At 70.2% G+C, this 227,183-nt stretch carries 198 protein-coding genes and 16 pseudogenes (1 of these 214 running past the window's edge); 126 read left to right on the top strand and 88 right to left on the bottom strand.

All coding sequences use genetic code 11. The features are described from left to right. Positions 1–553 carry the 5' portion of a FadR/GntR family transcriptional regulator gene (locus tag ACIPFH_RS16115; RefSeq protein ID WP_401827020.1) on the bottom strand. Its footprint begins 251 nt before the window's first position, so the window shows 553 of its 804 coding nt (coding positions 1–553); it begins with the start codon at positions 551–553; the stop codon falls past the left edge of the window. 183 nt (positions 554–736) lie between these two features. Between ACIPFH_RS16115 and ACIPFH_RS16120 the strand changes: the two genes are divergently transcribed. Then, positions 737–1,648 (top strand): enoyl-CoA hydratase-related protein, encoded by a 912-nt coding sequence (locus ACIPFH_RS16120; RefSeq protein ID WP_401827022.1) that lies wholly within the window; start codon positions 737–739, stop codon positions 1,646–1,648. After that, a complete protein-coding gene (locus ACIPFH_RS16125; RefSeq protein WP_401827024.1) occupies positions 1,645–2,238 on the top strand; it encodes a DUF2889 domain-containing protein in 594 nt (197 codons plus the stop codon). Before ACIPFH_RS16120 ends, ACIPFH_RS16125 begins: the two co-directional genes overlap by 4 nt. 16 nt (positions 2,239–2,254) lie before the next feature. Here the strand turns inward: ACIPFH_RS16125 and ACIPFH_RS16130 are convergent, their stop codons facing one another. Next, the gene (locus tag ACIPFH_RS16130; protein WP_401827026.1) at positions 2,255–3,007 is read right to left on the bottom strand and encodes a DeoR/GlpR family DNA-binding transcription regulator; all 753 of its coding nucleotides are present in this window, start codon (positions 3,005–3,007) and stop codon (positions 2,255–2,257) included. Between the two features lie 359 nt (positions 3,008–3,366). On the opposite strand from ACIPFH_RS16130, the gene ACIPFH_RS16135 reads away from it, so the two are divergent. The 3 genes from ACIPFH_RS16135 to ACIPFH_RS16145 all read left to right on the top strand — a co-directional run bounded on the left by ACIPFH_RS16135 (position 3,367) and on the right by ACIPFH_RS16145 (position 6,531). Next, the gene (locus ACIPFH_RS16135) at positions 3,367–4,644 is read left to right on the top strand and encodes an extracellular solute-binding protein (protein WP_401827028.1); all 1,278 of its coding nucleotides are present in this window, start codon (positions 3,367–3,369) and stop codon (positions 4,642–4,644) included. Between the two features lie 130 nt (positions 4,645–4,774). Continuing rightward, positions 4,775–5,701, top strand: coding sequence for a carbohydrate ABC transporter permease (locus ACIPFH_RS16140; RefSeq protein ID WP_401827031.1), 927 nt, complete (start codon positions 4,775–4,777; stop codon positions 5,699–5,701). A 50-nt stretch (positions 5,702–5,751) separates the two neighbouring features. After that, positions 5,752–6,531, top strand: a complete 780-nt coding sequence (locus ACIPFH_RS16145; protein WP_356247968.1) for a carbohydrate ABC transporter permease — start codon at positions 5,752–5,754, stop codon at positions 6,529–6,531. 112 nt (positions 6,532–6,643) lie between these two features. Here the strand turns inward: ACIPFH_RS16145 and ACIPFH_RS16150 are convergent, their stop codons facing one another. The 3 genes from ACIPFH_RS16150 to ACIPFH_RS16160 all read right to left on the bottom strand — a co-directional run bounded on the left by ACIPFH_RS16150 (position 6,644) and on the right by ACIPFH_RS16160 (position 9,446). After that, positions 6,644–7,849 (bottom strand): SPFH domain-containing protein, encoded by a 1,206-nt coding sequence (locus ACIPFH_RS16150; RefSeq protein ID WP_356247940.1) that lies wholly within the window; start codon positions 7,847–7,849, stop codon positions 6,644–6,646. Between the two features lie 13 nt (positions 7,850–7,862). Continuing rightward, the gene (locus ACIPFH_RS16155) at positions 7,863–8,111 is read right to left on the bottom strand and encodes a hypothetical protein (RefSeq protein WP_356247970.1); all 249 of its coding nucleotides are present in this window, start codon (positions 8,109–8,111) and stop codon (positions 7,863–7,865) included. Between the two features lie 108 nt (positions 8,112–8,219). Beyond that, a complete protein-coding gene (locus ACIPFH_RS16160) occupies positions 8,220–9,446 on the bottom strand; it encodes an acyl-CoA dehydrogenase family protein (RefSeq protein WP_401827034.1) in 1,227 nt (408 codons plus the stop codon). Positions 9,447–9,567: 121 nt separating this feature from the next. On the opposite strand from ACIPFH_RS16160, the gene fabG reads away from it, so the two are divergent. Genes fabG through ACIPFH_RS16185 form a run of 5 tightly spaced genes read left to right on the top strand, consistent with a single transcriptional unit; the run spans position 9,568 to position 15,064 of the window. After that, positions 9,568–10,314, top strand: coding sequence for a 3-oxoacyl-ACP reductase FabG (fabG, locus tag ACIPFH_RS16165; protein ID WP_401827036.1), 747 nt, complete (start codon positions 9,568–9,570; stop codon positions 10,312–10,314). A 42-nt stretch (positions 10,315–10,356) separates the two neighbouring features. Then, complete coding sequence (locus ACIPFH_RS16170) at positions 10,357–11,607, top strand: acetyl-CoA C-acetyltransferase (RefSeq protein ID WP_401827039.1); 1,251 nt, start codon at positions 10,357–10,359, stop codon at positions 11,605–11,607. 1 nt (position 11,608) lies between these two features. Beyond that, positions 11,609–13,048, top strand: coding sequence for an OB-fold domain-containing protein (locus ACIPFH_RS16175; RefSeq protein WP_401827042.1), 1,440 nt, complete (start codon positions 11,609–11,611; stop codon positions 13,046–13,048). After that, entirely contained in the window at positions 13,045–14,262 is a 1,218-nt protein-coding gene (locus ACIPFH_RS16180; protein ID WP_401827045.1) for an acetyl-CoA acetyltransferase, read from the top strand. The genes ACIPFH_RS16175 and ACIPFH_RS16180 overlap by 4 nt, the downstream gene beginning before the upstream one ends. Before the next feature lie 7 nt (positions 14,263–14,269). Next, positions 14,270–15,064 (top strand): glucose 1-dehydrogenase, encoded by a 795-nt coding sequence (locus ACIPFH_RS16185; protein ID WP_356247952.1) that lies wholly within the window; start codon positions 14,270–14,272, stop codon positions 15,062–15,064. Positions 15,065–15,151: 87 nt separating this feature from the next. On the opposite strand, the gene ACIPFH_RS16190 is transcribed toward ACIPFH_RS16185, so the two are convergent. Next, positions 15,152–17,860 carry an ATP-binding cassette domain-containing protein gene (locus ACIPFH_RS16190; RefSeq protein ID WP_401827047.1) on the bottom strand — a complete coding sequence of 903 codons (2,709 nt, stop codon included), beginning with the start codon at positions 17,858–17,860 and terminating at the stop codon, positions 15,152–15,154. Positions 17,861–17,989: 129 nt separating this feature from the next. On the opposite strand from ACIPFH_RS16190, the gene ACIPFH_RS16195 reads away from it, so the two are divergent. From ACIPFH_RS16195 to ACIPFH_RS16210, 4 genes are read left to right on the top strand one after another with little or no spacing between them, the layout of a single operon-like run. Next, the gene (locus ACIPFH_RS16195) at positions 17,990–19,228 is read left to right on the top strand and encodes an ABC transporter substrate-binding protein (RefSeq protein WP_401827050.1); all 1,239 of its coding nucleotides are present in this window, start codon (positions 17,990–17,992) and stop codon (positions 19,226–19,228) included. 11 nt (positions 19,229–19,239) lie between these two features. Continuing rightward, on the top strand, positions 19,240–19,983 hold the full coding sequence (locus tag ACIPFH_RS16200) for an ABC transporter ATP-binding protein (protein WP_401827052.1): 744 nt from the start codon (positions 19,240–19,242) through the stop codon (positions 19,981–19,983). A gap of 10 nt (positions 19,984–19,993) precedes the next feature. Further along, positions 19,994–21,334: a hypothetical protein gene (locus ACIPFH_RS16205; RefSeq protein WP_401827055.1), complete on the top strand. Its 1,341-nt coding sequence runs from the start codon at positions 19,994–19,996 to the stop codon at positions 21,332–21,334. Beyond that, the gene (locus tag ACIPFH_RS16210; RefSeq protein ID WP_401827058.1) at positions 21,334–22,734 is read left to right on the top strand and encodes an acyl-CoA reductase; all 1,401 of its coding nucleotides are present in this window, start codon (positions 21,334–21,336) and stop codon (positions 22,732–22,734) included. The genes ACIPFH_RS16205 and ACIPFH_RS16210 overlap by 1 nt, the downstream gene beginning before the upstream one ends. Positions 22,735–22,772: 38 nt before the next feature. Here ACIPFH_RS16210 and ACIPFH_RS16215 read toward each other — a convergent pair whose 3' ends face one another. Next, on the bottom strand, positions 22,773–23,432 hold the full coding sequence (locus ACIPFH_RS16215) for a YceI family protein (RefSeq protein WP_401827061.1): 660 nt from the start codon (positions 23,430–23,432) through the stop codon (positions 22,773–22,775). Between the two features lie 777 nt (positions 23,433–24,209). Here ACIPFH_RS16215 and ACIPFH_RS16220 point away from each other — a divergent pair. The 3 genes from ACIPFH_RS16220 to gndA all read left to right on the top strand — a co-directional run bounded on the left by ACIPFH_RS16220 (position 24,210) and on the right by gndA (position 28,303). Next, positions 24,210–25,832, top strand: coding sequence for a cellulase family glycosylhydrolase (locus tag ACIPFH_RS16220; protein WP_401827063.1), 1,623 nt, complete (start codon positions 24,210–24,212; stop codon positions 25,830–25,832). Between the two features lie 292 nt (positions 25,833–26,124). Beyond that, on the top strand, positions 26,125–26,631 hold the full coding sequence (locus tag ACIPFH_RS16225; RefSeq protein ID WP_356264729.1) for a MarR family winged helix-turn-helix transcriptional regulator: 507 nt from the start codon (positions 26,125–26,127) through the stop codon (positions 26,629–26,631). A 232-nt stretch (positions 26,632–26,863) separates the two neighbouring features. After that, the gene (gndA, locus tag ACIPFH_RS16230) at positions 26,864–28,303 is read left to right on the top strand and encodes an NADP-dependent phosphogluconate dehydrogenase (RefSeq protein WP_356264726.1); all 1,440 of its coding nucleotides are present in this window, start codon (positions 26,864–26,866) and stop codon (positions 28,301–28,303) included. A gap of 134 nt (positions 28,304–28,437) precedes the next feature. Here the strand turns inward: gndA and ACIPFH_RS16235 are convergent, their stop codons facing one another. Continuing rightward, positions 28,438–29,889, bottom strand: a complete 1,452-nt coding sequence (locus ACIPFH_RS16235; protein ID WP_401827067.1) for a glyceraldehyde-3-phosphate dehydrogenase — start codon at positions 29,887–29,889, stop codon at positions 28,438–28,440. Between the two features lie 191 nt (positions 29,890–30,080). Next, a complete protein-coding gene (locus tag ACIPFH_RS16240; RefSeq protein ID WP_401827069.1) occupies positions 30,081–30,482 on the bottom strand; it encodes a DUF3291 domain-containing protein in 402 nt (133 codons plus the stop codon). Positions 30,483–30,632: 150 nt separating this feature from the next. On the opposite strand from ACIPFH_RS16240, the gene ACIPFH_RS16245 reads away from it, so the two are divergent. Then, positions 30,633–31,337, top strand: a complete 705-nt coding sequence (locus ACIPFH_RS16245; RefSeq protein WP_401827072.1) for a MerR family transcriptional regulator — start codon at positions 30,633–30,635, stop codon at positions 31,335–31,337. 461 nt (positions 31,338–31,798) lie between these two features. Further along, positions 31,799–32,197: an SseB family protein gene (locus ACIPFH_RS16250; protein ID WP_359123175.1), complete on the top strand. Its 399-nt coding sequence runs from the start codon at positions 31,799–31,801 to the stop codon at positions 32,195–32,197. A gap of 121 nt (positions 32,198–32,318) precedes the next feature. Here ACIPFH_RS16250 and ACIPFH_RS16255 read toward each other — a convergent pair whose 3' ends face one another. The 6 genes from ACIPFH_RS16255 to ACIPFH_RS16280 all read right to left on the bottom strand — a co-directional run bounded on the left by ACIPFH_RS16255 (position 32,319) and on the right by ACIPFH_RS16280 (position 37,619). Beyond that, on the bottom strand, positions 32,319–32,705 hold the full coding sequence (locus tag ACIPFH_RS16255; RefSeq protein WP_401827075.1) for a MarR family winged helix-turn-helix transcriptional regulator: 387 nt from the start codon (positions 32,703–32,705) through the stop codon (positions 32,319–32,321). 155 nt (positions 32,706–32,860) lie between these two features. Beyond that, positions 32,861–33,211 carry a VOC family protein gene (locus ACIPFH_RS16260; RefSeq protein ID WP_401827077.1) on the bottom strand — a complete coding sequence of 117 codons (351 nt, stop codon included), beginning with the start codon at positions 33,209–33,211 and terminating at the stop codon, positions 32,861–32,863. Positions 33,212–33,368: 157 nt separating this feature from the next. Further along, positions 33,369–34,403, bottom strand: coding sequence for a LacI family DNA-binding transcriptional regulator (locus ACIPFH_RS16265; protein WP_401827079.1), 1,035 nt, complete (start codon positions 34,401–34,403; stop codon positions 33,369–33,371). After that, positions 34,400–35,305 carry a carbohydrate ABC transporter permease gene (locus tag ACIPFH_RS16270; RefSeq protein ID WP_401827081.1) on the bottom strand — a complete coding sequence of 302 codons (906 nt, stop codon included), beginning with the start codon at positions 35,303–35,305 and terminating at the stop codon, positions 34,400–34,402. The genes ACIPFH_RS16265 and ACIPFH_RS16270 overlap by 4 nt, the downstream gene beginning before the upstream one ends. Beyond that, positions 35,302–36,291 carry a carbohydrate ABC transporter permease gene (locus ACIPFH_RS16275; RefSeq protein WP_401827084.1) on the bottom strand — a complete coding sequence of 330 codons (990 nt, stop codon included), beginning with the start codon at positions 36,289–36,291 and terminating at the stop codon, positions 35,302–35,304. The genes ACIPFH_RS16270 and ACIPFH_RS16275 overlap by 4 nt, the downstream gene beginning before the upstream one ends. After that, the gene (locus tag ACIPFH_RS16280; protein WP_401827087.1) at positions 36,288–37,619 is read right to left on the bottom strand and encodes an ABC transporter substrate-binding protein; all 1,332 of its coding nucleotides are present in this window, start codon (positions 37,617–37,619) and stop codon (positions 36,288–36,290) included. Before ACIPFH_RS16280 ends, ACIPFH_RS16275 begins: the two co-directional genes overlap by 4 nt. A 229-nt stretch (positions 37,620–37,848) precedes the next feature. Between ACIPFH_RS16280 and ACIPFH_RS16285 the strand changes: the two genes are divergently transcribed. The 13 genes from ACIPFH_RS16285 (at position 37,849) to ACIPFH_RS16345 (ending at position 51,710) form a co-directional block, all read left to right on the top strand. Beyond that, positions 37,849–39,870, top strand: a complete 2,022-nt coding sequence (locus tag ACIPFH_RS16285) for a beta-galactosidase (protein WP_401827090.1) — start codon at positions 37,849–37,851, stop codon at positions 39,868–39,870. A gap of 105 nt (positions 39,871–39,975) precedes the next feature. Continuing rightward, a complete protein-coding gene (locus ACIPFH_RS16290; RefSeq protein ID WP_401827092.1) occupies positions 39,976–41,544 on the top strand; it encodes an arabinogalactan endo-beta-1,4-galactanase in 1,569 nt (522 codons plus the stop codon). A 207-nt stretch (positions 41,545–41,751) separates the two neighbouring features. After that, positions 41,752–42,039: an ArsR family transcriptional regulator gene (locus ACIPFH_RS16295; RefSeq protein ID WP_401827093.1), complete on the top strand. Its 288-nt coding sequence runs from the start codon at positions 41,752–41,754 to the stop codon at positions 42,037–42,039. A 135-nt stretch (positions 42,040–42,174) separates the two neighbouring features. Further along, positions 42,175–43,143: an SMP-30/gluconolactonase/LRE family protein gene (locus tag ACIPFH_RS16300; protein ID WP_401827095.1), complete on the top strand. Its 969-nt coding sequence runs from the start codon at positions 42,175–42,177 to the stop codon at positions 43,141–43,143. Between the two features lie 77 nt (positions 43,144–43,220). Further along, positions 43,221–43,676 (top strand): fluoride efflux transporter CrcB, encoded by a 456-nt coding sequence (gene crcB, locus ACIPFH_RS16305; protein WP_401827097.1) that lies wholly within the window; start codon positions 43,221–43,223, stop codon positions 43,674–43,676. Beyond that, a complete protein-coding gene (locus tag ACIPFH_RS16310; RefSeq protein ID WP_401827100.1) occupies positions 43,673–44,086 on the top strand; it encodes a DUF190 domain-containing protein in 414 nt (137 codons plus the stop codon). Before crcB (ACIPFH_RS16305) ends, ACIPFH_RS16310 begins: the two co-directional genes overlap by 4 nt. A gap of 2 nt (positions 44,087–44,088) precedes the next feature. After that, complete coding sequence (gene crcB / locus ACIPFH_RS16315) at positions 44,089–44,454, top strand: fluoride efflux transporter CrcB (protein WP_401827103.1); 366 nt, start codon at positions 44,089–44,091, stop codon at positions 44,452–44,454. A gap of 131 nt (positions 44,455–44,585) precedes the next feature. Further along, a complete protein-coding gene (locus ACIPFH_RS16320; RefSeq protein WP_401827106.1) occupies positions 44,586–45,422 on the top strand; it encodes an undecaprenyl-diphosphate phosphatase in 837 nt (278 codons plus the stop codon). 184 nt (positions 45,423–45,606) lie between these two features. Beyond that, positions 45,607–46,284: a FadR/GntR family transcriptional regulator gene (locus ACIPFH_RS16325; protein WP_356264274.1), complete on the top strand. Its 678-nt coding sequence runs from the start codon at positions 45,607–45,609 to the stop codon at positions 46,282–46,284. Continuing rightward, the gene (locus ACIPFH_RS16330) at positions 46,281–47,720 is read left to right on the top strand and encodes an amino acid permease (RefSeq protein WP_401827107.1); all 1,440 of its coding nucleotides are present in this window, start codon (positions 46,281–46,283) and stop codon (positions 47,718–47,720) included. Before ACIPFH_RS16325 ends, ACIPFH_RS16330 begins: the two co-directional genes overlap by 4 nt. A gap of 44 nt (positions 47,721–47,764) precedes the next feature. Further along, complete coding sequence (locus ACIPFH_RS16335; protein ID WP_401827110.1) at positions 47,765–48,781, top strand: asparaginase; 1,017 nt, start codon at positions 47,765–47,767, stop codon at positions 48,779–48,781. A 488-nt stretch (positions 48,782–49,269) separates the two neighbouring features. After that, positions 49,270–50,682, top strand: a complete 1,413-nt coding sequence (gene aspA / locus ACIPFH_RS16340) for an aspartate ammonia-lyase (RefSeq protein WP_401827112.1) — start codon at positions 49,270–49,272, stop codon at positions 50,680–50,682. A gap of 98 nt (positions 50,683–50,780) precedes the next feature. Further along, entirely contained in the window at positions 50,781–51,710 is a 930-nt protein-coding gene (locus tag ACIPFH_RS16345; protein WP_401827114.1) for a glutaminase, read from the top strand. A 359-nt stretch (positions 51,711–52,069) separates the two neighbouring features. On the opposite strand, the gene ACIPFH_RS16350 is transcribed toward ACIPFH_RS16345, so the two are convergent. Continuing rightward, on the bottom strand, positions 52,070–53,509 hold the full coding sequence (locus ACIPFH_RS16350) for a D-alanyl-D-alanine carboxypeptidase family protein (RefSeq protein WP_401827116.1): 1,440 nt from the start codon (positions 53,507–53,509) through the stop codon (positions 52,070–52,072). A gap of 88 nt (positions 53,510–53,597) precedes the next feature. Continuing rightward, a complete protein-coding gene (gene rho, locus ACIPFH_RS16355) occupies positions 53,598–54,740 on the bottom strand; it encodes a transcription termination factor Rho (RefSeq protein ID WP_401827118.1) in 1,143 nt (380 codons plus the stop codon). A 451-nt stretch (positions 54,741–55,191) separates the two neighbouring features. On the opposite strand from rho, the gene ACIPFH_RS16360 reads away from it, so the two are divergent. Beyond that, positions 55,192–56,085 carry a hypothetical protein gene (locus ACIPFH_RS16360; protein WP_401827121.1) on the top strand — a complete coding sequence of 298 codons (894 nt, stop codon included), beginning with the start codon at positions 55,192–55,194 and terminating at the stop codon, positions 56,083–56,085. Between the two features lie 134 nt (positions 56,086–56,219). Here the strand turns inward: ACIPFH_RS16360 and ACIPFH_RS16365 are convergent, their stop codons facing one another. Then, positions 56,220–56,633 (bottom strand): nuclear transport factor 2 family protein, encoded by a 414-nt coding sequence (locus tag ACIPFH_RS16365; RefSeq protein WP_401827124.1) that lies wholly within the window; start codon positions 56,631–56,633, stop codon positions 56,220–56,222. A 79-nt stretch (positions 56,634–56,712) separates the two neighbouring features. On the opposite strand from ACIPFH_RS16365, the gene ACIPFH_RS16370 reads away from it, so the two are divergent. After that, positions 56,713–57,276 carry a PadR family transcriptional regulator gene (locus ACIPFH_RS16370; protein ID WP_401827126.1) on the top strand — a complete coding sequence of 188 codons (564 nt, stop codon included), beginning with the start codon at positions 56,713–56,715 and terminating at the stop codon, positions 57,274–57,276. A 5-nt stretch (positions 57,277–57,281) separates the two neighbouring features. Further along, a complete protein-coding gene (locus ACIPFH_RS16375) occupies positions 57,282–58,049 on the top strand; it encodes a class I SAM-dependent methyltransferase (protein ID WP_401827129.1) in 768 nt (255 codons plus the stop codon). Here the strand turns inward: ACIPFH_RS16375 and ACIPFH_RS16380 are convergent. From ACIPFH_RS16380 to ACIPFH_RS16410, 7 genes are all read right to left on the bottom strand, one after another. Next, the gene (locus tag ACIPFH_RS16380) at positions 58,027–58,785 is read right to left on the bottom strand and encodes a GntR family transcriptional regulator (protein ID WP_401827132.1); all 759 of its coding nucleotides are present in this window, start codon (positions 58,783–58,785) and stop codon (positions 58,027–58,029) included. The genes ACIPFH_RS16375 and ACIPFH_RS16380 overlap by 23 nt on opposite strands. A gap of 154 nt (positions 58,786–58,939) precedes the next feature. Further along, positions 58,940–60,106: a serine hydrolase domain-containing protein gene (locus ACIPFH_RS16385; RefSeq protein ID WP_401827136.1), complete on the bottom strand. Its 1,167-nt coding sequence runs from the start codon at positions 60,104–60,106 to the stop codon at positions 58,940–58,942. 175 nt (positions 60,107–60,281) lie between these two features. Beyond that, the gene (locus ACIPFH_RS16390) at positions 60,282–60,686 is read right to left on the bottom strand and encodes a nuclear transport factor 2 family protein (protein ID WP_401827138.1); all 405 of its coding nucleotides are present in this window, start codon (positions 60,684–60,686) and stop codon (positions 60,282–60,284) included. A gap of 10 nt (positions 60,687–60,696) precedes the next feature. After that, positions 60,697–61,665 carry an acetylxylan esterase gene (locus ACIPFH_RS16395; protein ID WP_401827141.1) on the bottom strand — a complete coding sequence of 323 codons (969 nt, stop codon included), beginning with the start codon at positions 61,663–61,665 and terminating at the stop codon, positions 60,697–60,699. Between the two features lie 86 nt (positions 61,666–61,751). Further along, positions 61,752–62,339 carry a DUF3592 domain-containing protein gene (locus ACIPFH_RS16400; protein ID WP_401827143.1) on the bottom strand — a complete coding sequence of 196 codons (588 nt, stop codon included), beginning with the start codon at positions 62,337–62,339 and terminating at the stop codon, positions 61,752–61,754. A 167-nt stretch (positions 62,340–62,506) separates the two neighbouring features. Beyond that, positions 62,507–63,262, bottom strand: coding sequence for a ferredoxin reductase (locus ACIPFH_RS16405; RefSeq protein ID WP_401827146.1), 756 nt, complete (start codon positions 63,260–63,262; stop codon positions 62,507–62,509). Next, positions 63,255–63,860 (bottom strand): sulfite oxidase-like oxidoreductase, encoded by a 606-nt coding sequence (locus tag ACIPFH_RS16410; protein ID WP_359125769.1) that lies wholly within the window; start codon positions 63,858–63,860, stop codon positions 63,255–63,257. The genes ACIPFH_RS16405 and ACIPFH_RS16410 overlap by 8 nt, the downstream gene beginning before the upstream one ends. Positions 63,861–64,068: 208 nt before the next feature. On the opposite strand from ACIPFH_RS16410, the gene ACIPFH_RS16415 reads away from it, so the two are divergent. Together ACIPFH_RS16415 and ACIPFH_RS16420 are read left to right on the top strand one after the other, a co-directional pair. Continuing rightward, positions 64,069–65,001 (top strand): NADP-dependent oxidoreductase, encoded by a 933-nt coding sequence (locus tag ACIPFH_RS16415; protein WP_401827148.1) that lies wholly within the window; start codon positions 64,069–64,071, stop codon positions 64,999–65,001. Then, on the top strand, positions 64,998–65,726 hold the full coding sequence (locus ACIPFH_RS16420) for a GNAT family N-acetyltransferase (protein ID WP_401827150.1): 729 nt from the start codon (positions 64,998–65,000) through the stop codon (positions 65,724–65,726). The genes ACIPFH_RS16415 and ACIPFH_RS16420 overlap by 4 nt, the downstream gene beginning before the upstream one ends. Before the next feature lie 79 nt (positions 65,727–65,805). On the opposite strand, the gene ACIPFH_RS16425 is transcribed toward ACIPFH_RS16420, so the two are convergent. Beyond that, positions 65,806–66,267 (bottom strand): MarR family winged helix-turn-helix transcriptional regulator, encoded by a 462-nt coding sequence (locus tag ACIPFH_RS16425; protein ID WP_356255333.1) that lies wholly within the window; start codon positions 66,265–66,267, stop codon positions 65,806–65,808. Between the two features lie 254 nt (positions 66,268–66,521). Here ACIPFH_RS16425 and ACIPFH_RS16430 point away from each other — a divergent pair, with 254 nt between their 5' ends. Beyond that, entirely contained in the window at positions 66,522–67,376 is an 855-nt protein-coding gene (locus ACIPFH_RS16430) for a putative protein N(5)-glutamine methyltransferase (protein ID WP_401827153.1), read from the top strand. Here ACIPFH_RS16430 and ACIPFH_RS16435 read toward each other — a convergent pair. Next, the gene (locus tag ACIPFH_RS16435; RefSeq protein WP_401828041.1) at positions 67,369–68,094 is read right to left on the bottom strand and encodes a hypothetical protein; all 726 of its coding nucleotides are present in this window, start codon (positions 68,092–68,094) and stop codon (positions 67,369–67,371) included. The two genes, ACIPFH_RS16430 and ACIPFH_RS16435, sit on opposite strands and share 8 nt — an antisense overlap. Before the next feature lie 116 nt (positions 68,095–68,210). After that, on the bottom strand, positions 68,211–70,277 hold the full coding sequence (locus ACIPFH_RS16440; protein WP_401827156.1) for a SpoIIE family protein phosphatase: 2,067 nt from the start codon (positions 70,275–70,277) through the stop codon (positions 68,211–68,213). Positions 70,278–70,518: 241 nt separating this feature from the next. Here ACIPFH_RS16440 and ACIPFH_RS16445 point away from each other — a divergent pair, with 241 nt between their 5' ends. From ACIPFH_RS16445 to ACIPFH_RS16460, 4 genes are all read left to right on the top strand, one after another. Continuing rightward, positions 70,519–71,421 carry a hypothetical protein gene (locus tag ACIPFH_RS16445; RefSeq protein WP_401827159.1) on the top strand — a complete coding sequence of 301 codons (903 nt, stop codon included), beginning with the start codon at positions 70,519–70,521 and terminating at the stop codon, positions 71,419–71,421. 134 nt (positions 71,422–71,555) lie between these two features. Beyond that, positions 71,556–71,924, top strand: coding sequence for a hypothetical protein (locus ACIPFH_RS16450; protein WP_401827161.1), 369 nt, complete (start codon positions 71,556–71,558; stop codon positions 71,922–71,924). Between the two features lie 116 nt (positions 71,925–72,040). Beyond that, positions 72,041–74,056 (top strand): FAD-dependent oxidoreductase, encoded by a 2,016-nt coding sequence (locus ACIPFH_RS16455; protein ID WP_401827162.1) that lies wholly within the window; start codon positions 72,041–72,043, stop codon positions 74,054–74,056. A 31-nt stretch (positions 74,057–74,087) separates the two neighbouring features. Beyond that, on the top strand, positions 74,088–74,645 hold the full coding sequence (locus ACIPFH_RS16460) for a PadR family transcriptional regulator (protein ID WP_401827163.1): 558 nt from the start codon (positions 74,088–74,090) through the stop codon (positions 74,643–74,645). Between the two features lie 16 nt (positions 74,646–74,661). On the opposite strand, the gene ACIPFH_RS16465 is transcribed toward ACIPFH_RS16460, so the two are convergent. Both ACIPFH_RS16465 and ACIPFH_RS16470 read right to left on the bottom strand, forming a co-directional pair. Beyond that, positions 74,662–75,201: a hypothetical protein gene (locus tag ACIPFH_RS16465; RefSeq protein ID WP_401827164.1), complete on the bottom strand. Its 540-nt coding sequence runs from the start codon at positions 75,199–75,201 to the stop codon at positions 74,662–74,664. A 537-nt stretch (positions 75,202–75,738) separates the two neighbouring features. Beyond that, entirely contained in the window at positions 75,739–76,677 is a 939-nt protein-coding gene (locus ACIPFH_RS16470) for a fibronectin type III domain-containing protein (RefSeq protein WP_401828042.1), read from the bottom strand. Positions 76,678–77,164: 487 nt separating this feature from the next. Here ACIPFH_RS16470 and ACIPFH_RS16475 point away from each other — a divergent pair. Then, positions 77,165–77,869, top strand: a pseudogene (locus ACIPFH_RS16475) (glycoside hydrolase family 75 protein); the annotation flags it as partial. Between the two features lie 508 nt (positions 77,870–78,377). Further along, positions 78,378–78,650, top strand: a complete 273-nt coding sequence (locus ACIPFH_RS16480) for a PT domain-containing protein (protein ID WP_401827165.1) — start codon at positions 78,378–78,380, stop codon at positions 78,648–78,650. Between the two features lie 70 nt (positions 78,651–78,720). On the opposite strand, the gene ACIPFH_RS16485 is transcribed toward ACIPFH_RS16480, so the two are convergent. From ACIPFH_RS16485 to dhaK, 3 genes are read right to left on the bottom strand one after another with little or no spacing between them, the layout of a single operon-like run. After that, a complete protein-coding gene (locus ACIPFH_RS16485) occupies positions 78,721–79,131 on the bottom strand; it encodes a PTS-dependent dihydroxyacetone kinase phosphotransferase subunit DhaM (RefSeq protein ID WP_401827166.1) in 411 nt (136 codons plus the stop codon). A 7-nt stretch (positions 79,132–79,138) separates the two neighbouring features. After that, on the bottom strand, positions 79,139–79,738 hold the full coding sequence (gene dhaL, locus ACIPFH_RS16490) for a dihydroxyacetone kinase subunit DhaL (RefSeq protein ID WP_401827167.1): 600 nt from the start codon (positions 79,736–79,738) through the stop codon (positions 79,139–79,141). A 50-nt stretch (positions 79,739–79,788) separates the two neighbouring features. After that, on the bottom strand, positions 79,789–80,781 hold the full coding sequence (gene dhaK / locus ACIPFH_RS16495) for a dihydroxyacetone kinase subunit DhaK (protein WP_356262987.1): 993 nt from the start codon (positions 80,779–80,781) through the stop codon (positions 79,789–79,791). Positions 80,782–81,185: 404 nt separating this feature from the next. Here dhaK and ACIPFH_RS16500 point away from each other — a divergent pair, with 404 nt between their 5' ends. From ACIPFH_RS16500 to ACIPFH_RS16510, 3 genes are all read left to right on the top strand, one after another. After that, positions 81,186–81,593 carry a hypothetical protein gene (locus ACIPFH_RS16500; protein ID WP_401827168.1) on the top strand — a complete coding sequence of 136 codons (408 nt, stop codon included), beginning with the start codon at positions 81,186–81,188 and terminating at the stop codon, positions 81,591–81,593. Between the two features lie 84 nt (positions 81,594–81,677). Continuing rightward, positions 81,678–82,409: a DUF6766 family protein gene (locus ACIPFH_RS16505; protein WP_401827169.1), complete on the top strand. Its 732-nt coding sequence runs from the start codon at positions 81,678–81,680 to the stop codon at positions 82,407–82,409. A 117-nt stretch (positions 82,410–82,526) separates the two neighbouring features. After that, the gene (locus tag ACIPFH_RS16510) at positions 82,527–83,090 is read left to right on the top strand and encodes a hemerythrin domain-containing protein (RefSeq protein ID WP_356262995.1); all 564 of its coding nucleotides are present in this window, start codon (positions 82,527–82,529) and stop codon (positions 83,088–83,090) included. A 301-nt stretch (positions 83,091–83,391) separates the two neighbouring features. Here ACIPFH_RS16510 and ACIPFH_RS16515 read toward each other — a convergent pair whose 3' ends face one another. Further along, entirely contained in the window at positions 83,392–83,919 is a 528-nt protein-coding gene (locus tag ACIPFH_RS16515; RefSeq protein WP_401827170.1) for a hypothetical protein, read from the bottom strand. Between the two features lie 482 nt (positions 83,920–84,401). Between ACIPFH_RS16515 and ACIPFH_RS16520 the strand changes: the two genes are divergently transcribed. Further along, positions 84,402–85,190: a YqjF family protein gene (locus ACIPFH_RS16520; protein WP_401827171.1), complete on the top strand. Its 789-nt coding sequence runs from the start codon at positions 84,402–84,404 to the stop codon at positions 85,188–85,190. 273 nt (positions 85,191–85,463) lie between these two features. Here ACIPFH_RS16520 and ACIPFH_RS16525 read toward each other — a convergent pair whose 3' ends face one another. Continuing rightward, complete coding sequence (locus ACIPFH_RS16525; protein WP_401827172.1) at positions 85,464–88,451, bottom strand: glycosyl hydrolase 115 family protein; 2,988 nt, start codon at positions 88,449–88,451, stop codon at positions 85,464–85,466. Positions 88,452–88,709: 258 nt separating this feature from the next. On the opposite strand from ACIPFH_RS16525, the gene ACIPFH_RS16530 reads away from it, so the two are divergent. From ACIPFH_RS16530 to ACIPFH_RS16540, 3 genes are all read left to right on the top strand, one after another. Further along, a complete protein-coding gene (locus tag ACIPFH_RS16530) occupies positions 88,710–89,171 on the top strand; it encodes an RpiB/LacA/LacB family sugar-phosphate isomerase (protein WP_401827173.1) in 462 nt (153 codons plus the stop codon). A 289-nt stretch (positions 89,172–89,460) separates the two neighbouring features. Beyond that, on the top strand, positions 89,461–91,845 hold the full coding sequence (locus tag ACIPFH_RS16535; protein WP_401827174.1) for a phosphoketolase: 2,385 nt from the start codon (positions 89,461–89,463) through the stop codon (positions 91,843–91,845). A gap of 335 nt (positions 91,846–92,180) precedes the next feature. After that, positions 92,181–93,158: a RimK family alpha-L-glutamate ligase gene (locus tag ACIPFH_RS16540; protein ID WP_401827175.1), complete on the top strand. Its 978-nt coding sequence runs from the start codon at positions 92,181–92,183 to the stop codon at positions 93,156–93,158. Here ACIPFH_RS16540 and ACIPFH_RS16545 read toward each other — a convergent pair. Further along, positions 93,142–95,100, bottom strand: a complete 1,959-nt coding sequence (locus ACIPFH_RS16545; protein WP_401827176.1) for a PAS domain S-box protein — start codon at positions 95,098–95,100, stop codon at positions 93,142–93,144. The two genes, ACIPFH_RS16540 and ACIPFH_RS16545, sit on opposite strands and share 17 nt — an antisense overlap. A gap of 325 nt (positions 95,101–95,425) precedes the next feature. On the opposite strand from ACIPFH_RS16545, the gene ACIPFH_RS16550 reads away from it, so the two are divergent. Further along, positions 95,426–97,810 carry an ATP-binding cassette domain-containing protein gene (locus ACIPFH_RS16550; RefSeq protein ID WP_401827177.1) on the top strand — a complete coding sequence of 795 codons (2,385 nt, stop codon included), beginning with the start codon at positions 95,426–95,428 and terminating at the stop codon, positions 97,808–97,810. Between the two features lie 157 nt (positions 97,811–97,967). Here the strand turns inward: ACIPFH_RS16550 and ACIPFH_RS16555 are convergent, their stop codons facing one another. Further along, positions 97,968–98,333, bottom strand: coding sequence for a DUF6479 family protein (locus ACIPFH_RS16555; protein ID WP_356253802.1), 366 nt, complete (start codon positions 98,331–98,333; stop codon positions 97,968–97,970). A 147-nt stretch (positions 98,334–98,480) separates the two neighbouring features. Here ACIPFH_RS16555 and ACIPFH_RS16560 point away from each other — a divergent pair, with 147 nt between their 5' ends. From ACIPFH_RS16560 to ACIPFH_RS16570, 3 genes are all read left to right on the top strand, one after another. Then, positions 98,481–98,873: a ferredoxin gene (locus ACIPFH_RS16560; protein ID WP_401827178.1), complete on the top strand. Its 393-nt coding sequence runs from the start codon at positions 98,481–98,483 to the stop codon at positions 98,871–98,873. Positions 98,874–99,119: 246 nt separating this feature from the next. Next, positions 99,120–100,298: an acyl-CoA dehydrogenase family protein gene (locus tag ACIPFH_RS16565; protein WP_356253807.1), complete on the top strand. Its 1,179-nt coding sequence runs from the start codon at positions 99,120–99,122 to the stop codon at positions 100,296–100,298. Positions 100,299–100,558: 260 nt separating this feature from the next. Next, positions 100,559–101,656, top strand: coding sequence for an IS630 family transposase (locus tag ACIPFH_RS16570; RefSeq protein WP_401827179.1), 1,098 nt, complete (start codon positions 100,559–100,561; stop codon positions 101,654–101,656). Here ACIPFH_RS16570 and ACIPFH_RS16575 read toward each other — a convergent pair. The 3 genes and pseudogenes from ACIPFH_RS16575 to ACIPFH_RS16585 form a co-directional block, all read right to left on the bottom strand. Further along, complete coding sequence (locus ACIPFH_RS16575; protein WP_401827180.1) at positions 101,612–102,091, bottom strand: hypothetical protein; 480 nt, start codon at positions 102,089–102,091, stop codon at positions 101,612–101,614. The two genes, ACIPFH_RS16570 and ACIPFH_RS16575, sit on opposite strands and share 45 nt — an antisense overlap. A 206-nt stretch (positions 102,092–102,297) precedes the next feature. Next, positions 102,298–102,657 (bottom strand): annotated as a pseudogene (locus ACIPFH_RS16580) (DNA helicase); the annotation flags it as partial. A gap of 9 nt (positions 102,658–102,666) precedes the next feature. Further along, positions 102,667–103,092 (bottom strand): hypothetical protein, encoded by a 426-nt coding sequence (locus tag ACIPFH_RS16585; protein ID WP_401827181.1) that lies wholly within the window; start codon positions 103,090–103,092, stop codon positions 102,667–102,669. 355 nt (positions 103,093–103,447) lie between these two features. Between ACIPFH_RS16585 and ACIPFH_RS16590 the strand changes: the two genes are divergently transcribed. Next, the gene (locus ACIPFH_RS16590) at positions 103,448–103,903 is read left to right on the top strand and encodes a hypothetical protein (protein WP_401827182.1); all 456 of its coding nucleotides are present in this window, start codon (positions 103,448–103,450) and stop codon (positions 103,901–103,903) included. An 850-nt stretch (positions 103,904–104,753) separates the two neighbouring features. Continuing rightward, positions 104,754–105,557: pseudogene (locus ACIPFH_RS16595) on the top strand (IS5 family transposase). Between the two features lie 688 nt (positions 105,558–106,245). Here ACIPFH_RS16595 and ACIPFH_RS16600 read toward each other — a convergent pair. From ACIPFH_RS16600 to ACIPFH_RS16610, 3 genes and pseudogenes are all read right to left on the bottom strand, one after another. Next, positions 106,246–106,870: pseudogene (locus ACIPFH_RS16600) on the bottom strand (TetR/AcrR family transcriptional regulator). Between the two features lie 93 nt (positions 106,871–106,963). Then, complete coding sequence (locus ACIPFH_RS16605) at positions 106,964–107,425, bottom strand: MarR family winged helix-turn-helix transcriptional regulator (RefSeq protein ID WP_401827183.1); 462 nt, start codon at positions 107,423–107,425, stop codon at positions 106,964–106,966. A gap of 138 nt (positions 107,426–107,563) precedes the next feature. Further along, positions 107,564–108,616 (bottom strand): ABC transporter permease, encoded by a 1,053-nt coding sequence (locus tag ACIPFH_RS16610; RefSeq protein WP_401827184.1) that lies wholly within the window; start codon positions 108,614–108,616, stop codon positions 107,564–107,566. Between the two features lie 84 nt (positions 108,617–108,700). Between ACIPFH_RS16610 and ACIPFH_RS16615 the strand changes: the two genes are divergently transcribed. Further along, the gene (locus ACIPFH_RS16615; RefSeq protein WP_401827185.1) at positions 108,701–109,186 is read left to right on the top strand and encodes a MarR family winged helix-turn-helix transcriptional regulator; all 486 of its coding nucleotides are present in this window, start codon (positions 108,701–108,703) and stop codon (positions 109,184–109,186) included. A gap of 60 nt (positions 109,187–109,246) precedes the next feature. Here the strand turns inward: ACIPFH_RS16615 and ACIPFH_RS16620 are convergent, their stop codons facing one another. After that, the gene (locus ACIPFH_RS16620) at positions 109,247–109,597 is read right to left on the bottom strand and encodes a DUF4333 domain-containing protein (RefSeq protein ID WP_401827186.1); all 351 of its coding nucleotides are present in this window, start codon (positions 109,595–109,597) and stop codon (positions 109,247–109,249) included. A 226-nt stretch (positions 109,598–109,823) separates the two neighbouring features. Beyond that, complete coding sequence (locus tag ACIPFH_RS16625) at positions 109,824–109,979, bottom strand: hypothetical protein (protein WP_401827187.1); 156 nt, start codon at positions 109,977–109,979, stop codon at positions 109,824–109,826. Between the two features lie 89 nt (positions 109,980–110,068). On the opposite strand from ACIPFH_RS16625, the pseudogene ACIPFH_RS16630 reads away from it, so the two are divergent. The 8 genes and pseudogenes from ACIPFH_RS16630 to ACIPFH_RS16665 form a co-directional block, all read left to right on the top strand. Beyond that, a pseudogene (locus ACIPFH_RS16630) lies at positions 110,069–110,514 on the top strand (ATP-binding cassette domain-containing protein); the annotation flags it as partial. 19 nt (positions 110,515–110,533) lie between these two features. Continuing rightward, the gene (locus ACIPFH_RS16635; RefSeq protein ID WP_401827189.1) at positions 110,534–111,715 is read left to right on the top strand and encodes an FtsX-like permease family protein; all 1,182 of its coding nucleotides are present in this window, start codon (positions 110,534–110,536) and stop codon (positions 111,713–111,715) included. After that, positions 111,703–112,227, top strand: a complete 525-nt coding sequence (locus ACIPFH_RS16640) for a hypothetical protein (protein ID WP_401827190.1) — start codon at positions 111,703–111,705, stop codon at positions 112,225–112,227. The genes ACIPFH_RS16635 and ACIPFH_RS16640 overlap by 13 nt, the downstream gene beginning before the upstream one ends. Positions 112,228–112,297: 70 nt before the next feature. After that, positions 112,298–113,284: a YdcF family protein gene (locus tag ACIPFH_RS16645; RefSeq protein ID WP_401827192.1), complete on the top strand. Its 987-nt coding sequence runs from the start codon at positions 112,298–112,300 to the stop codon at positions 113,282–113,284. Between the two features lie 335 nt (positions 113,285–113,619). Next, complete coding sequence (locus ACIPFH_RS16650; RefSeq protein WP_401827194.1) at positions 113,620–114,012, top strand: hypothetical protein; 393 nt, start codon at positions 113,620–113,622, stop codon at positions 114,010–114,012. A 73-nt stretch (positions 114,013–114,085) separates the two neighbouring features. Beyond that, positions 114,086–114,649, top strand: coding sequence for a MarR family winged helix-turn-helix transcriptional regulator (locus tag ACIPFH_RS16655; protein WP_401827195.1), 564 nt, complete (start codon positions 114,086–114,088; stop codon positions 114,647–114,649). 272 nt (positions 114,650–114,921) lie between these two features. Then, positions 114,922–115,461, top strand: a complete 540-nt coding sequence (locus ACIPFH_RS16660) for a heme-binding protein (RefSeq protein ID WP_401827196.1) — start codon at positions 114,922–114,924, stop codon at positions 115,459–115,461. A gap of 422 nt (positions 115,462–115,883) precedes the next feature. Next, entirely contained in the window at positions 115,884–116,126 is a 243-nt protein-coding gene (locus ACIPFH_RS16665; RefSeq protein WP_401827197.1) for an antibiotic biosynthesis monooxygenase family protein, read from the top strand. Between the two features lie 557 nt (positions 116,127–116,683). On the opposite strand, the gene ACIPFH_RS16670 is transcribed toward ACIPFH_RS16665, so the two are convergent. Beyond that, positions 116,684–117,964: a LuxR C-terminal-related transcriptional regulator gene (locus tag ACIPFH_RS16670; RefSeq protein ID WP_401827199.1), complete on the bottom strand. Its 1,281-nt coding sequence runs from the start codon at positions 117,962–117,964 to the stop codon at positions 116,684–116,686. A 170-nt stretch (positions 117,965–118,134) separates the two neighbouring features. On the opposite strand from ACIPFH_RS16670, the gene ACIPFH_RS16675 reads away from it, so the two are divergent. Beyond that, entirely contained in the window at positions 118,135–119,043 is a 909-nt protein-coding gene (locus ACIPFH_RS16675) for an NADP-dependent oxidoreductase (RefSeq protein WP_401827201.1), read from the top strand. A gap of 377 nt (positions 119,044–119,420) precedes the next feature. On the opposite strand, the gene ACIPFH_RS16680 is transcribed toward ACIPFH_RS16675, so the two are convergent. Next, positions 119,421–120,212 carry an SDR family NAD(P)-dependent oxidoreductase gene (locus tag ACIPFH_RS16680; protein ID WP_401827203.1) on the bottom strand — a complete coding sequence of 264 codons (792 nt, stop codon included), beginning with the start codon at positions 120,210–120,212 and terminating at the stop codon, positions 119,421–119,423. A 72-nt stretch (positions 120,213–120,284) separates the two neighbouring features. Between ACIPFH_RS16680 and ACIPFH_RS16685 the strand changes: the two genes are divergently transcribed. The 4 genes from ACIPFH_RS16685 (at position 120,285) to ACIPFH_RS16700 (ending at position 123,776) form a co-directional block, all read left to right on the top strand. Then, complete coding sequence (locus ACIPFH_RS16685; protein WP_401827204.1) at positions 120,285–120,758, top strand: MarR family winged helix-turn-helix transcriptional regulator; 474 nt, start codon at positions 120,285–120,287, stop codon at positions 120,756–120,758. A 206-nt stretch (positions 120,759–120,964) separates the two neighbouring features. Continuing rightward, entirely contained in the window at positions 120,965–121,420 is a 456-nt protein-coding gene (locus ACIPFH_RS16690; RefSeq protein WP_401827206.1) for a MarR family winged helix-turn-helix transcriptional regulator, read from the top strand. 425 nt (positions 121,421–121,845) lie between these two features. Continuing rightward, complete coding sequence (locus ACIPFH_RS16695; protein ID WP_401827208.1) at positions 121,846–123,114, top strand: sensor histidine kinase; 1,269 nt, start codon at positions 121,846–121,848, stop codon at positions 123,112–123,114. Further along, positions 123,111–123,776, top strand: a complete 666-nt coding sequence (locus ACIPFH_RS16700) for a response regulator (protein WP_401827209.1) — start codon at positions 123,111–123,113, stop codon at positions 123,774–123,776. The genes ACIPFH_RS16695 and ACIPFH_RS16700 overlap by 4 nt, the downstream gene beginning before the upstream one ends. A 62-nt stretch (positions 123,777–123,838) precedes the next feature. Here ACIPFH_RS16700 and ACIPFH_RS16705 read toward each other — a convergent pair whose 3' ends face one another. The 6 genes from ACIPFH_RS16705 to ACIPFH_RS16730 form a co-directional block, all read right to left on the bottom strand. After that, complete coding sequence (locus ACIPFH_RS16705; protein ID WP_401827211.1) at positions 123,839–125,002, bottom strand: XdhC family protein; 1,164 nt, start codon at positions 125,000–125,002, stop codon at positions 123,839–123,841. A gap of 123 nt (positions 125,003–125,125) precedes the next feature. Then, positions 125,126–127,312 carry a xanthine dehydrogenase family protein molybdopterin-binding subunit gene (locus ACIPFH_RS16710; protein WP_401827213.1) on the bottom strand — a complete coding sequence of 729 codons (2,187 nt, stop codon included), beginning with the start codon at positions 127,310–127,312 and terminating at the stop codon, positions 125,126–125,128. Beyond that, positions 127,309–128,289 carry an FAD binding domain-containing protein gene (locus ACIPFH_RS16715; protein WP_401827214.1) on the bottom strand — a complete coding sequence of 327 codons (981 nt, stop codon included), beginning with the start codon at positions 128,287–128,289 and terminating at the stop codon, positions 127,309–127,311. Before ACIPFH_RS16715 ends, ACIPFH_RS16710 begins: the two co-directional genes overlap by 4 nt. 5 nt (positions 128,290–128,294) lie before the next feature. Then, the gene (locus ACIPFH_RS16720; protein WP_401827216.1) at positions 128,295–128,942 is read right to left on the bottom strand and encodes a (2Fe-2S)-binding protein; all 648 of its coding nucleotides are present in this window, start codon (positions 128,940–128,942) and stop codon (positions 128,295–128,297) included. Positions 128,943–129,481: 539 nt separating this feature from the next. Beyond that, positions 129,482–129,652, bottom strand: a complete 171-nt coding sequence (locus tag ACIPFH_RS16725; RefSeq protein WP_401827217.1) for a hypothetical protein — start codon at positions 129,650–129,652, stop codon at positions 129,482–129,484. Between the two features lie 490 nt (positions 129,653–130,142). Then, a complete protein-coding gene (locus ACIPFH_RS16730) occupies positions 130,143–130,670 on the bottom strand; it encodes a hypothetical protein (protein ID WP_401828087.1) in 528 nt (175 codons plus the stop codon). Positions 130,671–130,753: 83 nt separating this feature from the next. Between ACIPFH_RS16730 and ACIPFH_RS16735 the strand changes: the two genes are divergently transcribed. Next, positions 130,754–130,879, top strand: a complete 126-nt coding sequence (locus ACIPFH_RS16735) for a hypothetical protein (protein ID WP_401828088.1) — start codon at positions 130,754–130,756, stop codon at positions 130,877–130,879. On the opposite strand, the pseudogene ACIPFH_RS16740 reads toward ACIPFH_RS16735, so the two are convergent. Further along, a pseudogene (locus tag ACIPFH_RS16740) lies at positions 130,837–131,316 on the bottom strand (peptidase); the annotation flags it as partial. The gene ACIPFH_RS16735 and the pseudogene ACIPFH_RS16740 overlap by 43 nt on opposite strands. Before the next feature lie 743 nt (positions 131,317–132,059). On the opposite strand from ACIPFH_RS16740, the gene ACIPFH_RS16745 reads away from it, so the two are divergent. The 12 genes and pseudogenes from ACIPFH_RS16745 to ACIPFH_RS16800 all read left to right on the top strand — a co-directional run bounded on the left by ACIPFH_RS16745 (position 132,060) and on the right by ACIPFH_RS16800 (position 144,267). Then, positions 132,060–132,950, top strand: coding sequence for an aldehyde dehydrogenase family protein (locus ACIPFH_RS16745; RefSeq protein WP_401827219.1), 891 nt, complete (start codon positions 132,060–132,062; stop codon positions 132,948–132,950). A 419-nt stretch (positions 132,951–133,369) separates the two neighbouring features. After that, positions 133,370–134,452, top strand: coding sequence for an amidohydrolase family protein (locus tag ACIPFH_RS16750; protein ID WP_401827220.1), 1,083 nt, complete (start codon positions 133,370–133,372; stop codon positions 134,450–134,452). Between the two features lie 130 nt (positions 134,453–134,582). Further along, positions 134,583–135,041, top strand: a complete 459-nt coding sequence (locus ACIPFH_RS16755) for a zinc-binding dehydrogenase (RefSeq protein WP_401827222.1) — start codon at positions 134,583–134,585, stop codon at positions 135,039–135,041. Between the two features lie 79 nt (positions 135,042–135,120). Next, positions 135,121–136,611 carry an aldehyde dehydrogenase family protein gene (locus ACIPFH_RS16760; RefSeq protein ID WP_401827224.1) on the top strand — a complete coding sequence of 497 codons (1,491 nt, stop codon included), beginning with the start codon at positions 135,121–135,123 and terminating at the stop codon, positions 136,609–136,611. 524 nt (positions 136,612–137,135) lie between these two features. After that, positions 137,136–138,098: an amidohydrolase family protein gene (locus tag ACIPFH_RS16765; protein ID WP_401827226.1), complete on the top strand. Its 963-nt coding sequence runs from the start codon at positions 137,136–137,138 to the stop codon at positions 138,096–138,098. Between the two features lie 145 nt (positions 138,099–138,243). After that, positions 138,244–138,354: pseudogene (locus ACIPFH_RS16770) on the top strand (D-alanyl-D-alanine carboxypeptidase); the annotation flags it as partial. Between the two features lie 95 nt (positions 138,355–138,449). After that, positions 138,450–139,301: an aldo/keto reductase gene (locus ACIPFH_RS16775; protein ID WP_401827228.1), complete on the top strand. Its 852-nt coding sequence runs from the start codon at positions 138,450–138,452 to the stop codon at positions 139,299–139,301. Positions 139,302–139,723: 422 nt separating this feature from the next. Continuing rightward, positions 139,724–140,671 carry an ATP-binding cassette domain-containing protein gene (locus ACIPFH_RS16780; RefSeq protein ID WP_401827230.1) on the top strand — a complete coding sequence of 316 codons (948 nt, stop codon included), beginning with the start codon at positions 139,724–139,726 and terminating at the stop codon, positions 140,669–140,671. Further along, positions 140,668–141,507, top strand: coding sequence for an ABC transporter permease (locus ACIPFH_RS16785; protein WP_401827231.1), 840 nt, complete (start codon positions 140,668–140,670; stop codon positions 141,505–141,507). Before ACIPFH_RS16780 ends, ACIPFH_RS16785 begins: the two co-directional genes overlap by 4 nt. A 27-nt stretch (positions 141,508–141,534) precedes the next feature. After that, positions 141,535–142,818 carry a sensor histidine kinase gene (locus ACIPFH_RS16790; RefSeq protein WP_401827232.1) on the top strand — a complete coding sequence of 428 codons (1,284 nt, stop codon included), beginning with the start codon at positions 141,535–141,537 and terminating at the stop codon, positions 142,816–142,818. Further along, positions 142,815–143,483 (top strand): response regulator, encoded by a 669-nt coding sequence (locus ACIPFH_RS16795; RefSeq protein WP_401827234.1) that lies wholly within the window; start codon positions 142,815–142,817, stop codon positions 143,481–143,483. The genes ACIPFH_RS16790 and ACIPFH_RS16795 overlap by 4 nt, the downstream gene beginning before the upstream one ends. 199 nt (positions 143,484–143,682) lie before the next feature. Then, complete coding sequence (locus tag ACIPFH_RS16800; protein ID WP_401827235.1) at positions 143,683–144,267, top strand: TetR/AcrR family transcriptional regulator; 585 nt, start codon at positions 143,683–143,685, stop codon at positions 144,265–144,267. A gap of 10 nt (positions 144,268–144,277) precedes the next feature. On the opposite strand, the gene ACIPFH_RS16805 is transcribed toward ACIPFH_RS16800, so the two are convergent. Continuing rightward, positions 144,278–145,978, bottom strand: coding sequence for an FAD-dependent monooxygenase (locus ACIPFH_RS16805; RefSeq protein ID WP_401827236.1), 1,701 nt, complete (start codon positions 145,976–145,978; stop codon positions 144,278–144,280). A 358-nt stretch (positions 145,979–146,336) separates the two neighbouring features. Between ACIPFH_RS16805 and ACIPFH_RS16810 the strand changes: the two genes are divergently transcribed. The 5 genes from ACIPFH_RS16810 to ACIPFH_RS16830 all read left to right on the top strand — a co-directional run bounded on the left by ACIPFH_RS16810 (position 146,337) and on the right by ACIPFH_RS16830 (position 150,811). Further along, complete coding sequence (locus ACIPFH_RS16810; RefSeq protein WP_401827238.1) at positions 146,337–146,840, top strand: fumarylacetoacetate hydrolase family protein; 504 nt, start codon at positions 146,337–146,339, stop codon at positions 146,838–146,840. A gap of 82 nt (positions 146,841–146,922) precedes the next feature. After that, complete coding sequence (locus ACIPFH_RS16815) at positions 146,923–147,666, top strand: hypothetical protein (RefSeq protein ID WP_401827240.1); 744 nt, start codon at positions 146,923–146,925, stop codon at positions 147,664–147,666. A 96-nt stretch (positions 147,667–147,762) separates the two neighbouring features. Then, positions 147,763–148,752: a hypothetical protein gene (locus tag ACIPFH_RS16820; RefSeq protein WP_401827241.1), complete on the top strand. Its 990-nt coding sequence runs from the start codon at positions 147,763–147,765 to the stop codon at positions 148,750–148,752. After that, positions 148,752–149,855: an alcohol dehydrogenase catalytic domain-containing protein gene (locus tag ACIPFH_RS16825; RefSeq protein WP_401827242.1), complete on the top strand. Its 1,104-nt coding sequence runs from the start codon at positions 148,752–148,754 to the stop codon at positions 149,853–149,855. Before ACIPFH_RS16820 ends, ACIPFH_RS16825 begins: the two co-directional genes overlap by 1 nt. Before the next feature lie 68 nt (positions 149,856–149,923). Beyond that, positions 149,924–150,811 carry an SDR family oxidoreductase gene (locus ACIPFH_RS16830; protein ID WP_401827243.1) on the top strand — a complete coding sequence of 296 codons (888 nt, stop codon included), beginning with the start codon at positions 149,924–149,926 and terminating at the stop codon, positions 150,809–150,811. Positions 150,812–151,061: 250 nt separating this feature from the next. Here the strand turns inward: ACIPFH_RS16830 and ACIPFH_RS16835 are convergent, their stop codons facing one another. Both ACIPFH_RS16835 and ACIPFH_RS16840 read right to left on the bottom strand, forming a co-directional pair. Continuing rightward, positions 151,062–151,691 carry a TetR/AcrR family transcriptional regulator gene (locus ACIPFH_RS16835; RefSeq protein WP_401827245.1) on the bottom strand — a complete coding sequence of 210 codons (630 nt, stop codon included), beginning with the start codon at positions 151,689–151,691 and terminating at the stop codon, positions 151,062–151,064. A 719-nt stretch (positions 151,692–152,410) separates the two neighbouring features. Beyond that, on the bottom strand, positions 152,411–153,475 hold the full coding sequence (locus tag ACIPFH_RS16840; RefSeq protein WP_401827246.1) for a zinc-binding alcohol dehydrogenase family protein: 1,065 nt from the start codon (positions 153,473–153,475) through the stop codon (positions 152,411–152,413). 414 nt (positions 153,476–153,889) lie between these two features. Here ACIPFH_RS16840 and ACIPFH_RS16845 point away from each other — a divergent pair, with 414 nt between their 5' ends. After that, complete coding sequence (locus ACIPFH_RS16845; protein WP_401827247.1) at positions 153,890–154,282, top strand: amidohydrolase family protein; 393 nt, start codon at positions 153,890–153,892, stop codon at positions 154,280–154,282. A gap of 41 nt (positions 154,283–154,323) precedes the next feature. On the opposite strand, the gene ACIPFH_RS16850 is transcribed toward ACIPFH_RS16845, so the two are convergent. From ACIPFH_RS16850 to ACIPFH_RS16865, 4 genes and pseudogenes are all read right to left on the bottom strand, one after another. Continuing rightward, on the bottom strand, positions 154,324–154,989 hold the full coding sequence (locus ACIPFH_RS16850; protein ID WP_401827248.1) for a TetR/AcrR family transcriptional regulator: 666 nt from the start codon (positions 154,987–154,989) through the stop codon (positions 154,324–154,326). Positions 154,990–155,005: 16 nt separating this feature from the next. After that, the gene (locus tag ACIPFH_RS16855) at positions 155,006–155,764 is read right to left on the bottom strand and encodes an SDR family oxidoreductase (RefSeq protein WP_401827250.1); all 759 of its coding nucleotides are present in this window, start codon (positions 155,762–155,764) and stop codon (positions 155,006–155,008) included. 142 nt (positions 155,765–155,906) lie between these two features. Further along, on the bottom strand, positions 155,907–158,213 hold the full coding sequence (locus ACIPFH_RS16860; RefSeq protein WP_401827251.1) for a glycoside hydrolase family 3 N-terminal domain-containing protein: 2,307 nt from the start codon (positions 158,211–158,213) through the stop codon (positions 155,907–155,909). A 36-nt stretch (positions 158,214–158,249) separates the two neighbouring features. Further along, positions 158,250–158,822: pseudogene (locus tag ACIPFH_RS16865) on the bottom strand (substrate-binding domain-containing protein); the annotation flags it as partial. A gap of 63 nt (positions 158,823–158,885) precedes the next feature. Here ACIPFH_RS16865 and ACIPFH_RS16870 point away from each other — a divergent pair. The 3 genes and pseudogenes from ACIPFH_RS16870 to ACIPFH_RS16880 all read left to right on the top strand — a co-directional run. Beyond that, complete coding sequence (locus ACIPFH_RS16870) at positions 158,886–159,653, top strand: carbohydrate ABC transporter permease (protein WP_401827253.1); 768 nt, start codon at positions 158,886–158,888, stop codon at positions 159,651–159,653. Between the two features lie 454 nt (positions 159,654–160,107). Continuing rightward, positions 160,108–163,326: a family 78 glycoside hydrolase catalytic domain gene (locus tag ACIPFH_RS16875; protein ID WP_401827254.1), complete on the top strand. Its 3,219-nt coding sequence runs from the start codon at positions 160,108–160,110 to the stop codon at positions 163,324–163,326. Between the two features lie 202 nt (positions 163,327–163,528). Then, a pseudogene (locus tag ACIPFH_RS16880) lies at positions 163,529–163,706 on the top strand (NADP-dependent oxidoreductase); the annotation flags it as partial. Between the two features lie 266 nt (positions 163,707–163,972). Here ACIPFH_RS16880 and ACIPFH_RS16885 read toward each other — a convergent pair. Beyond that, positions 163,973–164,746 (bottom strand): IclR family transcriptional regulator, encoded by a 774-nt coding sequence (locus ACIPFH_RS16885; RefSeq protein WP_401827256.1) that lies wholly within the window; start codon positions 164,744–164,746, stop codon positions 163,973–163,975. A gap of 120 nt (positions 164,747–164,866) precedes the next feature. On the opposite strand from ACIPFH_RS16885, the gene ACIPFH_RS16890 reads away from it, so the two are divergent. From ACIPFH_RS16890 to ACIPFH_RS16915, 6 genes are read left to right on the top strand one after another with little or no spacing between them, the layout of a single operon-like run. Continuing rightward, positions 164,867–165,943 carry a cupin domain-containing protein gene (locus ACIPFH_RS16890; protein ID WP_401827258.1) on the top strand — a complete coding sequence of 359 codons (1,077 nt, stop codon included), beginning with the start codon at positions 164,867–164,869 and terminating at the stop codon, positions 165,941–165,943. Continuing rightward, the gene (locus tag ACIPFH_RS16895; protein ID WP_401827259.1) at positions 165,940–166,770 is read left to right on the top strand and encodes a fumarylacetoacetate hydrolase family protein; all 831 of its coding nucleotides are present in this window, start codon (positions 165,940–165,942) and stop codon (positions 166,768–166,770) included. The genes ACIPFH_RS16890 and ACIPFH_RS16895 overlap by 4 nt, the downstream gene beginning before the upstream one ends. Continuing rightward, complete coding sequence (locus tag ACIPFH_RS16900; protein WP_401827260.1) at positions 166,767–167,492, top strand: maleylpyruvate isomerase family mycothiol-dependent enzyme; 726 nt, start codon at positions 166,767–166,769, stop codon at positions 167,490–167,492. The genes ACIPFH_RS16895 and ACIPFH_RS16900 overlap by 4 nt, the downstream gene beginning before the upstream one ends. Before the next feature lie 16 nt (positions 167,493–167,508). After that, the gene (locus ACIPFH_RS16905) at positions 167,509–169,062 is read left to right on the top strand and encodes an FAD-dependent monooxygenase (RefSeq protein WP_401827261.1); all 1,554 of its coding nucleotides are present in this window, start codon (positions 167,509–167,511) and stop codon (positions 169,060–169,062) included. After that, positions 169,059–171,116 carry an acetate--CoA ligase family protein gene (locus tag ACIPFH_RS16910; RefSeq protein ID WP_401827262.1) on the top strand — a complete coding sequence of 686 codons (2,058 nt, stop codon included), beginning with the start codon at positions 169,059–169,061 and terminating at the stop codon, positions 171,114–171,116. The genes ACIPFH_RS16905 and ACIPFH_RS16910 overlap by 4 nt, the downstream gene beginning before the upstream one ends. Next, positions 171,106–172,767, top strand: coding sequence for a (2,3-dihydroxybenzoyl)adenylate synthase (locus ACIPFH_RS16915; RefSeq protein ID WP_401827264.1), 1,662 nt, complete (start codon positions 171,106–171,108; stop codon positions 172,765–172,767). The genes ACIPFH_RS16910 and ACIPFH_RS16915 overlap by 11 nt, the downstream gene beginning before the upstream one ends. Before the next feature lie 30 nt (positions 172,768–172,797). On the opposite strand, the gene ACIPFH_RS16920 is transcribed toward ACIPFH_RS16915, so the two are convergent. Next, the gene (locus tag ACIPFH_RS16920) at positions 172,798–173,169 is read right to left on the bottom strand and encodes an antibiotic biosynthesis monooxygenase family protein (protein WP_401827265.1); all 372 of its coding nucleotides are present in this window, start codon (positions 173,167–173,169) and stop codon (positions 172,798–172,800) included. A gap of 84 nt (positions 173,170–173,253) precedes the next feature. After that, positions 173,254–174,048, bottom strand: coding sequence for an alpha/beta fold hydrolase (locus ACIPFH_RS16925; protein WP_401827267.1), 795 nt, complete (start codon positions 174,046–174,048; stop codon positions 173,254–173,256). Between the two features lie 143 nt (positions 174,049–174,191). Between ACIPFH_RS16925 and ACIPFH_RS16930 the strand changes: the two genes are divergently transcribed. The 4 genes from ACIPFH_RS16930 to ACIPFH_RS16945 all read left to right on the top strand — a co-directional run bounded on the left by ACIPFH_RS16930 (position 174,192) and on the right by ACIPFH_RS16945 (position 178,690). Continuing rightward, positions 174,192–174,794, top strand: coding sequence for a TetR/AcrR family transcriptional regulator (locus ACIPFH_RS16930; RefSeq protein WP_401827269.1), 603 nt, complete (start codon positions 174,192–174,194; stop codon positions 174,792–174,794). 635 nt (positions 174,795–175,429) lie between these two features. Next, positions 175,430–176,518, top strand: coding sequence for an amidohydrolase family protein (locus ACIPFH_RS16935; RefSeq protein ID WP_401827271.1), 1,089 nt, complete (start codon positions 175,430–175,432; stop codon positions 176,516–176,518). Positions 176,519–176,832: 314 nt separating this feature from the next. After that, positions 176,833–177,537 (top strand): response regulator transcription factor, encoded by a 705-nt coding sequence (locus tag ACIPFH_RS16940; RefSeq protein ID WP_401827273.1) that lies wholly within the window; start codon positions 176,833–176,835, stop codon positions 177,535–177,537. Positions 177,538–177,688: 151 nt separating this feature from the next. Further along, positions 177,689–178,690 carry a sensor histidine kinase gene (locus tag ACIPFH_RS16945; RefSeq protein WP_401828043.1) on the top strand — a complete coding sequence of 334 codons (1,002 nt, stop codon included), beginning with the start codon at positions 177,689–177,691 and terminating at the stop codon, positions 178,688–178,690. A 229-nt stretch (positions 178,691–178,919) separates the two neighbouring features. On the opposite strand, the gene ACIPFH_RS16950 is transcribed toward ACIPFH_RS16945, so the two are convergent. From ACIPFH_RS16950 to ACIPFH_RS16995, 10 genes and pseudogenes are all read right to left on the bottom strand, one after another. Then, positions 178,920–179,756 carry a hypothetical protein gene (locus ACIPFH_RS16950; protein ID WP_401827274.1) on the bottom strand — a complete coding sequence of 279 codons (837 nt, stop codon included), beginning with the start codon at positions 179,754–179,756 and terminating at the stop codon, positions 178,920–178,922. Between the two features lie 482 nt (positions 179,757–180,238). Next, a pseudogene (locus ACIPFH_RS16955) lies at positions 180,239–180,887 on the bottom strand (amidohydrolase family protein). A gap of 652 nt (positions 180,888–181,539) precedes the next feature. Then, a complete protein-coding gene (locus ACIPFH_RS16960) occupies positions 181,540–182,526 on the bottom strand; it encodes an aldo/keto reductase (RefSeq protein ID WP_401827276.1) in 987 nt (328 codons plus the stop codon). 448 nt (positions 182,527–182,974) lie between these two features. Then, positions 182,975–183,934, bottom strand: coding sequence for an amidohydrolase family protein (locus tag ACIPFH_RS16965; RefSeq protein ID WP_401827277.1), 960 nt, complete (start codon positions 183,932–183,934; stop codon positions 182,975–182,977). 57 nt (positions 183,935–183,991) lie between these two features. Then, positions 183,992–185,578: a Na+/H+ antiporter gene (locus tag ACIPFH_RS16970; protein ID WP_401827278.1), complete on the bottom strand. Its 1,587-nt coding sequence runs from the start codon at positions 185,576–185,578 to the stop codon at positions 183,992–183,994. 67 nt (positions 185,579–185,645) lie between these two features. Further along, positions 185,646–186,017, bottom strand: a complete 372-nt coding sequence (locus ACIPFH_RS16975; RefSeq protein ID WP_401827280.1) for a DUF2255 family protein — start codon at positions 186,015–186,017, stop codon at positions 185,646–185,648. A gap of 112 nt (positions 186,018–186,129) precedes the next feature. Then, positions 186,130–186,555, bottom strand: coding sequence for a nuclear transport factor 2 family protein (locus ACIPFH_RS16980; protein WP_401827281.1), 426 nt, complete (start codon positions 186,553–186,555; stop codon positions 186,130–186,132). A 116-nt stretch (positions 186,556–186,671) separates the two neighbouring features. Further along, on the bottom strand, positions 186,672–187,688 hold the full coding sequence (locus ACIPFH_RS16985) for a zinc-dependent alcohol dehydrogenase family protein (protein ID WP_401827283.1): 1,017 nt from the start codon (positions 187,686–187,688) through the stop codon (positions 186,672–186,674). Between the two features lie 35 nt (positions 187,689–187,723). After that, entirely contained in the window at positions 187,724–188,131 is a 408-nt protein-coding gene (locus ACIPFH_RS16990) for a cupin domain-containing protein (protein WP_401827284.1), read from the bottom strand. A gap of 98 nt (positions 188,132–188,229) precedes the next feature. Next, positions 188,230–188,562, bottom strand: coding sequence for a carboxymuconolactone decarboxylase family protein (locus ACIPFH_RS16995; protein WP_401827286.1), 333 nt, complete (start codon positions 188,560–188,562; stop codon positions 188,230–188,232). Between the two features lie 419 nt (positions 188,563–188,981). Here ACIPFH_RS16995 and ACIPFH_RS17000 point away from each other — a divergent pair, with 419 nt between their 5' ends. The 3 genes from ACIPFH_RS17000 (at position 188,982) to ACIPFH_RS17010 (ending at position 191,324) form a co-directional block, all read left to right on the top strand. After that, positions 188,982–189,851, top strand: a complete 870-nt coding sequence (locus ACIPFH_RS17000) for a helix-turn-helix domain-containing protein (RefSeq protein WP_401827288.1) — start codon at positions 188,982–188,984, stop codon at positions 189,849–189,851. A 104-nt stretch (positions 189,852–189,955) separates the two neighbouring features. After that, entirely contained in the window at positions 189,956–190,825 is an 870-nt protein-coding gene (locus ACIPFH_RS17005) for a helix-turn-helix transcriptional regulator (RefSeq protein WP_401827289.1), read from the top strand. A gap of 367 nt (positions 190,826–191,192) precedes the next feature. Beyond that, positions 191,193–191,324 (top strand): hypothetical protein, encoded by a 132-nt coding sequence (locus tag ACIPFH_RS17010; protein WP_401827290.1) that lies wholly within the window; start codon positions 191,193–191,195, stop codon positions 191,322–191,324. A 232-nt stretch (positions 191,325–191,556) separates the two neighbouring features. Here ACIPFH_RS17010 and ACIPFH_RS17015 read toward each other — a convergent pair whose 3' ends face one another. Then, on the bottom strand, positions 191,557–192,813 hold the full coding sequence (locus ACIPFH_RS17015; protein WP_401827291.1) for an SGNH/GDSL hydrolase family protein: 1,257 nt from the start codon (positions 192,811–192,813) through the stop codon (positions 191,557–191,559). Positions 192,814–193,655: 842 nt separating this feature from the next. Between ACIPFH_RS17015 and ACIPFH_RS17020 the strand changes: the two genes are divergently transcribed. Next, positions 193,656–194,645, top strand: coding sequence for an aldo/keto reductase (locus ACIPFH_RS17020; RefSeq protein WP_401827292.1), 990 nt, complete (start codon positions 193,656–193,658; stop codon positions 194,643–194,645). A 400-nt stretch (positions 194,646–195,045) separates the two neighbouring features. Here ACIPFH_RS17020 and ACIPFH_RS17025 read toward each other — a convergent pair whose 3' ends face one another. Beyond that, complete coding sequence (locus tag ACIPFH_RS17025) at positions 195,046–197,058, bottom strand: DHA2 family efflux MFS transporter permease subunit (RefSeq protein ID WP_401827294.1); 2,013 nt, start codon at positions 197,056–197,058, stop codon at positions 195,046–195,048. Between the two features lie 435 nt (positions 197,059–197,493). Here ACIPFH_RS17025 and ACIPFH_RS17030 point away from each other — a divergent pair. The 3 genes and pseudogenes from ACIPFH_RS17030 to ACIPFH_RS17040 all read left to right on the top strand — a co-directional run bounded on the left by ACIPFH_RS17030 (position 197,494) and on the right by ACIPFH_RS17040 (position 201,087). Continuing rightward, positions 197,494–198,683 (top strand): annotated as a pseudogene (locus tag ACIPFH_RS17030) (glucose-6-phosphate dehydrogenase). A gap of 119 nt (positions 198,684–198,802) precedes the next feature. After that, positions 198,803–200,041, top strand: a complete 1,239-nt coding sequence (locus ACIPFH_RS17035; RefSeq protein ID WP_401827295.1) for an MFS transporter — start codon at positions 198,803–198,805, stop codon at positions 200,039–200,041. A gap of 83 nt (positions 200,042–200,124) precedes the next feature. Further along, the gene (locus ACIPFH_RS17040; RefSeq protein WP_401827297.1) at positions 200,125–201,087 is read left to right on the top strand and encodes an SDR family NAD(P)-dependent oxidoreductase; all 963 of its coding nucleotides are present in this window, start codon (positions 200,125–200,127) and stop codon (positions 201,085–201,087) included. 115 nt (positions 201,088–201,202) lie between these two features. Here the strand turns inward: ACIPFH_RS17040 and ACIPFH_RS17045 are convergent, their stop codons facing one another. The 6 genes from ACIPFH_RS17045 to ACIPFH_RS17070 all read right to left on the bottom strand — a co-directional run bounded on the left by ACIPFH_RS17045 (position 201,203) and on the right by ACIPFH_RS17070 (position 206,150). Further along, complete coding sequence (locus ACIPFH_RS17045; RefSeq protein ID WP_401827298.1) at positions 201,203–202,135, bottom strand: NADP-dependent oxidoreductase; 933 nt, start codon at positions 202,133–202,135, stop codon at positions 201,203–201,205. 176 nt (positions 202,136–202,311) lie between these two features. Next, positions 202,312–203,181, bottom strand: a complete 870-nt coding sequence (locus tag ACIPFH_RS17050) for a helix-turn-helix domain-containing protein (RefSeq protein ID WP_401827300.1) — start codon at positions 203,179–203,181, stop codon at positions 202,312–202,314. Between the two features lie 170 nt (positions 203,182–203,351). After that, the gene (locus ACIPFH_RS17055) at positions 203,352–204,050 is read right to left on the bottom strand and encodes a type 1 glutamine amidotransferase domain-containing protein (protein ID WP_401827302.1); all 699 of its coding nucleotides are present in this window, start codon (positions 204,048–204,050) and stop codon (positions 203,352–203,354) included. Between the two features lie 25 nt (positions 204,051–204,075). Beyond that, a complete protein-coding gene (locus tag ACIPFH_RS17060) occupies positions 204,076–204,468 on the bottom strand; it encodes a nuclear transport factor 2 family protein (RefSeq protein WP_401827303.1) in 393 nt (130 codons plus the stop codon). Positions 204,469–204,521: 53 nt separating this feature from the next. Further along, a complete protein-coding gene (locus tag ACIPFH_RS17065) occupies positions 204,522–205,121 on the bottom strand; it encodes a flavodoxin family protein (protein WP_401827304.1) in 600 nt (199 codons plus the stop codon). A 36-nt stretch (positions 205,122–205,157) separates the two neighbouring features. Further along, positions 205,158–206,150, bottom strand: coding sequence for an alpha/beta hydrolase (locus tag ACIPFH_RS17070; protein ID WP_401827305.1), 993 nt, complete (start codon positions 206,148–206,150; stop codon positions 205,158–205,160). Positions 206,151–206,433: 283 nt separating this feature from the next. Here ACIPFH_RS17070 and ACIPFH_RS17075 point away from each other — a divergent pair, with 283 nt between their 5' ends. Both ACIPFH_RS17075 and ACIPFH_RS17080 read left to right on the top strand, forming a co-directional pair. Further along, entirely contained in the window at positions 206,434–206,724 is a 291-nt protein-coding gene (locus ACIPFH_RS17075) for a hypothetical protein (protein WP_401827306.1), read from the top strand. Next, positions 206,696–207,639: pseudogene (locus ACIPFH_RS17080) on the top strand (integrase core domain-containing protein). Before ACIPFH_RS17075 ends, ACIPFH_RS17080 begins: the two are co-directional and overlap by 29 nt. Here ACIPFH_RS17080 and ACIPFH_RS17085 read toward each other — a convergent pair. From ACIPFH_RS17085 to ACIPFH_RS17100, 4 pseudogenes are all read right to left on the bottom strand, one after another. Further along, positions 207,624–208,349, bottom strand: a pseudogene (locus tag ACIPFH_RS17085) (integrase core domain-containing protein); the annotation flags it as partial. The pseudogenes ACIPFH_RS17080 and ACIPFH_RS17085 overlap by 16 nt on opposite strands. Next, positions 208,348–208,779: pseudogene (locus tag ACIPFH_RS17090) on the bottom strand (transposase); the annotation flags it as partial. The pseudogenes ACIPFH_RS17085 and ACIPFH_RS17090, both read right to left, overlap by 2 nt. Before the next feature lie 17 nt (positions 208,780–208,796). After that, positions 208,797–209,282: pseudogene (locus ACIPFH_RS17095) on the bottom strand (IS110 family transposase); the annotation flags it as partial. A 101-nt stretch (positions 209,283–209,383) separates the two neighbouring features. After that, positions 209,384–209,658, bottom strand: a pseudogene (locus tag ACIPFH_RS17100) (family 43 glycosylhydrolase); the annotation flags it as partial. Between the two features lie 599 nt (positions 209,659–210,257). On the opposite strand from ACIPFH_RS17100, the gene ACIPFH_RS17105 reads away from it, so the two are divergent. Further along, positions 210,258–210,485 (top strand): hypothetical protein, encoded by a 228-nt coding sequence (locus ACIPFH_RS17105; protein WP_401827307.1) that lies wholly within the window; start codon positions 210,258–210,260, stop codon positions 210,483–210,485. Here the strand turns inward: ACIPFH_RS17105 and ACIPFH_RS17110 are convergent. Further along, positions 210,463–212,226: a PucR family transcriptional regulator gene (locus tag ACIPFH_RS17110; protein ID WP_401827309.1), complete on the bottom strand. Its 1,764-nt coding sequence runs from the start codon at positions 212,224–212,226 to the stop codon at positions 210,463–210,465. The genes ACIPFH_RS17105 and ACIPFH_RS17110 overlap by 23 nt on opposite strands. A gap of 250 nt (positions 212,227–212,476) precedes the next feature. On the opposite strand from ACIPFH_RS17110, the gene ACIPFH_RS17115 reads away from it, so the two are divergent. From ACIPFH_RS17115 to ACIPFH_RS17175, 13 genes are all read left to right on the top strand, one after another. Continuing rightward, entirely contained in the window at positions 212,477–212,998 is a 522-nt protein-coding gene (locus tag ACIPFH_RS17115; protein ID WP_401827311.1) for a general stress protein, read from the top strand. 69 nt (positions 212,999–213,067) lie between these two features. Continuing rightward, positions 213,068–214,984, top strand: a complete 1,917-nt coding sequence (gene dnaK / locus ACIPFH_RS17120) for a molecular chaperone DnaK (RefSeq protein WP_401827312.1) — start codon at positions 213,068–213,070, stop codon at positions 214,982–214,984. Between the two features lie 10 nt (positions 214,985–214,994). Continuing rightward, complete coding sequence (gene grpE / locus ACIPFH_RS17125; RefSeq protein WP_401827314.1) at positions 214,995–215,579, top strand: nucleotide exchange factor GrpE; 585 nt, start codon at positions 214,995–214,997, stop codon at positions 215,577–215,579. Between the two features lie 6 nt (positions 215,580–215,585). Further along, on the top strand, positions 215,586–216,521 hold the full coding sequence (locus ACIPFH_RS17130) for a DnaJ C-terminal domain-containing protein (RefSeq protein WP_401827316.1): 936 nt from the start codon (positions 215,586–215,588) through the stop codon (positions 216,519–216,521). Continuing rightward, positions 216,521–216,889, top strand: coding sequence for a chaperone modulator CbpM (locus tag ACIPFH_RS17135; protein WP_401827318.1), 369 nt, complete (start codon positions 216,521–216,523; stop codon positions 216,887–216,889). The genes ACIPFH_RS17130 and ACIPFH_RS17135 overlap by 1 nt, the downstream gene beginning before the upstream one ends. Continuing rightward, positions 216,880–219,519, top strand: coding sequence for an ATP-dependent chaperone ClpB (gene clpB / locus ACIPFH_RS17140; RefSeq protein ID WP_401827319.1), 2,640 nt, complete (start codon positions 216,880–216,882; stop codon positions 219,517–219,519). The genes ACIPFH_RS17135 and clpB overlap by 10 nt, the downstream gene beginning before the upstream one ends. Further along, on the top strand, positions 219,516–219,974 hold the full coding sequence (gene trxA / locus ACIPFH_RS17145) for a thioredoxin (RefSeq protein WP_401827321.1): 459 nt from the start codon (positions 219,516–219,518) through the stop codon (positions 219,972–219,974). Before clpB ends, trxA begins: the two co-directional genes overlap by 4 nt. Before the next feature lie 6 nt (positions 219,975–219,980). Then, positions 219,981–220,241, top strand: coding sequence for a UBP-type zinc finger domain-containing protein (locus ACIPFH_RS17150; protein WP_383273759.1), 261 nt, complete (start codon positions 219,981–219,983; stop codon positions 220,239–220,241). Next, positions 220,241–222,022 carry an FAD-dependent oxidoreductase gene (locus tag ACIPFH_RS17155; RefSeq protein WP_401827322.1) on the top strand — a complete coding sequence of 594 codons (1,782 nt, stop codon included), beginning with the start codon at positions 220,241–220,243 and terminating at the stop codon, positions 222,020–222,022. The genes ACIPFH_RS17150 and ACIPFH_RS17155 overlap by 1 nt, the downstream gene beginning before the upstream one ends. 47 nt (positions 222,023–222,069) lie before the next feature. Further along, positions 222,070–222,567 (top strand): Hsp20/alpha crystallin family protein, encoded by a 498-nt coding sequence (locus ACIPFH_RS17160; protein ID WP_401827324.1) that lies wholly within the window; start codon positions 222,070–222,072, stop codon positions 222,565–222,567. A 475-nt stretch (positions 222,568–223,042) separates the two neighbouring features. Next, entirely contained in the window at positions 223,043–224,974 is a 1,932-nt protein-coding gene (locus tag ACIPFH_RS17165) for an MFS transporter (protein ID WP_401827326.1), read from the top strand. Positions 224,975–225,000: 26 nt separating this feature from the next. Continuing rightward, positions 225,001–225,393 (top strand): DUF2267 domain-containing protein, encoded by a 393-nt coding sequence (locus ACIPFH_RS17170; RefSeq protein ID WP_401827327.1) that lies wholly within the window; start codon positions 225,001–225,003, stop codon positions 225,391–225,393. Positions 225,394–225,427: 34 nt separating this feature from the next. After that, positions 225,428–225,856 carry a DUF2267 domain-containing protein gene (locus tag ACIPFH_RS17175; RefSeq protein WP_401827329.1) on the top strand — a complete coding sequence of 143 codons (429 nt, stop codon included), beginning with the start codon at positions 225,428–225,430 and terminating at the stop codon, positions 225,854–225,856. A gap of 660 nt (positions 225,857–226,516) precedes the next feature. Here ACIPFH_RS17175 and ACIPFH_RS17180 read toward each other — a convergent pair. Beyond that, on the bottom strand, positions 226,517–226,966 hold the full coding sequence (locus ACIPFH_RS17180; RefSeq protein ID WP_361902524.1) for a DUF1931 family protein: 450 nt from the start codon (positions 226,964–226,966) through the stop codon (positions 226,517–226,519). Positions 226,967–227,183 lie beyond the last annotated feature (217 nt).

Raw genomic sequence — 227,183 nt, forward strand, 5'->3', positions numbered from 1 at the left:
GGGTCTGGTTGCCGGTGAGCTCGATCAGGAGGGCGTGGAAGGCGTCCTGCGCGTCGACCAGGGCGAGCGGGTCGTCCAGGGCGCTCTTCTCGGTCGCCACCGCGTCGCGCAGCCGCTTGATGTCGTCGGCCGTGTGCTTGGCCGCGATTTGGCGGGCGCAGGGCGGCTCGATGACGGCCGCCGCGCGGTAGATGTCGCCGAGGGTGGCGCCGCGGTACTCGAGGATGAGGCCCGCGAAGCGGGCGGCGACCTCCGCGTCGGGCGCGCTCACCCGGGCGCCGCCGTGGGCGCCGCGGCGCACCGTGATCAGGGACTCCGACTCCAGGACCCGGAAGGCCTCGCGCAGGGTCGGCCGCGAGATGCCGAACTGTTCCATCAGCCCCGACTCCGGCGGCAGCGCCTCGCCGGGCGTCAGTTCGCCCCGCACGATCTGGCGGCGCAGGTGGCCGGCGACCAGTTCGGCGGTCTTCGGCACCCGGACCTGGCGTCCGACGCGGCTGCGGGAGGGTGCGGGCACGGTCGCCGTCTCTGCTGCGCGGGCTGCCTCGGCCACGGTGGGCTCCTCATATAGCAAAATGAATCGTCTTAGTGCATCGAGGGTACCAGGTCAAGGGATGGGTGATCATCGGTCGGGGGCAACGCGGTCTGGTGTCCTGCCGTCAGTTGGTATATAGATAGATGATTAATCTATCTATGAAGTCGGCTATGCGGTCGACGGGCCGTGGGAGTGACCTCGATGACCGAGAACCCGACCCCGGTGATCCTCACCGAGCTCACCGACGACGGGGTCATGCTGCTCACCCTGAACCGGCCCGAGCGGCACAACGCCTGGACGCTGGAGATGGAACTGCTCTACAACGAGCTGTTCGACCGGGCGGAGGCGGACGTCCGCGTGCGGGCCGTGGTGCTCACCGGTGCCGGGCGCAGCTTCTGTCCGGGGATGGACATGAGTGTGCTGGACGGCGCGTCATCCGGCGCCCGTCCGTGGCCGACGGATCTGCTGCCCCCGCGCACCCGCCCCATGTCCTTTCCCAAGCCCGTGGTGGCCGCCGTCAACGGGGCCTGCGCGGGCATCGGGTTCAACCAGGCGCTGATGTGCGACGTCCGGTTCGCCGTGCCGCACGCCAAGTTCGCCGCCGCCTTCAGCGCACGCGGACTGGTGGCCGAGGACGGCGTGTCCTGGATCCTGCCCCGGCTGGTAGGCCACGGCAACGCCGCCGACCTGCTGCTGTCCTCGCGCCGGATCACCGGACCCGAGGCCCTCGCCATGGGGCTGGTCAACCGCCTGGTCGAGCCGGAGGACCTGCTGCCGGCGGCGCTGGCCTACGCGGCCGACCTCGCCCGCTCGGCCAGCCCGTACGCCATGTCCCTCATCAAGCGGCAACTCGCCGACGACCAGGCGAGGACCTTCACCGACAGCCGCGATCACGCGGCCGCCCTGCTGGCCACGGCGAAGCGCGCCCCGGACTACCGCGAGGGGGTGCTCAGCTTCATCGAGCGCAGGCCGCCGCGGTTCGCGGGACTGGGGGACGCCGGGAACGACGGGGACGCAGGCGACGACGGCGACGCAGGGGGCACGGTGGCCACGGGAGGCACCGAGCCGCCGCCGGGGGAGAAGGCGTCCGAGCCCGCGGAGACCTCGTCATGACCCGCATCGGGCTCCCGCTGCACCGCCGTTCCATCGTCCTCACGGCCTACGAGGAGGAGAGCGGGGACGAGATCTCGGTGGAGGCGGAGCTGTGCGACGAGCGGCCGTGGGCCGAGCCGGCGGCCGCCGTCGTGCACCGGATGGCGCTCGCCGTACGGGTCCGCCTCGCCGACATGGTCATCGTGGCCGCCGACGCGGAGATGCGGACCTTCCCGCACGCCGAGTGCCCGCTCGTCGCTCCGGTCTTCGACGGGCTGGTGGGGCTCAGTGTCGCCGCCGGATACAACCGGGCCATCCAGGAGCGGTTCCGCGGTGTCCTGGGCTGCTCCCACCTCCACGAACTGACCCGGGTGCTCGGTCCGGCGGTGGTGCAGGCGGCCATGGCCGCCAACGGGCGACGGCGGGACGCGGGCGAGCCCGCCGACGGGCCGCGCTCCACGGCCGGCGTGCTGAACAGCTGCCACATCTGGGCACCGCAGGGAGTGGGTCTGCGCAAACTCGACGCGGGCTGGCGTCCGGGTTCCGGCCCGCGCCCGGTCCCGCCGCTCGAGACCTTCGAGGGCCGCGAAGCGGGCCCGTCCGGGTCCTGAGCCAGACCCGGGCGGCTCACACCTCGACCACCTCGACTCCCGCCTCGCGCAGCCGGTCGCAGGTCTTCCCGTCGCCGGGCGCGTTGGTCACCACCACGTCGAGTTCCTCCGGACCGCACACCCGGGCCATTCCGGTGCCCGGGAACTTGCCCGCGTCCGCCAGCAGGACCACCTGGGCACTGGCGGCGATCATGGCTCGCTTGACGGGCACCTCGACGGCGGTGGTGTCCAGCACCTGCCCGTCGGGGCGCACTCCGCTCGTGCCGAGGAACAGCCGGTCGGCGTGGACCTGCCGCAGGTTGTCCTCGGTGAGGAAGCCGACCAGGGAGCGGTAGTCGCGCCGGACCACGCCGCCCAGCAGGATCAGCTGCACGGACCTGTCGTCCTGGAGTTCCTCGTAAACGGCCAGGTTGCTGGTGATCACGGTGAGGGACCGGCCGTGCAGATGGCGGGCCACCCGGTGGGCCGTGGTGCCGATGTCGAGCAGCACGGTCTCGCCGTCCCTGACGAGGTTTGCGCACCAGGCGCCCAGGGCGTCCTTCGCCTCGACCCGGACGCCGGCCACGTCGGCGAACGGGTCGTCCTCGCCCACGACCGGAGCGGCACCTCCGTAGACCCGTTTGAGCAGTCCCTCGTCCTCCAGTTGCGCGAGATCCCGCCTGATCGTGGCCTGGCTCGCCCCGACCTTCTCGGCCAGGACGGCCACCGTGGTGGGCCCGTCCGCACGCAGGGCGCGCAAGATCAGCTGATGTCTTCGGTCAGCGAGCATGCGGCAGACCATACTCGCCAACCCATCAAACTCAAGCAAAGTCGAGCATGAATGTCTCGATACGCGCTTGACTCTTGTCAAAGCTGCGCACCGGGTGCACTCTCTTGCGTAATTCGGAGCGAGGTCCGGACCCCACTCCGGTCGGCCGAAGCGGATCAACGGCATATTCCGCCGTCACGGCCGCCTCGGCCCCGTCCGAGAGGACGAGGTCACACACCCCGGGTGGCTGAAGAGTTCCCACTCACGCCGATGCTCTTCAGCCACCCGGCCTCCCGCCGCGTCCCCACCGCGGCTCCCCGCTCAGAGGTCCTGTCGGACATGCCGGACACGCCGAACCCGCCGATTTCTAGGAGAAGATCGTGGACCTTTCCCGCAGACGGTTCCTTCAGGCCGCCGTACTGACGGCCGCCGCGGCCGGCGCCACCGCAGCGTGCGGCGGCGGCTCAGGATCGAGCGGCGCCAAGGACAGCAAGAACCTGACTCTCTGGTACTGGTCCGGAGGTCTGAGCGACAAGGTCGTCGCGGACGCCAAGACGCACTTCTCCGACATCAGCCTCAAGACCTCCGTGGTCGGCGGTGACTTCAAGACCAAACTGCTCACCGGTCTGCGGGCCGCGCAGTCCGCCCCGGACATCACCGGCGTCAAGGGCGAGGACATCGCCTCCTTCCTGCCCAACGCGGACCGCTTCGTCGACCTGAAGACCGTCGGCGCGGACAAGCTGGTCCCGCAGTACCTGTCGTGGAAGCTGAAGCAGGCCACCACGCAGGACGGCAAGCTCATCGGCTTCCCGATCGACATCGGGCCGTGCGCCACGTTCTACCGCGAGGACCTCTTCGCGGAGGCGGGCCTGCCCACCGATCCCGCCCAGGTGTCCGCTCAACTCTCCACCTGGGACGACTACTTCAAGGCGGGCCTCGAGCTGCACAAGGCCGTGCCCAAGACCTACCTGATCAACAACATCGGTTCGGTCTTCTCGATGATGATCGGCCAGGGCACCCAGCGGTTCATCGACGAGGGCGGCAAGTTCATCGGCGACCAGGACCACATCCGCACCGCCTGGACCACCTCGGTGAAGCCCTACACCCTCGGTATCGACGCCAAGATCAACGACAACACCTGGAACGCGGCCATCAGCGGCGGCACCCTGGGCACCGAGATCGGCGCCGCCTGGCACGCGCTGGACATCGCCAACGCCGCTCCGGGCACCAAGGGCAAGTGGCGGGTGGCGAGCCTGCCCGGCGGGCCGTCCAACCTCGGCGGGTCCTTCCTGGCCATCCCCGCGACCAGCGGCAACCCCGAGGAGGCCTTCAAGATCATCACCTGGATCCTCAGCCCGGAGAACCAGGCCCGGGGCTTCACCGACGCGGCCCTGTTCCCGACCGCCCCGGCCGCGTACAAGCTGCCGGCGCTGACCGGCGGCGACGCGTTCTTCGGCGGTCAGAAGACCATCGAGATCTTCGGTCCGGCGGCCGAGAAGATCCCCTCCGCCTACGAGGCCCCGGCCGACGCGGCGGTCTCCGCGCCCTACTACAGCGAGCTGACCAGCATCGAGGCCAAGGGCAAGGATCCCGAAGAAGCCTGGAAGGACGCGGTCTCCCAGGCCAAGCAGATCGCGCAGCGGCAGGGAGTGAAGTGACATGTCGTCAAGCCCGGTAGCCGGCCCGGCGCCCACCGGACCGACCTCCGGTACCGACACCGCGTCCACCGGGCAGCCCGCTTCGGACCGTGCCCACGGTTCGGGGCGGCGTGCCCCCCGGATCAGGCCGGTGTCCGCCGGGTCCCGACGCGGGCCGCGCCGACGGGCCGCCAGGTACTGGCCGCAGTACCTGGCCATCTCGCCGTACTACCTGATCTTCACGGTCTTCATGCTCTTCCCGGTGCTCTACACCGTGTTCCTGGCGTTCCAGAAGTGGGACGGCATCGGGGACATGCACTTCGTCGGGTTCCAGCAGTTCCGCTTCCTGTGGGACGACCCGGTGTTCTGGCTGTCCGTCCGCAACACCCTGGTCATCTGGGTGCTGTCGACCGTGCCGATGCTCTTCATGGCGCTGGTGCTCGCGGTGCTGGTGAACTCCACCAAACGGCTCACCGCCTTCTACCGGATCGCCCTGTTCATCCCCAGCATCACCTCGCTGGTGGCCATCGCGATCTTCTTCGGGGCGATCTTCAGCAACAACTTCGGCCTGATCAACGCGGTTCTGCGGGCCCTGCACCTGTCGGCCGTGCCCTGGATGAGCAACGAGTGGACGATCAAGCTGGTGATCTCGGCGCTGATGACCTGGCAGTGGACCGGCTACAACGCCATCATCTACCTGGCCGGCCTCCAGGCGATCCCGTCGGAACTCTACGAGGCGGCCAGGATGGACGGCGCCGGCCCGGTGCGGATCCTCCGGTCCATCACGGTCCCGCTGCTGCGGCCCATCATCCTGTTCACCGTGGTGATCTCCACGGTCACCGGACTGCAGAGCTTCACCGAACCGCAGGTCCTGTTCGGCAGCGAGGCGGCCACCAACCCCAACTCCGGCGGGCCGGGCCAGGCCGGTCTGACCACGTTGCTCTACTTCTACCACCAGGCCTTCGACAACAACGACTTCGGCTACGGCGCCGCGATCGTCTGGGCCTTCTTCCTGCTGATCCTGCTCATCGTCGTCGTCAACTGGCGCCTGGTGCAGCGTAAGGAGCGACGGCCGTGAACAGCGAGAACCGTAAACGCCTGCGGGGGCTCAGCGTCCATGTCGTCCTGATGACCGGCGTGGTCGTCTCGGTGTTCCCGTTCTACTGGATCGTCGTCATGGCGACGAACACCTCGCAGGACATCTACCGTTACCCGCCCAAGCTGTGGTTCGGCGACCATCTGCTGACCAACATCCAGCACCTGTTCGACAAGATGGCGTTCTTCGGTTCGCTGTCCAACACGGTGGTCGTCGCGGTCTGTACTACGGTGCTGGTCCTGTTCTTCGACTCGCTGGCCGCCTTCGCCTTCGCCAAGTACGACTTCCCCGGCAAGAAGTTCCTGTTCGGCGTGCTGCTGTCGATGTACATCCTGCCGACCCAGCTGGCGATCATCCCGCAGTACGAGATCATGGTGCAGCTGGGCTGGCTGGGCACGCTCAAGGCGCTCATCGTGCCCGCCGCCGCCAACGCCTTCGGCATCTTCTGGATGCGTCAGTACACCAGCAGCAGCGTTCCCGACGAGCTGCTGGACGCCGCCCGCATCGAGGGCGCCGGGTTCTTCCGGCTGTACTGGCACGTGGTGCTGCCGTGCGTCCGCCCGGCGCTGGCGTTCCTGGGCATCTACACCTTCATCGCCGCGTGGAACGACTACATCCTGCCGTTGGTGATGCTGGTCGACCCGGACCGTCTCACCCTCCAGGTGGCGCTGGCCCAGCTGTACGCCGGACACTCCACCGACTACAGCATGGTGATGGCCGGGGTGCTGCTGTCGGTCATCCCGCTGGTGCTGGTGTTCACCTTCTTCGCCCGCGGTTTCATCGCCGACGCGACGAAGGGCGCCCTGCGCTGACGGCCAGGACCCGCCTCCGGTACCGGAGGCGGGTCCGGTACCGGGGCCAGGATCCGCGAGGGCTCCGGCCGGTCCCGGGCCTGTCCGGCTCCGGGGCCCGTCCGGCCGGGCGCTACACCTGGTCGATGTCCACCGCCCCGTCGTTCGCCTTCTTGTCCTTGCCCGCGCGCAGCTGGAGCAGGCCGTTGGCCCCGGCACCGGTGCCCTCCTCGGGGCGGGGGCCGGTGTCGGCGGAGTCCTGGCCGCTCAGGTTCTGCCGGACCGAGTCGAGGATCGTCAGGCCCTGGGACACCAGGCCGGCGGCGATCTCGCCGAGGCCGTCCGCGCCGTTCAGGATGTTGACGTTGGCGCCCGCGAGGCCGCCGGCGGCCTCCTTCACGATCTGCGGCAGCTGGTCGATCAGCATCCGGTCGAGCGCGACCCGGTCGTAGGACGCCGCGGCCTCGGCCTGGATCTTCATACGCTGTGCATCGGCGGCGGCGAGCACCCTGATCCGCTCGGCCTCGGCCTCCGCCGGCTTCACGACCTCGGCCACCAGCTGCTGCTGGCGCAGCTTGGCCTGGCGCAGGGCCAGTTCGGTCTGGGCGGCGAGCACCTCCTGCTGGGCGTGGGCCTGGGCGAGCGGTCCGGCCTGTGCGGCCTGCGCCTCGGCGCGGTTCACCTCGGCCGAGTACTCCGCCTTGACCACGGCGGTCTGCCGGGCGTACTCGGCCTGCTTGCGGGCCGCCGCCTGCTCCGCCTCGGCCGAGGCCTGGGTGGCCTGGGCCTGCGCGATCTGGGCCTGCCGCTGGATGGCCGCCTTGTGCGGCGCGGACATCGCGTCGATGTAGCCGGTGTCGCCGTCGTCGATCGACTGGATCTGCAGCGAGTCCACGATCAGGCCGATCTTCGCCATCTCGGTCTTCGAGGTGTCCAGGACCTCCGCGGCGAGCTTCTGCCGCTCGGTGACGATCTCCTCGACCGTCATCGAGCCGATGATCGCCCGCAGGTGACCGGCGAAGATCCGGCCGGTCAGCACCGACATCTGGTCCTGGTCGGAGAGGAAGCGCTGGCCCGCGTTGATGATGCTCTCGTGGTCGTTGCCGACCTTGAAGGCGATGACCGCGCGGACGTGCAGCGCGATGCCCTGCCGGGTCACACAGGTCTCGGTGACCTCGGACTCGCACATCGACAGGGTGAGGAAACGGGTCTTGCGGAAGATCGGAAGCACGAACTTGCCGTGCCCCGTGACCACTCGGAACGGCGCACCCCCCAGTCCCCGCCGACCTCCGGAGATCAGCATCGCCTCGTCGGGAGCGGGAACGCGGTATCCGAACATTTCTCTTCTACTCTCAGTCGGCGTCGGCGAGATCGCCGAGCGCGTCCAACGGATCCACCCACTCGACGACGCCGACCTCACGACAACCGCGCGACTCGATCACGAGCACCGTCGCCCCCGTCGGCAGAGGATCCTCCGACCAGGCGAGAAAGGTCTCGGAGCCGCCTCTGACGCGCACCAGGATCTCGCCGCAACCCGCGGATCCGCGGGTCGCGACGAGCACTGTCCCCGTGCAGCCGATCACGGCCTCGTCCTGCGGCATCACCGGCCGCCCTCCATCACTCTGGCCCACGATTCAGACGATAGACCCACCCGGGTCGGGGGCCAACGGGAAGGTCGACTTCGTGGACCGGCGCCGGGCGGACAGGGCCTATCGCGCCGCGGCCCGGGGCTCTCGCGGCAGCCCCAGCACCTTCTCCGCGAGGATGTTCCGCTGCACCTGTGAGGTCCCCGCGTAGATCGTGCCGGAGAGGGCGATCAGATACGTCGTCGACCAGGACGCCGAGGAGTTCGCGGCGCCGGGATCGTCGGCGCGGTAGGTGCGCAGGGGCGGGCGGCCGACCGGTACCTGCCCGTGCAGGCCCATGATGTCCATCGCCAGGTCGGTGACCTCGGTGTGGTACTCGCTCCAGTAGAGCTTGGCGATCGACGTCTCGGGGCCGGGCTCGGCGCCCTTGAGCCAGCCGGTGAGGATCCGGTAGCCGAGGTAGCGCATGATCTCGACCTTCGACCAGCACCAGGCGATCCGCTGCCGGACGACCGGATCCCGGTCCTTGCCGTACAGCCGGGCCAGCTCGACGAGACGTTCGACCTCCGCCCTGAACAGGATCGGATTGGTCGCCGCCTCCTCCCCGCGCTCCACGCCCAGCAGGCTCTGGGCGACCGTCCAGCCGTTGTCGACTCCGCCGACGACGAGATCGGCACGGGTGCGGGCGCCGTCGAAGAAGACCTCGTTGAAGTGCAGCTGCCCGCTCATCATGCGGAACGGGCGAACCTCGACGCCGGGCTGGTCGAGCGGGACGAGCAGGAAGGAGATGCCGCGGTGCTTGGACGCGTCCCGGTCGGTGCGGGCCAGCACGAAGATCCAGTCGCTGTGGTGGGCGCCGGACGTCCACACCTTCTGGCCGTCGATCACCCATTCGCCGTCCTCGCGCACCGCGCGTGTCTTCAGCGACGCCAGGTCCGAGCCCGCGTCCGGCTCCGAGTACCCCTGGCACCAGGTGTCCTCGCCGCTGAGGATGCGGGGGAGGAAGTGGCTCTTCTGCTCCTCCGTCCCCCAGCGCAGCAGGGTGTTCGCCAGCATCTTGACCCCGAAGGTGTCCTGCGGTAGCCCGAACGGCACTCCGGCCAGGGCGAGTTCCTCCATCAGGACGACCTGGTGGAGCTTGGACAGGTTCCGGCCGCCGTACCGCTCGGGCCAGGTCAGGGAGAGGTATCCGCGCTCGGCGAGCCGACGGCGCCAGTCGCGGGCGAAGGCCCAGGCGGCCTCCTCGTCGAGTGCGCCGATGCCGTTCCAGCCCGAGGGCAGCGCCTCGCCGAGGAACGTCCTGACCTCGGCGCGGAACGTCTCGGTCTCCGCGGGATAGCTGATGTCCACCTGCGTGCGCTCCTCGTCCGGCCCGCTCGCGCAGCCTGTCGCTGTATTGATTGTTTCAGCATAATAGGTTATCTATTTAGAAGGAATAGCGAGGGTGGCGTCGAGCCAGGGGCGGACTGACATGGGACTGCTGGACGGTCGCAACGCGGTGATCACCGGTGGCGCACAGGGGATCGGCTTCGAGATCGCCGGCGTACTCGGCGCCCAGGGCGCGTCGGTCGTGCTCGGCGACATCAACGAGGACGCCGCGGCGGACGCGGCCGAACGCCTCGCCCGGAGTGGCGTGACCGCCACCTCGCTGCGCTGCGACGTCACCGACGAGGACGAGGTCGCCGCACTCGTCGCCCACTGCGCCGACACGCTCGGCCCCGTGGGCGTCATGGTCAACAACGCCGGGATCACCCGGGACGCCACCCTGCGCAAGATGGCCCTCGCCGACTTCCGCGCCGTGGTCGACGTCCACCTGACCGGCGCCTGGAACGGCACCCGGTACGCCGCCGAGGCGATGCGGGCGCACGGACAGGGCGGCAGCATCGTCAACATCTCCTCCATCGCCGGCAAGGTCGGCAACTTCGGCCAGACGAACTACAGCGCCGCCAAGGCCGGACTCGTCGGCCTCACCAAGGCCTCCGCCAAGGAGCTCGCCAGGGCGGGCATCCGGGTCAACGCCGTGCAGCCCGGTCTGATCCGCACCGCGATGACCGAGGCGATGCCCCCGGCCGCCTGGGACGCGAAGCTCGCCGAGATCCCCATGGGCCGCGCCGGTGAACCCGCCGAGGTCGCCCAGGCCGTCCTCTTCCTCGCCTCCGACCTGGCGAGCTACGTCACCGGAGCCGTGGTCGAGGTGACCGGCGGCCGGTACATGTGAGCCCCCGCCCGATGCCCGTACCCCTCATGAAAGGCACGCCCGATGCCCGCCCTGCTACGTGACGCGGTGATCTGCGAACCCCTGAGAACCCCCGTCGGCGGCTACGGCGGGGTCTTCCGCGACGTGACGGCGGCCCAGCTCGCGGCCACCGTCGTACGGGCCGTGCTCGAACGCACCGGCATACCGCCCACCGCCGTCGACGACGTCCTCCTGGGCCAGTGCTACCCCAACGGCGAGGCCCCCGCCATCGGCCGCGTGGCCGCCCTGGACGCGGGGCTCCCGGTGACGGTCCCCGGGCTCCAGATCGACCGCCGCTGCGGATCCGGACTCCAGGCGATCATCACCGCCGCCATGCAGGTGCAGACCGGCGCGAGCGATCTCGTGCTGGCCGGGGGGGTGGAGTCGATGAGCCAGGCCGAGTTCTACACCACCGACGTCCGCTGGGGCGTACGCGGCGCCGGCACCACCCTGCACGACCGGCTGGCCCGCGGCCGGGTCACGTCCGGCGGCGTCGGCCACCCGGTTCCCGGCGGCATGCTGGAGACCGCCGAGAACCTGCGCCGCGAGTACGCCATCCCCCGCGAGGAACAGGACCAACTCGCCCTGCGCTCGCACGAGAAGGCCGTCGCGGCCCAGCGGGAAGGCCGGTTCGCGGACGAGATCGTGCCCGTCACGGTGCGCAACAGGAAGGGCGAGACCGTCGTCGACACCGACGAGCACCCGCGCCCCGACTCCTCGGCGGAGAAGCTGGCGAGGCTGCGGCCCGTCCTCGGTGGTGAGGACCCCGGGGCGACCGTCACCGCGGGCAACGCCAGCGGGCAGAACGACGGCGCCGCGCTCTGTGTCGTCACCCACCCCGAGCGGGCCGCCGAGCTCGGCCTGCGCCCGCTCGCACGGCTCGTCTCCTGGGCCGTCGTGGGAGTGCCGCCCGAGACGATGGGCATCGGCCCGGTTCCCGCCACCGCCAAGGCCCTGGAACGAGCGGGTCTGAAACTCCACGACATCGACCTGATCGAACTCAACGAGGCCTTCGCCGCCCAGGTGCTCGCCTGTACCCGCGAATGGGCCCTGACCGAGACCGACTTCGAGCGGTTGAACGTCAACGGCTCCGGCATCTCGCTGGGCCACCCGGTCGGCGCCACCGGGGGCCGCATCCTCGCCACCCTGCTGCGTGAACTCGACCGCCGCCGCGCCCGCTACGGCCTGGAGACCATGTGTCTCGGCGGCGGCCAGGGCCTGGCCGCGGTCTTCGAACGCCCGACGGACGCAACCGACGCTCATGGAGGACGCTGACATGGCCGGACTGATCGCATACGGCGCCCATGTGCCGTACCACCGCCTCGCGCGGACCGACATCGCCGCCGCACTGGGCACGGCGGCGGGCCGGGGCACCCGCGCGGTCGCGGGCTACGACGAGGACACCACGTCCATGGCCGTCGAAGCCGCCCGCGGCGCCTTGGCCCGCGACGGCCTGCGCACCCGCGTGGGCCAGCTCTTCCTCGCCACCGCCGCCCCCGCCTACCTCGACAAGACGAACGCGACCGCCGTGCACGCCGCGCTCGGCCTGGACCCGCACGTCCTCGCCGCCGACATGGCCGGCTCCGTCCGCTCCGGCCTGGGAGCGCTGGTGACCGCCGCACGCTCGCCGGTGCCGACCCTCACCGTCCTCTCCGACCTGCGCACCGGCCTGCCCGGCGGCAGCGACGAGAGCGCCGGCGGCGACGGCGCGGCCGCGTTCGTCTTCGGCGGCCACCGCAACGGCGCACCCGTCCTCGCGGAACTGCTCGCCCACGACACGGTCAGCGACGAGATCCTCGACCGCTGGCGGCTGCCGGGCGCACCCGCCTCCCGCGTCTGGGAGGAACGCTTCGCCGAGGAGATCTACGTGTCCCTCGCCGAGCAGGCGCTGACCGCCGCCCTCGAGCAGGCGGGACTGGAGCGCCAGGCGATCGACCACCTCGTGGTGTCCGGCCTGCACGCGCGCGCGTGCGCGGCGGTTCGCCGAACGCCGGGTGTACGCCCCGAGGCGGTGACCCCGGACCTCGCCGGGGTGATCGGCAACGCCGGCACCGCCCAGCCCGGACTGCTCCTCGCCGACGTCCTCGACCGGGCGCACCCCGGCGAGGTCATCGCGCTCCTCGTGCTCGGCGACGGCGCCGGAGTCCTGCTCCTGCGCACGACCGACGCCCTGCCCGCCCACCGCGCGGCCCGCCCCGTCGCCGCCCAGATCGCCGCGGGCGGCACGCCGATGCCGTACGCGACCTACCTCTCCTGGCGCGGCCTGCTCGACCGGGAACCGCCCCGCAGGCCGGACCCCGAGCCGCCCTACGCCCCGCCCGCCCACCGCCGTACCCGCTGGAAGTACGGTTTCACCGCCTCCCGCTGCGAGAAGTGCGGCACCCGCCATCTGCCACCGGAGCGGGTGTGCACGTCGTGCCGGAGCGTCGACGCGATGACCGACGAGCCGATGCGGCACGTACGGGGCACGGTCGCCACGTTCACCGTCGACCGGCTTGCCCACACCCCGAGCCCGCCGATGCTCGTCGTGGTCGTCGACTACGACGGCGGCGGCCGGTTCCGCTGCCAGCTGACCGACGCGACGGAGGCGGACGCCGCCATCGGCGCCCGGGTGGAGATGACGTTCCGCCGCACGGTCACCGCCGCCGGCGTCCACAACTACTTCTGGAAGGCCCGGCCGGTGCGCACGGGCGAGACCGAGGGGACACACGGATGAGCTCGCACGGAATCCGGGACCGGGTCGCGATCGTCGGCATGGGCTGCACGCCCTTCGGCGAGCACTGGACCCGCTCGGCGGACGATCTGCTGATCGACGCGGTGGGCGAGGCGGTCACCTCGGCAGGCGTCACGCTCGACGACATCGACGCGTTCTGGTTCGGCACCCAGGCCTCCGGCGTGTCCGGGCTGACCCTGAGCCGGGCGCTCCGGCTGCCGAACAAGCCGGTCACCCGCGTCGAGAACATGTGCGCGACCGGCTCCGAGGCGCTGCGCAACGCCTGTTACGCCGTCGCCAGCGGTGCGTACGACATGGCGATGGCGGTCGGCGTGGAGAAGCTCAAGGACTCCGGCATGTCCGGGCTGTCCGGTACCGCCGTCCCCGGCGCGGGCGACGACAGCCGGGGCGAGATCACCGCCCCGGCGAACTTCTCCCTCCTCGCTCCCGCCTACGCCGCCAAGTACGGCCTGGCGGACGACGAGATGAAGGACGTCATCACCCGCATCGCCTGGAAGAACCACGTCAACGGCGCCCGCAACCCCCGGGCCCAGTTTCGCAAGGAGGTGTCGCCGGAGCGCATCCGGTCGGCGCCGATCGTCGCGGGCATGCTCGGCGTGTTCGACTGCTCGGGCGTCTCGGACGGTTCGGCCGCCGCGATCGTCGTACGCGCCGAGGACGCCTACAAGTACACCGACCGGCCGATCTTCGTGAAGGCGTTGTCCCTGGTCGCCGGGCCGGCCGACGGGCTTCTCGACCCGGAGTACGACTTCACCACCTTCCCCGAGGTCGTCGCCTCCGCCCAGGAGGCCTACCGGCAGGCGGGCATCACCGACCCGCGCGCCGAACTCGCCCTCGCCGAGGTCCACGACTGCTTCACGCCCACGGAGCTGGTGCTGATGGAGGACCTCGGCTTCGCCGAGCGGGGACAGGCCTGGAAGGACGTCACCAGCGGGGCCTTCGACCTGGACGGCTCGCTGCCGGTCAACCCGGACGGCGGTCTGAAGGCCTTCGGCCATCCGATCGGCGCCTCGGGGCTGCGCATGATGTTCGAGGCCTGGCTCCAGCTGCGCGGCGAGGCGCCGCCCGAGCGAACGGTGCAGACCCTGGCCGAAGGACGCTCCCTCGCCCTCACCCACAACCTCGGCGGCGGCCCCGGCGAGTGCGTCTCCTTCGTGTCGGTCGTCGGCAGTCAACTCACCGACCAGGAAAGGTAGTCGGGCCATGGGGCGACTCGACGACAAGATCGCCGTCGTGACCGGAGCGGCCTCGGGCATCGGCGCCGCCACCGCCCGCAGGCTGGCGGCGGAGGGCGCGCACACGGTGGTCGCCGACCTGAACCTCGACGGCGCCGAGGCGGTCACGCGGGAGATCCGCGCCGCCGGGGGCTCCGCCACGGCGGTCCCGGTCGACCTGGGGGACATCGGGAGCGTACGGGCCATGGTGGCCGCGGCGGTCGAGACCTACGGCGGTCTCGACGTCCTGCACAACAACGCGGCGGCCACCCATCTGGCCGCCCGCCGGGACCTCGCCGTACTGGAGGCCGACCCGGCGGTCTGGGACGACACCATGCGGATCAACCTGCGCGGCACCATGGTCGCCATCCAGGCCGCCGTCCCGCACCTGATCGCCCGCGGCGGCGGGAGCGTCATCAACACCTCGTCAGGAGCCGGCCTCGCGGGCGACCTGCGCAACCCGGCCTACGGCGCCTCGAAGGCCGCGCTGGTCAACCTCACGCAGTACGTCGCGACCCAGTACGGCAAGCAGGGTGTGCGCTGCAACGCCATCGCCCCGGGCTTCATCGTCACGCCGGCGAGCGCCGGTTCGGCGCACGGGGCGATCCGGGAGGCGATGCTGCGCCATCACCTCACCCCCCGCCTCGGCCGGCCCGAGGACGTGGCGGCGGCGGTGGTCTTCCTCGCCTCCGACGAGTCGGCCTTCATCACCGGCCACACCTTGCGGGTGGACGGCGGGCTGCTCTCCCACCAGCCGTACGTCGCCGACCTGCGGGACGCGTGACCCCGCCCGCTGTCACGCTGCCCCTGCCGAAGCCGGAGGCGTCTCGACGAGAGCGCCTCCGGCTTCGGGCCGTCCGGGTGGAGCGTCTCAGGAGAGCGACTCCGGCTCCAGGTCGCCCAGGTAGGCCGCTCGGACCGCCGGGTCGTTGCGCACCTCCTCCGGTGTGCCGGTGCGGATCAGGCGTCCGAAGTCCAGGACGACGACCTGGTCGCAGACGCTCATGACCATGTCGACGTCGTGCTCGACGAGCAGCACCCCCATGCCCCAGTCCTCGGCCAACCGCCGCACCAGATGCGCGAGTTCGCGGGTCTCGTCGTCGGACAGCCCGGCCGCCGGTTCGTCCAGCAGCAGCACCGAGGGGGAGGCCGCCACCGCCCTGGCGATGGCCAGCAGCCGCCGCTCTCCGTACGACAGGTCGCCCACCGGCCGGCCCAGACTGTCCTGCAGTCCGAACTCCCTGATCGCCACCCGCACCTGCGCGGGCAGCGGGCGGCTGCCCGGACGGATCAGGTCGGTGAGGTACGCCCATCGGCCGGGCCGGTCGCAGGCCGCGTACAGGTTGTCCAGGACTGTCATGTCCTCGAACAGCTCCAGCGACTGGAATGACCTGCTCAGCCCGGCCGCGGCCCGCCGGTGCACCGGCAGTCGGCTCACGTCCCGCTCACCGAGCCGCACCCGGCCGGACGCGGCCCGGGTGAAGCCGGTGACGGCGTCGATGGCGGAGGTCTTGCCGGCGCCGTTGGGGCCGATGAGCCCCACGACCCGGCCCGGTTCGACGTCCAGCGAGAGCCCGTCGACGGCGACGACACCGCCGTAGCGGACGGTCAGGTCCCGTACCCGGAGGGGGAGCGGCGCGGCACGCGGCACCGATTCCTCCGCTTCCGCGCGCACGTCTGTCGGCACGGCCGCACCGCGTTTCGCCCCGCGCACCGGCAGCCTGCGCCGGACGCCCGCCGCCCGGCTGCCGACTCCCTTCCCGATGCCGTCCTGGTTGCCGACCAGGGTCAGCACCAGGATGATCCCGCCGATCAGGGGCATCCACTCGCTCAGCCCGGGCAGCACCAGGTCCCCGAAGCGGGCGCCGACCGTGCCCGCGGCGAACGTGGCGCCGAACAGCGGGCCGACGAGGAAGCCGACGCCGCCGATGACGGCGAGTCCCAGCGCGGTGACGGAGCCGAAGCTCGCGAAGTCGGAGAAGACCACCGAGGTCGAGCGGAAGCCGGTGAGCACCCCGGCGAGCGCGGCGATGGCCGCGGACAGGCCGAAGGCGTAGAGCTTGGCCGCGCGGACGTCGATGCCGAGCGCGGCGGCGGCCCGTTCGTTCGCCCGTACGGCGATGAGCCGCCGGCCGGTCCTGCCGCGCCGTACGTTGGCGACCACCAGCGCGGCGGCGACGAACAGCACGAGGACGACGGCGGCGTACCGCTGCGGGTGGTCGACTCCCGAGATGCTGATCCCGAAGAGCTGCTGTCCGCCGACCGCGATGCCGTCGCTGCCGGGGGTCGTCGACAGGTCGGTGTTCTGGAAGACCATCGCCTCCAGCGTGGTGCCGAGGCCCAGGGTGATGATCGCGAGGTTGACCCCGCGGGTACGGACCGCCGGCAGTGCGAAGAGCAGGCCGATCGGCACCGTGCCCAGCACGCCCGCGATGAGCGCGAGTTCGAACGGCCAGCCCCAGTCGGCCGCGGTGTGGCCGGCGATGAAGGCGCCGGTTCCGGCGAGTGCGTAGGCCGCGAGCGAGACCTGCCCCGCGTAGCCGGTGACCACGACGACGGACAGGATGATCAGGGCCAGGACCAGGGTGTTGGTGATCGCGTCGGCCCACAGGGGGGTCGACAGGCTCACCAGGATCAGTCCGACCGTGAGGGCGAGCGCCAGCGGGACGGGCCGCACCCGTCCGGTGCCCAGGGCGGGCAGCCGCTCCACGAAGGTGCCGCGCAGCGGCAGCGCCTGGCCGCGCACGACCAGGACGAGGGCGATGAAGAGGAAGGGCACCGATGTGGCGAGCCCGGTGACGTCGGAGCCGAAACGGGTCAGCTCGGACTGTACGAGGCCGATCAGCAGACCGCCCGCCAGGGTGACCGGGAACGACGAGAACCTGCCGACCAGGGCGGCGGCCAGCGCGCTGAGCAGGAGGGTGGTCAGCCCGGTCACCGAGAGACCGATGACCGGCACGATCAGGATCGCGGTCAGTCCCGCGAACGCCGAGCCCAGCGCCCAGTTCACGGTGGCGACGAGGTCGGGGGACCAGCCGAGCGCGGCGGCGGTGTGCTCGTTCTCCGCCACCGCGGTGGTGCCCAGGCCGAAGAGGGTGCGCCGGTAGAGGAGATGGAGGACCGCGGTGGCGGCGACCGCGATGCCGAGCAGCCAGGCCCGGTCCTCGGAGACCGTCGCACCGGCGACGGTGAGCAGCCGGGTCGGGAGTTTGCCGGGCACCAGCTGGAGGCTGTCGCCGTAGCGTTTGACGGCGATCGCGGTGAGCACGATGAACACGGCCAGGGTGCCGACCAGACGGGCCGGCGAGGACGCCCCGCGCAGCGGGCGGAGCACCAGTAGGTGGGTCAGGACGCCGAGCGCCGCGGAGGTGAGCACCCCGCAGGCGGCGGCGGGCCAGTACGGCACGCCGTGCCGGACGGCCAGTTCCCACTGCACGTAGGCGCCGGCCATCCCGATCGCGCCGTGCGCGAGGTTCAGGACGCCGGAGCCCCGGTAGACCAGCACGATGCCGTGCGCGGTGAGCGCGTAGAGCGCGCCGAGCCCCAGGCCCAGCAGCGCGAACCGCAGGATGTCGTCCATCGGGGGAACCTCCCGGAGGTGGGGCTAGAAAGCACATTCATTTAAATAATTGTGCCGAGAGTACTTCACTAACGAGAAAACGCACCCCATGCTGTTCGCCATCTCGACGACGAGCACCGCGGAGGAACCATGAACGACTCACGCCGACGCAGAACCGCAGCAGCGAGCTGTCTCGCGGTGACCGGAGCCCTGCTCGCCGCAGGCTGCGCAGAAGAGGCGTCCGGCAGCTCGGCCGAGACCGCGTCGCTGAAGGGCACACCGGTCAAGGTGATGGTCTGGACGCCGGAGGACACCCAGGGCAGCGCCCAGCCCGGAGTGCGGCTCACCGCCCAGGCGTACGAGAAGTGGATCAACGCCAACGGCGGCATCAAGGGAGCCCCGCTGAAGGTGCTCACCTGCAACGAGAAGAACAACCCCGACGAGGCCGAGAAGTGCGCCCAGCAGGCGGTGGCCGAGAAGGTGGTCGCGGTGGTGGGCTCGTACAGCCTCGCCGGTGACCGCTACATGCCCATCCTGCAGAAGGCCGGCATCCCGTACATCGGCGGCACCGGCGTCTCGGCGGCGGAGTTCTCCAACCCGCTGTCGTTCCCGGTCAACGGCGGTACCCCGGTGGTGTTCGCGGCCCACGGCCGCCAGCTGGTGCAGAACGGCTGCAAGAAGATCTCCGGCGTGCGCTACGACGTGGCCGCCGCCGCCGTCGTCTCGCAGTTCCTCACCCTCGGCGCGGTCTCCGCCGGAGGGTCGGCGCCCAAGGACATCAAGGTGCCGCTCACCGCCACCGACCTCGCTCCACAGGTCGCCGCCGCGACCAAGGGCAGCGACTGCGTGAGCGTCATCATGGGCACCGCCTCGGGCCTGTTCGTGAAGTCGTACGTGCAGTCGGGCGCCAAGACGAAGCTCGGCAGCGTCGTCGGCAACCTCACCCCGCAGCTGGCCGAGAGCACCGGAGGCAGCGGCAGCCCCCTGGAGGGCGCCGCGATCACCGGCTACTACCCGCCGATCGCCGACCCCGCCTGGAAGGACTTCGTGGCGGCGGCCAAGGGCAAGGACATCGACACCACCAACGGCGCCAACGGCACGACCTGGGTGGCCTTCAAGGTCTTCACCGAGGCGGTCGGGAAACTTCCGGCGATCTCGTCCAAGGCCCTGGTGCAGGAGCTGAACACCACCCCGGGCATCGACACCGGCGGCCTGACCCCGCCACTGAACTGGCAGGCGTCGACGGCCCTGCCGATCAAGGGCCTCGACCGCATCCACAACACGACCGCCACCGAACTCACCATCCGCAACGGCAAGATCGAGTGGGCCGCGTCGGGATCGACCTTCGTCGACGTCCGCAAGGTGCTGACCGCCGCGTCGTCCGGCTGAGGAGAGCGCTCGTGCACGACACCGAAGTGCCCCTGATCACGACCCGCGCCCTGTCCGCCGGATACGGCAGCCGGCCCGTCGTGCACGACCTCGACCTGGAGGTCCGCCCCGGCGAGGTCGTCGCCCTGCTCGGACCCAACGGCGCGGGCAAGACCACCACCCTCAGGGCCCTGTCCGGCGACCTGGCCCCCCTGGGCGGCGAGGTGCGCTGGCTGGGCCGGCCCGGCCGCACGCCGCTGCACCGCCGTGCTCGTGAGGGCCTTGCCTACGTCGGAGAGCGGGCGGTCTTCACCCGGCTCGACACCGCCGAGAACCTGCGGGTCGGCCGGGTGACGACGGAGCAGGCACTCGAACTCTTCCCCGAGCTCGAAAAACGCCTGCGGACCGGCGCGGGCATGCTGTCGGGCGGCGAGCAGCAGATGCTGTCGCTGGCCCGCGCGCTGTGCCGCGCACCCAAACTGCTCCTCGCGGACGAACTGTCGCTCGGTCTCGCCCCGCTCGTCGTCGACCGGCTCCTGCGCGCGGTGCGCAGGGCGGCGGACGACGGCCTGGGCGCGCTGCTGGTCGAACAGCACGTGCGCAAGGTGCTGGACATCGCGGACCGCGTCTACGTCCTGCACCGCGGCCGCGTCACCCTGGCCGGCACCCCGGAGGAACTGCGCGCGAACCTGGACGCGATCGAGTCGTCGTACCTCGCGGCGAAGACACCGGGCGCAGCGGAGCAGACCACCTACGCGAACGACCGAGGCGAATGAGGTGAACGCCGTGCCGAGCGCACGCGAGCAGATCCGATCACTTGTCCATTCCGGCTCCACCTTCGACCAACCCGCGGACGAGCTGAAGGAGTTGCAGTTCGAAGCCGCCAGAGAGGCGTTCCTGGCCCATCGTGAGCGCATCCCGCTGCTGCGCACCCGGGCGGAGGAGACCGGTGTGCACGAGGTCACCGGTCTCGACGACCTCGTGCCGCTGCTGTTCTCGCACACCAGCTACAAGTCGTACCCCGTCTCCCTCATCACCGCGGGCCGCTGGGACCGGCTCCTGCGCTGGTACACGACCGTGTCGGCGGTCGAGCCCGGCGACGTCGACGTGGACGGGGTCCACGACATCGACGAGTGGACCGAACGCATCACCGCCGCCGGCCACCGTCCGTACATCACCAGCGGAACCTCCGGGAAGGTCTCCTTCCTCAACTGCGCGGCGAGCGACCTGGATTTCCTGCACGACATCCTGGAACACCTCACCTGCTGGCCCGACCGCCTGCCGCCGGAACCCACCCGCCGCGGCTATCTGCTCGCCCCGGCGAGCGGCCCGATGCGCTCCGTCGACGGCTTCCGGTGGCACGCCGAGGTCTTCGCCCGCCCCGGGGAGACCCGGCTGCTGACCGAGGACCCGATGCGGGTGTCCGAACTGATGAGCAGCGCCCTGCTGCGCCGCCGGATGGCGGAGGGCACCGCGACCCCGCAGGAGATCAGCTCGTTCGAGACCTCGTCCGGGGCCCGCCAGAGCGAACTGGGCGCGGCCATGACCGCAATCGTCGACGACATCGCCGCGCACCGCGACGAGCCGTTGCTGATCGCCGGGATGAACAACCAGCAGTTCACCCTGATCGAGGCGTTGCGGGAACGCGGCGTCCCGGACGGCGGCCTGCACCCGGACACACTGGTGCTCAGCGGCGGCGGCAACAAGGGCCGGGCGCTGCCGGACGACTACCAGCAGCGGTTCGCCGCCTTCTACGACGGTGTGCGGCGAGTGCGCAGCTACGGCATGACGGAACTCCAGGGGTCCTGCCTCGCCTGTGAGAAGGGCCGCTACCACGTGCCGCCCTGGGTGATCCCGCTGGTGCTGGACGAGGCGGGCGAGACCCTGCTGAACCCCGGCCACGGCGTGGTGGAGGGGCGGTTCGCCTTTCTCGACGTCTCCCTGGAGGGCCGCTGGGGCGGGCTGATCAGCGGCGACCGGGTCTTCGTCGACTTCTCCCCGTGCGACTGCGGAAGACCGGGACCCGCCGTACTGCCGGACATCCAGCGGTACGGCGACCTCGGCGGCGACGACAAGATCACCTGCGCCGCGACGCTCGACTCCTATGTGCGGGGGTTGATCAACTGATGAGCGGCACGACACCCGTCAGCACCGCGGCGGACCCGGTGGCCGTCGTCCATGTGATCGGCGGCGAGGTCGACGACGGCCCGCACACCGGCCACGGCCGCCCCGGCGCCGCCTTCACCGCGCCGGCGCTCGACGTGGACCGCCTCGTGTGGCCCCGCACCGAACCCGGGCCCGCCTTCCAGGTTCCCGTCGCGGAGATCGTCGACCTGCTGGTGGCCACCGGCGAGGCCCTCAGGGACGACCGCGAGGGGCTGCTCGCCGAGGCCCTGGACCGCATGGTCCGCGTCTCCTCGCTCCCGGCCGAGGTGCTCGAACGCGCCTACGCCGTGCTGTGGCGCAGTTTCCGGCGCGCCCATCTGTACGCCCAGATCGACCACGAACTCGGCGGCGCGGACGTCCTCGACGGCTGGCGCGAGGTGCGGTTGCCCGAGAACCGGACCGCGGCCGTTCGCGCGTTCCCGCCCCGGCTGGTGCATGTCATCGCGGGCAACGCACCCGGCGTCGCGGCGATGTCCGTCGTGCGCGGCGCCCTCACCAAGGGCGTCAACCTGCTGAAGCTGCCCTCCAACGACCTGTTCACGGCCACGGCGATCCTGCGCACGATGGCGGCGGTGGCACCCGGCCACCCCGTGGTGCGCTCCTTCTCCGCGGTGTACTGGCGCGGCGGCGACGAGACGGTCGAGAGCGTGCTGTTCCGCCCGCAGTTCTTCGACAAGCTGGTCGCCTGGGGCGGTGAGGAGACGATCCGAGGCGCGCTGCGATACGTCGGTCCGGGCTTCGAACTCGTCTCCTTCGACCCGAAGACCTCGATCTCCCTGATCGGCAGGGAGGCCTTCGCCTCACCCGAGACCCTGGCCCGGGCCGCCGAGGCGGGCGCCGCCGACGCCACGTTCTTCAACCAGCAGGCGTGCGTGGCCAGCCGCTTCCAGTTCGTCGAGGGGACCTGGGCCGACGCCGACCGCTATGCCGCGCTGCTGTGCGAACGCCTGGGAGTGGCCCGGGAGTTCAGCTCGGCCGAGGGTCCCCAGGTCGCCGCGGAACTCCGCGAGGAGATCGACGTACTGCGGTCCCTGGCGCCCGAGTACCGGGTGTGGGGCGGCTACGACGGGCGGGGCCTGGTCATCCGCTCACCGGAGCCGGTGGACTTCCACCCCGACGGGAAGACCGTCAACGTCGTCCCTGTCGGCGCCCTGTCCGAAGCCGTCGCGCACGCCGGGGTCGCCACCCAGACGGTGGGCGTGTATCCCGACGTCCGCAAGGCGGAACTGCGCGACGCCCTCGCCTGCGCCGGCGTCCAGCGCGTGGTCTCCCTGGGCGGGGCGGGCGGAATGCCGCCGGGCCTCTCGCACGACGGCTTCTACCCGCTGCAACGGCTCATGCGCTGGGTGAACGACGAGTGATCCGGCGGTCGCCGGCCCCAGGCAATGTCCCGCTTCCGTCAGTCGACGGCGGGGGTGCGAATGGCGGCGATGTCGAATTGCAGACGCACCTTCTCACTCACCATGGCGCCGCCCTCGGCAAGTCGCGCGTTGTAGGTCAGGCCCCATTCCGAACGATTGATGGTGGTGGTGCCGTCGAAACCGGCCCGCTCATAGCCGAACGGGTCGACTACGTGTCCTAGGTAGGTGAGTTCGAGTTCCACGGGACGAGTGGCGTTCCTGATGGTGAGGTCGCCGGTCATGCGGTAGACGTCAGGGCCCGCGAGTTGCACGGCGGTACTGGTGAAACGCATCTGCGGATAGGCCGCGGCGTTCAGGAAGTCGCGGCCGACCAGATGCGCGTCGCGCTGCTCCACGCCGGTGTCGACGCTGGCGGTGGACAGCAGGATCTCGGCCCGTGAGCGGGCCGGGTCGCGGCCGTCGAAGTAGAGCCGGCTCCGGTACTCGGTGAAAGCCCCGCGCACGGTGGTCACCAGGGCGTGCCGGACGGAGAACCCTATGCGGCTGTGTGCCGGGTCGATCATCCAGTCGCCGGTCAGCGCCGCCAGGGCGGGATCCAGCCGGTCGGTGGGGGGAAAGGCGGGCGAGTCGACGTGGGGGTGCGGAGCCGTGGGGGCTGCCGAGCGTCGGGGGGATGCGCCGCGGGTGAACAGGTTCATGGTTCACGTAGTTACTGCACCGCGGATATCGTCGCAAGCCTTCCCCGGCGGCGACGGCGGACCGAAATCCGTACCGACAGGCTTATACACCGCCACCGAATGTCCGGCGGATGCAATATCCACACATCCCCGTCACCCGACGGTCGGGTGAACCGCCGTTCCCCACCGACCGGTAGGCCTCGACATGGACCCGGCCATCAAGTGGACCATCTCCGACTGATGGACGCGGTCCACAAGAGGCCGGCTCTCCTGGGGGACGCCTCGGGCCACGTGTCAAGGGCGGCCTCGGGGGTGCCGTCGGCAGGCGCGCCTGATCCCGGCGCGCCTGATCCCGGCCTCCTCTGGGGAGCGGGGAGGTGGACACCCCGGGGGCGGCGGCCCCGCGCCAGGGCGTGCGGACATCGTCCGCAAACCGTCGGGCCGGTTCGACGCCACCGACGCGCCCCCCGACCTCCGGTGGGCCGCCGACCGGTCACGGCAGTGGGGGACCATGCGCGAGGGCTTGACGTGTACTTGGCACAGTGGCTTCATGGGAGCGCTCCCACACGCCAGCACCATCCCCCCACCCCTTGGCCGCCCCAGTTTCCCGGCCTCACTTCTGGAGTCGCAGTGAGAAGAGCAAGGAGCACGACAAGGAACGCGGAAAGCAGCACGGCTGAGAGCCCGGAAGGCGACACGGCACGCAGCGCGGAAGCCAACACGGCACGCAGCGCGGAAAGCGGCACGGCACGGAGCCGCACCGCAGGCACCTCACGGGCGCACCCCCTGCGCAGGCTGTTGACCGGACTCGCGGCGCTCCTCGGCCTGGTCCTCGTCGGTGCCGTCTGCCCGGCCGCCGCCCAGGCCCGGACCGAGGCGCCCGACGCCCTCGCCACCGGCCTGCACATCAGTGACGGCCGTCTGGTCGAGGGCAACGGGAACGACTTCGTCATGCGCGGCGTCAACCACGCCCACACCTGGTACCCGGGCAGGACCCAGCAGTCCCTCGCCGACATCAAGGCGATGGGCGCCAACGCGGTGCGCGTCGTTCTCGCCGACGGCCACCGCTGGAGCGCCAACAGCGCGTCGGACGTGGCGACCGTCGTCGCCCAGTGCAAGGCCAACCGGCTCATCTGCGTGCTGGAGGTGCACGACACCACCGGCTACGGCGAGGACACCGCCGCCGGCACGCTCGACCAGGCGGCCGACTACTGGATCGGCCTGAAGGACGTGCTCGCCGGCCAGGAGAACTACATCATCGTCAACATCGGCAACGAGCCCTGGGGCAACACCGATCCGGCGGGCTGGACCGCTCCCACCATCGCCGCGGTCAAGAAGCTGCGCAACGCCGGATTCGAGCACACGCTCATGGTGGACGCGCCCAACTGGGGACAGGACTGGCAGGGCGTCATGCGCGCCAACGCCCGGTCCGTCTATTCCGCCGACACCACCGGCAATCTGATCTTCTCGATCCACATGTACAGCGTCTTCGACACCGCGGCGGAGATCACCGACTACCTGAACGCCTTCGTCGACGCCGGACTCCCGCTGCTCATAGGCGAGTTCGGCGGTCCTGCGGACCAGTGGGGCGATCCCGACGAGGACACCATGATGGCCGCGGCCCAGCAGCTGAACCTCGGCTACCTCGCCTGGTCATGGAGCGGAAACACCGACCCGATCCTGGACCTGACCGTCAACTTCGACCCCACGCAACTCAGTTCATGGGGACGGCGCATCTTCAACGGCGTCAACGGCATCGCGCAGACCGCCAGGGAGGCCACGGTCTTCGGCGGCGGCACCCCGGGCGACACCCAGGCCCCGACCACCCCGGGCACCCCGACCGCCTCCGCGGTGACGGCCACTTCCACGACCCTCACCTGGACGGCCGCCACGGACAACGTCGGCGTCTCCGGTTATGACGTCGTACGGGTCAGCGGCACCACCGAGACCGGTGTCGCCGCCTCGACCACCAACACCGCCACCGTGACCGGCCTCGGCGCCAACACCGCGTACAGCTTCGCCGTCTACGCCCGCGACGCCGCCGGGAACCGCTCCGCCCGTTCCGCCACGGTGAACGTCACCACCGGCAGCGCACCCGCCGTGGCCTGTTCCGTCGGCTACCGAGTGGTGGGGGAGTGGCCGGGCGGCTTCCAGGGCGAGATCACCCTCCGCAACACCGGCACCGCCGCCATCAGCGGCTGGAAGCTGGGCTTCGCCTTCGCCGACGGTCAGACCGTCACCAACATGTGGGGCGGGACCGCCACCCAGAGCGGCGGCTCGGTGAGCGTCGCGCCGGCCTCGTACACGTCCACCATCCCCGCCGGTGGTTCGGTCACCGTCGGGTTCATCGGCAGCAAGGGCACGACCAACACCGTACCGACCGCGTTCACGCTCAACGGCGGTGCCTGCGCCACCACCTGACCGCGCCCGCCCCGCCGGTCGGCGGAGGAAGTCCGTACCTCCGCCGACCGGCCGGTGCTCCGTACCGGAACCGGCCGCGGCGGCCGATCGCGGTCCTCGATCGCGGTCCTCGAGCGGGAAAACGGTCCGCCGGAAGAGGCCGACCGCTTCGGGCTGACCGCTTCGGGCTGACCGCTTCGGGCTGACCGCTTCGGGCCGACCGCTTCGGGCCGACCGCCTCGGGCCGACCGCCCCGCCGCGGCACCGTCGAGACCCCGGGGCGCCGTGCGGCACACCCCCGTAGGGTGTGGCCATGTCCACGACGCCCCGCTGGCTCAACGCCGACGAACGACGAGCCTGGCTGGCCTACGTCGACTTCTCCACCCTGCTCGCCGACCATCTCAACCGGCAGCTGCGCCGCGACGCGGGTATGACGCACGCCGACTACAGCCTCCTGGCCTACCTCTCCATGGTCCCCGAGGGCACCCTCGGCATGTCCGAGCTCGCCCAGCGTCTCAAGATCACGCGCAGTCGGCTCACCCACGCGGTGAACCGGCTGCGCGAAGTCGGTCTCGTGGACCGCCGGGAGGACCCCGCCGACGGCCGGGGCCAGCTCGCCTTCCTCACCGACCAGGGCAGGTCCCTGCTGGAAGAGGTCGCTCCGGGGCACGTGGAGGCCGTACGCCGAGCGGTGTTCGACGCCCTCACGCCCGAGCAGGTGCGTCAGTTCGGGGACATCGGCGAGGCCATCAGCGCGGCACTGGTGCGGGCCGAGAGCACCGAGGCCGACCCCGCGGCGCTGCCCTGGCGACGCCGGTAGCGGATCGGACGACCCGGGCGCACGGGCCGGCGGTCCGGGTGGTCCGGGTGGTTCGGCCGGCTGATCCAGCTCGTCCCCTCGCTGATCGGATCAAGGAATCGATGCCGGACCGATGGCGAATCGATGGCGAATCGGTGGCGGATCGAGAAGAACCGGCCGACGGTCCGTACCTGGGGGTACCGGGGGGCCGCCCGCCCCTCCGACCACGCCACCGATCCTAGGGACGTACCTCGTGAACGCAACCGCCGCCATCGGCGTCACCGGCCTCGGCGTGATGGGCCGCAACCTCGCGCGCAACTTCGCCCGCAACGGCTACACCGTCGCCGTCCACAACCGTTCCGCCGGTCGCACCCGCGCGCTCGTCGAGGAGTTCGGCCACGAGGGCGCCTTCGTTCCCGCCGAGTCGGCCGCGGACTTCGTGGCCGCGCTCGAACGCCCCCGCCGGCTGATGATCATGGTGCAGGCGGGCGCGGTCACCGACGCGGTCATCGACGAGTTCGCCCCGCTCCTGGAGCGCGGCGACATGATCATCGATGGTGGCAACGCCCACTACGCCGACACCCGCCGCCGCGAGGAGGCCCTGCGTGAGCGCGGCATCCACTTCGTCGGCGCCGGCGTCTCGGGCGGCGAGGAGGGCGCGCTGAACGGGCCGGCCGTCATGGTCGGCGGCTCGACCGAGTCGTACGACGTCCTCGGCCCCATGTTCGAGTCCATCAGCGCGAAGGTCGACGGCGAGCCCTGTGCCACGCACATCGGCACCGACGGCGCCGGGCACTTCGTGAAGATGGTGCACAACGGCATCGAGTACGCCGACATGCAGCTCATCGCCGAGGCGTACGACCTGCTGCGCCAGGTCGCCGGCTACACCCCGGCGGAGATCGCCGACGTCTTCCGCACCTGGAACGAGGGCCGGCTCGGCTCCTACCTCATCGAGATCACCGCCGAGGTCCTCGCTCACACCGACGCCCTCACCGGCCGGGCGTTCGTCGACATCGTCGCCGACGCCGCCGGTCAGAAGGGCACCGGCCGCTGGACCGTCCAGACCGCCCTCGACCTGGGCTCTCCGGTCACCGCGATCGCCCAGGCCACCTTCGCCCGCGCCGCCTCGGGCCAGAGCGCACTGCGCGCCGCCTACGCCGGACTCCCCGGCGGCACCACGCCCCCGCTCAGCCGTACCGAGGCCACCCGCTTCACCTCGCAGGTCGAGCACGCCCTGTACGCCTCGAAGGTCGTCGCCTACGACCAGGGCTGGAAGATGATCCAGGACGCGGCCGGCGAGTTCGGCTGGAAGATCGACCTCGGTGCGGTCGCCCGGATCTGGCGTGGCGGCTGCATCATCCGTGCCTCGTTCCTCGACCGCATCCGCGCCGCGTACGCCGCCGACCCGGACCTGGTCAGCCTGCTCGGCGAGATGGAGTTCGCCATGGAGATCACGGACGCGCAGGTGCCCTGGCGGGAGACCGTGGCCTCCGCCGCCCGCCGTGGCATCCCGGTGCCCGCCTTCTCGGCCGCGCTCGCCCACTACGACACCCTGCGCGCCGACCGCCTGCCCGCCGCGCTCCTGCAGGGGCAGCGCGACTACTTCGGCGCCCACACCTACCAGCGCACCGACCGGCCCGGCGCCTTCCACACCCACTGGGCCGAAGCCGGCCGGCCGGAGACCTCGGCCTGAGGCATCGCGCGCTCGCCCGTTCTCGCAGACGCGTACGGAGCGGAGCGGGGCACTCGGCGAGTGCCCCGCTCCGGGGCGATCGATCGATCGGTCGGTCGACCGATCGACCGCCGGTCCGTGTCGGCGCGGCCGCGTCAGACGCCCGTCGCCGGGTACGTCGGGTACTCCACCCCGGAGACGTGCTGGACGACGCGGACGACCTGGCAGGAGTAGCCGAACTCGTTGTCGTACCAGAGGTAGAGGATCGCGTTGTCGCCGTCGACCTTGGTGGCCCCGGCATCGATGATCGACGAGTGGCGCGAGCCGATGAAGTCCATGGACACCGCGTCCGGCGCCGTGGTGAAGTCGATCTGGCGCTTGAGCGGCGAGGTCAGTGAGACTTCGCGGAGGTACTCGAGGACCTCCTCGCGGTTCGTCTCCCGGCCCAGCCGCAGGCTGAGGATCGCGATCGAGACGTCCGGCACCGGCACCCGGATCGAGCTGCCGGTGATCGGCGCCTTGAGGTCGGGCAGCGCCTTCGCGACGGCGGAGGCGGCGCCGGTCTCGGTGATGACCATGTTCAGCGGCGCCGAACGCCCGCGACGGTCCGCCTTGTGGTAGTTGTCCAGCAGGTTCTGGTCGTTGGTGAACGAGTGGACGGTCTCCACGTGGCCGCGCAGCACGCCGTACTCGTCGGCCATCGCCTTCAGCGGGGGGACGATCGCGTTGGTGGTGCAGGAAGCGCAGGACAGGATCTGCTCGTCCGGCTTGATCGTGTCGTGGTTGACGCCGTGCACGATGTTCGGCACGTCGCCCTTGCCGGGCGCGGTCAGCACGACCTTGTCGATGCCCGGCCGCAGGTGCTCGGAGAGGCCCTCGCGGTCGCGCCACTTGCCGGTGTTGTCGATGAGGATGGCGTTGCGGACGCCGTACTCGGTGTAGTCGACCTGGCTCGGGTCGTCGGCGTAGATCACCGTGATCTCGTTGCCGTTGGCGATGATCTTGCTGTTGGCCTCGTCGACCGTGATCGTGCCCTGGAACTGGCCGTGCACGGAGTCGCGGCGCAGCAGGGACGCCCGCTTGACCAGGTCGTCGGCGGGACGGCCGCCGCCGCGCACGACGATGGCGCGCAGTCGCAGGCCGTTGCCGGACCCGGACTTCTCGATGAGCAGCCGGGCGACGAGGCGACCGATGCGGCCGAATCCGTACAGGACGACATCGCGCGGCTCACGCCGGTCGATCTTGTTCGCGTCCGTGGCGCCGGCCACGGCCTCGGCGGTGAACTCCGCCACCGACAGGCCCCGGTCGTCGGACCGGTAGGTCGCGGCGAGCATGCCGATGTCGATCTGGGACGGGCCCAGGTCGAGCGCGGTGAGGGCCTCGAGGAACGGCAGCGTCTCGGTGACCGAGAGCTCCTCGCCCGCGATCTGGCGGGCGAACCGGTGGGTCTTGAGAATGCTGACCACCGACTTGTTCACCAGGGAGCGGCTGTGCAGCAGGACCGTCACGTCCCGCTCGCGGTGCAGCTTCCCGATCATCGGGATCATCGACTCCGCGATCTCCTCGCGGTTCTTCCAGTTGGTGAACGAATCGTCGTTGAGCGTCACGGGCCTATCTTTCGAGCTAGGTGGCGCTCATATGCTAACCCTCCGGCCATTCGATCATTCAAGCGGGCTCGCGCTCGGTTGCGCACGTTCCTTGGTCGAGATGGCCGGAGGCCTTCAACTCGCAGGTTTACGAGGGCTGTTCGGGTCGGAACGGCGTGCCGGGTCGCGAAGGCTCCGGCGTGAGTGAGGACTCAGGCGCCGGCCCGGTCCTGGTCGGCGAGCCGGCGTCGGGCGTCCGTCCAGTCGATGGGCAGGTCGGCCACCGGGACCTCCCAGAACGTGAAGACAGAGGCCTTCGTCGCGGGACGCAGCCCGGTCATGATCGACTTGTGCGGTTCGGTCCGCGCGTACGCGTACAGGGCGGCCTTGTCCTCCCAGGCGGACAACGTCCAGAAGGTGCGCTTCAGCGGCTGGGCGATCAGTGAGGCCCCGTAGGCGCCCGGCGCGCCGCAGACCTGCTTCCAGGCGGTCAGCGACTGCGCGAAGAAGCGGGGCACGTCCTTGAGCGAGCGCACCTCCAGCCGGGAGGCCATGACGAACGCCTCGGCGTCCGGGGCGGGGGTGTCGACGGTGGTCCAGCGCAAGGTGGGCATGGCTGATGCCTTCTCTCCGGCTACGAACGGATATTGGATACCTCTACTATCTATGTTAGACAGTAGAGGTATCCAGTTTTCAAGGGCAGAGCCGAACCGAATCCGCCGAGCACAACCGAAGCCGAACCGCAGGAACCGGAGCCGAACCGCATGCGCATCTCCGAACTCAGCCGCCGCAGCGGGGTCTCCGTGACGACGATCAAGTACTACCTTCGCGAGGGCCTCCTCCAGCCCGGCCGGCAGACGGCGGCGACCCAGGCCGAGTACGACGACCGGCATCTGCGCCGGCTGCGGCTGGTCCGCGCGCTGACCGGAGTGCGGGGGCTGTCCGTCGGCACCACCCGCGAGGTGCTGGCCGCCCTCGCGGAGCACACCGGCGACACCCACCGCATGCTGGGCCTCGCCCTCGGCTCGCTCCGGGTGGGCGAGGAGCCCGCCGAGGAAGCCCCGGAGACGGCCGAAGTGGCGGAACTGGTCGCCGAGTTGGGCTGGGACGTGCACGAGTCGGCGCCAGCCCGGGCCACCCTCGCCGAAACTTTGTCCTCGCTGCGCTCCCTCGGCGTCCCCCTGGACCGGCGCACGCTGCTGCCGTACGCACACCTCGCCGAGCGCACCGCCACCCTCGACCTCGACCAACTCGACGGCCTCACCGACCCGTTGGAGGCGGCCGAACGCGCGCTGCTGCTGACCGTCCTCCTGGAGCCCGCGCTGATGGCGCTCCGGCGCATGGCCCAGGAGAACGAGTCGGCCCGCCGGTACCCCGGCCGCCGCCCCGCGGATCACGGGGACCTTGCGGATCACGGGGATCACGTGGATCACGCGGACGATGCTGATCACGTGGAGCCTGGCGGGTAGTGGTGCGCCTGGTGGGTGGGGCTGGGTCTGGCGGTGGGGCTGGGTCTGGCGGGTCGGGCTGGGCCTGGCGGTGGGGTGCGCCAGGCGGGTGCGGTTGTGCTTGGCGGTGGGGCTGCGCCGGGCGGGTGCGGTTCTGCTTGGCGGTGGGGTTGTGCCGGGCGGGTAGTGCTGCGCCTGGCGGGTGGGGCTGCGCCTGGGGAACACCCGCCCCCGCGGGCCGACGACGACGGACCCCGGCGCCCGGACCGCTCCGGTTCGCGGGCGCGGACGACGGCTCGCACGCCAAGAGCTGCACGTCATGGACCTGTGCCGGCCCCTCGTCCGTGTGACGACCGGCGCCGAGCCGCTGCGGACGTAGCGGAAGCGCCGCCAGACCCCAGGTCCCCTCGTCCGGCGCCGGGTGGTTGATCCCTGCCTGGTCGGGTACGCGAGGCCGGACCGCCACTACCAGGGAGTTCGTCATGGAGACACCCGCTCACGACCGCACCGACAACCCCGCCGCGCTGGCGCTGGACGCGCTGGCCCGGGACACCGAGGACATCGCGGCACTGGACACGCTCGCCCACTGCGACGTGCTCGTGCCCGTGCCCGAGGACGCCATCGACGAGGACATCACCAACCCGGCCACGGTCGCGCTGCCCGTCCTCGAGCAGCCCGGGGGTGCGCCGGTGGTGCCGGTGTTCACCTCCGAACCGGAGATGGCGGACCTGCTGCCGGAGGTCGACCGCTACCGCCTCGTGCCCCTCGGCGCGCTGGCGGCCCAGTGGCCGACCGGCGAGCTGTCCCTCTCCATCGACGCGGCCGGCGACCATCCGCTGACCCTGACCGCGGAAGGTGTCCGTACCCTGCTCGCCCGCTGAAGCACGGGGCCCTCACCCGGACCGGGCTCCCCCGCGCGCCGGGGGAGCCGGGCGGCCCAGGACTGGGGCCTCTCGTCTGGATCAGGCCGGGCTCGCGAGCCCTGGCACCGAACGACAGACCCTAGGCCAGCATCCGTTCGAGCACCGCCCGCTGGAGCGGCCGTACCGCGGTGTGCAGGTCGCGGCCCTTGCCGGTGAGGGCGACCCACACCCCGCGCCGGTCCTCCATGCAGACGGAGCGCTCCACCAGGCCTTCCTTCTCCAGACGGCCGATGAGGCGGGACAGCGCGCTCTGGCTCAGGTGCACCCGTCCGGCGAGGTTCTGCACCCGGCACTGGTCGCCCGCCCGGGGCGCCTCGGAGGCGAGGATGTCGAGCACTTCGAAGTCGCTCGCGCCGAGGCCGTACGGATGCAGCGCGCGATCGATCTCGCACATCGTGCGCGCGTGCACCGACAGGATGTCCCGCCACCGCTCCTCGAGGCCCGCCTCGGCCGTCTTCGCTGCCATACCTGCACGGTAACACCGAAACAGCAATTCGTTGAGTGTGCAACTAGTGCGGACGCAAGCAGTTGCGGAGGGCTTCGGGGGTTCAGGGCCTCAAGGACCTCAAGGGCAGGGTCTCAACTCAAGGACCTCAAGGACCTCAAGGACCTCAAGGAACCTCAGGCGGCCGGATCCTGGAGCAGCCCGACCAGGTTGCCGTCCGCGTCCTTCACGAACGCGATCAGCCGGCCGCCGCCGACGTCCTGCGCGTCCTGGAGCAGCTCGGCCCCCGCCGCCACCAGCGCCGCGAGCTTCTCGCGCAGGTCCGTGACATGCCAGTACGGAACCGGTCCGGTCATGCCCTTGGCGTGACCGTTCGGGTCGAGGCCGATGTCCTGCCCGGCGGCCTTGTAGCCGACGTAGTAGGGCTCGTCGGCGTACGGCTCGACCCCCAGCAGCGCGCTGAACAGGGCCTTCGCCCGGTCGAGGTCCTTGACGGGGTAGATGATCGTCTGCAGGCCGGCGGCCATGGCGTCCTCCTCGGTGACGTGCGGTGCGCGAGAACATGTCCGTGTTCCCGCACTTCTCACGCTAGGCGGGACAGCCGCGGAAGGCTTCTCCGATCCTGACCGGTTCGGCGCACTCACCGCCCACCCGCTGCGTCCACTCCCGCTGCGTCGACTCCCGCTACGTCGAGTCCCGCTTCACCAGCTCCGTCGGCAGGATCACCGCCGCCGGATCCTCGCCCCCTATCTGGGCGAGCAGCACCCGGACCATCTCGCTGCTGATCCGGTCCCAGGGCTGACGGATCGTGGTGAGGGAGGGGCTGACCGCGGTCGCCGCCGGGGAGTCGTCGAAGCCGCCGACCGCGACGTCCTCCGGTACCCGCCGGCCCGCCCGGTGCAGCGCCGTCAGCACGCCCTGCGCCATCAGGTCGGACGCGACGAACACCGCGTCGAGGTCCGGGGCCTGCGTCAGCAGCCGCTCGGCGCCCGCCTCACCGCTGGCCCGGCTGTAGTCACCGGAGACGACGATCCGCTCGTCGTAGTCGACGCCCGCCTCGCCGAGCACCTCCCGGTACCCGGCGAGCCGCTCCACACCGCCGGGGGTGTCCAGCGGGCCGGTGACCACGCCGACGCGCCGACGGCCCTGTGCCAGCAGATGGCGCACCATGTCCCGGGCGCCGTCCCGGTCGTCGGCGGCCACGTAACTCACCTTGGACCCGATCCCGATCGGCTTGCCGCACGCCACCAGCGGCACGCCCGCCTCGCGCAGCTCCGTGGCGATCGGGTCCCCGGAGTGGCTGGAGACCAGCAGCACCCCGTCGACGTGACCGGCGGTGATGTACCGGGTGATGCGCCGTCGCTCGTCCTCGGTGCCGGCCAGCATCAGCAGGAGGGGGATGTCGTGCGCGGCCAGCGCCTGCGTACAACCACGCAGCAGGACATTGAAGTTGGGGTCCTCGAAGAACCTCTCCTGAGGCTCCGTCAGCAGAAAGCCCACCGAGTCGGAACGGCCGGTGATCAGGGAACGGGCGTGCCGGTTCACGACGTATCCCGTCCTGCGGATGGCGGCGTTGACCGCCTCGGCCGCGGCAGGGCTGACGTAGTGGCCGCCGTTGAGCACACGCGAGACGGTGCCTCGCGAGACTCCTGCCTCCCGCGCCACGTCGTGGATGGTCGGCGGTCTGCGCCGGCCCCCCGCACCATTGTTCATGGTCATGACTTTACGGCTCCGGACAGCAGATCCAGGCTCCAGAACCGCTGAATGACCAGGAACAGCGCCACCAGCGGGATCACCGCGAGGAACGCGCCGGTGATCACCAGCGTGTAGAGCGCGGGGGTGTTGGCGCCCTGTTCGAGGAGGGTGAAGAGGCCGAGCGTGATCGGGAACTTCTCGTCGTCGCTGAGCATGATGTACGGCAGCAGGAAGTTGTTCCAGATCGCCACGAACTGGAACAGGAACACCGTCACCATGCCGGGCACCATCATCGGCAGCGCGACCCTGGTGAAGATCCGCCACTCGCCCGCCCCGTCCATCCGGCCGGCCTCCACCACGTCGCTCGGCACGGCAGCGGCCGCGTAGATGCGCGAGAGGTAGACGCCGTAGGGGGAGAGGATCTGCGGCAGCAGTACGGACCAGTAGGAGTCCGTGAGGTCCGCCTTCGCCATCAGCAGGTACTGGGGGATGGCGAGGATGATCGGTGGCATCAGCACGCCCGCGAGCAGGACGTTGAACATCGTCTCGCGGCCCCGGAAGCGGTACGTCGCCAGCGCGTAGCCGCTGAACGCCGACACGCACGTCGACAGCAGCGCGCCGAGCACGGCGTACAGGGCGGAGTTGGTCATCCACTGCCAGTAGATGCCGTCGCGGTAGGCGTTGAGGTCGTGGACGTTGTCCGTGAAGCCGCTGCCCGGCAGGAAGGTGAACGTGGAGAACAGCTCACTGCCGGACTTGGTGGAGGCGATCACCACCCAGGCCACCGGAAGCAGGCAGTACAGGGCGCCCAGTAGCAGTCCGACCGTCGGGACCAGTGCGATCCGGCCGCGCAGCGGCGGACGGTTCCGGGACGCGTCGGTGGCACCGGCCGCGGAGGGGGCCTTCCGAACGGCAAGAGAACTCATCGTGCCCCTCCATGACTGACGTCCCGCTTGTTCCGTCGGTTCGCGGCCCGCAGGAAGCCGAAGGACAGCACCAGCGTGGCGAAAGCGATGATCACGGCCTCGGCGGCCGCCTGATAGATGTCACCGGTGCCGAACGCGTCCCGGTACACCTTCATCAGCGGACTCCACGTCGTGGACACGGAGTTGGTGAGCGGCTTGAGGGTGGTCGGCTCGTTGAACACCTGGAGCGTGGCGATGATCGAGAAGAAGAAGGTCAGCACCAGCGAGGGCGCCACCATCGGGATCTTGATCCTCAGCGCGATCTGCGTCGGGGTGGCGCCGTCCAGCTTCGCCGCCTCGTAGACCTCGGCCGGGATGGCCTGCAACGAGGTGTAGATGACGATCATGTTGAAGCCGGTGCCGCCCCAGACCGCGATGTTCGACAGGGCGAGGTACAGCGGACCGCCGTCCAGCAGGTCCGGCTGCGGCATGCCCAGTTTGTCCAGGACGAAGTAGAACGGGCTGACGTCCGGCAGGTACAGGAAGCCCCACAGCAGCGCCGCCACCACGCCGGGGATGGCGTACGGCAGGAAGATCGCGAGCCGGGTGAACGGGGTGAGCCGTACCTTGTCGGAGTCGAGCATCAACGCGAACAGCAGCGCCAGGCCCAGCATCACCGGGACGACGATGCAGCCGTAGCCGAGGACGCGCAGCGCGCCGTCGAGCAGCTCGCTGTCGGTGAAGGCGTCGGTGTAGTTCTCCACCCCGGCCCAGACCTCCTTGCGCGCACCCGAGCCGAGGCCGAGGCCCGAGACGTGCACCTTGCGGAAGCTGAGCCACACCGCGTACCCGATGGGCAGCGCGAAGAACAGGGCGAAGAGGATCGTCGCGGGGAGGAGGAAGAAGTAGGGGGCGCTTCGCGCTCGTTCGAGGGTGGTGGTGGGAGACGGGTGGGCGTACGGGGCCCCCTTGACCCCGTACGACCTCCGGCGGTGTGCGGTGGTCACTCGGAGACCTCGAAGCCCTGCTTCTTCATGTCGGCGACGGTGTCCGCCTGCATCTTTTCCAGGGCGGCGGAGAAGTCCGACTTGTCCTTCGCGGCGGCGCCGAACGCGTCCTTGAAGGTCGTGTAGGCGACGTTCACGTTCGGGCCCCAGGCCGACGGCGCCGTGGTCTTCGCGATCTCGGCGGCCGTGGTGTAGAAGTCGGCCTGGTTCGAGAAGTAGTCCGGCGGGGTGGTGAAGGCGCCGCTGAGCTGGGCGGACGTGGAGGCCGGGTAGATGCCGCTCTCCTTGGCGAGCGCGTTGAGGGCCTCGCCGTCGGTGTTCAACCAGGCGGCGAACTCGGCGGCGGCCTCCTTGTGCTTGGAGTCCGTCGTCACGCCGGTGGAGGACCCGCCCCAGCTGCCGGTGACGTTCTCGCTGTTCGACCACTGGGGGAGCGGGGCCATGGCCCACTTGCCCTTGGTGTCGGGCGCGGCGGTGGTCAGGGTGCCCGGGGCCCACACGGCGGAGACCCAGGCGATCTGCTTGCCGGTGTTGAGCGCCTTGTTCCAGGCCGGCGTGTACATCGGCTGGTTGTCGACGGCGCCCTCCTTGACGAGGCCGCCCCAGAAGTCGGCGACCTTCTTGGTGGCCGCGTCGTCGATGCCGACCTTCCACTTGTCGCCGGAGGTGGTCCACCACTTGGCGCCCGCCTGCTGGGCGAGGCCGGCGAAGAGGCCGGAGTCGTTGGCGGAGAACGTGGTCAGGTCGGTGTCCGGGGCCTTCTTCTTCAGCGCGCGGGCGGTATGCGCGAACTGCTCCCAGGTGGCCGGGACCGTCAGCCCGTACTTCTTGAAGAGGTCCGCGCGGTAGTAGAACATCATCGGGCCGATGTCCTGCGGGACCGCGTAGACGGCGTCCGTGCCCAGCGTCGTCTGCTGCCAGACACCCTCGGCGAACTTGCTCTTCGCGTCGCCGACGTTCTTCGCTATGTCCGCCAGCGCGTCATTGCTGACCAGCGTCGGCAGTGCCTGGTACTCGGCCTGGACCAGGTCGGGGGCCTTGCCGGCCTTGTGCGCGGTGAGGATCTTGGTGACCAGCGTGTCGCCGGACGCCTGCTTCTTCACCGTGACCGTGATCCGGTCCTTCTTGCCCTGGCCCTTGTTCCACAGGTCCACGACCTTGTCCATGCCGGGCGTCCACGTCCAGTACGTGAGCGAGACCGGACCGGACTCGGCGCCGCTGTCCTCGTCGGACGAGCCGCAGGCGGCGAGTGCGGTGGCGCCGAGGGCGACGGCGATGGTGGAGGCTGCACCTCTGACAAAGAGCCGCCGACGCTTCGTGTTGGGCATGGATCTCTCCCCTGACCTGGGTTCTCGCCCGGTGCGAAAACCTGTCATGCGATCACATGAGCCGAGTCCCCGCCCGTCGCGAAAACCCGCCATGCTCTCTGTGAGCGTTCACAGTAGAGAAACATCCCGGACACTTGTCAATGGTTGTTGCTGTGCGGTTATGTTGGGCTCCGAACGACGCCGACGTGTGTGCACGTTCCCAAATGATCGACTAAACGGGAGACATCCAATGCCGGAGACCAGCCCCAGGGGCCTCACCAGGCTTGCCTTCGGTGGGGACTACAACCCCGAGCAGTGGCCGGAAAGCGTCTGGCAGGACGACGTCCGGCTGATGCGGGAGGCCGGCGTCACCATGGTGAGCGTCGGGATCTTCTCCTGGGCCCTGCTGGAGCCCGCGCCCGGGGAGTACGACTTCGGCTGGCTGGACCGCGTCATCGGCCTGCTGCACGACAACGGCATCCGCGTCGACCTGGGCACACCCACCGTGGCGCCGCCGGTCTGGTTCTACCGCGACCATCCCGACGCGCTGCCCATGACCCCCGAGGGCGTCCGCCACGAGTTCGGTTCCCGCGGCGCGATATGCCACAGCAACGCGGACTACCGCGCGGCCGCGGCGAACATCACCACGCGCCTCGCCGAGCGCTACGGCGACCACCCGGCGCTGGCGATGTGGCACGTGCACAACGAGTACGGCGTCCCCGTCTCCGCCTGCTACTGCGATTCCTGCGCCGCCCACTTCCGCCGCTGGCTGGAGATGACGTACGGCACCGTCGACGCGGTCAACGACGCCTGGGGCACCGCCTTCTGGGGCCAGCGCTACGCGAGCTTCGAGGACGTCAACCCGCCGCGCGCCACGCCGACCGTCGGCAACCCGGGGCAGGCCCTGGACTACAAGCGGTTCGCCGACGCCACCATGCGCGAGAACTTCCGCGCGGAGCGCGACATCCTGCACCGCCTCGCGCCCGGCGTCCCCGTGACGACCAACTTCATGACCGCCCTCAGCCAGTGCGACTCGGTCGACTACTGGGCCTGGGGCCGTGAGGTCGACCTCGTCACCAACGACCACTACCTGATCACCGACGGCCGCCGTACCCACGTCAACCTCGCGATGGCCGCCGACCTCACCCGCTCCGTCGCCGGCGGCGCCCCGTGGATCCTGCTGGAGCACTCCACCTCGGGCGTCAACTGGCAGCCCCGCAACCCCGCCAAGGCGCCCGGCCAGATGGCCCGCAACTCCCTCGGACACGTGGCCCGCGGCTCCGAGGGCGCCATGTTCTTCCAGTGGCGGCAGTCCCGGCGCGGCGCCGAGAAGTTCCACTCGGCGATGGTCCCGCACGGCGGCACGGACACCCGCGTGTGGCGCGAGGTCGTCGAACTCGGCGCCTCCCTCGACTCGCTCGGCGCGATCCGCGGCACCCGCACCGAGGCAGACGTGGCCGTCCTGTGGGACTGGCACTCCTGGTGGGCGCAGAACCTCGCCTGGCGGCCCAGCGAGGACGCCGACCCGCGTGAGCGCGCCGACGCCTTCTACGAGGCCCTCTACGACCGCCACCTCACCGTCGACTTCGCCCACCCCGAGGCCGACCTGTCCGCGTACCCGCTGGTCGTGGTGCCCGCCCTGTACCTGATGACGGAGGCGGCCGGGAACAACCTCAGGAGTTACGTCGAGAACGGCGGCACCCTCGTCGTGTCGTACTTCTCCGGCATCGTCGACGAGCACGACGCCGTCCACGAGGGTGCCTACCCCGGCGCGCTCCGCGACGTACTGGGCCTGACCGTCGAGGAGTTCTCGCCGCTGCTCCAGGGCGAGAGCGTGCGCGTCACCGGCCCGGACGGCTCCGAGCTCGCCGGCGACGTGTGGACGGAGTTCGTGGTGCCGCGCGGCGCCGAGACCGTCTGGACCTACGCCGACGGCCTCACCGAGGGTCACCCCGCCGTCACCCGGCACCGGCTCGGCGAGGGCACCGCCTGGTACGTCTCGACCCGCCTGGGCCACGAGGGTCTGGACGCGCTGCTGGGCCGGGCCGCCGAGGACGCGGCGATCGCCCCGCGCGCCGAACTGCCCCACGACGTCGAGGTCGTGCGCCGCACCGGCGGGACGGGCAGCTACCTCTTCGCGATCAACCACACCGCCACCGACGCCAAGGTGCCGCTGGAGACGCCCGGCACCGAACTGCTGACGGGCGAACGTGCCGCCGGCCGCCTCGCGGTCCCGGCGGGAGCCGTACGGGTCGTGCGACTCGACGGCTGAGCCGACTCCCCCTTCGCCCGTGGAGCCGCGAGCCGCGGGCGGAGGGGGTCCCTCGCCTCACGAGGGAACCCCACCCCCATCACGTCGAAGGGACGACGGACGACGATGTTCCATCCCAGACGCACTCTCAGGGCCCTGCTGCTGCCGCTCGCCGCCGGGCTCGCCCTCACGGCCCTGCCCGCGCAGACCGCGCGGGCGGCCACCACGCTCACCAACGGCGGCTTCGAGACCGGCGCAGCCGGCACCGCGACCCCGGCCGGCTGGTCGACCTACTCGGCCGGCGGACAGAACTCCGCCTCCTTCACGGAGTCCGGTGGCCACGGCGGCAGTTACCGCCTCTCGCACTACTCGGCCGCCGCCTACAAGGTCGAGACGTACCAGTACCTGTCCGGGCTCACCAACGGCACCTACAAGCTCACCGCCTGGGTGCGCTCCGGAGGCGGCCAGAACTCCGCGTACCTCGCGTTGAAGAACTGCGGCAGCGCCGAGCAGCGCACCGACATCCCGGTCTCCTCCAGCGGCTGGATCCGCATCGTCACCTCCGTCGTGGTGACGAACAACCAGTGCACCATCAGCATCAACTCCGACGCCAACGCCGGGAACTGGATCAACGTCGACGACCTGACCTTTGCGGCGGGCTCCACGGGCCTGTCCGTCAAGGGCTCGGACGTGTCGTCGCTCATCAAGAGCGAAGCCCTCGGCGGCGTCTACAAGAACAGCTCCGGCACCACCCAGGACGCGCTCGCCGTCCTCAAGAACGCCGGACAGAACTACGCGCGCGTGAAGGTCTGGGTGAACCCCGCCGACGGCTACAACAACAAGGCGCGGGTCCTGGCGGCGGCCAAGCGCGTCAAGGCGCAGGGCATGAAGCTCCTGGTGGACTTCCACTACTCGGACATCTGGGCCGACCCGGGCGCACAGACCGTGCCCTCCGCATGGGCCGGACACTCCTACAGCCAGTTGAAGACGGACGTCTACAACCACACCTACGACGTCCTCAACGCCCTCAAGGCCCAGGGCACCACCGCGGACATGGTGCAGGTCGGCAACGAGATCAACGGCGGCATGCTGTGGTCCGCCGGCTCGACCGACAACTGGTCGCAGCTGGCCGGACTCCTCAACTCCGGCTACGCCGCGGTCAAGGCGGTCAACTCCGGTACGAGCGTGGCCCTGCACCTCGCCAAGGGCGGAGACCTGGCCGGCACCCGCTGGTGGTTCGACAGCGCCGTCTCCAACGGTGTGAAGTTCGACGTCATCGGCCTGTCCTACTACGGGTACTGGCACGGCAGCCTCGCCGACTTCCAGACCACCCTCGACGACGCGGCCTCCCGCTACTCCAAGCCGGTCTACGTCGCCGAGACGGCGTATCCCTTCCGGCTGGACAGTGAGGACTCGCACGAGAACATCATCGACCTCCCGAGCGAGCTGGTGTCCGGCTATCCGGCCTCCGTCACCGGGCAGACCCGGTGGATGAAGGACGTGGCGAGCATCGTGGAGGCCGTCCCGAACGGCCGCGGGCTCGGCGTCTTCTACTGGGAGTCCACCTGGACCGCCGTCACCGGCAACGGCTGGGACCCGACCGACGCCGCGTCCGGCAACGGCTGGGAGAACCAGGCCCTGTTCGGCTACGACGACAGGGCGCTGTCCTCCATGTCGTGGTTCGGCCACCGCTGATCCACCGGCTCCCGAAGCTGGGGCCCGGCCGCATCTCGCGGCCGGGCCCCTGTCCGCTTCCGGCCGCGCGTCCGAACAGTCCTGTGCGGCAAGGGCGTTGGATCCTGGCCAAGGCTCGCGGAGTTCGGGACACGGCGGCCTGGACTGCGGAAGAGTGGGGAGACGCGATACGAGGGAGCCCCGACCGACGGGACAGAGGGGACGACGATGCTGACGACTCCCGTGAGTGAGAGGCGACTGGACATCCTGGAGTGGCTGAAGGAGCCGGGCCGGCACTTTCCGCCGCAGCGGCGCGGCGACCTCGTCGAGGACGGCGTCACGGTGGACCTCGTCGCGGAGAAACTCGGCGTGTGCCGCCGGGTGGCGAACACCCACCTCACCCTCCTCGCCGGCATCGGCCTGCTGCGCGCCAAGCGGATCGGGCGCCGCACCTACTACCGGCGCGACGAGATGCGCATCGCCGAAGTGGCGCGGATGTTCGAGAAGGGGTGGTAGGCGCCTTCGGCGAGGGACGGTAGGGGACGGAGAGACCGGCCCGCGGAAAGCCCCGGCAAAGGACCACGGGCACGACCTGCCGACCCCGTGCCCGCCTGCGAGGATGGCCGCCTCCTCCAGGAAGGGCGGGCCCCTATGGACCGTCGGACGCCTCTGGTCCCCCTCAGGTACATCACACTCCCCGGGCACGGCCCCGAGGACGTCGTCGCCGACCCCAGAGGGCGGGTACTGACCGGGGTGTCGGACGGGCGGATCCTGCGTGTCGACGGTCTGGACGACCCGCCCGCGGTTCGCGTCGAGCACGTCGCCGAGATCGGCGGCCGGCCACTCGGCCTCGAACTCCTCCCGGACGGCGACCTGTTGGTGTGCTGCGCCGACGGCGCGCTGCTGCGCGTGGATCCCGACGGCGGCACCGGAAACGTCTGCGTCCTGACCGAGTCGGTGGCGGGGGAGCGGCTGCGCTTCTGCAGCAACGTCGTGGCCCTGCCCGACGGCACCGTCTACTTCACCGTCTCCAGCCAGGTCCATCCCCTGGCGGACTGGATGGGCGACCTCGTCGAACACACCGGCTCAGGACGCCTGCTGCGCCTGGACCCCGGTGCCCGCGAGGCCGAAGTCGTCCTGGAGGGACTCCAGTTCGCCAACGGCCTGGCGCGCGGCGCCGACGACTCCTTCCTGATCGTCGCCGAGACCGGCGCCCGCCGCCTGACCCGCTTCCGGCTCACCGGCCCCCGGGCCGGACACGCCGAGCCCCTCGTCGAGCACCTCCCGGGTTTCCCGGACAACATGTGGCGCGGCGCGCCCGACGGCCCGGTCTGGGTGGCACTGGCCGGCCCGCGCGTCCCCCCGCTCGACCTCCTGCACCGGGCCGGCCCCGCCGTGCGCCGCCGCGCCGCCCGCCTCGCCAGGAACGCGCCGTTCCGCCCGTCGGGCACCGCGGGGGTCCTCGCGGTCGACGACGACGGCCGGATCGTCCACCACCTCACCCACCGCCGCTCGGGGTTCCGCATGGTCACCAGCGTCTGCGAGACCGGCGGCCGGCTGGTCCTGGGCAGCCTCTGGGAGCGGGGCATCGCGGTCTGTGAGGCACCCCTGACCAAGTGAGACGGCGTTACGCTGGTGCCCGGTCGTGATCACTCCGGCGAGGTGGGCGATCCCGGCCCGGGCAGGAGACCTACGCCATGACAGCTCCGGAGGCCGAGGGCCTGCGCGCCGGCGTCGCACGCGGGACCATCGGGACGGGGCAGCTCCCGGTGGTCGCCGTCGTTGCCGTCGGCGGCGCCGTCGGTGCCGCCGCCCGTTACGCGGCCTCGCTGCGGTGGCCCACGCAGGCCGGCGGATTCCCCTGGACGACGTTCTGGGTGAACGTCGCCGGCTGCGCGGTGATCGGTGTCTTCCTGGTGCTGATCACCGAGGCGGTGACCGTCCACCGGCTGGTACGGCCCTTCTTCGGCACCGGTGTGCTGGGCGGTTTCACCACCTTCTCGACGTACGCCGTCGACATCCGGCAGCTGTTCGGCGCGGGCCGTCCCGGCGCGGCCCTGGCCTATCTCGCCGCGACCCTGTTCGCGGCGCTTCTCGCGGTGTGGCTGGCGGCCACGGCGACCCGCCGCGTTCTCCTGTGGAGGCAGCGATGACAAGGCTGACCGGCAGCGCCCTGCGGCTGACCGTCTTCGTCGGCGAGAACGACACCTGGCACCGCAAGCCCCTCTACACGGAGATCGTGCACCGCGCCCACGCGGCCGGTCTGGCGGGCGCCAGCGTCTTCCGCGGCATCGAGGGCTTCGGCGCGTCCTCGCTGATCCACACCTCCCGGCTGCTCTCCCTCAGCGAGGACCTTCCGGTCGCGATCGTCGTCGTGGACACCGAGGAGCGGGTGCGGGCCTTCCTGCCCGAGCTCGACGAACTGGTCGACGAGGGCATGGTGATCCTCGACCCCTGCGAGGTCATCCGGTACGTCGGCCGCGGCGCAGACCGGCCCGCGAACCGTGCCGGGAGACAGGCGGCCGAGAACCAGGGCGATTCGGACATGAAGGGTAAGAAGTAGTTGTGAACTGGCTGGTGGTCGTCGTCGGCGGCATGATCGGCGCCCCGCTCCGCTACCTGACCGACCGCGCGGTGCAGTCCCGGCACGACTCGCTCTTCCCCTGGGGCACCTTCGTCGTCAACATCACCGGCTGTCTGATCCTCGGCGCCCTGACCGGCGCCGCCGCCGTCGGCCCCGACCTGCGCTTGTTCCTGGGGACCGGCCTCTGCGGAGCACTGACCACGTACTCGACGTTCTCGTACGAGACGCTGCGGCTGACCGAGACCGGCGCGGGCCTGTACGCCGCCGCCAACGCCGTGGCGAGCGTGGTGGCGGGTCTCGGGGCCGCGTCCGCCGGGGTGGCAGTGGGCCAGTCGGTGTGGCCTTAGCCGGTCCGGCCGGCTTCACGCCTGGTAGGACTGTGTGCGGTCCGGCCCGGTTCCGCGCCTGGTAGGACTGTGCACGACCCCTGTGCGTCCACGACGCCGTCGACACATTCGTCTCCTCAGAACTGGATTCCATGAGCGCCATCTCCGTCGGCCAAGCCGTCGTCCTCGGAGCCGTCGAGGGAGTGACCGAGTTCCTCCCCGTCTCCTCCACCGGCCATCTGAAGATCACCGAGGGGCTGATGGGCATCCCGGTCGACGACGACGCCGTCGTCGGGTTCTCCGCCGTCATCCAGGTCGGGGCGATCGCCGCCGTGCTCGTGTACTTCCGCAAGGACATCGTGCGGATCGTGTCGGCCTGGTTCCGGGGGCTGCGCAACCGTGAAGAGCGTCACGACCACGACTACAAGTTCGCCTGGTGGGTGATCTACGCGACCATCCCGATCGTCGTCGTCGGCCTCGCCGCCAAGCCGCTGATCGAGGGGCCGCTGGCCTCGTTGTGGGTGGTCGCGGGCTCGCTGATCGTCGGCAGCGGAGTGATGTGGGCGGCCGACCAGATGGGCCGGCACAAGCGCGGCGAGGGCGACACCTCGTTCAAGGACGCGATGCTGGTCGGAAGTTCCCAGATCCTCGCGCTGCTCTTTCCCGGCTTCTCGCGCTCCGGCGCCACCATGTCCACCGCGCTCATGCTCGACCTGGACCGGGTGGCCGCCACCCGTCTGTCGTTCTTCCTCGGGATTCCCGCCCTGACCGGCGCGGGAATCTACGAGCTGAAGGACGCCCTGGGCACGGGGGCGGGGGCGGCGCCCCTGGCGGTCGGCACGGCCGTGTCCTTCGTGGTCGCCTACGCCTCCATCGCCTGGCTGCTGAAGTTCGTCGCCAAGCACTCCTTCAACGCGTTCGTCATCTACCGGCTCGTCGTCGGCGTGGCGCTGTTCGGGCTGCTGGCCACCGGAGTCCTCGACAGCTGACGACCCCGGCGACCTGCCAGGGAACCCCCTCAGGGGGCGGGAAGTCGCCTTTCAGGCTTTCCGCCCCCTGAATTTCTTGTTTCAGGGCACGCCTTGACAGCGGCGGCCGGTCACCCGGAGTATCACTCCCGTGAACCTGTCAGACAGCCAGACAGGTGGTTCGGTGCCGCGGCGCGTCAGCGCCATGGAAGCGGTACTCACCCACCTCCGCGGCGCCATCGAGCGTGGCCAGTACGCCATCGGCGACAAGCTTCCCTCCGAGGCCGAGCTCTGCCGCACCCTCGAGGTCTCCCGGCCTGTCCTGCGGGAGGCCCTGCGGGCCCTCCAGACGATGGGCCTGACGGTGGCCAAGACCGGCAAGGGCACCTTCGTGATCGCGAACACCGTCGAGGACCCCACCTTCGGCGACTACGCGGCCAGCGACCTGCTCGAGGTGCGCCGGCACGTCGAGGTCCCGGTCGCCGGGTACGCGGCCCTGCGCCGCACCCCGGAGAACCTGGACCACCTGGCGCATCTGCTCGACCGCATGGAGCGGGAGACGGACACCACCGCGTGGGTCGCGATGGACACCCTCTTCCACCTGGCCGTCGCCGAGGCCGCCCAGAACCCGGTGTTCCGCCGGGTCATCGAGGAGATCCGGGACGCACTGGCGCGTCAGTCGGCCTTCCTCAACGAGCTGGGCGGACGGCGCGAGCAGTCCAACCGCGAGCACCGGGCGATCGTCGAGGCGCTGATCGACGGTTCGGAGCCCGACGCGGTGGAGGCCATGAGCCACCACCTCGACCGCGTCGAGACGACCCTCACCGACATCGTGCGCGCCCCGCGCACGGACACCCCCCTGGAAGGCGGACCCGCGGCGTGAGCGACCAGCACCTCAAAGACGAGACGCGCCCCTCGACCCGTCACGTGGACGCCGGAGACGAGGGCTACAGCAAGTCGCTGAAGTCCCGCCACGTCAACATGATCGCCATCGGCGGCGCCATCGGCACCGGGCTCTTCCTCGGCGCCGGCGGCCGGCTCGCCGACGCCGGACCCTCCCTCTTCATCGCCTACGCGGTCTGCGGAATCTTCGCCTTCCTCGTGGTGCGCGCCCTCGGCGAACTGGTCCTGTACCGCCCGTCCTCCGGCGCCTTCGTGTCCTACGCCCGCGAGTTCATGGGCGAGAAGGGCGCGTACACGGCCGGCTGGATGTACTTCCTGAACTGGGCCACCACCGGCATCGCCGACATCACCGCGGTGGCCACCTACACCCACTACTGGGGGATGTTCTCCGACATACCCCAGTGGGTGATCGCGCTCATCGCCCTGGCCGTGGTCCTCACCGTGAACCTGATCTCGGTGAAGATCTTCGGCGAACTGGAGTTCTGGTTCGCCATCGTCAAGGTCAGCGCGCTGGTGATCTTCATGTGCATCGGCATCTTCCTGCTGGTCACCCAGCACCCGGTGGACGGCGCCACCCCCGGCCCGTCCCTCATCACCGACAACGGCGGCATCTTCCCCAGCGGCCTGCTGCCCATGCTGCTGATCATCCAGGGCGTCGTCTTCGCCTACGCCTCCGTCGAACTGGTCGGCGTCGCCGCCGGTGAGACCGAGAACCCCGAGAAGATCATGCCGAAGGCGATCAACTCGATCATGTGGCGCGTGGGTCTGTTCTACGTCGGCTCGGTGGTCCTGCTGTCGATGCTGCTGCCGTGGAACAGGTACACGTCCGGCGAGAGCCCCTTCGTGACCGTGCTCTCCAACATCGGCATCCCGGCGGCGGGCGGGGTGATGAACCTCGTCGTCCTCACCGCGGCCATGTCCTCGCTCAACTCCGGCCTGTACTCCACCGGCCGCATCCTGCGCTCCATGGCGATGTCCGGCTCCGCCCCGAAGTTCACCTCGGTCATGAGCCGCAGCCAGGTCCCGTACGGCGGGATCCTGCTCACCAGCGGTATCTGTGTCCTGGGTGTCGGCCTGAACTTCGTGGTCCCGGCGGACGCCTTCGAGATCGTCCTGAACTTCGCGGCGATCGGCATCCTCTCCACCTGGGGCATGATCATGGTCTGCCACCTCCTCTTCTGGCAGAAGACCCAGAAGGGCGAGCTGACCCGCCCGGACTACCGGCTGCCGGGCTCTCCCTGGACCGAACTGGTGACGCTGTTCTTCCTCGTGTCGGTCCTGGTCCTCATGTACGCCGACGGCGGCGCGGGCCGCACCACCGTGCTGTGCCTGCCGCTGATCGTCGCGGCGCTGGTCGCCGGGTGGTACGCCATCCGCCGTAACCTCGCCCGCACCTCGTCCAAGGCCGACGCGTGACCCCGTCGCCGGCCGCCGGCCACCCACCACCGATACAGGCAGTGATGTTCAGCAGTTCCCTCGCCGACGCCCCCGCGATCCGCGAACCCCTCCACGCACCCGTCGCCCACCTCGTCCGCGGCGGGGTGACCGAGGGCATCCACTACGGCTCCGTCGTCGTCCTCGGCGCGGGCGGCGGGATGGAGCTCCAGCTCGGTGACGTCGAGGCCGCGTTCTACCCCCGCTCGGCGCTGAAGCCCGTCCAGGCAGTCGCCATGGTCCGGGCCGGGCTGCCGCTCGACGGCGAGCTGCTCTCGCTCGCCGCCGCCAGCCACTCGGGCGAGGAACGCCACCTCGCCGGGGCCCGGCGGATCCTCGAGCTGGCGGGCGTCACGGAGGACGACCTGCGCAACGTCACGGACCTGCCGTACGACCCGGTGGTCCGCGACGGTTGGATACGTGAGGGCCGCGCGCCCTCCCGTCTGGCCCAGAACTGCTCCGGCAAGCACGCGGCCATGCTCTACACCTGCAAGCTCAACGGCTGGTCACTCGACGGCTACCTCGATCCGGCGCACCCGCTCCAGCAGGCGATCGCCGAGATCGTAGAGGACCTCACCGGGCAGCGGATCGCGCGGGTCACCGTCGACGGGTGCGGCGCCCCCTTGTTCTCCGTCTCGCTGCACGGCCTCGCCCGGGCCGCCGCCCGCGTCACCACCTGCGCCCCCGGCACCCCCGAGGCGCGGGTGGCCGACGCGATGCGCGAGCACGCCGAGATGGCCTCCGGCTCCGGCCGGGACGTGGCCGCCCTGATGCGGGCCGTCCCCGGCCTGCTCGCCAAGGACGGCTTCGAGGGCGTCGAGGTCGCCGCGCTCCCGGACGGCCGGGCCGTCGCCGTCAAGATCTCCGACGGCGCGAACCGCGCCCGGATCCCGGTCACCGCCGCAGCCCTCGTCCGGGCCGGCGTCGACCCCGCACTCCTCGTCGAGTTCGCGGGCGAACCGCTCCTCGGCGGCGGCGAACCGGTCGGCTGCGTCCGCCCGGCTCGCGCGCTGGACCCGGTCCCGGTACGGGCCTGCGCCTGACGACTCCGGCCGCCGCCGGTGCCGTACCGCTCGGGCGGCCGTCCTGCCGTACGAGCCGGTCGGCGGTGGCCCGCCGACCGTGGTGAGACGCGGCCGCCGTGCCCGGCATCGGACGTGGCCCGCCGGGCGAGGCGCCTGCCCCCGGGTGCGGGGGCGGGCCCGGGTCCTCGGCCGACCGTGCACGCGCTCGTCCGACGGGCGGGGCGCCGTGCCGCCGGCCGTACCACCCCGTCCGGCGGCCGGTCGCGAACCGTGAACCGTGCTACGAACCGCGCACCGGTCAGGACACGGCACGGCACGGTTCGCGTGACACCGGCGCCCCGCCGGACAGCCTCCACCCGGCCGAGCCCTCGCGGCCGGCCCCAGGAACCGCCGCCCCGGTCACCACCGGGCCGGCGCCCGACCGGCTCGGGCGGACGCCACCCCGTACCGCCCGAGCCGGCGCCACTCCTCCCTCACCCCGCCCCTCAGAAAGAGGCCGCACCCTCATGACCGCCGCCGTCACCCGCAGCGAACACGACCTGCTCGGGGACCGGGACGTTCCCGCCGACGCGTACTGGGGTGTCCACACCCTGCGCGCGACCGAGAACTTCCCCATCACCGGGACGCCGATCTCCGCCTACCCGCACCTCATCGACGCCCTCGCCGCCGTCAAGGAGGCCGCCGCCCTCGCCAACGAGGAGCTCGGCCTGCTGGCGCCCGCGAAGGCGGCCGCGATCGTCGCCGCCTGCCGTGAGATCCGGGCGGGCAAGCTGCACGACCAGTTCGTCGTCGACGTCGTGCAGGGCGGCGCGGGCACCTCGACCAACATGAACGCCAACGAGGTGATCGCCAACCGGGCGCTGGAACTGCTCGGGCACGAGAAGGGGCAGTACCGGCACCTGCACCCCAACGAGGACGTCAACCTCGGACAGTCGACCAACGACGTCTATCCGACCGCCGTCAAGATAGCGACGGTCTTCGCGGTACGTGGACTGCTCCAGGCGATGTCCGTACTGCAGGACGCCTTCGCCCGTAAGGCCGTCGAGTTCCGCGATGTGCTCAAGATGGGCCGTACACAGTTGCAGGACGCGGTCCCGATGACGCTCGGTCAAGAGTTCTCGGCCTATGCAGTCATGATCGACGAGGACCGCAACCGTCTTGACGAGGCCGTCCGGTTGATCCATGAGATCAACCTGGGGGCCACGGCCATCGGCACCGGCCTCAACGCGCCCGCCGGATACGCGGAGTCGGCCCGCCGCCACCTCGCCGAGATCACCGGGCTGCCGCTCGTCACCGCGGCCAACCTGGTCGAGGCCACGCAGGACTGCGGCGCGTTCGTCCAGATGTCCGGCGTGCTGAAGCGGGTCGCCGTGAAGCTCTCCAAGAGCTGCAACGACCTGCGGCTGCTGTCGTCGGGGCCGCGCGCGGGCCTGGGCGAGATCAACCTGCCGCCGGTGCAGGCCGGTTCGTCCATCATGCCGGGCAAGGTCAACCCGGTGATCCCCGAGGTCGTCAACCAGGTCGCCTTCGAGGTGATCGGCAACGACGTCACCATCACGATGGCCGCCGAGGCCGGACAGCTCCAGCTCAACGCCTTCGAGCCGATCATCCTGCACTCCCTGTCGGAGTCCATCACCCACCTGCGCGCCGCCTGCCTCACCCTCGCCGAGCGCTGCGTGGACGGCATCACCGCCAACACCGAGGCGCTGCGCGCGAGCGTCGAGAACTCCATCGGCCTGGTCACCGCCCTCAACCCGCACATCGGCTACACGGCCGCCACCGACATCGCCAGGGAAGCCCTCCTCACCGGCCGAGGCGTCGCCGAACTCGTCCTGGAAAAGGGCCTGCTGCCCGCCGACCGGCTCGCCGACCTGCTGCGCCCCGAGGTCCTGGCGGGCAGCGGCTCACCCCTGGCGTGAACCGCGCCCGACCACCTCGGACCATCTCTGAACAGACCTGACCATCCCCTGATCTGCGGTGAACGCTCCAGGGCCGGTACGGAGGCACAATAGTGATCATGGCAACGACGTCGTCCCGCGCCTTCCAACCGGTCCTGGAACGCATCGCCGAGGAGATGGAGCGCACCCCCGGCCGGGGTCGCCCCGCCGACTACATCCCGGCGCTCGCGGCCTGCGACCCGCGCAGCTTCGGCATGGCCGTCGCGGAACTGGACGGCACGGTGTACGGCGTGGGGGACTGGCGGGAGCCGTTCTCCACGCAGTCCCTCACCAAGGTCTTCACCCTCGCCCTGGACCTGGCCCGTGAGGGCGCCGAACTCTGGGAGCACGTGGGCCGCGAACCCTCGGGCAACCCCTTCAACTCCCTGGTCCAACTGGAGTACGAGAACGGCATCCCGCGCAACCCCTTCATCAACGCGGGCGCGCTGGTCGTCACCGACCGCCTCCAGACCCATACGGGCGACGCGGCCGGTGAACTCCTCGGCTTCCTGCGCACGGAGAGCGGCAACCCCGCGCTCGGCTTCGACGAGGAGGTCGCCGCCTCCGAGTCCATGCACGGCGACCGCAACGCCGCCCTCGCCCATTTCATGGCGTCCTACGGCAACATCGACAACGCCGTGCCGGTCCTTCTCGACCAGTACTTCCGGCAGTGCTCCCTCACCGCCTCCTGCGCCGACCTCGCCCTGGCGACCGGCTTCCTGGCCCGCCACGGTGTCCGCGCCGACGGCACCCGGCTGCTCACCCGCAGCCAGGCCAAGCAGGTCAACGCGGTGATGCTGACCTGCGGCACCTACGACGCGGCCGGCGAGTTCGCCTACCGGGTCGGCCTGCCCGGCAAGAGCGGTGTGGGCGGCGGCATCATCGCCGTCGTGCCGGGCCGCTGCACCCTCTGCGTGTGGAGCCCGGGCCTGGACGAACGAGGCAACTCGGTGGCGGGGGTGGCCGCCCTGGACCGCTTCACGACCCTGACCGGCCTGTCGGTGTTCTGAGCCGACAGGCCGGTCAGGGTCGGTCCAGGAACCCGGTGAGCGGCGAAAACAGCGGACTCGGGGTCCTGCGGCCCAGGCCGTCGCTCACGCGGCGGTCATGCGCGGGCCGCCGCCCCGAAGGCAGCACGTCGCCCCGTGGCCACCCGGGGTGGACACGTCCTCATCGCCGCGGCGGCGCCCGACACCCTGATCCGACACCGGACGGCGGCCGTGGCGGGCGTCCTCGCTCTGGCCGTCCTGCCGGCGGGGGCCCGCCGACGCGGGCTGTGGGTCGACGACGCGTCCGGCGTCGACGGCTTCCTCGGCAGCAACACCTACACCTGGATCACGCTCGGTCTGCTGGTGTGGCTGCCCGTCGGTCACCTCCCCGAGGGGCGGCGGCCGATGATCCGCAGCACGCCCGCCACAGCGGCCCCGCCCAGCGCGGCGGCGCCCGCGATCAGCGCTCCCTCCTGCCACCCGAAAGCGTCGTCGGCGTCCACGGCGACTGCGGCGACCGGGGTCGCCGTCACCGGGGTCGCGGTTACGGGGGTCGCCACAGGCGCGGGCGTGACCGGCGCGCTCGCGGCGGACGCGGACGCGGACGCGGTCGCGAGGGGCGAGGGCGTGACCGGCGAGGGCGTGACGGGTGCCGGCACGGTCGCGGCGGGTGCCGGCTCGGAGTCCGACTCCGGGCCCGGTCGGGGACCCGGCCACGGCCGCGGGCGGGCCCGCAGCGCGTCGAGCGAGCCCACCGGATCCACCCGTCCGGCGGCCGCGAACCCCCAGTCCAGCAGGTCGCGCGCCTCCTCGTAGACGGCGAACCCGCCGCCTGCCTGCGGGTTCATCACTGTCACGAGGAGGGTCCGTCCGCCCTGGCGGGCGGCGGCGACCAGGGTGTTGCCGGCGTTGCTGGTGTAGCCGTTCTTGATCCCGATCAGCCCCGGATACGGCTCGACGCCGTCCGCCCCGGTCAGCAGCCGGTTGGTGTTGGCGATCCCGTACGACCCGTCGCCGTCGCCGTCGCCGTCGCCGTCCCCGTCCGCCGGGAAACGTGCCTCCGCGGTGGCGCAGTACCGCGCGAAGTCCGGGTTGCGCAGTCCCGCGCGCCCGAACACCGCCAGGTCGTAGGCCGACGACACCTGGCCGGGAGTGTCGTATCCGTCGGGCGACAGCACATGGGTGTCCAGGGCGCCCAGGGAACGGGCCTTGGCCTGCATCATCGTGGCCGTGGTGTGCCAGCCGCCGTTGAGGGCCGCCAGCACGTGCACGGCGTCGTTGCCGGAGTTGAGGAACACGCCGCGCCACAGGTCGGCGACCCGGTAGGTGCGCCCTTCGGCCACCCCGACGAGGCTGCTGCCGGGTCCGATGCCCATCAACTCCTCCTCGCTCACCCGGTGCCGGACCTCGCCGGGCAGCACGGGCAGCACGGTGAGGGCGAACAGGGTCTTGAGCGTGCTGGCGGGCGGCAGTTCGCGGTGCGCGTGCGACGCGGCGAGCACCTCGCCGGAGTGCGCGTCGGCGACCACCCAGGACAGCGCCGAGACATCGGGGAGCTCGGGGACGCCGCGGTGGGGCCTGACCTGCGTTCCCGAGCGGTACAGCTGGGACGGCAAGGGCGCCGTCACCCTCGGCCTACCGGGTCCGCCGGGTGGCGCGGGGTCCGCGTCGGCCGTCACTCTTGGCCTACCGGGTCCGCCGGGTGCCGCAGGGTCCGCGCCGGCCGGGGCGGCGGCCGCGGCGGGGCCGAGGGCGAGAAGGCCCGCCGCACAGAACCAGCAGGCCGCCACAGCGCTCCGGGAAGAGAATCCGATCGTCATACGATCAACGTAGGAAGAAATCCGGCGTTCCCCGCGCTGCCCGTGCCGGACGGGTCCACGCGAGCACCCGGATGCCGCACGTTCCGCCCTATGCGGCAGGCAGCGTCGGCTGGATGCGGCGCAGAAAGGCCCCGTTGTCAGGGGTCTCGCGCATCCGTTCCAGAAGCGTCTCCAGGTTCGCCTGACCGTCCCGGGCCTGAAGCGCCCGGCGTAGACCGCGTACGGCGGTCAACTCGCCCGGGGAGTAGAGGAGTTCCTCGCGCCGGGTGCCGGAGCCGTTGATGTCGACGGCCGGGAAGACCCGGCGGGAGGCCGGTTCGCGGTCGAGGCGGAGCTCCATGTTGCCGGTGCTCTTCAGTTCCTCGAAGAAGAAGTCGTCGGCGCGGGAGCCCGTTTCGACCAGGGCGGTGGCGAGGATGGTGAGCGAGCCGCCCTCCTCGGCCGCACGCGCGGCGCCGAAGAACCGCTTGGGGCCGATCAGGGCGGTCGCGTCCACACCACCGCTGAGGGTGCGGCCCCCGGCGGCGGCCGCGTTGTTGTGGGCCCGGCACAGCCGGGTCAGCGAGTCGAGGAGGATCACCACGTCCTCGCCCGCCTCGACGAGCCGCTTGGCCCGCTCGATGACGAGTTCGGCCAGCGCGATGTGCTGCTTGGGAGCCCGGTCGAACGTCGAGGCGTACACCTCGCCGCGCACGGAGCGCCGCATGTCGGTGACCTCCTCGGGCCGCTCGTCGAGCAGGACGACCATCAGCCGTGCTCCGGGGTGGTTGCCGGCGACGGCGGCGGCGATCTGCTGGAGCAGTACGGTCTTGCCGGTCTTCGGCGGGGCGACGATCAGTCCGCGCTGGCCCTTGCCGAGCGGCGCGACGAGGTCCACGACCCGTCCGGCGAGACCGGCCGCCGGGTGTTCCAGACGGAGCCGCTCGTGCGGGTGCAGGGGTGTGAGGTCGCGGAAGTGACGGCGGGTGCGCAGTTCCTCGGGCGCACGGCCGTTGACGCGCGCGACCTCGGTCAGGGCGCGCTGGGTGCCGCGGACCCCTTCGACGAGGTCACCCTTGCGCAGGTGGTGGCGGCGGATCAGCGCGGCCGGGACCTGAAGGTCGGCGGGCGTGGACAGGCAGTCCGCGGGGCGCAGCTGCCCCTTCCCGCTCGTGTCGATGTCGAGGACACCGGCGGCGACCCGGGCAAGAGGCTGCTGTTGTACCGGGGGGTGTTCGAGAGTGGTGGTCATGGTGGTCGGTCCTTTCACGGACGCAGGGCATGAGGCATGCGGAGAAGGGGGGGAGAAGGGGGGGGCGGCCGCTGGGGGAGGGCGCACGGCGCACCTCGGGCGGCGGGAACAACACCTCGGCCACGGCAGACTCGACCGTCGGTGAGGTGGTGCGGGAAAACCGCTGCACCGGCCGGAGACGGCGGGTGGCGCGGTGAACTGAAGGGAACTGGCACCGGCGCCCAGAAGGGGCGTACACAAGTGCTACTGGCACTGTAGCACGCTGTTCGGCTCCGGTGGCGTCAACCTGCGCGTGCAGTCGGCGTCGGTCTGGCCGAAGGGCGGCCAGTCGAGGCGGAAGAGGCCGGGGGTGTGTCCCGGCATCTTCCGGGTTTCATCGCAAGTGTCCCCAGAGGGTAACGATCCGTGACGGCAAAGGACTTGACCGCCTTTTCTGCATTATCTTCACGTCATGTCCACGCCGCCTCAGCCTCCACCGCAGCCGGAGCAGCCGTCCGAGGCGCCGGCCCAGCCGAGCGCGTATCCCTATCCGAATCCGCAGTCGCCGGCCCCCGGCGGGCCGTTGGGTTTCCCGCCGGCGGCGCCCGCGACCCAGGCGGGGCAGCAGAGCGTCTATGCCCAGCCGACCCTCATTGGGCAGCCCGCTCAGCCCCAGCCGGTCAACCCGTACCTCCAGCAGGGCCCGTACCCCGTGGTCGGTCCACCGCCGGGAAGCGGTGGCGGCGGCGCGGGGAAAGCCGTCCTGTGGGCCGTCGTCGGCGCGGTGGTGGCGTCCGCCGCCTGGGCGGCCGGAGTCTTCCTGATCGGCGCCGCGGCCGATCCGGACCTGCGCGGCTACTCGGCGCCGTCGAACCTGTGCAACTCCACGGACTACTCGTCCTTCAAGGAGGAGTACCCGGACGACGACGGCACCCCGACACACAACAACCTCGAGGACGACGCCCTCGACGAGAGCCTGTGCAGCCTCAACCTCAAGAAGACCGGCTCGAGTTACGCGGACGCCTACCTCTACGTCCAGATCGACCTGCACAAGAAGACCGACCCCGGACCGGAGTTCACCGCGAGCTGGAAGAACTACGCCGACAGCCACACGGGCTATGACGTGGAGGCCGTCACCGGCATCGGTGACGAGGCCTATCTCGTCAGCGACGACACCACGTCCGGTTCGACGAGCGGCTCGCTGTACGCGACGCTCGCCGTGCGCGACGGCTGGGTGACGTACACGATGAGTTACAGCGCCTACTACTCCTCGTACGACAGCGACAAGGATCCGCCGACGCTCGAAGAGGTCACGGGCTATCTCAAGACGGACACGAGGGCGACCCTGGAGGACCTCAGGGGCTGAACCCCGGCCCCGCCCGGGCGGGAGCAGGGGCAGGGCCGCACGGCACGGCGGCCGGCACGCGGGCATCCGCCTCGGTGGCCGGCCTCCGGCGCGTCGAGGACGGCGCGACGCCCTCACCCGCACCGAGCCCGACGTCAGAAGGCGGAGGCCGGCCGGTGCTCCGCCTCCGCCTCCTTCAGGATCCGGTCGAACTGCGCCCCCATCGCCGCCGCGAGAGCCTGGGCTCCCGACAACGGGCGGACCATGACCGTGAGTTCGTCGATGAGTCCGTCCTCGTTGAGATGGATGAAGTCGCAGCCGGTCAACTCGCGCTCGCCCACCCTGGCCGTGAACACCAGCGCGTGGTCACGCCCGTCGGCCCCGCCGAGCTCCCGCTCGTACCGGAAGTCCTCGAAGACCCGCGTCACCCCGCGCAGGATCGCCGTGGTGATGGCCTTGCCCGGGTACGGCTTGAACACGACCGGGCTGGTGAACACCACGTCCTCGGCCAGCAGTGCTTCCACGGCGGCGAGATCGCCGGCCTCGACCGCCTCACGGAACGCCCGCATGGGATCACCTCATAGCGTGAGTAGTAAATTTGTTGACTAGGTGCGGATGACAATAGTCACCTGCTGTTAACGTGTCCATATGTCCCTCAAGTACGCCGTCCTGGCCGCCCTCCTGGAAGGCGAGGCCTCGGGCTACGAGCTGTCGAAGGTCTTCGACGTCTCCCTCGCGAACTTCTGGCCCGCGACTCCGCAACAGCTCTACCGCGAACTGGAGCGGCTCGCGGGGGACGGCCTGATCGAGGCACGGGTGGTGCGGCAGGAGCGTCGGCCCAACAAGCGGATGTTCACCCTCACCGAGGCCGGCCGCGCGGATCTGAACACCTTCGCCGCCGCCCCGCCCCGCCGGCCCACCGCCATCCGCGACGAACTCCTCATCAAGGTCCAGGCGATGGACGGCGTGGACCTCGAGGTCGCTCACGCGCTGGTCGAGGAACGCGCGACCTGGTCCCGCGGAAAGCTCGATCGCTACCACCGCGTACGGGACCGTCTCCTCGACGGGCGCACCGAGGACGAGTACCTGACCGAGGCCGACCGGATCGGCCCCTACCTGACCCTGATGGCCGGCATCGCCTTCGAGGAGACGAACCTGCGCTGGTGCGAAAGGGCCCTGACGCTCCTGAAGCGGCGGACGGCCGTAGGCTGACGCGGATGTTCAGTCCCGAAGGACCCACCCTGCGCGAACTCGCCGTCCAGGCGCTGTCGTCCGTCGAGCACGGCTACGACCTGCTCGCGCCGAAGTTCGACCACACGCCCTTCCGCACGCCGGAGGCCGTCCTGGACGCGGTGACCTCGGCCCTCGAGGGAACCGGCCCGTACGAGGACGGCCTCGACCTGTGCTGCGGCACGGGCGCGGGAGTCGAGGTCCTCGCGACGGTGTGCCGCAAGAGCGTGACGGGCGTCGACTTCAGTGCCGGCATGCTGGCGGAGGCCCGCGGGCGGTCCCGTCCGGCCGGCCCGCGGGTGTCCTGGGTGCGGGCGGACGCCCGTGCCCTGCCGTTCACCGCCGCCTTCGACCTCGTCGTCAGCTTCGGCGCGTTCGGTCACTTCCTGCCCCGCGAGCTGCCGGGTCTGTTCGCCCAGGTGCGGACGGCGCTGCGGCCGGGCGGATGCTTCGCGTTCCCCGTGCCGGCCCCGCCCCGGCCGGCCTCCCCGGCCTTCTGGATGCTCCTCGGCTTCGACGGTGCGATGCGGGTGCGCAACGCCTTGTGGCGGCCGCCGTTCGTGATGTACTACCGCGCCTTCCGGCTCGGCGAGGTGCGGCGCGAGCTGGAGCGCGCCGGGTTCCGCGTGGACCTCCGCGCCCTGCCCGAGTTCGGGACGAGGAGCGACGGAAGTCCACGCGTCCGTATGGTCGAGGCGCGCCGGGCCGATCACCGCGACGGTCCGGACGGGATCACCCGGCCGCCGGGAGCGTGAACGCGTAGACCAGCGCCTCCCGCCGGGTGTCCACCACCAGGTCGGTGATCTCCAGCGGACGCGCGTACTGGTCGTGCACGCGCCGGGTGACCAGCATCGACGGAGCGTCGTCGAGATGGGTGATGCAGTCCCGGTGGTGCAGGGTCAGGCCCGCCCGGCGCATCCAGTCGTAGGCCCGCCGCAGTTCCGGGGAGGCGCTGGTGTCGGCGCGGTCGCGGTAGCGGGCCAGTTCCTCGACCTCGGCCAGCGCCACGGCGGAGAAGGACGTGACGGCCGTGCGCAGACCGCGTCCGTCGGTTCGGGCGGACTCGTAGCGGTGCACCAGCGTCGGCCGGTGCGGGGCGAGTCCGAGCGCCTCGGCGTGCTCGGGCGGTGGTGTCTCCCAGCTGACGGCGGCGCGGGCAACCGCCGACGGATCGTCCGCGGCCCGCGCCCCCACGGGGAAGGCGAGGAAGGACGGGGTGCCGAGCGGCCCGCCCGGCAGGGCGGCATGGCTGCCCCGCCGGTCGGTCTCGACCAGACCGTCCCGCCGCAGGACCTCCAGGGCCTGCCGTACGGTCTCCCGGCTGACGCCGAAGTGCCCGGCCAACTGCCGCTCGCCCGGGAGGCGTTCGCCGGGCGCGATGGTGCCGTCGCGCAGCTCGCCGAGCAACTCCTTGGCGATCCGCCAGTACAGGGGCCGGTCGTCGGAGCGGGGGTGGACATGAGGGGTGGTGGGGGTGGTGCTGCGGGCCATGCCGCGCGCCTCCTGTGGGTGACGTGCCGTGTTCGTGCGGACTCGGTGTGCCACCAGATCTAGCATTGGTCTAAACCACAGGGAAGGGCGGGGCGTCCGATCGGCCGAAACCGGACCGCCCCGAAATCTCACCCCACCACTGCCGCGGCTCCGTTCACAGGGCGCTGTACAGGGCGTCGACCAACGCCGTCTTGCGCGGGTCGTCGGCGATGTGCGGCCCCATGCGGTTCATCACGTACCCCAGCGACACCCCCGCCTCCGGGTCGGCGAGCCCGCAGGAGCCGCCGAAGCCGTCGTGTCCGAAAGCGCGCGGGTTGGGTCCGTACGATCCGTTCGGCCCGCTGAGCCACAGCCCGAGCCCGACCTCCGTCTCGTGCGCGAACCCGGCCCCCAGCACCAGGTCCCGGCAGGCGCCCTGCCCCTCGCGCACCCGCTCGGCCGCCTCGGGGGAGAGGATGCGGTGGCCGTCGTACACACCTCGTCCGGCGAAGATCCCGTAGAGCGCGGCCACCGCCCGCGCGGTGCCGTGGCCGTTCGCGGCCGGGATCTCCGCGGCCCGCCACCGCGGCGAGTTGGCCTCGGTCGCGCCCGCCGACGGGTTGGTCAGGGCGGCGATGGCCGCGGGTGTCAACTGGCTGAAGATCGCGGCCTGTTCGCTGGACGAGGCGGCCGGCGGATGCACCAGTTCGGCCGCCCGCCCGGCCTCCTTCTCCGGCAGTCCGATCGTGAAGTCGACGCCCAGTGGCCCGGTCACCTCCCGCTCCAGGTAGGCGCCCGGCAGCAGCCCCGACACCCGGCGCACCAGCTCGCCGACCAGGAAGCCGTACGTCAGGGCGTGATAGCCGGACCGGGTGCCCGGCTCCCACCAGGGCTCGGTGGCGGCCAGACGCGCGGTGGTGAGCTCCCAGTCGTAGAGCTGCTCCAGCGAGTGCGGCTCGCGCAGCCCGGCCAGTCCCGCGCGGTGGGACAGCAGATGCCGGACCAGGACGCGCTCCTTCCCCGCCGCGCCGAACTCCGGCCAGTACGCGGTCACCGGGGCGTCGAGGTCGAGCAGCCCCCGGTCGGCGAGGATGTGCGCGCAGAGCGCCGTCGGACCCTTCAACGTGGACCACACGTTGACCAGCGTGTCCCGCTCCCACGCGCGTGTGCGCGCCACGTCGGCCCAGCCGCCCCACAGGTCGGCCACCGGCACGCCGTCGACCGTGACGCTCACCGCGGCGCCCAGTTCGTCCCGGTCCCGGAAGTTCTCCTCGAAGGCCGCGCGCACCGCCGCGAACCGTGGGTCGCAGTGGCCGTGGATCTGTGGCACGTGCTCGGACATGGGGCCTCCGTGGTCCGCCGGAACCCCGGACCGCGACGGTGCGGCCCGGACGCCCCCTGAACGTACCGACTGGTCGGACCGGAGGGAAGTCCGCTCACCGCGCTCGGTCGGCCGGACCGGGCCCCGGGTCAGGCCGGCAACCGCCTGCCGGTCGGTCGGCGGGGCAGGTCGCGGGTCACCCCAGGAACCGCCTGCCGGTCGGCTCCCGATGCCCCTCGCTCGTGTGCCAGTAGTCCCGCGACTCGACCGCCAGCCCGGCGCCGTCGAACCGGACGAAGACACAGCCGGCCAGCGTGACGGCCGCCCCGTCCTCCTCGGAGAGCACCCGGAACTCGGCCACCGCGACTCCGTCCCCGCCCACGACCGGCGGTGAGAACCGCACGTCGGTCACCCGCTCCGCCGCGAACGACCAGCGCAGGTAGGCGGCCAGTTCGGCCCGCCCCCGGTGCGGTTCGCGGAACGGCATCGACCGGTGGACGCAGGTCTCGGCGTACAGCTCCAGCAGCGCCGCCACGTCGTGCGAGGCCCAGGCCCGCTGCCACACCCGCACGAACCGCTCGGCGGCGGCACGCGTGTCCACGCGCCGGCCCTCAGACGTACGACCGCAGCCAGTGCAGTTTGGCCGCCTCCTGGTAGGGGCCGCCGCCCTCGTGGTCGTTGAAGTCGTACACCTCGATCGCCTTGTCCTCGTGAGCCCACGCGTTGAAGGCGGCGAACACGGTCGACGGTGGGCAGGTCTGGTCCTCCAGGGCCGCCGAGAACAGGGCGGGGGCCGAGCCCCGGGACGCGAAGTGCACGCCGTCGAAGTACGCCAGGGTGCCCAGGGCGTCCTGGGTGCGGCCGCGGTGGGTCTTGAGGAACAGGCCTATCTCCCGGTACGGGTGACGGTCCGTCAGCGTCGCCGCCCGCGGGAAGTCGCACAGGAACGGAACGTCCGGGGCGATGCCCGCCAGGTCCGGCACCAGGCCGCCCACCGCGATCGTGATGCCGCCGCCCTGGCTTCCGCCGAGCGCCACGGTCCGTGCCGCGTCCGTCAGAGGGTGGGAGCGGGCGGCCTCGACCGCGCGTACCGCGTCCGTGAACACCCGGCGGTAGTAGTAGTTCTCGGGGGCGTCGATCCCGCGCGTCATGAAACCCGGGTACGAGGGCGCGCCGCCCACCGGGTCCGCGGTGCCGCCGCCACCGCCCCAGGCGCTGCCCTGGCCGCGGGTGTCCATGACGAAGTGCGCGCGACCCGTGGACGCCCACAGCAGATGCTCGTGCGGCAGACCGCGGCCACCGCCGTAGCCGACGAACTCCACGACCAGGGGCAGGGGTTCAGCGGCGTCGGCCGGCAGCGTCAGCCAGCCCTTGACGGGGTGTCCGCCGAACCCGGCGAAGGTCACGTCGTACACCCGCACCGTGGTCAGGCCCGTGTCGACCGGCTCGAAGCGCGCGTCCAGGTCGTGCGCGCGGGCCTCCTGGAGGGTCTTGGACCAGAACGCGTCGAAGTCCTCGGGCTCGGTGGACTCGCTGCGATAGGCCCGGAGTTCCTCGAGGGGCAGGTCGAACAGGGGCATGGAGGACCGCCTTTTGTTAAGTGCCCATACGAATGATCACACCGTACGTGGGCGGCGGGAGGCCTCGCCAGACCCCGCCAGAACCTTCAGGCGGGCCTGCGGCGGGTCCACTGGGGCTCCGTGCGCTCCCACTCGCGCTCCCACTCGCCCAGCCGGTGCCGCATCGCCGTCCGCCGGACAGCGGCGTGTCCCAGCAGCACCACGGCGGCCGTACCGCCGGCCGCGCACGCGCCCATGGTGAGGGTGTGCTGCCACACCATCGTGTCGTTCGGCGGCGGTGCGACGCTCCGGCCCCGCGTGTCGAACCACACCTCGACCACGTCACCCGTACGCGTGCCCGCCGGAACCCGGGCGGTGGCCGTCCGCGCGTGTCCACCCGGCGGTGTCCACCGCACGGCCACGTGGAACGTCTGCTCCCGGACGCCCTCCACCGAGGGCATGGTCTCGGGCGGGTGGCCGACGACCTCGGCCCGTACCCGATGGCGTTCGGCCCGCTGCTGGACCGCGACCGCTTGGGCGTCGTCATGGGCCCACCGGCCGGCGAGCGCGCCCGCCAGGGGTACGGCGACCAGCAGCAGTACGGCGAAGACCAGCGCCGTCCACGTCTCCACCACGTCCGACCTGCGCCGCAGCGGGTTGTCCCGCAGGCGCCGGCCGTGCACCCGGTCTCGCATGTCGACCTCCTCGCCGTCACGCGTACGAGTGCCCACATGAGCGTCATACTCCGTTCGGAGTACATCGTTTCACGCATCGTTCACGTCGGCCCCTTGGGAGCCGACGGCAGGGACGGGTGAGGCGCAGGTGAGTGGTGGGGCTGCACGGGCCGGGCGGGCCGGGCGGGTCAGCCGAACCGCTCGATCCGGATGCGGTCGACCGGCTGTCCGGCCTCGACCAGCAGCCGCGAGGCGTGCTCGGCGAACCCGTTGGAGCCGCACACGTAGGCCTCCCAGCCGCCCGCCGGCTCCTCGGCGAGCAGCGGAGCGAGATGGCCGGCGCAGAGCCGTCCCACGGACCCCCCCTCCGGCGCGCTCCGCGTGAAGACGGGAGTCGTCTCGGCGCCGTACTCCCGCGCGTAGATCAGCTCTTCCGGGCCCCGCGCGGACACCAGCAGCCGCAGCGGTACGTCGAGGCGGCGTGCCCGGTGGTGGCGGACCATCGACATCAGCGGGACGACCCCGGAGCCGGCGCCGATCAGCAGCGCGGGCCGGTCGCCGGGCCAGGCGAAGAAGCCGCTGAGCGGACCGCGCACCTGGACCTCGTCCCCGGGCTCGGCCCTCCTGTGGAACCAGCCCGAGACCTCGCCGCCGTCGACGTGGTCCAGGGTCAGCTCGAGGTGCCCGGGGTCGTCGGGCGCGGAGGCGATCGAGTAGTGCCGTTGGGCGGTGTAGCCGTCGTCGGCCGTCAGCCGCAGCATCAGGTGCTGGCCGGGCAGGTGCCCCGCCCAGGCCGGCACCGCGAACCGGAAGGTCGCGGCCTGCGGGGTCTCACGGCGGATCTCGGTGAGGGTCGCCGTCTGCCACAGGGCGGCGGCCCGGTTGCTCACGGCGATCCGGCCGGGCACGGCGAACCGGGTCGGCGGAGTGAAGGTCTCAGTCACCGGAGTACCTCTGCTCCTCCCAGGGGTTGCCCCGCGCGTGGTAGCCGTTCTGCTCCCAGAAGCCCGGCTCGTCGTGGTCGAGGAGCCGCAGGCCCGCGATCCACTTGGCGCTCTTCCAGAAGTACAGGTGCGGCACCAGCAGCCGCGCCGGACCGCCGTGCTCGGCCGCGAGGGGCTTCCCGCCGTACTCCCAGGCGATCCACGCCCGTCCACCGGTCAGGTCGGCCAGCGGCAGGTTCGTGGTGTACCCGGTGTGCGAGTACGCGACGACGTGGGTGGCCGCCGGGTCCGGCCGGACGGCGGCCAGGAACGCGTCCAGGGACACGCCCCCGAACCGCACCCCGAACTTGGACCAGCTGGTCACACAGTGGATGTCGCCCTCGTACGCGGACTCCGGAAGCGCGTGCGCCTCGTCCCAGTCCCAGGTGCGGGGCGCCCGCACCAGCCCGTCGACGCGGAAGGTCCAGTCGGCGGGCGCGAGGTCGGGCGTGACCTCGGCGGACAGCACGGGCCAGTCGTCGCCCGCGTCGTACTGGCCGGGGGGCAGTCCCGGGTGGTGGACGCGGGGGCGGCCGGTGAAGCCTCGGGTGACGTTCATACGGTTCCAGCGTGAGGGCGGCGGTCGTTCACCCACTCCACGGTACGTGCATGTCAGCCGTGTTCCGCACCGGGTCAGCCCGCCGATCATTAAGCCCGTATGAACAGTCCCGGGGACGGGGAATACCCACCCGGCTCCCGGCTCTTGCACGTGTCGTTCCGGATCCAGCGGTCCAGCGGTCCGGTGACGGCGAAGGAGAGTGGGAGCAATGCCGAAGGCGTACGTCTTCACCCGGTACGGCGGTCCGGAGACCGAGGCGCTGGTCGACCTGGACCGGCCCGGGCCCGGCCCCGGCGAGGTGCTCGTCGCGGTGCGCGCGGCGGGTGTGAACCCCGTCGACTGGAAGCAGCGCACGGGTTACCGGCGCCCCGGCGAGAGCGGTGAGCGCGCGTTCCCCTCGGTCCTGGGCAACGAGGTGGCCGGCGTCGTCGAGGAGACCGGTGAGGGTGTCACCGGGTTCGCGCCCGGCGACGAGGTGTTCGGCACCGCGGTCGCGGGCGGCTACGCCGAGTACGCGCTGCTGGCCGCCGGCATCACCGCGCACAAGCCGGCCGAGCTGTCGTTCACGGACGCCGCGACGCTCCCGGTGGCCGCCGCGACCGCCTACGACGGCGTCCATCAGCTCGCTCTGCCGGCCGGGGCGACACTGCTGGTCACCGGCGCGGGCGGCGGGGTCGGTGTCGCCGTCGCGCAGATCGCCGGCGCCCTGGGGCTGCGTGTCGTGGGCGTGGCGAGCGAGGGCAAGAAGGACTTCCTCGAGTCGCTGGGCGCCGTGCACGTGCCGTCCGGCCCGGGCTGGGCGGAAGGTGTACGCCTGGCCGCCCCGGACGGCGTGGACGGCGTCTACGACCTCGTCGGCGGCGAGGTGCTGCACGAGGCGGCCGGTCTGGTGCGGGACCGCTCCCGGCTGATCACCGCCGGGGCCCCGGCCGGGGAGGTCGAGAAGCTGGGCGGCGCCCGGGTGGCGCGCGCCCGCGACGCGGCCGTGCTGCGGGCGGTCGCGGACCTCGTGGTCCGCGGCGACCTGAACCCGCACGTCACCCTCACCTTCCCGCTGGAGCGGGCGGGCGAGGCGCTGCGCGAGGTCGAGAGCGGCCACGCGCGGGGCAAGGTCGTCCTGGAGATCGGAGCGCACGCATGAGCACCGTCGAGCCCCCGCACGTCCTCGACAATCCCGCCCTGGCCTCCCTCACCGGCCCGCACGCCCACTTCGCCGAGCGTCGGGGCCGCGTGCTGCGCTACCCGGTGGACGTGTCGCCCTGGCTGGCACTGCCGGACGATCCGGACGCCGACGACTGGGCGGATCTCGCGGCGCTCGCCGGCCCCGGAGCGGAGGTCCCGCTGCCGGGGTTCCGTGGTGAGCTCCCGGCCGGCTGGGAGATCACCTTCCAGGTCGACGGCGTGCAGTTCGTCGACGACGGGCTGGCCGCCGCACCCGATCCGGAGGCGATCCGGCTCGGCCCCGCGGACGTGCCCGAGATCCTCGACCTCATCGCCCGCACCCAGCCGGGGCCCTTCGAGGCCCGGACCATCGAACTCGGCACCTACCTGGGCATACGACGCGACGGCGCGCTGATCGCGGTGGCCGGCGAGCGCCTGCATCCGCCGGGCTGGACCGAGATCAGCGCGGTCTGCACCGACCCGGCCTTCCGGGGCGAGGGCCTGGCGAGCCGGCTGATCCTGGCCGTCGCCCACGGCATCCGCGAACGCGGCGAGACGCCCTTCCTGCACACCGCCGCCGGAAACACGAACGCCATCCGCCTCTACGAGTCCCTGGGCTTCCGGCTGCGCCGCAGGACGGCGTTCCTGGCGGCACGCGTGCCGGAGCGGCTGGGCGAAGGGCGGGAGCCGGTCCCGGTGGCGTGACGGGCACGCTCTCGCCGCACCCCGCCACGGACAGGGCGAGCAAAGCGAACAGGGCGAACAGGGCTGACAGGCCCGGGAGTCACGGAGCTGCGTCGGGGAGCCGGTCGCTGCCGGGGGCAGCCCCCTGCCCCGCGTTGTACCGCACGAGGTACTCCGCGAACCTCTCCAGGTCCCCCGCCGGCCACTGCGCCAGCCGCTCCCGGAAGGCCGCGCGGCGGCTCTCGGTGACCTGGGCGAGGATGCTGCGGCCCGCACCGGTGAGGTGGAGGACCTGCACGCGGTGGTCCTCGGGGTCCTGGCGCCGTTCGATGAGGGCGGCGCGCTCCAGGGCGCCGACCTGGCGGCTGACCGTGGACTTGTCCAGGGCGTAGTGCGCGGCGAGGTCGGTGGCCCGACAGCCGCCGCTCTCCTCCAGGTGCCCGAGGAGCGTGTAGGACACCAGCGACAGCTCGGGATGCAGTCGGCCCGCCGAGGCTCGGGCCCGCCGGGCGAAGCTCGTCATCTCCCGCTGGATCGTCTCCACGGCCTCGGCTGCGTCCACTGCGGCTCCCTCACTGCTCCCTCATCCGCCTGGTTGCAGAATACAACTCGGGAGGGGCGGGGGCGCGGAAGGGCATCCGATCATTGGGGTAGGGTGGTCGTCCGGCTGCGGAGGTCCCCAGTCGCGCGAGACCGAGGAGGTGAGACCCATTACCGCAGTGTCAGGTCGGGTGCTCTCACCTTGTGACAGCGTGGATCGCCGCCGGTAGGCGACCGCGAGAGCGCCCTTCGGCTCCCGAAAGGCTTCTCGGCTCCATGCCCCCTCGTTCTCCCTCCCCTTCTTCGTCCTCCCTCCCTCCCTCCTGCTCACCTTCACCTTCGTCGACTCCTTCGCCCTCTTCGTCCCGTGCCGCGCTGGTCGCCGTCCTGCGAGCCGCCGGGTGCGTCTTCGCCGAGGACGAGGCGGAGTTGATCCTCGGCGCGGCCCGCACGCCGGACGAGGCCGCGGCCATGGCGGAGCGCCGGGCGGCGGGCCTGCCCCTCGAACACGTCGTCGGCTGGGCCGAGTTCCACGGCCTGCGCATCACCGTCGAGCCGGGCGTCTTCGTGCCCCGCCGCCGCACCGAGTTCCTCGTCGACCAGGCCCTCGCCGCGGTGCCGCACGCCTCCGTCGTCGTCGACCTGTGCTGCGGCTCGGGCGCGGTCGGCGCGGCCCTCGCCGCGTCCCTCGGGCCGGTCGAGCTGCACGCCGCGGACATCGACCCGGCGGCGGTGCGCTGCGCCCGGCGCAATGTCGCGGACTACGGCGGACACGTGTACGCCGGTGACCTGTTCGCGGCGCTCCCCGGGCAACTGCGCGGCCGAATAGACCTCTTGGCCGCCAATGTGCCCTATGTCCCCAGCGGTGAGGTACCCCTGCTGCCGACGGAGGCACGGGACCACGAGCCGCTCACCGCCCTCGACGGCGGCGGCGACGGGCTGGACGTGCTGCGCCGCGTCGCCGCCGAAGCGCCGCACTGGCTCGCGCCCGGCGGCTGTCTCCTCGTCGAGACCAGCGAGCGCCAGGCCCCGGCCGCCGTGGAGGCCTTCACCCGCGGCGGCCTGACGGTGCGTCTGGCGGACGACGAGGAGAGGTACGCCCACGTCGTGGTCGGAACCAGGGTCAGGTAGCCGCGCCGCTGCCCGTGGGGCCGGGGGAGCGGTCGTTCCCGTGGTTCCACGGGCCGTGCCCCGGCGAGCCGTCGCGCCACCGGTCGTCCGGGCCGCGGTCGTCCGGGCCGCGGTCGCCGAAGGCGCCGGACACGACGCGGTCGGCGGTGTTCGTGTCACCGGAACGGGTTCCGGCGACATACACCGTGTCGCCCTTCTTCAGGGCGTCGGCCCCGGAGCCGGAGGCGCCGTCGGCGGACACGGACGCGTCCGCCCCCACGGTCCACGTCCACGAGGCGCCGTCCTCGCTCTTGACGGTGACCCGGTCGTCGTCCACCTTCGTCACCGTGCCCCGCTGCCAGACGCGGACGACCCAGTCGCCGGTGTCGGGGTCCTTGACCGTCGCCTCACCGTGCGCCGCGTCGCCGCCGAGGCCGAACCACGGGCCGCGGTGGCCGTGCCGGCCACCGGCCTCTTCGGAGGAGGACGCGGAAGGCGACGCGGACGGGGATCCGCCACCGGAGTCCCCCGAGGTCGCCGCGTACGCGACGGTGCCGCCGAGCGCCAGGACGGCGACGGTGGTGGCCGCGATCACCGCCCGCCCGCGGGCCGACCGGCGTCGCCACGGCGTGCGCAGGCCGGCGCGGTCCCGTTCCGCGTCCACCGGTCCCGAGAGCAGTTCGACCTCTTCCGGCCCCTGCTGCCTGTCCGGCTCCTGCGACCTGTCCGGCTCCTGCATCACGGCTCACCCTCCTCGGCCACGACGGCGGCACCAGTGCCACGCCTCACTGTGATTGTCCGGGGTGCACGGTAAGGAAGCGATAACAAAAGCCTGTGAATCGGGCGGGGTCGCTCTCACTCCTCGGTCCGCGCCCGCGCCACCAGCAGGGCCACGTCGTCGTGGTTGTCGGGGTGGTGCAGCGCGGTCAGCAGCAGGTCGCACACCTCCTCGAGCGGCCGAGCGGGATCGTCGAGCAGTGCCAGCAGCGCCTCGAGACGCTCGTCGAGCGAGTGCCTGCGGGTCTCGACCAGGCCGTCCGTGTACAGCACGAGCTGGTCGCCGGGGGCGAAGTCGACGTCGGTCGTGGAGAACGGCACCCCGCCCACGCCCAGCGGCGCGCCGGTGGGCAGGTCGAGCAGCTCCGGGGGACGGTCCGGGCGGACCCGCACCGGCGGCAGGTGTCCGGCGTTGGCGATCCGGCACCTTCCCACCCGGGGGTCGTGGACGGCGTACACGCAGGTGGCGATGGAGTGGTCCAGGCCCTGGGTGATCCGGTCGAGGTGCTCCAGGAGGACCGCCGGGTCGAGGTCGAGGGAGGCCAGCGTGGTCGTCGCGGTGCGCAGCCGGCCCATCGTGGCGGCGGCGTCGATGCCGCTGCCCATCACGTCGCCGACGACGAGCGCCGTCTTGCCGTCCGGAAGCGGGATGACGTCGAACCAGTCGCCGCCGACCTCGGTGGTTGCGCCCGCGGGCTGGTAGCGGGAGGCGACCTCGAGACCGCCGATGACGGGCGGGTGGCTCGGCAACAGGCTGCGCTGGAGGGTGAGCGCGGTGGTGCGGGCGCTCTGGTACCAGCGGGCGTTGTCGATCTGGAGGGCCGCCCGGGCCGCCAGCTCACGGGCGAGAAGCAGGTCGTCGCGGCCGAACGGCAGGGGGTTGCGGGTCCGCTTGAGGTCGAGGGCGCCCAGCACCTCGCCCCGCGCGATGAGCGGCACGGCCAGATAGGAGTGCACCCCGGCCCGGGCCAGCAGGGCGGCCGCCTCCGGGGAGTGGGCGATGCGCCCGAGGTCTTCGTCCTTGACCTGCGCCACCATGACCGGCCGGCCCGTGCGCACGCACTCGGTGATGAGCCGGTCGGGCGCGTAGCGGGCCACCTGACCGGGCTGATCGGTCGCCCGCAACGCGTCCGGCTCGTCGGTGGCCCGCACCGCCAGGGCGCGGATCACGGCGGGTTCGGCGGGCCCGAGACTGGTGCGCCGGCCCGCCACCACCGCGTCGAGCAGATCCACCGCGGCCACGTCCGCCAGCTCGGGCACCGCCACGTCGGCCAGTTCGAGGGCGGTGCGCTCCAGGTCCAGCGTGGTGCCGATCCTCGTGGAGGCGTCCGCGACCAGCGCCAGCCGGCGGCGTGCCGCCTCGGCCTCGACGGCCGCCCGGTGCCGGTCGGTGACGTCGACGAACGAGACGGCCACGCCCAGCACGGTGCCGCGGGCGTCCTCCAGGCGGTACAGGGAGAGCGACCAGGCGTGGTCCTGCTCCGGGTCGGCGGGGGTACGGCCGTACGTGGACCGGTCGACCAGCGGTTCCCCGGTCCGCAGCACCTGGCGCGCCGCGGCCTCCAGAGCGTCCGCGTCCAGCCGGGGCAGCACCTCGCGGACGGTCCGGCCCAGGTGCTCCCCGGCCGGAACGCCGTTCATCCGCGCCAGCGCCGGGTTGACCGAGACGTACCGCAGGTCGGTGTCCAGGACGGCCAGGCCGTTGGGGGACTGCGCGACCATCCGCGTCGACAGGGCCAGGTCCCGCTCCAGCCGGCGCACCGTCGTCCGGTCGGCGGCGAGCCCCAGGGCGTAGACCTCACCCCGGTCGTCCATGAGCCGCATGTTGCGGAACTCCACCAACCGGGTGGTGCCGTCCTTGCGCCGGATCGGGAACGCCCCCGCCCAGCTCTGGCCGGTGGCCATGACGTCCGCGAACAGCTGTACGACCAGGTCGACGTGCCGCTCGTCGACCATCACGTGGGCCGCGTACCGCCCCAGGGCCTCGTGCGCCGAGTACCCGAACAGCTCCTCGGCCTGGGGGCTCCACAGCGCGATGCGCCCCTGGGTGTCGAGCACCACAGAGGCCACGCTGAGCACGTCCAGCAGGCCGCTGGGCCCGGTCGGACCACCGGCCTCGGCCGCGGACGCTCCGGCTCCGCTCATGCCACGCACCGCCTCCGCAAATCGCCGCGGCACGCCGTCCCCCATGCCGACTCCCCCTGTTCTACCGTGCTCAACCCATTTCTCCCACGGCTCGCGCACCCTTCCCCATGCTCCTCCAGTACGGCGCCGCGCGCCGTTCTCCTCAGGGTCCGCACCTGTCCATGAAATTGGTCTGTACATGACCACCATGCCGGGCCAGACTGTCCGCCGAGCGCGCCCACCCCCCTCGACGAGGAGTCCCATGCCCCTGCGTCCTGCCCGCCGCCGTCGCACCACGGCCGGCGCCGCCCGAACCGCCCGCGCGGCCCTCCTCGCGCTGGCCGTCGCGACGGTCGCCACCCTCTCCGCGGCCCCGCCCGCCGCGGCCGCCGACAACTGGACCGAGGTCGGCTCCGACCGTGCCGACCCCCTGACCGAGAGCCAGGGCCTGGCCTCGGTCGAGATCCCGGCGGGCAGCGCCAACCGCTACACCGGCATCGGCACCATCCCCTGGTCCGTGTCGACCCGCGGCTGGAACCACGTCGGCGATCCCGACGCCTCCTACGACGGCTACTACGTCGAGCCGTACCAGAGCGACTCGAACAACGCGAAGATGTACCGCGTGCAGGCGCCCGGCGGCGCCTGGTCGGAGTACGTCCACGCGCTCGGCTCCGGTGAGGCCCTGAACAACTCCTGGGTCGCGATCACCCCGGACAGCCGGTGGATGCTGTCGGGCGAGTGGGGCACCATGACCCGGTTCCTGGTCTTCCCGACCCCCGGGGCCAACTCCGCCACCTCGCCGTCGGCGAACCTCCCGCAGGTGTCGACGGTCCGCCTGGACCACGCGGTGCGCGACGTCCAGGGCTGCGACTTCACCGGCCCGACCACCCTGCTGTGCGCCTCGGACGACCCGGCCGGCACGCTTTTCGGCGTCACCAAGCCGCTCCTGCGGATCGACCTGTCCGCCGAACCGAACGGCGCCTCCGACGTCACCGGCCACGTCACCGCCCTGCGTCAGCTTCCCCTGCGCAGCTCCTGCTCGGGCACGTTCGAGGCGGAGGGCATCGACTACGACCGCCGTTCCGGCACCCTGCGGGTGATCGTCGTCTCGCCCGGCTTCTGTGTGCTGACCGACAGCAAGACGTACCGCTTCACCCGGGGCTGACCGGGGCCCGACCGGGGCGCCTGCGCCGCTCCTGTCGTTGGTCCGACCCGGAAAGTGATGCTTTTCTGGGGATGTGGCGCGGTTCGCGGGGAACCCGCACTGCCGCGCCACCGCCCACGAGAGGAGCGATCACGATGGATCGCGAGCGACCGCACGAGGAGTCCGTCTCCGTCGAGATCAGCGGATGCAGCAAGGAGGACGCCCGGATCGTTTTCGACACGCTGAACCAGTGCTTCGAGTCGGACCGAGGTGCCGACGAGGCGCCGCAGCAGCTCCATGAGAGCCGCCCGATGGTGTGGCTCGGCACCTTCGAGGTCACCGAGGCGCACGACTGCGCCCGGCCGGGCCGCCTCTCGTCGTCCGTGGAGGCCGACGCGCAGGGCAGCTACTGGGCGATCGAGCGGCTGCGCGCGACGCTGGACCAGGTGTTCGAGGTGCGTGACCTGTCCTCGGCCTCCGGGGACCAGGAGCGGGAGCTGCACGTCCTGCTGGGGAGCCGGTGAGCCCGGCTCGCCGGTGACCTGCGGCACATGACCCCGGCCTCATTGTGCAACTAGTTGCATAAACCGTGCGCGGTCCTCTAGAACTGGAGGGAAGACACCGCGCACGGAGGGCTGTCATGAGCCGTTACCCGCACCTGCTGAGCCCGCTCGACCTGGGCTTCACCACGCTGCCCAACCGCGTCCTGATGGGCTCGATGCACGTCGGCCTGGAGGAGGCCGAGCGCGGCTTCGAGCGCATGGCCGAGTTCTACGCCGCCCGGGCACGCGGGGGAGTGGGCCTCATCGTCACCGGCGGCATCGCCCCCAACGACGAGGGGCGCCCGGGCGAGGGCGGTGCCAAGCTCACCACGGACGCGGAGGCCGAGCAGCACCGCGCGATCACCGACGCCGTGCACCGCGAGGGCGGCCGCATCGCGATGCAGATCCTGCACTTCGGCCGGTACGCCTACCACCCGGACCTGGTCGCCCCGAGCCCCTTGCAGGCGCCTATCAGCCCCTTCCCGCCCCGCGAGCTCACCGACGCCGACATCGAGCGGACCATCGACGACTACGCCCGCGCCGCCCGCCTCGCCCGGCAGGCCGGCTACGACGGCGTCGAGATCATGGGCTCCGAGGGCTACCTCGTCAACGAGTTCATCGCGGCGCAGACCAACCACCGCACCGACCGCTGGGGCGGCTCGTACGAGAACCGCACGCGCTTCCCCCTCGAGATCCTGCGGCGGGTGCGCGAGGCGGTCGGCGAGGACTTCATCGTCATCTACCGGCTGTCCATGCTGGACCTCGTGCCCGGCGGCTCGACCCTCGACGAGGTCGTCACCCTCGCGCGGGCCGTCGAGGAGGCCGGCGCGACCATCATCAACACCGGCATCGGCTGGCACGAGGCCCGCATCCCCACCATCGCCACCTCCGTGCCGCGCGGCGCCTACACCTGGGTGACGAAGAAGCTCATGGGCGCGGTCTCCGTGCCGCTCGTCACCACCAACCGCATCAACACCCCCGAACTCGCCGAGCAGCTGCTCGCCGACGGCTGCGCGGACATGGTGTCGATGGCCCGCCCGATGCTGGCCGACCCCGACTTCGTGGCCAAGGCCGCGGCGGGCCGCCCCGAGGCCATCAACACCTGCATCGGCTGCAACCAGGCCTGCCTCGACCACACGTTCAGCGGCAGGATCACCTCCTGCCTGGTCAACCCGCGTGCCTGCCACGAGACGGAGCTGGTCCTCGCCCCGACCCGGCTGCGCAAGCGGGTCGCGGTGGTGGGCGCGGGTCCGGCGGGCCTCGCGTGCGCCGTGAGCGCGGCCGAACGCGGGCACGACGTCACCCTCTTCGACGCCGCGAGCGAGATCGGCGGCCAGCTCAACGTCGCCCGCAAGGTACCCGGCAAGCAGGAGTTCGACGAGACGCTGCGCTACTTCCGCCACCAGCTCGACGCGCACGGCGTGGACGTGCGGCTGGACACCTCCGTCTCCGCCGCGGACGTGGCCGGCTACGACGAGGTCGTCGTCGCCACCGGCGTCAGCCCCCGCACTCCCGACATCCCCGGCGTCGACCACCCGAGCGTCGTCGGCTACCTCGACGTCCTGCGCGACGGCGCGCCCGTCGGCGACCGCGTCGCGATCCTCGGCGCGGGTGGCATCGGCTTCGACGTCGCCGAGTTCCTCACCGACGGCGGCGACAAGGCGAGCGAGGACCCGGCGGCCTACTTCCGCCAGTGGGGCGTCGACATGGACTACCGGGGTCCCGGCGGTCTCGCCGCACCCGAGCGCCCCGCCCCGCCGCGCACGGTCCACCTCCTCCAGCGCAAGACCGGAAAGGTCGGCGCGGGCCTCGGCAAGACCACCGGCTGGATCCACCGCACCGAACTCAAGCACCGAGGCGTCACGATGGTTCCGGGGGTGCGCTACGACCGGATCGACGACGCCGGGCTGCACCTCACCGTCGGTGAGCAGAGCACGCTCCTCGAGGTCGACACCATCGTGCTGTGCACGGGGCAGGACCCCCGCCGGGACCTGTACGACGCGTTGCTCGCCGACGGCGTCAAGGTGCACCTCATCGGAGGCGCGGACGTCGCCGCCGAACTGGACGCCAAGCGCGCCGTCCAGCAGGGCACGGAACTGGCGGCGGCCCTGTAGGCCCGCACCGGCCCGTCCCTAGGATGACCGCATGTCACTCCCGCACGCGATCCTCACCGCCCTGCTCGAGAGGCCCTCGTCGGGGCTGGATCTGACCCGCCGGTTCGACAAGTCGATCGGCTACTTCTGGTCGGCCACGCACCAGCAGATCTATCGCGAGCTGGGAAGGCTGGAGTCGGAGGGGCACATCCGGGCCCTGCCGACGCAGACGCCGGCCCGCGGGCAGAAGAAGGCCTACGAGGTACTGCCCGCGGGACGCGCCGAACTCGCCCGGTGGACGGCGGCCGCCCAGGACCCGAAGCCGCTCCGCGACGCCATGCTGCTGCGGCTGCGCGCCGCGGCCGTCGTCGGCACGGCGGGCCTGGAGGCCGACCTGCGCCGCCATCTCGACCTGCACCGGCGGCAGTTGGCGGAGTACGAGGAGATCGAGAAGCGGGACTTCCCGCCCGGCGACGACAGCGCCCAGGCCAGGCTTCAGCACCTGGTCCTGCGCGCCGGCATCGAGCTGGAGACCTTCTGGACGCAGTGGCTCACCGAGGCCCTCGCGGAGCTGCCCGTGGTGCCGGACGCGGCGGACGCGGCCGGTTAGAGCCGGTACGCCCCTGTCAGAGCCGGTACGGCTTCGAGCGGCGGCGCAGGAACCAGGCCACCGCGATGACACCCGTCCCCACCAGTGCCCCGCCCACCCCCATGGCCACGGGGCCGTAGTCACGGGCCGCGCCGCCCAGGCCCCCCATGACACCCCGCGACGGCGTGGACGTGGGCGTCGCCGTGACCGTCGGGGTGGCCGGGGTGGAGACGATCACGGACTGGGTGCCCGCGGTGCTGGCGTTGGAGCACATGACGATCACGGTGTACGTGCCCGGGGAGACGCCGGACCAGGCGGCGGACTGGCCGGCGGACGTGCCGGACAGGGCGACCTGGCGTCCCTGGGCGAAGCTCGCCTGGCCGCTGTTGAGCAGCGCCGCCGTGCCCCAACTGCCGTTGATCTGAGTACAGGCGCTGGTCACGACCGACACCGTGGAGCCGGTCGTGCTCACGGAGATGCCCGAGGCCGCGACGGCCGGCTCGGCGGTGAGCGCCAGCGGCAGCGCGGCGGCTGCCACGGTCAGTCCTGAGCGGACGAGGAAAGGGGAAGTGCGCATCGGGTGTCCTCCGGCGGCGGCACGGTTGGCGGTACATCCCTTGCGCCGCCGAAGGTCGGGTACGCCCGTGCTGCCTCAGGGGCAGCCAATGCGCCCCGGCCCCGCCCCGCACGCGGACCGCATCCGGCCAGGTGACGGATTCCTCCGGACGGCCCCAAACAGGCCGAGGCCAACCCGGCCCCACCAACAGCCACCTCGACCCGCATCCACCGGCGTCCCGGCCCCCACCAACAGCCACCTCGACCCGTACCCACCGGCGTCCCGGCCCCCACCAACAGCCACCTCGACCCGCAACCACCGGCGTCCCGGCCCCCGTCGACGGCCGCCCCGGCCCGCATCCACCGGCGTCCCGGCCCCCGTCGACGGCCGCCCCGGCCCGCATCCACCGGCGTCCCGGCCCCCGTCGACCGCCTCGGCCCGTACCCCGCCCGGGTCCGTACCCCGCGGCGTCCCGGCTCGTGCCGAAGGGCGCTCTGGTCCGTGCTCCGCGCCGGCCCGAGGGGCCCGGCGGTGAGGAGCCGTCGCTGCGACGGCTCCTCACCGCCGGGCGCCCGTCGTCACCGTTCGTTCCGTCGAGAACGCGCCCCATGTGCCGTCCGGGAGCCGGGCCCGTAGCCGCACCCGTTGAGCGGCGCCTTCCTCCCGCCCCACGTAGAAGCTGTACGTCGCCTTCCCGAGTGGCGGGGTTCCGCCCCACACCAGTGAGGTGGCCGGCCTGCCGTCGAGCTGGATCTGGTACTCCGTGACCACACCGTCCACGCGGGGCGGCGTCCATGACAGGTCGATGTAGTACGCCCCGTCGGCGAGACGGCCGGTCGCCCGGAAGTCGGCCGGCGCGGTGTCCGCCCCGTCGTCGTCACCCGGCGCGGTGGTCAGCCGTACGGGCGGACCGGCGGGCGAGACGTTGTCGGCCGCGTCCCGGGCCCGGACGGTGAACGAGTAGCGCGAGCCCGGACGCAGCCCCGTGACGACCGTCGCCGTCTGGCCCCCGCCGACGCTGTGGATCCGCACGCCGCCCTGGCAGACGTCGTAGGACACCACCTTGCGGTCGTCCTTGGATGCCGACCACGACAACTGGACGGCCCGGCTCCCGGCGGTCCGGCCGGTCACCGAGCCGGGCGGGGTAGGGGGCGAGCGGTCGGCCGCGCCGACGGTCGGCGTCGTGGCCCGTACCTCCCGGCTGCGCGGACCGAGCCGCCCGTCGGCGTCGCGGGCCCGCACGGTGAAGACGTACGCCGTCGACGGCGAAAGGCGGACGACGTCCAGCATGTGCGCGGAGCCCGGCACGTCCCCGACCTTCTCGGCGCCGCGGTACACCTCGTACGCGCTGACCGCGGGGTTCGCGGCGACCGCGTTCCACATGACGTGCACGCTCGTCGCGCTGCCGGCCTCGGCGGTGACCCCGGTCGGTGCGCCGGGCGCACGTCCGTCGTCACGGCCGGTGCCGCTCGCGCACCCGCAGGAGAGGGCCGCCATCAGCCCGCACCACACCACCCACAGCACAACGCGTCGCACGGCTTCGCCTCCCGGCCCGGCACGGCGGCAATGGTCCGGACCAATATGGCGCGGTGGTGCGCCCACATCAAGAGGGCGGGCAGGTGTGAGGCCCGCCACCCGCGATCGGTTCCGGAGATTACGTATGCTGAAGGCTCTCGCGGCTGAACTCAGTCTGAGCACACATGAGTTCGAGCCGGTGGCGCGGACCGCTGTCGTCGCTGATCCCGCGCCCGGCGGAGTGGCCCGGGGACCCGGGGCCGAGAAGGCGCCCGGGCCCCCGGCCCCCTGTCGCGCCGTTACGCGCAGGGCCGCCCTGGGCCGGGCACCGCCGCGGACCCGCACCGTGCGCCGTGCTCCGCACGCGGGATCCCATGCTCCGTACGGCCCCTTCGGGGTGGCCCCCGGGTGCGGTCGACACCAGATTGTCCTGGGTGTCCGTCACTGCCTCCACGAGAGGGTCCGTATCGTGCGCGTCCAGTCGCTGACGCTGGCCGCGGCCGGCCTTGCCCTGCTGGCCCCGACCACCTCGCCCGCCGCCCTGCACCCGTTACTGGGCGCCTCCGGGGCTTCGGCGTCCCGGCAGGAGGGCTCGGTCCGCGCGGCCGACCTGCTGGCGCGGGTCCGCGACTGCACCCAGGTGTCCCGCGGCCGCTACCGGACCGACGAGGGCGCGCCCGCCACGATCCCGGTCTGTGGCACCGACGAGGCGGTGTTCTGGAAGGCCGACATGGACATCGACTGCGACGGCCGCCCGGGCACGGAGTGCAACAGCCGCACCGACCCGCTGTTCTCCGCTGCCACGGCCTATCAGCAGTCCGACGGCCGCCATCTGAGCGCCGAGAGACTGCCCTACATCGTGGTGCCGGGAGTGAGCAGCATCTGGGACCACCGTGATCACGGGGTGGGCGGGGGCTCGGTCGCGGCCGTCGTCTACCAGGACCGGGTGCAGTACGCGGTCGTCGGCGACACGGGACCGCGCGAGATCATCGGCGAGGCGTCGTACGCCACCGCCAAGGCGCTCGGCATCCGTCCCGACCCACGCGGCGGCGGCACCACCTCCGGCGTCACGTACATCGTCTTCAGGAACTCCCGGGCGACCCCCATTGAGAGCCACGCGTCGGCGGTGGAGGTGGGGGAGCGGCTGGCACGGCTGTTCGTGCGCGGCGTGGCGAAGGAGTCCCGTCTGCCGGAGGCGCCGGTGGACGAGTGGGCGCCGACCGGGCTCTCGGAGTCACCGCAGGGTGAGGGCGGCGCGAGGGGACAGACGGGGGCCGGGGGCAGTGGGGGCGCGGCGGTCGGAGAGCCGGAGCACCGGGAGGACACGGCGGCGCCGCAGGACGCCGGGACTCAAAAGGAGCCGGACGACGCGGGCGACCCGGAGGCCCAGGAGGACCTGGACACCGAGAAGGGCGCGGGGGACGAGGACAACGCGTGAACGACAGCGGCGGCCCGCCTGTGCCCGTGCGCACCGCGCCGCCGGCCCGGCTGCGTGAGCTCGCGTCCGGCGGCCGGTGCGCCCACCCGCCCCGGTCGGGCCGTCGGCCCCGGACGCGGGGAACACCGGTGGCCGGACCGATGCCCGAGGCGGGTGGCTGAAAGACCGTCCGGGGCAGGGGACGCCTCGCTCGGGGGATGACCGAGCGCTGGGCCGACCCGTCCCGTCCGGTGCCCGATGCCAGATGGCCCGTCGGACCGTTGACCAGCCGACCAGCCGACCAGCCGACCAGCCGACCAGCCGACCAGCCGACCAGCCGACCAGCCGACCAGCCGACCAGCCGACCAGCCGACCAGCCGACCAACGGCAGCGGCAGGACCGCCCCGTCGATGTGCCTCGCGGTGTCGGACGAGGGAAACGAGAGCGGCGGCCTGCCCCTCCGCGGCGGTCGGGAGGTCGATGCCGACGAAACGCGGGCCGAGCGCCCGCGACCGCACGGGCGCCGAACCGGCGGTAGCCGTCGGCTCGGCCCGCGTGGTGGCGGGGGAGCGGCCGGCCCGCCCCGCCTGGCACCTCCCCCGGGCGCGTCACACCTTCCGGTACGCGTACGCCTCCGCGGCCGCCGCCTCCACCGTGTCCAGGTCGGCGCCGGTCGCCGCCGTCACCACCGCGGCCACCGCGCCCTCGACGAACGGCGCGTCCACCAGCCGGGCCGTGTCGGGCAGTTCGTCGCCCTCCGCGAGCATCGCCTTGACCGTGAGGACGGCGCTGCCCAGATCGGCGAGGACCGCGACACCGGCACCCCGGTCCACCGAGGCGGCGGCTGCGGCGATCAGCTCGGCGCTCGTCCCCAGCCCGCCGCCCTCCGTGCCGCCCGCCGCGGCGACCGGCACGGGCCGCCCGCCGCCCACCAGACCCCGCGCCAGGTCGGCCACGGACGCGGCGACCTCAGCGCTGTGCGACACCAGCACGATGCCCACCAGTTTCTCGTCACTCACCGGTGCCTCACTTCCCGTCCGCGTCCGTGAGGGCGGCGATGAGCAGTGCCGCCGAGGTGGCACCCGGATCCTGGTGTCCGATGCTGCGTGCGCCGAGATAGCTGGCCCGGCCCTTGCGGGCCTGGAGCGGTGTCGTCGCCTCCGCGCCCTGCTCGGCGGCGGCCCGTGCGGCGCCGAAGCCGTGCGAGAGGGCGTCGACGGCCGGCACCAGCGCGTCGATCATGGTCTTGTCGCCGGGCGCGGCGCCGCCGAGTTTCATCACGGCGTCCACGCCCGCGCGCAGCGCCTCGGCGAACCGTCCCTCGTCCACCTCGGCAGCGTCCCCGAGGTCCTTCCCGGTCCGGCGCAGCAGCGTGCCGTACAGGGGCCCCGAGGCCCCGCCGACCGTCGAGATCAACTGGCGTCCCGCGAGCACCAGGACGGCGCCCGGCGTCTCGGGCGCCTCCTTCTCCAGCGCCGCGCTCACCGCGGTGAAGCCACGGCGGAGGTTGCTGCCGTGATCCGCGTCCCCGATGGGTGAGTCGAGGGCCGTGAGCCGGTCCGCCTCGCGGTCGACGGACGCGGCGGTCGCGATCATCCAACGGCGGAAGAAATCGGCATCGAGCACTGGATCTCCTTGCATGGTCGGTACGGTCGGAGCGCCTGTTGCTGTCCCCCTCACACACCCCAGCGCAGTCCCGGGGTCCGCACCGGCGCGTCCCACAGCCGCAGCAGCTCCTCGTCCACCTGACACAAAGTCACCGAGGCGCCGGCCATGTCGAGGGACGTCACGTAGTTGCCCACGAGCGTACGGGCGACGGCAACCCCGCGCTGGGACAGCAGGCGCTGCACCTCGGCGTTGAAGCCGTACAGCTCCAGCAGCGGCGTCGCGCCCATGCCGTTGACGAGGACGAGGACGGGATTGCGGGGCGTCATGTCGTCCAGAATCGCGTGGATCGCGAAGTCGGCGATCTCACCGGAGGTCATCATCGACCGCCGCTCCCGCCCGGGCTCCCCGTGGATGCCGACGCCCAGTTCCAGCTCGCCGGGCGGCAGATCGAAGGTGGGGCTGCCCTTGGCCGGTGTCGTGCACGCGGTGAGCGCCACACCGAAACTCCGCGAGTTCTCGTTGACCTGCCGGGCGAGTGCCTCCACCCGCTCCAGGGGCTGCCCCTCCTCGGCCGCCGCCCCCGCGATCTTCTCCACGAACAGCGTCGCGCCCGTACCGCGCCGGCCGGCCGTGTAGAGGCTGTCGGTCACGGCGACGTCGTCGTCGACCAGGACCTTCCCGACCTGTATGCCCTCGTCCTCGGCCAACTCGGCCGCCATGTCGAAGTTGAGCACGTCGCCCGTGTAGTTCTTGACGATGAACAGCACTCCCGCCCCGCTGTTCACGGCCGCCGCCGCACGCACCATCTGATCCGGCACCGGCGACGTGAAGACTTCGCCCGGGCAGGCCGCCGAGAGCATCCCGAGCCCGACGAACCCGCCGTGCAGCGGCTCGTGCCCCGAGCCGCCGCCGGACACCAGCGCCACCTTCCCGGCCACCGGCGCGTCCCGCCGCACGATCACCCGGTTCTCGACATCGACGGTCAGCTCGGGATGGGCGGCCGCCATTCCGCGCAGCGCGTCCGCTACCACGGTCTCCGGAACGTTGATCAACATCTTCATGGGTACCTCCTGGTGGGGCCTGCAGATGTGCCCTCTGTCGATTTTCGCAACTCGGGTCGGGGTGGGCCAGTCAGCGGTCCCGGTGGTCGGTCCTGAGGGCGGGTTCGGTCGTGGTCGGAGGCGGTCGACGACACGTTCTCGTGCTGCCGACAGCGGGTGGACGCAGGGTCCGACGATGCGTGGGCGGGTGAGGTCGGGGTCGCGGGGTCGGTTCGGGAAGGCTGCTCCCGGCAGTATCCGTGCTGAGACGGCGGGGGTCACGGGTGCGGACCGTCACCGGTGAGGAGCGGGGCCCGGAGGATCGGCCGCGCGAGGGAACCGTGGGAGCGGGAGCCGCCCGGGTGCCGTTTCCTGCTGTCTACTGCGGTGGAAGCCGAGTGGCGGCACGGGTACGGAGGTGGCGGATGGACCGACGGGCGCGTGCCATGGCGGTCGCCGTCGTCCTCGCCGCCGCCGTCGGCGGGTGCGGGACGGTGTCGGAGCGACGCGACCAGGTTCGTGACGCCTCGGCCGCCTTCGAGGAGGCGCTCGACGAAGGCGCGTACGACCGCGTGTGCGCCGCCCTGGCGCCCGGAACCATCGAGGAGCTGGAAGAGTCGGCGGGCCGGCCCTGCGCGCGGGCGCTGAGCGAGGAGGCGCCGCCCCCGGGCGGTGCCCTGCGCAGTGCGGACGTCCACGGCAACGAGGCGCGGGCGGTGCTCGCCGAGGACACCCTGTTCCTCTCCCGCTTCAACGACGGTTGGAAGGTCGTGGCCGCCGGATGCGAGCAGGTGCCGGACCAGCCGTACCGGTGCGGGATCAAGGGCGGGTGACCGGGTGCGGGTGATGTTCACGGCGATCCTGCTGATCGTCGGTGTCGGCCTCGCGTACCTCGCGGCCCTGGGACTGACGCAGCGATGACGCGGCGCTCCTCCCCGGCCGGGGCGTCCGAACGCGGACCTCTGCGCGGACGTCTGCGCGGATTCGTGCGGGACAACGGACTCGGGCTGTTCTTCACCCTGACGTTCCTGTGCGCCCTCGTCGGACAGGCGCTCGCCGGACACGCCGACTTCAACGACCAGCTGGCCGTGGACCAGCTCCAGCGGGTCGGTTTCGCCGAGTACCTGACGACATCCGACTTCGCGGTGGACGTGGCGGAGAACTGGCAGTCGGAGTACCTGCAGTTCTTCCTCTACATCGGGGCGACCGTCTGGCTGCTGCAGCGCGGCTCTCCGGAGTCCAAGGAGCTGTACAAGGCGGGCACGGAGTCCGACGAGGACCAGATGGTCGGCGAGCATGCCAAGGACACGTCACCGAAGTGGGCCGCGGCCGCGGGATGGCGTCGCGCGGTGTACTCGCACTCGCTGCTGCTGGTCATGGGGACGATCTTCGTGCTCTCCTGGCTGGTCCAGTCGATCACCGGCGTGGCCGCGTTCAACGGACAGCGGCTGCGGCAGCTTCAGGCGCCCATGAGCTGGTCGCAGTACCTGGGCTCGGCGGACTTCTGGAACCGCACCCTGCAGAACTGGCAGTCCGAACTGCTGGCCGTCGCCTCGATGGCGGTGCTGTCGATCTATCTGCGGCAGCGGGGCTCACCGGAGTCGAAGCCGGTCGGCGCCGCGCACGACGCCACCGGCGTGGAGGGCTGATCCCGGCCGAAGGCCCTTCCCGGCCGGCCGGGCGCCGTGTCGACCGGCCGACGTGGGGCACTCGGGGCGTGACGGGTCCGACCGGGAGCCGTCGTGCCGAGACTGGAGGTGTGGGACATGGGTCATGGTGGGAACGTCATCGACGAGTTGGTGACCGATCACCGCGAGGTCGAGGAGTTCTTCGGCCGGATCGAGGCGCTGCCGTCCGGGGCCAAGGACCGCAAGCTGTTCGCGGACCAGGCCACGATGGAGCTGGTCCGGCATTCGGTGGCCGAGGAGGCGTACCTCTACCCGGCGGTGCGCGAGCACCTGCCCGGTGGCGAGGCCCTGGCCGACAAGGAACTCGAGGACCACGCGCGGGCCGAACAGATCATGAAGGACCTGGAGGGCTGTCACGCGGACGACCCCGAGTTCGACCGGCTCATCGGCATGTTGATGAGCGAGATCCGCGAGCATGTGGCCGACGAGGAGCAGAACCTCTTCCCGAGGTTGCGCGCGGTGTGCCCGGCGGACGCCCTCGACGACCTGGGTGACAAGGTCCGCAAGGCGAAGAAGACGGCTCCGACGCGTCCGCACCCGGCCGCCCCGGACAAGCCCCCGGCCAACAAGATGCTGGCCCCGGGCGTCGGGCTGGTCGACCGACTGCGCGACGCGCTGACCGGCCGCGGCAAGAGCGGCTGACGTCCGTCTGCGTGCCCTTCCCCCGCGTGCCCTTCCTCCGCGTGCTCCTCCCCGCGGGCTCATCCACACGTCGCGGACGGCCCCGGCCGGTGTCGGTCGACCGGACTGCTCCCGTCGCACGGTGGCACCACCGCAGCCGGGCCTTGCCCGGGGTCCGGGGCGCCTGCCAGGACGGGCTTCGCCGACGGACCTGGGCGGCGTGGCGCTTCGACCCGGGCGCCGGCCCCGGCGGGCCGGAGGCACGACACCCGGCCTCGGCCTCGGCACGCAGGGCAGGAGCCCCGGGGTGGCCGTCGGGCCGTCAGGCGATGAGGGCCTGGCCCCGGCCGAGGCGGTCGAGCAGCTGGCCGTGGTGGAGGCCGGCCACCGGGGCGAGAAGGTCGGGGTGGCGCAGCAGTGCCGCCGCCTTCCGGTCGCGGTGGTCGGGTGCGGCCAGGCGCCGGAAGTCCGGCAGCGTGCTCCCGGTGTGCTCGCTCCCGGCGAGCCCGGCCACCGCGCCCGCGGCCAGTGCCGGATCGGTGAGCAGACAGGCCGCCCAGCTCGCCACCACCTCGTCCACCCAGCTGCGCCAGGCCGCGTCGTCCGCGTTCCGCTCCATGTCCGTGTCCGCGCCGCTGATCCAGTCCAGCCGGGCCGAGCCGCCCGGGCCCGCCAGGCCGAGCAGTGCGGCGTCCGTGGCGGTCGGATAGCGCAGCCAGGCCGCGACGGTCACCGCCTGACGGGCCTGTGCCTCGCACAGGGCGGAGGCGAGCGCGCCGCCGCTCGCCGGGTAGGCGCGGGTCAGCCATTCCGTGGTGGCGGCGATGACGGGGGAGAGATCTGCGAGCACGAAGCCGTCCGAGGTGTTCGCGAGGGAAACGGGGGAATCTCCTGAAACCGTAGCCTGTGGCCCCCGCCGTGCGACATGGCCGAGCACCCTCCACCGCAGTGGCCTCGGCCACAGCCCCAAGCATCGGACACAGCCTCAGCGGCCCGCTGCCCGTCGGTCCCGCCCGCGTCGACACCTGCCCGCGGCCCGCTCGCGACCGCACCCACCCCGTACGTCGGCTCCCGCTCACGCCAGCCTCTGCCCGGCGGTCTCGTGCCTGTCCGTTCCCGGCGGTCTCGTGCCTGTCCGTTCCGTCCGTGCGCGCCCGGCGGTCTCGTGCCTGTCCGTTCCGTCCGTGCCAGCCCGACTGTCCCGTACCACCCGTGGTACATCGGGCGCCCAGGCGGCTCCCGCTCGGCCCCGGCCGCGCCCGTCGGTGACCCGTCCACGCCCGTCGGACACCCGCATGCAGGCCCGTGTCCGCCCTCTGTGATACTGGCGCGGTGCCGTCGACTCCCCAGCTACCGGGCCTGGTTCCCCCGGATCCCGTGACGCCCGACGCGCCGAACGCGATAGCGCGCCCCCTTCTCACTCAGTCCTGGCTCGACCTCGCGTTCCTCCACTGGGCCGCGGACCCGGCCGACGTGGCCGGGTTGCTGCCGCCGGGGACCGTCCCCGACACCCTGGACGGCGTGACCTACGTCGGTCTGGTGGCGTTCCGGATGCACCGCGTCGGCTGGTTCCGGCTCCCGGGCGTTCCCTACCTGGGGTCCTTCCCGGAGACGAACGTCCGTCTCTACTCGGTCGACGCGCACGGCCGGCGGGGCGTGGTCTTCCGGTCGCTCGACGCCTCCCGCCTGCTGCCGGTGGCCGTGGCCCGGATCGGCTTCCGGTTGCCCTACGTGTGGTCCCGCATGGCGATCGACACCGAGGCCGACACCGTCACGTACACCAGCCGCCGTCGGTGGCCCGGACCGCGTGGTGCCCGCAGCCGGCTCACCGTGCGGGTGGGCGAACGGATCGGGGAACCCACCGCGCTGGAACACTTCCTGACCGCGCGCTGGGGTATGCACAGCGCTTTCTTCGGCCGGCCGATGTACCTGCCCAACACCCACCCGCGCTGGCCGCTGCACCGCGCGGAACTCGTGGAGTGCGAGGAGGACCTGGTGGCGGCGGCCGGTCTGGCGGCGCCGGTGGGGGCACCGGTGAGCGTCCTGTACTCGCCGGGCGTCCCGGTCCGCTTCGACCGCCCCGCCCGCCCGAACCGCCCGGCCGGCATCCCGACCCCCTGACTGCCCCTGACCACTGGCTCCGTGGGTTCACTGCCGAGCCCGTGCGCCCCGGATCGGACGAACGTCACCGACACGGCGCCGAGTCCGCCGAAGCGCGCCTCGACGTGCCGTGCCCTCCGCGCGTCGCGAAACGGCCGCGCCGCCTGTGCGTGAACGGCTGTGGGGCCGCGCCGCCCGTGCGTGCCGGGCCGGCCGTGTCGTCCGCGCGTTGCGAAACGGCCGCGCCGCCTGTGCGTGAACGGCCGCGCGGCCGCGCCGCCCGTGCGTGCCGGACTACCGGTTCGGCGCTTCCAGGCCCGTCCCGGGGGTCGGCTCGGGGTTGAACACCGGGTGGTAGCTCTCCGGCGGTGCGAGATAGGCGGCGGCCGGCAGCCCGCCGGTGTCGATGACGATCTGGTCCACCGCGATCGACGGGTCGACCATGAACACCCGCAGGACATGCTCGCCGGGCTCCGTGACGGTCACGGTCGCGGTCAGCTTCTCCACGCCCTCCTCCACGTTGCGGGCCCAGGCGTCACCGCGGTTGCCGGTGGCGACGGCCTGCCCCGACAGGACGGTGGGCGGCTGGTCGTCGAGTGCGAGCGCCAGCCGTCGCGCGCCACGCTCGTCGAGCGAGGGCAGCCGGAAGACGGTCACGGGGAAGGAACCCGTGCTGCTGAACCGCACCCGGTACCTCAACTCCGGTGCGCGGGCGGCGAAGTCGGTGGTGACCGGGGACGCGGTGGACGGTACGGCCTCCACGGCGGCGGTGCCGCGGCCGAGCCCGCGCACAGTCCGCCAGCGGGCCCGGCCGCGCGCCACCCGGCGCTCGGTGTGCACGGCGTCGATCGAGACGTAGCCGTTGGCCTCGACGAACCCCCGGGCACGACGGCGCGCCCGGTCCTGGTCGTCGACCACCTTCAGGGGCACCTCGAAACGCTGGGTGCCACTCGTGAAGGAGACCGTCACCTCGTGCGTGCCCTCGGGTACCCGCGCCCAGTCGATCTCGATCCACACCCGGGTCTGCTCGGTGAGGGTGCCGCCCGTGGAGCTCAGGCGGATCCATGGGCGGTCGGCCTCAGCGGCCCAAGCGAACGCGAGAAAACCGGTGTTGAAGACGTCGACGAAGCGCCGGTCCCGGGTGGCGGAGGCGAAGGACAGCGGTCGTTGCGCGCCGACCTCGTTCCCCTCGGCGGCGATCCCCAGTCCCGAGGCCTCCTGCCGGGTGACCCTGGTGACGGCCGGGCGGCCCGGGGCCTTCGGGATCTGCGAGGGATAGGGGTTGATGTAGCCGTCCCACTTCCCGCCCGCCACCTCGGTGTTGTACCGCTTGGTGAGCGCCGCCTCCTGGGTGTGCGCCGCCTCGGCGAGGTCCGCGAAGCGGTTGGTTCCGGCGCCGCGGCCCTGACGGACCGCGAGGGCGTTGCGGTCCGCCCAGTAGTACTTGAGGTTCATCAAGTACGCGCCGTGCACGGGGTACTGGACGAGCTCGTAGTAGGCGTCCAGGTAGGCCGCGGGGAGTTCGGCCCCCAGTGCCACGGTCCGCTCCAGCAGCCTGTCGTACGCGGCCATCCGGCGTCCCGCCTCGTCTCCGTGGTGCACCACGGAGAAGATGTTCCGGTCGATGAACTCCGGGCGCCGCTCCGCCGCGAGCCGGTAGTACTCGGTGCGGATGGAGGCGATCTCCTGGGCGTGGCGGAGCCCGAACTGCCGTCCGTACCAGTGGGCGAGAAATCCCCCGACGTCGTCGGCGTGCCACCGGTCCACGTCCCAGGCCATGTCCATGGAGAACGACAGGCCGGTCTCGATCGACTTGAGGTCGCCGACGTTGAAGATCCACATCCGGTCGACGCCGTGCTCGTACACGCGGCGCAACTCCTGCCAGACCTTGGACAGTTGTGTGGTGTCCAGCCACAGATAACTGCGCGGGCGGCCCCAGTAGGAGAGGTGGTAGTAGATCCCGTTGCCGCCGGAACGGGCGCGTTCCGCCTCGTTCGGCAGCTGGCGCATGTTGCCGTGGTTGTCGTCCGGCCAGATCAGCGTGACGTCGTCGGGGACCTGGACGCCCGCGTTGTACAGGTCCAGGACCTCCTTGTACGGGATGAAGATCTGCGGCTCGGCCGCCACCCCGACCTCCTCGGCCAGGATCCGGCGCTGGTCGGCGATGATGTCGTTCATCACCACCACCTTCTCCGGGATCGTGGTCGCGTACTTCGTCTCGAGCGCGCTGTCGTGCAGGCCTCGCATGCCGATCGTCCAACTGCTCTCGTAGGCCGCGTTCTCCCGGGCCCGGGCTCTCCAGTAGTCCGAGATGACGGCGGGGTTCACCGTGTAGTCGTACACCGGCAGGCCGCCGTCGGCGCCCCGGTGCTCCTCGGCCCACGGCTCCCACTCGTGGACGCCGTTGCGCAGCAGGGCCTCGGGATGACTGGAGCCGACGACGATGCCGTAGTGGTCGGCGAGTTCGGGGTTCTCCCGGTACTTGTTGAAGAAGTCGGAGTACGGATGCATGGCCGGCCACAGGTAGTTGGCCTTGAGGCGCAGCAGCAGCTCGAAGAGGCGCCGGTAGGTCTCGGGGCCGATGTTCTTGTCCGTCTCCTGGGTACGGTGCGACCAAGTGGTCAGATTCTGCTCGTCGTTGATGAAGACACCCCGGTAGCGGACCGACGGTTCGAGCCGTTCGAAGGGGCCCGCGGGCACGGTGACGGTGTCCCGCGGTTCCACCGGTACGTCGGCCCACCAGTGCCAGGGCGAGACGCCGATGCGTTCCGAGGTGTCGTAGATCCCGTAGACCGTGCCGCGTCGGTCACTGCCCGCGATCACCAGGGCGCGGTCCACGCCGGGTGCCGGGCGCTCGACGACCTGGGTCACCGAAGCCTCCCAGCGGCCTCGCACCCGCCCGACGTCCAGCCGTCCCCGCGCGACGAGCCGGTCGATGACCGGGCTCGCGCCGAGGGTGCCCACGAGGACCAGCGCCTTGGACCGTTGCGGCAGGGTATGCCGTAGGACGGGCCGTGTCCCGCCGACCCGCTCCACGTCGGCCCCGAGGTCGCCGGCCGCGCGGATCACGGCGGGGTCGTCGGCCGCGTCCACGAACACGTCGACCGCGACGCCGTCCCGTACGAGGTCGAGGCCGGGGCGCGCGGCGGCCGCCGACGCGGCGTACGCGGCCGCCGGGAGCGCCGCGGGCAGCAGCGGGGCCAGTCCGGCGGCCGTCACGCCACGCAGGAACGCCTTTCGGCTCCAAGGCTGCGAGGGCTCCTGGGGTGCGGTGGTCGGCATCGACGCTCCTGACTGGGCAGTGACATCCATGGAAGTGGCATGACCATGCTAGAAAGCGCTTTCCCTCGGCACCCTAGATCAGCGCCGACGGCGGCGTCCATATCCGTGCAGGGGCCGCCGCGCGAGAGTCCCTCGCCGCTCGTGGGGCGGGCGCCCGGGTGCGGCCCTGTGGCCTTGTGGCCTTGTGACCCTGTCGCCCTGTCGCCCTGCCGACGTCGGCCCGTGCCCCCGCGGCCTTTCGTCAGTAGGCTCGCGGGCATGCGGATCTCCGTTTCCTCGGACATGGACGAACCAGTGGCCCGCGCTCTTGTCGCCGAGCTGCGTGGGCGCGGGCACGACGTGGTGCCGTACGGCGCGCTGCGGCCCGGCGACGATCCACAGTGGGCGGTGTGCTCGGAGGCGGCGGCCCGGGACGTGGCCGACGGGACCTCCGCCCAGGCGGTGGTGTGCTGCTGGACCGGTACCGGCGCGTCGATCGCCGCGAACAAGGTGGCCGGTGTCCGGGCCGCCCTGTGCGCCGACTCCTACACCGCCGACGGCGCCCGCCGCTGGAACGACGCCAACGTCCTCGCCCTCAGCCTGCGTCTGACCTCCGAACCACTGCTCAAGGAGATCCTCGACGCCTGGTTCGCCGCCGAGGCCGGCGGGGACGCCGAGGACCGGCGGAACGTGGCCCATGTCGACAGCCTCGACGCCGGCCGGGCGCGCCCGGGTACCTAGGGTCATGCCCGGGTGCGGGTCCCTGGGGTCATGCCCGGGTGCCGGTCCCCGGGGTCATGCCCGGGTCCCCAGGTCGATGCCGGAATCCTGGGGTCATGCCCGGGTCCCCAGGTCGATGCCGGATCCCTGGGGTCATGCCCAGGGTCCCTGGACACGCGCCCCTCGTATGGACGGCTTCGCTCCTCCGTATGGGTCGCTCGGCCCTACCGGGTACCCGGCGCCGGGGGAGGGTGGGGAGGTACGGACCGGCACCCACCTCCGAGCGACCCGATCCGGAAGGGAACCCGAGATGTCCGTCGACCCGCAAGCGACGTCCGCCCGGCTCAGCGACGACGAGCTCAGGACGCTGCACGCCCACTGGCGCGCCGCGAACTACCTGTCCGTCGGGCAGATCTACCTCATGGCCAACCCGCTGCTCACCGAGCCGCTGCGGCCGGAGCACGTGAAGCCCAGGCTGCTGGGCCACTGGGGGACCTCTCCCGGGCTGAACCTCGTGTACACCCACCTCAACCGTGTCATCCGCGAGCGTGATCTGAACGCCCTGTGCGTCTGGGGCCCCGGCCACGGCGGCCCCGCGGTCGTCGCCAACTCGTGGCTGGAGGGCTCCTACACCGAGACGTATCCGGACGTCACTCGCGACGCGGCCGGTATGGCCCGGCTGTTCCGGCAGTTCTCCTTCCCCGGCGGCATCCCCAGCCACGTCGCTCCGGAGACGCCCGGCTCGATCCACGAGGGCGGCGAACTCGGCTACTCCCTCGCGCACGCCTACGGCGCGGCGTTCGACAACCCGGACCTCCTCGTCGCCTGCGTGATCGGCGACGGCGAGGCCGAGACCGGGCCGCTGGCCGCCTCCTGGCACTCCAACAAGTTCCTCGACCCGGTCCACGACGGAGCGGTCCTGCCCATCCTGCACCTGAACGGGTACAAGATCGCCAACCCCGCGGTGCTGGCCCGGATCCCCGAGCCCGAGCTCGACGAGCTGCTGCGCGGCTACGGCCACGACCCGATCCATGTCACGGGCGACGAACCCAACGCCGTCCACCGCGCGATGGCGCAGGCCATGGACACCGCGCTGGACCGCATCGCCGCCCTCCAGCGCGCCGCCCGCGAAGAGGGCTCCGGCGAGCGCCCGCGCTGGCCGGTGATCGTGCTGCGCACACCGAAGGGCTGGACCGGCCCCGCCCACGTCGACCGGCTGCCCGTCGAGGGCACCTGGCGCTCGCACCAGGTGCCGCTGTCCGCCGTCCGCGACAACCCCGAACACCTGCGCCAGCTGGAGGCCTGGCTGCGCTCCTACCGGCCCGAGGAACTCTTCGACGCACACGGCGGGCCCCGCCTGGACGTTCTCGCCTGGATCCCCGACGGCGCCCGCCGCCTCGGCTCCACCCCGCACGCCAACGGCGGGCTGCTGCTGCGCGAACTGCCCGTGCCAGAACCGGAGTCGCACGCCGTCACGGTCGACAAGCCCGGCACCACCCGGCACGAACCCACGGGTGTGCTGGGCGGGTTGCTCGAGGAGGTCATGCGGAGCACCGCCGACCGGCGGGACTTCCGTCTCGTGGGCCCCGACGAGACCGCGTCCAACCGTCTCCAGGCCGTCTACGGCGCGAGCGGCAAGGCCTGGCAGGCGCAGACCCTCCAGGTGGACGAGAACCTCGACCGGCACGGCCGGGTGATGGAGATTCTCTCCGAACACACCTGCCAGGGCTGGCTGGAGGGATATCTGCTGACGGGCCGTCATGGCCTGTTCTCCTGTTACGAGGCGTTCGCGCACATCGTCGACTCGATGGTCAACCAGCACATCAAGTGGCTGCGCGTCACCCGGAGGCTGCCCTGGCGCGCGCCCGTCGCCTCCCTCAACTACCTGCTCACGTCCCACGTCTGGCGCCAGGACCACAACGGCTTCTCCCACCAGGACCCCGGCTTCGTCGACCACATCCTCAACAAGAGCCCCGAAGCCGTACGGGTCTATCTGCCGCCGGACGCCAACACCCTGCTGTCGGTGGCCGACCACGCGCTGCGCAGCCGCGACTACGTCAATGTGATCGTGGCCGGGAAGCAGCCCTGTTTCGACTGGCTGACCATGGAACAGGCGCGCGCCCACTGCGCGCGGGGCGCCGGCGTCTGGGACTGGGCCGGCACCGAGGACGGCACCCGCGAACCCGACGTGGTGCTCGGCTGCGCGGGTGACGTTCCCACCGAGGAGGTGCTGGCCGCCGCCCAGCTGCTGCGCCGCGACCTGCCCGACCTCGCCGTCCGGGTCGTCAACGTCGTCGACATCGCCCGCCTCCTGCCCAGTGGCGAACACCCGCACGGCATGGGCGACTTCGAGTACGACGGACTCTTCACCACCGACAAACCGGTCGTCTTCGCCTACCACGGCTACCCCTGGCTGATCCACCGGCTCGCCTACCGCCGCACCGGCCACAGGAACCTGCATGTGCGCGGCTACAAGGAGATCGGCACCACGACGACACCGTTCGACATGGTCGTCCGCAACGACCTCGACCGCTACCGCCTCGTCATGGACGTCATCGACCGCGTCCCCGGCCTCGCCGTGCGCGCCGCCGCCGTACGCCAGCGGATGGAGGACGCGCGACTGCGCCACCACGACTGGATCCGCACCCACGGCACCGACCTTCCCGAGGTCACCGACTGGGTCTGGGACGGCTGAGACGGCAGCTCACCCGCTACCGGGCGGGGCGCACGGACCGGGGCGGACGGCGCAGAGGAAGGGGCGGCGGGCAGGCCGTCGTGCGCCCTGGTGAGGCGTCCCGCCGGGTGCTTACAGTGGTCGGCCGGCCCTGCACGCGGATCCGGCGGGGCGAGTCCCACCCCGTGGTCACCAGTCGTCCTCGCCGCCTGCCCGGCATGGCCGCGCACCGGAGCGGCTTTCGGGGCGACGGGCGCGACGACCACCCGCGCGACAGGCACCATCCGTGACACCGCTCGGGCCGTGTGTGGGCTGCCCGCGGTACGAGCGCGCGTCGAGAGCCACTGGAGGCCGTTGTGTCCCGACCGTGCATCGCCCTGATCGCCGACCCCACCTCGCCGGAAGGCTGCCGTGAGTACCTCGCCGACGCCGTGGAACTGCTCACCGGCGCACCGCCCGTCCGGATCGACTCCCGGCACTTCGCGACCGGCGGAACCGGCCGGGGCGTCCGCGACGGCGGCCGGTTACGGCTCCAGGTGCCCGAGGAGCAGCTGGACTTCGTGCCCGACGTCGTCCTGCTCTACGAGATCCCGCCGCACCACCGGCGGGCCCTCGCCGGCTTCCAGGAGCTCCTGGAGAGCCACGACGTGGTGACCCTCGCCGCCGGCCCCGACGCCTGGCGGACCGCGACCGAGAAGAACCTCACCGTCGAACGCTTCGTGCGGGACGGTGTCGCGCAGATGGAGACCGCCGTGCTGTCGCGGCCCTCCCCGCGGGAGGCGGCCGAGACGTTCGACCGGCTCGGGCGCGACACCTGGGCCCGGCCCGTCGTCGGCACCGGCGGCAACGACACCTTCCATGTCACCACCCCGGCCCAACTGGAGGAGGCCGTCGCCTACTACGCGGGGCGCGGCACCGACTGGCTCCTCTCCCGCGACGCGGGCAACATCACCGCCGACGGCCTGCGTCACCAGTTCCGCGTCTTCGTCCTGGGCGACCGTGTCGTGCACGCCCGCGAGCACCTCCAGCCCGCGACCGACACCCCCTGCAACACCTGCCAGGGCGCCACCGCCGTCCACCTCGCCCCGTCGGAGCTGCAGCCCCGGCTCGCCGAACTCGCCGTCGCGGCCACCGCGTCGGTCGGGCTGCCCTTCGCCGGTGTCGACCTGGCCGCGGAGAACGGCGGGGTCGTCTTCGAGGTCAACGTCCAGCCCGCCTTCGTGGACGGCGAACTCGAACTCCGGGCGGTCGCCGTGCCGTACGTCCAGGCGCACCTGGACGCCTTCGCGCCGGCGTTCGGCGCCCCGCCCCGGGGGCTCACAGCTTCAGCGTGAACCAGGTCGTCTTGCCCTCGTCCGTCGGCCGCACCCCCCAGTCGGCGGCGAGGGCACGGACCAGGATCAGGCCGCGGCCCGACTCCTCGTCCTCCACCGCCAGCCGCGGCTGGGGAAACTGCGGGCTGCGGTCGCTGACCTCGACCGTGAGATCGGTGGCCGTGCGGTGCAGATGCACGCCGACCGGGCCCTCCGAGTGCTGGACGGCGTTCGTCAGCGTCTCCGACAGCAGCAGGAGCGCGTCGTCGGCACTGTTCGTACAGTTCCAGGAGGTCAGCGCCTTGTGCAGAAAGGCGCGCCCCTCCGGCACGGACGCCGGGGTGGCCGGGAAGTGGGTGGTCACGGCGGCCAGCGGCGCGGCCGGCAGCTGCGCGAGCAGCAGCGTGACGTCGTCGTTGTGGCCCTCGGCGTCCGGCAGCAGGCCCGCGAGGACATGGTCCGCCGCCGCCTCCAGACACGGGGTGCCGATGAACAACTCACCCAGCAGCCCGGTCAGTTCGCCGATGCGTACCTCGATGTCGCTGCCCGGCGTCTCGATCAGTCCGTCCGTGTAGAGCACCAGCGTGGCACCCGGCGGTATCTCCGAACTGGACTCCTCGTACAGGATGTCGCCCACGCCGAGCGGAGCGTTGACCGGACACGGCAGGGGGCTGATGCCCTCGCCCACCCCGGCCACCAGGACCGGCAGATGTCCCGCGGAACACACCGTCACCGTACCCGTGTCCGGGGCGATCACGAGGTAGCAACAGGTGACGAGCTGGTCGGGTACGTCGAGGTCGGCGACGCAGGTGTCCAGCGCCCGCATCAGCTGCCGCGGCTGCATACCGGTCTTGGCCAGCGCATGCGCGGCCGACCTCAACTGGCCCATCACGGCGGCCGCTTCCAGCCCACGGCCCATGACATCGCCTATCAGCACGCCCACCCGGTCGGCGCCCAGCGGGATCAGGTCGAACCAGTCACCGCCCACCCCGGCGCCCTGGGTGGCCGGCCGGTAGCGGCTCGCGGTGGCCAGTCCCGGCAGGGCGGGCGGGGTGCCCATCAGACTGCGCTGGAGGGTCAGGGCGATGTGCCGCTGCTGTTCGTACAGGACCGTGAGCTCGGCCTCCGCGCGCTTGCGGTCGCTGATGTCCCGCACGATCGCGCAGGTGCCGACCACGGTGCCGTGCGTGTCGCGGGTCGGCCACAACGTGACGTCCACGTCCAGCAGTTCCCCGGCACTGGTCAGCCGCAGTGTCTCGTAGTGCTCGACCTTCTCGGCGTGTCGCAGTCGCTCGAGCAGCTCGCGCACCTCGCCCCGCAGCTCCGGCGGCGCCAGCATCGACACATGCCGGCCGATGGCCTCCTCGGCCGTGTACCCGTACAGGCGCTGCGCGGCCGCGTTCCAGTAGGTGATGTACCCGTCCAGGGTCTTGGCGAGGATCGCGTCCTGCGACGACTCCACGAGTGCGGCGAGCTCGTTGATGCGCGCCTCGGCCGCCTTGCGGTCGCTGACGTCGCGCACGGCCGCCGACACCAGCAGACCGTCCGAGGTCTCCAGGGGGCTGAGGCTGATCTCGACGGGGAACTCCGTGCCGTCCTTGCGCAGCCCGTGCAGTTCGAGTCCGGCGCCCATCGGACGCACCTGGCGGTTGGTCGTGTAGCCGCTGCGGTGCGCCGTGTGCTGGCCGTGGAACCGGTGCGGGATCAGCAACTCGACCGGACGGCCGAGCAGTTCCTCGCGGCCGTGCCCGAACAGGGCCTCGGTCTGGGCGTTGACGAGTCGGATGGTGCCCGTGTCGTCGACGATGACCATGGCGTCCGGCGCGGCCTCCAGCAGCCCCCGGAAGCGTTCCTCGGCCCCGCCGACCGCGTCCTCGGGCGGGGACGCTCCGCAGCCGCACCGTTTCTGCTGGACCTTTTGTCGGACCTTCTGTTGGGCCTTCGGCTTCACGCTCTGCTTCACGCTCCGCTTCGCGGTGCCTGTTCCCGCTCCTGCCCCCGCCCCCGCCCCAGCCCCCGCCCCCGCGTGCCGCGCCGGTTCCGCCCGCATCACGTCGGCCATCTTCCACCTCATCCCGCACGACGAATCAAGTCATCTCAGCGCCTCCGGCCCGCTCGCACTCCGCGTTGTCGTTTACTGTCCGCGGCCTGTCCGAACCTGAACGCGACAAACCGATCAGGATTCGAGAAGCGCCGACCTGGTGGTCACGACTAGCGTTGCGTCGGTCAGAACGAGCCAGGCGACGCCGAGGCCCGCGAAGGCGGTCCGCGCGACAGATGGAGAGACGATGAGCATGGCCAAGAGCACGGACACGCCGCCTGCGCAGCACGTTGCCGACAGTCACGACCTGATCCGCGTGCACGGCGCGCGGGAGAACAACCTCAAGGACGTCAGCATCGAGATCCCGAAGCGCCGCCTGACGGTGTTCACCGGCGTCTCCGGCTCGGGCAAGAGCTCGCTGGTGTTCGACACGATCGCCGCGGAGTCGCAGCGGCTGATCAACGAGACCTACAGCGCCTTCGTGCAGGGCTTCATGCCGACGCTGGCACGGCCCGAGGTCGACGTGCTCGAAGGACTGACCACCGCGATCATCGTCGACCAGCAGCGGATGGGCGCCGACCCCCGCTCCACCGTCGGCACCGCCACCGACGCCAACGCGATGCTGCGCATCCTCTTCAGCAGGCTCGGGCAGCCGCACATCGGCCCGCCCACCGCGTATTCGTTCAACACCGCCACGGTCCGGGCGAGCGGCGGGATCACCGTCGAGCGCGGTGCGAAGAAGACGGTGAAGGCCACCTACTCCCGTACCGGCGGCATGTGCGTGCGCTGCGAGGGCCGCGGCACGGTCTCCGACATCGACCTCACCCAGCTCTACGACGACAGCAAGTCGCTCAACGAGGGCGCGCTCACCATCCCCGGCTACACCATGGACGGCTGGTACGGCCGCATCTTCGGCGGGTGCGGCTTCTTCGACCCGGACAAGCCGATCAGCAGGTTCACCAAGAAGGAACTGCACGACCTCCTGCACAAGGAGCCGACGAAGATCAAGGTCGACGGCATCAACCTCACCTACGAGGGCCTGATCCCGAAGATCCAGAAGTCGATGCTGGCCAAGGACATCGACGCGCTCCAGCCGCACATCCGGGCGTTCGTGGAGCGGGCGATGACGTTCACCGTCTGCCCCGAGTGCGACGGCACCCGGCTCAGCGAGGGTGCCCGGTCGTCGAAGATCGAGAAGATCAGCATCGCCGACGCCTGCGCGATGCAGATCAGCGACCTGGCCGACTGGGTCCGCGGTCTCGCCGAGCCGTCGGTGGCGCCGCTGATCGGCGCGCTCCAGCACACCCTCGAGTCGTTCGTGGAGATCGGCCTCGGCTATCTCTCGCTCGACCGGCCGTCGGGCACACTGTCCGGCGGTGAGGCGCAACGCGTGAAGATGATCCGCCACCTCGGCTCCTCGCTCACCGACGTCACCTACGTCTTCGACGAGCCCACCACGGGCCTGCACCCGCACGACATCAGCCGGATGAACGATCTGCTGCTGCGCCTGCGGGACAAGGGCAACACGGTGCTGGTCGTGGAGCACAAGCCGCAGACCATCGCGATCGCCGACCATGTCGTCGACCTCGGCCCCGGGGCCGGCACCGCGGGCGGGTCCGTCTGCTTCGAGGGCACCGTCGAGGGGCTGCGGGCCGGCGACACCATCACCGGCCGCCATCTCGACGACCGGGCGACCGTCAAGGAGGCGGTGCGCAAGCCCACCGGCGCGCTGGAGATCCGTGGCGCGACGGCGCACAACCTGCGGAACGTCGACGTGGACGTCCCGCTCGGGGTGCTGACCGTCGTCACCGGTGTCGCGGGCTCCGGCAAGAGCTCGCTGGTGCACGGTTCGATCCCGGCCGGCGAGGGCGTGGTCTCGGTCGACCAGGGCGCGATCCGCGGCTCCCGGCGCAGCAACCCGGCGACGTACACCGGACTGCTCGACCCGATCCGCAAGGCGTTCGCGAAGGTCAACGGCGTGAAACCGGCACTGTTCAGCGCCAACTCCGAGGGCGCCTGCCCGACCTGCAACGGCGCGGGCGTCGTCTACACCGACCTGGCGATGATGGCGGGCGTGGCCACCACCTGCGAGGAGTGCGAGGGGAGGCGGTACCAGGCCGCGGTCCTCGAGTACCACCTCGGCGGCCGTGACATCAGCGAGGTGCTCGCGATGTCGGTGACCGAGGCCGAGGAGTTCTTCGGCGCCGGCGAGGCGAGCACGCCGGCCGCGCACCGCATCCTGGGCCGGCTCTCCGACGTCGGGCTCGGCTATCTCAGCCTCGGCCAGCCGCTCACCACGCTGTCCGGCGGCGAGCGGCAGCGGCTGAAGCTGGCCACCCACATGGGGGAGAAGGGCGGTGTCTACGTCCTCGACGAGCCGACCACCGGCCTGCACCTCGCCGACGTGGAGCAACTGCTGGGCCTGCTCGACCGGCTCGTCGACGCCGGCAAGTCGGTCATCGTCGTCGAGCACCACCCGGCGGTGATGGCGCACGCCGACTGGATCATCGACCTCGGCCCCGGCGCGGGCCACGACGGCGGCCTGATCGTCTTCGAGGGCACACCCGCCGACCTGGTCGCCGCCCGCTCCACCCTCACCGGTGAACACCTCGCGGACTACGTCGGCGCCTGAGCGAGGCGGTCCGGAGAGCGAGGCAGCCCGAAGCGGCGGGGGGGGGGGGGGGGGCCGGGGGGGGGCGCCCCCCCCCCCCCCCCCCGACTCCTCCCGTATGGCCCGGTGCCGACGCCGACCAGGGCCGGTCGGCTTCGCCCTGCCGCGCCGGTCCGGCTCAGTGGGAGCCCAGTCCGCCCCCGCCGAAGGAGCCGCTGCTGCCGCGGCTCCAGCGTGGCCGTTTCTGGTCCGTGCTGGACCGGGTCTGCATATTGGTCAGCTCGTACGGGGTCAGGGGGCGGCCGCCCTTCGCCATCCGGGGCACCTCGTCGGGTTCCCGGTTCTCCCGGATCTCGTGCACCGCGCCGCCCGGCGGCAGGTGTGGCTGTTCCTCGGGGCGCGGCCGGGCCGGCTCGCGCGACTTCACACGCGTGCCCAGCCAGAAGCTGCCGCCCAGCACGGCCACGAGGACCATCCCGACGACGAACATTCCGAGACTGAGCAGACCGCTCGCGGCGGCCAATTGCAGGCTTGCGGTGTTCATATCATCTCAATACCCCACCAATAGTCCGTGAACCTGCCATTCCGGGCCCGCTACTTTCCGTCCGCGGCTCCTCGCGCGCGGCGAGCGATGCCGCCCCCGGCCCGGTTCCACGGGTTTCGTGCCGCCTCGACCGGCTACCCGTCAGGCGTGACTTCGACGACATCCCAGACGTACCAGACATCGCAACAGGATCTCTTCCGGTTCCTGGAGGACCGCTTCGCATGCGCCCAGGCATGCACGGAGTGTGCGCGAGCCTGTGCGCTGCGCGCGAGCCTCGTGGAGCCGGGCGGGACCGAAGAGCAGGAACTGCTGCGCCGCAAGGGCATCATGTGCGCGGAAGTGTGCGACGCGACCTGCCGCGTCCTGTCCGAGGACAACCGCCTGGACGAGGCCGGCATCCGGGCCCAGCTCGAATGGTGCCGGACCGTCTGCCTGGAGTGCGCGCACGTCTTCGACAAGCACCCCGGAGCCGCGGAGGGCGCCGCCGCCTGCCGCGCCTGTGCGGAGGCCTGCACGGAATTCATGGCGACGCTGGCCTGAGGCGGCCGCGTCGACCGGCTCGTACGCGTCCCGCGTCGACCGGCTCGTACGCGTCCCGCGGCGACCGGCTCGTACGCGTCGCGCGTCGACCGGCTCGTACGCGTCCCGCGTCGACCGGACGGCCTGCGTCCCGCGCCGGCCGCTCGGAACGCCGTCCGGCGAATAAGGTCCCCGGCATTCCCAATTTCTGCAACACGTTCTACCGTGTGCGCCGTCAGGACCGGCCTTGGGGAGCCAGGAGGCGCCGTGCACCTCGACCACACGCCCGAGCAGCTGCGGCTGCGCACCGAACTGCGTGCCTACTTCGCCGAGTTGGTGCCGCACAACGCCTACGCCCGGCACATCGACCCGGTCGCCGCGAAGCGCTTCTACCGCAAGACGATCCGCCGCCTCGGCACGGACGGCTGGCTCGGCGTCGGCTGGCCCGAGGAGTACGGCGGCCGCGGCCTCACCCCGATCGAGCAGTTCGTCTTCTTCGACGAGGCCGCCCAGGCCGGTGTGCCGCTGCCCCTGATGGCGCTGAACACGGTCGGACCGACGATCATGCGCTACGGCACGGACGAGCAGAAGGCGTACTTCCTGCCGAAGATCCTCGCCGGGGAGATCGACTTCGCCATCGGCTACAGCGAACCCGACGCGGGCACCGACCTCGCCGCCCTCAAGACGCGCGCGGTGCGCGACGGCGACACCTACGTCGTCAACGGGCAGAAGATCTGGACCACCAACGGAGACACCGCCGACTGGGTGTGGCTCGCCGTGCGCACCGACCCCGAGGCCCCGCCGCACAAGGGCATCACCATGCTGCTCGTGCCGACCGGCGACCCCGGATACTCCTGCACGGTCATCCGCACCCTCGCCTCCCACGACACCACCGCCAGCTACTACGAGAACGTGCGAGTCCCCGTCTCCCGGCGCGTCGGCGCCGAGAACCAGGGCTGGCGGCTGATCACCAACCAGCTCAACCACGAGCGCGTGACCCTCGCCGCGCACGGCACGATGGCGATCCGCGCCCTGCACGACGTGCAGCGCTGGGCCACGGAGACCAAACTCGCCGACGGCCGTCGAGTGGTCGACCTGCCGTGGGTCCGCCGCCGGCTCGCACAGACCCATGTGAAGCTCGACGCGCTCAAGCTCCTCAACTGGCAGATGGTCGGCGCCCTCCAGAACGGCACCCTCACCCCGCAGGACGCCTCCGCCGTCAAGGTCTACGGCTCGGAGGCCCGCCGGGACGCGTACGCCTGGCTGATGGAGGTCGTCGCCGCGCCCGGAGCGCTCCAGGAGGGCTCGGCCGGCGCCGTGCTGCACGGCGAACTCGAACGCGGCTACCGCTCCGCCGTGATCTTCACCTTCGGCGGCGGCAACAACGAGATCCAGCGGGAGATCATCTCCTGGATCGGCCTGGGCATGCCACGGGTGCGGCGTTAGCCTCCTTGTGACGAGGCTTTTTAGTTGGCACAAAAGCGGCACAGTTGGCACCGTAGCGAGGTGCGGACCCGAGGGTAGCGGACCTGGCTTGCAGACTGTCTGAGGCGGCTGACCTGCTGCTTCTTCAGGGCTGGTGAGGTTCGGGCGTGCTGTGCGTTCGTGTCCCCTACTAGTGGCTTGTCACGCAGCCTTGGCCCGGTAATCGACCTGCCATTTGTCGGCCAGCAGACTGTCTCCAAGACCTGATCTTGGAGGTGGTCGTGGGACGTCGACCGAGTGTGTTCGTCCGGCCGGTGACCATGGAGGAGGGCCGGAAGCTGCAGCGGATCAGCCGGACCGCGAAGGACCCGGTGAAACTCCGCCGGGCGATTGTGGTGCTGATGTCCGCCCAGGGCCAAACGGTCAAGGACATCCCCACGCTGATGCAGGTCGGCGAGGACTACGTCCGCGATGTCATCCACGCCTTCAACGAGCAGGGATTCAGTGCACTGGACCCAAAATGGAGCGGGGGACGCCCCAAGACGACCAGTGACAAGGTGCGTGAGCACATCTGCCCGATCGCTCGGACGTCCCCCGCCGACTGGCAGATCACCGCCTTCTCCACCTGGAGCCTCGCCAAGCTCGCCCAGTGCCTGGTCAAGCAGAAGGTGGTGCCGACCATCAGCCGGGAAACCCTGCGCCGGATCCTGCGTGCCGGCAAGGTCTCCTGGAAGACCACCACCACCTGGAAGGCGTCGACCGACCCGGACTTCATTGCCAAGATGCACCGGGTCCTGGCGCTGTACGACACCCCGCCCGCCGAGGGGCGGGTGATATGCGTCGATGAGTTCGGACCGCTGAACCTGATGCCCCGCAAGGGCAAGGCGTGGGGGCCGGTAAGGCGTCCTCGCAGGCTGCGGGCCACCTACAACCGCTACGGCGGTGTGCGGCACATGCTTGCCGCCCTCGATCTGGCCACCGGCAGGCTGTACTACCGCATCCGCCCGCGCAAGCGGTGGCGGGAGTTCCTCGGCCTGCTCAAGGCCCTGCGCGCCCGCTGGCCCGGGGAGAAGCTGTATGTAGTGCTGGACAACTTCTCCCCGCACAAGCATGCGAAGGTCCGCGCTTGGACGGCCGACAACGACATCGAGCTGGTCTTCCTGCCGACCTATGGCTCCTGGCTGAACTGGATCGAGGCCGAGTTCGCGGCCCTGCGCTACTTCGCCCTCAACGGCACCGACCATCGCAGCCACGACGAGCAGAACGCGGCCATCGCCGCCTATGTCCGCTGGCGCAATGCCCGCGCCGAACCGAAGAGAGCCTTCGCGCCCGACTCACCGATTCGCTCCTGGACCGAATACCCGGTCAGAGCTGCCTGAGTGTTCTTGCTGTTGTCGCCGGGCCGCACGCACCAGGCGCGGGCCACCGGGAAAGACACGACGCGGCGCGATGACGGCGATTGCGCCGAGCGTCACGGCCAGCGGGATCTCCGCGATGACCGCAAAGGCCATTGCGGTGTACCAGTCACTCCCGGCAAGGGCGGTCATCACGTCGAACCAGGCATCGAGGGCGAACAGTGTGGCAGCTGCGGAAGCGACCGGAGCCAGATAGGCCGATCGGGTGCGCAGCAGGACAGCCGTCGCGAGCAGCCCGAGCACTTCCAGCACGTCGAGTCCGATCCAGGAACTGGACCAGTTGCGTACCTCGGCATGGCCGCGTGGGGCAGCTCCCATCTCGAAGATCCAGATGACAAGCACCACGGCGAGCACCACGAAGGCACGACCCAGCTGACGCGAGGATTTCTCACTGAACATCCGGGGATGACCCTTCCATCTCAAGGTATCTCGCGCCGAGTGTGCGTCCCGCGGCTTCCGGTTGTCCTCATCCCACAAGACGACACCAGACCTGAAGAAGTTCAGGGATCTCACTGCCAGCTACTCAGGGTTGGCGGGGGACACCGCCATGACCGGGCACCGCAGCTTGATCAGATATCCCGTCCAACATCCCAAGCCGTGCCACAGAGCGTCCTGTGGCTGATCTCGTGATCGCCGATTCGGACGTGTCGGGTGATGCCGAGGGCTTGGCCGGTTTTCCAGGCGGGTTGGCGCGGTCCGTTGAGCCGACCGGCATAGCGGTGGCCGAGGGCGGCGTACGCGGTCGCATGGGCGGTCCTGCATGTCACCGTGCGCGGGAAGCGCGTAGCGGCGTGGCAGGCGATGTCCTTGTTGAAGGCGACGTAGCGGCCGCGTCGTTTGGTGCTGGCGGCGAGCATCTCGAGGGTGGTGGTCTTGCCGGTACCGGCTCCCGCTTGCAGGGCGAGGTGGTGTCCTGCTCGGAAGGCGTCGAGGGCGTGAACCTGCTCGTCGGTTGGGGTGGACACAAAGGCTCCTCAAGAAGGGGCGGAGGCGCACGTGCCTCTTCGCCGGCAGTGGGTACGGCTCAGCAGAGTGCGCGCGGCGCAGAGCAGTAGTTCTTCCGGGGGGTGCTCGTCCAGCAGCTCTTCCAGTCGGCTTGTCAGATGGCGGGCACGCTCTTTTCCGTCCCGGATAACGGCATCGGTCACGACCTGGCTCAGGAAGTCCCGGGGCTGTTGACCGTGGGCTGCCGCAGCTTGGCGCACGGTGGTGTGGGCGGCGGGGCTGAGGTCGACGTTCAGCAGGACCCGGCCCTGCTGGTCCGGGTAGTGGGTGGTGAGAACGTCGATGGTCGGTACGGCATCGAGCCGGTGGCGTAGCGCCCGCAAGGCGCGGCCAGGAGTCTTGGCGCGCTGTAGGGCCAGCAGTCTGGTGCGACTGGTGTCGTTGGCCAGCTCCACGACACGACGGGCACGGGACAGCTCATCGTCAGTGGCGGGCCGGGTTAGGGCAGTGCTCGACCGGATGGCGGCATCCCTCGTCTCCTGGAGCGTGGCCCTTGCCTCAGGGGACCTGCGCTGGGAGTTGCTGCCGAAGGGCGATCAGTGTCAGCAGGCGGTCGGCCGATCGGGTGGTGGTGGGCGTCCCGAGGGCTGACGTGACCCGCCCGGTGCTTGCTCCGTTATGGGAGGTGTCGGTCGGCTGCAAACCGTTGCCCGTCCGCCCCGTCCTGAGTTGCTGCACCACGCCTGAGTGAGCTGCGTCGCAGGAGCGATTTTCTCAACTGCTCTGCCTGGTTGGGGAGGTGACGGGGTGGTGCCCGTTTCGTTCGTTGTCCACCTCGACCCTCGCCCGGTCGTCCCGTCGGAACCGGCAGCGCGTCTGGTTGCCGACCTCATGCTGGAACGGGACCGCCTCGATCCGGTGCAGCATCACCGAGCCGTCCTGGGACTCGCCGACCGGATCGACCAACGCCTCCGCGGCCAATGCCGGATCGTCGGCGGGCTCACCCTCACTGTGCGATACGCCGACCGCAGCTCCACTACACATACACGCGTACTGCCGGAACTCACCGACCACTCACCCACCCTCGTAGCGGCGGCCCTGGGTCTGCTGACCGGCCTCGGGCTGCAGCGAGCGCGAGTCTGCGCCTTCGTGATCCGCGCCGACGACCTGCTGTCGGCCGACAACGCCTGCCGTCAGCTCTCTTTGGCTCCCCGTGACGCTCGTGCCTGCAGCCGCAGCCGCAGCCGCAGCCGAAGCCGCCGCTGACCGCGCCCGCCGCTGCTGCGGGACGGAGGCCGCACGTCCAGACGCTCTGGCTGACCGCTGACACCGCGAACCACTGGACTCTGGCGAAAGCTGTGATGTGCGGCATGGGGGTTGGCTCCCGTCTTTCGGTCGTGGCGACATCGTCAGGAAGGTCTCCACGGAGGCGCAATACGCCTTCCGTGTCACGGAAGAGCGCCTGAAAGTCCCTGGTGAGAGCAGTGATACGAGGCGTCGTGTCGCTGCCCTCGGCAGTAGGGACAGCAGTCATGCCGTGTGCCTGCGCCGTCGGGCGTGTTGATTCGTGATCATTAAATTGCGAGGTATGTCCTTAACGGCGCTTCTGTGGCGTCTATTTGGCGGCATACGGCTGGCACAGCGGCAGAATTTGCATAGCTGCAGATCAAAGCTGGTCGTTGCCATGATGGAAGGGGGCCGGGGTCGAATCCGGGTCGAATCGCCTTCCATTCGCGCCGTTCGGTGGGTTGTTGCTTGTGAATAGCATGATCAGACGTCATTACGCCGGGGCTGCATGAGCGGCTGCAGAAACCAGGGCCGGGGTGATCACCGGCAGGTTCTTCGTCTGTTGGCGGTACACGTTTCACACTCCTCTGACCAGCCGAAACGTCCATGGCCGAGGTGGGCTGCAGAGCGCTGGCCCGTGTATGGTCCGGATCTTGGAGGAGGGCGAGACCTGACCGGAGCCTGCCCGTGGACAGGAGGTGGCTGGGATCCTGGCCGGCGTGAGGAAGCCGGTGACGTACTCGCCCTCGGGGGGCGTGCGCCTCTTACTGGCTCTAACAAAAGCAGTTTGATCATGTGACTGCTGGCTTGATCGTTCGTTGATGTGGGCATGGGGAAGCGTCAGTCGCGGCCGTGGATCGTGTCGGACGAACTGTGGTCGCTGATCGAGCCGTTGCTGCCCGAGCCACCACCGAAGCAGGTGGAAGGGCGGCCTCGGGTGCCCGACCGGCAGGCTCTGTGCGGGATCCTGTTCGTCCTGCACACCGGGATCCAGTGGGAGTACCTGCCCCAGGAGCTCGGCTTCGGCTCCGGGATGACCTGCTGGCGCCGCCTCGCTGCCTGGAACGAGGCCGGTGTCTGGGATCAGCTGCACCAGCTGCTGCTGAACAAGCTGCGGTCGAAGAGCCAGCTGGACTGGTCGCGGGCGGTGATCGACTCCTCCCACGTCCGGGCGGCCCGCCGGGGCCCAAAAGCGGGCCCAGCCCGGTCGACCGTGCACGACCGGGCAGCAAGCACCACGTCCTCACCGACGGTCAGGGCATCCCGCTCGCGGTGTCGCTGACCGGCGGCAACCGCAACGACGTCACCCAACTCCTGCCCCTGCTGGACAAGATCCCGGCCGTCGCGGGAGCCGTCGGCCGGCCGCGCAGGCGGCCCGACATGCTCTTCGCGGACCGCGGCTACGACCACGACAAGTACCGCCGGCTCCTGCGGCAACGCGGGATCCGGCCTGCGATCGCAGAACGCGGCCAGCCGCACGGCACCGGCCTGGGCACGTCGAGCGGACGATCTCCTGGCTGCATGGCTTTCGCCGCCTGCGGATCCGGTGGGACGACGCGACGACATCCACGAGGCCTTCCTCGGACTCGCCGTCTGCCTGATCACCCACGGACACGTCCAAAGGCTTTGTTAGGGCCAGTTAGCGGCGCTGCAATTGAGACACCCTTCCGGTGAACACGCGTACCGGGTGGGGCGCGGACTGGATGCGGCGGTCCCCGCCCCGAGGTTGGTCAGCCGGGCCGAAGAGGTGCTGCACAACCCCAGGAGATTACCTGCCTGACGTGCGGCCGGGTGAGTCGATCACTCGGCCCAGACTTCAGTTGGCGGTCGGGGAACCTAGCGGCTGATCGAGTCTGGTGGAGTCTGCGCGGTGCACCCTCAGCACCAAACCTACGCCTGCTCAACCTGGTCGACCCCGAGCGACTGCTGTACGGCAGCGACTACTGCTGGACCCCGGCCTCGTTGCGGAAATCCACGCCACCACGTTCGCCGACACCCCACCCCCCCCCCGGGGACGGCACCACCTGGCAGTCCCTGACCACCGCCAACGCCCACTGCCTGCTGCCCCGCCTGGCCAGTTGAGCACTCAGCATCGCTCAGTAGCGTCCCAGCAACCGCGCAGAGCCGATCAACGCCCGCGTCCGCAACGGTTACTGGCGGTCCGTTCAGGGAGCTGCTTCGGGGTATGTACTGGTCATCGGCAATTCACATCACGGTGCTGTGGCCGATGCGGCCTGCGGCGGTTCATCGGCCACAGCACCGTGGGTGCTGCCGCGGCCGGTGGACTCAGGCCTTCGCACCGCTCAGGCGGCCTGCTCTGATCAAGCGCTTGGGGAGTTGACGGGCCGTAGGCCATGGAGCATGGCGTCGACGATCTGCTCGGCCAGTCCGTCCGGGAGGTCGGGGTCGGGGTCGACGAACGAGCGGACGAGCAGAGGAGCGACGAACATTTCGATAGCCAGTTCCAGGTCGATGTCCGTACGAAGTTCCCCGTTCGTCCGGCCTCGACGGAGGATCGCCAGTCCGAGGTCACGCCGGGGAGTGATCACGCCGGCATGGTAGGCCGCCCAGATCTTCGGGCTGCTCCTCGTCTGGACGTGCGCGTTGTGCAGGATCGCCAACAAGCGGCTGCCCAGGCTGCGTTGGCGCAGCGACTCCAGGAGAACGACGAGGTCGTCCCGCATCGAGGTGCCCGGGAGTTCGGGTACGGCGGACTCGACAGCGCGTCTGACGTCGACGAACAGATCCTCCTTGTCGCTCCAGCGGCGGTAGATGGCCGATTTGCCGACGCCAGCGGTGCGGGCGACGCGCCGAGAGATCACCCAGTGGAACACCGTCCTCCAGGAGGGCCATTACTCCCTCCAGGATGGCCTGTTCCACGGCTTCGCTGCGCGGGCGACCGCGCATGGATCCGTTCGACGGCGGACGGCTCTCGGCGCGGGTCATGGCTTTCCGTCCGCTCAACCTGTCCATGTCTCTTTCTCACATCGACGCCGCGGAGCCGACAGCTGCATCCGCTGGACAGCCAGGGCTGCAGGGCTAGTTCAAGGAGGGCCTGTCAATAGCGAGGGCATCGGGGTTCAGTTCCTCGACCAAACGGTAGAGCAGACGGTGAATGCTGTCCTTGTCGTCCGGGGAGAGTGGTGAGGTCGTCTCCCGTTCGATCCGCCGGGCGATCGAAGCGGCACGAGCGGCGGTCGCGTCTCCCTCGGCGGTCGCGAGCAGTTGCATGCTGCGGCGGCTGGTCGGGTGCGGCTCACGTCGTAGTAGTCCTCGCTCGACGAGCTGACTCACTGCGGCTCCCATGGACTGGGCCGTGATGCCCGAACGGCGCGCGATCTCGGCGGCGGACACCCCCGGCGTCCAGAGGACCTGCTGCAGAGCGTTGTGCTGCGCCAGCGTGAGGTCTTCCGCGCGCAGTGCCCGCTCCAGCCGTCCGGCGATGATCTGGGAGAACTGCCAGGCGAGGTATCCGGTGGTGGGGAACGCGGCGTCGGTCACGGCCGCAGTCTACGAGAGCGAGGTGTGCTGCTCGCCGGGACGTTACCGGACAACCCGGCTGCGTCTCTCTGCCATGGACCAACACCGCTCCCGTTCCCCACGGACCGTGCCCGGGAATGGGGCAGGGCGGGAGCCGGGTCAGTCGACGGCTGCGCGGCGGGGTCCGCGGGCATCAAGCCAGAAGAGCATCACGGCGGCGACGAGGATCCACGCCACCAGGACGACGATCCCCGTGGTCAGACCGTCGTTGTTGAAGTGGGACAAGCCCTGGACGGCCCGTACGCCGACTCCCACCGGGAGGACCTCCGAGAGCGGATGCAGCCAGCCCGGCAGGTAGGCGGCGGGCAGCGTGCCACCGCTCGTGCTGTTGCCGAAGGTCAGCAGGACCACGGCGGCCAGCGACATCCCGGCTCGGCCGAAGACACGCATGAACGTCATGGTCGCACTGCCGACGGCCGCGGCCATCAGCGCGATGATCCCCGCGATGCCCAGGAAGGGACCGGGCAGTGCCGCGAAGCCGAGGCTCCCGGCCATCGCCGCCACGAGGACGCCGCTGAGGACGCTGAAGGAGGCCAGACTGGCCAATCTCCACCGGTACTCCAGTCGCGGAGCCATCTGGTAGGTCATCATGCCGAACAGGAATCCGGCCAGCACGACGCCGAACCCGGCGTAGAACACCGACATACCGCGGGTGTCGCCCGCGGAGGCCGGCACGACGTCGCGCACGGTCAACCGGTCACTGTTCGCCTTGGCGACACCGGAGAAGGCGCCAGTGACCGTCGAGGTCACCGAAGGGCCGTTGGCTCCCGCATACAGCAGCGTGGCGGACTTCCCGGAGCCGGTGACATAGGCGGCGTACACCTTGCGGTCCTGCAGCGCGCGGCGGGCCGCATTCTCGTCGGCGTAGCGCTTCACCTCGAAACCGTCGGACAGCCCGAGCTCCAGCCCTCCAGTGACCTGTTCGAGCCGTTGGGTCGTCCCGACGACGGCGACTGGAAGGTCGTGCGGCCGGGGGGCGTGGAAGGCGGCCAGAAACACGCTGACGAAGATCGAGCCGATGACCAGCACGATCGCGACCGGTAGCAAAACTCCCTTCACTCCGGTGGCCCCTTGGGGCGCCGGAGCGGTGTCCATCGCGTGGTGATGGGGCGCATGGCGCGCCTCGGCGGAAGGGGTGGGTGATGTGGACATGGGGGAGGGCTCTCCGTCTCTTATTACAAGGTGCCTTATAGTTGTATCATAGAAATATCAGGTACCTTACTGTCGGAGCCGCTCATGAGCCGCACACACGCAGATCCGTCCACACGCATGGGCTACCTGGCGTGGCAGATGGTCCACGTGATGGGAACGCGGCTCGAGAGAGCGTTGCGTTCGCTCGACCTCACGGCGGCGCAGCACAACGCGTTGCAGCACGTCAGCTGGACGCCGGGAACCTCCGCGGCGGAGATCGCGCGCAGGACCGGCTTCACGCCCCAGTCCATGGGGGCCGCTGTCAACGCACTGGTGGAACGCGGCCTTGTGGCTCGCCACGATCACCCCTCGAACCGTAGAACCGTCCAGCTGACCATCACCGACGGCGGCGCGAAGCTCGCCGATCTGGCGCGGGAGGTGGTGGAACGACTTGACCGAGAAGCGCTGGTGGCCCTGGCCCCCGCCGAGCGGGCAGTCATTCACTCCCTGCTGCTCCGCGTGCTTGCCGAGCTCAATCCCGATGCCCTGCCACCGTTGGACCTGCGTGGTGCGGGCTCCGGCGCGGCGTGATCGTCCGGAAGAGCTGGCGCGCCGAGTCGGCATCCGGGCGAGGGGCAGACGACGCCACTCCTACTGCTCCAGCACCGCATAGTCGTACGAGACGCTGTTCCCGTTGGCCTTGGTCACGGACACTATGATCTGCTGCCGCTTCCCGTTCTCGGACATCACAGTGCACTCGACCGAGTCGAGCTGCCGCGCCTTGAGACCTCCGGCGCAGCTCACGGATTTCGGCTTCTCCTGGACGAGCGGCAGGGAGTAGTTCTCGCGGACCTGCTTCTCGACCTCCGTACGGCTCACGGCCCCGGTGGAACCGACGGTGCTGGTCGACTCCGTGCTCAGCAGTCGCGGTACGGCCACGAAAGCGAATCCGCCCACGGCCACGACGGTGGCGGTCACCAGGGACACAGCGACGTATTTCATGTTTCTCTCCTGCGATGCGCTTGCTGCGGTGAGGCTGTCACCAGGAGAGTGGCGCGCCGGACGGTGGCTGCGCTTCGGCCGGTCGGCCGACAGTGTGCGGCCGGGGTCGGCCCGCAGGCCGATTTACGGGTCAGGCGGGCGCCAGCTGGCGGTGGCGTACCGGAGTGCCGGTCCGGTACGAGGCGGATGACGACGTCCGCACCAGGGGCGGGGCGGTGCACGTTCGTCAGCGCTTCCTGCACCACGCGGTGGCCGGGCGCTCCACCCGCCGGGCGGTCCGGGGGAGCAGCAGCGGGTCGGCCCGCAGGCCGACGCCGACCGCACCGGACCGGCCCGGCGGCCGAGGACGGGAGCGGGCGTCCGGCGGGATCGTCGACGGCATGCAGATCCTCACCGTTCTCCAAGTGGCCTGGCGACGTTCGCCGGGCTGTGCCTCGTCCTGTGCGCCCTCGTCACCGTCGAGGCCGCACGATGAACTCGTACCGCACGACCGCCACCCACCCCGTCCTGGTGGGCGCCGGTCTGAAGAAGTCCTACGGTCTGACCCGCGCCCTGGCCGGTGTCGACGTGTCCGTCGCGGCGGGCGAGTCGCTGGCGATCATGGGTCCGTCCGGCTCGGGCAAGTCCACCCTGCTGCACTGCCTCGCCGGCATCGAACGCCCCGACGAGGGCCAGGTAATGCTCGCCGGCCACGTTCTCGTCGGCGGGCAGTTCCGGCAGCAGCTGGCCGGACTGGAAGACGAAGCCGAAGCGGGTCCGGCGCAGCTCGCTGCGGTGCGGCTCGCCTGCCGTTGATGCTCGGCGGCATGCCTCGCCGCCAGGCGGTCCAGAGGGCACGGGAGTGGTTCCCGCCGCTGGGCCTGGCGGGCATGGAGGAGCGGCGGCCCGGACAGCTGTCCGGCGGGCAGGCGCAGCGTGGCCCCCGTCCCGCCCGGCATGCCCCGCTTCCCCAAACCGGGTGAGGTGTGGGTCTCCCCGGCCCTCGCCGACCTCCTCCACCGCCTTCCCACCGATCGGCATCCCGTCCCCGGCACCGCGGCGGGAACCCTCGGCCGCGCGGCGCTGGCCCGCCCCGGCGAACTGGTCGCGGTCGTCGGCCACGAGCCGACCGCCGCCGCCGTCACCGCCCCGCGCGAAGACGACGGGAGCCGCCCCGGCGACATCGTCACCCCCACGCGGGTCGCCGACTTCACCGGACGGTCCCTGGCCTTCGGCATCGGCGGCCAGTACGTGGCTCTGTCGAACATCGCCACCATCCTCGTCGTTGTACCGCTGTTGGTCCTGGGAGCCTCCTCCGCCCGTCTGTCGGTCTCCCGCCGTGACCAGCGCCTCGCCGCACTGCGGCTCATCGGCGCCACCCCGGGGCGGATCGCCGGGATGATCACCGCCGAGGCGGCCCTCACCGGCGCGGCGGGCGCAGTGCTGGGCACCATCGGATATGGACTGCTCCTGCCGGCCGCCGCGCGGGTGTCCGTGGCGGGCGGCTCCTGGTACGCGGCCGACCTGTGGGTGGGGCTCCCGGTGCTGCTCGCCGTGCTCGCCGGTGTCGTCGCCATGGTGGTCGTCAGCGCGCTCGTCGGGCTGCGCCAGGTCGTCGTCGGCCCGCTGGGCGTGGCGCGCCGCTCCAAGCCACCCCGCATGAGCTTCCTGCGCGCCCTGGCCTTCGTCGCGGTGATCCTGGGCTACTACTTGTTCACCAAGCAGCACAAGAGCGAGATCAACGGTGTCCTGGCGTTCTTCGCCGTGGTCTTCCTCGCCCTGTCCGTGATCGGCCCGTGGGTGGTCGGCGTCCTCGGGCGGATCATCTGCGCACTTGCCCGGAAGCCGGCGACCCTGCTGGCCGGCCGCCGCCTGCTGGACGATCCCAAGAGCGGCTGGCGTACGGTCTCCGGGCTCACCCTCGCCGGGTTCGTGGCCGGGTTCTTCGCTCTTTTCGGGGCCTCCGGCATCTCGCCGATGGGACATCCTGACACCCTCGCGGTGGCCGTTCCCAAGGCTCGGGTGGCCGTGGTCCAACAGGAGGAGCGGCACCGCCTGGAACACGCTGGGATCACCGCCACCGTCGGCACGAGCACCGACTGGGTCGCCCCGGGGGCGAGGAAACCGTGCAGGTCGTAGCCACCGTGCCTGGCGGCACCGAGAAGCTGGACCGCGCCCGCACCGCGCTGACGTCCCTCGTACCCGGCCAGTACCCGGTCACCGGAACCGACGTCTTCTGGCAGGGTGACTTGTTCTCAAAGGACTTCTCCGCCGCCACCCGGGTCATCCTCGGCGTCTCCTTCATCACCGCGATCGCCTCCGCGGGCATCACCGCGGCCGCCTCCGTCCTGGACCGCCGCCGCACCTACGGCCTGCTCCGCCTCGCGGGTACACCGCTACGGACCCTGGACGCGGCCCGCCGCAAGGAGACCCTCCTCCCCGTGGCCGTCCGCGCCGGCGGAGCCGCCCTGACCGGCATCTTCACCGCCTCCCCGCTCACCCTCGGTAGCGGCACATCTGTCGACATCGGCGGCATAGCCCTGCTCGTCCTGTGCTTCGGCGTCGGCGTCGGGGGAGTGCTGGCGGCCGGCGCGCTCAGCCGCCCGCTGCTGAGGTCGGTCACGGAGCAGTCGGGCCCACGCCCCGAGTAGCAGGCCACCGCCGTAGCCACATCCCGCGTCAGGACAACGCCCCGCCGATCAGCAAAGGTGACAACAACCCATGCCTGCCGTCATTTTCGCGATCCTCGCCGGGCTGGCCTTCCTGCTCTTCCTGGCCCGGACGCGGCAAGACCCCCGCCGCTTCGGCAACGCCGTCCTGCTCGGACTGTCCCTCGTCCTGCTGACCGTGGCGCTGCTCGCCCAAGTGGCAGCCGGCAGCGCGCCCGCACCACTCCTCGCGGCGGTGACCCTCGCCTTCGCGCTGTTGGCTCTGGGGGTGCTGGCCCTCGCGTTGTTCCTGATCGCGAACGGGGTGACGATGGTCCGCAAGGAGGGCCGACGCCCCGCCAACCTGCTCTCCGGGCTGGCGGGGCTGGCCGTCCTCGGCTGCGTCACGCTCACCGTGACGGCCGCCGACGTCGACTCGGCGCCGTTGCGGCGCGTCGCCGGAGCGGTCCTCCTCGTGGCCGGCTACGTCTCGTACGTCTTCCTGTCTTTCCTCGCCTACGCCTTCCTCTACGCACGGCTGAAGGTCCGTCACGACGTGGACTTCGTCGTCGTCCTCGGATCCGGTCTGATCGGCGGCTCCCGGGTGCCGCCCCTGCTGGCGAGCAGACTGGAGCGGGCGCGCGCGGTGTACGAGGCGCAGGCGGCGCGGGGTACGCCGCCCGTGCTGGTCACCTCCGGCGGCCAGGGCCCCGACGAGGACCTGCCCGAGGCGGAGGCGATGGCCGACCACCTCATCGCCCGTGGCGTCCGGGAGCGGCATGTCGTACGGGAGGACCGCTCGCGCAGCACGGAGGAGAATCTGCGCTTCAGCGAGGTGCTCATGCGGGAACGCGAGCCGGACCACCGGTGTGTGGTCGTCACCAACAACTTCCACGTCTTCCGCGCCGCCCTGACGGCCCGGCGCACCGGCGTGAACGGCCAGGTCATCGGCTCGCCCACCGCCGCCTACTTCTGGCCCAGCGCGACCATCCGCTACCGGGCGGTCAACCTCGGCTCGTGCGTGCTGCTCGCCCTGATGGGATTCCTTCTCCCCTCCTGAGACTGAGTTCCCGTCCTTGAACCGCGCTGCGCGGGACCGAGTTCGGGCCCGCCTCGGCACGGCCTCGGAACCGTCTCCTCGGCCGGGCTCGTAGATCGGCTCGGGGGCCCAGGCCGATCGGCCGGACCAACGGAGGTGGTTCTTGGCGCCGCGAAACTCGGTCAATCGGCCGTGCTTGACGCCTGGGTGGCCGAGCTACCAGGCATACGCTTCCGGAGCCACGTCGCCGGGACCCGGCCAGATCTCGTCGAGCTCGAGAAGGATCTTTGGGGACAGGGTCAGGTGCGCGGCCCGGAGTGTCTCGTGCAGCTGCTCGGGGGGTGCGCGGCCCGACGATGGTGGTCGCGACCGCCGGGTTGTGCAACAGCCAGGCGAGGGTCCGTTGGCCGCTCGCCGAGGTCCGCGCACAGGGCTTCGTACCGTTCGAGCTGTGGCCGGTGCTGCTCGACAGCAGCCAGGAAGTCGGGGGACGAGCGTCGACCGCTGTCGGCTTTCTGCAGGGTGCCGCCGAGCAGGCCACCGCCCAGCGGGCTCGACGGGATCAGGCCGAGGCCGTAGTGGCGCAGTGCGGGGATCAGTTCGAGTTCGACCGTGCGCGCGTGGAATGCGGCGACTCCACCAGGATCTGCGGGGCCACGACCTGGTCCGCCGAGAACTCATTGCGGCAGGACTCGACGAACGTGTGCGACTCCCCCCCGCCGCCAGAAGAACCTTCGTGCGCAGGTTAACGAGCCGAATTGACCGCCTGGTCGGCCGCTTCGCAAGGAAGGCCGTTCATCCCTCGCGCATAGAATCCGTTTCATGGCCAAGAACCGCCCCGTGAAGCGGACCCGCAGCGTACCCGCCGGCGAACACAGCTCCGGCGGGCAAGCCGAGTCGGCAAGGGGCAGCGAGGCTGCGGAACCGTTCCGGTGGCTGAACGAGGAGGAACTCCACGCCTGGATGGCCCTGGTCGGCATGGTGACCAAGCTGCCCGCGGCAATGGATCGGCAGCTCCAGCGCGACGCCGGGCTCACACACTTCGAGTACCAGGTCCTCGTAGGCCTGTCCCGGGCCCCCGAGCGCACGCTGCGCATGAGCGAGCTGGCCGACTTCACCGCGGGTCAGTTGCCGCGCCTGTCCCAGGTCGCGACCCGTATGGAGAGGCGCGGCTGGCTCACCCGCCGCCCCGATCCCACCGACGGCCGTTACACCCTGGCCGGCCTGACCGACGCAGGGATGGCGAAGCTCGAAGCCAGCGCCCCGGAGCACGTCACCACGGTCCGCCACCTCGTCTTCGACAGCCTCTCGCCCGCACAGGTGCGTCAGATGACCCAGATTGCGCGGCGCATCGCCCAGGCAGCGGGCAGCGCCGATTTCCACTGAGCCTTAAGGCCGTGACGTCTCGTTTCAGGCACGAGACATGACTTCACGCGTGAAGTACATCACTCGCGACATCAGTTGCGCCATGAAGTGACGCGGATATAACTTCATGCATGAAGTGACTGGGAGGGGTGCGGTGGCCAACGCCATCGCCCGTCCTCCGCACCAGGCATCCAGGGTCGCGGGCAACAACCAGCCCGTCGGCGCGGACAGGACGCCCAAGAAGATCCCGAGATGCGTAAGAACGTTCCCTATAAGAACGCAGGAGTAAAGCCATGACAGAAGAGTCCGGCAACACCCTGGCCACGAGACGTGGAATGCTCGGGATGGCGGGGGCGGTGGCGGGCGGAGTGGCGTTGAGCCAGATGCTCGCCGACAGCGCCTCGGCCGTCACGGGCAGCATGGGATCGACCGCGACGCGGACGATCAGCCTGGCCCAGGCTCAGCGGCTCACCGAGGCCGCCATCCGCTACGTGCGGGACCACACAAATCTTCCACCCATGTATGTGCTGGTCGTCGACTCCGCCGGGGAGACAAAGGCATCCCTGCGCATGGACAACAACAGCCCGGCGGCAGCCGCGTTGGTACCCCACAAAGCACACACCGCGCGCACCTACCGGGCCGCCACCGCCGACCTGGCCACCAACATCAAGGACCCGGCCCAGATCGCTTCCCACGTCGCCAGTGGCGCCAGCCTGCTCGCCGGCGGCCGACCGATCTTCGAGAGCGGCCAGTTCATCGGCGCCCTCGCGGTCGGCGGAGGCACCCCGGTCCAGGACGATGAGGTCGCCCGCGCTGCGCTGAGCGCACTCTGACCCTTCCCGCCCGCCGCCGGACGGCGGCCGGGAAGACTTGGAAGCGCTCTGCAACCCACCGTGGGGCCAGTTGCCCTTGACCACACAGCGGGCCAAGCGCAGCAGGCGTCCGATCTTGGTCAGGGGTGCGTTACGGGGGATCACGAGGGCCTTTCAGTTCGGTGCAGACGTCGCAATCCACACCGAACCGGAAGGCCCTCACCTGTTCCGCCCTTCAGTCGTGATCGCTGCCAACTGTTGTAGACCGCGTGTCGGGAAGTGACTTTGACAGCCCATCGAGCTCATGGAGCAACCATGCTGCAGTTCGAAAACCTCGACGAGTCCACCGATTTCCTCGACCAGCAGGCGGAGGAGACCGGTCCGGTCACCATCATCAACCCGTTCGTCGCCCCGGAAGGCAAGGAGACCGAGGTGGTGGCCGCTTGGACCGACGACGCGGAGTACATGAAGAAGTCGGGGGCTTCCTCTCGGTGCAGCTGTACCGCGGCATCGGCGGCAGCCGGCTGTTCACCAACGTCGCGGTCCGGAAATCCACCGAGCACCTCCGTGCCGCGTTCGCCAACCCGGAGTTCGCCTCCCACCTGGCGGGCTACTCCGCCGGCACCGTCGCCTACCCGCACCTGCACCAGAAGTTCGCTGTCGAGGGCATCTGCGAAGGCGAATGACGACCGCTACCCGAGGCAAGGCCGCCGTTCGCCACGCACACGACGTCTGGCGACGTGCAATCCCTTGGCGGTGGAGGATTCGCGCCGATGACGCCGAACGGTCCCCCTGCCCGACCAGCCGGTGCTAGAACTGCTCGGCCTGGTCCGTGAAGAGAAAACGCGGCGGCAGGACGTACACGAGGACGCATGAGACTGTCACCTACATCGCCAGCCAGGCAGCCCGCCTGGTCGGCGATGTAGGTGATCCCATTGGACGGCCGGACAATGCAGGACGCAATCGCTGCCTGGAGCGCCCACGGGTCGGCAGCCCCAGGGCACGGCGGGACATCGACGTCCTTCTCAACTCCGCCTGCTGAAGGGCGATTCGACGCGTGCGAGGGGTGTACTCAAGCGGACGTGCCCGGTGTCGGACCAAGGTGTCCGTACTGTGATCAGCTCACCGCCCGAACCGGCCGAGCAATGGGGCACTCCGGTGCACTGGAATGAAACAGGTAGCTGGACAGCCCGGAACTCCTGGTCGCCGCTGCGACAGCCCGGTCATCTGCCGACGGCACAGGCTATGCGGCGCCCCATTCGTGGGCGAGGGCGGCCGCCTCCCCACGGGAGCTGACGCCCAGTTTGCCGAGGATCCTCGCCACGTGGAACTTCACCGTCGACTCGCTGATGTGCAGATCCTGCGCGATGTCCCGGTTGCGCCGGCCGCGGGCCAGCTGTCCCAGCACTTGCAGCTCCCGCGCGCCGAGCGCGGTCAGCGGATCCTGACGGGGTGTGCTGGGCGAGGCGAGCGGGATCTCGAAGATCACCGTCGTGCCCCAGCCTGGCACCGCGTCCAAGTCGACCCGCCCACCGAGCGGTGCAAGACGCTCGTTGACCCGGCGGGCGTCGAGGGCGCTGCGGGACAGGGTCCCGGGTCCGTTGTCTCGTACGGTGGCGCGCAGTTCGTCGGTACCGACCTTCCACCCGACATGGACGCGGTGCTCTCCGTCACCTCCCGGACCGTGGCCCTGGTCGTCCAGTGACGCGTGCACGGTGGCCCGGACCACGGCAAGCACCGTGTCGGTGACATCGGCGGGCAGCAAGCGGTCCGCGCCTTCCTCCACGCCGGGCGGGCCCAGCTCCAGCCGTACGTTGCGTGCGCGCAGGATTCGGCGCAGCGACACGGCGAGCCGCTCAAAGGCGTCCCCGGCCCGCTCCTCCGCCAGCGACTGGTCGAGTTCAGCCCGTGACCGCAGGTCAGCGAGGGCCGAAACGGCGACGTCGACGGCGCGCGTACGGGCGTTCGTGTCGTCCAGGGCGCGGTCGCGCAGGACGCCGAGCAGAGCGGTCAGCACGCCCCCGTGCGCGTCGCGGAGTTCGGCGATGGCTGCGGCCCGTGCCGCCGCCGCGGCTCGCGACGCGGCCAGCGACCCCGGGAGCGCCTCGGTCCGCAGACCGTCCCGGTGCGCGGCCACCAGGTCCCACAACAACTGGGCGGGCGTCAAATGCTCCTCCGGTACCGGGGTGTCCTCGGTCCGTACGACGACCAGCAGCGCGCTCTGCCCGGTGATGTCGCTGGTCAGGGCCAGCACGGGCACGTCGACACCCGCCACCCGCGCCCGCCCCTGCCAGCTTCCCCTCGCCGGCAGCAGCGGCCGCAGCGCGGCCAGGTCGGCGGCGGTGACGATGGAGCCGGGTCGGCCGGGGGACTCACCGTGGGTCAGGAACGGCGAGTACGCGCAGTTGCCGGAGAGCTGGGCGATCGTCCGGTGCGGAACAGCCTCCGCCAGGACGGCGGACAGGCGCAGCAGGGTCTCGGATAGCGGCGCCTGGATCAACTCGACTGCGGCCATCAGGTTCATGCCCGCCAGCGTAAGCATCCGGCCCTCCCATCGAATCGTCCTTTCGGCTAGTTCGAACCGTCCGAAAAGACAGCGACAGCCGAGCCGCCCAGCCGGAGGCTGGGGATGTTGTCCACGACCGGCTGCCGCAACGGCGGCCTGAGGCACACGAACGACGGGAAGTGACAGGCGTGAAGGCGATCTCGTACGAGGAGTACGGCGGTCCGGAGGTTCTGCGGCTGGCGGAGGTGACGGAGCCGCACGCCGGCCCCGGGCAGGTGCGGATGAGGATCGTGGCCGCCGCCGTCAACCCCATCGACTTCAAGATTCGTCACGGCTGGGTCCAGGAGATGATGGGCCCCGTGTCCTTTCCCGCCGTCCCAGGCATGGAAGCGGCCGGCATCATCGACGAGGTGGGAGAGGGCGTCACCGGTGTCTCGGTCGGAGACGAGGTGATGGCCTGGACCGAGACCGGCTCCTACGCCGAGTACGCCCTGGCCTCGGACTTCGCGCCCAAGCCGGCCGGCCTCGACTGGGAGATGGCCGCCGCGCTGCCCGTGGCCGTCGAGACCTCCGACCGTGCGCTGGGTGAGCTCGCGGTGGGCCAGGGCGACACGCTGCTGATCCACGGAGCCGCGAGCGTGGTCGGCTCCGTCGGCGTCCAGCTCGCCGTGGCCCGCGGTGCCACAGTGATCGGTACGGCGTCCGAAGCCAACCACGACTACCTGCGCTCTCTCGGCGCGATCCCCGTGGTGTACGGCGACGGCCTCGCCGACCGGGTCCGCGCCGTCGCTCCGCAGGGCGTCGACGCCGTCTACGACGTCGCCGGCATCGACGCGCTGGATGTCTCCATGGAGCTGCGCGGCGGCACCACCGACCGCATCGTCACCATCTCCGATCCCCGGGCCTTCGAGCTGGGCATCACCTTCTCCGGCGACAACCGACGGTTCGGGCCAGAGCTCACCGAGTATGCCCGCCTCGCCGCCGACGGCCGACTGAGCGTACGCGTCGACCGAAGCTTCCCGCTCGCCGACGCCGCCCAGGCGCACGGGCTGAGCGAGACCGGCCGGGCGCGCGGCAAGGTGCTCCTGCGCCCGTAGCATAGGGAGGGCCGTGGAGAGAAACGGCGTCACCCTCCCGCGAACTCGTTGAAATCCTTCTCAATGTCGGTGTGCCCGTTCGCGTCGACGCCATCGGTACCGTCGGCGTCGGACGGGACGCCGGGGGTCAACCATTGCCCGCGCCCGCGTGTATGGGATGCCGTCGCGGTCCGTTCCGGGCGGCGGGATGGCCACCGGGCAGGGTAGCGAAGCCGCCGAGCCAACTGTTCGGCCGAGGCTCCCCAGAGCATGGGCCATGTCCAGCAGACTTCCGCCGTCGTTGACCTGGCCGGGCATGGAGTCGCACAGGCTCGCGAAGAACTCGAAGATCCCGATCGCCGCGTTCACGTCCCCATTGCGCGCCTGGAAAAAGGGTCTTAATCCCGCGGCTCGGTGTAGCGAGCCGCGGGTGTCGGGTGGTTGCCGCCCGTGACAAAAGCGGCCTCTGCGGAGAGCAAGGCGTCCAGGGCTGAGTCCTGACCCTCCAGACCGGGGGCACAGACGGTCTCACCCAGGCGCAGCCCGGCCAGGCTGGCCGCTGCCACGTCCTCGGGCGACATCGCCCAGGGGATGCTGCGGCCGGCGCCACTGTTCCACTCTGTTGCCACAACGCCGGGGCAGACCACCTGGACGCGAACCGGGGTGTCGGCGAGCTCACCGGCGAGGGTGCGCGTGAAGCCCAAGGTGGCGGCCTTCGCGGCGACGTACAGGGTGCGCCGGGGTGCTCGCGAATCAGTCAGGCCCGCACTGAAGGCGAGGAGCGAGGCGACAGTGACGATCACGCCTTCGCCTGCCGCGAGCATTCCGGGAAGCGCGGCGTGGACCAGCCGAATGGGGGCGACAGCGTTGAGGGTGAGCAGGCGGTCGATGTCGGCAGGGTCGACGTCGGCGAGCGGGGCGTAGCCGCCGGCGCCGGCATTGCTGATCAGCATGCGCACGTCCCCGGCGGCGAGCCGGTCGGTGACAGCGGCGATGCCGTCCTGAGTCATGAGGTCGGCGGGCAGCACCTCGACTGCTGCTCCATGGGATCGGAGTTCCTCGGCCAGGTCGGCGAGCCGGTCGGCCCGTCGCGCCACCAGGACGAGGTCGTGGTCGTCTGCCAGGAGACGGGCGTAGGCGGCGCCGATGCCGGAGGAGGCGCCAGTGATCAGAGCAATGGTGCGATTCATAGGACCAGCATTCCTCAATCGCTAGGGGAGTGTCAAACGCTTGACAGTTCTTAAGTGTCGTATCCTTCTCGCGTGATACGAAATGACGAGGAGCCCGTCGGGCTCGGCGCGCTCGACCGGGTGACATGGGCGTTGCGCCGCGCAGAGCTGGCGGTGCAGAGCCTCAAGGAGCAGCGGCTGCGACCGCTGGGCATGGTGGCGGCGCACTACACGCTCCTGATCTCCGTGCACGACGAGCCGGGGCTGACCGGCGCCGAACTCGCCCGCCGCCTCAACGTAACTCCACAGGCCATCGCCTCACTGGTGGCGCGCCTGGAGAGCCGCGGGCAACTGGAGAGACGTGAGCATCCGCGCCACCGGCACATTCAGGAGCTGCACCTCACCGACGCCGGTCGGGAGGCGTTGCGTGCGGCCGACGCAGTGATCGCCGACATCGAGCGGCAGGTCACCGATGGTCTCGGCTCGGAGACAGCGCAGCTGCGAGCGCTGCTCGACCAAGTGGCCGAGACGGTTCGCAAGGTCTCAGCCCGCAGTACCGTCGACTGAGCGGCAACCCCGAAGCAGTGGCCTCCCGGGTGGCCCCCTGTGAGGACCGACGCCATCCGGCCCGCCGACCGTACCCACACCACGAGGATCGCGCGGCAGATGCGCGGACGCGTCGGAGATCAGCCGCTCGGCCAAATCAAGAATAATTCATACACTTGAGAACAATCAAGTACTTGCCAAGTCCCCAGGTGCCGTATTCTCACCGGGTGACAAAGGATGACGACCGGCCGATCCCTGCCGAGCACTTGACCCGAGTGACCTGGGCCCTGCGGCGGGCGGAGTGGGCTGTCCAGGCCCGGAAGGACCAGCGGCTACGACCGCTGGGCATCGCGGCCGCGCAGTACACCCTGCTGATCTCCGTCCACACCGATCCCGGCCTGACCGGCGCGGAACTGGCCCGCCGCCTGAACGTCACCCCGCAAGCAGTGGCCTCCCAGGTGGCCCGCCTGGAGGAGCGGGGTCAACTGGAACGCCGACCGCACCCGCGCCACCGCCACGTGCAGGAACTGCACCTCACCGACGCCGGCCGCGACTCCCTGCGGGATGCCGAGGCCGTGATCGTGGACATCGAACTGCGGATCGCCGAGAAGCTCGGTCCGAAGAAAGCCGCACAGTTGAGGGCACTCCTCGACGAGGTGGCCGAAGTGGTCCGGGAGGCGTGAGGCGGTGGGCTCGCCGACCCGCTCCCCTGTGATCAACGTGGCTTCACAGGCGATAGGTGCCTCGTGAGCCGGCTGTTGGTCGGCAGTCATGCAGCGCATTCCCATGCCGCCGTCGACGGCGGCATGCCGCGCGCCTCGTCGCCAGGCTGGCTGGTGCACCGCTACGCGGATGGAGCCTCGTCGGCCGCGCCCCCCCGCAGCCGGTCTGCGCTCTTCACCGAAAGGCCACCGACGTGGTCACGTCGACACGGGCCACAGCCAGCGGCTGCGCCTCCGGGACATGGCCACGTGGTGACCCTCGCGGGGCAACGCGTGACCCCGGTTGCAGCGGTCACACCCTCAACCCGCTCGTACGCCTTCAGGCGTAAGGACAGGCGGGAGCATCTGGCCGAAGCCGAGGATCGGCACCAAGGGATGGTGAAGCCGTGATCGGACCGGCATCGCTGAAACGGGTCACCGGCACTCACCCACGTCTGGTGGATGCCACCCTCGCCACTCTCGTGGGCTGTATCGGGCTGCTGCCCCAACTGTTCGGACAGTGGCCCGACGGCATCCGGCCGTCCGGCGCCGACGCCGTCGCCGCGGTGGCCGCCTTCATGCTTCTGCTGGCCCGTCGCCAAGCACCGCTGCCCGTCCTGGCGCTGGCAGTGCTCGGGGAGGTGGCCTTCACCGTCCTCGCGTCGTATCCGTCGCGGGCACTGAAGCTCGCCGCGTTGATCGCGGTCTACACCGTAGCCCGAACAGTCCGTCGGCGGACCGCCTTGTTCGTCACCTTGGGCACGGCCCTCGCCCTGTACGCCGTCATGACGTGGGCGGCGGATTCGGCCTCCAGCCCGGAGGCCGACGCTGTGTTCGCCTGGACCGGGATGTTCGCCGCCGTCGGGGGCACCGTGCGCACCTGGCACGACTACGTCGCCGCAATGAAGGAACGAGCGCTGCGGGCGGAGGAGAGCAAGGAAGAAGAGGCCCGCCGCCGGGTCGCCGAAGAGCGGCTGCGCATCGCAAGGGAACTCCATGACGTGATCGCCCACCACATCGCCCTGATCACCATTCAGGCAGGAGTCGCCGGCCGCTTCCTTCGGGGCCGGCCGGATCAGGCCGAGGTGGCGCTCGGTCACATCCGTGAGGCCGGCCGCACAGTCCTGGACGAACTGGGCCCGCTGCTGCACGTACTACGGCAATCCGGCGACGAGACGGACGAGACGGAGCTGACCGAACCCGTGCCCGGCCTGTCCCGACTCGGAGGGCTCCTCGAATCGCTGGCCGCCGCCGGGCTGAATGTCCGCCACCGGCAGGCCGGCCATCCGCTCCCCCTGCCGACCGCCATCGATCTGACTGCCTACCGCGTCATCCAGGAAGGGCTGACCAACGCTCACAAGCACGGCGCGACCGCCGAGGCGGACCTGCTCGTCGACTACAGGCCCGGCGAACTGCGCGTTCGGATCACCAACCCTCTGCACTCCGGCCCGTACCCCGCGTCGGCGGCGATGGGCACCGGGCATGGGCTGACGGGCATGCGTGAGCGTGTCCAGGCGGTCGGCGGCAGCCTCAATGCCGAAGCGGACACCGACGGTTGTTTTCGCCTCGCGGTGCGGCTGCCGCTGCCTGCGGCCGGACCACCGGCCGACAACCGCACGTCAGATCGGTCCGGCACGGACCTGCCCGCGAACACCGCCGAGGGGAGGCAGGGATGACCATCCGCGTTCTGCTCGCCGACGACCAGGCCCTCGTCCGCACCTGCTTCCACATGCTCATCGAGTCGGAGCCGGACCTGGAAGTCGTCGGAGAGGCCGCGACGGGCGAAGAGGCGGTCATACTGGCCCGCAGCACCCGAGCCGACGTTGTGCTGATGGACATCCGGATGCCCGACATGGACGGCCTCGCCGCCACCCGCGCCATCTCGGCGGACAAAGACCTCACGGGCGTACGGGTGCTGATCCTGACGACCTTCGAAGCCGACGAGCACGTCTTCCAGGCGCTACGTGCCGGAGCCAGCGGATTCCTGGGAAAGAGCGTGGAGCTCTCCTACCTCCTCGACGCCATCCGGCTGGTCGCCCGGGGAGATGCGCTGTTGTCACCCAGGGCGACCCGGGCACTCATCGCCCACTACCTCACCACACCCGACCGGACGAGCGCTCCGGCCCCGGAGTTGAACACCCTGACCGACCGCGAGCGTCAAGTGCTCGATTTCGTGGCCGCGGGTCTCTCCAACGACGCCATCGCCGAACAGCTCCACATTTCGCCCGCGACAGCCAAGACCCACGTGAACCGCATCATGGCCAAGCTCGGCGTCCGCGACCGCGCCCAACTCGTGGTGATCGCCTACCAGACCGGCCGCGCCCGCCCCGGTGCTTGATCGGCCGCTGACCACTCGGTGCGCCGGCGGCCCTGCGGCTGGCCGCATCGCTTGTGCGGGGGTTACGGCGCCGTCACCAGGCCGGACAGAGGCTGCGCGGGAACGTGGATGGGGCCGACGCCGTGTGAAAGAGGCAGGCCCGTGCCGCGGTTGGTGTGGGCGATGATCTCCGACGTGATGGAGATCGCTGTCTCCTCGGGAGTAAGGGCTCCGATGTCCAGGCCGATCGGTGAGTGCAGACGCGCCAGTTGGTCCTGGGAGACGCCGGCTTCCCTGAGCAGGTCGACCCGGTGCTCGTGGGTGCGTCGCGAGCCCATGGCGCCGACATAGGCGACGGGAAGAGTCAGCGCCAGACTCAGCAAAGGGACGTCGAACCTGGCGTCGTGGGTGAGGACGCAGACGGCGGTGCGGGCGTCGGTCTCGGTCGCCGCGAGGTAACGGTGGGGCCAGTCGGTGACGACCTCGTCGGCGTGCGGGAAGCGGGCGGGGGTGGCGAAGACCGGGCGGGCGTCGCAGACGGTCACCCGGTAGCCGAGGAAGCTCCCCGCCCGGCTGAGGGCGGCGGCGAAGTCGACGGCGCCGAAGATCAGCATGCGAGGGCGGGACGCGTGCACGTGGACGAGGACGGTGAGCTTGCGCGGGCAGGTGCCGTCGTCCGGGTTCTCGGATTCTCTCTCACTGCCGCCGACCTCGATCGAGGCGGTACGACCCGCCCGCAGGAGCGCACGCGCATGCGCCACGACCGCCTGGTCCTCGCTCTCGACCCCAAGAGTGCCGTCGTGGGTGCCCTCGGCGGGGATGTGGAGCATACGGCCGACGAGTTCACCGGGACCGTCGACGACGTGGGCGACGGCCGACGGACGCCCCGCGGTCACGGCATCGAGGGCGGCGGCGAGATGGGGTAGTGCGCCCGGCTCCACGCGCTGTACCAGGACGCCGATCTCTCCGCCGCAGGTCAGGCCGGCGGCGAAGGCATCCGAGTCGGAGTACCCGAAGGAAACGCGTGCGGGGGCGGCGTGGTCTGCCAGCACTTGGCGGGCCAGTTCGTACACCGCAGCTTCGACGCAGCCGCCGGAGACGCCACCGACCGCGTTGCCGTCGGCGTCCACCGCCAGTGCTGTGCCGACCGGCAGAGGTGCGCTGCCTCTGACGTCGATGACGGTGGCGAGGGCGAACGGCCGACCCTCGTGGCACCAGTCGTGCAGGGTGTCCGTGATGTTCAGCATGGGGGGCTTTCCGTGAGGTGTGGGTTGACGGGCCGTCGCCGCGCCCTAGGGGAGGAAACCGCGACGACGGCCCTGGTACCCGGGTAGCCGCGTGTTGTGGGGTACACCGGCCGCCCGGGGGGCTCAGAGCAGTGCTTCCGCGGTGATGGGCAGTTCGCGGATGCGGCGGCCGGTGGCGTTGAACACCGCGTTGGCGATGGCGGGCGCCACTCCGACGATGACGACCTCACCGAGTCCCTTGACGCCGATGGGGTCGGCTTCGTAGTCCTCCCCGTCGATGAAGATCGCCTTCAGGTCGTGGATGTCGGCGTGGCTCGGCACGAGGTAGTCGGCGAAGTTCGCGTTGACGATCCGGCCGTCGCGGTGATCGGTGACCGTGTGCTCAAGGAGGGCCTGACCGATCCCGCCGGTCATGGCCCCGATGGCCTGGCTGTCGGCGAGCCTCGGGTTGACGATGCGGGCGGCGTCGTAGACGCCGAGCATGCGCCGGACCCGGACCAGGCCGAGGCGGGCGTCGACGGCCACCTCGGCGAAGATCGCGGAGTAGGCGTAGAGAGAGAACCTCTCGGGTTCCGGCGCCCCGGCGTACGAACCGAGCACTTCGAGATGGGTCCGGTCGTTGCGGGCCAGGAGCCGCTGGTAGGTCTCCCCGCGTGCGGGGTCGTCCTTCACGTACAGCCGGCCGCCTCGTACGACGATGTCGGCGGCGTCGACGCCGTGCAGCGGTGATCCCTCGTCATTGACCGCGAGCGTGATCGCCTGCCTGCGCAGCTTGTCGCAGCCGTCCTGGACGGCGGATCCGACACTGGCCATGGTCTGCGAACCGGCGTGGACGGGGGCCGGAGGCAGGAGGGAGTCACCGAGCCGGAAGGTCACCTGACGCATCGTCAGGCCGAGGGCGTCGGCGGCGACCTGGCTCATGGACGTGGCCGTGCCGGGGCCCATGTCGCTGGTCGAGGACTGCACCAGGGCGGTGCCGTCGGCGTCGAGCCTGACCGAGGCCTGGGCCTCGCTGCGCGCGGTGTCGTAGACACCGGCCGCCATACCCATGCCGATGAGCCAGTCACCGTCACGCGTCGAGCGGGGCTTGGGGTTGCGCCGGTGCCAGCCGAACTCACGGGCGCCCGTGCGGTAGCACTCGCGCAGGCGGCGGGTGGAGAACGGCAGGCTGCTGGACTCGTCGTCGGCCGGTTCGTTGCGCAGGCGCAGCTCGATCGGGTCCACGCCCAGTTCGTGGGCGAGTTCGTCCATGGCCGACTCGACGGGGTAGGTGCCGCTGGCGTAGCCGGGGCCACGCATGAACCACGGCGTGCTCACGTCCAGCGGGACATGGTCGTACGCCTGGCGGACGTTGGGCGTGCTGTAGAGCATCCGGCCCGGGACCAGAACGCTCTCGCTGTACGTCTCGTAGCGGGAGGACTCGGCGCGGACGTCGTGCGCCGACGCTGTCAGACGGCCGCCTCGGTCGGCACCCAGTCGCAGTCCGTACTCGTATGCGGGCCGGAATCCCACGGTGAAGTACATCTGCCTGCGGGTGAGGACGAGTTTCACGGGGCGTTTCACTTCGCGTGCGGCCATGGCCGCGATGACGGAGTGCACCCAGGTGCGGGCGGCGTTGCCGAAGGCTCCGCCGACGAACGGCGAGATGACGCGGATGTTGCCCGGAGGGATGCCGAACTCGCCGGACAGGGTGAACACGGCGCCCTGCACGTACTGGGTCTTCTCCCAGACGGTCAGCCGGTCGCCGTCCCAGTGGGCGACGATGCCGGCCGGTTCCATCGGGTTGTGGTGGTTGCGGGCCGTCCGGTACGCGCTCTCGAGCCGGACGGGGGCGGAGTCCAGGGCCCGGTCGGCGTCGCCGCGTGCATAGGTCTGGGTTTCTCCGTCGGCGTCGCCGACGCTCAGGTCGGTCGAGGAGGTCTCGGCGGCGTAGGAGACCTTCACCAGGCTCGCGGCGTGCTGTGCGACCTCCAGCGTGGTCGCCACCGCGACCGCGACGGGCTGTCCGAAGAACTGGACCCGGTCGTCCTGGAAGGCGCGCAGCGGCTTGCCCGGCGGGAACCGCCCTTCGACGGGCGGCAGTTTGGGCGCGTTGAGGTGGCTGATCACCTTCAGGACGCCGGGCTGGGCTTCGGCGGCGCGGGTGTCGACGCCCGTGATCCGGCCGCGGCCGATGCTGCTTTCCACGATGACCGCGTGCACGACCCCGTCGGGATTGTTGTCGGCGGCGTACTTCGCTCCCCCGGTCACCCTCAGCCGTGCGTCGACCCGGGGCAGCCCCGCACCGACTGCTGCCTGCGGCTGGCTCATTTGATGCCTCCAACGGTGCGCAGCTGGCGCTCGACGGTGCGTTTGAGCAGCTCGGCCTTGAAGCCGTTGTGCGTGAGGGGGCGGGCCCCGTCGGCCGCGTGCTCGGCGGCCTGTGCCCACAGCCGGTCGGAGGGGCGTTCGCCGATGAGGTGGGCCTCGACGGCAGGCAGCTTCCACGGCACGGTACCCACACCGCCGGCGGCGACCTTCGCCTCGCGGATGATGCCGCTGCGGATGTGCAGCGCGACCGCGGCCGAGGTGAGCGCGAACTCGTAGGACTGGCGGTCGCGCACTTTCAGGTAGCCGGACTTCAGTGGGCGCGGAAGGGCGGGGATCTCCACCGCGGTAATCAACTCGCCTTTGCGCAGGGCCTGTTCGCGGTTCGGGGTGCTGCCGGGCCGCAGCAGGAAGTCGGCGAACGCAATACGCCGTTCCCCGTCCGGGCCCAGCACGTGCACCGTCGCCTCCAGTGCCGCGAAGGCCACGGCGACGTCGGAGGGATGGGTGGCCACGCAGGCGTCGGAGGTACCGAGGATCGCATGGCTGCGGTTGTAGCCGTGCAGCGCGGCGCACCCGGAGCCGGGTTCACGCTTGTTGCAGGCGGCGGTCACGTCCCGGAAGTACGTGCACCGGGTGCGCTGCATGATGTTGCCGCCGATCGTCGCCATGTTCCGCAGCTGGGCCGACGCGCTCAGCTCCAGCGCCTCGGAGATGACGGGATACAGGACACGCACTTTCGAGTGGGCGGCGGCCTCGGCCATGCGGACCAGGGCGCCGATGCGCAGCCCGCCGCGCTCGGTGACGGTGACCTCGCGCAGCGGCAGGGTGCTGATGTCGACCAGCACGCCGGGACGCTCTACGGTCTCCCGCATCAGGTCGACGAGCGTGGTGCCGCCGGCGATGTAACGCCCGCCACGCCAACCGGCGCTGAGGGCCTCACGCATGTCCGCGGCCTTGGTGTAGGTGAAGGGATGCATGGGGATCAACCCTTCCGGCGGGCCGCGGTCTGCTCGACCGCGCGCTCGATCTTCACGTAGCAGCCGCAGCGGCAGAGGTTGCCGCTCATCCACTCCCGGATCTCCGCCCTGGAGCCGGTGTGGCCCTCCTGGATGCACCCGACGCCCGACATGATCTGGCCCGACGTGCAGAAGCCGCACTGGAAGGCGTCCTGGTCGATGAACGCCTGCTGCAGCGGGTGAAGTTGGTCGCCCTTCGCCAGGCCCTCGATCGTGGTGACCGCGGCGCCCTCCAGGCGCACCGCGAGCGTCAGACAGGAGTTGACCCGCCGTCCGTCGACCAGGACCGTACAGGCGCCGCAGGCACCGGCATTGCAGCCCTTCTTCGAGCCGGTCAGGTCGAGATGCTCACGCAGGAGGTCCAGCAGCGAGGTTCGGTTGTCGATCGTGACGGTGCGCCGAACACCGTTGACCGTCAACGAAACGCTGCTGTCGGGCGGCTCCTCGGCGCCCACCGCTTCCTCGGCGGCGAGCGCGGGCGGCCCCGCGACCAGGCCGCCCACCACAGCGACTCCTCCTGCGGCGGTGGTCGTGGCGATGAAGGTACGCCGGGTGGGCGTGGACGGAGGCTCGACGGGGGAAGTCTCTGCTTCCGCGGGATGTTCGGTGGACATGTCCACTCTCCCTCGATGGGGTGCGGGTATTTGGCAGGGGCGTATTGGTGGCCGAGGCGTCCGCGGAGGGGTGCCATGCCCGTTGCTCAACCAGGCCGCCGTCCCCTCGGGACGGGAGGAGAGGAGTGGCTGCCGCCGGACGGTGGGACGGATTCGGGGCCCAGGTTCGCGCCGAGCGCGGCGCGCTGGTCCTCCTGACCCGGGAGACACGGCACCGCCCCCGCGCGCCCGGCGAGACAGGCGGAGCGGCGAGGAACCGCCGACTCGGGCGCGGCATTCCGGCAGTCGGACGTCACCGGAGGTCGGACGCTGCGCCGCAGCTGCGCTCAGCGCACCCAGATCGATGGCCAGGTCGTTCCGCGGGCCCGCAGGCAGGACCACCGGATGGAGGTCGCAGCCGACGACCGAGGGCGGAACACAGGCGGCACCGCTGACCGACCAGTCACCGGCGATCAAGGCCAGGGTTGGGGACACAGGCCAAGCATTAACCTTCTGATCCACATCAAACAAGCGTGATTGTATCAACCACCTTAATATCTCTACATGCACTTAGCCTGGACAAGCGCGTTGAGGATGCCCATGATCGCCAGCGACTCGCCCGCCGCGACGGACACGTCGACACCGGCCAGGGCGCGGGTCAGACCGTAGGACTTCTTCAGACCGGCGCCCACCAGGACGGGGTGGGCGGCGGTCGTGCGGTACGAGTTCATCGGGTGGCCTCGACGGTGACGAGGGCGCACAGGACGAGGCACAGCCCGGCGAACGTCGCCAGGGCCAGTTGGAGAACGGTGAGGATCTGCATGCCGTCGACGATCCCGCCGGACGCCCGCTCTCGTCCTCGGCCGCCAGACCGGTCCGAGGTGGCCGACATCGGCCTGCGGGCCGACCCGCTGCCCGGCCGTACATCCGTACTCTTTGCGGCGTGGAACTCGATACTCCGCTCTCCCCGGCCGTCCGGCGCGCCCTCATGGTCTCCCTCTGCGGAGGCCTGGCCCTGGTGTGGCTGTTCGACCCAGTGCGGCAGTCAGGACGGCGGCCATCACTGCCGTCCTGCGGAACTGGCCAATGACGGTACTCATATACATCTCCTTGAGTGCTCAATGTTTGGTGAGACAGCTTCAGAATTGCGTTCGTATGTGGCCTCCATTCATTCCTTTACTGAGCTCCGGTTGTTGCGACCTTCACGTCAAACCCCCTGCGCTACGGGGTGACGGTCAGGACAGTTGTGCCGACGGTGTCCGGGCCGTCGCCGTAGCCGACCAGGCCCAGATAGACGCCGCCGGGCGGGAGGTTCCGCCAGGAGACGGTGGTCGGGACGGTGTCGCCCCGGGAGACCGGGTGCGCGGCTGGAGTGACAGTGGCCGGGTGGTCGGGGGAGCCCGGGCCGGTCAGCCAGGTGTGGAGGGTGTACGTCTGGCTGGTGACGCCCGGCGGCAGGGCGTACTGGATGACGTACACCGTGTACGTGCCCGGCTCGAGGTCGGCATGCTCGTCGTTGCCGCCGCCCGGCCTGGTGAGCAGGTGGCCGTCCTTGTCCAGCACCCACAGGTCCAGGTCACTGCCGGCGAGATGTTCGGCGGACAGGATCGCGACGCGGGCCAGGCGGGCGCCCTCGGGAACGGTGAACTCGGCCTTGGCCACGGAGGGCGACAGGCGCGACGGGTCGAAGTCGGTGTTCACGCCGGTCAGGGTGCCGCTCTTGACCGTGCCCGCGTACAGGCCCTGCACGGTGGCGGTGAGGGTGCCGTCGAAGCCGACCTTCGGGGTGAAAGCGACCGAGCCGGTGGCGCCCTTGCCTCGCCTCGGCCGGAATGTCGACCGGCGAGGCCCGCAGGGCGACGGCGCTGTGCACCCGGTGGGCCTTGTCGCTCCAACTCACCGATCCGTACGACCACTTCCCGCAGGCAGCGTCGGTGCGGGTGAAGGCGACCTGGTAGGTGGCCGAGCCGCCGGGCGGGACGACCAGCCTCTTCGGCGAGACCTGGGCCTCATAGCCGGGCGGCGTCTGCAGCGTCGCGGTGTAGACGCCGGTGGCGGCGGAGACGTTGGTGACGGTGCGGGTCACGGTCTGCTTCCCCGCGAGGTCACCCACCGAGATCGTCGGGGAGTTGAGGTCGCTCGGGTCGATCTTCCGGGCGGTGTCGCAGGCGTCGCCGCCGTCGACGGTCACTGGGGGCTGGCCCAGGGCGCACAGGTACGCCGTCCAGTCGGCGGAGGTGGAGTCGTAGACCAGGCCCGGGTCGTCGGCCGGGTTCGGGGCGACGTGCCCGGCGCCGTAGTCGAGCGGGGTGGCCGCGGCGCCGGAGCGCTGGATCGGCTTGCGCGCGCTGTCCTTGGTGGTGGCGGTGGTCATCAGGGCCGACTTGACCTCCATGGGAGACCAGTCCGTCGCTGACGGAGTAGGCGTAGTCGGCGACCACCACCCGGCAGGAAAAGCTCGTTCTTCCCGCGGGCCGCGAGGGAAGTGATGGGCGGGGGTATAGGGAGTTGCGTGCAGCCGGTAGTGCACGCGGCCGTCGGTCCATGCCGTGGTCACCGTGACGATGCCGTTGTCGGTCTTGCCGTACCGGCCCACCCGCTACCGGCCCACATGTGCGGTCGCGGTGCCGTCCTTGCGGTCCCCGGAGTCGTCGATCACGATGACCCCGCCGTCGTGCGGAGCGGTCGCCGGTTCCTTGCGTAGCAGGTCAAGCAGCCGGTCGTTGATCTGCTGGGCCTGTTCTTTGGCCTAGTGGTTGTTGGTTGGTCCGACAGGCCTATACCGCCGTCAACCGTGTGCCTGCTTCCTCCCTGGGCCATCGCGGATGGGCAGTCAGGATCGGTGGAGGACGTTTGCCGCGAGCACGGACTCGATGCGGACAGCGCCGTCCGCGCTGCTCTCGACCTCACCGACTGAGCCCCAAATGCCTGCTTGTTATCAAGCGCTTGACATCAATCATTAGGTTGATAATCTAGTACTTGCCAAGGCCCTCGAGCCATCGCTGAAGTCATTCACGTCGGCGCGCACCTGCTGTCACATGGCGGCCCTTCATCGCGCCGAACACAGCGTCCGTCACCTGCCCATCACCCTCGGGGTGCTGCTGGGGTCCAGGCGGTCGTAAGAAAGTGGGAGAGACCGTGACCAACAACACTCCAACGATCACGCGTGACGGAGTCATCGGACAGGACGGGAGCGAGGTGGTCACCGTCGATCAGGCCACCGGGGCAGAGTTCGCCCGGTACCCCGTGGCCGGCAAGGAAGAGGCCGCCGCGGCTGTCGCTGCCGCCCGCTCATCCACCGGGCCCTGGTGGGACCTCGGATTCGAGGGCCGCGCGGAGCGACTGCGCGCATGGCGGCGGGAGATAGCCGTAGGCGGCGAGGAGGGGACTGCCCTCATCCACGCCGAGAACGGCAAGCCCCTCGATGAGGCCCGCGTGGAGGTGCTCGGGCCGGTTCCCCTGCCCACGCAGATCCCGATCATCCGGGAGCACATCCAGGACGCTCTCGATCGCGGCGCGACAGCCACTGTCGGTGGCATCGAGGCGGTGGGGGAGCGCTATGTCACTCCCACCATCCTCGTCGGCGTGAGCCCCGACGCCCTGGCGGTGACGGAGGAGACGTTCGGGCCCACGCTGGCCGTCGTCAAGGTCACCGACACGGAGGAGGCCATCGCCCACATCAACGGCGGCCGGTACGGACTGGGCAGCGCGGTCTTCAGCCGCGACCGCGGCGAAGCCATTGCCCGTCAGCTCCGCGTCGGAATGACCAGCATCAACGATGCCCTGGTGTTCTCCATCAACCCCGCCGTGCCCTTCGGCGGTCGCGGCGACAGCGGTTACGGGCGCAAGCAAGGAGATGAAGGACTCCGGGAGTTCGCCTACCCGCACTCCTTCACCGCCAAGACCGGCCCCGCCCAGTTCTCGGCCACCACCTTCGGCAGGCCCGCGGGCGCGATGGCGGGTGCCCTCGCCGGCGTGCGCAACAGGATCCTGGCCGAGGGTAGCGAGAAGACAGACCCGACCAGCTGACCAACTGACGGGCAGAGGCGAATGGTTCGGGCCGAGCCCGGTCTGGCATCCACCCCGTCACGCGACCGGTCATTGACCGGCCTGGCACCAGTCCGAGACAGCGCAGCACCTCGGACCCGGTCGCCGTGCGAGGCCCGCCGATGGTGTGAGCCGACCACAACCAGCCGAGGCCGTGCCCGCCGACACGGCCCGATGGCGGCGGCTCGGAGGGCCGTCGGACCACCGGGAGAAAACGACGCGCACCTTCGCGGAGCGCGACAGCGATTGGTACCTCCCGACAACCACCGCGCCAACATCGAGGGAGAACGGACATGTCCAACGAACGTCCCGGCCAAGGCGTGACTCCACCCGCCGGGCCCCCGACCCCAGCGACCCGGCGGAGATTCATCGCCGCGGCCGCGGCTGCCGGAGGAGTAGCTGTGGTCGGCGGTCTGGTGGCGGGACAACCCGCGTTCGCTGCCGAGGCGGTGCCCGGCAGCGGTGTCTCCGCGACGGTCGGCGGCTTGAAGGACCATCGGAACGCCAAGAAGGAGAAGAAGATGCGCATTGTGGCTGTGGAAGAGGCGTTCTCCGTTCCTGGAGCCATCCGGCAGGAGGCAGCGATCCGTCAGCGCATGGACGTGCCGGACGCGATCAAGCAGGAGTGGTTCAGGCGTCTGGACGACATGAGCGAGCTGCGGCTGGCGGACATGGACGCCAACGGGGTCGACATGCAGGTCCTCTCGTATTCCACGCCGGGTCTGGAAGTGATCGAGGATCCGGCGGAGGCCGTGGCCGTGGCGCGGCGGGTCAATGACTATCTGGCCAAGGCGGTCGCCGGTCATCCGAACCGGTTCGCGGGCTTTGCGGCCCTTCCGTTGCAGGATCCGAAGGCCGCGGTCGTGGAGCTGCGCCGGGCGGTTGAGGAGCTTGGGTTCAAGGGCGTGCTGTACAACGACCATGTGCGGGGGCACTACCTGGACGAGCCGCAGTTCAGGCCGGTATGGGCCGAGCTGGAGCGCCTCGGCGTGACGCTGTATCTGCATCCGGCCGTTATCCCGGCTGACAACTGGCGTGTCTTTGACGGGTATCCCGTGCTGGTCGGGCCGTCCTGGGGCTGGACCGCGACGACGGGTGCCCATGCGCTCCGGCTGATCTACGGCGGCGTGTTCGACGAGTTCCCGGGCGCCTCGGTGACATTGGGGCACATGGGCGAGCTGCTGCCGTTCCAGATGGCCCGGCTCGACAGCCGCTACCCCCAAGTGCCCGTTGAGCAGCGGGTGCAGCACCTGCCCTCGTACTACCTGCGCAACAACGTGTACGTCACCACCAGCGGAGTCATGTCCCATGCCGCGCTGCTGGGAGCCGTCCATGCGGTCGGTGTCGACCGGGTGCTGTTCTCCATCGACTACCCGTTCGAGTCCAGCGCCGAGGCGGTGGCGTTCCTGCGTTCCGCACCGTATGCGCCGGCCGACCTCGCGCGCATCGCGCACGGCAACGCCGAACGCCTTCTGGGACTGTGAACGACCGACAGTCCGCCGCGTGGTCCCGATTCCCTTCACCCGCGGTGCGACCTGAGGAGCCACGATGCCAAAAGCAGTGCGATTCGCCGAGTACGGTGAGACCGTCGTCGTCTCCGGCGCCGCAGGTGGCGTGGGTTCTCTCGTCGTCCAACTCGCGCGGCACGCCGGAGCCACCGTCATCGGTCTGGCGAGCGAGCCCCGCCATGCATGGCTTGCCCGGCACGGAGCGATCCCGTGGGCCTACGGCGAGGATGTCGGCGGGCGAATCCGGGCGGCGGCCGGCGGCCCGATCGACGCCTTCATCGACACCTTCGGCGCTCCCTACGTCGAACTGGCCCTGGAACTCGGTGTGTCCGGTGAACGGATCAACACGATCATCGACTTTCCCGGCGCGGCGAAGCACGGCACCAAGGCGGAGGGCAGCGCGGCAGCGGCAAGTGCCGACGTTCTGAGGGACCTCGCCACGCTGATCGCCGACGGGGATCTGGAGATCCCCATCGCAGGCGTCTACCGGCTCGACGAAGTCCGCGATGCCTTCCGCGAACTGGAGCGCCGACACACGAATGGCAAGATCGTTCTCAGGCCCTGACGGGCCGTCATCGACCGGCTGCCACCGCATCCTGCGAGCGAGCCGTCAAACCAAGCACACCTCTGAACGGAGCCAGGCCGTGGCCAAGTCGTCACAACCCGAGATCCGCACCCGGTGGTCGTCCAAGGACGCCGCCGATCAGTTCACCGTCGACAACCCCGCGACCGGCGCGCCACTGGCCGTCGTGCACGGCGCCGGCGACAAGGAAGTCGACCAGGCCGTACAGGCGGCCTACGACGCGCACTTCTCCTGGAAGGCCCGCACCGCCCGCGAGCGCGGCAGTTGGCTGCGCAAGATCGCTCAGGCGGTGCGCGAGCACGCCGACGAGATCGCTGCCCTGGAGTGCAGCGACAACGGCAAACCACTGACCCAGGCGCGCAACGGGGACGTGAACGCGGCGATCGGGATCTTCGAGTTCTTCGCGAGCCTGTGCGACTCCATGCCCGGCCAGGTCAACGACGGCGGAAGTCTGCTGGACATCACGGTGCTCGAACCCTACGGGGTCATCGCCGCGATCGTGCCGTTCAACTGGCCGCCGATCCACACCGCGAGCAAGCTGGCCCCGGCGCTGGCCGTCGGCAACGCGGTGGTGATCAAGCCGCCGGAGCAGGCTCCGCTCTCATCCATGCGCATGGTGGAGATCATCCAGTCCGTGCTGCCCGACGATGTGGTCCACATCATTCCCGGCACCGGCTCGATCGGGTCCCGGCTCGCCGGCCACCCGCTCGTCGGCAAGATCTCGTTCACCGGGTCGCCCACCACAGGCGTCTCAGTCATCAAGACCGCTGCCGACAACCTGACCCCGACCCTGATGGAGCTCGGTGGCAAGGACCCGTTCATCATCTTCGAGGACGCGGATCTCGACCTGGCGCTGCCGTGGGCGATCGAGGGCGGCCTCTACAACCAGGGCGAGGCCTGCACATCGGCGTCCCGCGTCCTGGTACACGCCGATATCTACGACGAGGTCGCGCGCCGCTACGGCAACGCGGTGAAGCGGCTGCGCGTCGGCAACGGCGTCCATCCCGGCACGCACATCGGACCGATGGTGTCCGCCGCCCAGCGCAAGCGGGTGCTGGACTACATCGACATAGGCGTCCAGGAGGGTGCCACCATCGCGGCGCAGGCTCCGCTCCCCGACGACCCGGAGCTGGCGGGCGGCTTCTACGTCGCGCCGACGCTGTTCACCGGCGTTCGCCCGGACATGCGCATCGCGCAGGAGGAGATCTTCGGCCCGGTCATCTCGATGATCCCGTTCCACGACGAGGACGAGGCCATCAGGATCGCCAACGGCACCGACTTCGGCCTGGTCGCCGCGGTGTTCACGCCGGACTCCGAACGCGCACTGCGGGTCAGCCGCGCGCTGCGCACCGGGTTCGTCTTCGTGAACAACTACAACCGGAATTTCACGGGCACGCCGTTCGGCGGAGTCGGCGCGAGCGGCTACGGCCGGGAAACCGCGGCGGAAACCCTGCGCGAGTACGGCTACAGCAAGAGCATCCGCCTGGTCTCCGGGAGGGGCGAGATGCCACGCTGGGCGCCGGCCCTCGAAGTCACCGGACGAGCCCAGTGAACAAGCTGCTCGGTTCGAACTGGTCCGGATGCCAGGGGATGCCCTACGAGCAAGCACTCGACACGCGGCTCTTCCAACTGAGGGGCCTGGAAGATCCCGGACACGGCCCGCTGGCCAGACACAAGATCAACTAACTTCGCAACAGCCCTGCTCGGGCGTTGTGGCCGCGCAGTCTGCCCGTTTGGCCAGGCAGAACCGTCAGAAATGACGGCCGGGCGTGGGGCCGTCCCGCCCCAGAATGAAGGTGCTGCCCATGGGCGGCCTCCTCGGCGGCGTACGCGTGCATGACGGGAAACCAGATGCATGACGGCCGCAGGCAGGTGCCCGCCAACCGTCGACGCCGTGGGAAGCGGCACTTCTGCACCTCTGCCGGCTTCAGTTCGACGGCGTCAGCGTGGGATGCGAAGCGAACAGATGTGAATGAGTGCCGCGTTCGGATCGGAATGCTCCGGTAGGCGGGGCTGCCCAGAGTCATGGAGTTGAGCGCGGTCGTCGACGGCTGTGCTGACGGAAGGACAGGAAGCATGACGTTGGTCAATGGGTGGGTGGATGTTCACGCGCACTTCTTGCCGCCGCTCACCGAAGAGCAGCGGCTCAAGCAGTGGGAAGGCCTGCGCGCGATGCGGTTCCTGGCGACACAGCCGTATTCCTGGAGTCCGGAGTCCGCCTTGGACCACATGGACCGGACCGGTACCGCCATGCAGCTGCTCAGTAACATCCACACCCCCTCGCTGCAGGCATTGCGTGATTCCAACGACTACGGAGCGAAGGTCGTCGCGGACCATCCGACCAGGTTCGGGTTGTTGACAGCACTTCCCACCGACGATCCTGAGGCGGCGCTGGCCGAGATCGAACGGGCCCAATCGGACCTGCACGCTGACGGATACGCGGTCAGCGCCCGGTACAACGGGGTGTTTCTCGGTGACGAGCGGCTGGAACCGGTGTGGGCCGAGCTGAACCGCCGTCGTGCCGTTGTCTTCGCCCACCCGAATACGATCGCGCCGGCGCAACTCGGCCTCCCCGCCGCCTTGATGGACGTGGCGTTCGAGACCGCCCGGAGCGTTGTCGACATGCTCTACGCCGGGGTGTTCCGCCGTTACCCGGACCTGACTGTGATCCTTGCCCATGCCGGTGGAGCGCTGCCCGCGATGTCCGGACGGCTGGGGCAGTTGGGGGCGGAGCCCTGGGTGCCCAACTCGCAGAACATCACCCGGGAGGAGATCCGCGAGCATCTGGCCAGGCTGTACCTGGACACCGGCAACGCGGGAGCCGACGCCAGTCTCGCGCCGGCGCTCGCCATGGTCCCGCGTGAACACCTGGTCTACGGCTCCGACAGCGGCGCGCCGTGCAATACGGACGAGACGTTGACGGCCAATATCCGGGCGCTCCGTGACTCCCGCGTGCTGGTCGAAGGGGAGGCCGACCAACTCGGCCATCGTGGCTGGGACCTGTTCCCGACTGCCGGCCGCCGCGCCGGCAGAAGCTGAACCGCTGGTTCAGCCGCCTGCCGCCAGAAACGGGGAGCGGCCCCGCTGCGTCCTGGGCAGGAGAAAACCCGCCCGGGTCGCTGCCGTCCCCGCACCGACTCCGGCTGACAGGACTTGGCCTCCCAGCCCGCCCAACGGGTGAGTGGGGCGGTTCGACACCTCGGACTCCTGGTGCACGGTCGGAAAGGTCAAGGCCAAGACCAGCACCCTCACCGGTGCTTTCGCTCTTTCCGGCCTCACGCGTGCCCAGGACGGATGCTGAACGGTGCAGGCGGCCGTGAGAAAGTAGGAAAGTCCATGATCAACAACACTCCTCGTCAGCACGTTGTGGGGCCGTACAGGCTGGGCCCCATGAGCGATGAATTCCGCCTCGGAGGCGACCTGGTCGTCAACCGGCTCGGCTTCGGTGCCATGCGCCTGCCGTCCAGGGAGGGCATGGGTGGGTCGGCTCGTGACCCCGAGACCGGCCGTGCCGTACTTCGCCGTGCCGTCGAACTGGGTGTCAACCACATCGACACCGCGGACTTCTACGTCAGCGCCGGCGGTGCGGTGCGCGCGAACACCCTGATCCGCGAGGCCCTCCACCCTTACGCGTCCGACCTGGTCATCGCCACCAAGGTGGGCCCCATCCGCCGCCCCGATGGCTTCCGCCGGGCCGCCACCCCGGCCGACATACGCGGCTTGGTGGAGGCCAACCTCGATGGCCTGGGCGTGGACCGCCTCGATCTGGTCTACCTGCGCATCGGTCGGATGGAACCCCCGCACGGCGAGTCGCTCGCCGAGCGCTTCGAGGCGCTCGCCGCGCTGCGGGAGGAGGGACTGATCCGTCACCTCGGCCTCAGCAACGTCGACGCCGCCCATCTCGCGGAGGCCCGCGCGATCGCCCCGGTCGTGGCGGTGCAGAACCAGTTCCACGCCGCCAAGCGTGACGACGTGGAGTTGCTGGCCGCCTGTGAGGAGGCCGACATCGCGTTCGTGCCCTTCTTCCCGATGGGCGGCGGCCGGGGACTCGACGACGTGCGACTGATCAGGGTCGCGTCCCGGCACGGCGCCGCCGTGTCGCAGATCGGCCTGGCCTGGCTGCTGACCTCCTCGCCGGTGACCCTGGCCATACCTGGCACGGGCTCCCTCTCGCACCTGGAGGACAACATGGCCGTCGCCGGGATCACCCTCAGCGAAGAAGACCTCGCCGACCTCTCCTGACATCCGAGGACTGTCGAAACGCCTCAGGGACAACCGCCACCAGCGTCGTTGTCATGACGGGCGCGATCGCAGGGAGCCGCACCAGGCCGTGGTCATCGTCTTCTTCGTCATCGCCCAGCGGTGCGTGACGGTGTGTCAGCTACGCCTGGTCGAGCGCGGAACGAGTGGGCCCAGTACGCCCCCCGTGCCGGGGCGCCAGGTGCGGCGTCGGCGCTCGCGCTCCGCGGTGGCCGGATGCCTGCTGCGACCACCGCGGAACCGGTGAACACGGGAATCACCGCAGGTAGTGGCGTAGTACCGCAGTACCACGTGCCCCTCGGTTTTCAGCCTCCTGGTACCACCGGGTCGGAGTGCTTCGGCACTTAGCGTTGCCGGTGCGGCGTCGAAGTGACGGACGCCGGAGCCCGAGAGAAAGAAAGCGCATGATCGATGCACGGCAGTTGACCAAGAGGTACGGCGACAAGACGGCCGTCGACGGGCTGGACTTCGTCGTGAAGCCGGGCACGGTGACCGGCTTCCTGGGGCCCAACGGCGCGGGCAAGTCCACGACCATGCGCATGATCGTCGGCCTCGACGCACCCACGAGTGGCTCCGTCACCGTGAACGGCCACCCCTACGCCCGCCACCAGGCCCCGCTCCAGGAGGTCGGCGCGCTCCTGGAGGCGAAGTCGATCCACCCGGGCCGCTCGGCGTACAACCACCTCAAAGCCCTCGCGCTGACTCATGGCATTCCGGGCCGCCGGGTCGACGAGGTGATCGACCTCGCCGGACTGGGCAGCGTGGCGAAGAAGCGGGCCGGTGCCTTCTCCCTCGGCATGGGGCAGCGGCTGGGCATCGCGGCGGCGCTGCTGGGCGATCCGCAGACGGTGATGCTGGACGAGCCGGTCAACGGGCTGGACCCGGAGGGTGTGCTCTGGATCCGCAACCTGCTCAAGGGGCTCGCCGACGAGGGCCGGACGGTGTTCGTGTCCTCGCACCTGATGAGCGAGATGGCCCTGGTGGCGGACCACCTCATCATCGTGGGACGTGGCCGGCTGCTGGCCGACACCACCGTCGCGGACCTGATCCGCGAGGCGGGCGGCGACACGGTGAAGGTGGCGACCGAGGACCCGGCGCGGCTGCGGGACGTGCTGGCCGGGCCGGGCGTCGACATCACGGGGCAGGTCGGCTCCGAGGAGCTCCAGGTGACGGGGCTGACCGCTCGCGAGATCGGGCTGAAGGCCGCCGAGCACGGAATCGCGCTGTTCGAGCTGAGCGCGCGAACCGTGTCGCTGGAGGAGGCGTTCATGGACCTGACCAGGGATGCCGTGGAGTACCACGGCTCCACGACCGGGATCGAGACCTTCGAGGCCGCCGGGAGGCCCGCATGAGCACCCTCACCGCAACCGCCGAGGAACCCCGTACGACCCCCGCCCGCCCCGTCTACCGGGTGACCGGACGGCGCGTACTCGCCTCCGAATGGGCCAAGCTGTGGTCCCTGCGCTCGACCTGGATCACCCTGGGCCTGGGCCTGCTCTTCCTTGTCGCCTTCGGCCTCATCGCCGCGAGCCGCTACAAGTCGGGAATCGACTCCGGCAACATGGACTCGGACTTCGCCAATTCGACGACCGTGAGCCTGTCCCTGTTCGGTACGAACTTCGCCCAGCTGGCCCTGGGCGTGCTCGGCGTGCTGGTCACGGCGGGCGAGTACTCCACCGGCATGATCCGCTCGACACTCGCGGCGGTGCCCCGCCGGCTGCCCGTGCTGTGGTCCAAGGCGGCCGTGTTCGGACTGGTCGCGCTGGTGGTGGGGACGCTGGGTGCGTTCGTCACCTTCCTGATCGGGAGCGGCATCGTCTCGGGCACGCCCGCGGCCATGAGCTTCTCCCACGCGGGCGTCCTGCGCAGCCTGCTCGGCGCGGGGCTCTACCTCGGCCTGGTCGGGGTGATCGGCGCCGCCCTGGGCGCGCTGCTGCGGTCGGTGGCCGGCGGCATCTCTGTCCTGGTGGCCAGCCTGATGCTGATCCCCGGACTGATCTCCCTGCTGCCCAGCTCCTGGCAGGACGACATCAGCCCCTACCTGCCGTCCAACGCAGGTGAGTCGATGTTCGCCCTGACCCACGACTCCACGGCCCTGTCGCCGGGCGCCGGACTGCTGGTCCTCCTGTGCTGGACGGCGCTGGCACTGGGCGGCGCGGCGTACCGGCTCGTACGCAGTGACGTCTGACGCCCGCACCACGGACAGGTGACGTCTGTGACCACCGATGACATCAGCGGGATGGGACCGCTGGTCGCCCGAATGTCCCGGGGCGGCCAGCGGCTGCGGCAGGCCGACCGGACCCATCCATGGGTCCTGGACACCGCGGTCGTCGTCCTGCTCTTCCTGATGTTCTGCCTGCCCGACCTGATCCACGGCGGTGTGGACGACGGCGACAGCCCGCCCCGTTTCCGGGTCGCCTTCACCCACCTGCCCATCGCGGGGATGCTGGCCCTGCAGGCCGGACTGACACTGCCCCTGCTGTGGCGGCGGCGCACGCCCGCGGTGGCGTTCGGCGTCATCGCCGCGGTGTTCGTCCTGCAGTGGTCCCTGGGCGCCGCGATGCGTGCGGACATCGCCCTCTTCGTCGCCCTGTACAGCCTGGCCCTGCACGGGCGGCTGCGACAGCTGCCGTGGGCCTGTGCGGCCATGGCGGGTGCGATGGTACTGGTCGCCGTACAGGTGTCCGCGGTTGTGTCCGTAGGGGATGCGCTGTTCTTCCTGCTGAGCACGGCGACCGCGGCCCTCGCGCTCGGCATGATGGTCCGGATCCGCCGGGCCCAGCTCGCCGGACTGCGCGAGAGGGCCGCCCGGCTGGAGATCGAGCGCGACCAGCGCAGCAGGCTGGCCACGGCCACCGAACGCACCCGGGTCGCCCGCGAGATGCACGACATCGTCGGCCACAACCTGTCCGTCATCATCACGCTCGCCGACGCCGGCGCCTACGCCACGGACATCGCACCCGCACGAGGCAAGGAGGCCCTGCAGCTCATCGGCGACACCGGACGCCAGGCCCTCGGCGAGCTGCGGCGCGTGCTCGGCGTACTGCGCGAGGCCGGGGGAGGCCCACCGGGCGGGCCCGATCTCAGCCCACAGCCCGGCCTCGCGGACATCGACGCACTGTGCGCCAAGGTGCGCTCCGCCGGACTGGAGGTCGTCTACCGCACCTCCGGCGACGTGGACGCCCTGGACAGCGGGGTGCAGCTGACGGTGTACCGCATCGTCCAGGAAGCCCTCACCAACACCTTGAAGCACGCCGACACCGACACCCGGGTACACCTGGCGATCCTCGTCGAGGACAGCCGGCTGACCATCCGGGTCCAGGACACCGGCCCGGCCACGTCACCCGGACCGCCGAACGAGGAAGGACATGGCCTGGTGGGCATGCGAGAAAGAGCCGCTCTGTACGGCGGCACCGTCAGCGCGGGACCGGCGGTTGGCGGAGGATGGAGCATCGAGGCCGTCCTCGACCTCACACCCGGAAGCGGCGGTGACCGATGACCACCGTGCTCATCGTGGACGACCAGCAGCTGCAACGCTACGGCTTCCACCTGCTCCTGGACTCCGTCCCCGAGACCGACGTCGTCGGTGAGGCCGCCCATGGCGCCGAAGCGGTCCGCAAGACGGCAGAACTGCGACCGGACGTCGTCCTGATGGACGTCCGCATGCCCGGCATGGACGGCATCGAGGCCACCCGCCGCATCGTCGCCGAGGGCGGCCGTTCACGCGTCCTCGTGCTCACCACCTTCGACCTCGACGAATACGTCCACGCCGCCCTCCGCGCCGGCGCCAGCGGCTTCCTCCTCAAGGACGCCCGCCCCGAAGAACTCCTTGCCGGGATCCGCGCGGTCGCCGTCGGCGACGCCGTCATCGCGCCCGCTCTCACCCGCCGCCTCCTTGACGAGTTCGCCCAGTACGTCCCCTCCCACAGAACTGACCCCGCCGAGGACCCGAGGCTCACCTCGCTGACCGACCGTGAACGCGAGATCCTCGTGGCCGTCGGCAAGGGCTGGACCAACGGGGAGATCGCCGCGCGGTTCGTTGTGTCCGAGTCCACGGTCAAGACGCATGTCGGCCGGGTCCTGGCCAAGATCGGTGCCCGTGACCGCATCCAGGCCGTGATCTTCGCCTACGACCACGGCCTCGCCCGGCCCTCTGTGGAGTGAACCGACGGGCGGCGGCCTTGAGGAGCGCCGTTGGCCCGGGAACTGAGCGCCGATTGTAAGGTGCCTTTTGTTGTGCCACCGGCGACCGCAGGGCCTCGCCGGGGCCCGGTGGGCACAGCACTCCTTCTCCTGGGCAGGGGGCGGTCTGCCGGGTGTCTAGACTCACGTGAGATGTGGTGAACTCATGGGAGGAGTCGGGATGCCGCGGAACCGCCAGCAGATTCCCCGGGAGGAGCGCACGGGTGATCTGCTAGCCGCGGCCACCGAGCTCTTTCTGGCGAAGGGCTACGACAAGACGACGATGGCCGACATCAGTGCCGCCGCCGGTGTGGCCCGGGGCAACGTCTACTGGTACTTCGATTCCAAGGACCACATCTTCGCCGCCGTCATGAACCGCATGCTCAGTCGCGAGATCCGCATCCTGAACGAGGAACAGGCCGGTGCCGACCCACTGAGCCGCCTGGTGCGCGGGCTGTCCGACATGCGCTATTCCCGGCCGCTGCACCAGGCCATGCACGACCGGCTTCCTCATTCGGAGGCGGTCCGGGAGGCCCACAACACCTTCCTGAACTGGATCGTCGGACTGATCGACGAGCTCATGGCCGAGCGCGGCCTCGACGACGCCCCTGGCGTCGATGCCGCGCTCGTCCGCGATGTCGCGGTCGCCGTGTTCGAAGGGGTGCACGTGCCCAACGACTGGAACAGGCCGGCCCACGAGATGATCCGTTTTTTGATGGAGTCCGTCCTGGCCAAGAGTTCGGGGGCCAAGGGGCGGAAGCGCTGAGCGCGGTGCCTCAGACGAGGTGAGTCCCGACCCCCGCTGATGCCGTCTGCCTTGCACCGACCGCTTTGGCGTCCCGGGGCGTGAGGGTCGCCCCGCGGAGCATGTCGAGCACGGCTACGGGATCCGCGGGAGCCTGCGGACCCCGCCAGCCGACGTGGCCGTCCGGGCGGACGAGGACGAGTGGCCGCTCGTACAGCTCCGCGGTGGCCGGGTCGGCGAGGCGCAGCACCGTCAACGGCACACCACACCCGCGCGCGGCCTCCACCAGAGGCATCGGGTCCGCGGAACCCGAGACCACGAGCGTGAACCCGCGCCCGAAGTGGTCGAGCACCGAACTGCCGTCGGGCAGCCAGACATGCGGTGCGCGGCAGCCGGGCCACGTCGACGGAACGTACTCGTCCGGCTCGTCGGGCGGCTCAGGACTGCCGTCCGGCACGCAGATCGGGGACCCGCTGTAGCGGTAACCGAGCTGGACGCCCGTACAGCGGAACTCCTTGGCCCGGGACCGGCGGATCTCCTCGCCCACCTCACGTCGCAGCCGTTCGCCTTCCGCGTCCACGCGGTCGAGCGCGGGATCGGGGACGAGCTGCGCGTCGGCCCTCCAGTTGCTGGAGGCTTCGGTGACGTTGCGGACGGCGATCGGCCGCCGCTCCTGCTCGTAGCTGTCCAGGAGGGCCGGGCCTCCCCATCCCTGGAGTGTCGCGGCGAGCTTCCAGCCGAGGTCCACGGCGTCACCGATCCCGGTGTTGGCGCCGAAGCCCCCCTTGGGCCACAGCAGATGCGCCGCGTCGCCCGCGAGGAACACCCGCCCCTCACGGTAGGTGCGGGCCACGACACAGTGTCCGCTCCAGGGCTGCGCAGCGAGGATCTCCACATCGATCGGCGCACCGACGGCCTCGCGTATCCAGGCGACCGCGTCATCGGGGTCGGGCTCCTTGTCCAGGTAGACCGAGAGCCGCCATTCGTCCACGCCGTTGACGACCGTGATGTACGGCCTGCGCGCCGACGACAGGGTGTGGATCTGCACCGCGGGGCCGCCCAGCCGCTCCCGCAGCAGGTCCAGTAGCTGTGGCGCACGGAAGTGCACAGCGAAGTTGTGACCCTGGGCGAACATGCCCTCGAACTCGATGCCGAGCGCCCGACGGATGCCGCTGCGGCCTCCGTCGCAGGCCACCAGGTACGTGCCGGCCAGTGTCTCGGTGGCGCCGCTCGCCACGTCGCGCACCACTGCCAGGACACCCTCGGAGTCCTGCTCCATCGTCTCCAGGCGGGTGCCGTACCTGATCTCGACTCCCGGCAGTTCACTGGCCGTGCGTGCGAGCAACGGCACGAAGGAGAACTTGGACAGGAACGCGGGACCCTCCGGCGTCAGCGGGGTGTACACGCCCGCAGACCGATTGGTGACCCCGTAGTCGAAGTCGGTGAGGACTTGCCCCGTGGCGGAGGTGGCGAACACCGTTCGGTGCGGGTAGTCCGGGGGCGGTGCGGACTCCGTGCGTGCCTCTTCCGCGCAACCCCAGCGGCGCAGGTGTTCCATGGTGCGCGAAAAGATCGCCTCGCCTGCGGGAAAGGGCACGTGGCCGTCGCCCTGATCGATCACCGTGACCGGTATGCCACGCCATCCCAACTCGGTCGCGAGGGCGAGGCCTACAGGCCCTGCTCCCACGACCAGGACGCGCCGGGATGCGGCTCTCTCGTGCTGGTCGGACATTGAAGATCTGCCTTCCTGAGCGAGGGTCGGACCGTTCATGGTCCCATCTCTTGAACCGGGGTCAGAGTTACACGAGCGTGTCGCCGTAGGGAAGACCTGGAAAAACACAAGACTTTTGACCGATCGTGTGCGGTGTTACGCTCGTCTTGGGTTCAAGAGATAGGGAGCTTCTTGGTGACTCCCGCTGATCACAGCGATGCCGGGAGCTACTGCCTGGCTCTGGTTGTCGGATACCACCACGACATCTACGGAGGCCGGGCCGCTGCCGGGATCGACCTGCTAGCAGGCGGCAGACCGTCCACGTGACTGCCAATGTGCGGCAGCCCGATGGTGCTTACGTCCTGGACCGCGGCCAGCGGTGCATCACGCGCCGTACCTCAAGGCCGTTGCGCCCCACAGATTGACGGGCAAGGAGGCCCTCGATGACGACGACCCCTCAGACCGGGACAGGGGCCGGCGGGACACAAGCCGTCGCGCTGCAGCTCTCAGAGCTGCTGCTCAAGACCGCGGGCTACGACGACATGGCCGCCTTCTGCACCGCCGCATCCCCGGCCGGGCGGCCGATGTCACCGCAGCCAAGAGCTTCGACACCTTCACCTCCATGGGACCCGCCCTCGTCACGCTCGACGAATTCACCGACCCCGACGACCTGCGCCAGGACGCACGGACCTCGCAGCTCATCCACCCTGTTTCCGCGCTGGTCTCCTATCTGTCTCGGCAGACAACCCTCGAACCCGGCGACGTGATCAGCACCGGAACCCCCGCCGGTGTCGGCCACATGCGGGGACTCTTCCTGCGGTCCGGCACCGAGGTGTGCATCGAGATCGAAGGCATCGGTGCCCTTGTCAACATCTGCGCTTGATGGACCAGGCGCCTCGAGGCGGCATTCCAGCCGGAAGTGCCGCCTTCATCACACGATTCCGGCAGGCTACGGAGGCCATCACATGAGTACACAAGCTGAGGACAGCTTCGGCGGCGGAGACCCCTGGAAATACATCCAGCCGTGGGACGAGGAGCGTTTCGGCGCGGAGGTCCACGACGTCAACCAGCGCGTGAAGTGGGAAATGGCCATGGCCATCGCCGGTGGCCTGCCGTACATCTGGCAGGAGCTGGCCCGGCCGATCTCCGAGATCGTCTACGGTCTCCTCGAACTCCGTGCCGGCGACCGGGTTCTGCTCATCGGCGAGGGCATCACGCCCGCCGGATGGGTCGAGGACATGCAGGCCATTGTGGGGCCGGACGGCGTCATCGACACCGTGGAGATCATCAAGGACGGACGAAACGCCGTCCTGGGCAAGGTCCCCGGCCGGAACGGTCAGATCGGCTGCTGGCGCTGGTCGTACACGGACGCGGTGGACGACGAGGCATACGACTGCGTCGCCGTGTTGCAGGCCACACAACACTCCGACGACTGGCACGAGACGGCCGCGGACCTGCTGCGAGTGATGAAGCCCGGCCGACGCATCGTGCTGGCCGAAGCGGTCCTCAAGGGAACGACGTTCACCTCCCGTATCAACTCCGACGTCCACCTTCGGCAGTGGTTCGACAAACTCTTCGCGCACGTCCCCGTGGACGACATCCCCTACTACTCCGGAGAGCAGATCCGCGAGGCGTTCGGGGACAAGGTCGACAGCCCTCAGCTGATGGAATGGAAGGGCATCGAGATGTACTGGGGCCGAAAGAGGTGACCACTGCCACAGGCGTGGGGCAAGGGGCTGCGGCACGCGTTCCCTCCCCGTCACCAGAGTCGATCCACCCCTTCACCCAAGGACAAGGAGGTCCTCGTGAGTGTCGTTGAAGACGTCATGGTTCTGGGCTCCGACCATCCGTTGCGCAGTATCGTCCGCGACGAGCACCTGCTGCTCTCGCCGCCGCATCCCCCGAAGGTGCCCGTCAAGTTGTGGGGGGAGCACCCGCCGCTGACCGTGGTGCACTATCCGCAGCAGTACGAGCCGGAGGCGTTCGCCCCGCCGCGCGGTGTCTATGAGAACTACGAGATCCGTGTCGAGTGGCAGAAAATGGACGGCCGGCAGCCGTTTTACCACCGCAATTGCGACGTCGACGAGATCTCCTACCAGATCGGCGGCGAGCGGACGCTGATGTCCGAGCTCGGTGTGATCGAGTTCCAGACCGGCGAGTTCTCCCGCATCCCGCGCGGCGTCGCCCACGACAACTACGGCCGCGAGGACAGCCACCTGCTGTTCTACATCCCCGCACCGGTCACCGAACTCGCACCGGCCCAGCGGGAGTCAGAGGCTATGATCCCGCCGTTCCCCGGTTGGCAGCCCGGCGAGGCCAACGAGGCGATCACGCAGTGCATGGCCGCGGCGGGCCACGACATCACCGTCTTCGGGGTCGACGAACAGCTCCTGCTCGAGCAGGCGCACCAGGAGGACCGGCGGATGGCGGTGCTGCGGGCCGATCCCGGTCAGGACGTGACCTGGCTGTATTCGACCGATCGCATCCGCCTCGGCATGGTCACCACCGTTCCTGGCGGGCAGCGCCGCTACCGGCGCACCCTCGATGCCGACGAGATCCAGTACCAGGCCCATGGTCACCGCACGCTGATCACCCAGCGGGGCATCGTCGACCTCGAGCCGGGTGATTTCGTGCGCATCCCGCTCGGCATCTCCCACAGCAGCGTCGTGACCGAGCCCGGTGACTACGTCAGTCTTCTCTCGCACCAGGAACTGCCCCAGGTCGCCGAGACCGCGCGTACGGCGGACCCGTACACGCCGGAACGGCTCCCGAGCCTCACCGTGGAGGTCCGCTGATGGCCACGATGCTTGCCCTGCGTGCGCACCAGGGTGCCGAAGCACTCGTCCTGGAGGAAGTGCCCGTCCCCGACCCGGGTCCGCTCGACGTGGTCGTGAAGGTCGCCTCCGCCGGCCTGGCGCCGGGCATCATGCGCCTGCTTCGGATGGGAGCGCTCAAACACCTGCCCACCACACTCGGCCACGAGGCCGCAGGCGTCATCTCCGCCGTCGGCCGGGACGTCACCGGCCATGCGGTCGGCGACCGGGTGCGAGTGCACCCTCTGCTGAACTGTCGTGAGTGCGAGTACTGCCGTACCGACCGGGACATGATGTGCGCTCAGCAGGCCATGCTCGGCCACGCCGCCTTCGGCGATGCCGCGATGCCTCTGTACGAGCAGTACCACGACGGCGGACTCGCGGAGTACGTCCGTGTCCCGCACTGGCTGATCGATTCCCTGCCCGACTCCGTCGGCTTCGACGTCGCGGCCAAGGTCCAGGATCTGGCCAACGCCGTGCGCGCACTCAAATGCGCCGATCTTCCGGAACGGGCCACTCTCGTGGTCACCGCCGCGACCGGCACCATGGGGACCGCGACGGTCAAGCTCGCGGAGCACTTCGGGGTCGCCCGTCTGATTCTCGTCGGCCGCGACAGCGAGCGCCTCCACCGTGTCGCGGGGCTCGCCGGCGGCATACCGGCCGGCGTCGTCGCACTCGGCGAACTTCCTGAGAACTGGTCGACCGACGGTTCTCTCACCCGTCGGCTGCGTGAGCTGGCACCCGGGGGAGCCCATGCCGTCATCGACTTCATCCCGGAGGGTCCCGCCCTCGGCCAGGCCATGGCCGCTATGGCCACCGGCGGCACACTCGTGCACATGGGCGGCAACTCCACCCCGCTGGCGCTGCCCCCCATCGCTCTGATGATGCACTGCTGGCGCTTCGTCTCCACGCGCGCCTACACCCGCCAGGACGCGACGGATGTCCTGCGTCTGCTCGCGGCGGGCACCCTCACGGCAGACGAACTCATCACCCACCGGTTCCCGCTCACCGAAGCGCTCAAGGCCATGGACGCGATACAGCAACGCGTCGACGACCCCATGTGGATGACCGTGATCAACCCCTGACCCGACGACGCACCAGCGCGTCACAGCTCCGCCAAGTCGCCTCAGAACAGCGAGAGGAAGCCGGGAAAGTGTCCGAATCAGAAGCCGTACGCAGCCAGGAGCCGCCCCTGATCGCGGTGATCGGGGCGGCCGGGCTCTGCGGTACGTACGTGCTGGAGGCCGCGCTGCGAGCTCCATTCCGGGTCCGGGCCGTGGTGCACGGCCCGGCAGGGCGGGAGCGAGTGGCCGCCCTGGGCGTGGACGACATCGTCGAGGCCGACCTGGAGAGGCCGGACAGCGTCCGTCAGGCGCTGGAGAACGCGGACTCCGTGTTCATGATTCCGCCGGCGTTCCACCCGGAGGAAGACGTGCTCGCGATCAGGGCACTTGAGGCGGCCGAGAACGCGGGTGCGCGCCGGTTCGTGTACCTGTCCGTCCTCCACCCGCACACTCCCGGGCTGCGCCACCACCTGCGCAAGGCGAACGCCGAGGCCGCCGTGCGGGCCTCGCGGCTGAACTGGGCGATCCTCCAGCCGTCGATGTTCGCGCAGATCGTCCTGTCGACGTGGGGGAGGGCTCCGGCCGGCCCCGTCGGGGTGCCGTTCAACGTAGACAACGAGTTCTCGTTCATCGACTTGCGTGACCTCGGGGAAGTCGGCGTCAAGGTGCTCTCCGAGCAGGGGCACGACTCGGCGACCTACGAACTCGCGGGACCTGCCCTGACGTTGGCTGAGGCGGTGAGCCTCGCCGGGCGGGCACGAGGCGTGGAACTGGAGGCGAGGACGCTGGATTGGGCGGACGCACCGCTCCCGCAGGGAGTGGCCGACTCCGCGTCCCGGGCCTCGGACATGCGCGCCATGTGGCAGGACTATGACCGGCACGGTCTGCGGGGCAACAGCAACGTCCTGCGGATGCTGCTCGACCGTGCACCCGCGTCCTTCGAGGAAGCGGCCACTGCGTTCGCCGCGCGAGGCTGAGCGCTCCCGACACAGTCGGGGTGTCTCCCCTGAACCAGGGGAGACACCCCGCGCAGCGACTGCAACGGAGGAAAACCACCACGGCACCGAGGGCTGCTCTGCTCGCCAACACGGTGACCTGCGTCGTGATGCGTCCAGCGAATGCGCATGCTCTCTTCAGGCGTATGGCCCGGGTCACCACTATGCAAGGTGCGCGCTCCCATTGGGGTGCGGTCGGGTGGCAGCGGGCCTGCCCCCGGTGCCTACGCCTTCAACCGCTCGGGGCGCTGACGGGCCGTAGGCCGCGGAGCACGGCGTCGACGATCTGTTCGGTCAGTCCGTCCGGGAGGTCGGGATCGGGGCCGACGAACAAGCGGATGAGCAGAGGAGCGACGAATATTTCGATAGCCAGTTCCAGGTCGATGTCCGTACGAAGTTCCCCGTTCGTCCGGCCTCGACGGAGGATCGCCAGTCCGAGGTCACGCCGGGGAGTGATCACGCCGGCATGGTAGGCCGCCCAGATCTTCGGGCTGCTCCTCGTCTGGACGTGCGCGTTGTGCAGGATCGCCAACAAGCGGCTGCCCAGGCTGCGTTGGCGCAGCGACTCCAGGAGAACGACGAGGTCGTCCCGCATCGAGGTGCCCGGGAGTTCGGGTACGGCGGACTCGACAGCGCGTCTGACGTCGACGAACAGATCCTCCTTGTCGCTCCACCGGCGGTAGATGGCCGCTTTGCCGACGCCAGCGGTGCGGGCGATGCGCTCGACCGAGAGATCACCCAGTGGAACGCCGTCCTCGCACAGCTCCATCACCGCTTCCAGAATCGCTTGTTCCACGGCCTTGCTGCGGGGACGACCGCGCGTGAAACCGTACGACGGCGCACGGCTCTCGGTACGGCTCATACCTTTCCGTCCTTTCACCCGCAGCGCACCGGTGAATGTCGCACGATCCGGGCGGTGACTCCGCCCCCAGAGCAGCACTCACCTGCGCCTGAGGACCTGTGTTCCGCTCAGCCTTTCCCCGTCTCTTTCTCACATCGACACGCCGGATCCACAAGTGGCATCTGCTGGAGGGCGAGGGGTGTGGTGGAACGTCTCGACGAGGAAGCGCTTGCGGTGCTCACCCCCGCCGAGCGGGGAGTCGTACATTCCTTGCTGCTCCGGATGCCTGCCGAGCTCAATCCCGATGCTTGGCCGCCGGCGTCGGCCTGCGTGCTACGAGCTGAGCGTGATGTGTCCACATCCGCGGGGCGCATCTCGCAGGCGTGCCGGGACGCGACGCCGCGGCTGGTCGGGCCCGGCTGCGCGCGGTGCCCGCGAAGCCACGGCGCGCAGGACAGCGAACGGCGTCACCCACCCGCATCGAGAGGGCCGCGTGGCGGTGGCCTGGGACCGGGTGGACCAGGCGGCACGCCACGGGTGGGGTCACGCAGCGAACTGCGGCGGGCTCCACGACTTCCCGCAATGCTCGGGGCAGGCGAAGGCGCCGTTGTCACCGTCGCCCAGCTCCTCGGCTTCGGCGCGGGTCTCATGGGCCCGCGCGCACCTCGGCGCACTCCGTACGGCGCCGTGAAGGCCGACACTCCGGACTCCACCCGTACCCCTCGGCAGTTGGCTTGGCGTCAGGGCAGGAGGAGTACTTTGCCGGTCTGTCGTTGGCTTTCGAGGTAGGTGTGGGCTTCGGCAGCTTCTTCGAGGGGGTAGGCGCGGTCGATGATCGGGGTGATCTTTTTGTCTGCCAGCAGTTCCAGGCACAGTTGTTGGTCGCGCAGGGTGGCGCCGCGCACGCTGGCGATCTTGACCTGCTGGCCGATGAGGGCGAGGGCGTCCAGTTCGAGGCGGGATCCCTGGTCGGTCGGTGTGCCAAGGACGATGACCGTGCCGCCGAGGCGTGTGCAGGCAAGAGAGAGCTGGAAGAAGTCGTTGCCGCCGACGCAGTCCCAGACGGCGTCGGCGCCCAGTCCATGGGTCAGCTCCCGTACCTGTGCCGGCAGCCGGGGATCGGTGGAGTGCACGATGTGGTCGTAGCCGAGCTTCCTGAGTGCTTCGTCGCGGTCCGGCTTGGTGGTTGTGCCGATGACGGTGGCTCCGCTCAGCTTGGCCAGTTGGGCGCAGGCGATTGCCATTCCGCCGCTGGCGCCGGTGATGACCACCGTGTCGCCGGGGCCGACGGGCGCTTGCCTGGCGCAGTTGAGCGGGGTGGTGTAGGTCCACATGGTGGCCGCGGCCGTCTCGTAGTCGACGCCGTCGGGGATAGGCAGGACGGCGTCCTGGCGGCGCGCGACGTACTGGGCGTATCCGCCGAAGACCTGGTGTCCGGGGTAGGCGGTGTCGATACACAGGTTCTCGAGTCCGCGTACGCACAGGGCGCAGTTACGGCATGGCGGGTGCGGGAGCTGGACCGCCCTGTCGCCGGGGCGCCAGCGGGTGACGTTCTCGCCGGTGGCGACGATCTCACCGGCCGCGTCACGGCCGAGCTGGAACGGCAGGGGCCAGGCCGGCCGTCCCGGGAGGGGCTGCGGCAGGTTGCCCGCGCGGTAGCGCAGGTCCCAGCTGTTGACGGCCGTGGCGTGCACGCGCAACAAGACGTCGTCGGGGCCGACGTCGGGGATCGGTGCCTCTACGTACTTGAGCACCTCGGGCCCGCCATGTTCGAACAGGCGGACCGCCATCATGGTCTGTTCCACTCTTATGTTCCTTCAGATCGTTACGCGGTTCATCGCAGGCCCGGCACAGCCGCCAGCACCTCACTCGCCCGGGAAGGCCCTGTGCGAGCGGACCCCCACCAGGCGGTTCACCCTGGGCGGACCAGGAAAATGACCAGTCCGACGATCTGGGGTGGCCCGTCGCGTGGCTTGGCCGTGGCGGTCGGTACAGGTTGACAGACTGCCGAATTCTTGACTGCGGGTCATGAGGTAGGCCCGTGTCTATCTGACTTCTTTACTGGTCTTGACTGGAAAGTACCCTAGAACTAGCTTGGCTCCAGTTCAAGAGAGGAAGTGGGCAGCAGTCCCACTTCACCCAGGAGCGCTCTGGAGCGGCAAGAGCCGACACTTCCGCTGCTCAGGCGCTGATGGTCAGGTGGCACGCAGGGATGGGCGGTGGGTGCCCATGCGCTCCGGCTGATCTACGGCGGCGTGTTCGACGAGTTCCCGGGCGCCTCGGTGACATTGGGGCACATGGGCGAGCTGCTGCCGTTCCAGATGGCCCGGCTCGACAGCCGCTACCCCCAAGTGCCCGTTGAGCAGCGGGTGCAGCACCTGCCCTCGTACTACCTGCGCAACAACGTGTACGTCACCACCAGCGGAGTCATGTCCCATGCCGCGCTGCTGGGAGCCGTCCATGCGGTCGGTGTCGACCGGGTGCTGTTCTCCATCGACTACCCGTTCGAGTCCAGCGCCGAGGCGGTGGCGTTCCTGCGTTCCGCACCGTATGCGCCGGCCGACCTCGCGCGCATCGCGCACGGCAACGCCGAACGCCTTCTGGGACTGTGAACGACCGAAACCAGGTGACCGGCATCCGTGACGTGGCCCGTTCACCCTTGCTGCGTGTTCCACAGATCCCGGAGCTCGCCCCAGCGCGGTTCCGGGCCCGAAAGGGTGGCCGGCGGTTCGGCCATCGAGGTGCGCAGCCCGGCGAGGACCAGATCGAGGTATCGCAGGCGCAGCGCGGCGGCACGCTCACTGGGGACAGGCATCCTTGCGCTGAGGTGTTCCAGCAGGAGTGGGATGTCGGCGGAGGTGAAGTCGGCGCGAAGTACCCCTGCTCGGTGTGCGCCGGCCACGAGGTCGTCGAGGGCGGCCCGCAGTCGGTCGGCGGCGTTCACTGTGTCGTCCGTGGCCGGCAGCCGGCCGCCGACCAGGGGGAGGAGCGGACCGCCCGGTCCCGGGGCCGACAGTGCATCCCGCAGGAAGCGGGCGAACGCCGACCAGGGGTCGGGCTCTTCGGAAAGAGCCGTGCGTGCCAGGGTGACCAACTGTTCCATCCCCACGATGCGCATCCGCTGAGCCAGCAGCTCCTTGCTGGGATAGCGGCGGTAGAGACTGCCCATGCCGATTCCGGCTCGACGGGCGATCTCCGAGACGGGGGCGTCCCAGCCCAGCTCGGCGAAGACCTCGCGCGCGGCCTGCATGAGGCGGGCGTCGTTGCGGTCCGCCTCCCGTCGGCGGCCGCGTGGCGTACCCGTGTGCGTGTCACCCATGGCCAAGCATTGTCCCCTACATACGTGCCACGCCGAGCCCACCGTCGACCGTGAGGATCTGCCCGGTGACAAAGCCGGCCTCCGCGCTGGCCAGCATCGCTATCGCCCGGGCCACGTCTTCCGGTTCCGCGACCCGCCCCAGCGGGGTGTTCTCTGCGAAGCGCCGCTGGATGTGCTGCGGTATCCCGGCGCTGCCCTCGGTGCGGACGAAGCCCGGTGCCACGACGTTGACGTTGAGGCCGAGCGGACCGGCCTCGTGGGCGACGAAGCGGGCAAAGGTGTTCAGGGCGGCCTTGGCGGTGCCGTGGTGGGCCATGCCCGGGGTGGACGGGCCGTCGGCCACGGCACTGGACACGTACACGATCCGGCCGTGTCCCTGGGCGCCCATGATCGCCAGCGCCTGCTGGGTGAGGGTGTAGACGGAAGCCGGCTCGCCCGTCAGCTTCGCCTGGAAGTCGTTCCAGGCGAGGGTCTGGATCGGTGCGGGGGTGAAGTGGGGGGCGGCGTTGCAGACCAGGACGTCGAGGCGCCCGTCGACCGCGGTGCGCCGCAGCAGCTCGACCGCCTGAGCGGGGTCGCGCACATCGCCCTGCAGGGCGAAGGCCTCGCCGCCGTCGGCCTCGATCTCCTTGACGACCTGCTCGGCCGATGGACGGTCCGAGAAGTAGTTGACGGTCACGCGGTATCCACGGGCTGCGAGCTCCCGTGAAGTCGCCGCGCCTATTCCCCGGCCGCCGCCGGTCACCAGCGCCGTCGGCCTGGTTGTTGTGTTCACGTGTCCTTCGTGTCGCGAAATGCTGTGCGTTACATCTAATTTATCGGAGCGGAGCGCTCCGTTCAAATCGCTCGCGCGCCGACCGCCTGAGACGTGGAGGCGAGCCCCAGGTCTCAGGCGGCCGGACGCGGACACTGAGGTGTCAGCCGATGAGGACAGGCGTGCTCAGAACCCTCGCGTGTCCGACGCGGCGGGTCGGACCGGTGAGGTGGACGCCGCCGCTAAAGCGGATGCCGGTGCTGGAGGTGCCGAGCATGACGGTGATCTCGCCCGGTTCGACGATGCGGTGCAGGTCGGGTCCGGTGTAGGCGAGGCGGTCGGCGTGCAGGCGGAAGGTGACCGTGCGCTGCTCGCCCGGGGCGAGGAGGACTCGGGCGAATCCGGTCAACTGGGTCACCGGGCGGGGGAGTTGGGCGATCGGGTCCGCGGTGTAGAGCTGGACGACTTCGGATCCGGGGAGGTCGCCGGTGTTGCGGACCAGGCAGCTGATCTCGACCTCGCCGTCGGTGGGAATCTCCTCGGCGCTCAATGCGAACCCGTCGTAGGCGAAGCTCGTGTAGGACAGTCCGTGTCCGAAGGGGTAGGCCGGGGTGGGGTCGAGATTGGTCACGCCCTGGGTGTTGCCGCCGAGGGGGGCGTGCAGGTAGGTGCCGGGCTGGCCGCCCGCCGTCCGCGGGACCTGCACGGGCAGCTTGCCCGATGGGTTGATCCGCCCGGAGAGCACTCCGGCCAGGGCGGGGCCGCCCTCCTCGCCGGGGAAGAAGGCCTGGACGACGGCGGCCGCCCGGTCGGCGTAGGCGCCGAGCGCGTACGGGCGGCCGGAGACGACGAGAAGGACGACCGGGGTGCCGGTGGCGAGCAGGGCCTCGACCAGTTCGTCCTGGATGCCCGGCAGGGAGAGGTCCTCCGCGTCGCAGCCCTCCCCGGAGGTGCCGAGGCCGAAGAGGGCGGCGCGGTCGCCGACGACGGCGACGCAGACGTCCGCTTCCCGGGCCGCCTGAACCGCCGCGTCGAATCCGCTGCGGTCAATGTCCTTGACGGGGCAGCCCTGTTCGTAGGCGATACGGGTGCCGGGCAGCTCCGTGGTCAGCGCGTCCAGCAGGGTGCGGGCCTCGATGCCGTTGTCGTGGCCGGGGTGGTGGGGCAGGACGTGGTTGGGGAAGGAGTAGCAGCCGAAGAAGGCGTTGGCGTCGTCGGCGCACGGCCCGATGAGAGCGAGGGACCCGGTGTCCGGCGCCAGGGGGAGGTGCCCGTCCCGGTTGTCGAGCAGTGCGATGCTCTGCTCGGCCAGCTCCCGGGCGATGGCCCGGTGCGCCGGCGGGTCCAGGTCGATGGGGTCCTCGGAGGTGGTGTCCGGGTCGAAGTCGGCGTCCAGCAGGCCCAGTTCGATCTTCTGGCGCAGCACGCGTCGTACGGCCCGGTCGACGAGGTCCTCGGAGACGGTGCCCTCGCGGACGAGTTCGGCGAGGGGTTCGCCGTAGCAGAGAGTGTCGGGGAGTTCGACGTCGATGCCCGCGGCGAGGGCGCGGGCGCCGGCCTCGCCCTCGGTGGCGGCGATGCGGTGCATGGTGCGCAGGAAGGCGATGGACCAGTAGTCGGAGACGACCGTGCCCTCGAATCCCCACTCCTCGCGCAGCAGTTGAGTGAGAAGGGACACATCCGCGCCGGCCGGCATGCCGTCGACATCGGCGTACGAGTTCATCACCGAGCGGGCGCCGCCCTCCCGTATCGCCGTCTCGAACGGCGGCAGGATCACGTCGGCGAACTCCCGCGGGCCCATGGAGACGGGCGCGTGGTTGCGGGCGGCCTTTGAGGCGGAGTAGCCGGCGAAGTGCTTGAGGGTGGCGATGATCCCGGCGCTCTCCAGCCCGCGGACGTAGGCGGTGCCGGTGGTGGCGACGAGGTACGGGTCCTCGCCGAGGGTCTCCTCGACGCGGCCCCAGCGGTAGTCGCGAACGACGTCGAGGACGGGGGAGAGGCCCTGGTGGACGCCGACCTGGCGCATGCTCGTACCGATGGCGTGGGCCATGCGTTCGACGAGGTCCGGGTTGAAGGTGGCCGCCCAGGCGAGCGCGGTGGGGAAGACGCTGGCGTGGTGGGTGGTGAAGCCCGTCAGGCACTCCTCGTGGGCGACGGCGGGGATGCCGAGCCGGGTGTTGTCCATCAATTCACGTTGCAGGGCGGCGAGTTGCCGGGCTCCCTCGCTCGGCTCGACCGGCTTGGTGCCGAACGGGCGGGTGAGGTGGCCGAGTCCGTCCTTGCTGGCCTCGGTGAAGTCGGTGTGGCGGGCGAAGACGTCCTGCATCGGAGCGACGTTGCCGCTGACGCGCTCGACGCCGGGCCAGGCGCTGCCGAGCTGGGCGAGCTTCTCCTCCAGGGTCATCTCCGCGAGCAGGGCCTCGACCCTGTCGTCACGAGGGCAGGCCGGATCGGCCCAAGGTGTGGTCATGATGCGTTCCTCGGGGTGGTGTGGGGCGCGGCGGATTCAGGAGTCGGCGGACGGTGGCGCGGTCGAGGCCCGCACCATCAACTGGGTGGCCAGCTCCACCCGGTGGCTGTCCAGGGGCTCGCCGGCGGCGAGACGGAGCAGCGTGCTCAGTGCGGCACGGCCGATCTCGATGAACGGCTGCCGGACGGTGGTCAGGGCAGGGGCGGAGGTGCGGGCGGCGGCGGTGTCGTCGAAGCCGACGACGCTGACGTCGTCCGGTACCCGAAGCCCGTGGACGCGGGCGGCCTCGATGACGCCGAACGCCTCCAGGTCGTTGCCGGCGAACACGGCGGTGGGCGGTTCGTCCAGGGCGAAGAGTTCGAGGGCTGCCTGGTAGGCGGGTTCGAACCGGAAGGCCCCCCGCTTGATGAGGCGAGGGTCCGGCGTGAGGCCGGCGCCGGTGAGCGCGGCCTGGTAGCCGTGCAGCCGGGCGGTGTTACAGACGGCGTCGTGCCGCCCCTCGATCATCGCGATCCGCCGGTGGCCGAGCTTCAGCAGGTGTTCGGTCGCCGCCATGCCGCCGCTGAAGTTCGTCGCGCCGATGCTCGGCACGCTGTCGTCGGGCACGTTGGCCGCCTGGCCCGGCTGCGCCGCACCAACCCCCTCGGCGCCCTGGGCGGCGCGCTGTGGCTGGTGATCGTCCTCGTCCCGGTCTACTGGGTCGTCGTCACCAGCCTGCGTACCCGCGAGGGCTTCTTCGACGCCAACCCGCTCGCCCTGCCGACCAGTCCCACGCTCGAGAACTACCGCCTGGTCCTCGACAGCGGCTTCACCCACTACCTCCTCAACAGCGCCCTGGTCACCGTGGGCGCGACGCTGCTTACCCTCGCCGTGTCGTTCCTGGCCGCGTACGCCATCGTCCGCGGCACCAGCCGGGCGCTGCGCTGGGCGTTCAGCGTCTTCCTGCTGGGCCTCGCCATCCCGCTGCAGGCCACGATCATCCCGGTGTACTACCTGATCGCCAGGGCGCAGATGTACGACACCTTGCCCGCGATCGTGCTCCCCTCGGCGGCGTTCGCGATCCCGCTCACGGTGATCATCCTGGTCAACTTCCTGCGTGACATCCCGGACGAGCTGTACGAGTCCATGCGCGCGGACGGCGCCGGCCACTGGCGGATGCTCTGGAGCCTGGCCGTACCGCTGTCGCGTCCCGCCCTGATCACGGTCACGATCTATGACGCTCTCAACGTCTGGAACGGCTTCCTCTTCCCGTTGATCCTCACCCAGAGCCCCGACAAGCGGGTCCTGCCGCTGTTCGTGTGGAGCTTCCAGGGCGAGTTCACGATCAACATCCCTGCGATCCTGGCCGCGGTCGTCCTCTCCACACTGCCGATCCTCGCCCTCTACATCCTCGGACGCCGCCAGCTGATCGGCGGGCTCACCGCCGGATTCGGCAAGTGAAGAGGGCCCCGCACGTGACGCGACCCGGCTGTACGGCACCGACCGCATCTGTCTCGGACCGGTCACCCCCACGCCCGGTGACGAGTGCCGTCGTCGTTGCCCCCCGGTTCCGAAGATCCAGTGCCGGGCGGGCGAGCGCCGCCCCTGATCAGCCGACGCGGCACATCGACTCCGAGCCCGGCGACGTCGTGGGCATTCCGCCCGGTCCCTCTCACACCTGGTTCTTCACCTCGATGACGTGGACCAGTAACTGTTCGGCGAGCGCTCGCGGGGATCACCACTCGTCACCCGCGAGATCAGTACAACTTATTGACGTGTTACACGTCACATGAGTAATGTCCTGGCACTTCACCCGACTTGAAACGATTCAATCCATGGGGTTGCAGTGCTCTGTAAACGCTCGCTCGTCTTTCGACTCCTCAGAGGCTTCGTCGTGTTGGCCATCGTGGCAGGTGTGTCCACTCTGCGGGAGCCCGTGTCCTCCGCGGCATCGGCGCCGGACGCGCCGTTCACGGTGCAGGCGCTGACCGTCAACGGCCGGGTGAACCCGCTGGGCATCGATGATGAGGAGCCCGTCCTCGGCTGGCAGTCGGCGTCTTCCCGGCGGGCGACATCGCAGCGGGCCTACGAGGTCCAGGTCGGACGCAGGCCGGGCTCTGCCGACGTGTGGTCGTCCGGCAAGGTGGCGTCCGCCCGCCAGGTCGGCGTGCGGTACGGCGGGCCTGCCCTGGAGGCGGGCACCCGCTACCACTGGCGCGTTCGGGCCTGGGACGACAGGGGAGTCGCGAGTCCGTGGAGCGCGACCGCGTACTTCGAGACCGGCCTGCCGGCTCCCGGCGACTGGGGCGGCGCCCAGTGGATCACCCGCCCCGCGGCTCCGAGCGAACTGGACAAGTGGACCGACTACACCGCCACGGTCGAGTTCACGCTCGACAGCAACGCTTTCGGCATGTTCCTGCGCGCCCCCGACGCGGGCAACGGATACATGTGGCAGTTCAACGTCACGGGCCCGATCCCGATGCTGAGGCTGCACCAGCAGGTCAACGGCAACTACAGCGTGCTCCAAGAGGTGGATCTCGCGCCCTTCGGCTTCACCGACGCCGATCTCCTCGTCGGCCGGCACACCGTCCGCTACGAGGCGATGGGCGCAACGATCAGCACGACGCTCGACGGCAAACTGGTCAACACCTTCACGGACTCCACGTTCACGAAGGGCTACCTTGGTTTCCGCACACACTCCTGTTGCGGCGAACGGGGAACGGTCTACGGCGCCGTCGTGACCGGCGCCGACGGTGGCACGCTGCTGGACACCGACTTCGCGTCGGGCCGCAACCCGTTCACCGGCGGTGAGATCGTCGACTCCGCCCTCGTCGTGTCCGGCACCACGGACGCCCTCTACGCACCCGCGTCCCGGCCGCTGCCACTGCTGCGCAAGGACTTCGCGACCAGGGTCGGCAAGAAGATCGCCTCCGCGCGCGTCTACGCCTCGGCACTCGGCCTGTACGAGCTGGAGATCAACGGCAGGCCGGTCGGCGACCAGGTGCTCGCCCCGGGCTGGACGAACTACCAAAAGCGCATCCAGTCCCAGACCTACGACGTGACGAAGCTGCTCGCAAGCGGCGACAACGTCATCGGCGCCTCCCTGGCAGACGGCTGGTGGGCCGGCAAGGTCGGGCTCGGCTGGACCCACCAGTACGGCAACACCCCCGCTCTCGTGGCGAAGATGCGCGTCACCTACACCGACGGCTCCGTCCAGTGGATCTCCACGGACGGTTCGTGGAAGGCGTCGGACGGGCCCTTCGTGAAGGCCGACCTCCAGGACGGCGAGACGTACGACGCGCGTCTGGAGCCGTCGGGCTGGAGCCGACCGGGATTCGACGGCGCGAAGTGGGAGTCCGCCGTGAGCGTGGACTCGCGGACCGCACTGCTGGTCCCGCAGAGCGACGAGCCGGTGCGCCGGACCCAGGTGCTCCAGGCCCGGAAGATGACCGAGCCCACCTCAGGGACTTACGTCTACGACCTCGGTCAGAACATGGTCGGCGTGTCACGGCTGAAGCTGGCCGGCGCCGCAGGCCAGACCGTCAGGATCCGCTACGCGGAAGTGCTCAACAAGAACGGCACCCTCTACACCGACAACTTCCGCAGTGCCAAGGTCACCGACCGCTACACCTTCGCCGAGACCGGAACGGTCACCTACGAACCCACCTTCACCCAGCACGGGTTCCGCTACATCGAGATCACCGGGGTGAACCAGCCTCCCGCGCTCTCCGACGTCAAGGGCGTCGTATGGGGATCCGACCTCCCCGCCACCGGCACGCTGAAGACCTCGGACAGCATGCTCGACCAGCTGGTGAGCAACATCTCCTGGAGCCAGCGGGGCAACTTCCTCTCCATTCCCACCGACACGCCCGCCCGCGACGAACGCCTTGGCTGGACAGGAGACATCAGCCTGTTCGCGCCGACGGCCAACTACCTGGTCGACACCCGCGCGTTCCTGTCGCACTGGATGGCGGACGTACGCAACTCCCAGTACGCCAACGGTGACCTGCCGGCGGTCGTACCGACCCCTCAGGGCCAGTTCGGCGACAGCGGTGTCGGCTGGTCCGACGTGATGATCACCGTGCCGTACTCCGTGTGGCGCTCGTACGACGACACCCGCATCCTGCGGGAGAACTACCCCGCCATGCAGAAGTTCTTCCAGTTCGTGCGCACCAGCGCCGGGCCGGACCTGCTCGAGCCCGGCCGCACCACCTTCTTCACCAACGACTGGCTGAACCTGGACGACCCGACCGAGCAGGGCATCCTGGGCACGGCCTACTATGCCGAGAACGCCCGCATGATGGCGGAGACGGCCAAGGCCCTGGGCGATGACGCGGCGGCGTCCGACTACGGCAAGCTCTCCGCCGACATCCGTGACGCCTTCACCAAGGCCTATGTCGCGGCCGACGGCACCGTCAAGGGCAACTCCCAGACCGGGTACGCGATGGCCCTCGCCATGAACCTCGTCTCGGATCCGGCGCTGGTCGACAAGGTCGGTGAGAAGTTCACGGCCAAACTGGCGCTCACCGACTACCACCTGCGGACCGGCTTCATCGGCACACCGCTGCTGCTGCCCGCGCTGAGCAGGATCGGCCGGGACGACCTGGCCTACAGGATGCTGCTGCACAAGGACTACCCGTCCTGGGGCTACGAGGTCGCCAATGGTGCCACCACCATGTGGGAGCGCTGGAACTCGATCATGCCCAACGGCGACTTCGGCCCGGTCGACATGAACTCCTTCAACCACTACGCCTACGGCGCTGTGGGTGACTGGATGTTCCAGAACATCGGCGGCATCTCCGCGCTCGAACCCGGCTACCAGCGTTCCCGGATCGCGCCGGTGCCCGGCGGGGGCCTGACGGAGGGTTCCGGAAACCTCACCACCGTCTACGGTCGCCTGTCCTCGCGGTGGAGTACCCGCAACGGCGCCTTCGATCTGGAGGTGAAGGTCCCGGTCAACACCGTCGCGGAGGTCCACATACCGGCGGCGAGCCTGTCGGCTGTGACCGAGGGCGGCCGACCGGCCGAGAAGGCCAAGGGTGTCCGGTTCCTGCGGATGGAGAACGGAGCCGCCGTGTTCGAGGTCGGCTCGGGAACCTACGACTTCACCGCCGACGCCGTCCGCGGCGGCTGAGTGCCGAAGACCATCGCAGGCCTCTCGAAGAGGGGGCTGCCCGGCCTCACGGTTCCGGTCACGATCAGTGGCCGGAACCGTGGCTGCTGCTGTCGGATACCTCCCGGCGGCAGGGGAGCGTTGTTCCAGGACGTCGGCACCTGGCGTGGGCACCCAGCTGGCTGCGCCCAGGCCACACCCCTTCGTGGGCGACTGCCGCCGCCTCGCCGACCGGGTCCGTGCCGTTGCCCCGCAGGGCAGCGATGCCGTGTTCGACGCCACCGGCTACGACGCCCTGGAGGCCTCCATCGACCTGCGCGGCGGCGTTACCGACCGCATCGTCACCATCGCCGACGTCCAGGCCTTCGAACTGGGCCCGGTCAGCCGGTCCAGCCGTGGATCGGTTGGTCGTTCTCCGGTGCCCGGGTCGGGCAGGTGGTGTCCGCAGGTGTCGAGGAGCCGCCGTGTCGTGTTGCGAGAGCCACTGTGTCAGCGCTGTGGACCGATCTACCGATCGGATGGCGGAGATCAGCTCGGCCGGGGGAGGTTCTTCAGCAGGAAGCCGCTCGGTCCGGCGCGCAGCGCCCCGTAGCTGTACTCCTCGATGTCGAGTCGAAGGTACGATGTGCGGTTCCCGTGGGATGACGGTGCCGCACGCCGCCGCCGTTCACAGATTCTGACCGATGTCCCGGACGGTTGCCAGCAAGGGTCGGGACAACTCCGCCAGGCTCGCGCGGGTGCAGCGGACGGACGGGGCCGCCACGGCTACGGCGGCCACGGCGGAGCCCGTGCGGTCGCGCACGCATGCGCCGACGGCGTGCACCCCGCGCTCGCTCTCCTGCAGATTGATCGCGTAGCCGGCCCGTCGCACCGACACCAGCTCGTTGAACAGGCGCTCCACGGCGTCGGAGGCGTCGGCCCGCTCGCCGGGGAGCCCGTTGGGGTAGAGGGCTCGCAGCCGGTCCGCCGGCAGCGCGGCGAGCAGGGCCTTGCCGCCCGAGGTGACGTGGGCGGGCAGGAGGGTGCCGGTGCGGTAGCTGACGCGCAGCGCCTGGGGCCCCTCCACGCCGTCCAGGAAGCGGGCCGCGTTGCCTTCGAGCACCATCAGGTGGGTCGTCTCGCGGACGCCGTCCGCCAGCCGTTGCAGGTGAGGGCGGGCGATGGTGATCAGGTCCGGGGGAGGAGCCGCCTGGCTTCCTCTGATCGCCTGGAGAGCTGGGCCCGGCCGGTACACCTTGTGGCGGTCCTGCATGGCGAATCCCTCGAAGACCAGCATCGCCAGGATCCGGTGCGCGGTCGAGCGCGCTACACCGAGCCGGTCCGCGACGTCCATCACCCGCAGCTCGTCGAGCTCGTGCAGCAACCGTACGACGCGCAGGGCGTTGCCGGCGGCGCTCACCGGATACGACGGACCGGGCGAACGCTCCACTGAATTCTCCATAGCGGAATCCTACTCTTCGAGGATTCCAATGAGGGGAAACGTCGGCGTAGCGTCAGGAAACAGCGCCGCAGGATGCGCGCTTGTTACGGCGGTCGCCGAACACACGACGTGGAGGTTTCCGTGACCGATACCACCAGCGAACAGACCGAGCGCAAGCTGCTCGACGAGCTGTACGCGGACTTCGAGGACGCGGGCCTGATCCCGCTGTGGATGCAGGTGGACGGCCTCATGCCGATGTCGCCGCAGCCCGACGCGGTCCCGCACCTGTGGCGGTGGGCGGAGCTGCTGCCCATCGCGCAGCGCTCCGGAGAGCTCGTGCCGGTGGGGCGTGGCGGCGAGCGCCGCGCCATGGCCCTGTCCAACCCCGGCCTTCGGGGCCTTCCTTACGCCACTCCGACCCTGTGGACCGCGATCCAGTACCTGGGCCCGCGCGAGGTCGCCCCGTCGCACCGGCACAGCCAGGGAGCCTTCCGGTTCGTACTCGAAGGCGAAGGCGTGTGGACCAACGTCGACGGGGACGCGGTCGCGATGCGGCGCGGTGACCTGCTGCTCACGCCGAGCTGGGCGTTCCACGAGCACCAGAACGTCACCGATGAGCCGATGGCCTGGCTCGACGGCCTCGACATCCCGCTCGTCTCCCAACTCGACGGCGGCTTCTTCGAGTTCGGCCCCGACGAGCTCTCCACCCGCGATACCCCCGAGCGCTCGCGCGGCGAACGGCTGTGGGGGCAGCCCGGACTGCGCCCGATCAGCCGGCCCGACCAGCCCAACTCCCCGCTGAACGCCTACCGCTGGGAACACACCGACGCCGCCCTGACCGCCCAGCTGGAACTGGAGGACGAAGGCGTACCCGGCGTGATCGAGCCCGGGCACGCCGGGATCCGCTTCTCCAACCCCACCACCGGCAGGGACGCCCTGGTCACGATGCGCACCGAGATGCGCCGACTGCGGGCCGGCACGCAGACCGTCCCGGTGCGCACGGTCGGCTCCGCGGTCTGGCAGGTGTTCGAGGGCGAGGCGGTCGCCCACGTCGGTGACAAGGTCTTCGAGATCGCCAAGGGCGACCTGTTCGTCGTCCCGTCCTGGTGCGAGGTCTCACTGTCCGCCCGCACCCAGGTCGACTTTTTCCGCTTCAGCGACGAGCCCGTCTACGAGGCCCTGGGCCTCGCCCGCACCTCCCGAGGAGAACAGAAGTGAAGCTCGCCACCATCCGCGTCAACGGCACCACGCGCGCCGTCCGCGTCGACGAGGACAAGGCCGTGGACCTCGGCGAGAGTGACCTGGTGGCCTTCCTGCGCCACACCGACTGGGCCGCGCGTGCCGCGGACGCCGCCGGTGAGACGTACGAAGGCGCCCTGGATTACGCCCCCGTGGTCGTCGCCCCGGAGAAGGTCGTATGCGTTGGCCTCAACTACCGCACTCACATTCTGGAGATGGGCCGCGAACTCCCCTCGCACCCCACACTGTTCTCCAAGTTCGCGCGAGCGCTGGTCGGCGCCTACGACGACGTGACCCTGCCCGCCTCCTCCACGCAGATGGACTGGGAAGCCGAACTCGGCGTCGTCATCGGTGCCGAGGTCCGGCACGCCGATACCGAGCAGGCACGGGCCGCGATCGCCGGGTACACCGTGCTCAACGACGTCACCGCCCGCGACTGGCAGTACCGCACCACCCAGTGGGACCAGGGCAAGACCTTCGAGGCCACCACCCCCATCGGACCCTGGCTGGTCACGGCCGACGACACCGCGGCGTCCGCCCAGGGCCTGAGCCTGACCTGTGAGGTCGACGGCGACACGGTCCAGAAGGCCGATACCGGTGACCTCGTCTTCGATCCGGTCGCACTGGTCGCGTACCTGTCCGAGATCGTCACCCTCGTGCCGGGCGACGTGATCGCCACCGGCACTCCGGGTGGGGTCGGCCACGCCCGCAAGCCGGCCCGCTATCTGCAGGACGGTACGCGCCTCGTCACCCGGATCGAGGGCATCGGTGAGACCCGCAACACCTGCCGCCGGGAGACTCGGTGAGCGCACGCCCGGCAGTCATGCTGGAGCAGGCGGCCAAGGGCACGGCGGCCTTCGAAGCCGCCGTGCACCGGCTGACCGGCCCGGGATTCACCAGGGCCTCGTACCTGCCGGGCTGGAGCAGGGCCCACCTCGTCGCCCATGTCGCCCGCAACGCCGACGCGCTCGTCAACCTGCTGACCTGGGCGCGGACCGGTGTCGAGACGCCCATGTACGCCAGTGGCGACCAGCGGGCGCGTGAGATAGAGGAGGGCGCCCGGCGGCCGACCGCAGAACTACGGGCGGCACTGCTCGCGGCCGACGGCCGTCTTGCCGCGGAACTCGCCGCACTCCCCGACGAGTGCTGGGCGGCGACGGTCCGCACCGCGCGAGGGCGTGAGGTGCCCGCCTCCCAGGTGGCCTGGATGCGGGTGCGTGAGGTGTGGGTCCACGCCGTCGACCTGGACATCGACAGCACCTTCGACGATGTGCCGCACGAGGTGTGCGACGCGCTCCTCGACGACGTGACCGCCTCCCTCCGGGCCCGCCCCGACTGTCCTCCCGTCGAACTGCGGGCCGAGGACGCCGACCGCACCTGGCTCCTGGGAGCACCCGGCGGCGCGGAGCCGGTTGTGGTGAGCGGTGACCTGAGCCGACTGGCCGCCTACGCGACCGGGCGTCCCGTGCCCGGCCCCCTGCACCCCGCCGACGGCGGTTCCGTACCCCAACTGCCCGCGTGGCTGTGAGCGCGAAGGAAAGATTATGAAAGTTGCCTGCATCGGTGCGGGACCCGGAGGGCTGTTCTTCGCCACACTGCTGAAACGGAGCCTGCCCGGAGCCGAGGTCGTGGTGTTCGAACGCAACCGCCCCGACGACACGTTCGGCTTCGGGGTGGTCTTCTCCGACGCCACCCTCGACGCCATCGACGCCGCCGATCCCGTCCTCAGCGAGGCGCTGGAGAAGCACGGCCGGCACTGGGACGACATCGAGGTCCGCGTGCACGGCGCACGGGAGCGCGTCGGCGGCATGGGCATGGCGGCCGTGGTCCGCAAGACGCTGCTGAGCCTGTTGCAGGAACGGGCCCGCGCCGAGGGCGTGCAGATGCGCTTCCAGCATGAGGTCAGCGATCCCGCCGAACTGGACGACTTCGACGTGGTCGTGGTGTGCGACGGCGCCAACAGCCGTTTCCGCACCCTGTTCGCCGACGACTTCGGACCGACCGCCGAGGTGGCGAGCGCGAAGTTCATCTGGTTCGGCACCACTTACATGTTCGACGGGCTCACTTTCGTCCACCAGGATGGCCCCCACGGTGTCTTCGCCGCCCACGCCTATCCGATCAGCGACTCGTTGAGCACCTTCATCGTCGAGACCGACGCCGACTCCTGGGCCAGGGCCGGACTCGACGCCTTCGATCCGTCGACCCCGCCGGGCACGAGCGACGAGAAGACCAAGCACTACCTGGAAGACCTCTTCCGCGAACAGATCGACGGACATCCGCTGGTCGGCAACAACTCCCGCTGGGCCAACTTCGCCACTCGCAAAGCCAGTTCGTGGCGGCGCGGGAAGTGGGTACTGCTGGGCGACGCGGCGCACACCGCCCACTTCTCCGTAGGGTCCGGCACCAAGATGGCGATGGAGGACGCCGTGGCCCTTGCCGAAGCCCTGGGAGAGGCCCCGCACAGCGTGCCGGAGGCACTGGAGGCCTACGAGTCGCGCCGCCGCCCCAAGGTCGAGAGGATCCAGAACTCGGCGCGGCCCAGCCTGTCCTGGTGGGAGCACTTCGGCCGCTACGTCCGTACGCTCGACGACCCGACACAGTTCGCTTTCCACTTCCTCACCCGCAGCATCCCGCGCGGCAAACTCGCCGTGCGCGACGCCTCCTACGTGGACCGCGTCGACGGATGGTGGCGGCGACACCACGAGGCGGGGCCCCTGAAGACGCCTTTCCGGGTCGGCCCGTACCGCCTTCCCTCGCGCCGGGTGACGGTCGGCGACGACCTCCTGACCGGGACCGACGGCACCGGCATCCCGATGGTCCCCTTCAGCAATCAGTCGTTCGGGGCGGGCGTGTGGGTCGATGCCCCGGACACCGAGGAGGGGTTGCCGCTCGCCCTTGATCAGGTGCGTGAGACGGCAGAGGCGGGCGTCCTGCTCGTCGGCGTACGCGGCGGTACGGAACTGACCCGCGTACTGGTCGCGGAGGAGGCCCGGCTCGTGCACAACCTGCCCGCCGCGGTCATCGGCCCCTACGACGACGACACCGCGACCACGCTCGTGCTCTCCGGCCGGGCCGACCTCATCGGAGACGTCAAGTGAGCGCCCTGGACGCGCTGTTCGCACCCCGAGCCATCGCCGTGCTCGGCGCATCGGCCACGCCCGGGAAGCTCGGCGCGGCGATGACCGACTCCCTGTCCTCCTTCCCGGGGCCGGTGATGAAGGTCAACTCCGGCCGCCCGGACCCCGACCGGGGCTTCTTCCCCACCGTCGGTGCGGCCGCCGCAGCCCACGGCATCACACCCGACTTGGTCGTCTCCTGCATCCCGGCCGCCGTGACCGCCGACGCCCTGCGCGAGGCGGCAGCCGTCGGTGCCCGCGCCGCACTCGTGTGCGCCGGCGGGTTCGCGGAAGCAGGGGGCGAGGGTGCGCTGCACCAGCAGGCGCTGGCCGAGGTGGTGCGGGACACCGGCATCCGGGTCCTCGGACCGAACACCTCGGGCTTCCTCGCCCCCCACCGACGGCTCACGGCCAGTTTCGTCCCAGGCGCGTCCGACCTGGAACCGGGTCCGGTGGCGGTCGTGGCCGCGAGCGGCGGCGTCAACCACGCCCTGGCCTTCGCCCTCGCCGAGACTGGGGTCGGCCTGCGCCTCGGCATCGGCCTCGGCAACAGCCTGGACGTCACCCAGGCCGACGTGCTGAACCACCTCGCCGAGGACGACGGCGTACGGGCCGTCGCCCTGCACGTGGAGACCGCCGCGGAAGGCCGCCGCCTCACCGAGGCGGTACGCCGCCTGACCGATCGTGTCCCCGTGGTGGCCCTGGTCGTGGGTCGCAGCGACATCGGCGACTTCGCCCGCTCCCACACCGGCGCCCTGGCCACCTCCTGGCGCGTGACCAGGACAGCCCTGCGCCAAGCCGGGGCCGTCCTCGTCGACGACGAACGCGACCTCGTCGACGCCGTCACCGCGCTCAGCCGCGTACGCCTCCCGGCCAACCCACGCCCAGGCATCGGCCTGGTCACCGCACAGGCCGGGCCCGGACTGCTGCTCACGGACGACCTGCGCTCTCACGGCATCCAGGTTCCGCCGCTGGTCGAACGGACGGTGAAGGAGCTGCGTGAGCTGCTTCCGGCCCTCACCTATCTGAACAACCCCGTCGACACCGGCCGCCCTTCGCCCGTGCTCACGCAGGTGGTGGAGCGGGTCTCGGAGGACCCCGGCATCGACGTCACCGCCGTGTACGGGCTGCTGGAACCCACGGCGGTGGACCTCCCGGCCGCGCTGACCGCCGCCCGTACGGCCACCCCGCTCGTCGCCGTCGTCGGCGGACCCGTGGAGCAGGCGCGGCGCACCCGCCGTGAACTCGGCGAAGCCGGCATTCCCTGCGCGGCCACGCCGGCCTCCGGATCGGCGATGGTGCGCGCCCTCGTCGAGGACGCGGCAGCCCGCACCCGGCTGGAGGCCGTCCTCACCGCCTCCGATGCCCCCACCCTGCCCCCGCCGGGCCCGGTCGACGAACACACCGCCAAGGAAGTCCTCGCGGACCTGGGCATCCGTACGCCCGTACGGCGCGCGTGCGCCGACCCCGCCGCGGCGCACGCGGCCCTCGACGAGCTCGGCGGGCCGGTCGTCGTGAAGATCCTCGACGCGGCGATCCTGCACAAGACGGAGGTCGGCGGGGTCCAGGTCGGAATCCGCACGCACGAAGAGCTCGACGACGCCCTCGCCCGTATGCCCGCAAGCCCCGCGCTGCTGGTGGAACAGATGGCCCCCGCGGGACCCGAACTCATCGTCGGCGTACGCCGCGACCCGGTCTTCGGCCCCGTGCTGGCTCTGGGCGCCGGGGGAACGGCCGCCGAAATCCTCGGCGACGTCTCCCTGCGCCTCGCGCCTCTGTCCGCGAACGAGGCGCACGCGATGCTCGACGAGCTCGCCACCCGCCAGTTGTTCCTCGGCGCGCGCGGCGCCACCCCGGTCGACCGCGCGCGACTCACCCACGTGCTGCTCGCCCTGGCTTCCCTCGCCGCCGACAACACCGTGGCCGAGTGCGAGATCAACCCTTTGCGCGTCCTGCCCGACGGCGACGTCGTCGCGCTCGACGCCGTACTGCTGCTGCGTGACCCCCGGGATCAAGGAGGATCCGATGACGCGTGAGGGATTCGTGCCCTGGCCCAAGGAGGCGGCCGACCGCTACCGCGAGGCCGGGTACTGGCGTGGCAGGCCGCTCGGCTCGTACCTCCACGAATGGGCCGAGACCTACGACGACACGGTGGCCGTCGTGGACGGCGACACCCGCCTGACGTACCGTCAACTCGCCTACAGGGCCGACGGATTGGCATGCAGCCTGCTGGACAGCGGTCTCAACCCCGGTGACGCGATGCTCGTCCAGCTGCCCAACGGCTGGGAGTTCGTCACACTCACCCTTGCCTGTCTGCGGGCCGGAATCGCTCCCGTGATGGCGATGCCCGCGCACCGCGGTCACGAACTGCGCTACCTGGCCGCCCATGCCGAGGTCACCTCGATCGCCGTACCGGACCGACTCGGCGACTTCGACCACCAGGCCCTGGGACGGGAGGTCGCCGAAGCCACCCCGAGCGTACGGCTGTTGCTTGTTGCGGGCGGCACGCCAGGCACCGACGCCACGGATCTGCGCGCCCTGGCCGAACCGGCCGACGACCCTGTCGCCGCACGGGCCCGGCTCGACCGGATCGCCCCGGACAGCGGCGACATCGCCGTCTTCCTGCTCTCCGGCGGCACGACCGGACTGCCGAAGCTCATCACGCGCACTCATGACGACTACGAGTACAACGCGCGGCGCAGCGCCGAGGTGTGCGGCCTTGACTCCGACTCCGTCTACCTGGTGTCGCTGCCCGCCGGACACAACTTCCCCCTGGCCTGCCCCGGCATCCTGGGGACCCTCATGAACGGTGGCCGGGTCGTCCTGGCCCGTACCCCGGAGCCCGGCAAGGTGCTGCCGCTGATGGCCGCCGAGGGCGTGACGGCCACCGCCGCCGTGCCGGCCGTCGTCCAGCGCTGGATCGACGCGGTGGCCTCCGGCCGCCACCCCGCCCCGCCCGCACTACGGCTGTTGCAGGTGGGTGGCGCCCGCCTCGCGCCGGAGGTCGCCCGCCGCGCCGAACCCGTGCTCGGCGGCACACTCCAGCAGGTGTTCGGCATGGCAGAGGGGCTGCTGAACTACACGCGCCCCGACGACCCCGACAACATCAAGATCGAGACGCAGGGGCGACCCATGTGCCCGGACGACGAGGTCCTTGTCGTTGACGCCTCCGACAACCCGGTCCCACCTGGAGAGATGGGCGCCCTGCTCACCCGCGGCCCGTACACCCCACGCGGCTACTACCGGGCTGCCGAGCACAACGCCCGTGCGTTCACCTCCGACGGTTGGTACCGCACCGGTGACGTCGTCCGGCTGCACCCGTCGGGCAATTTCGTCGTCGAAGGACGAGACAAGGACCTCATCAACCGGGGCGGCGAGAAGATCTCCGCCGAGGAGGTCGAGAACCTCATCTACCGCCTGCCCGGTGTCGCCCGCGTCGCGGCCGTCGCGAAGACCGACCCCGACCTGGGGGAGCGGGTGTGCGCGGTCGTGGTCGTCGAGCCGGGGACCCACTTGAGCCTCGAGTCGGTCCGTGCCGCCCTCACCGCGATGCAGGTGGCCCGCTACAAACTCCCCGAGGACCTGCTGGTCGTGGACGAGTTGCCGCTGACGAAGGTCGGCAAGATCGACAAGAAGCGGCTGCGGGACGTCGTCCGTGGCAAAACAGACTCCGTCGAGGCAGTGTGACGGCGCTCGCCGCCATCACCTCAGCGGTCGTCATTCGCCTTCGCAGATGCCCTCGACCGCGAACTTCTGGTACAGGTGCGGGTAGGCGACGGTACCGGCCGGGTAGCGCGCCAGGTGCGAGGCGAATTCCGGCGTGCCGAGTGCCGCACGGAGGTGGTCGGTGGATTTCCAGACCGCGACGTTGGTGAACAGGCGGCTGCCTGCGATGCCCCGGTACAGCTGCACCGAGAGCAGGTTCCCCGACTTCTTCATGTACTCCGCGTCGTCCGTCCAGGCGGCCACCACCTCGGCCTCCTTGCCTTCCGGGGCGACAAAGGTGTTGATGATGGTGACCGGGCCGGCCTTCTCCTTCTGCTGGTCGCGGAACTGGGTGGACTCGTCGAGGTGGCCGAAGCTGAGCATGATTCCTCCATGGACTCTGGTGTGATGAGTTGTGATCGGCCCTGGTGAGGTGCCAGGTACTGGGGCGCCGCCGGTGGCGTGCGTTCAGGCGTGGTGCTTGTCGAGGAAGTCGGTGATGAGGTGCAGCCACTCCTCGGTCCGCTCCAGCATCGGCAGGTGGCCGGTGGCGATGTCCGCGAGTTGGGCGCCGGGGATGGTCTGGGCGAGGTGGCGGTGCAGGGCGGTGGAGACGAGGCGGTCGTCGGTGGTCGAGACGACCAGGGTGGGGACCGTGATGCCGGCGAGGTCGTCACGGACGTCGACCTGGCCGACGAGGTCGGTCTGCTCGGGGCTGCCGTCGGCCGTGCCGGCGGCGACGTGGCCGAGGGTCTGCTGCAGCTGCTCGGCCGGCATGGACTCCAGTGCCTGGGTGCCCAGGGCCGTCATAAGGAGGAATTCGGCGAGCAGTTCACGGTCGCCGGATGCGGCGATCTTGCTCTGGATCGAGGAGGCGAGAGCGAGCCGGTTGTCGCGGTGGGGGAAGGCGGCGGTCAGGACGAGTGCGGTGACGCGCTCGGGGTGGCGTGCGGCGGCGCGGATGGCGACCGGGCCGCCGAGGGAGTAGCCGGACACGGCGAAGCGGTCCAGGCCCTCCGCGTCGGCGGCGGCGACGAGCTGGTCGGCGAGGTCGTCGACGGACAGCGCGGTGGTGGAGCGGGGGGTGTCGCCGCTGCCGGGGTAGTCGATGCCGACGATCGTGTGGCGGGCGGCGAGGGCTTCCAGCACGGGGCCGTAGGTGCCGGCCAGGCTGCTGCCGGCGCCGTGGGCGAGGAGCAGGCCGGGGCCGGAGCCGAGGCGGGTGCGGGAGAACGTGGGTGCGGTCAGGGTGCGAGGTGACATGGCGGTCTGCCTTTCGAATGCGCCGACGCACGAGAATCATCCAGTGCGTGTGATTACTTCCTCAGGTCTATCACACGGAGCGTATGATTTGGGCGTGTGACGTCAATCACACGCGCCGTATGATGTGCCGGTAGGGTGGCGGCATGAAGCAGCCCCTCCACCGCCGGCAGCCGACCCAGAGCAACCCGCGCGTGCAGCGCACCCGCAACCGTGTGCTGGCCGTCGCCCGGGAACTGCTGCCCCAGGTCGGACCGGCCGGGCTGACCTACGCCCTGCTGGCCGAGCGGTCGGACGTCACCCGCCAGACCCTCTACCGGCACTGGCCCACGCGAGCCGCGCTGCTCTTCGACCTCGTCCTCGAAGGCCCCGACCTCGGCACCTACCCCGAACCCGGCAGCGACGTGCGCGCGGTGGCCACCGCCTGGCTGAAGAGCCTGCGCGCCGGCGTCAGCGTGCCGGCCGTGCGAACCGCCGCCCTGGCCGTCACCGCCCAGGCCGACCACGACCCCGACAGTGCCCGGGCGCTCGTCCGCATCGGCGAAGACCGCCACGTCGGCTTCAACAGGCTGCTGGAACCCTCCGGCATCCAGATCAGCGAAGACGAGTTCACCCTGCTGTACGGGCCCGTCCTCGCCCGCCTCTTCCTCGACCGCGGCCAGGTCACCGACACCTTCATCGACACCGTCGTGACCCAATGGATCACCACGCTGCAGACCGCCGACACACCGCAGGACGCCCAGGAGTAGTCACCGAAGGCGTCGTCGTGTCTGCCGGTCTCGCGACCGTTGCCGAGTGAGCCTCGCAGCCGCAGCGGGGCGACACTCGCACCCTGCACGTCCGCCGATTGGCTTCATAGAAGCTTCATGCGCTGAGTGGTAGGTGCTTTATGGGCCGCCTGTTGTCTGACGGTCATGCGCGTACTCCTCGTCCCGCCGGTGGACACCGTTGATCACCCTGCTGTGCGGCACGTTCCTTCGGCTTGGGCCGGCCAGCACGTGAACCCGGCTGGGCACGAGGTCGGCGATGAGGCGTTGCATGAAGAAACCGCCGGCCTGTTCGGCAGCGGTCTCGGCGACGTTTGCTCGCAGCCGCTCCGAAGCCGACTGCCGGCCGGTGCCCACGGCTGAGCGCTGGACCGATCTGTTAGCGGCAACCCGCCCGGCCGAGAAGCGACTTGGCCGCTTGCGCTCTCCATTCGGCCTGGAGCCGTGCCGGCCTGGCGACAGCACCGTGACGCAAGCACATACGACCTGACTCGCACACAGAGCGAAGAGGAGTACCGGAAATGAACCATCGACGGAACATCTCGCGTCGAAGGATGATCGAAGGGGCGTCGGCTGCGGCGCTCGTCACGGCGGCTGCGGCCACTGTGCCCGCTGCCATGGCCAGTCCGGAGACGGCATCGGCCGGTCCGGGACTACCGAAGGGCAACTGGCGTATCGACACCCACGCGCACTACTCCCCGGACGTGTACAACGACTACCTGAAGCGCTACGGCCTCCTCGGCGCGATCACCGGGGCGTACGGTCCGTGGTCGGTCGACCGGCACCTGGCCTTCATGGACCAGTACCGGATCCAGGCCAGCGTCCTGTCGTTCGGCGACCTCCAGGTCACCGTCGGACCGGTCGACGACCGGCGCGCCACCGCCCGCGCGGTCAACGACTACGCTCGCGACCTCGTGCAGACCCGCGGTGACCGGTTCGGGATCTTCGCGGTCACCCCGATGCCTGACATCGAGGGCTCCGTGGCCGAGGTGGACCGCGCGCTCGGCGAACTGGATCTCGACGGCATCTGCCTGCTCACCAACTACAAGGGCACCTACCTGGGGGATCCGTCCTTCGCGCCGCTGTACGAGATCCTCAATGACCGCGGTGCCTACGTTTACGTCCACCCGACGGGTCCGGAGAACAACCCGGCTCCCAAGCTCTGCTTCGGCCCCGACATCCCGGCCGGCAACAACGTCTTCGAGTACACCTTCGACGCGACCCGTGCGATGACGAGCCTCATCTACAACGGCGTCCTGCGGGACTACCCGAACATCCGCTGGCACTTCACCCACAGCGGCGGGGCACTGCCGTTCCTGGCTTACCGGCTCGCGACCCGGCACTCCGCCTTCCCGCCGTTCAACGAGGTGCTGCCGGAAGGCCCCCTCACCTACATCAAGCGGCTGTTCTTCGACAACGCACAGGCGTTCACCGCCGCGCAGTTGCAGCCGCTGTCGTCCCTGGTGCCCGCCGACCACATCATGTTCGGCAGCGACTGGCCGGCGACCCGCCACCTCTACGCGGCCGACAACGTCGAGACGATGCCATTCCTCAAGGGCAGCCTGCCGCTCCTCAAGGCGGCCGACCCCGAACCGACCGTCGACGAGATCTACAGTCGGCGCGAGCGGATCGCGCTCGAACGGACCAACGCGCTTGAGCAGTTCCCGAAGCTGAAGGCACGTATACGCCGCGCCGGTTCGCGCTGAACCGCGCCCCCCACCGCGGCCCACCCCGCCGCTGCCCCGCTGAGGGGCGCGGCCGGGGACCTGCGCAAAATGCCGGGGCCGGTTGACGGGGGAGGCCCGCGGGACGGAGCGGGGTGCGGTGGAAGGTCAGCTGATGCACCGTGATCCGTTTCCCACGCTGGTCCTGGTCAAGCGGAGACCAGCCCGCACTCCGTCGCCGGCCGCGACGGACACCGTACGCTGGCCGCATTCGAGGGCCTCTGCCTTGATGCTGCCGGTCACCCCGCGGCCAAAGCGGCCGTCCCCCTCCCACCTCGGCGATGGAAGCGAGCACGATGAGTACGCAGCGGGTTCTGGTCGTCGATGACGAACCCAAGATCCGCATGACCGTGCGCGGCTACCTGGAGGCGGACGGGTTCCACGTCGTCGAAGCCGCGGACGGGCCGTCCGCCCTGCAGGCGGTCACCCGCGACCGGCCGGACCTCGTGGTGCTCGACGTGATGCTTCCGGGACTGGACGGATTCCAGGTCCTGCGCCGTATCCGGGAGGCGAGTCAGATTCCGGTGATCATGCTGACTGCCCGCGACGAGGAGGTCGACCGGCTGATCGGCTTCACCACCGGCAGCGACGACTACGTCACCAAGCCGTTCAGCCCCCGCGAACTGGCACTGCGCGTACGCGCCATCCTGCGACGCACCGACCACCGGTCCGAGGCGGACCACGAAGACGGGGTGCTGCGCTTCGAGGGACTGACGGTCGATCCCGAGACACGGACCGTCCTGGTCGATGCCGACCGAACGGTGGAGCTTTCCGCCCTCGACTTCGATCTCCTGTTCGCGATGGCCCGTTCCCCCGGGCGGGTCTTCACCCGGCGCGGTCTGCTGGCCCAGGTGTGGGGCGATGACTTCTTCGGTGACGAGCGCGTCGTGGACGTGCACATCCGCACGCTGCGGCGCGCACTGGGCGACGACGCGGGCGCGCCCCGGTTCGTTGGGACCGTCCGCACCATCGGCTACCGGTTCATCGGGCGCCCTGCCTAGCGGCCAGGAAGGACACCGATGCATGTCTGCCTCCCGTTTTCCGGCCTACCACCGGTCTCGTGCGCGGCTGCGCCGTATCAAGGAGCGTCTGTCGCTGCGCAACCGGCTGGTGCTCTCGCACGTCACGGTGCTCCTCCTGGCACTGGCGGCCATGGCGGCGATCAGCGCGCTGATCGAGGTGTGGCTCGGTTTTGCCGACATCGAAGGCGACGTGGTCCTGCAGGTCGGCCTGTTGTTCGGAGGAGCCGCGGCCTTCCCGGCGTCCGTCGCCCTGTCCCGGTTTCTGCTGCGTCCGCTCGACCGGGTGCGCGCCGCCACGCACCGGCTTGCCGAGGGTCACTACGACGACGTCCTCGAACTTCCCAGTGAGCCGGGCCTGGCAGCGCTGGTCAAAGACGTCAACACGCTGGCAGCTGCCCTCGCCGACACCGAGCGCCGCCGCGCCCGGCTGATCTCCGAGGTCGCCCACGAGATGCGCACCCCGATCACCATTCTTCGCGGCCAGATCGAGGGCATCGCCGACGGTATCTTCACCCCCGACGAGGCGATGTTCGCCTCCCTCGCCGATGACCTCGACCGGCTGCAGCGCCTTGCCGGTGATCTCTCCAGCCTGTCACGGTCGGAGGAGGGTGCCTTCGATCTCCACCGCAAGTCCACCGACGTGGCCATGCTGGCTCGGAGCACAGCCGAGCGACTGCGCCCCCAGTACGACGACCAGAAGGTCACCCTCATCGTTGACGCCGACACACCCGTCGCCGCCTTCTGCGACCCGGACCGGATCACGCAGGTCCTGGTGAACCTGCTCGGTAACGCATTGGCCGCGTCCGATCCGCATGGGCATGTGGTGCTGTCAGCGCGCACCGAGCCGTCGCCCGGGCATCATGTGATCGTCCGTGTCATGGACGACGGTATCGGCATCGCTGAACACGACCTCGAGCGCATCTTCCACCGCTTCGAACGCCTCGAACATCCCGGCCGGACCGCTGCCGCCGGCGGCAGCGGCATCGGACTGACCATCGCCCGTGGCATCGTCCGAGCCCACGGCGGAGACATCAACGCGGAGTCCGACGGGCTGGGCAAGGGAGCAACGTTCACCTTGCGACTACCGCAGGCAGACGTCCCCGGAGTCGGTAAAACTCCGGCCTCCCGCTGACCCCATCGATCCCCTGGAGCGGCAGTGATGAGCAGGCGGGGCGGTCGCGAAGGACGCCGAGCCGTGCGCTCAGTGAGTGTCGCCACTCCGGAGACGGCGAGGGCGCGTGCGGCTGTCGCACGCGCGACGCGGTCGGCGTCCCGCAGGATCCTGGCCGGCGACGCCCGGATCACGTCGGCAATGGAGCCATGACCACGAGCGGCGCCGGCCGGTCCCGCACTTCCCCTGCTCAGGCGTTCGGCGTCTCGGCGGGAGAGGCGACGCGCGGGGCGTCGATACTCTCGATCGAATCCTGCACGTCAGGGCGCTTGATCGCTAGATAGGCGACCAGGACCACGAACAGCAGGAGCCCTCCGAAGGTGACAGAGCCTGACCCGAGGCCGATACCACCGCCCCCTTCACCGTCGTCGTGGACAGGCTTGAGGAGCCAGTCGGCCACCGAGGCGCCCAGCGGCCGGGTGAGGACGTATGCCGCCCAGAAAGCCGTGACCGAATGGAGGGTTCCGCGGCGGTGGAGGATCCACGGAACCACGATGGCGACGCCGAACAACGCCATCGAGCCCACAAAGCCGAGTCCCAGGGTGCTGGCTGTCAGGTCACCCGCCGCGGTGCCCAGGGCGAAGCTGCACATGACGGTCAGCCAGTAGAAGGTCTCGCGGCGTCGCGTGGTGATGCTGTGAACCGAGAGCGTCCCTTCTGACCGGTACCAGAGTGCGAGTACGGCAGCGGTGGCAGCGGCGTAGCCGGCGGCCACGAGCGGCAGAGGTACGCCGACGACGAAGGCCACGATGTCGGCTTCGGCGGTGCCGAACACGGCGACGCCCAGGACCGCGGTCCAATACGGGACCGCTCGGTACCGGGAGGTCCGGAACTGCCACACGAAAGCCCCGACGACCGCGACAACGGCGACGATCAGCGTGATCCAGTGCCCACCCAGAAACATGAAGTCCGAGGCCGACTCCCCCAGACCGGTCGTGAGCAACTTGGCGACCCAGAAGATCGCGGTGAGCGCGGGAACCTTGGCGTAAGGGAATCCGATAGGGCGCGCCTGGCTGGTCCCGGTCATGAACGCCCGCCGGGGAGAGCAGAGGTGGAACCGCCGGGAACCGACCTGCCCGCACCGCTCGGCCCCAGGGATCCGCTCACCCTCCCGGACGTTGCCGAGAAGTCCAGCCGGGCCACGGCTGTCCTGTCCCCGAAGCGTTTGGCAAGTTTCCGTGCCTTGATCATCTGCTCATCCTTCGAACCGGGCCACCGCCCTTCGGTGCCCTGCAAGGACGCTAGGTGCGGCAGTCGAGCAGACCGTGGTACCGCGGGAGGAAACCCGCTCCATGAGGTGGTACCGCGGTACAACGCGTACCGCGGTACAACGCTGTGCGCTTGTTCGCGCGGCGTCGCGCAGGGACCGGCCGGCCAAGGGCAGTGATTCCTGCTTCACGGGATGGGGGTGGGACCGACGGCGTCCGCCGGTCCCACCCCCATCCCGTCCTGACATCCGGTCACCGCTGTCCAGTCGGCCCCGGATCGTCTCGACAGCCCTCCGAGGGATCAGGCCAGTCCAAGAAGCACTTCGGCGTTGTCTGCCAGGATGCCCTGGGTGTCCGCTGCGTCGAGGCCGGCCCGTTCGATGTAGGCGACGGTGTCGAGGTAGTGCTCGCCGCCCTGGTACGGGAAGTCGCTGCCGAGGACGAGTCGGTCCGCGCCGACTGCCTGGACCGCGGCTCGCAGTGCCGCCTGGGAACTGTGGGCGACGGTGTCGTACCACATCCGGCGCGCCGCCTGGCTCGGCGGAAGGGGGGCATCACGGGCCTCGAAGTGGGCGAGGTTGTCCCACCGCTCCAGCAGCATGGGCAACGCACCGCCGAAGTGGGAGTTGAGGATTGCGCACACGGGGGTAACGCGTCACGAACTCACGGGTGATGAGCTGGGCCGCTACGACGGTGTCCTCCACGGGCGCGCCGACCATCCAGGTGAGGTGGTGGTCGGTGATCTGCGGGGAGGCGACGCCGTCGCCGGCGGGGTGGAGGTACATCACGGTGCCGCGGCGGTCGAGTTCCTGCCACACCGGTGCGAAGGCCGGGTCGGTCAGCGCCCGGCCCGCAGCCGAGGTGGTCAGCGCCGCACCCACCACCCCCGGTGCGTCGAGGACGCGGTCGAGTTCGGCCAAGGCCGCGTCGACGTACGGCAGAGGAAGCACGACGAAGGCCAGGAAGCGGTCGGGGTGACGGGTCCACCAGGTGGACGTACCGGTCGTTGATCATGCGCGCGGCCGCGGCGGCCTGGTCCGGATCCGGCAGTGCGCCCGTCAGTGGTGAGGCGGAGATCACCTGTCGGTCCACACCGGCCTGGTCCATCAGGGAGAAGCGGGCCTCGAGCTCCTTGTCTGTGTCGTCGGCCCCGAGCCCGCGCTGGCCGCGGGTGGTCGTGACGCCCGAGTCGGCCAGGAAGTCCAGGTAGCCGCTGGGGTAGACGTGAGCGCGCGTGTCGATGCGCATGAAGGGTTCCTCAATCGTCGAGGGAAAGAGAGAGGAAGGGTGGCAGATCCCGTATTTGCTGGTGCAGGGACGTCGGACGGACTGCTCCTGTCGCGCTCAGCGCCACGACGGCGACCAGCCAATTCCGGCGTTGACTCTCAGTACTGGGCCGGGCCCCACGGGTTCGCAATTCACCGAACGCTACGAAGGCTTCCGGTGGGGACTGGAACACGCTCGGCGCGGAGTCGTACGGGTGGTGTGCCGCGACAGCTTCTCGGCCGACCCTGGCGAACTGTTCGCCGAGAACCTGGGCACTGGGTGGGCCCGGGGAAGGAGCGGTGTAGGAAAACGGCTAGGCGAAATGGATAGGCCAAGCTACTTGTCGACCAGGGACATGTGGTGCTCGTTGTAGCGGTTTCCCTGTACCCCGACGCGACCGACGAGTCCGTTGAGGTCGGCCAGTTCGTCGGCGGACAGGGGCAGTCGGGTCGCGCCGATGTTCTCCTCGATGCGTGCGGTGCGCCGGGTTCCGGGGATCGGAACGATCGACGGATGCTGCGCGAGGAGCCAGGCGAGCGCGACCTGCCCCGGTGTGGCGTCCTTGGCCTGCGCAAGCCGTGTGACGTGGTCGACGAGGGCTTGGTTCGTCGCCCGGTTCTCGGCTGTGAACCGTGGAATGTTCGTGCGGACGTCGTCGGCGGTGAATGGCGTCGTCGCGTCCACCGTCCCGGTCAGGAACCCCTTGCCGAGCGGGCTGAAGGGTACGAATCCGATGCCGAGTTCCGAGCAGGTCGGCAGAACCTCATGCTCGGGGTCCCGGGTCCACAGCGAGTACTCGCTCTGTACTGCCGTCACCGGGTGGACCGAGTGGGCGCGGCGGATGGTCTGCGCACTGGCTTCCGAAAGCCCGAAGCAGCGCACCTTACCTTCCTGTACGAGTTCCCCCACGGTTCCGGCGACGTCTTCGATCGGCACGTCAGGATCAACGCGGTGTTGGTAGAAAAGGTCGAGCGTTTCGACCCTGAGCCGTTTCAGGGAGGCCGTGGCGACGGCGCGGATCTGCTCGGGCCGGCTGTTGAGTCCGGCGGGGGTGCCGTTCTCGATACGGAATCCGAACTTGGTGGCGATCACTGCCTGGTCCCGCACCGGAGCGAGGGCTTCTCCGAGGAGCTCTTCGTTGACGTAGGGGCCGTACACCTCCGCGGTGTCGAAGAAAGTGACTCCGCGGTCGACGGCGCTCCGAAGTACGGCGATCATGTCGGTACGATCGCCGGGGTTGGGGCCGTAGCTCTGGGACATTCCCATGACGCCGAGACCGATGGCGGAGACATGCAGGTCGCGTCCGAGCGTTCGGGTGTGCATTCTTCCTCCTCTTTGCTGGCAATACCGGTGGGTCGGCTCCAGGCCATGGGCAGGCCGCCGCCGCATCCGGTGTCGTCGCGAATTACTTTTCCTTCGGGCGTCGAGCCCGTCGGCTTACGTACCGGGGCGGGACGACCATGCCGACGTGTTGTGCGCGACAGTGCATTGGAGGCCGCCTCGACGCACTCACGTGAGTACTCCGCCTCGACGGCGACCAGCGTGAGTACCTCCTGACCCTGACGGCGTTCGTCGTGACGGCTCGGCCGTAGCTCTGGTGGTGGGCTTCGGACGTGTCCCCGAGGAAGATCACAATTACGTGCGCCCGGTGTGCTCCGAACCTGCCGTCGGAGGTTCCGAGTAGCTACTCGTTGGGTGGATACAACCGCGACCGGCCATCGTGCCGGCGACGTCGGGAGCCTGATCGCGCTGAGGGCCGGCGTACTGCGGTTCACCGCGTTGTCCGCGGAAACAGGCGCTTGGCGTTCGCCGTCGTGAGCGATCGCCATGTCGTGTCCTGCGCCGGTGGTTCGGCCGCGTCGATCGCCGCGATGTGGGTGTCGGCCAGCGGCGCAGGCGTCCAGCAGTAGTCGCTGCCGAAGAGCACGCGGTCAGGGTCGACGAGCTTCAGCAGTGCGGGGACGTGGCGTGGGAAGGCTGTGCCCGCCATGTCGTAGTACAGGCCGCGGAGTTGCTGCACGGCATTGAGGGAGGGCGCCTTTTGCGAAGGCACGAAGAGCTGCATGAACTCGTTGATGCGGTCGGCCAGGACGGGAATCGCGCCGCCGCAGTGCGGGACGATCACCCGCATGTTCGGGTGACGCGTCAGGACGCCCGCCATCACCAGGTCGGTGACGGTACGGGCCGTGTCGAAGATGTACTCGACCATCGGACGCGGCCTGCCGAGAGCGGACTGTTCCCAGCACACGGGGGAGGTGGGGTGCAGGAAGACCACGGCCCGCCGACGGTCCAACTCCGCGAAGACAGGGTCCAGGCGCTGATCACCCAGGTACACCCCGTGGGTGTGAGTCAGCAACGCCACGCCGTCGGCGCCGAGTTCGTCGAAGGAGAAGGCGACTTCCTCCAACGCGCCGTCCACGTCCGGCAGCGGAAGCGACACGAAATTGCCGAAACGGCCCGGGTGGTCCCGGGTCAGTTCGGCGGTGTACTCGTTGACGCGCCGGGCAAGGAGGCGGGCCGCCTTGTCGTCGCCGAAGTGCACGCCGGGGGAGGACATGGAGAGCATCGCGGTCTCGATGCCGTTGCGGTCCATCAGATCGAGATGGGCTTGCACGGACCATGACGGCCAGCTGCCCATGCCGTCGGGGTGGGCGTGGCCCGCCGCTGTCGCCTGCTGGACGTAGAAGTCGGGGAGGAGGTGGGCGTGGACGTCGATGAGGCTGGAGGACATGGCAGCGGGATTCCTTCTCGTGGGGATCGCGTCGGCAAGGCAAAAACCGCAATCGGCCTACTCCACCTGCTCGCCTCCGGCCAACCGGACCTCTTCGTTGTCCAGGGTTGCCTGGAGCCGGCGGAGCACGGTGTCGTCGATCTGCGACTCGTCGCGCAGGCGGACGACAGTCGCACGCTTTGTGGCGATGAGGGCGAGGCGGAGGTCGGTGTAGTGGCGGTTGTGGAGCAGGGCGGGATCGTCGTCGGTGCCCGCGCCCCTTGCTCGTGCGGTCGCCAGGTTGGCCTCGTACTCCTGGCGCAGCCACTCCATGACCTCGGGGGTGGTGCCCAGTTCGGCCGCGAGTCGGGGCAGCGCCTTGATGGCTTCCTCGGTTGCTGTGGTCTCGGCGAGGATCTGCTCCTCGTCGACGGAGGTGTCGCGGGGCAGTCGGGCCCAGCGCACCACACCCGGCAGCAGCAGCCCCTGCACCACGAGGGTCACCACGATGACGCCCGAGGTGACGAAGACAATGAACGCTCGGCCGGGGAACGGCTCACCCGAGTCGAGGGTCTCCGGCACGGAGAGCGCCACGGCGAGCGACACCGCGCCCCGGAAGCCCGCCAACCCGCTGACGACACGAGCCCGGTCGCTCATTCTCCGCAGCCGCTGCTCGGGACGCCGGTCGATCACGCGGATCAGGTAGGCGGACGAGAACAGGAACGCGAACCGGACCGCGACCAGGACCACGCTGATCGCTCCGATCGCGATCAGGGCATCCTGGAGGTCGGAGCGGCTCAGGTGACGGAGTGCGTATTGCAGTTCCACCCCGACCAGGACGAACAGCGCGCCGTTGATGATGAACGTGGCCAGTGGCCAGAAGGCCAGTGCCTGGCGGCGGTGATCGGCGCGGATGAGGCTCGGAGCCACCTGGGCCATGATCAGGCCGCTCACGACGACCGCGAGGACGCCGGAGGCGTGGATCTGTTCGGCCAGCAGATACGCGGTGAACGGCGCCAGAATCATGACGAGGTTGCCCAGCAGGGGATCGTCCAGCCGGCGTCGCAGGTTCATGTTGACCCAGGCGACCGCAACGCCGACCGCGGCCCCGCCGCCGTATGCCAGCAGGAACAGCGCTCCGACGTGCGGCAGGGTGAGGTGCTCCTCGCCGACGGTGATACCGACCGCCAGGCCGTAGATGACCAGTGCGGTGCCGTCGTTGACGAGGCTTTCCGCGCGCAGCACGGTGATCTGACGTCGGGGGAGAGAGCCGGCCAGCGCGCCGACCGCTGTGGCGTCGGTGGGAGCGACGGCCGCACCCAGAGCCCACGCCGGTCCCCACGGCAGTCCCAGCGCGTGCCCGGCGACCGCCACGGCCCCTGCGGTGAGGATCACCAGGACCGTGCTCAGCAGGACGATGCCGCGCAGGTTCGTACGAATCTCCCGCATCGACGTGGTCAGACTCTCCCAGTACAGCAACACGGGAAGGAAGAGCAACAACACCACTTCGGGCGGGAGTTGGGTCTGGCGAACGGCTGGGACGAGGCCGATGACCGCGCCCACGACGAGCAGCACGACGGGCGGCGCGACGCGGAGGCGCTGCCCCAGAACGTTGCCCACCAGCACGGCCGCACCCAGGACGACGACGAGTTCGAGACCGAGCATGGTGCTTACTCCTGTGCGGGACTGGCTGTCGGTGGTGGCTCAGAGGCTTCCACCGGGATCGACTTGGTCATCGGGGCACCAGTCGCAGTGTCGTGGCGCGCGCCGCGACCATGGGGTTGACGTATGCGCCGCCGAAACGGCCGTACTTGGTCCGGTATGCGATGTCGACGCGGTCGTTGATCTCGGAGTCCGCTACGTGGACGAAGGTGACGTCCTTGTCGACGCCGCCGGAGCGGATGTGCCCCTCGCGGCCGGCGCGGGCCGTGCGCCACCAGCCGCCGTCCGTCCCGCGGAAGGAGCGGACGTACAGGTCGTCGCCGGCGCGGACGACCCAGATCGGCACGGGACCCCGCAGTGTGCCGTCACCGCGGCGCGGCGCCATCTCCAGCTCGTCGGCCGCGGCGATGCGGTCGAGCTCGTCTTTCGTCCATTGCGTCATCGGAGTTCTCCGGTCGAGGAAGCGGCGAGCGGGGCGGACATGCGGGAACTTCTGAGGCCGGGCAAGGTGTTAGGCGGGGCCGCTGGGGTGGAGGGCGCCGGAAGACTCGTGGTCAGGCGGGAGTGGTGGTGAGCCGCTCACCGAGGTGGGTGCGGGTGATGCCGAGTGAGTCCTCGAAAACGCGATAGTCGTTGATCATTCCGTCGGCGACGGTGAAACGCAGGATCGTCTCGCTTTCGAGTACCTGTCCCGAGGGGTGGAACCGGGAGGAGTACCGGCCCGGTGCCAGGACCCGTCCGTCGGCCTCCACCATGGTGCCCAGCTCGAATGACAGCGGCTCGACGGCGGCGAAGAACGCGGTGAGGGACTGCCGGATCTCCTCCGCACCGGTGCGGCTCCCTGCCCACGGGGTCAGCGCCGGATCGCCCGGGATCGTCCAGGTCGCCTCGGGTGTGAAGTGGGAGAGGACGCGCTCCACGTCGCGGGTGCCGAAGGCGTCGAAGTACGCCTCGACGGTGGCGATCGCCTCGCTGGTCATGGCTGTCGGTCCGTTCTGTCTGGCGGCTGCGACGGGTCGGCGGCCGAGCCGCCGCTCGTCGGGGTCGGCGGTGGTGAGCGATGTCGACCGGCGCCCACCACCGCCCGGGCTTCAGGTCACGGGCGCAGCAACGCCTTGATGGCGCGGCGCTCGTCCATGGCCTTGTAACCTTCTGCGACCTCGTCCAGGGGCAGGGTGAGGTCGAAGACCTTGCCCGGGTCGATACGGCCGCCGACGACGCGGTCGATCAGGTCGGGAAGGTAGGCGCGCACGGGAGCGGGACCACCGCGCAGACCGACGTGGGAGAAGAAGAGCTCCTGGCCGTCGATCTGCACGTCGTGCGGCATGCCGACGAAGCCGACGTTGCCGCCGGGGCGGGTGGACTGCAGGGCCTGGTGCATGGACTGCTGGGTACCGACGCATTCGAGGACCGAGTCGGCGCCGAGGCCGTTCGTCAGTTCCTTGACGCGGGCGACGCCTTCCTCGCCGCGTTCGGCGACGATGTCGGTCGCGCCGAATTCCTGTGCCAGCTTCTGCCGGGACTCGTGCCGGCTCATGGCGATGATGCGCTCGGCGCCCAGCTCCTTGGCGGCGATGACACCACACAGGCCCACCGCGCCGTCACCGACGACCACGGCTGTCGAACCAGGCCTGACCTCGGCCGCCTTGGCGGCGTACCAGCCGGTGCCCATGACGTCGGACAGCGTCAGCAGGCCAGGGATCAGCTCCTCGGCCGGCTGCTCCGGGGTGGCGACCAGGGTGCCGTCGGCGAGGGGGACGCGGATGTACTCGGCCTGGCAGCCGTTGGGGAAGTCCCGGTGCATGCAGTTGGTCTGGTAGCCGGCCTGGCAGTTCGGGCAGGTGTTGTCGGAGGCGATGAAGGAGCCGATGACGAACTGGCCGGGCTTGACGGTCGAGACGTCGCTGCCGACCTCCTCGACGATGCCGACGTACTCGTGGCCGATCGGCTGCGGCTCGGTGACCGGGTTGATGCCGCGGTAGCTCCACAGGTCGGAGCCGCACACACACGTGGCGACGGTGCGGATGACCGCGTCCGTGGGCGCCACGATCTTCGGCTCGGGGGCGTTCTCCACCCGGATATCCCCGGGCGCGTGAATGATGGTTGCTCGCATGATGGCTTCCCAGTTCCTTGCGGTCTGTCGTGGCGTCAGGGGTGGGTACGGGTGCTGACGCGCGGGCCGTTGTAGTCGTCGTCCGGGACGTGCTCGAGCCAGGTGGTGTCGTCCGTCTCCCACAGGGCGAGATGGACCATGAACTGGTTGCGCGCGGCACCGTGCCAGTGCTCCTCACCCGGGGGTGTGTGGATGACGTCGCCGGGATGTGCCTCGAGAATGTCGCCGCCACGGGACTGCACCAGGGCGATGCCTTCGACGATGTGGAGGGTCTGGCCAAGAGCGTGGGAGTGCCAGGCGGTACGGGCTCCGGGAGTGAATCGGACCAGGTTGGCCCGCATCCGCGAAGGGTCCTCACCGCGGTGGATCACGTCGGCGTAGGCGTCGCCGGTGAACCACTCGGCCGGGAGCTTCGTGGTGGGAGGCCGCTTCAGCAGTTCCATGGGGTGTCGTCCCTCTGGTGTGGTGCTGCCACCGGACCGCGCGGCGGCGGTGTGTGGGGGAAAGAGCCCGTGATGTGGGGTGTGCGGGCAGAGGAGCATCAGCCCGCCTGGTCGGACTTCTCCACGATCTCCTTGAGCTGGGTCATCGCGGTCATGGCGTTGGGCCATCCGGCGTAGAAGGCGAGATGGGTGATGGTCTCGATCAGTTCGTCCTTGGTCACGCCGTTCTCCAGCGCCTTGCCGAGGTGGAAGCCGAGCTGGTCGGATCGGTACAGGGCGGCGAGAGCGGTGACGGTGACGAGGCTGCGGTCGCGCGGGGACAGACCCGGCCGCTCCCAGATGTCGCCGAACAGGACGGTGTCGGTCACCTCGGCGAGCTTGGGGGCGAACTCCTGGATGGCAGGCGGCGCGAACTTCTTCCGTTCTGACATGAGGTGGTGCTCCTGGCGTGGTTTCGGGTGGGGGGACTTCACGCTGCCCGGCCGTCGACGACCGGGGCTGGGTGGGCTGCTTGACCGAGGATCGAGGCGAGGGCGGGAGGAGTAGTGGCACACACGGCTTTCGAGGCGTCTGGCACGGGCATCAGGGTCTGTGGGGGCCACCGGTGAGCGCCAGCGTGTTGCCGAGGAAGGGGACATCCGTCCGCACTGTCTGGCCTCGCTTCCTCCGCCTTCCACGGGAATACTGGATATCGGTGACATTCGGGAAATCATTCTTTCCGGCGGTCACGTCACCGACCCTGTCACTTTCCCAGGAACCTGCAAGGGGAGAATTTCATCCGGGGAACCCCTTATCCAGGGGAGAAATCCTTACCCCCCTCCCGGCGGTCGAGCGATGCCACACTGGCGTCATGGCCGGCGACGCGCATCTGAACGAGCTGGGAGAAATCCTCAAGACGCGGAGGGCCGAGCTGACTCCGCGCGCCGTCGGTCTGCCCGACACCGGTGGCCGACGTGTGCCCGGTCTGCGCAGGGAGGAGGTCGCCCTGCTCGCCGCCATCAGCACCGACTACTACACACGGCTGGAGCAGGGCCGCATCCAGCCGTCTGCGTCAGTGCTGGCCGCGCTCGCCCATGTGCTGCGCCTGTCCGATCACCAGCGTGACCACTTGTTCGAGCTGGGCGGCCGACAACGGGCACGACACCGCCGTCCGGCCGCACAGAAGGCACATCCGCAGTTGCGCCGCCTGCTCGACGATCTCACCTCGAGTCCTGGCGTGGTGATCGGCCGCCGTATGGACATCCTGGCGTGGAATCCGCTCGCCGTCGCCCTGTTCACCGACTTCGCGAAGGTGCCGGAAGGCAGGCGGAACTGCGTCCGTATCCTCTTCACCGATCCCTCCATGCGGACGCTCCACGCAGACTGGCGAGCCGTCGCCCGTGACTGCGTGTCCCATCTGCGCAGGGAGGCCGCCAAATACCCCGAGGATCCGCAGTTGATCAACTTGGTCGGCGAACTCTCCGTGGAGGACAGGGAATTCGGTCAATGGTGGGGCAGTCGTCGAGCGCCGTCGCGCAGGGCGGGCGTCAAGAGGTTCCGCCATCCCCTTGTGGGCGAACTCGTCCTGGACTGGGACACCCTCGTCTGTGGTGGCGATCCCGATCAGGAACTCGTTGTCTGGACGGCGGAGCCGGGCACGCCGTCGTACGACGGCCTGCGCGCCCTCACCTCGCGGGCCACCGGTCGGCCCGACGGGCTCACGTCCGGTCAGCCCGGCTGATACGCCCATCTCCTCGGCCCCGCCGCTTTGCGAAGGACAGACGGCAGACCCGGGAGAAAATCTTCCCCCTTACATTTCGGCTGAATACTGCGACACTCGCTGCTATGTACACTAAAGTTCAATTGCCTGAACTGGGTGAATTCCTCAAGGTGTGCCGGGCCCGACTCAGCCCGCGGACCGTCGGTCTGCCCGAGTCCGGGACGCCCCGGCGAGTGCCCGGGCTACGCCGTGAGGAGGTCGCTCAACTCGTGGGGATCAGCACCCACGCCTACGCCCGGCTGGAACAGGGGCGCGCCCCGGTGCCGAGGTCGGTGCTCGTCACGCTCGCCAGCGTCCTGCACCTCGACGACGCCCAGCGCGACCACCTCTTCGAGCTGGCTGCGGGGGGCGAGTGCGAACCGCGCCGCCGGCCAGTGCACAAGGTGCACCCGCAACTCAGACGCATCCTTGACGAGCTGACCGCGACCCCCGCGCTTGTCCTCGGACGGCGCCTCGACATCCTCGCCTGGAATCCTCTGGCGGCCGCTCTGCTCACCGACTTCGACAATGTGCCCGCCAAGAAGCGCAACTACGCGCGGCTGATGTTCACCGACCCCGCCTTCCGAGAGCTCTGCCTCGACTGGAGGACGAGCGCCCGCACCTGTGTCGCCCAGCTGCGCGTGGAGGCCGCCCGGAACCCCGGCGACCCCGGACTGACCGCGCTCGTCGGCGAGTTGTCCGTCGCCGACGCGGACTTCCGGCAGTGGTGGGCAGGACGCCAGATGAACGGCCGGCTGATGGGCACCAAGCGGCTGCGTCACCCGATCGTCGGCGATCTCACCCTCGACTGGGACAGCCTGACCTGCACCGCTGACCGTACGCAGAAGCTGGTGATCGCGACCGCCGATCCCGGTACCCCTTCCCACGACGGGCTTCTGTTCCTGGCGTCGTGGACCGCGGAACCGGACGAGTCCGCGCTGGGTGCAGCAGCCTGAGGTCCCCAGGTTCAGGTGTGGCTCGCCGACAGCCGCAGGATTGGCGGATCGTCGTGGCCGCCCGACGCGGCGGCCAGGCCGCCGCCGTGGAGGGCCCCGGCGAGGGGAGGGACGCTCTGCCTGCCCGCACTCGGACCGGGGCATGCCCTGGGGCCATGTGTGACGGGCGCGGCCCCGGGGCGCCGAGAGAGGTACGAGCGTTCCCGGCGGAGCCCGACGACTTGCGACGGCAACTCGTCGACCAGTTCGACCAGGTCCATCGGCCGGTCGGGTCCCCACCAGTCGCCAAGCGGTTCGGCGAAGGAGTCCTGGCGGCGGCCGAGAGCCTTGCCGGGCCTCGAGCCCCGCATCGGTGAGGGGCGTATTCATGCCCTCGCGGACGGCCGGACGGCGCTGTCCGATCTCGTCCAAGGCGCTCTGGACCACCGGCAGCGGCACCTCGCTGTACTCGGCGAGCCGCGTCGACGACAGCGACCGCGTCGGCCACAGCCCGCAGTAACAGGGCGGGAATTCGACCGTGGCACGCGGATCGGCTTCGAGCTCCGGGAGGGGGCGTCGTAGGCGACGGGGTCGGAAGCCGGCGTGTGCCCAGGCTCGTCCGTGCGCGCACCCGCCTTGTCCAGAGACTGTCTCTGCTTTCCGTCGGGCTGTCGGTTGGCGTCTTCAGCCATGGCGCCGCGCATCTCGTTCACCTGCAACGTCGTGCCGCTCTGTGCATCGGACCGCGCGGGTCAGTGCAGCTGCGCGAGGTCGATGGCGTTCGCCATCGCCTGGTCGCCCACGGAGTTCGGGTGCAGGTGGTCTCCGCTGTCGTAGGCGGCGCGGAGCTTCAGCGGGTCGGACGGGTCGGCGACGGTCTTGGCGAAGTCGATGGTGCCGTCGAAGGCATGACTGGTGAGGATCCAGTGGTTGACCTTCTGGCGGATCGCGTCGCCGGAGGCGGTGTAGTAGGGGCCGCCCTTGGTGTTGGTGTAGGCGGCGTCCTTGTAGGGCAGGAGGGTGCCGCCGTAGATGCGGACGTGGGCGGCGTGCGCCTTGGCGATCAGGGCGCGGTAGCCGTCGATCAGGTCCCGGGCGGTCAATGACTTGCCATCAGGGCCGGCGTTGTTGCCGATGTCGTTGATGCCTTCGAGCAGGATCACGCTGCGGACCCGGGGTTCGCCGAGGGCGTCGTGGGCGAAGCGGGCCGATCCGCTGACGCCGAGTTCGGGCTCGGCGGCCGGTGCGTCGGTCAAGAGCCGGTTGCCGCTGATACCCGCGTTCACAACGCCCACGCGGCTGCCACCCGGCTGCGAGGTGAGGCGGCGGGCGAGGTCGTCCGGCCAGCGGGTGTCGGTGCCAGGCGAAGAGGCGAATCCGTCGGTGATGGAGTCGCCGAAGGCGACCAGCGTGCCGCGTGCGCGGGGGGTGAGAACGTCCAGGCCCTCCAGGAAGTACCAGGAGCTGGTCGTGCTGGGGTAGTTCGCGGTGCCGGTGTCCGCGGTGTGGTCGCCCGTCGTGGAGACGTAGTTGGTGTCCCGGGCCACGGAGTGGAAGGTGGCGGGGCCGGTCCTCTCCGGAAGATAGATGCTCACCAACAGATCCTCATCGGCGGCGGTGGTGAAGTCGACGGCGTCACTGCGGAGTTCCCTCCCTGCTGGGACCACCGCTCCGGTGGCGCCGCGGAAGGTGACCTTGTGCCGGGTGCGGGCGGCGACACCTCCGCCCGAGGTGCGTACGGCGACGTTGACGGCACCGATCACCAGCGGCGCGCTGCCGTACTTGTTACTCAACCGCAGCCGCACCTTCTGTCCCGCGGCCGTGGTGTGCACCACCATCCGCACTGTCTGATGGGAGAAACTCGGCCCGCCTGCCGTCGTGCCCGCTTCCCACCCACCGGCCCATGGCTGCCCGGCCGCGCTCGCCGTCGCGGTCCCGGAGGCGGCGAGCGTCCCGGACACCAGCAGTGCCAACGTGACCTTGTGGGTACGTCGGGTGCGCAAGTTCATGGTCATCCACTCCTTCTTTTTGTTCGAACAGGCGTTCAGGGTGGCGCCCGGCTCAGGTGATATGTGGCGGGTACGTCGTCGGCGCCGGAGGACTGGGCCGGCCGTCATCGGCTGTGTTGACGTTCCGACCGGTGGAGTGCACTCCGCGCCGCCCGGTACGGCAGGGGTGTTGGCGTCGTACATCTCGCGGACGACGGCGACGTTCTGGGATCCCAACCAACGGTGTGGCCATGTGCGCTGTGGTCACGCCCTTGCAGCGTTGCCTCAAACGCCCGCGCTAAGGGGGGAAAGATTTGTACCTGGATAGGTGACGATCGGGCGGGAACGCGGCTGTCCGCAGGTCTTCTCAAGCCGGGGAACCCGATGCGGGATTCGGGAATCCCCGACTGTCTTTCGCGTGACCCGTAGGCAACCGAGCGCAATGGAGTAGCCGAACTATGGCACCGGAGAAATTGGCACCGGCCGAAAGCGAGCGTTACACCGCGAGATGCTCGACTTCTGTGCCGAGCACTTATCGGCGCCGACATCGAGGTGATCTCCTCCTACCAGGTCAGCAAGGCTTGCGACGCAAGTCGGCCTGCGGCGTCCGCTACCGCTCAGTCATCGACGCCGCGACCATCTCCTGATCTGAGTACGGCCGTGCGCCGGGTCGGCAGTCGCTCGACCGCAGACCCCGCGCGTCGCATCTGAGGCGTGCACGGCCGGTACACCCCCACACCCGCGCGGCGGAGCGCACCGTCGCCCCGGGTGGCCCGTCGACGAGATGACGGCCGCCTCCGGACACTCCGGCCGTGCGCGGAACGGTCACGTAGCCGTCCCGCGCCGCCAAGGAAAGGACACCCATGCACTACGCACACCTCGGCCGCAGCGGCCTGAAGGTCAGCCGCCTCGCACTGGGCACCATGAACTTCGGCGACGCCACGGACGAAGCCACCAGCTTCAAGATCATGGATGCGGCGGTGGACGCGGGCATCAACCTGTTCGACACCGCCGACGTGTACGGCGGCCCGCAGTCACCCGACATGAAGCAGGGCTACGGCCTGTCAGAAGAGATCATCGGGCACTGGCTCGCCCAGGGCGGCGGACGCCGAGACCAGATCGTACTGGCCACCAAGCTGTACCAGCCGATGGGCCCGGGCCCGAACGACAAGTACCTGTCCGCGTACAAGATCCGCCGGGCGGTCGAGGCCAGCCTTCTGCGCCTGCAGACCGACCACATCGACCTGTACCAGATGCACCACATCGACCGGTCGACGCCGTGGGAGGAGATTTGGCAGGCCATGGAGCAGCTGGTCCGCGAGGGCAAGATCACCTACGTCGGCAGCAGCAATTTCGCCGGGTGGCAGATCGCCACTGCCCAGAACGCGGCAGCCAATCGCCACTTCATGGGCTTGGTGTCCGAGCAGAGCGTCTACAACCTCACCGCACGGACCGTCGAGCTGGAGGTGATTCCCGCCCTGCGCCACTACGGGATCGGGCTCATCCCATGGAGCCCGCTGGGCGGCGGCCTCCTCGGTGGAGTCCTGCAGAAGATCGAGAACGGCCGCCGCGCTTCTGCCCAGATGCAGCAGACCATCGAGCGATACCGGCCCCAGTTGGAGGAGTACGAGGCCCTGTGCGCTGAGATCGGCGCACAGCCCGCCGACGTCGCGCTGGCCTGGCTGCTGCACAACCCCGTCCTCACGGCCGTGATGGCAGGCCCCCGCACGCCCGAGCAGCTCGCGGCCAGCCGGCGGGCTCTCGACGTGCAGCTGTCGGACGACACCCTGCGCAGGCTTGATGAGATCTGGCCCGGCCCCGGTGGAGAGGCCCCCGAGGCATACGCCTGGTAGACCACGCAACGGCCGATCCGTGAGCGGGGCGGGATGGTGCCTGCTGATCCCGGTGCCGTTTCTGCGGCCAGGGAGTGCAGCAGGCGGTCCTCGTGTCGTCTGACGATCGAACTCCAGGTGATCCGGCGCCCGGCTCATGCAGGGCACGGTGAAGACATGCTCGCCCGTGATGCCCAGCGCGTGGCGGCGCGCCGCCAAAATGCGCAGTCCGGAGGCGGCGGAGAGCAACACCCGCGCCAGTTCGGCGCAGGCCCTCCTCCTCAGATCGGGCCCTGACCGATGGCCCATCTGCCCATACCGGAAGTGCGACGAAAACCTCTTCGACCAGAAGGCCACTGGCGGGCAAGCAGCGCTCGTTCGCCGCTCGACACGGCGCGCATGCGGTCCACCTGCAGCGCGATCAGCCGGCCCGCCCCCGGTTCGAGCCCGGTAGCTGTGATGTCAGGTCCTCGACCAGTTCGACCAGGTCCGTCGGCCGGTCGGGCCCCCACCAGTCGCCGAGCAGTTCGGCGAAGGCGTCCTCGCGCGCGGCCGACAGCTTCGCCGCGACCTCGTGCCCGGCATCGGTGAGGAGCAGGTCCATGCCCTCGCGTGTGGCCAGAGACTGCTGCTCGATCTGCTGCAGGGCAGCCTGGATCACTGGCAGCGGCACTTGGCTGTATTCGGCGAGCCGCGTCGGCGACAGCGATCGTTCCGGGCGCAGTGCTCGCAGCAGCAGCCAACTGGAGGCGGGCAGCAGGTCGTATCCGGCCTTGGCAGTGATCTTCTCGTAGATGCCGCGCCGTCCCTCCCGCGACCCGAGCACGGACAGGGCCCGCTGCACCTCCTCGCGGGAGGAGCGGTGCACGGGGTGGGCGCCGATGGTCTGCGCCAGGTCGGGCGCGGTGACCGAACCGCGCAGCCTGTCCTCCTTGAGCAGCCAGGACAGCGCGAAGGCGAGCAGAACGATCGGGGCAGCGTAGAGGAACACGTCGGTGATCGAGGTGGCGTACGCGTGCAGTGCGGGCGGGCGCAGCTCGGGCGGGAGTCCGGCGATGGCACGCGGGTCCGCCTCGAGCGCGGCGGCCGTCTCCGGCGGCGCCGAGCCGGTGAAGGCGCCGCGCAGCTTGTCATCGAGCCGACCGGTGAAGACCGTGCCGAAGACGGCGACACCGAAGGCGGAGCCGATCGACCGGAAGAAGGTGACCCCCGAGGTGGCGACGCCCAGATCCTCGTACGACACCGCGTTCTGCACGATCAGTACCAGCACCTGCATGACCAGGCCGAGCCCGAGGCCGAAGACGAAGAAGCACAGGCTCATCTCGATGTCGCCGGACGACTCCCTGAGCCGGTGCAGCAACAGCAGCCCCACGGCGGTGACGGCGGTGCCGAGCACCGGGAACACCTTCCAGCGCCCGGTACGCGAGACGATCTGGCCCGACACCGTGGACGTCAGCAGCAGTCCGACCACCATCGGCAGCATGTGCACACCTGACATGGTGGGCGACACCCCCCGCACGACCTGCAGGAACGTCGGCAGATAGGTCATCGCGCCGAACATCGCGAAGCCGATCACGAAGCTGATCGCCGAGGAGAGCGTGAACGTACGGATCCGGAACAGCTTCAGCGGAAGCACCGGTGCGGTGGCCCTGCGCTCGACGAACAGGAACCACCCGAGCAGTACGGCGCCCAGGACCGCGGTCCCGGTCAGCGGGACCGACGTCCATCCCCAGGTCCTGCCGCCGAGCGAGGTCACCAGGATCAGACAGGTGGCGACGGCCGCGATCAGGAGCGTGCCGAGGTAGTCGATCCGGTGCTTCTCGGCCCGGACCGGGATGCGCAGCGCGGCGGCGATCACGAGCAGGGCGACGGCGCCGACGGGCAGGTTGATATAGAAGACCCAGCGCCAGCTGAGCTGGTCCACGAACAGCCCGCCGAGCAGCGGCCCCAGGACGCTGGTGGCGCCGAAGACGGCACCGAACAGTCCCTGGTAGCGGCCCCGGTCCCGGGGCGGCACGATGTCGCCCACGATCGCCATCGACAGGACCATCAGGCCACCGCCGCCGAGGCCCTGCACGGCACGGAAGGCGATCAGCTGGGACATGTCCTGCGCCAGTCCGCACAGCGCCGATCCGATCAGGAAGATCACGATCGCGGCCTGGAAGAGCCTCTTGCGCCCGTACTGGTCGCCGAGTTTGCCCCACAGCGGGGTCGCCGCGGTCGAGGCGAGCAGGTAGGCGGTGACGACCCAGGACAGATGGCTCATCCCGCCGAGGTCGCTGACGATCGTCGGCAGCGCGGTGGAGACGATCGTCTGGTCGAGTGCCGAGATGAGCATGCCGAGCAGCAGCGCGCCGATGGACACCCGCACCCTGTGCCGGTGGCCCGCAGCCTCCTGCGGGCCTGCCGCCCGTTCGCCCATGTCCTGGGCCATTGCCGCCTCCTGAAGTCGAATTCTTCGTGAGCTTGCCGGGCGCGGCATTACGTCGGAATTCACATATCTGTTCCGGAGTGGCTGACGATATCCACGCGGCAGGAAATGCGCATCGCGGCGTGAGGGGGAGGGATTCGTACCCTGGATAACTCGTACCGGGGAGGGAAAACTTCTCTTCACTTTCTCCTCGGCAACAGCAAATTTGTTGTCGAACGCAGAACTGCGCAGATGGATACGCAGACGGGCCGCGTCGCCTCGGGGGCCATGGCGAACGTCCGCCCTGTCTGGTCCCGGGTCGAAGGAAGCGAGTCACGGATGACCAGAGCCGTACCTCCGGCGAGTAGCGCCGTCAGTTCTCCGGCAGCCACGATGCGCGCCGGCGTACTGCTTCCCGTCGCGCTGGTCGCCGCCTACTACGGCGCCTATATCAAGGTGATGTCCCCGCCCACTGTGTTCGACAAGTTCGCCGCGCTGGTGAACTACGCTCGCGTCGACTACGACGACCCCGCGAGCTTCACCGCACTCGCCGACCGGATCCGGTCGTACGGCTTCCTGACGCACTGCGTCGCCCTGCCGCCGTCCACCTATCCCGTCATCGCCCAGCGGCTGGCAGAAGCCGGTCTGGCCGACGACGCCCGGCTCGTCGTGGAGAAGCCCTTCGGACGCGACGCGCACTCCGCCCGCGCCCTGCAGAGCGAAGTGACCCGGCACTTTCCCGAGGCACGTCTGCGCCGCGTCGACCACTTCCTCGCCAAGGACGTCATCGAGGGCCTGCTGACCTTCCGCTTCGCCAACACCGCCGTCAACGCCGTCCTGGACCACCGCCTCGTACGCAGCGTCCAGATCACCATGGCCGAGGACTTCGACGTGGCCGACCGCGGTGGCTTCTACGACGCGACCGGTTGCCTGCGCGACGTGGTCCAGAACCACCTGCTGCAGATGCTCGCCTACTTCGTCATGGACGCACCGCGCACCGGCTCGGCTACCGACGTCCTCGGCGAACGCATCCGAGCCCTCCGCGCCGTCCGTACCGTACGGCCGGAGAACTTCGTACGCGGCCAGTACGACGGCTACCTCGACGTCCAGGGCGTCAAGGCGGGATCGACCGCTGATATCTACTGCGCCCTGCGCACTTGGGTCGGCCTCGATCGCTGGACCGGAGTCCCCTTCACCATCCGGGCGGGCAAGGCCATGGCCGCCACCGCCATCGAGATCATGGTCGAACTGCACCGGCCCGTCGAGGACTACTTCCACACCGCCGGCGCTCAGCAGGCCCCCGCGAACCTGCTGCGTTTCCGCATCAGCCCTCGCGCGGGCGTCACCTCGATCCGCTCGCCCAGCACGAAGGAGAGGCCACCGAGGTCGACCAAACAGCCGCGACGGCCGACTTCACCCACCTCACCGGAAACAACTCCGTCGCCTACACCCACGTCCTGGGCGACGCCATCACCGGCGACCCGCGCCGCTTCACCACCATGGACATGGTCGAGGAGCTCTGGCGCATCGTCGGCCCCATCCTCGACCTGCCCGGCACTCCTCACCGCTACGGCGTCGGCAGCTGGGGCCCGGCGGAGGCCGACCACTTGGTCACCGACGGCCGTTGGCTGCCCCTGGAGCAGGCCTAGCCCAGCCGCCTTGCTCCGCGAGGACAGGCCGAGCGCCACGAAGACCTCCGCTGTCCCGTGGAAGTAATCCGCCTCACCCTGAAGATGCCGTCGGCCCGCACTCACCTGGACACCAACCCATGGCTACCCCGGACACCCCCACGCCGCCCACCGCGAGCGTCCCCGCCGCAGCGGACGGGGACAGGATGAGCCGCGGCCTGACCCTGCTGTTCGCGATCGCCGGCGGCATCGCGGTCGCCAACCTCTACTGGGCACAACCGCTGCTCGACTTCATCGGCCGCGACCTGCACGCCTCCACCACCCTCGCGGGCTGGCTCGTGACAGCCACACAGCTCGGCTACGCGGCCGGAGCACTGCTGCTGGTCCCACTCGGCGACGTCCTCGACCGGCGCCGGTTCATCCCCGGGATGTTGCTCTGTGCGGCCCTCGCCCTCATGGCCTGCGCGCTCGCCCCGTCCATCGGCTCGCTCCTGGTCGCGGTCACCCTCCTGGGCCTGACCACGGTCAGCGGACAACTGCTCACCCCACTCGCCGGTGACCTCGCCGACGACACCAACCGCGGGCGGGTGGTGGGGACGGTGGTCTCCGGGCTGCTCATCGGCATCCTCACCTCCCGCACCCTCAGCGGACTCCTCGCCGATGCCGCCGGATGGCGCGCCATCTACTTCGTCGCCGCAACAGTTTCCACCGCCTTCGCGTTGCTTCTTCACCGTACGATCCCGCCGCTCGCCCCGAAGGCCCGCCTTGCCTACCCGCAATTGTTGCTCTCGGTCTGGCACGTCATCCGGCAGGAGCGGGCAGTGCGCTGGACCCTGTTCCTCGGCGCCACCGCCTTCGGCGTCTTCACCATGTTCTGGACCGCCCTGACCTTCCTGCTCAGCGCGGAGCCGTTCTCCTACTCGGTCTCCGTCATCGGCCTGTTCGGCCTCGTCGGCCTGGCCGGGGCGCTCGCCGCCCAGCGTGCGGGGCGGCTCCACGACCGGGGCCTGTCGATGCCGGCGACCGGATGGGGATGGGCCGCGATCGTGGTCTCCTTCGTCGTCGCGGCCTTCGCCGGCCGTTCCGCAGCGGGGATCATCGTGGCCGTCGTGCTGCTCGACATTTCCGTACAGGGTGTGAACATCCTCAATCAGACGCGGCTGTTCGCGCTCGCGCCGGGGGCCCGCAGCCGCCTCAACACGGCCTTCGTCACCTGCAACTTCGTCGGTGGTGCGGCAGGCTCCGCCGCCGCCTCCAGCCTGTGGTCGGGCGGCGGTTGGACAGCCGTCTCCCTGACCGGCGCCGGCCTCGGCTGCGTCGCACTCCTCGCGTGGGGCCTTGGCCGCCGCGGACCGCTTCTCAACAAGCGAAGAGCCTGAACGCCTGCCCCAGCACTGTCAGTTGTGGGTCACAGACGTCGACACCCAAGATTTCCGCTGCTCAAGTTTGGAGCGTTTCAGACATGACCACCACACAGCACAAGATCGGCTCGGGCTACGACGCCACGAGTACCGCCGACGACGTCCTCCAGAGCATCGACCTGAGCGGGAAGCTCGCGATCGTCACCGGCGGTTACTCGGGCATCGGCCTGGAGACCACCCGTGCGCTCAGCCGCGCCGGTGCCCGTGTCGTCGTCCCCGCGCGCAGGCCGGCCGATGCGCAAGAGGCGCTGGACGGGGTTCCCGGAGCCGAGGTGGACGAGCTGGACCTCGGCGCCCTGGAAAGCGTGCGCGGCTTCGCGGACCGGTTCCTCGCCTCAAGCAGGAGCATCGACTTCGTCATCGACAGCGCCGGGATCATGGCATGCCCCGAAACGCGGATCGGGCCCGGCTGGGAGGCCCAGTTCGCGATCAACCACCTCGGCCACTTCGCCCTCGTCAACCGTCTGTGGCCGGCCCTCGCAACCGGCGGCGCACGGGTCGTCTCCGTCTCCTCCGGCGGCCATCACATGTCCGGCATCCGCTGGGACGACGTCCAGTGGGAGCGGGGTTACGACAAGTGGCAGGCGTACGGGCAGGCGAAGACCGCGAACGCGCTCTTCGCCGTGCACCTGGACAGGCTCGCCAAGGACTCCGGCGTCCGCGCCTTCGCCGTGCATCCCGGCGTCATCATCACACCGCTCCTGCGCCACGTTCCCGAGGCGGAGAGGGTGGAGTTCGGCTGGTTCGACGAGGATGGCAACCTGCGCGACCCCGACTTCTTCAAGACCCCGCAGCAGGGCGCGGCCACGCAGGTGTGGGCGGCGACCTCCCCCCAGCTGGCCGACCTGGGCGGCCTCTACCTCGAGGACTGCGACGTCGCCGAGCCCGCTCCCGCCGACGGCGAGATGCGCGGTGTCAAGGACTGGGCGACCGACCCTGAGCAGGCAGCACGCCTGTGGGAGCTGTCGGCGGAGTTGACGGACGTGAACGCGTTCGCCGCGTAGTGCGTGTCCACCTTGGAACTGATTCTTCATGGCTGCGGCCGGACGTAGTACGACGTCCGGCCGCAGCCATGAGGTGGCGCTGAGGGCCGCCCCTCTATGCCCATACGTGACTCTGTCAGAACGTCAGAACCAGGCGGCCCCGCACGCCGCCCGCGGCGAGGAGCCGGTGCGCCTCGACGGCCTGCTCCGCCGGAAACGTCCTGGCCACCCGGGGGGTGATCTGACCGTCCTCCGCCTGCTGCCGCAGCCGGTCGAGCTTGGCGCGCTCCCGGGCGTAGCGGAACACGACGATCGGCTCGTACACGATGCCTCGTTCACCGGGACCGTCGTAGCCGCGCAGCGTGACCACCCGGCCGCCGTCGCGCACCGCCCGGGCGGTGAGAGCACCGAGCGAGGCGCCGTCGAGGAGTCCGTCGACGCCCTCCGGGACCTCCGTGCGTACCTGGTCGGGGTACTCGGCGCCGCGACGAAGGACGATGTCGGCACCGAGTTCCTTGACCAGGGTCTCGTCCTGCTCCGACGCGTCGGCCACCACCCGCAGCCCATCCGCCTTGGCCAGTTGAACGGCGTAACCGCCCACCGCGCCGGCCGCTCCGGTGATGGCGAGGGTTTGTCCGGCCTCCAGGCCGAGCGTGTCCAGCGCCAGGCGAGCGGTCAGGCCGTTCATCGGCAGCGTCGCGGCCTGCACGTTGCTCGCGCCATGTGGGGCGCGGACCACCGACTCGGCCGGTACGACGACCTGCTCGGCGTAGGCGCCGTGGGAGCCGTCGGTAAGCACGATCGCCATCACGTGGTCGCCGACGCTCAGGTCCGTGTCGGTACCCGCGCCGATCTGGTCCACGACGCCGGCGGCCTCCATTCCGGGAACGAACGGCGGCCGGGCGTCCGGGGACGGGGCGGGTCCGCTGCGCTGGAGGGCGTCGACCGCGTTGACGGTCGCGGCGCGCACCCGTATGCGTACCTCCCCCGGACCCGCATCTGGGACAGGCAGGTCAAGAACCTGAAGCACTTCCGGCCCACCGAATTCCGTGAAACCCACAGCCTTCATGCGAACACCTCATTGTCTGACATGCGGTCGTTGAGGTGTCCGACCTTTCCGTCTCGGGTCCGCCTGGAAAAGGGGAAACATCTTGGCGGGGATAGGGCCATAGGGGGGACGCATCTCTACCCCTGTGCGTGACACATCACCGCCGGCCTGCGCTTGCGGAGGCTCTTGTGGAGGGCTCAGGTCGCCGCGTCGGACGCCGTCGGCTTCTGGTCGGCGGCCCAGGAGGCGAGGAGGCGCAGTCCGTCGTGGGAGGGGGTGCCGGGTTCGGCGTTCCACACGATGATGTGCTGGTCGGGGTCCGTGCCACAGGTGAGTGTGTTCCAGTCGAGTGTCAGCTCGCCGACCACCGGGTGGCGCAGCTTCTTGACGCCCTGGCCCCGCATCGCGACGTCGTGTTCGGTCCACCACTGCCGGAACTGCGCGTCGCGGGCGGAGAGTTCCTCGACCAGGGCGGTGAGGGGCTGGTCGTCGGGGTAGCGCGCGCTCTCCATGCGCAGTTGGGCGATGGCCAGCCGTGTGACCTCTTCCCAGTCGACGTACAGCTCGCGCATCCAGGGTTCGGTGAACAGTAGTCGTACGAAGACGCGCTCCTGCTCGGGGTAGCGCCCGAAGTCGGTCCACAGGGCTGCGGCGAGCTGGTTCCAGCCGAGGATGTCGGTGCAGCGGCCGATGACGAAGGCCGGGGAGGCGGTGAGATCGTTCAGCATGCGCTGCAACTGCGGGTCCACCTGCTGGCGCTCGCGGTACGTGGACGGGCGCACCCTCTCCTTCGCCGCGAGGTCGAAGAGGTAGGTGCGCTGATCGTCGTTGAGTCGCAGGGCCTGGGCGATCTCGTCGAGGAGGGGAGCCGACGCCTGGAGCCTGCCCTGCTCGATCCGTGTGTAGTACTCGGTGCTGATCGCGGCGAGGAGTGCCACTTCCTCCCGGCGCAGACCCTTCACACGCCGCCGTGGCCCGCCGCGGAGGCCGACCTCGGAAGGGGTGAGCTCGGCCCGACGGGCCTTGAGGAACTCACCCAGCTCGTTCAGACGCGGATTGCGGTTCATGGCCTTCAGCCTGGCACAAACGTCGCATCTTGTGGGGGGTACAGATCCGTCCCCTGCCTGATCGGCCAGTGGGCGACGATCCCCTCGGGTGATCGGTCGGCCTCATGACAGGACCGGTGGCCCGGGGCGCGAGTGCGCACCGGGCCACCGGCGGAAATGTTCGCGAGTCGTCAGCTCAGCGCCTTGACCAGTTCCTGGGCGAGGGGAACGGCCGAGTAGGGGTTCTGGCCGGTGTATAGGGTGCGGTCGACCTGGACGTGCGGGGTGAACGGGTCCGCCTCACGGTAGTCGGCCTTGAGTTCTCCCACGAGACGGTCCTGCAGCAGCCACTTCGCGCGGTCCGCGAGACCGTTCTGCTTCTCCTCGGCGTTGGACAGGCCGGTCAGACGGTAGCCGGTGTACGGGGAGGTGCCGTCGGGGCCGATGGTCGCCAGCAGCGCCGCCGGGCCGTGGCAGACCAGGGACACGGGTTTGCCGGAGGCGAGCCAGTCGGTGAGCAGCCTGCCGGAGGCGGCGTCGTCGGGGAGGTCCTCCATGGGACCCCAGCCGCCGGGGTAGAAGACGGCCACGTAGTCGTCGATGTCCACGTCCTCGATGCGCATCGGGTGCGCCAGCTCGGTGGCCTCCCGAAGCGCGGTCCGCATGCGCTGGGCTCCTTCCTCGCCGCCGTTGAAGTCGGGGGTGAGGCTGAGGGCGTCGGCGGTGGGCGGTACGCCGCCGGGGGTCGCCGCGGCGATCTCGTATCCGGCCTCCTTGAAGACCTGGTAGGGGCCGAGGGCCTCCTCGGCCCAGAAGCCGGCGGGCTGTCGTGTTCCGTCGGCCAGCGTCCAGTGGTCGGACGCGGTGATCACGAAGAGGATCTTCGCCATGGGGAGCTCCTGATGAGGGGGAGAATCAGCCCTTGAGGGCTTCCTGGAGGACGTGGCTGTCGGCGGCCTGCCGCATTTCCACGGCCTTGCCGTCACGGACGGTCCACATGTGGATGAAGCGGACGTCGGCCTTGTTCCCGGTCTTGGTCTCGGCGTGGTAGTGCCCGTAGACGAAGACATGGCCGGTCTCGTCCGCGTAGAACTCCTCGGGCACCGCGCCGAAGGACTCGTAGTTCGGCATCGTCTTGCCGAAGAAGTCCGTGGCCACGCTGTCCCAGCCGTGGTAGACACCGCTGTTCGGGAAGCCGGGGGTGATGTTCCAGACGAAGTCCGGAGCCATCACTTCCTTGGTGACCTCGGGTGCCATTCGGGACTCGTAGACCCGGCGGATGAGGGCGAGGCTCGGGGAATCCGACATGGTGTGCTCCTTGCGGGGGGTGGATGAAGCGGAAAGCGGAAAAGGTCCTGTGATCAGGCGGCGAGGGCGGTCCGCCCCGCGCGGAAGATCGCGGCCTGGCGTGCGACGCGCGCGCCGAGGTGCTCCGCGGTGGCGATGTCCGACGTGTGGACCGCCTCGGGGCCGGCGTCGGTCGGGCTCTGGGCGCCGGCGCCCAGGAAGAAGCCCAGCCGGTTGATGTCGTCCTCGCTGCTCTTGGTGGAGTCCCAGCCCGGCAGCAGACCAAGGCTGATCCAGTGCATGCCGTGCTGGGCGGCGAGGGTGGCGAAGTAGCCCAGGGTGGAGGACTTGTCGCCGCTCTTGGCGCCGGAGTTGGTGAAGCCCGCGGCGAGCTTGTCCACCCAGGCGTGCGGGAACCAGCGCTTGCTGGTGGCCTGGGCGAAGGCGTGGAAGGCCGCGGAGGCGGTGCCCATGTACGTGGCGGAACCGAAGATGATCGCGTCGGCGGCGTCCAGCTGTGCCCATTGCTCGTCGGTGATCGTGTCGACGGAGATCGAGACGACCTCGGCGCCGGCTCCCGCGGCACCGCGCGCCACGGCTTCGGCGATGACGGCCGTGTGGCCGTAACCCGAATGAAAGGCGATGGCGACGGTGGGCCGGCCGGAAGGTGACATGGTGATCCTGCTCCTCCAACTATTTCTTCGGCGGGGCTAAAGGACGGCGAAGAATTTCACCATCTTGGTGAGCGCCTGGTCCATGTACCCCGGAACGTCGTACATGGCGATGTGTGTCGCGCCGTCGACGACGAACAGTTCCTTCGGACCCTTGGAAAGCTCGTACGCCTGGTCGCTGAAAACCTTGGTGTCCGCCTTGCTCCCCGCGATGAGGAGCAGGGGCTGGGTGAGCAGTTCCGGAATCTGGTCGAACGCAGAGAATGCGAACATCTTGTCCATGCTGGTCAGCAGGAAACGGCCCTTCGAGTTGGGATGCTGACCACGCGGAGTCCGGTAGTAGTCGTATCCCTCACGCAGGAGGTCCGGTGTGGTGTCGTCGATCTCCTCCAGCGTCTCCGGGACGAACGGGGCGTAGGCAGGTGCTGCTCCCCTTGCCTCCGCTGTGCGCTGCTGAGCGGCCATTTCCAGGGTCTTGATCTGCTCGGCGACCGGGGACAGGTGCCCGAGGAAGCCCCTGGAGCCTTCACCCATCGGAGCTGCGCTGACGGTCGCCACCGCCTTGAAGCGGCGTTCGGTCTGGGCCACGCTGATCGCGTAACCGCCGCCGGCGCAGATACCGAAGACGCCCATCCGCTCGGTGTCGACGTACGGGAGAGTGGTGAGGAAGTCCGCCGCGCAGCGGGCGTCCTCGACTCTGGTCGTCGGGTCCTCGAGGAGACGCGGTTCGCCGCCGCTTTCGCCCTGATAGGAGGAGTCGTAGACCACGGTGACGAATCCGTGGGCTGCCAGTTGCTTCGCGTACTGGCCGATGGTCTGTTCCTTGACACCGCCGGCCGGGTGAATTCCGACGAGGGCCGGGTACTTCTTTGCCTTGTCGAAGTCGTCCGGCAGGTGAAGGTGGCCCGCGATTTCCACTGCCTTGTTCCTGAATGAAACAGTCTCGACCATGGCGCCTGTCCCTTTGTCGCCCACAACCTGCCAACCGGCGGTCCGCACACCATAATTCGCCGGTGCCGAGATGATGTCCACTCGCGATGGGGGGAAGAAACTGTCCCCTGGATATGAATTACCGGGTAGGTGGCTCCCCGTGTCATTCCGCGGGTGCGTTCCAGCCCTGCGAGGACCAGGTCGAGGCACTGCTCTCGGTGCTTGGGCGGCCACGGGCCGGGACCACATCGAGTGCCGGAAGTCGCGCGGAGGGGCCGGCCAGGCGCTCGCTCTCGGAGACACCGCTGCGGCCAGGGCGGCGTTGAGCGAGTGATTGCGGACGGATGCCCCTCGTCGTGCTCAACCAGAGGTCCATGGTGTCGGGTTGTTGAAGCTGCTCACCAGTCCTGAGACCGACCAACGGGGTGGTTGGAAGCACCCCGAGTGCGAGGTGTGGGCGGGTGCTCTGAACCATGCCGACCTCGACGCCCTCAAGCAGCGTGTGTTCGAGATGCCGTGGCGCGAGCCGAACCTTGCCCTTGCCGAATACCTCATCCACGCAGGTGGGATCGGGTTTGGGCGTTGGCCGAGGCCGATCGAGTCGCCGGTATCGCGCGGCGCCGGTTGGCGCGGCATGATGATCGGTCGTGCTGCTGAGATTGGCGTACCTGGGTAACGCGTTCGCGATGCTGCGACTGCTGCCGATGAGCGACCGGGAAAAAGATGTCGAGATCCTCGCTCTGCGCCACCAGATCGGCGTGCTGGAACGGCAGCTGAACGGGCAGCAGGTCCGGTTCCGCGCGAGCGACCGGGCGTTTTTGGCGTCGCTCCTCCATGGCCTGCCACGGGAAGTGCTGCGCCGGATGCGGCTGCTGGTGCCGCCGGACACGGTACTGCGCTGGCACCGCAACGTCATCGCCCGCCGACACGCTTCCCCGTCCCGGCCGAAGCGCGGAGGCCGGCCCCGCACCGTGCACTCGGTCCGGGCGCTGGTGCTGCGCCTGGCCAGGGAAAATCCAAGTTGGGGCTATCGGCGTCTGCACGGTGAGCTGCTCGTCCTCGGGGTGAAGGTGGCAGCATCCACGGCGTGTTCGCCGTGATCGGGCACGCGAGCCGCCGGATCCGGATCCTGGGCGCGACCATGCACTCGACCGCGTCCTGGGTGGTCCAGGCTGCGAAGAATCTCGTCATGGACCTCAAGGACGTCGGCTGCCGGGCTCGCTGTCTGATCGGGGATCGGGACGGGAAGTTCCCCCGGCCGTTCGACGAGGTGCTCAAGGACGCGGGTATCCAGGTGGTGCTCAGCGGCGTCCGGATGCCGCGCATGAACTCGATCATGGGGCGATGGGTGCAGACCTGCAGGCGAGCGCTAGACCGTACGTTGATCTGGAACCAGCGCCATCTCCTGCGCCCCCTGCGCGAGTTCGAGACGTTCTATAACGAGCACCGGCCGCACCAGGGTCTTGCGAATGCCCGCCCTCTCCACTCGCTGCCCGCTCCGATCGAGGACCCGGACCGGATCGCCCATCTGGACATACGACAGCGAGCGCGACTCGGCGGCACCCTCCACGAGTATCAACATGCCGCCTGACCAGCATGGAGGAGGTATTCGCAGGGTGAGCTGCTCCGAATCGGTGATCGGTGATCGGTGATCGGTGTGGGGAGCGGGTGCAGTGGGCGGGTGTTGGTGATGCCCTGGTGGGACCGGTGGGAGTTGTAGAACTGCTCGAACTCCCGCAGTGCGTGGAGGAGATGCCGCTGGTTCCAGATCAGGGTGCGGTCCAGCAGTTCATGGCGGCAGGTCTGCACCCATCTCTCCATGATGGAGTTCATGCGGGGGATCCGGATGCCGCTGAGCACGACTTCGATCCCCGCGTCGGCGAGGATCGTGTCGAACAGTTCGGGGAACTTCCCGTCCCGGTCCCGGATCAGGTAGCGGGCCTGGCAGCCGGTGTCTTGGAGGTCCGTGACGAGGTTCTTCGCGGCCTGCGTCACCCAGGAGGTGGTCGGGTGCGCGGTCACCCCCAGGATCCGGATGCACCGGTCGGTGTGCTCGATGAGCGCGAACACGTACAGCCGCGCCCCGGACAAGGTGACGGTTTCGAAGAAGTCGCACGCGAGGAACGCGTCCGCCTGAGAGCGCAGGAAGTCCGCCCAGGTACTGGACGTCCGCTCGGGTGCCGGCGGGATCCCGGCGTCCTTGAGGATCTCCCAGACCGTGGACGCCGCCACTTTCACTCCGAGGACGAGCAATTCACCGTGCAGGCGCCGGTAGCTCCAGGTCGGGTTCTCGCGGGCCATGATCCAGCGGGCGGGTGCGGAACGCGGTCAGCGGCTCGTCCAGCAACGTGCAGATCCGCGAGACTTCGGACTTGGAGATCCCGCTGTCCCCGCCGAGGGCTTTGACCAGGTCATCGACGCTGCGCGTGGAGACGCCGTGCGCGTATGCCTCCATGATCACCGCGTAGAGGGCCTGGTCGATGCGGCGCCGGCGCTCCAGCAGCGACGGGAAGAAGCTGCCGGTGCGGACCTTTGGGATCTCCAGGTCCAGATCGCCGGCCAGCGTAGTGAGCACCTTGTCCCGGTGCCCGTTGCGGACGGTGGTCCGCGTCGGTGTGTGCTCGTTCCACTCCGCGCCGATGTGGGCACTTGCTTCGGCCTCGATCAGCTCCTGCACCATCCGTTCGGCGATGGCGCGGATGAGCTCGATCCGTCGGTCGAGCGTAGACACCTCACGGCGCTAGCGTGTCAAGCTGCGGCAGCGAGTCCGGTGGGGAAAGCGGTCTGTTCGTCGAACAGTTCGTGCTCTTGAAGGCAGTAGTAGAGCTGGCCGAGCATGCGGTTGAAGAGGTTGCGCTGGGCGGCTGCGTGCCAGTCACCGTGGTCGTCGCGGCGGCGCCGGTAGTGGGCCTTGGCTCCGGGTGAGGCGGTGATCGCGGAGAAGGCCCAGAGGTAGCCGGCGTGGTTGAGGCGGTCGTTCTTGATCCAGCGGCGGGTGATGCTCGACTTCTTGCCGGAGGCCCTGGTGATGGGCGAGGAGCCTGCGTAGGCCTTCAGGCTGCGAGCGTCGGCGAAGCGTGTGTGATCGTCCCCGATTTCGGCGCGGACCCGGGCGCCGAGCTGGACGCCCAGTCCGGGGAAGCTCAGGAGTACCTCGGCGTCCGGGTGCTGCGGGAACGTCTCTTCCACCGCCTTCGCGAGGTCATCGGCGGCGGTGCAGGCGGCCTCCAACTGGGTCGCGCACGAACCCTGGTCGACCCGGCCGAAGGCCGCGGCGGGCTCGCCCTGCGTCTGCTCCAGCTTCGAGTACTACCCCGGTGTCCCCATCTTCCACAGCCGGGACCGCCGCGCGGCCGGACTCCGAGAAAGACCATCCACCACGAACCGTCCGGCCCCAGCATCGGCCGGTCGAGGGCGTTGCCGATCTGGGTCCAGTGCACCAGGTTCGCGTCCCACTCGGTGACCGGCATGCCGGTCCTCCGGCGACGGTGCACCAGCAGTTGCCCTCGTCGTCCCAGGCGAGGTCCGGGTCGATGCCGTGCACTCCGGGCAGCCAGACCGGATCGGACCAGGGGCCGGCCGGGTCGGTGGCCGTGAACAGCAGGTTGCCGAACGGTCCGCCGAAGATCCACCTGCACACGCGGAAGCCCGCTGCCTGGAGACAGATGACCCCTTGCCCCCAGCGAAACACCCCGTGACCTGCGATGTACCAAAGTGCCAACTATCTCTCTGATTGCGGGCATCCGGCTGCTGAACCTAGTTGGCATCAGCGCAGGTCACGAACATTCCCTGGTGCCAACTACCGATCCTGGTCACACTCCCTGTGACGAGGCTTTTTTGGTTGGCATGAAAGCGGGATGGTTGGCACTGAGCGGAGCGCTTGGTCTGACGCGCGATGGGCTTGGCTTGTTGGCGCTGACCTGCTGATTCCTCAGTGCAAGCGCACCGGGCCGTGCGGGGCTCAGGCGGCGGCCGATACTGAGGTCGCCGGCGTCCCGGATGTTGAACGGCGCCGGCCTGATCCTCTGGGCGCCCTCGCCGCCCATCTGCGTCAGGCGGTGGTGGCCGACGGCGTGAACGTGGCCAACGCCGACGGGAACCTACGGGCGACGGTCGTACTGCTCCTGGTCGGACTCGTCGCCGTCCTGTGGCCGGCCGAGCGGCACCCCGCCTGGCTCATCCCCCCAACTGCGCGCCACCGTACCGGTGTTGTGCTCCCTGCTCTACGCGGTGGGCACGCTGCTCGCCGGGCCGCAGGCCCTGTCGGCCCCGGGCGGGATCGCGATCCTGCTGTCCCGGCTCTTCATCGCCGTACGGCACTGCAGGCCGCCGTGGGCCGTGGTGTTCGGCAATGCTGAACGGCGTCGCACTGCTGCTCACGCCGCTGCTGCGCCGACCCTCCGGGTGGCCGCGGTCAGCGCCGCCCACCCAGGATGATCTTCCAGACGCGCGTTGCCACCTGCAGATTGAGCCGGGTATCCACATCCGACAGGTCGTGGTCGCTGATCTCACGGATGCGCTGCAGCCGGTAGCGCAGGGTGCTGCGGTGGACCGTCAGCGCGGCGGCAGCATCGTCGTAGTTGCCTCCGCAGTCGAAGTAGCGCGAGAGCGTCTCCACCAACTCCGTGTCGTGCCCTGCGTCGTAGTCGATCAGCTGGCCGAGCCACTCTCGCACGAAGCCTTCGAGCTCCCGGAGAGAGTTGCCGGGCCCCAGGATCCGATACAGCCCGAGGTCGTCGAAGTACGTCGTCCCGCTGCTCTGGCGGGAGTTCTGCCGCACATCCAGAGCCCGCAGTGCCTCCTGATAGCAGCGGGGAACGCCGTCCGGGGAGTCGCAGGGGGTGCTCACCCCGATCGCTCCTTCGGGCGTCCCCAGCTCCTGGGCCAGCGCCGCGTGCATGGCATCGTCGTTGGGCTTTGCTTCGGTCAGCAGGACCACCCGGTCGCCGCGACGGGTGATCAGCGGACGGGTCGCCGTGGCGGCCGCCGCTTGCTCGACGGCGCGGGTGAAGGAGTCGTCAGGGGCGTTGCCGGGCCAGTGCACCACGACCACGTAATGGGTACGTTGCAGGTCGTGGCCGACTGCTTCGGCCCGGGCGTAGGCACTCGTCTCGTCAGTACCCTCCAACAGGTCATCGATCAGCTGGCGGCGCAGCCGCAGTCCGACCTCGATGAGTTCGCGCATATGCATGAGCTCCTGGGCGAGCGACCGCTGGGCGTGATCCAGGGCGAACATGGTGTGCTCGTCGGCGGTCGCCTCGGGGTCCTCCAGGGCGAGTACGCCGAGGAGTTCGCCGCGCGGCCGGGCCAGGGTGATCAGCCGGTCCTTGACTCTGACCGGGCCCGCCTCGTGCGCGACCTGCCGCAGCATCCCTTCCTGGTGGGTCGGGGACCGTACCGGGTAGGGGTCGGGCCGGTCGGGACCGGCCCAGGACCTCAGGTTGCCGAACCGGTCCTCGATGAGGGCGGACAGCCCAGTGAGTTCGTACAGCGCCTGGGTGATGGCGTCCTCGCCGCCGCCCCGGGCAGCGACGCCGGCCAGGGCCTCGTGAACGGTCTTCTGCAGGCGCAGCTTGGAGCGCACAGTGTCCAACTGCCCCAGTGCTGTGTCCCGTTCGGTGCGGAGCCGGCTCAGTTCACCGGCGTTGCCGCGGTGCGTGGCACGCGAGGCCGCCACTGCCATGGCCGCCGATGTGAGCGCCACGAGGGTCGAGAGGAGGAAGTGCCCCTGCTCATCGGGCCCGGAGCGGGAGGAGACCACCAGGTAGCCGAGCAGGCCGCCGGCCCCGCGCAGACCGAACGCCCAGTTCCAGGACCGCTCCGGAAGGGAGACAGAGCCGTCGGCCTCGTCCAACTCCTTCATCCATGCGTCGTCGACCGTTGGCGCTCCCGCATCGTGGCGGGGAACGCGGGACAAACCGTCGCCCGTCGCGAGGTATCCGGCCTCGGCGCGGTAGGGACCAAGGGCACTGACGTGCCGCATGGCCAGCCGTACGATATCGCTCTGCTCCGTGCAGGTGAACAGGGTGTGGGACAGCATCAGCAGCCCGTGTGGATCCAGCGCCGCGAGCTGATGCGGGTCGGGTTGTTCGGTGCCCGCGGTGTTGCTCGGGTGGGGGGTCGCTTCATGGTCGGAGACGTGAGCGGACAGTCTCCTTGACGGGCGCTGGCCGACCATAGATCACTCCGTTCTCCTCCGGTCGTCGGAGGCGATCGAGCGAGTCGTGGGATCCACGCCTGGGCGAGCCCTGCACACCCAGCCTAGCCAGAAAAATCCATCTTGTTCGACTTTGCGCCTCACTCTCGTGGGCCGACCGGCTACGCCGAATTCTGACCTGCGGGGTGCAGGCGGAGCGCGCTGCTCTCTTGCCACTCTGGGCCTGTCACGGATCGCCGGGCGCACCGGCGACCGCGGGAAGGACTGGCTGATGAACGAGCAGGCCCGCAGGACCATCGCCTCGTACACGACCTACCAGGAGGCGGAACGCGCCGTCGATCACCTTTCCGATCAGGGTTTTCCCGTCGAGAGGGTGGCCATCATCGGGCAGGACGTGCGCCTGGTCGAGCAGGTGACCGGCCGCCTGGGACATGGCGGGGCCGCACTGCAGGGCGCGGCGAGCGGCGCCCTGCCCGGCGCACTGATCGGGTGGATCTTCGGGCTGCTGAACTGGCTGGACCCGGTCGTGTCGGGACTGCTCCTCGCCTTGTACGGGCTGGTTTTCGGAGCACTCGTCGGCGCCCTGCTCGGTCTGCTGGTGCACGCGGCCCAGCGTGGCCGCCGGGACTTCGCCTCGGTGAGCTTCATGGAGCCCAGCCGGTACGACGTCGTCGCCGACGACGCGGTCGCCGACGAGGCGGTGCGGCTGCTGGCCGAGCTGCCAAGCGGGACCGGCACGAGCGACGGGGCTTGGAAAGGCAGCCGCCCGCGGAGCGGTCCCGCCATCACCTGAGCGAGTGCGGAAGACCGGGCGCGACTCCGAGTGGCAAACGGGGACCGCCCGTCGCGGAAGGAGTTCCTCATGGCCAAGGCAGTAGGCATCGACCTGGGCACCACGAACTCGGTGATCGCCGTCTGGGAGGGCGGCGAGTCGACGGTCGTGCCCAACAGCGAGGGCAACCGCACGACGCCGTCCGTGGTGGCCTTCACCGACACCGGCGAGCGCTTGGTGGGCCAGCTGGCCCGCCGCCAGGCGATCCTCAACCCCAAGGGCACCATCTCCTCGGCCAAGCGGTTCATCGGCCGGCACTTCGACGAGATCTCCGAAGAGGCCAAGGCCGTCGCGTACGACGTGGTCGAGGGAGACGGCGGCGCCGCCCGCTTCAAGGTGCGCGACAAGCTCTACGCGCCGGAGGAGATCAGCGCGCAGGTGCTGCGCAAGCTCGCCGACGACGCCTCCAAACAGCTGGGAGAGCGGGTCACGGAAGCGGTCATCACGGTGCCCGCCTACTTCAACGACTCCCAGCGCACCGCTACCAAGGACGCCGGACGGATCGCCGGCCTGGAGGTGCTGCGGATCATCAACGAGCCGACCGCGGCCGCCCTCGCCTACGGCATGGACAAGAAGCAGCACGAGACGGTGCTCGTCTTCGACCTGGGCGGTGGCACCTTCGACGTCAGCATCCTCGACGTCGGCGACGGCGTGGTGGAGGTACGGTCCACGGCGGGCGACAGCCATCTGGGCGGCGACGACTTCGACCGCCGACTGGTCGACCAGCTCGCTGACGGCTTCCAGAAGGAGAACGGCATCGACCTGCGCCAGGACCCGCAGGCGCTGCAACGCCTGTTCGAGGCCGCCGAGAAGGCCAAGACCGAGCTCAGCTCGGTGACCCAGACGCAGGTCAGCCTGCCGTTCATCACGGCCGACGCCTCTGGGCCCAAGCATCTGACCACGACGATCATGCGGTCCACGTTCGAGCAGATCACCGGCGACCTGGTGGAGCGCTGCCTCGGCCCGGTGCGGCAGGCCATGGACGACGCCAAGGTCAGTGACAACGACATCGACGAGGTCATCCTCGTCGGCGGCTCCACCCGCATCCCCGCCGTCCAGGCCCTGGTGCGCAGGCTGACCGGCGGCAAGGACCCCAACATGAGCGTCAACCCCGACGAGGTCGTGGCGATGGGCGCCGCGATCCAGGCCGGGGTCCTCAAGGGCGAGGTCAAGGATGTCCTGCTGCTCGATGTCACCCCGTTGTCGCTGGGCGTGGAGACACGCGGCGGCGTGATGACGAAGATCATCGAGCGGAACACCACCATCCCGGTGCGCCGCACCGAGACCTTCTCCACCGCCGAGGACAACCAGCCCGCCGTCGACGTCGTCGTCCTGCAGGGCGAGCGTGAGCTGGCCGCCGACAACCGGGTCCTGGGCCGCTTCCAGCTCACCGACATCCGCCCCGCGCCGCGCGGCGAGCCGCAGGTCGAGGTCACCTTCGACGTCGACGCGAACGGCATCCTCAACGTCACCGCGCGGGACAAGGACACCGGCAAGGAGCAGGGCATCACCATCAGCGAGAGCTCCAACCTCGACGGCAGCGAGGTCGAGCGGATGGTCCAGGAGGCCGAACGCAACCGCGGCCAGGACCAGGCCCTGCGCGAGGCAGTCGACGCGCGCAACGAACTGGACGCCATCGCCTACCAGGTCGAAAAGCGCCTCGGCGAGCTCGGCGACGCCGCGCCCGCACACGAGAAGGCCCGCGCCGAGATGCTGGTGGCGGAGGCCCGCGAGGCGGTCAAGAACGAGGCCGGGGTGGACAAGGCCCGGCCGCTGGCATCCGAACTCCAGCAGGTCTTCGCGGGCCTCGCGGCCCACCAGGCAGGAGCCGCCGCGGGCGGTCCCGCGGGCACCGGCTCACCGGACGGATCCGGGCCCGGCGGGGCCGCGCCGAACGGCTCCGGGGGCGACGACGATGTGATCGACGCCGAGTTCGACAAGGGCTGAGGTGCTCGCCATGCCCATCCCACCCCGGGGCCGAGAGCCCGACCCGCCGCCGGAAGGCGCCGTACAACCGCCGCGCGGGGACCTCGAGCAGCCTGGACCGCGGACCGAGGAGGCCGAGCCCGGGCCCGACGCCGCAATCGGCACCGCCGCACCCGACGACGAATACGCGGCCGCCCTGCGAGAGGCCGAGGACCGCTGGCGGCGTGCCCTGGCCGACCTCGACAACCTGCGCAAACGCCACGCCCGGGAGCTGGAGCGGGTGGCCGGGGCCGAACGCGCCCGTACGGCTGCGGCCTTCCTGCCCGTCATTGACAACCTGGAACTTGCCCTCAACCACGCGGCCGCCGACCCCGGTGCGATTGTCGAAGGCGTCCGGGCGGTGCGGGACCAGGCCGTGAACGTCCTGGAGCGGCTGGGCTACCCGCGCCACGCGGAGAGGGGCGTGTCGTTCGATCCGGCCCGGCACGAGGTGGTCGGGGTGGTCCAGGATCCCGACGCCGATCCGAACACCGTGGTCCAGGTGCTGCGACCCGGTTACGGGGAGGCCGAGCGGCAGCTGCGGCCTGCCGCCGTGACCGTCGCCAAGCGGGAGTGACCGTCCATGGCACGCGACTTCTACGAGGTGCTCGGCGTTCCGCGCACCGCCGACCGGGACGAGATCCAGCGGGCCTACCGCACCCTGGCCCGCAGGTACCACCCCGACGTCAACAAGGACCCCCAGGCGGAGGAGCGGTTCAAGGAGATCAATGAGGCCTTCAGCGTCCTGTCCGATCCTGAGCAGCGAGCCCGGTACGACCGCTTCGGCGAGGACTTCCGGAAGATCCCGGAGGACTGGGAGGAGCGGGTCGCCGCCGGCGCCGGAGCCGGCAGCGGCTTCCGGCGGACCACCGGCGGCGGCCCCCGGGTGCGGTACTCCACGGCAGGCTTCGGGGACGAGGGGGTCGACGTCGAGGATCTGTTCGGCTCACTGTTCGGCGGCGCCGGGCGGATGCGCGTGCCCGGCGCCGACCAGGAGGCCGAACTGCCGCTCACCGTCGAGGAGGCCTATCGGGGCGGGCGCCGTACGGTCACCATCGCCGGGCCCGCAGGGCAGCGGCGTTACCAGGTCGACGTGCCGCCCGGCACCACCGACGGACAGCGCATCCGGCTGGCCGGGGAGGGCGGGCGCGGGAGCGGCGACGACGTTCCCGCCGGGGACCTGTTCCTGAGGGTGCGGATCCAGCCGCACCCCGAGTTCCGCCTCGACGGCCGGGACGTCCACGTGAGGCTTCCGGTCACCCCGTGGGAGGCGGCGCTGGGCGCGACCGTGCCGGTGCCCACGCCGAGCGGTTCCACGGCGAAGGTGACCGTACCCGCCGGGTCCTCCAGCGGACGGCGCCTGCGGCTGCGCGGCGAGGGCATGCCGGGCCCGCGCGGCGCGAACGGAGACCTGTACGCGGAACTGCGGATCATGGTGCCGCCCCGGTTGAGCGACCGGGAGCGCGAGCTGCTGGAGGAACTTGCCGCTGTCTCCTCGTTCGACCCCAGGAGGACCTGATGAGCGACCGACCGGCCGAGGCCCGCCCGTCCCATGCCCGCACGACCGAGATGGGCGTGCAGTACGCGATCGTGGCCGTGCCCAAGCTCTCCCTGGAGACCGTGGCCCGCCGCTCAGGCCTCCATCCCGACCTGATCCGTAGGTTCGTCGCCCTCGGACTGGTGGACGCCGGCCGTGACGCCTCCGGACGGCTGGTGTTCGACCCCACGGCCCCGGCCGCCCTGGCCCGCGTCCAGCGCTTGCGCACCGGGCTGTGCCTGAACTACGCATCCGTCGGTCTGGTGCTCGACCTGCTCGACCGCATCAGCCTGCTCGAAGCCGCGCTGCGGCGTGCAGGCATGAGGAGTGATCTACCACCATGGACATGAACCGCCTGACGCAGAAGTCCCAGGAAGCCCTGCAGGAGGCCCAGGGCGCCGCCGGCCGCCTGGGCCACACCGAGGTCGACGGCGAGCATCTGCTGCTTGCCCTTGTCGACCAGGAGGAGGGCCTGATCCCGCGGCTGCTCCAGCAGGCGGGCACCGAGCCCAAGGAGTTGCGCGAGGCCGTACGCGAGGAGCTCTCCCGCCGGCCCAAGGTGACCGGCCCGGGCGCGGCGCCCGGCCAGGTCTTCGTCACTCAGCGCCTGGCCCGGCTGCTGGACGCGGCGGAGCGGGAGGCCAAACGCCTCAAGGACGAGTACGTGTCCGTGGAACACCTGCTGCTGGCCCTGGCCGAGGAGGGCTCGGCGACCGCCGCCGGGCGCCTGCTGAAGGAGCACGGCGTGACCCAGGAATCCTTCCTCGGCGCGCTCACCCAGGTCCGGGGCAACCAGCGCGTGACCTCCGCCAACCCCGAGGTGGCCTACGAGGCCCTGGAAAAGTACGGCCGTGACCTGGTCGCCGAGGCCCGGGCCGGGCGGCTCGACCCCGTCATCGGCCGGGACGCCGAGATACGCCGCATCACCCAGATCCTCAGCCGCAAGCGCAAGAACAACCCCGTCCTGATCGGCGACCCCGGCGTCGGCAAGACCGCCATCGCGGAAGGTCTGGCCCAGCGCATCGTGCGCGGTGACGTGCCCGAAGGACTGCGCGACAAGACGGTGTTCGCCCTCGACATGGGCTCGCTCGTGGCGGGCGCCAAGTATCGCGGCGAGTTCGAGGAACGCCTCAAGGCCGTACTCAGCGAGGTCAAGGCCGCCGAGGGGCGGATCCTGCTCTTCGTCGACGAGCTGCACACCGTCGTCGGCGCGGGCGCCGCCGAGGGCGCCATGGACGCGGGCAACATGCTCAAACCCATGCTGGCACGCGGCGAACTGCACATGATCGGCGCGACCACCCTGGACGAGTACCGCAAGCACATCGAGAAGGACGCCGCCCTCGAACGCCGCTTCCAGCAGGTACTGGTCGACGAGCCGAGCGTGGAGGACACCATCTCCATCCTGCGCGGCCTGCGCGAACGCCTCGAGGTCTTCCACGGCGTCAAGATCCAGGACACCTCGCTGGTCGCGGCGGCGACGCTCTCCCACCGCTACATCACCGACCGGTTCCTGCCCGACAAGGCCATCGACCTCGTCGACGAGGCATGTGCCCGGCTGCGTACCGAGATCGACTCCATGCCCGCCGAACTCGACGAGATCACCCGGCGCGTCACCCGCCTGGAGATCGAGGAAGCCGCCCTCTCCAAGGAGACCGACCCCGCCAGCAGAACCCGCCTCGAAGAACTGCGCAAGGAACTGGCCGACCTGCGCGCCGAGGCCGACGCCAAGCACGCCCAGTGGGAGGCGGAACGACAGGGCATTCGCCGCGTACAGGAGCTGCGGCAGGAACTTGAGCAGGTCCGTCACGAGGCGGAGGAGGCCGAGCGCGCCTACGACCTCAACCGCGCCGCCGAACTCCGCTACGGCCGCCTCCAGGACCTCGAACGCCGGCTGGCCGCCGAGGAGGAGCAACTGACCGCCAGGCAGGGCCAGAACCGGCTGCTGCGGGAGGTCGTCACCGAGGAGGAGATCGCCGAGATCGTCGCCGCCTGGACCGGCATCCCCGTCGCCCGCCTCCAGGAGGGCGAACGCGAGAAACTGCTGCGCCTCGACGAGATCCTGCGCGAGCGCGTCATCGGCCAGGACGAGGCCGTCAAGCTCGTCGCCGACGCCATCATCCGCGCCCGCTCCGGCATCCGCGACCCTCGCCGCCCCATCGGCTCGTTCGTCTTCCTCGGCCCCACCGGCGTCGGGAAGACCGAGCTGGCCAAGACCCTCGCCCGGACCCTGTTCGACTCCGAGGAGAACATGGTCCGCCTCGACATGAGCGAGTACCAGGAACGGCACACCGTCAGCCGGCTCATGGGGGCCCCGCCCGGATACATCGGCTACGAGGAAGGCGGCCAGCTCACCGAGGCCGTGCGCCGCAAGCCGTACTCGGTCGTACTGTTCGACGAGATCGAGAAGGCGCACACCGATGTCTTCAACACCCTGCTGCAGATCCTCGATGACGGCCGCATCACCGATGCTCAGGGCCGCACCGTCGACTTCCGCAACACCGTGATCATCATGACGTCCAACATCGGCTCCGAGCACCTCCTCGACGGCGCCACCGCCGAGGGTGAGATCAAGCCCGACGCCCGCGCCCTGGTGATGGGCGAGCTGCGCGGGCACTTCCGCCCGGAGTTCCTCAACCGCGTCGACGACATCGTGCTGTTCAAGCCGCTCGGTGAGCGGCAGATCGAGCGGATCGTGGAGCTGCAGTTCGACGAGCTGCGGCAGCGGCTGGCCGAACGCCGCATCACCGTCGAACTCACCGAGGCGGCCCGGGAGTTGATCGCCCACCAGGGCTACGACCCGGTGTACGGGGCCCGGCCGCTGCGGCGTTACATCTCCCACGAGGTCGAGACACTCGTCGGGCGCGCCCTGCTGCGCGGCGACGTCCAGGACGGCGCGAAGGTCCGCGTCGACGCCGAGCACGCAGAGCTGGTGGTCACCTACGACCAGCCCGAGGACGTGAAGGGAGCGAAGGCGGCATGAGTACCGTGCACGCCACCAACGTCACCTGCCCGCACTGCGGGCGCACCAACCGGGTACCCGTGGCAGCCGAGGGCCGCCCCAGGTGCGGCAACTGCAAGCAGCCTCTGCCGTGGATGGCCGACGCGGGCGACGACGACTTCACCGAGGTCGTCGAGCAGGCCACCGTGCCCGTCGTCGTGGACCTGTGGGCCACCTGGTGCGGCCCCTGCCGCATGGTGAGCCCCGCGCTGGAGAAGGTCGCCGCCGATCTCGCGGGAACGATCAAACTGGTCAAGGTGGACATCGACCAGAACCCGCGCCTGGCGCGACGGTTCGAGGTCCAGGCCGTACCGACGCTGCTGGTCCTCGACAAAGGACAGACCATCGCCCGGCAGGCGGGTGCCGCACCGGCCCCTGCCCTGCGGCGGTGGGTGGAGCAGTCGATCGCCGGCCGCGAACCGGCCGGGAAAGGATGATCGGCCATGACCGTACGAACCGACCCGCACCTCGCCCTCGTACGCCCCGTCACCCCGCGCGCTCCAGGATGCGAGGAATGCCTCGCCACGCATTCCCCCTGGGTCCACCTCAGGCTCTGCCTGACCTGCGGCCACGTCGGCTGCTGCGATTCCTCGCCGAACCGACACGCCCGCCGTCACGCCGCCGCCGACGGCCACCCGATCGTGGCGTCAATGGAACCCGGCGAGGACTGGCGATGGTGCTTCGTCCACGAGGCGCTCGTGTGATGCCCGGCGACGAGACGCGGCCGGGTGCAGCGCCGGTGCCGGACGAGGCGCAGGAGAGCGTCCCCTTCGAGACCCCCGACATCTACGGCGCCTATCCCCGTCTGTCGGACGACGAGATGGCCCGTCTGGCGCAGCATGGCCGGCGGCGCGCGGTTGACGCCGGTGACGTGCTGATCCGGGAGGGCGAGCGGTGCGAGGCGTTCTACGTCGTCCTCAGTGGCTCGATCGCCATCGTCGAGGGCTTCGGCACGCCCGGCGAACGCCTGCTGCGCGTGCACGGCCCTGGCCGCTTCATCGGCGAACTCGGCCTCCTGAACGGACAGGTGGCCTTCTACACCGCCGCGGTCAGGGACCCCGGCGAGATCCTCGCCCTGTCCATGGATCAGCTGCGCGACCTGGTGACCCGGGACTCCCTCCTTGGTGATGTGGTGCTGCGCGCCTGCCTGGGCCGCCGTGCCCTGCTCGTCGGTCAGGGCGCCGGTTTCCGCATCATCGGCTCGCGCTACTCGCCCGACACCCGGCGGCTGCGCGAGTTCGCCGCCCGCAACCGGCTGCCGCACCGCTGGATCGATCTGGAGACGGACCAGGAGGCCGAGGCGCTGCTGCGCCGCTTCGCGGTCGGTCCTGAGCAGACGCCGCTGGTGATCTGGCGGGACACCACCCTGCTGCGCAATCCGAGCAACGCCGAACTGGCCCGGTTGATCGGCTTGCCACCCCTGCCGTCGGGCAACGGCCGCAGCGATCTCCTGATCGTCGGCTCCGGTCCGGCCGGTCTCGCCGCCGCGGTGAACGCCGCCTCGGAGGGCCTCGGCACGACCGTGGTCGAGGCGATGGCCACCGGCGGCCAGGCCGGGACGTCCTCCCGCATCGACAACTGCTTCGGCTTTCCTTCCGGCATCTCCGGCGCCGAACTCACCGAGCGCGCTGTGCTCCAGGCGGAGAAGTTCGGCGCCCGAATCAGCGTCCCGGCGGAGGCGGCCCGGCTCGAACGGCGGGACGGCCACTACGCCGTCGGGTTCGCCGACGGCAGCGAGATCACCGCCCGTACCGTCGTCCTGGCCACCGGCGCCCGCTACCGCCGCCTCCATGTGCCCGGCATCGAGCCGTTGGAGGGCGCGAGCGTCCACTACTCGGCGACCGTCTACGAGGCCCAGCAGTGCCGTACCGATCCGGTGGCGGTGGTCGGCGGCGGCAACTCCGCAGGCCAGGCCGTGCTCTTCCTGGCGGGGTACGCACCACAGGTGTATCTGCTCGTCCGTGGGCCGAGCATCGAGGCACACATGTCCCGCTACCTGATCGATCAGATCGAGCGCCACCCGCGGGTGCGCGTGCTGCTGCACACCGAGATGACCGAGGCACTCGGCGACAAGGCGCTGGAGGCGGTCACCGTGGTCGACCACCGTACGGGCGAGCACCGCCACCTCGCGGTGCGGGCCCTGTTCGTCTTCACCGGCGCCGACCCTCACACCGAGTGGCTGTCCGGCGCGCTCGCCCTCGACGCGCGCGGCTACGTGCTCACGGGCGCGGAGGCACAAGCCTGCTCCGTTCCCGAACTGTGGCAGAGCCAGGGCCGCGACTGCCTGACGTTGGAGACGAGCCTGCCTGGCGTCTTCGCCGCCGGCGACGTCCGCAGCGGCTCGGTGAAGCGCGTGGCCTCCGCGGTCGGCGAAGGCGCGATGAGCATCCACTTCGTGCACCGCTACCTGGGCCACACGGCCGCGCCCGGCGGCACCGACACCTCCCCGCACACCCGTCCGAAGGAGTCCGCTTGGCTCGCATGACACCCAGCGGGCGACGAGATCACGAGAAGGAGAAGGAGGCGATGGGAATGGCCACACCCGTCCGGCGCCACCGCGGTGGCGCAATGCAGGACAGGCCCCTTGGCTGGGCACGCAATCCGCTGACGGAGTTCGACCAACTGCTCAGCGAGATGAGCGGACTGATCGAATCCACGGTGGGAGGTGCTGCTCCCGCAGTCGCGTGGACACCCCTGGCGGATGTCACGGAGTCCGACGACGCCTTCCACGTCGAGATCGAACTCCCCGGCGTCAAGGGCAAGGACATCAACGTCGAAGCGAACGGCCAGGAGCTGGTGGTCACCGGAGAGATCAAGGAGAAGGAACGCAGAGGCGTCCTGCGCCGGAGCACCCGCCGCACCGGATCCTTCGAGTACCGACTGCGGCTGCCCGGAGAGGTCGACACCGAAAAGATCAATGCGCAGATCTCGGACGGAGTGCTCACCGTCACCGTCCCCAAGGCCGAGGTCACAAAGCCCCGCCACATCGAGATCAGCGAGACGGGGGAAAGCACCGAGAGCAGCGGCTGAGACGCGAAGGCCGCGGTTCCGGACGCACGTCCGGCACCGCGGCCGGGCCGGCGAGGCTTAGACACCCGGGGTGACTCATGAACGACGTCTCGTATGACAACCCCTCACGGCGGCGGAGACGTGGCGTGCGGCTCCCCACCGGCTTCCTTTCGGCGTCGCAGACGCCAGACGCGCAGCAGCCGAAGCGGGAGCAGGCCCAGCGGTGCTCGTCGGCCCATGTCCGCCCGGTCCTCGCGGTCGAATGCCCGTGCGTAACGCTCGGCGTCCTGGGCCGTCGGATATCGCTTGCTTCCCTCCGCTCCGCAGCCACGCACGCAGTGCCAGAGCATCCTGTCGCCCTCATGGAGAAAGCGAAAACGGTGTCCCAGAAGGTGGCAGCGCAGCACAGAAGACCACCCTATGCGGACCGGCTCATTCCAGCCTGTTCTGCCCCTCTCCAGGCGACAGCCCATGGCCCTGAACGAGGAGGCATGGCATGACCACCACCGCCGAGCTCGGCGTCGTCACCACCAAGGTCCCCGCCCGGCTGGACCGGCTGCCGTGGTCCCGATTCCATTGGCGGATCGTCATCGGTCTGGGAACCGTCTGGATTCTGGACGGACTCGAGGTGACGATCGTCGGGGCGGTTGCCGCCCGTATGACCGAGCCGGGCAGCGGCATCAACCTGACCAGCGCCGACATAGGCACTGCCGCCGCCATCTACGTGGCAGGCGCATGTGCGGGCGCTCTCCTGTTCGGGAGACTCACCGACCGCTACGGGCGCAAGAAGCTGTTCATGCTCACGCTCGGCATCTACATCCTCGCCACCGTCGCGACCGCGTTCGCACACGACGCCTGGTACCTCTACCTCGCCCGTTTCATCACCGGTATGGGCATCGGCGGAGAGTATGCAGCCATCAACTCGGCCATCGACGAGCTGATTCCTGCCCGCAACCGCGGCCAGGTGGATCTGGCCATCAACGGCAGCTACTGGGTCGGTGCGGCGCTCGGCAGCCTGGTCGCCGTGCTGCTTCTCAACGAGAGTCTGCTGGCAGCCGACCTCGGCTGGCGGCTGGCCTTCAGCCTGGGCGGCATCCTGGGCCTGGGCATCATGGTGGTACGCCGCCATGTGCCGGAGAGTCCGCGCTGGCTGTTCATCCACGGGCATGAAGCCGAGGCTGAACGCATCGTCGACCGGATCGAGGCCGAGGTGCGCCAAGAGACCGGCAGCGAGCTGCCGGAACCAGGTGAGGCGGTCACCGTACGGCAGCGCGACGTCATCCCGTTCAGGGAGATCGCCGGCGTGGCTCTGCGGCGGTACCCGCGTCGCGCCGTTCTCGGTCTGGCGCTCTTCGTCGGACAGGCGTTCCTGTACAACGCGATCGTCTTCGACCTGGGCACGATTCTGAACGGCTTCTTCGACATCGGCTCCGGCTCGATCCCCTACTTCCTCGCCCTCTTCGCCATCGCCAACTTCCTCGGACCGCTCCTTCTCGGCCGACTGTTCGACACCGTCGGCAGAAAGCCGATGATCGCGGGCACCTACTTCGGCTCGGCAGTCGTGGCAGTCGTCCTCGCCGTCCTGCTGGTCAACGGCTCCCTGACGACATGGTGGTTCTTCCTGCTGGTCTCGCTGACCTTCTTCGTGGCGTCCGCGGGAGCGAGCTCGGCCTACCTGACGGTGAGTGAGGTCTTCCCCATGGAGACCCGAGCCCTGTCCATCTCGCTGTTCTTCGCGATCGGCACGGCCGTGGGCGGAATCACCGGCCCGCTGCTGTTCGGCCACCTGATTCACAGTGGCGATGCGGACCTGGTGGCCATCGGCTTCCTCGTCGGAGCGGCAGCCATGGCGCTGGGCGGGCTGGCCGAGGTCTTCTTCGGTGTCCGGGCCGAACAACAGTCTCTGGAGAACATCGCCCGGCCGCTCACCGCTGAGGAAGCCGAGGCAGCCTGGCCCGACGAGCCCTCGCCACAGGACGCACGAGACCACCGCCGGCCCGAGCACGTCCGGCAGCCCGCGGACGAGCGGGAACAGCGGATCGCCGACCGCACCGCCCGCCGCCGGGAGCGGGAGCGCGCCGGAGCCCGCCGCTACCGCCCGGGCACCGGGCCGGGCAGCAGGATGTACTCGCCGGGGATGGCCGGCACCGCGGGCACGGCAAGCCGTACGTCCGCCATGGCCGAACAACGCCTCGACGACGAGATCGAACAGATCACCCACGCGCTCCAGGAAACCGGCCCGACGAGCCGCGACCGACTCGAACAGGCCGTGGGCGGCCGTTCCTGGGGCCCCGGACGCTTCCGCCGTGCCCTGCTTGAGTCCGAGCGGGAGTCCAGGGCCAAGAGCCTTGCCAACGGCAGCTACGCGCCGACGGACGGACGCGGCCGGCCCGACAGCGCACAGGGCGACCCTCATGGCCCGCGGTGACCGGAGCGGGCAGAAGGAAGGCAGCGATGAAATACGACGGATTCCTCGCCCGTGTACGCGAGCGAGGCGAATACAACGACCAGGACGAAGCCGCGGACGTCACCAACGCCGTGCTGGAAGTGCTGGCCCAACGGATCAGCCCGGGAGAGGTCAAGGACCTCGCATCCCAGCTGCCCGGCCCACTGCGACAGGTTCTGGACCATGCCACACCGCAGCAGGCGAGGAGCTTCGGGATCGAGGAGTTCTACCGCCGGGTCGCCGAGCGCACTCATGCCCGGCCGCGTACGGCGCAGTGGGACGCCAGCGCGGTCCTGACCACCGTTGCCGACGCTGTCACCGGCGGAGAACTGAATCAGATCATCAGCCAACTCCCCTCCAGCTACGCGGTCCTGTTCGGCAAGGCCGACCTCGCGGACTGAGCCGTGAGGCACCTGAACGAAAGGCCCACGAAAAATGGTTGAGACAGGTTTCTCCTCGTTCGACACCATGGTGGACAAGGCCAACCGGCTCCTCAAGGACGTCGAGGAGGCCTTCGAATGGCCCAAGGAACGGCGCAAGCAGTCGTACGCGGCACTTCGGGCCGTGCTGCACCCGCTCCGGGATCGTCTCCCGGTCGAGACGGCCGTCCAGCTCGGCGCCCAGCTGCCGACCCTCGTCAGGGGCGTCTACTACGACGGCTGGAAACCGTCCGAAACGCCCGTGAAGATGAGCAACGAGGAGTTCTTCGCACGGGTCCGGAGCGAATTCCCCTATACGGTCGAGGGGGGCAGCGAGAAGCTGGTACGCACCGTACTGAAAACACTGGAGCGCCATGTGAGCGCCGGCGAATGGCAGCACCTCAAATCCCGGCTGCCGAACTCGTTTGCCGCGCTCCTGCCGTGACCCGGGCGGAGGAGATCACGAGCGCGGCTCAGCGCCCCGAGCAGGCCTGCGGAGCCTCGGCCTCCCGACGCCTTGGTCGCGGGTGGTTGCCGAGCGTGTTGATCGTCGACAGTCGGGTGGGGCTGTCCACCACAGAACCCAGGCCTCCGGCAGCATCCGCCGGTAACCAGGGCTCCGCTGCGGCCACGGACCTGCAGCCCGTCGTGCGGCACCTGCCTGCGCGGGTATGGCGCCGCGGATGTCGCGGTCACGGATCAGGGGGCTGCCACTCGAACATCAAGATCGTGGCGTCGTCGCCGAGTTCGTTGTGCTGATGATCGAGGATGGCATGGATGAGCAGGCGCAGCACGATGGTCGAAAGCATCGCCGCCCAGTTCGTACGCGGGCTCCAGAACTGCCGTCGAAACGACGCGCCCGGTGCCGATGGACCGGGGAGGGAGAAAAGCCCTCACCATCTCCGTGGGCAGGTGGTGGACGCGGCGCTGCGGCGCGGGCTCTGGACCGCCTGGCGCTGCCGGCGGAGGTCACGAACGCTCTCGGCAGCGCCCTGGACGTGGACGAGGCCCTGCGGCGGGCCGGCAGGATCGTTGCGGCGGCCGAGGAAGGAGAGCGCGCTGACACTGTGTGGCCGTGGCCCGCACCGCCTGTTCCGGTCGCCCCTCACAGCAGGAGGTCGAAGACGGCTCGAGCCTCGTCCCACTGCTGGGTCTGGGGGTTCTTCAGGTCGGGGTGGAGGATCTTGAAGCTCTGGGCAAGGGCCAGGCTGAGTCCGCCGATGATGTCCGGATAGGCCGCCTCGGTCTCCTCATCGGGCGTGCGGTCCAGAGCGGGATGGGTGGCGAGCTGTTCCAGGATCGGCTTGAGCTCTACTTCCTGGTCGATCTTCCGGAAGTGGTGAATGCTCTCCTGCAGGCCTTTCGTGATCGGCAGGTCACAGGTCCGGATGATGTCGCGCCCGTTGGCCTTGGCAGTGGCCTGGGCGACGGTCAGCAGATCGTAGAGCTTGGCGTCGACGAAGTCGTTGTAGCGCTTGAGATCGTTCTTGTCGACGTTCAGTCCTGCGGCCGCGCGAAAGAACCTCTCGAATCTGGCGATGGACATCACGGTCATGACGGCAACCTCCGGCTGCGGGAGCCGGGTGGCTCCCGGCCCCTGGGCTTCCCAGTCAGCCTGGCCGACGGGGGCGCGCGAACGCATGCGCACGTCGGGCCCAATTAGCCTCCCTGTATTGCCCTGCCAGGCCCATGCGTCCGACTCCCGGGTTGTCGGACGGGCGTGCGGACCGACAGCAGGGCCAGAGAGCGCTCGGGAGAGGCCGGTGAGCAGC

Source organism: Streptomyces sp. NPDC088157 (genome assembly GCF_044741545.1).
Lineage (GTDB): Bacteria > Actinomycetota > Actinomycetes > Streptomycetales > Streptomycetaceae > Streptomyces.

What these genes read in the sequence shown, in the direction of transcription:
- ACIPFH_RS16120 (WP_401827022.1), top strand. Translation starts at nt 737, where the DNA reads ATGACCGAGAACCCGACCCCGGTGATCCTCACCGAGCTCACCGACGAC.
- ACIPFH_RS16125 (WP_401827024.1), top strand. Translation starts at nt 1,645, where the DNA reads ATGACCCGCATCGGGCTCCCGCTGCACCGCCGTTCCATCGTCCTCACG.
- ACIPFH_RS16130 (WP_401827026.1), bottom strand. Translation starts at nt 3,007, where the DNA reads ATGCTCGCTGACCGAAGACATCAGCTGATCTTGCGCGCCCTGCGTGCG.
- ACIPFH_RS16145 (WP_356247968.1), top strand. Translation starts at nt 5,752, where the DNA reads ATGACCGGCGTGGTCGTCTCGGTGTTCCCGTTCTACTGGATCGTCGTC.
- ACIPFH_RS16150 (WP_356247940.1), bottom strand. Translation starts at nt 7,849, where the DNA reads ATGTTCGGATACCGCGTTCCCGCTCCCGACGAGGCGATGCTGATCTCC.
- ACIPFH_RS16155 (WP_356247970.1), bottom strand. Translation starts at nt 8,111, where the DNA reads ATGCCGCAGGACGAGGCCGTGATCGGCTGCACGGGGACAGTGCTCGTC.
- fabG (WP_401827036.1), top strand. Translation starts at nt 9,568, where the DNA reads ATGGGACTGCTGGACGGTCGCAACGCGGTGATCACCGGTGGCGCACAG.
- ACIPFH_RS16170 (WP_401827039.1), top strand. Translation starts at nt 10,357, where the DNA reads ATGCCCGCCCTGCTACGTGACGCGGTGATCTGCGAACCCCTGAGAACC.
- ACIPFH_RS16175 (WP_401827042.1), top strand. Translation starts at nt 11,609, where the DNA reads ATGGCCGGACTGATCGCATACGGCGCCCATGTGCCGTACCACCGCCTC.
- ACIPFH_RS16180 (WP_401827045.1), top strand. Translation starts at nt 13,045, where the DNA reads ATGAGCTCGCACGGAATCCGGGACCGGGTCGCGATCGTCGGCATGGGC.
- ACIPFH_RS16185 (WP_356247952.1), top strand. Translation starts at nt 14,270, where the DNA reads ATGGGGCGACTCGACGACAAGATCGCCGTCGTGACCGGAGCGGCCTCG.
- ACIPFH_RS16190 (WP_401827047.1), bottom strand. Translation starts at nt 17,860, where the DNA reads ATGGACGACATCCTGCGGTTCGCGCTGCTGGGCCTGGGGCTCGGCGCG.
- ACIPFH_RS16195 (WP_401827050.1), top strand. Translation starts at nt 17,990, where the DNA reads ATGAACGACTCACGCCGACGCAGAACCGCAGCAGCGAGCTGTCTCGCG.
- ACIPFH_RS16210 (WP_401827058.1), top strand. Translation starts at nt 21,334, where the DNA reads ATGAGCGGCACGACACCCGTCAGCACCGCGGCGGACCCGGTGGCCGTC.
- ACIPFH_RS16215 (WP_401827061.1), bottom strand. Translation starts at nt 23,432, where the DNA reads ATGAACCTGTTCACCCGCGGCGCATCCCCCCGACGCTCGGCAGCCCCC.
- ACIPFH_RS16225 (WP_356264729.1), top strand. Translation starts at nt 26,125, where the DNA reads ATGTCCACGACGCCCCGCTGGCTCAACGCCGACGAACGACGAGCCTGG.
- ACIPFH_RS16240 (WP_401827069.1), bottom strand. Translation starts at nt 30,482, where the DNA reads ATGCCCACCTTGCGCTGGACCACCGTCGACACCCCCGCCCCGGACGCC.
- ACIPFH_RS16245 (WP_401827072.1), top strand. Translation starts at nt 30,633, where the DNA reads ATGCGCATCTCCGAACTCAGCCGCCGCAGCGGGGTCTCCGTGACGACG.
- ACIPFH_RS16250 (WP_359123175.1), top strand. Translation starts at nt 31,799, where the DNA reads ATGGAGACACCCGCTCACGACCGCACCGACAACCCCGCCGCGCTGGCG.
- ACIPFH_RS16255 (WP_401827075.1), bottom strand. Translation starts at nt 32,705, where the DNA reads ATGGCAGCGAAGACGGCCGAGGCGGGCCTCGAGGAGCGGTGGCGGGAC.
- ACIPFH_RS16260 (WP_401827077.1), bottom strand. Translation starts at nt 33,211, where the DNA reads ATGGCCGCCGGCCTGCAGACGATCATCTACCCCGTCAAGGACCTCGAC.
- ACIPFH_RS16265 (WP_401827079.1), bottom strand. Translation starts at nt 34,403, where the DNA reads ATGACCATGAACAATGGTGCGGGGGGCCGGCGCAGACCGCCGACCATC.
- ACIPFH_RS16270 (WP_401827081.1), bottom strand. Translation starts at nt 35,305, where the DNA reads ATGAGTTCTCTTGCCGTTCGGAAGGCCCCCTCCGCGGCCGGTGCCACC.
- ACIPFH_RS16280 (WP_401827087.1), bottom strand. Translation starts at nt 37,619, where the DNA reads ATGCCCAACACGAAGCGTCGGCGGCTCTTTGTCAGAGGTGCAGCCTCC.
- ACIPFH_RS16285 (WP_401827090.1), top strand. Translation starts at nt 37,849, where the DNA reads ATGCCGGAGACCAGCCCCAGGGGCCTCACCAGGCTTGCCTTCGGTGGG.
- ACIPFH_RS16290 (WP_401827092.1), top strand. Translation starts at nt 39,976, where the DNA reads ATGTTCCATCCCAGACGCACTCTCAGGGCCCTGCTGCTGCCGCTCGCC.
- ACIPFH_RS16295 (WP_401827093.1), top strand. Translation starts at nt 41,752, where the DNA reads ATGCTGACGACTCCCGTGAGTGAGAGGCGACTGGACATCCTGGAGTGG.
- ACIPFH_RS16300 (WP_401827095.1), top strand. Translation starts at nt 42,175, where the DNA reads ATGGACCGTCGGACGCCTCTGGTCCCCCTCAGGTACATCACACTCCCC.
- crcB (WP_401827097.1), top strand. Translation starts at nt 43,221, where the DNA reads ATGACAGCTCCGGAGGCCGAGGGCCTGCGCGCCGGCGTCGCACGCGGG.
- ACIPFH_RS16310 (WP_401827100.1), top strand. Translation starts at nt 43,673, where the DNA reads ATGACAAGGCTGACCGGCAGCGCCCTGCGGCTGACCGTCTTCGTCGGC.
- ACIPFH_RS16320 (WP_401827106.1), top strand. Translation starts at nt 44,586, where the DNA reads ATGAGCGCCATCTCCGTCGGCCAAGCCGTCGTCCTCGGAGCCGTCGAG.
- ACIPFH_RS16325 (WP_356264274.1), top strand. Translation starts at nt 45,607, where the DNA reads ATGGAAGCGGTACTCACCCACCTCCGCGGCGCCATCGAGCGTGGCCAG.
- ACIPFH_RS16335 (WP_401827110.1), top strand. Translation starts at nt 47,765, where the DNA reads ATGTTCAGCAGTTCCCTCGCCGACGCCCCCGCGATCCGCGAACCCCTC.
- aspA (WP_401827112.1), top strand. Translation starts at nt 49,270, where the DNA reads ATGACCGCCGCCGTCACCCGCAGCGAACACGACCTGCTCGGGGACCGG.
- ACIPFH_RS16345 (WP_401827114.1), top strand. Translation starts at nt 50,781, where the DNA reads ATGGCAACGACGTCGTCCCGCGCCTTCCAACCGGTCCTGGAACGCATC.
- ACIPFH_RS16350 (WP_401827116.1), bottom strand. Translation starts at nt 53,509, where the DNA reads ATGACGATCGGATTCTCTTCCCGGAGCGCTGTGGCGGCCTGCTGGTTC.
- rho (WP_401827118.1), bottom strand. Translation starts at nt 54,740, where the DNA reads ATGACCACCACTCTCGAACACCCCCCGGTACAACAGCAGCCTCTTGCC.
- ACIPFH_RS16360 (WP_401827121.1), top strand. Translation starts at nt 55,192, where the DNA reads ATGTCCACGCCGCCTCAGCCTCCACCGCAGCCGGAGCAGCCGTCCGAG.
- ACIPFH_RS16365 (WP_401827124.1), bottom strand. Translation starts at nt 56,633, where the DNA reads ATGCGGGCGTTCCGTGAGGCGGTCGAGGCCGGCGATCTCGCCGCCGTG.
- ACIPFH_RS16370 (WP_401827126.1), top strand. Translation starts at nt 56,713, where the DNA reads ATGTCCCTCAAGTACGCCGTCCTGGCCGCCCTCCTGGAAGGCGAGGCC.
- ACIPFH_RS16375 (WP_401827129.1), top strand. Translation starts at nt 57,282, where the DNA reads ATGTTCAGTCCCGAAGGACCCACCCTGCGCGAACTCGCCGTCCAGGCG.
- ACIPFH_RS16380 (WP_401827132.1), bottom strand. Translation starts at nt 58,785, where the DNA reads ATGGCCCGCAGCACCACCCCCACCACCCCTCATGTCCACCCCCGCTCC.
- ACIPFH_RS16385 (WP_401827136.1), bottom strand. Translation starts at nt 60,106, where the DNA reads ATGTCCGAGCACGTGCCACAGATCCACGGCCACTGCGACCCACGGTTC.
- ACIPFH_RS16395 (WP_401827141.1), bottom strand. Translation starts at nt 61,665, where the DNA reads ATGCCCCTGTTCGACCTGCCCCTCGAGGAACTCCGGGCCTATCGCAGC.
- ACIPFH_RS16400 (WP_401827143.1), bottom strand. Translation starts at nt 62,339, where the DNA reads ATGCGAGACCGGGTGCACGGCCGGCGCCTGCGGGACAACCCGCTGCGG.
- ACIPFH_RS16410 (WP_359125769.1), bottom strand. Translation starts at nt 63,860, where the DNA reads ATGAACGTCACCCGAGGCTTCACCGGCCGCCCCCGCGTCCACCACCCG.
- ACIPFH_RS16415 (WP_401827148.1), top strand. Translation starts at nt 64,069, where the DNA reads ATGCCGAAGGCGTACGTCTTCACCCGGTACGGCGGTCCGGAGACCGAG.
- ACIPFH_RS16420 (WP_401827150.1), top strand. Translation starts at nt 64,998, where the DNA reads ATGAGCACCGTCGAGCCCCCGCACGTCCTCGACAATCCCGCCCTGGCC.
- ACIPFH_RS16430 (WP_401827153.1), top strand. Translation starts at nt 66,522, where the DNA reads ATGCCCCCTCGTTCTCCCTCCCCTTCTTCGTCCTCCCTCCCTCCCTCC.
- ACIPFH_RS16435 (WP_401828041.1), bottom strand. Translation starts at nt 68,094, where the DNA reads ATGCAGGAGCCGGACAGGTCGCAGGAGCCGGACAGGCAGCAGGGGCCG.
- ACIPFH_RS16440 (WP_401827156.1), bottom strand. Translation starts at nt 70,277, where the DNA reads ATGAGCGGAGCCGGAGCGTCCGCGGCCGAGGCCGGTGGTCCGACCGGG.
- ACIPFH_RS16445 (WP_401827159.1), top strand. Translation starts at nt 70,519, where the DNA reads ATGCCCCTGCGTCCTGCCCGCCGCCGTCGCACCACGGCCGGCGCCGCC.
- ACIPFH_RS16450 (WP_401827161.1), top strand. Translation starts at nt 71,556, where the DNA reads ATGGATCGCGAGCGACCGCACGAGGAGTCCGTCTCCGTCGAGATCAGC.
- ACIPFH_RS16455 (WP_401827162.1), top strand. Translation starts at nt 72,041, where the DNA reads ATGAGCCGTTACCCGCACCTGCTGAGCCCGCTCGACCTGGGCTTCACC.
- ACIPFH_RS16460 (WP_401827163.1), top strand. Translation starts at nt 74,088, where the DNA reads ATGTCACTCCCGCACGCGATCCTCACCGCCCTGCTCGAGAGGCCCTCG.
- ACIPFH_RS16465 (WP_401827164.1), bottom strand. Translation starts at nt 75,201, where the DNA reads ATGCGCACTTCCCCTTTCCTCGTCCGCTCAGGACTGACCGTGGCAGCC.
- ACIPFH_RS16470 (WP_401828042.1), bottom strand. Translation starts at nt 76,677, where the DNA reads ATGGCGGCCCTCTCCTGCGGGTGCGCGAGCGGCACCGGCCGTGACGAC.
- ACIPFH_RS16480 (WP_401827165.1), top strand. Translation starts at nt 78,378, where the DNA reads ATGGCCCGTCGGACCGTTGACCAGCCGACCAGCCGACCAGCCGACCAG.
- dhaK (WP_356262987.1), bottom strand. Translation starts at nt 80,781, where the DNA reads ATGAAGATGTTGATCAACGTTCCGGAGACCGTGGTAGCGGACGCGCTG.
- ACIPFH_RS16500 (WP_401827168.1), top strand. Translation starts at nt 81,186, where the DNA reads ATGGACCGACGGGCGCGTGCCATGGCGGTCGCCGTCGTCCTCGCCGCC.
- ACIPFH_RS16505 (WP_401827169.1), top strand. Translation starts at nt 81,678, where the DNA reads ATGACGCGGCGCTCCTCCCCGGCCGGGGCGTCCGAACGCGGACCTCTG.
- ACIPFH_RS16510 (WP_356262995.1), top strand. Translation starts at nt 82,527, where the DNA reads ATGGGTCATGGTGGGAACGTCATCGACGAGTTGGTGACCGATCACCGC.
- ACIPFH_RS16525 (WP_401827172.1), bottom strand. Translation starts at nt 88,451, where the DNA reads ATGCCGACCACCGCACCCCAGGAGCCCTCGCAGCCTTGGAGCCGAAAG.
- ACIPFH_RS16530 (WP_401827173.1), top strand. Translation starts at nt 88,710, where the DNA reads ATGCGGATCTCCGTTTCCTCGGACATGGACGAACCAGTGGCCCGCGCT.
- ACIPFH_RS16535 (WP_401827174.1), top strand. Translation starts at nt 89,461, where the DNA reads ATGTCCGTCGACCCGCAAGCGACGTCCGCCCGGCTCAGCGACGACGAG.
- ACIPFH_RS16550 (WP_401827177.1), top strand. Translation starts at nt 95,426, where the DNA reads ATGAGCATGGCCAAGAGCACGGACACGCCGCCTGCGCAGCACGTTGCC.
- ACIPFH_RS16555 (WP_356253802.1), bottom strand. Translation starts at nt 98,333, where the DNA reads ATGAACACCGCAAGCCTGCAATTGGCCGCCGCGAGCGGTCTGCTCAGT.
- ACIPFH_RS16575 (WP_401827180.1), bottom strand. Translation starts at nt 102,091, where the DNA reads ATGTTCAGTGAGAAATCCTCGCGTCAGCTGGGTCGTGCCTTCGTGGTG.
- ACIPFH_RS16610 (WP_401827184.1), bottom strand. Translation starts at nt 108,616, where the DNA reads ATGTCCACATCACCCACCCCTTCCGCCGAGGCGCGCCATGCGCCCCAT.
- ACIPFH_RS16615 (WP_401827185.1), top strand. Translation starts at nt 108,701, where the DNA reads ATGAGCCGCACACACGCAGATCCGTCCACACGCATGGGCTACCTGGCG.
- ACIPFH_RS16620 (WP_401827186.1), bottom strand. Translation starts at nt 109,597, where the DNA reads ATGAAATACGTCGCTGTGTCCCTGGTGACCGCCACCGTCGTGGCCGTG.
- ACIPFH_RS16625 (WP_401827187.1), bottom strand. Translation starts at nt 109,979, where the DNA reads ATGCCGTCGACGATCCCGCCGGACGCCCGCTCCCGTCCTCGGCCGCCG.
- ACIPFH_RS16635 (WP_401827189.1), top strand. Translation starts at nt 110,534, where the DNA reads ATGCCCCGCTTCCCCAAACCGGGTGAGGTGTGGGTCTCCCCGGCCCTC.
- ACIPFH_RS16645 (WP_401827192.1), top strand. Translation starts at nt 112,298, where the DNA reads ATGCCTGCCGTCATTTTCGCGATCCTCGCCGGGCTGGCCTTCCTGCTC.
- ACIPFH_RS16650 (WP_401827194.1), top strand. Translation starts at nt 113,620, where the DNA reads ATGGTGGTCGCGACCGCCGGGTTGTGCAACAGCCAGGCGAGGGTCCGT.
- ACIPFH_RS16655 (WP_401827195.1), top strand. Translation starts at nt 114,086, where the DNA reads ATGGCCAAGAACCGCCCCGTGAAGCGGACCCGCAGCGTACCCGCCGGC.
- ACIPFH_RS16660 (WP_401827196.1), top strand. Translation starts at nt 114,922, where the DNA reads ATGACAGAAGAGTCCGGCAACACCCTGGCCACGAGACGTGGAATGCTC.
- ACIPFH_RS16670 (WP_401827199.1), bottom strand. Translation starts at nt 117,964, where the DNA reads ATGAACCTGATGGCCGCAGTCGAGTTGATCCAGGCGCCGCTATCCGAG.
- ACIPFH_RS16680 (WP_401827203.1), bottom strand. Translation starts at nt 120,212, where the DNA reads ATGAATCGCACCATTGCTCTGATCACTGGCGCCTCCTCCGGCATCGGC.
- ACIPFH_RS16700 (WP_401827209.1), top strand. Translation starts at nt 123,111, where the DNA reads ATGACCATCCGCGTTCTGCTCGCCGACGACCAGGCCCTCGTCCGCACC.
- ACIPFH_RS16705 (WP_401827211.1), bottom strand. Translation starts at nt 125,002, where the DNA reads ATGCTGAACATCACGGACACCCTGCACGACTGGTGCCACGAGGGTCGG.
- ACIPFH_RS16710 (WP_401827213.1), bottom strand. Translation starts at nt 127,312, where the DNA reads ATGAGCCAGCCGCAGGCAGCAGTCGGTGCGGGGCTGCCCCGGGTCGAC.
- ACIPFH_RS16715 (WP_401827214.1), bottom strand. Translation starts at nt 128,289, where the DNA reads ATGCATCCCTTCACCTACACCAAGGCCGCGGACATGCGTGAGGCCCTC.
- ACIPFH_RS16720 (WP_401827216.1), bottom strand. Translation starts at nt 128,942, where the DNA reads ATGTCCACCGAACATCCCGCGGAAGCAGAGACTTCCCCCGTCGAGCCT.
- ACIPFH_RS16725 (WP_401827217.1), bottom strand. Translation starts at nt 129,652, where the DNA reads ATGAACTCGTACCGCACGACCGCCGCCCACCCCGTCCTGGTGGGCGCC.
- ACIPFH_RS16735 (WP_401828088.1), top strand. Translation starts at nt 130,754, where the DNA reads ATGTCGACCGGCGAGGCCCGCAGGGCGACGGCGCTGTGCACCCGGTGG.
- ACIPFH_RS16765 (WP_401827226.1), top strand. Translation starts at nt 137,136, where the DNA reads ATGACGTTGGTCAATGGGTGGGTGGATGTTCACGCGCACTTCTTGCCG.
- ACIPFH_RS16775 (WP_401827228.1), top strand. Translation starts at nt 138,450, where the DNA reads ATGAGCGATGAATTCCGCCTCGGAGGCGACCTGGTCGTCAACCGGCTC.
- ACIPFH_RS16780 (WP_401827230.1), top strand. Translation starts at nt 139,724, where the DNA reads ATGATCGATGCACGGCAGTTGACCAAGAGGTACGGCGACAAGACGGCC.
- ACIPFH_RS16785 (WP_401827231.1), top strand. Translation starts at nt 140,668, where the DNA reads ATGAGCACCCTCACCGCAACCGCCGAGGAACCCCGTACGACCCCCGCC.
- ACIPFH_RS16795 (WP_401827234.1), top strand. Translation starts at nt 142,815, where the DNA reads ATGACCACCGTGCTCATCGTGGACGACCAGCAGCTGCAACGCTACGGC.
- ACIPFH_RS16800 (WP_401827235.1), top strand. Translation starts at nt 143,683, where the DNA reads ATGCCGCGGAACCGCCAGCAGATTCCCCGGGAGGAGCGCACGGGTGAT.
- ACIPFH_RS16805 (WP_401827236.1), bottom strand. Translation starts at nt 145,978, where the DNA reads ATGTCCGACCAGCACGAGAGAGCCGCATCCCGGCGCGTCCTGGTCGTG.
- ACIPFH_RS16815 (WP_401827240.1), top strand. Translation starts at nt 146,923, where the DNA reads ATGAGTACACAAGCTGAGGACAGCTTCGGCGGCGGAGACCCCTGGAAA.
- ACIPFH_RS16825 (WP_401827242.1), top strand. Translation starts at nt 148,752, where the DNA reads ATGGCCACGATGCTTGCCCTGCGTGCGCACCAGGGTGCCGAAGCACTC.
- ACIPFH_RS16835 (WP_401827245.1), bottom strand. Translation starts at nt 151,691, where the DNA reads ATGAGCCGTACCGAGAGCCGTGCGCCGTCGTACGGTTTCACGCGCGGT.
- ACIPFH_RS16850 (WP_401827248.1), bottom strand. Translation starts at nt 154,989, where the DNA reads ATGGGTGACACGCACACGGGTACGCCACGCGGCCGCCGACGGGAGGCG.
- ACIPFH_RS16860 (WP_401827251.1), bottom strand. Translation starts at nt 158,213, where the DNA reads ATGACCACACCTTGGGCCGATCCGGCCTGCCCTCGTGACGACAGGGTC.
- ACIPFH_RS16885 (WP_401827256.1), bottom strand. Translation starts at nt 164,746, where the DNA reads ATGGAGAATTCAGTGGAGCGTTCGCCCGGTCCGTCGTATCCGGTGAGC.
- ACIPFH_RS16905 (WP_401827261.1), top strand. Translation starts at nt 167,509, where the DNA reads ATGAAAGTTGCCTGCATCGGTGCGGGACCCGGAGGGCTGTTCTTCGCC.
- ACIPFH_RS16915 (WP_401827264.1), top strand. Translation starts at nt 171,106, where the DNA reads ATGACGCGTGAGGGATTCGTGCCCTGGCCCAAGGAGGCGGCCGACCGC.
- ACIPFH_RS16920 (WP_401827265.1), bottom strand. Translation starts at nt 173,169, where the DNA reads ATGCTCAGCTTCGGCCACCTCGACGAGTCCACCCAGTTCCGCGACCAG.
- ACIPFH_RS16925 (WP_401827267.1), bottom strand. Translation starts at nt 174,048, where the DNA reads ATGTCACCTCGCACCCTGACCGCACCCACGTTCTCCCGCACCCGCCTC.
- ACIPFH_RS16930 (WP_401827269.1), top strand. Translation starts at nt 174,192, where the DNA reads ATGAAGCAGCCCCTCCACCGCCGGCAGCCGACCCAGAGCAACCCGCGC.
- ACIPFH_RS16935 (WP_401827271.1), top strand. Translation starts at nt 175,430, where the DNA reads ATGGCCAGTCCGGAGACGGCATCGGCCGGTCCGGGACTACCGAAGGGC.
- ACIPFH_RS16940 (WP_401827273.1), top strand. Translation starts at nt 176,833, where the DNA reads ATGAGTACGCAGCGGGTTCTGGTCGTCGATGACGAACCCAAGATCCGC.
- ACIPFH_RS16945 (WP_401828043.1), top strand. Translation starts at nt 177,689, where the DNA reads ATGGCGGCGATCAGCGCGCTGATCGAGGTGTGGCTCGGTTTTGCCGAC.
- ACIPFH_RS16950 (WP_401827274.1), bottom strand. Translation starts at nt 179,756, where the DNA reads ATGACCGGGACCAGCCAGGCGCGCCCTATCGGATTCCCTTACGCCAAG.
- ACIPFH_RS16960 (WP_401827276.1), bottom strand. Translation starts at nt 182,526, where the DNA reads ATGCACACCCGAACGCTCGGACGCGACCTGCATGTCTCCGCCATCGGT.
- ACIPFH_RS16965 (WP_401827277.1), bottom strand. Translation starts at nt 183,934, where the DNA reads ATGTCCTCCAGCCTCATCGACGTCCACGCCCACCTCCTCCCCGACTTC.
- ACIPFH_RS16970 (WP_401827278.1), bottom strand. Translation starts at nt 185,578, where the DNA reads ATGCTCGGTCTCGAACTCGTCGTCGTCCTGGGTGCGGCCGTGCTGGTG.
- ACIPFH_RS16975 (WP_401827280.1), bottom strand. Translation starts at nt 186,017, where the DNA reads ATGACGCAATGGACGAAAGACGAGCTCGACCGCATCGCCGCGGCCGAC.
- ACIPFH_RS16980 (WP_401827281.1), bottom strand. Translation starts at nt 186,555, where the DNA reads ATGACCAGCGAGGCGATCGCCACCGTCGAGGCGTACTTCGACGCCTTC.
- ACIPFH_RS16985 (WP_401827283.1), bottom strand. Translation starts at nt 187,688, where the DNA reads ATGCGAGCAACCATCATTCACGCGCCCGGGGATATCCGGGTGGAGAAC.
- ACIPFH_RS16990 (WP_401827284.1), bottom strand. Translation starts at nt 188,131, where the DNA reads ATGGAACTGCTGAAGCGGCCTCCCACCACGAAGCTCCCGGCCGAGTGG.
- ACIPFH_RS16995 (WP_401827286.1), bottom strand. Translation starts at nt 188,562, where the DNA reads ATGTCAGAACGGAAGAAGTTCGCGCCGCCTGCCATCCAGGAGTTCGCC.
- ACIPFH_RS17000 (WP_401827288.1), top strand. Translation starts at nt 188,982, where the DNA reads ATGGCCGGCGACGCGCATCTGAACGAGCTGGGAGAAATCCTCAAGACG.
- ACIPFH_RS17005 (WP_401827289.1), top strand. Translation starts at nt 189,956, where the DNA reads ATGTACACTAAAGTTCAATTGCCTGAACTGGGTGAATTCCTCAAGGTG.
- ACIPFH_RS17010 (WP_401827290.1), top strand. Translation starts at nt 191,193, where the DNA reads ATGCCCTCGCGGACGGCCGGACGGCGCTGTCCGATCTCGTCCAAGGCG.
- ACIPFH_RS17015 (WP_401827291.1), bottom strand. Translation starts at nt 192,813, where the DNA reads ATGAACTTGCGCACCCGACGTACCCACAAGGTCACGTTGGCACTGCTG.
- ACIPFH_RS17020 (WP_401827292.1), top strand. Translation starts at nt 193,656, where the DNA reads ATGCACTACGCACACCTCGGCCGCAGCGGCCTGAAGGTCAGCCGCCTC.
- ACIPFH_RS17025 (WP_401827294.1), bottom strand. Translation starts at nt 197,058, where the DNA reads ATGGCCCAGGACATGGGCGAACGGGCGGCAGGCCCGCAGGAGGCTGCG.
- ACIPFH_RS17035 (WP_401827295.1), top strand. Translation starts at nt 198,803, where the DNA reads ATGGCTACCCCGGACACCCCCACGCCGCCCACCGCGAGCGTCCCCGCC.
- ACIPFH_RS17040 (WP_401827297.1), top strand. Translation starts at nt 200,125, where the DNA reads ATGACCACCACACAGCACAAGATCGGCTCGGGCTACGACGCCACGAGT.
- ACIPFH_RS17045 (WP_401827298.1), bottom strand. Translation starts at nt 202,135, where the DNA reads ATGAAGGCTGTGGGTTTCACGGAATTCGGTGGGCCGGAAGTGCTTCAG.
- ACIPFH_RS17050 (WP_401827300.1), bottom strand. Translation starts at nt 203,181, where the DNA reads ATGAACCGCAATCCGCGTCTGAACGAGCTGGGTGAGTTCCTCAAGGCC.
- ACIPFH_RS17055 (WP_401827302.1), bottom strand. Translation starts at nt 204,050, where the DNA reads ATGGCGAAGATCCTCTTCGTGATCACCGCGTCCGACCACTGGACGCTG.
- ACIPFH_RS17060 (WP_401827303.1), bottom strand. Translation starts at nt 204,468, where the DNA reads ATGTCGGATTCCCCGAGCCTCGCCCTCATCCGCCGGGTCTACGAGTCC.
- ACIPFH_RS17065 (WP_401827304.1), bottom strand. Translation starts at nt 205,121, where the DNA reads ATGTCACCTTCCGGCCGGCCCACCGTCGCCATCGCCTTTCATTCGGGT.
- ACIPFH_RS17110 (WP_401827309.1), bottom strand. Translation starts at nt 212,226, where the DNA reads ATGGTCGGCCAGCGCCCGTCAAGGAGACTGTCCGCTCACGTCTCCGAC.
- ACIPFH_RS17115 (WP_401827311.1), top strand. Translation starts at nt 212,477, where the DNA reads ATGAACGAGCAGGCCCGCAGGACCATCGCCTCGTACACGACCTACCAG.
- dnaK (WP_401827312.1), top strand. Translation starts at nt 213,068, where the DNA reads ATGGCCAAGGCAGTAGGCATCGACCTGGGCACCACGAACTCGGTGATC.
- grpE (WP_401827314.1), top strand. Translation starts at nt 214,995, where the DNA reads ATGCCCATCCCACCCCGGGGCCGAGAGCCCGACCCGCCGCCGGAAGGC.
- ACIPFH_RS17130 (WP_401827316.1), top strand. Translation starts at nt 215,586, where the DNA reads ATGGCACGCGACTTCTACGAGGTGCTCGGCGTTCCGCGCACCGCCGAC.
- ACIPFH_RS17135 (WP_401827318.1), top strand. Translation starts at nt 216,521, where the DNA reads ATGAGCGACCGACCGGCCGAGGCCCGCCCGTCCCATGCCCGCACGACC.
- clpB (WP_401827319.1), top strand. Translation starts at nt 216,880, where the DNA reads ATGGACATGAACCGCCTGACGCAGAAGTCCCAGGAAGCCCTGCAGGAG.
- trxA (WP_401827321.1), top strand. Translation starts at nt 219,516, where the DNA reads ATGAGTACCGTGCACGCCACCAACGTCACCTGCCCGCACTGCGGGCGC.
- ACIPFH_RS17150 (WP_383273759.1), top strand. Translation starts at nt 219,981, where the DNA reads ATGACCGTACGAACCGACCCGCACCTCGCCCTCGTACGCCCCGTCACC.
- ACIPFH_RS17155 (WP_401827322.1), top strand. Translation starts at nt 220,241, where the DNA reads ATGCCCGGCGACGAGACGCGGCCGGGTGCAGCGCCGGTGCCGGACGAG.
- ACIPFH_RS17160 (WP_401827324.1), top strand. Translation starts at nt 222,070, where the DNA reads ATGGCCACACCCGTCCGGCGCCACCGCGGTGGCGCAATGCAGGACAGG.
- ACIPFH_RS17165 (WP_401827326.1), top strand. Translation starts at nt 223,043, where the DNA reads ATGACCACCACCGCCGAGCTCGGCGTCGTCACCACCAAGGTCCCCGCC.
- ACIPFH_RS17170 (WP_401827327.1), top strand. Translation starts at nt 225,001, where the DNA reads ATGAAATACGACGGATTCCTCGCCCGTGTACGCGAGCGAGGCGAATAC.
- ACIPFH_RS17175 (WP_401827329.1), top strand. Translation starts at nt 225,428, where the DNA reads ATGGTTGAGACAGGTTTCTCCTCGTTCGACACCATGGTGGACAAGGCC.
- ACIPFH_RS17180 (WP_361902524.1), bottom strand. Translation starts at nt 226,966, where the DNA reads ATGACCGTGATGTCCATCGCCAGATTCGAGAGGTTCTTTCGCGCGGCC.